The sequence below is a fragment of the Chitinophaga sp. MM2321 genome (assembly GCF_964033635.1).
Lineage (GTDB): Bacteria > Bacteroidota > Bacteroidia > Chitinophagales > Chitinophagaceae > Chitinophaga.
In genome coordinates this window covers 2,595,208-2,825,893 of record NZ_OZ035533.1, presented here as the reverse complement: position 1 = coordinate 2,825,893, position 230,686 = coordinate 2,595,208, and the positions used below count along the sequence as shown (strand labels likewise).

Here is a 230,686-nt window from a genome sequence, read left to right as displayed (position 1 = left end):
GTTTCAGAAGATCAGGGCGTATGCGAAATCGAAAGGTACTTTTGCTATCATTAACGCAGATATAGACCGGGCGCTGTACGTGAATGGCAGCAATCGGCTTTTGCTGGACTTTCTGACCACGCCTGTGCGCCCGGACCCTACCAGCAACAGCTACCGGCATTCGCCCTGCGAAGGGCAGCCAATGGCGGAACTCAATTTAAGTAAGTATCTCCCCGGAATACTGAACAAGTCGGGCGGTATCAGTCCGCAGGGCGATACGATAGAGAGTGTCCCGGTACTCTTTAACCTGGACTGGTATGGCATAGGTTTCCGGGGCAAACATCCCGGCATCATGGGAATGGGCGATGGCGCCTGGGCGCCGTGGGGTGTCAATGAAACCATCTGGTACTATAGCCTTACGCCCACCTGTCAGGCTTATTGGCTGAAGCATGTAACTGCCGCCATCAAAAACAAGCTGGTGAAGAGAGGTTATTTTAAAATGCCCGCAGTACAGCCGCTCACCTGGTGGGGTTATCCTGTAACGGAATATTTGCTGATAGGTTATCCGGAAGTAATGCAAACAATCGCTGATGAAATTTGGAAAGTGAATACACAATCGTATTTTACCATCACAAAGGATACTAACGGGCATCAATATACGCTCGATGTGATCAATCCTGATTATACCAGTGTTTATACCTGGTATATCCAGCATACAGGTAATGGAAAATGGCTACCTTACACATTCGGTAATCAAAGGGTGCTGGCCAACCTGGAACCTGGTAAATACAAAGTGCTTTTGAGACAGGATAATACGGCGTTACCCGGCTACATCCCGGCACTTGAGTACGACAAGGAACTTATTGTTGAGTAATGATTAAAACAGGTTTTATGATAAAGAAATTAAACGGCCTTTGCCTGGCAACCATTACAGCAGGGCTGCTGGCTTCTTCGTGTAGCCAGCCTGCGAAAGTGCAGGCCTCCGGCGGCGGTTCGGGCGAATTTAAAACATTGGTATGGTCAGATGAATTTGATAGAGACGGATTGCCGGATAGTACAAAATGGAGTTACCAGGAAGGCTTTGTCAGGAATAACGAGGAGCAGTATTACACGACCGCCCGCACCGAGAATGCCCGGGTTGCCGGTGGGCATCTCATCATAGAAGGCAGAAAAGAAAAGTTCGCCAATGCCTTTCACCAGCCGGGAAGTAACGAGTGGCAGTTTCACCCGGATAGCGCCTCCTATACGTCTGCCTGCATTGTTACGCAGGGAAAAGCATCATGGACATACGGCAGAATAGAAGTACGGGCAAAACTTCCCCGTGGCATGGGTGTATGGCCCGCCATCTGGACGCTTGGTGATAATGAACCCGTAATCGGATGGCCGCGTTGCGGCGAGATCGATATCATGGAATTTGTAGGACACGATTCTGCACGTGTTCACGGGAATGCACATTATGAAGATCCACAGAAAAAGAAACATACTTCCATGATGGGTACAAAAAGTGAGGTGTCTCCTACAGATGGTTTTCATATTTATGCCATTGAATGGAAAGATGACCGGATTGATTTTTATTATGATGAACACCGCTTTCATACTTTTCCACTTGATAATGCTGGTGTGGGTAAAGAGAACGCTTTCCGGAAACCGCATTTCCTGCTCCTGAACCTGGCGCTGGGTGGTGCATGGGGTGGGAAGATCGATGATGCCATCTTTCCACAATCTTATATATTGGATTATGTAAGAGTGTTTCAATAACCTATATTGAGTAATGAAATTTCAGAACGAAAAATAAATAGCATGATGAAGAAATTATCGATATTGCTGCTGGCCATTCTGTTTGCAGTAGGTTACACGGCTTGTAATCAGCCGGAGCAAAAGAAGGCGGGTAGCGCGCCCTGGGACCTGGCTGTTATTGCATGGTCATTCCGGGAGTTTACCTTTTTTGAAACAGTAGACAAGGCGAAAGAAGCGGGTATCCACTTCCTGGGTGCTTTCCCGGGACAGCCTATCGGTGGTGGCATAGAAGGTAAAATGGAGGCCGGGATGAGTGAAGAAAAGCGGAAACTGGTACTGGACTATCTTGCAAAGCAGGATGTAAAACTCATCGACTTTGGCGTATACACACCGGATTCTCCGGAAGGATGGCGGGAGTTGTTTGCATTCGCAAAAGCCATGGACCTCCGGAATATTGTATCGGAACCTCATCCTGATGATCTGGAACTGGTTTCCCGGCTCTGCGAAGAATACCAGATACAGGTAGCTATCCATAATCATCCAAGCCCTTCGCATTACGCGCATCCTGATACCTTGCTGGCCGCTTTGGAAAACAGCAGCAAATATATCGGCGCCTGTGCAGATGTAGGACACTGGACCCGCTCCGGAATGGACCCCATTGAATGTTTGAAGAAACTGGAAGGCCGCATCTTTGAAGTGCATTTCAAAGATATTACAACGCCTGCCACAGGAGGAGTGGACACTATATGGGGAACGGGCATCTGCAATATAGATGGTATGTTGAAAGAATTACACCAGCAAAAGTTTACAGGTATCCTGGCGGTTGAATATGAAACGAACCCCCGCAATAACCTGACGGAAATTGGCCAAAGCCTCGGATATTACAACCAGGTGATGGAAAAAATAAAATAACGGAAATGATACGACGAACAGGTTACGGGATAATATACCCGTACCTGTTTCGCCGGTTTTATACAAGAAAATGAATTGAATATGCAAAGGCGTACAGCTATCAGAAACCTGTTAATTATTTCGGGAGGCATTGCAATTTTGCCTTCCTGTTTTGGCGGGAAGGGCAAATCTTCCGGCGGTTTGAAGCACCTTGTTGTCAGCAGGGAGCAGGAAACTTTACTGGAGGCAATTGCAGAAACAATTCTTCCGGCTACGAATACACCCGGCGCCAGGGAATTGGGCCTCCATCTTTTTGTATTGAAGATGGTAGATGACTGCCATGAAACCAAAGATCAGCAGGCTTTTATGAAGGGACTGGAACAGTTGTCGGCAGCCGCTGAAAAACAATACGGAACTTCTTTTACAAACAGTACCCGTGAAAACCGGGAAGCCTTGCTGGTAGGTATAGAAAAGGATCAGCAGGCAGCTGCAGAAATGGGTGTTTTTTACCGGATAATGAAGGACCGCACCATCCAGGGCTATTTGAATTCCAAATATGTAATGACCCACCTGGATGTTTATGAATTAGTACCTGGCCGTTATGACGGTTATTTTCCTGTAAAAGCATCATAAAAAACGCATATGGCCAACTTGAATATTAAAAGTGAAAAGGAACGGACTTACGATGTAATCGTGATCGGTTCAGGTATCAGCGGAGGCTGGGCCGCGAAAGAGTTTTCGGAGAAAGGACTGAAGACGCTTGTATTAGAACGGGGACGTGATGTGAAACATAATATTGATTACCCCACGACCAATAAATTCCCCTATGAATTTGAACACCGGGGTGAACTGACGACAGAAATAAAAGAAGCAAATCCTATTGTGAGCAGGTGTTATGCTTTCCGGGAAGATGCGCTCCATTTCTTTGTGAAGGATGCAGAACATCCTTATATCCAGGAGAAACCGTTCGACTGGATAAGAGGTTACCAGGTTGGAGGAAAATCACTAATGTGGGCCCGCCAAACCCAGCGTTGGAGCGAGTATGATTTTGAAGGGCCTGCCCGCGATGGTTTTGCGGTTGACTGGCCTATTCGCTATAAAGACCTGGCTCCCTGGTATAGTCATGTAGAAAAATTTGCCGGTATCTCCGGGAATAAAGACGGGCTTGCGTCTTTGCCTGATGGGGAGTTTCTGCCTGCTTACCCGTTGAACGCGGTGGAAGATTATTTTAGTAAGTCATTAAAGAAAAAATATACTGACCGGCATGTGATCAGTTCACGCTGTGCGCATTTGTCGAAACCCGAGCCGATTCATTTTGAGCAGGGGCGCGCCAAATGTCAGAACCGCACCCTTTGTCAGCGGGGATGCCCATTTGGTGGCTACTTCAGTAGTAATTCTTCCACACTGCCCTGGGCGCAACGAACAGGGAATATGACCTTACGGCCATTTTCCGTGGTGCATTCAGTGATATATGACGAACAATTAGGTAAAGCGAAAGGCGTTAAAGTAATTGATTCACAAACAAAGGAAGAAATTGACTTTTATGCAAAGGTTATTTTTGTGAATGCTAGCACGATGAATACAAACCTGCTATTGTTGAATTCCACCTCTTCCCGTTTCCCAACAGGATTGGGCAACGACAATGGTCTGATGGGGAAGTACCTGGCTTTTCACAATTATAGTGCGCGTATCAACGCTGAGTACGATGGGCTGAAAGAATTTACAACGGATGGACGATCACCTTCTTCCGGATACATACCACGTTTTAGGAATGTTTTCAAACAGGAAACAGGCTTTCTTCGTGGCTATGCTGCCGGTTTGGGAGGCTACAGAAGTTCCTCCCAGGATACGAGTGGTGTAGGCGGAAACCTGAAAGGGAATCTGCTGAAATCCACGCTGGGCCCCTGGCGCGTCGGTTCTCATATGATGGGCGAAACCATCCCGAAAGAAAGCAACAAGGTAACGCTGGATGCAACACAGAAAGATGCCTGGGGAATTCCATTACTGAAAGTGGCTGTAGACTATGATGATAATGATGAAAAGATGCGGAATGATTATTTCGAGCAGCTCTCAGAAATGTTTACAGCAGCAGGCTTTAAAAATATAAAGACAGAGAAGTCTGAAATGGCGCCGGGGCTTGATATTCATGAGATGGGCGGTGTAAGGATGGGAAAAGATCCGGCTACTTCCTTGCTCAATGAATGGAACCAGTTGCATACATGCCGCAACGTATTTGTAACAGATGGCGCCTGCATGACCTCTACATCTACCCAAAATCCTTCTCTTACGTATATGGCGCTCACGGCAAGAGCGGCTGATTATGCAGTCAGTGAATTGAAGAAAGGAAATCTGTAAATGTTGGAGATAAAATGGAGAAGGGTTGTTTCAATGCTAATTGAAACAACCCTTCTCCATTTTCTTATTTAATCAACAGGGCAGGAGCCATGACCTAAACAATGATCACCTTAATCCCCGCTGTTTCCAGCCGTTTTTTATCTTCTTCCGGAATACCTGGATCTGTTACGACAATATCTATATCTGTTATCGGCGCAATAAAAGCGAAGCTTCTTTTGTAAAACTTACTGGAATCAGTTACTACAATTACCTGTTTGGCAATAGAGATCATCACCCTGTTTAGATGTGCTTCTTCTACATTGGGGGTAGACAGGCCGTGTAAGGTGCTGAAGCCGTCCACTGCAAGGAATAGTTTATCGCAGAAATAGTTTTTAAAGCTTTCTTCCGCAGTAGCACCAACAAGCGACAACGAATTTTTTCTTAATAGTCCGCCGGGAACGATCACATTCACATGTTCATGTTCTACTAACCGGTTAGCAATATTGAGTGCGTTGGTGATTACTGTTAATGATTCAATATTGGAAAGGTTGTTATTGATTTCAAGGGTCGTTGTACCGGAGTCGAGTATAATGGTATCGCCGTTTTCTACGAGGGATGCCGCTGCTTTACCGATCCGCAGTTTTTCCTGGTAATGAAGTTTATTTTTTTCAGACAGGGAAAATTCAGCGCCTACGCGTTCTGCTTTTATGGCGCCACCGCGGGCCCTGATCAGCATGTTTTTATTCTCCAGCCAGTTCAGGTCATTGCGAATGGTTACCTCGCTTACGCTTAGATCTTTACTTAAAGAAGTTACATCGAGTTGTCCTTCAGCATCTAATTTTTCGAGGATCAACATACGGCGTTCAACGGTGGAAGTTACTTTTTTCAAATCCATATGAAGTTTCTTAGGGCTTTATAGTTCAATGCTATTTCTGCTTTCGTTTCTTTGTTGTAATTGTTGATTTGCATTGAAAAGTCGATAGAAAGCAAAGATATGAAAATAATTACTCGGTAACATTAAATTCGTGCTTTCATTTCCTGTTCTATTTCAATTCTCCTTTTTTATTTTGAAAGATACTACTTTGTATAGCCGGGTTGCTTGCTATATACTTGTTATTGCCATTATAATACATATTTTACTTTTATTTATTTCTTTTGAAACCTTTCGAATTTTAATAAATATTTTACGAAACTTTTCGAAAATACTTTTGTTTATTGCGATTTTGTTTATATTTGAATTCACTTCCTTGTGATGTCATTTATATTGTCAGTAATAAAAACGTTCAACCAAATGAGAAAAACATCATCTCTATACAGTCCGGGATCGTCCAGCATACGCTGTAGAAATGCGAAAGGCGTTCTTTTTTGCTGCCTGTTCCTGTTTCTTATTCCGCTTCATTTCCGGGCTAACGCGCAAACTGCCCAAAGCACCGACCTTATAACAGTAAAAGGACAGGTGACGGAAACAGGCACCAATGCTCCTTTACCTGGCGTGTCTGTACAGGTAAAAGGTACTAAAACCGGTACTGCTACAGATAACGCCGGCGCTTTTACCATCCACGCACCTGCCAGCGGCAGCCTCCTGTTCTCTTATGTAGGATATGGTACGGTTGAAGTAAAGGTGAATAACAACCACACCATTAATACCGCACTGGAAAAAGGCAGCTCCGCGCTGAACACGGTAGTGGTAGTGGGTTACGGCACACAAACGAAAAAAGATATTACCGGCTCGGTCGTTTCTGTTGGTGCAAAACAATTGCAGGACAGGGCTGTACTGTCTTTCAGTGAAGCACTGACCGGTCAGGTGGCCGGTGTGCAGGTGCAACAAACATCTGCGGCACCCGGCGGTGGTATCTCTTTAAAAATAAGAGGTACCGGTTCCATCACTGCCGGTAATTCCCCCTTGTATGTTGTAGACGGTGTACCACTGGATAATTCCGTGAATACAGCAGCTGCACAGGGAGGTGATATCGGTGACCAGTCGCCGGTAAACCCGCTGGCAGCCATAAACCCCGGCGATATACAATCAATAGACATCCTGAAAGATGCTGCTGCTACTGCCATCTACGGCTCCAGAGGCTCTAACGGCGTAGTACTGATTACCACCAAACAAGGTGTTGCCGGTAAATCGCAGATAAATTTCAGCGCAAGTGTTGGCTGGCAGGACATCGCCAAGAAAGTACCTGTCATGACAAACGAAGAATATTCCCAGCGGCAGATTGATGCGCGGAATATGGACTGGGTACACGCAGGCGGTAATGCCAATGATCCTAATAGTGTCAGGAACAGTCCGGCCTATAAGATCGCAGAAGAATTTAAGAATCCCGGATCACTGCCTACCACCAACTGGTCCGACCTGCTTTTCAGAAAAGCACTTACGCAAAACTACCAGCTGTCTTCTTCCGGCGGTACAGAAAATCTTAAATATTATATTTCAGGTAACTACCAGAACCAGGATGGTATTATTATTAACTCCGGTTATAAGAAATATGCTTTCAGAAGTAATATAGATGCCAAAGTATCCAACAGGGTACGTGTTGGCCTGCGCCTGGCGCCTTCCTATACCAGTAATAATATTGCTATCGCAGGCGGTATCGCTGATTATGGCGCGATTGCTACAACGGTGTTATCAACACCTTCCCTGTATCCGACACATAATGCAGATGGCAGCTACGCTACCGCCTATACGCTGCATTTTGATGACGGTACTACACAGGCCATCAACTACAACAACCCACTGGCATTTGGAAAAGGGATACAGAATACCATGAACCAGTTTAGTACCGTGGGAAGTATTTTTGCCGAAGTTGATGTTGCTAAAAACCTGACATTTAAAACCAGTATCAACACAGATGTAAATATTTTCAACAACAACAGGTTTTCTCCTTCTTACATTACGGTAAACCCGTCAGCAGGACGTTCCTATTCTGCTACCAATGTCAGCTGGATCAACGAGAATACGTTAACCTACAACAATACTTTCGGTAAGCACAACCTGAATGTACTGGCGGGCGTGACAGAACAGAAATCCACTTTCAATTCAACCGCAGTGAATGCCAATTCCTTTCCGAACGATCTGGTACCTACTTTGAATGCGGGTATCGTAACGGGCGGTAGTTCTTTAAAATCGCAATGGACGCTGCTGTCACTGTTAGGAAGGGTTAACTATAACTATGATCAGAAATACCTGGTAACAGCTACCTTCAGAAGGGACGGTTCCTCCAGGTTCGGTGCCAACAACAAATGGGGTGCATTTCCTTCCGCTTCATTAGGCTGGCGCATTGGTCAGGAAGAATTTATGAGGCCCCTGAAAGCTGTGAGCGAATTGAAGATCAGAGCCAGTTATGGCCTTATTGGTAACAACCAGATTCCTGATTATGCCGCCATCGGTTTGATCAATTCCTATAACTATATCCTCGGCGTAGGCGATGGTAATGTGGCAAACGGCCTGGCCGTGAGCAACCTCGGTAATCCGGACCTGGGCTGGGAACAAGCGAAGGAGTTTGATCTGGGACTCGATCTGGGACTGTTTGAAAACAGGATCAACCTGACCGTGGATTACTACAATAAACTGACCTCTAACCTGCTGCTCAATGTACCGGTGCCACTGATGACGGGTTTTGAAACCTATCTGAGGAACCTGGGCGCACTCCGTAACAAAGGTCTGGAGATAGGTCTGGAAACAAGGAATATTGCCAAGCAGCAATTTACCTGGACCACCAATATCAACGTATCTTTTAACAGCAATAACGTAGAATCCCTGGGGCCGAACAGTACGCCGATCATTGTGGCTAACCGGGCACAGGAAAACTCCCTGACCCATATTACCCAGGTAGGAAGCACACTGGGTAGTTATTACGGTTATATTTTTGATGGCATTTTTCAAACACAAAGTGAAATTGATAAATCAGCGCATCTTCCGGGTACTTATGCAGGCGATGCAAAGTTCCGTGATCTCAACAACGATGGTGTGATTAATGACCAGGATAAAACCATCATCGGTAACAACATTCCTAAAGTTACCTACGGTATCAACAACAGTCTTACTTACCGGAATTTTGATCTTGGCATTTTATTGCAAGGCGTGCAAGGTGCAGATGTGATTAACCTGATGAAACGTAGCAACTACTACCAGGTTGGGGCTGAATTTAAGGACTACTGGAAATCACCTGAGCAACCCGGTGATGGAAAAACCTTTCAACCGGGTCTCTCTGCCAATAACCGTACAATTTCTTCCTGGCTGATAGAAGATGCTTCTTTCTTAAGGATCAAGAACGTCACATTCGGCTACCGGTTTAATAAAGTGTTGTCCGGTACTTTCGTTAAAAGTGCCAGGGTGTTCCTGAACGTTCAAAACCTATGGACTTTTACCAGGTATAGTGGTTACAATCCGGAAGTAAATACAACAGAAGGCGATCCCTGGATATCTTCTGCACTCACACCCGGAATAGATTACGGCACCTATCCGGTTGCCCGTACCATTGCTTTTGGCCTTAATGTCGGTTTCTAAATGAGATACAATAAACAATCATCGATCATCTTTAAAATAAAAATTATGAGTTACAGGAACCTGATGGCAATAATGGTTATCGTCTTGATTGGCTCATGCTTTTCTTCCTGCAAGAAATTTCTTGAATCCAACCCGGTTTCGCAAGTAAGCGAAGATAATTTCTATAAAACGGAAGCGGATTTTCGCCAGGCGGTTGTAGGAGCATATTCGGCTTTTTCGCAGGTATATCATGGGAACAGCTATTACTGTCTGCTTGTAGACCTTAGAGCTGATAATACAACGGAACTAACTGCAGGTGGCGACGGAAACGACGCGAAAAGGAATATCGACGAATTCCTGGAAGTGCCGGACAATGAGCATCTGACCGCATTCTGGCAAAACAGTTATATACTGATCAGCAGGGTTAACAATATCATCAGCCGTATTGATGCTTCCGCTATTGACGACCAGTTCAAGCAACAATATGCCAGCGAGTCAAAAGTACTGAGGGCATTGGCTTACTTCAATCTCGTTCGCCTGTTCGGCGATGTGCCGCTGGTTACATCACCCATCACTGATATTGATGGCAGCTATAAAATTGGTCGCACGCCGGTTGCTGACGTGTACACACAAATTATAAAGGACCTGACAGAGGCCGCGGCCGCACTGCCACCTTCATATGATGATGCCACTATCGGTAAGGCAACCCTGGGCGCAGCTCAGAGCCTGCTGGGCATTGTGTACCTCACACAGAAAAACTACCCGGCAGCTGTAGCTGAATTTAAGAAAGTAGTAGATGCAAAGACATTTAGCTTGTTGCCGGTATATGCAGATCTGTTTAAAGCTGGTCAGCAAGGTAATAAAGAAGCGATCTGGCAGGTGCAGTTTAAAACCGGAACGTCAGGTCTGGGTTCAAATTTCCCCAACCACTTTGCACCAACAGGTTCTGAAGGAATTACGATTCCTTCCGGTGGTGCCTACGGTTTTAATCAGCCAACCGAAGATATCGCCAACGCCTATACGACCGGCGATGTACGCAGAAATAATATTGCCGATGGTTATACAAAGGACGGTGCCTTTGTAGCGGCAAAATATATCAGGGGTTATGTGGACCGCGAAACAGGCGGTGGCTACCAGGATTCCGGTGCTGACTGGTATGTATTGCGCTACGCAGATATTCTGCTGATGTATGCAGAAGCTCTGAATGAAGCAGACAAAGCACCCGGTAATGAAGCCTACAGATGCATCAACCTGGTAAGGGAAAGAGCTGGATTAGGAGATTTGAGCGGCCTCAATTATACCACATTCAAAGCAGCTGTTTACAACGAAGAAAGACTGGAGTCTCCTTTTGAAGGACACCGTTGGTTTGATTTGCTCAGAACAGACCGCGGTATGGAAGTGATGAACGCCAAAGTATCACAGGGCGCAGGTTCATCATCAGTAGGTATTTCAAAACCAATTCAGAAATTTCAATTACTGTATCCCATCCCGGCCATCGTTGTGTCTACCAGTGGTGCGGCCGTTATTAAACAAAATGACGGTTATTAATAAGACAATGCATCGCTGAATAGTAGCGTGTGACGGTGAACATCTTTATCAGAAAAAAAACTATATGGGAATCAATTTTCTTAAACTTTTTCCTGTCTGTCTGGCCAGCTGCTGTTTAATAACAGTAGCTGCGCTGGCTCAGGGGAAGATAACCGATGCTAATATTACGTTTATTGATTACACTGGTTTCCCGGAAGGTCACTCTACCTGGGATGACATTGGATATAGCAGTAAGTACAATAAAGTGGTAGCAGGGGTGACCAACCATATTGATAAAGTTGCTTTGTTTGATTACGATGTGGCTACCGGTAAAATGACCAACAATGGTCTGATAGCGGATCTTGCACACCTGCGTCCTTTTCAGTGGCAGGGTAAGATCCACTCCAAAATTACTGAAGGCGCCGACGGTTACATGTACTTTTCTACTGACGGCGGCGAATCCCGCGAAGAATACCTGATGAACCACCCCGCCGGATATAACGGCGGTTACTTCATGAAATGGCATCCGCAAACGAAAACGCTTGTCAATCTTGGTATCGGTTTGCCATACGAAAGCATCAAGGATATTGATATTGATCCGCAATCAGGAAAGATATACGGTATCTCTTATCCGCAGGTACATTTCCTGGTATACAATCCCGCTGCGAATGAGGTAAAAGACCTTGGCCGGCTGGGCAGCGCCCATGTCCCCAGGGTATTATTTATCGACTGGTGGGGGAATTGTTATTATGTAGACTGGCGCCAGCGGTTAGTAAAATATCAGAAAGATAAAGACAGTTTATTATTTGCAGCAGCATCCCTTCCTGCATTTGAAGGTACGCCAGGTGGTAAAATAATTACAGGTATTACCGCCTACGCCAAAGACCCGAAGAACAAGGTGATCTACCTGATCACTTACGGTGCAAAGATCGTTGCCTTTTATCCGGAGAAAGAAGGAATAGGGAAAGTGGTAGACCTGGGCGGTGTTGCTGATATCAACAGTGATATAGATCCATGGGGTCCTTACGTACCGAATCTGAATATTGGAGACAATGGAAAGCTCTATTATATTGTTGGTGGGCACGGTAATTATGTGGTGAAGGATAAAACGGTGTTGATAGAATTTGATCCTGCAACAAAAAAGCATACCATCCTGTATGAATATCCGGTAGATGTGCTCAGTGAAGCAACCGGCTCGGATACCAGGGATAAGAACGGAAACCTGTACTTCGCAGGCAGAAAGGATATACCCGGTCATGACCGTTCATCTCCCTTTCTGATAAAGTTTAACCCCACCAAAAAAGTCAGCAAATGAAGCAGGTTCTCATAAAGACGATGGCGGTAACAGCATTGCTTTTTACAACATCCGATGTTTTTTCTCAATACACTTTTTATAAACCCACAGCAGGATTTGGTATTGAAATATCATTGTCAAATACCACGTTGAAAAGAATGCCGGTTTATAGAAATGCCGTCGCATCGCTGACCGTTACAGGTGATCATATCATCGGCGGAACCGCTGCCGGCGAAAAACTGGACCCTTACATTTTTGTGGCCTCACTCAGTAAACGGGAGATGGTGCAAATGAAAGATATTTCAACGGTGATAAAAGGACAACGCAGCATCCGGTCGGGCTTTTTCAAAACAGGGTCGAACCAGTTGTATGCCGGTACGATGGCACAACAAAACAGCGATGGTACCAATGGCAGCGGACATCTTATACAGGTAAACGTCAGTGCGGAAGGAAACATCAACGTAACTGATCTTGGCGTACCTGTAACCGGAGAAGGGGTATTTGCCTTATGCGGCAATGATCATACCGGTATGTTGTATGGCATCACCTATCCATCCGGTATTTTCTTTAGTTATGACCTGAAAGCAGGAAAGACCAAAACCTACAACAATACTGTACCAACAAAAGAAGCGTTGGAAACGCTGACGAATGAATTTCATAAAAAGCCGGAAGATTTTTTATGCAGCTCCCTTATAGTGGATGCTAAAGGAATGGTGTACGGAAGCCAACCAATTAATAAAGTTTTTTGTTTTAATCCGGCAGACGAAAGTTTCCGCGTTTTATCCGACCTGCCTGAAGTATGGGGCAGACACGTACTTGGCCGGGTGGAATCCTGGACAAAATCGGCAGATGGAATGTTGTATGGCGGTAATGCCGGAGACGGACAGCTGTTTTCCCTGGACCCTGCTACCGGCAAAGTAAAGAACCTTGGTAAGCCCATCATGATGAACCGCCTGAGAGGATTGTCCTTTGCCGCTGATGGAAAATTATATGGCATTGCCGGCGCAGCGCCGGGATACGCGCATTTATTTTCCTATGATCCGGCAGGAGTGGGCTATACAGACATGGGCAATCCACAGTTTATTTTAAAAGCGCCGGGAATAGAACAGGGCATTGAGTGGCGCGGCTTTCAGCTGGGCACCATCACTACTTCCGAAGATGGAAAATATGTAGTGATGGGAGAAGATGAAGCATTGAGCCAGTTACTGGTTTTCCCGGTGGATAACTGATAACCCGATTATAAACGAACCGTAAGATAGATTGCTTGCTATGGTAAAATATTTTGTATGCTTATTGTCGTTCTTTTTTACCATAAATATGGTAATGGCCAATGACAGTATTCCGCAATGGAGCGTTGGTATTTTACCTTCATCCGTGCGGATTGATCCTTCCACGAACCACATTTTCGACAAGGAATATAATAAAGGCCAGTCTGCCACTGAACTGTTGCAACGCAACTGGATATACGATGGGAAAACCGCTTCCCTGAAGAGTGCCAGGGGAGAGTATGTTTCTTTTCAACTGGTGGTAACCAATCATACCGCCACACCTTTAAAGGGAATTAGTGTTGCCATGTTGCCTTTTAAAAATAAGGGTAAGCAACTGGAAGCACCTCCTGAATTATTCCTGGAATGGGCGGTAAAGGTAAGTACAACAAGTACCGGTTATCCAAGAGCAACCCTGGGCAAGGGATGGTACCCCGATGCTTTGATACCTTTTAAATACATCCAGCAAGGTACGGTTCCCGTGAAAAACGGATGGCTCTATCCTTTGCAGCTGCCGGATTTCAATAACAGGATCGATGACCAGCAATCCATGATCATATGGGTAGACCAGTATATTCCATTTGAAAAGGAAAAGGTGATAGACGGGAAATATACAACGGCCATAACAGTGACCATCAATAATATAACAAAGTCTGTTCCTGTTGAGTTGAACGTATGGGATTTTGCCATACCAGCTGAAAACCGTTTTAAGGCAAGTCTGCAACATGAAGGCTTTGTAAGCCATATGAGTGAGCAGGATGAACTGGAAATTTACCAGTTAATGAAGCGGAACCGTGTTTGTATCATGGACCCTACTTACAAGCCTGTTATGAAAAAGAACGGCACCGGTTTTACGGTCGACTGGACCGCATTTGATAGTCGCATGAGCAAATACCTGACCGGTAAAGCATTTACGAAAGCATACGGTTATGAATATGGCCCAGGTTACGGAACGCCGGTAGAAACATTCCTTTTACCTTTTGATGTATATGGAAAGCACGATACACGCGGCTGGCCGGATATAGGTAAGCCAGATGTGGAAAGGAATAGTGCTAACAGGGCTGAATATACTACGGTCGTACGTAAAGTAAGGGAACACTTGCAGCCGTTGATCAATCTTAAAACAACCGATGTAACTGTTTACCTGAACGGATTGGATGAATCTTATTTCCCTGAAGCGTGGGATAGGATGGCTTATTACGGTGCCTTGTTTAAAAAGGAATACCCCGAAGCGAAATTCAGGGTAGACGGTTCTTACAACGATAGCGCCATGCAGGTAATAGAACATGCCATCAGTGCATGGGCGGTGCATACCATTGACTTCAACCAGGAGAATATGGACAAGTACAACAAGATGGGTATTAACCAATGGTTGTACGGTCCTATGATCTATGAAAGCAAGATAAATAGTTGGGTGGGCAGCTCCACCTTTACGGACCTGCCCCTGGTAAATGACAGGGCTATCAGCTGGAGCGTGTGGAAATATAAAGCGCGTTCCTGGATCAGCTGGGGCATGGGTGCCGGCTGGAAAGCAGGTTGGTATGATCCTGAAACATGGAAAAGCGGCAATGACGGTGGCAACGCAAAAGCGTATGTACCAAAAATACTAAATGGGAATGCGTTGTTGATGTACAGCGGCGGTATTGTTCCCAATGTTAGCGGTCCTTGTCCGTCTGTAAGGTTAAAAACCATGCGGAATGGTGTGCAGGAATATGAATATATGCGGTTACTGGCGGGCCTGGATAAGAATGATAACCGTGTAAATGCGGTTGTCAACAGTATCATTGATCTACCTTTTGGAAATAACGCTATAGGTAACCTGGATGTATGGAGCTATGATCCTGAAAAGTGGGATAATGCCCGTATCAGGTTAGGAGAACTAATCAGTCAGTCGGCTCGTAAAAGCCATTAATAAATTGTTTGTTTATGCTGTCAGTAGGAAGAAAATATCTGGTCATTTGTTTGTTGGGTTTATTTGCAGCTTGTACTTCCCGCACGGAAACAGTGGTAGTAAGACCGGTAGAGATAGACAGCTTTTTGTTGAATCCCGGCAGGGGCTTTACTTCAACGGGTAGCTTGTTTAATGAGAATATGGGAACCCGGCAACACCCGCTTTGTGGTGTAAGTCAGCAACGGTATTACTGGGAGCAACTGGAGCCGCGTGAAGGAGAGATCGATTTTTCGGTGATCGACAGTGCTATTGCAAAAGCTGTAAGAAGCGGACAACAACTCAATTTCAGGGTGATGTGTCAGAACGAGGATATGGTTCTTCCTAAATGGGTGATAGCAGCAGGGGTGAAATCGCCCTACTACGATAATCCCGTTTTTATAGAAAAGCATATTAACCTGATCAAGGCCCTGGGTGCACATTATGATGGTAATCCGGATGTTTGTTTTGTTGATATCGGCAGCATCGGACAATGGGGCGAATGGCATATCGATCCGGAGGCGCCCGATCCCAGCAAGATTGTTTTCCCAAACGATGAAAATGCCAAAAAAATAATTGATGCCTATTTCCAGAGTTTCAAAAAGACGCCCTTAGCTGCATTGATCAGTTTTAAGCAGCCTTTTGGGTTTGCTTATGCTACATCAAGAGGCGCAGGGTGGCGTGCGGATTGCTGGGGAGATATGGATTCCCTTGGATGGAACCATATGAAAGGGGTATACCCGCAGGCAATAGAGGGTGCTAACGCGCATGATAGTTGGAAGAATGGCCCCATCGCGCTGGAAACCTGCTGGACCATGGATGAATGGCATAAACGTGGTTGGGATATTGATTATATTTTGTCAAAGGCACTGGAATGGCATGCCACCTCCGTCAATAATGGGGGCCAGGATATTCCTGCTGAATGGTATGATAAGGTAAAAGCATTTGAAAAGAAATTAGGCTACCGTTTTGTATTAAGAGAATTTTCTTATCCATCTGTCGTTAAAAAGGAAACAGGTGCCAAACTGCACATGTTATGGGAAAACGTTGGTGTGGCACCGTTATACAACGGGCATCCGCTCGTTATCCGCCTGATATCTGCCATAGATAGCACCAGTAGTTATTTCATCCCTACGGATGCAGATGTAAAAAAATGGTTGCCCGGTAATACGGAAGTGAATACAATCATTCCGGTTCCGGCTGAACTGACCGCCGGCAAGTACAAACTGGAAATTGGTATAGTAGCCCATGACATGACAAAACCTGCCATACAACTGGCGATAGCAGGTAAAACACCGGAAGGTTGGTATCAGATGGGCCAAATAGAAATTGAAGATTGAAACTGTTAATATGAAAGGAACCGTAAACGGACGCCCACTAAAACTGGAAGATCTGCAGGATATAGCAACACTAAGCAGTGCTGCATTATCTGCAGATGGAAAGTATATCGTGTACGTAACAACGAAAGTGGTGATGGAGGATAATGATTACCGGGATTACATACACGTTGTTGAAAGGGCATCTGGTGAAACGAAAGAGGTATGGGAGGGGGCGTCTCCTCAATGGTCGCCTGTAGCCAATGAAATTGCCTATGAAGCGGCACACAATGGCAACAGCTATATATGGATCTTCTCCCTGAATACGGGTAAAAAAAGGCCGTTGGCGGCTGTATATACGTCTCATTATTTCATGGGGCACCTGAGCCTCAAAAACTTTACCTGGTCGCCGGATGGTGCACAGATCGCGTATGTGAGCGCACCCGCTACGGTTACCAACAGCACAGCAACCCCTGTAAAAGTAATTGACAGGCTATTGTATAAAACAAAAGGCGGCAGGGAAAGACCCGCCGTTACAGATAATACGCTTACACATATCTGGGTGGTGGCTGCAAAAGACGGCCTAGCACAACAGGTAACAGCTGGCCCATATAATGAACATTCCATTTGCTGGTCGCCCGATAGTTTACATATAGGGTTCATCAGCAACCGGTCGGAAGATCCGGATGATAACCAGTTACACGATTTATGGAGTGTAACACTGGCAACAGGAAATATTACAAGGCATACCGAAAATTTTGGAACCGTTTGCCAGCCTGCCTGGTCACCGGATGGTACACACCTTGCGTTCCTGGCAACAAAAAGTAAACTGAGTACCAACGATAGCCCTGCGGAAGATACGCACCTGTACATCATGGCAGTGGGCAGTACTGCCAGCAGAAACCTCACCTGGTCGCTGGATCGCAGGGTGGAGCAAATCAGCTGGCATCCGCATCACCAGGAGGTTTATTTTACGGCAGGAGATAGGGGCTCTACTGCCATTTATAAAGTGGATGCCATTACTGAAGTGGTAACAACCGTGACGGGGCAAGACTGTCATATATTGGAGTATAGTCTCAGCGGTAACCTGCTTACTTACATAGCCACAGATACCACCCATCTCACGGAAATATTTCTTTATGATGAGGTGGCCGGAACAAACAAACAACTAACCACTAACAGTGATCCGTTTTCAGATAAATGCCTGTTGCAAATCGCCAGCACCAGCTGGTTTGAGAGCTTTGACGGTAAAAAAATACAAGGCTGGTTAATGAAGCCCACGCTGTTTGATCCTTCGCAGCAGTATCCGCTGATACTGGTGATCCATGGTGGTCCCCACAATATGTTCGGATACGAATTTGAGGACCGGATGCAATTATTATCCGCCAACGGATACGGCGTATTATTCATCAATCCCAGGGGCAGCAGTGGCTACGGACAGGATTTTTCCAACGGCACGTTGTCGGATTGGGGAGGGGGTGATTATAAAGATCTGATGGCCGGCGTAGATGCGGCTATCAGCAGCAACAGCTGGATCGATGCAACACGCCTGGGCGTTACCGGGCAAAGTTATGGTGGTTATATGACCAACCGGATCATCACAAAAACAACCCGTTTCAAAGCGGCTGTTGCAGATGGCAGTATCAGTAACCTGGTCAGCTTCTCCGGTACTTCTTTATATCATTCATTAATGGAATCAGAGTTTGACGGATCTGCCTATGATCATTTCTCTTTGTTATGGAATTGTTCTCCATTAAAGGATGTGAAGGAGGTGGTTACGCCAACGCTGTTATTACATGGGGAAACAGACAATGAAGTGCCTTTGTCGCAGGCAGAGGAAATGTATATAGCCTTGAAAAAGAAAGGTGTTGACAGCATGTTTGTACAGTATACAGGAGAAGGGCATGGCTGGCGGCCGGATATGAGACCGCACAACAGGTATGACCTGCTCTCCCGCATGGTGGAATGGTTTGATAAATATTTAAAGAGATAAAAAAGGAATAGCAGCTATGCAAAAAGGAAGAACCTGGATCAGCTTTGTTATTATTCACGTAGTTTTTATGGGGGTATGGGGTGCGCTCATCGAGCTGCCTGAGAAGAATGGTTTCCCTGCTACACTTGGTTACGTGGTGTGGGCGCTTACCATGATACCCGCAGCTCTTGTGGCCCTTTATATTAACAAGTGGAAACTGGACTATGACCGGAATGCTATTATATACGGTTGTCTGGCGGGGTTATTAGGAGCAGTAGGGCAACTGGTATTATTTTTTGCTTTAAGGATAGCACCCGCATATATTGTTTTTCCCATTCTATCCTTAACACCTATCGTTACCATTTTACTAGCGGTATTATTCCTGAAAGAGTCTACAGGTACTACCGGCTGGATAGGTATAGGCATCGCAATACTGGCCATCTTTCTTTTGTCGTATATGCCTTCGGGTAATACCGCTGTTTCGGGTTACTCCTGGCTGATACTCGTTATTATTCCCATGATAGCCTGGGGGGCGCAGGGTTTCGTTATGCGCTTTGCCAATGAACAAATGAAGGCGGAGAGCATTTTTTTCTACATGATGCTCAGTTCCGTAGCACTCATTCCGGTAGCTATATGGATGACTGACTTTTCAAAACCGGTGAATTATGGTCTGAGCGGCCCCTGGCTGGCAGCAGGCGTACAAGTGCTGAATGCATTTGGTGCTTTATGTCTCGTCTATGCTTTCCGTTATGGTAAAGCTATTATAGTGGCACCGATGACAACGGCTTTGTCGCCCGTGCTGACGATAGTGATCTCCCTGTTTATTTATTGGACAATGCCACAACTCTATATCATCATCGGAATTGTATTGGCCCTGCTGTCGGCGTTGTTGATGGGAAGAGCGGAATCGGAAATGGAGAAGAAACGTACAGTGGAGAAAGAGCCGGCTAATATATTAAATAATGTAAACCAGAACTAGTTAGTATATGTCATATCTGCATTTTGAACAAGGAGAAATTAAGGAAAAAGGCGGCTTGAATACGGCTATGGAAATAGAAGGACAACCAGCGTTATGGCAGGAGATCTATGATCTCATTCTTTCGCAAAAAGATGCTATCCGCGATTTTTTGTCACCCATACTTTCAAATGCGGATGCAAGGATCATTTTAACGGGTGCAGGCTCCTCCGCTTTTATAGGAGAAGCCATCGCCGGCATTGTTCAGGCGAATACAAAAAGAATGACACATGCCATTGCCACCACAGATATTATCACGCATCCTCACCTGCATTTTATAAAAGAGATACCAACGTTGCTGTTTTCTTTTGCCCGGTCAGGAAATAGTCCTGAGAGCCTGGCGGTAGTTGAACAGGCCAATACATATTGCAATACCGTTTTTCATTTTATCATCACTTGTAATAAGGCAGGTGCACTGGTGCAAAGTCGCTTCCCCAATACCTATCACCTTATCCTGCCTGAAAGTGCGAATGATAAGGGACTGGCCATGACAAGCAGTTTTACTGGTATGTTATTAGCGGCCATCCTGGTTATAAAGAGTGATATCATAGCATCGCTTAAACCCGCGCTGGACGTATTGATAACAGAGGGCAACGAATTGCTGGAAAAATATCTTCCGCAAATAAAAGCCGTGGCGGAAAAACCTTACCGGAGAGTTATCTTTTTAGGCTCAGGAGAAATGTTGGGTATTGCAAGGGAATGCCACCTGAAATTACAGGAACTCACAGATGGGAAAGTTATTTGTAAACACGATTCATTCCTGGGGTTCAGACATGGGCCCAGGGCGGTGATCAATGAAGATTCACTGATCGTGTACCTGTTTTCAAAAGATGAATATGTATTCCAGTATGAAAGGGATCTGTGCCTGTCGATAGAAGCAGATACCCGGAAAATTCCTACACTCAGTTACAACAGACAGTTGAGCGATCTGAAGAAATCAGTGCTGGAAATAACATTTTCAACACCAGCGGATGCGCCCAATGACCTTGCATTTATTGGTACAGTGCTCATCGGGCAGCTGCTTGGGTTTTACCGCTCCCTATCCCTGGGCTTGCGTCCTGATACGCCTTCTGTGTCAGGGTCTATCAGCCGCGTGGTACAGGGTGTGACGATCTATACCGGCCTGGTGCCTTCATGAGGGCGGCCTGTAAAATGAATAACAGTTTATATTTCAATACACGCATTTTCTGCATTATATGAACAATAAAAAGGTACTGGTAACCGGAGAACTGAATGTCGATATACTGTTCAATGAGATCAGCTCATTTCCTGTCATCGGGCAGGAGATCCTGGCAGATAAGATGACGTTGGCACTGGGGAGTTCTTCCGCCATTTTTGCCGCCAATCTTTCCTCATTGGGAACAGTCACCTCCTTTTGCGGTATGGTTGGGAAAGATCTCTTTGGTGATTTTATCTTGTCTGAACTGCACAGGAAGCAGGTGGATACCAGTTTGATCAGCTCTTCAGAAAAATACCAGACGGGTGTAACAGTGGTATTAAACTACTTACAGGATCGTGCAAATGTTACGCATTGCGGGGCTATGGAACACCTGGTGGTGGATAACATTCCTTTCGACAGGTTTCCTGACTTTTCGCATCTGCATCTGTCGTCTTATTTTCTGCAAAAAGGATTGCAAAAAGATATAGTGCGGCTGTTCAAAACAGCCCGGGATAAAGGATTATCTACTTCTCTTGATATACAATGGGACCCTGCGAATGAATGGCATTTTCCTTACCAGGAATGTTTGCCTTACGTCGATTTTTTTATGCCGAATGAAGCGGAGATTCTGGCATTAACCCATACAGAGCAATTAGATGGTGCTTTCCAGGTATTGGATGCTTTTGCCAATACCATTATTGTGAAAAGAGGTATTTCCGGCGCAACGGCCTATCATAAAGGAGAAAGCCTGCATGCCGCGCCTTATCTGCATGATCACTTTGTAGATGCCATCGGGGCTGGCGATAGCTTCAACGCAGGATTTATCAACAGTCATCTGCAAGGTAAACCACTATACGATAATCTTTTGGCCGGTAACCTGGCAGGTGCTATCAGCACTACCGCTGCCGGCGGAACAGGTGCGTTTGCTGATTTTCCATCTTACCGGGAAAAAGCAAACAGGATGTTGAATGTAAAAATTTGAAAAATATGAAGTTGAAAGAAAAAATGCAGTGGCTTACTTCGCGTAATACAGGCATACTGGCTACCAATTTTTATAACCTGGAAACACTCCACGGTGAACTCAAAGCAGCAAGAGAACTTGGACAACCTTTGATCCTGCAACTAACCAGCAGCTCAATAGATTACATGGGACTGGGCACGGCTGTGAATGCAGTAAGATCCGGCCTGGAAGAATATGGCGTGGAAGGCTGGCTGCACCTGGATCATGGCGGCTCCGTAGAAATTGTACAGGCTTGCCTGGATGCAGGATTTGATTCTGTGATGATTGATGGGAGTGAATTGCCATTTGAAGAAAATATCAGGATAACCAAAGAAGTGGTAAAACGCGCGGCGTCTTATCATGCCAATGTGGAAGCGGAACTGGGCTATGTCGCAAAGTTAGGTCAGTCGGTAACACATACTGGTTTTACACAGGTAGCGGAAGCCAAAACGTTCGTAGAGGAAACCGGCGTAGATGCGTTGGCGGTAGCTATCGGTACTTCTCACGGATTTTATAAAGAAGAACCGGCATTACAGTTTGATCTGCTGGCAGATATCCATGCGCATATTGATGCGGTGCTGGTGCTGCACGGTAGTTCCGGTGTTCCCGAAGTACAGTTGCGGAAGGCTATTTCACTGGGTATCTGCAAAGTAAACCTGGCTACTGAAATCAAGAATATTTTTATGAAAACATTACAGACTATTCTTCGTGATACGCAGGAAATAGACCTGAGAAAAGTTTTCCCGCAAGCCACTGAAAGTGTTACGCTTCTTGTAAAGGAGAAACTGCTGGTTATGCAGAACAATTAATCCATACCTGTTTTTCAGGTGATCTTCCTTTCACCATCTTCCCGGCAAATCTCCGCGTTCATCATCTCTGTAATCCGTAATTATTTATCATGCTTACAACTTCTGTCCATAAAATCATTTTCGTGCTTCCGTTCCTGTTAGTGCTTACTACCGCAAGGGCCCAGCATGTTACAGCAAAGGAAGAAATGGAGGTGATGACCACCTATCCTTATTCAGATCCTAATCCTATTCCTGTATTGGGTATCAATAAAAAGGTGGCACCTTTCTATCCCTATTTTTTATTTGATGGGTATACCGATAAAGGGGTTAAAAAGAAATGGAAAGTAGTGAAACTGGAAAACGATTTTATAGAAGTGACCGTTTTGCCGGAGGTGGGTGGGAAAGTAATGGGCGCCATTGAAAAAGCCACAGGCAACGAGTTTGTGTATCTTAATCATGTCATGAAATTCAGGGCCATCGGTATCCGTGGTCCCTGGACCAGTGGTGGTATTGAACACAATTTTGGACTTGATCTCGGACATGCGCCCTGGGCAGCTTCTCCCGTAGATTATCTGATCAAAAATAATGAAGATGGAAGTGTGAGCTGCATAGTAGGAGGGCTGGACCTGGCTTCACGTACGGAATGGCGGATGGATATCCGCCTGGCAAAAGACAAAGCTTACTTTGAAACACGGGGCATGTGGTATAATCCTGGTCCCTTACATCATGCGCATTTGTCATGGGAAAACGCGGCTTTCAAAGGAACCAATGATTTACAATTCTATTTCCCCGGAAATTTTCATATCGGGCATGACGGGCTCGCATCGCCCTGGCCGATAGATAATTCAGGACGCAATTTATCTTTGTACAAAGAGAATAATTTTGGTGACAGTAAATCCTACCACGTAGTAGGTGATTACCGCAACTGGTTTGGTGGGTACTGGCATAATAAAGAAGCGGGCTTCGGGCACTGGGCGCCCTATAGCGATGCACCCGGCAAGAAGCTGTGGATCTGGTCACTGGCAAGAGAGGGCGCCATCTGGGAAGATCTTTTAACAGATGCCGATGGGCAATATATTGAGGCGCAATCGGGCGTAAAACTAAACCAGGCGGGTGAACGAAGCGGGGCTCACAGCCCGTTCGTACAGCTTTCCCTTCGGCCCCTCTATGCCGAAACAAAAAAAGAGTATTGGTTTCCCGTTGGAAAGATTGGCGGAATGGTAGATGCCACCGCTCACGGTACACTCAATGTAACGCCGCAAGGCGATAGTTTAAAGGTGGCGGTATGTCCGAATGAAAATATGCAGGATAGCCTTGTAGTCAGGAATGGCGCAACCATTATTTATACGACATACCTGCAATTGCAACCGCTGCAAATATTTGAGAAAACGATTCCATTGCCCGCAGGGAGTGCACAAACGATCCGGGTAAGCGTAGGCGGGAATAAGTTATTGTATGCTTCAGATAAAAAGGAAAATGAGGTGAACAGACCCGTTATTACAACGGATAATGACTACAACAACCATTCTGCACAACGTTACTTCCGGATGGCGGAAGATGAAAATGCGATGCGTAACTATGATCAGGCTTTTACTTACTACAAGGAATGCCTGGCAATAGAACCTGCGCATAATGAAGCCTTATCCCGCGTAGCGGAATATTATTACCGGAGCGGCCAATATGAACAGGGAATAAGTTATGCCCGGAAGGTGCTGGAATATAATACCTACGATGGTGCCGCCAATTTCATTTACGGCAACCTGGTTCAACGGACCGGGAAACTGACGGAAGCGGAAGAGGCTTTCAGTATGGCCGCATGGACCATGGAATACCGCTCGGCAGCCTATACGGCGCTGGCAGGCATCAACATGCAAAAACACCACTTTGATATAGCAGCGGATAATGCTGGCCGGGCGCTGGACTATAACAGGAACAACCTGTTGGCTTACCAATATCTAATCACCGCTTACAGGAAATTGTCGTCTCCGGAACGGGCGGATAGTATAGCCAACGTGCTGTTGGAAATAGATCCGCTGAATAAGTATGCCCGTTTCGAACAATACTTTTTACACCCGGTGCCTGAAAAATTAACCGCTATCAGATCTGTTATCACCAACGAGCTGCCGTTTGAAACTTATCTCGAACTGGCTATTACTTATGCGAATGAAGGCATGACGGATGAAGCCATCAGGGTGTTGGAACTATCACCTGCTTACCCTACGGTTTATTACTGGCTGGCTTATCTTAAAAAGGATTGCTGCCCGGATGAAAGCCAGGGTTATCTCAGGAAAGCAGTGGCGATATCGCCGGCATTTGTTTTCCCTTTCAGGCTGGAAAGTATTCCGGTACTCACCTGGGCAGCAAACACGCTGCCTTCCTGGAAAACGGACTATTACCTCGGATTGGTTTACTGGAATAATCTGCGTCGTGATCAGGCTGCAGTATTATTTGAAAAGTGCGGGGATACACCGGATTTCGCGCCGTTGTATCTCGTCCGCAGCGCCTTGTTTCAGCGCGACAGTACCAAAAGCGCCGCTATAAAAAAAGACCTGGAGCATGCCGTTTCGCTTGCACCGGAAGAGTGGCGGACCTGGCATTACTATGGTGATTACCTGCAACGCGCATCGCTCTCTGAACAACATCTGACTGTATCGGAAAAAGCATGGCGTAAGTTTAAAACCAATCCGGTAATTGCCATGGATTATGCGAAAGCGTTGCTGGACATGGAGCGACCGGAAGATTGCCTCAAGGTATTAGCAAATGTGCTGATCCTCCCGCAGGAAGGCGCACAGGAAGGACACGAAATTTATGAGCTGGCAAATATCTCCCTGGCTTTGAAAATGATAGAACAAGGGAAATACCGGCAGGCTTTAACGTATTTAAATAAATCAAGGGAGTGGCCCGAACGCCTGGGCACTGGTAAGCCTTATGATCCGGACAACCGTGTGCAGGATTTTATCGCAGCTTATTGTGAAAGGAAGCTGAACAACCAGCATAACGAAAATGATTATTATAAACAGATAACGAACTACTCCCTTTCCCCTGAAAGCTGGAACCATCCAACGAATCCGGCCAATAATTATATCTCTGCGCTGGTACTCAAAAAGCAGGGAAAGGAAACAGAACTGAGGGATCTGGTAACAAACTGGAAAGAGAAACAGGACTCATTAAGCAACTGGAATATTATGGAAGGATCGGCTTCACCCGAATTTAAATGGGTGATGGCCAGGTATAAGAATGAAAATGACAGCGCCACAATATTGGAAAAGGAGTTGCTGTCGGCAGGTGTGGGAAAACGACGGTTCAAAATGCTCATAAGGGCATTGAAAGATACATCGAGGTAATCTATTGCTATCCACTAATATCATCCTGATGAAAAATATTGTTCTTTTTTTATTCCTTTTATTATGCGGGCAAAACGTAGCAGCACAGCAGATAATCGGATCTTTTGAAAATATTGCCGACCTGAAAAATATAGCCGCTACCAATGGTACGGTCATCAGCAGGTCAACGGATTTTCCGGCAGTAGGCGCCTGGTCATTAAAAACAGTTTTTCCTGCAAAAGGCGGAACAGTGTATTTAAATAACCTGGAGGCTACCCGGTGGAATCGCGCTATTGCTTCCGATAATATCTTTGCAAATGCCCTGCTGCTCTTTATCTGGGCTACAAATGCTACGGAGATCAATGTGCTGGTAAAAGACTCGTTGGATCATACTGCTGCTTTGAAATATGCACTGAAACCCGGTGTAAATCATATCCAGGTACCCTTTGCTGCTTTAAATAAAATAGACCTTGAACAGGTGAAAGCTATCGGTATCCAGGGTAACAGTCCTGCTTTATTTTACCTGGATTATATAGCATTGGATGAATACCAGCCGGTGCTGGAACAAGGTGGGCGCTGGGATGTACCTTATTCTGCCGGTGTGCAGACAAAACATATTCCCTGGGGCGTACCATTGGCAGGAGGGAAGATAAAGACATACGCCATTTCACCTGTTTTTGATGGCCGTGGTATTATTGAATTGTCGGAGCGGCTTGACCTGGATTATAAAGTAACCACACTTGGCAGAAATCCGGGAATAAACCGTTGGGGATTCGGTGATTTTTATAATCGCCGTAATCCAATGGGGGATGATGGTACACATCCTAATAGTCTTGTCTTCAACTATATTGCAGCTGATTTACTTTATGGGCCGGAGGTAGACCTGATCATCTGGCCAGGACTTTTCCCCTGGGAAAGTTATCCGCTGCAAATACGGAATGCCATCCTGAAAAGAGTCGCCAATGGAACCGGCTTGTTGCTGATCTATCCAGCCAGTCATACTACTGCTGCCGGTCAATGGCCGGTATCTCCGCTTCATCCCACTGATACGGGGATCTTTAGAAAAATGAATGGGATGGAGCATAATAAGAAAGCGTTCCTGCCTTACCTGGATGCAACAAAGTGGGTGACCGCAAGCCCTCATTTTATTACCAGGGGCGTGGCGCTGGAAGCCTTTCCTATGGGGCATATGGGCGTGGTGCCTACGCAAGGGAAGAAAGAGGATGTTTTGCTCCGCACCGCTAAAGGCAATCCCGTACTGGCGGTTGGTACTTATGGGAAAGGTCGCGTAGTGGCCATGTCTTATGCAGAAAGAGGATTGATACCCATGATGGACAACCCCTGGGAAACCGGTGCCCAGGTCGGTTATTGGGACTATATGTGGTCGCTGGTAGCGCGTGCTGCTGTATGGGTGGCTAAAAGAGAACCGGCAACTTTTATAAAAAATGTAACACATCACACGAATAACCTTACTGTACAACTGCATGGGGTAGCTGCGCAAGAAGCATTAACCATGCAGGTTGTAGACGCCTTTGGTAAAACAGAACAGGATACCACCTTTTTCATAACCGCAGGTCAGGAAAAACTGGAACTGCCCTTCAGCAAATATCTCGCAGGTGGAAGACACATGGCCAATCTTCAGTTGAAGAGCGGTCAGTCGGTACATGACTGGTATACGATTGCTTTTACCACCAGCCAGGTAGCGGTGATAGACAGTATACACACAGAGCGGTCGGAAATACCCACCGGAGAAGAAGTAACGGCCACGGCTACACTCCACGCTGCCCAAGCCGTTTCAGGTACGCTGCAGGCCAGCCTGTTTGATAATTACGGCCGCCTGGTCGATAAAAAAGATTATCCCGTTACGTTGAATGGAAAAAGTAAAGTCAGCATCCGTTTTCAATCCGGCAATGTATTAACACCCCTGGGCAAAATTGATCTCGTTTTACAGGTGGATGGTAAAGAAATAGATCATAAAGAAAAAGAACTGTTCTTTTTACATCCCCGGAAATGGGATGATTATGATGTAACCATGTATCATTTTGGTCCAAATCCCGTACCCGGTACCTGGGCGGCCATCGACAACCAGTTAAAACAGGTACATGTAACCACTTTAGCCGCTTATACATTAGAGAATAGTAAACACGCCAATTATAAAGTGCAGGCGCAAACCAGGATCAAAGGAGTGGAGTCGCCTGACAATGGCCCGGACCTGGAATATTATGAAGCCATGAAAAAGAAGTACCTGGCCACACATGATAAAAAGGTACTGGTCCGGAAATATGGATTGAATGATTCGGTATACCTGCACTCAGTAAAAAATGATCTGAAAAGAATGGTCAGTGAATGGAAAAAGTTCTCTCCTTCCGCCTATTATATTTACGAAGAACCTTCCATCACCAGGTATGATGATGCCCTGGACCTTGACTTTTCAGACATTACATTGAAAGCGATGCGTACCTGGCTAAAAGCGCAATATGGCACGCTGCCGGCGCTTAACCAGCAATGGGGCACCGCTTTCAATACCTGGGATAGCGTAGTGCCGGATGATTCGCGGGAGGCCCGGCAAAGAGGGAACACTTCTTCCTGGGCTGACCACCGCTCTTTTATGGAGAAAACATGGGCAGGACAATTCAAATACGTACAGGAGGCATTAAATGAATTTGATCCCGGCGGACTGGTACAACTTTCCGGTACACAGGCTTCCGGCGCACACAATGGATATGATTACAGCCAGATAGATAAGTATGTAGGACAGATGAATCCATACGATATCGGTAACCAGCTTGAATACCACCGCAATTTTAATCCGGATGTAAAAGTATCAGGACAGGGTGGATACGGCGCGATGGGTAAAGGCGTGCTGTATGATTTCTACCGCCACATCTTTGTCAACGAAACTGCCGGCGCCTACATCTTCTGGCAGCAATCCGTATTGAACCCTGATCTGACCGTATGCAAAAGCGGGCTTTATTTAAAAGACGCTTTGTATGAAATGCGTCAACGGGGTATAGGTAGACTAATCAGCAATTATAAACCGGAAAACGAGAATAAAATAGCGATTCACTATTCCTATCCCAGCATACATGGTGCATGGATTGCAGATGGCGAAATTTCAACAGGCCATGTTACAAAGGAGCGCAGTAAAACACTGGCGCAGTTCAGGAATAACCTGGATGGCTGGGTGAAAGTATTGCATGATGCAGGAATCGGTTTTGATTTTATGGCTTATAGCGGCATCGAAAATAATGACCTCATTACAAAAGGGTACAAAGTACTGGTATTGCCCATGAGCATAGCATTGAGCGATAAGGAAGCAGAGCAGATAACCGCATTCGTACGGCAGGGAGGCACCGTAATAACGGATGCTTTAGCCGGTGTGATGGACGGACATACCCGTTACCGGGAACACCAGGCACTGGCAGATGTATTTGGTATTGCTCCACAGGCGTATTCCCGGAAAGATCTCATCACACCCGCTTACGATGACAAATTAGTAGTAAAGGGCGCCAGTTCCCTGAGCCAGGAAAAAGAAAGACCCCAATTACTGAGTCATCATTATGGAGATGGAAAGGCTTTTTTACTGAACTACTACCTGGATAAATATCCCGAAGAAAAGCTTAAAAAGAATAATGAAAATTCTCTTGCGAAAATAAGACAGGTACTGACAGCCGCAGGTATCACTTCTTCCATAGAAATTACGGCATCAACAGGAAATGCAACCAGTGGTATCACTAAATATTCCTTTGCTGAAAACAGTGGGTCGGGGAAATTATTGGGATTACTTCCGGAAGAAAGTATAACCGATACCAATATTGTAATACATTTAAAAGAACGTGTTCATCTGTATGATATCAGGAATGATCATTACCTGGGAGAGGGAAGTAGCTTTCCATTAAGCGTTACACCAGGCGTGCCGGTATTATTGGGTCTGTTAAAAGATAAAGTGGATGGTATTACGGTACAGGCGCCGGCTGAGGTAAAACCCGGAGAACAGGTAAGTTGCAGGTTGCAATGCTCCGGCAATAACAAAATGTTGTTACACTCGGTGGCTGTAGTAAAAGTGTATAATCCGGTGGGAGAATTAATGGATATCTATTCCGGTAATTGTAATATAGATGGAAATAATGGGGTGTTCAGTTTTACCACCGCATTGAATGATGTTAGGGGAGAATGGACCGTGAAAGTAAAAGAAGTGATCAGCGGCGTGGTCACGGAGGCAAAAATAAAAGTTCAGTAATTGTTGAAAAAGTAAAATCAAAAAAATGGAACGAATACACACGCGGTTTTTTATACAGTTATTATTTGTCTGCCTCATGATGGCAGGAATCGGGTGCGGGGATGTAAATACAACACATCATCCCACAGCAGGTGAACGGGCGCTTGCCTCCTTGTTACCTGTGCCGCAACAGGCGAAGTTTTCAGCCGATACATTTTTACTGGATGATAACTGGCATGTTGAAGCAACAGCCAACGGGGAAGATCGTCCGGCCTTTGAAAGTTTGATGGAAGGATTGGGTGAAAAGAAGATGCACTTAAAGTCATTGCCTGCCGGCGATGCGGCGAGTGCGTCACCCGTTATCAGGCTGGTAGTGAAGGCCGGATCGGTACCCATACAACCCACCGTTGATACCAGCCGCACTTCGCTGGAAAAGCAAGCCTACCAGTTAACATTGGATGCTGCCGGCATTACGGTGACAGCCAACGCATCACAAGGGCTGTACTATGGCGTGCAAACGCTGTTACAATTAATAAATGCATCCGGAGAGAAAGTATGGCTACCAAAAGGTGAAATAACTGATTGGCCCGAACTGAATGTGAGAATGATATACTGGGATGATGCACATCATCTTGAAAAGATGGATGCTTTAAAACGGATCATCCGGCAGGCAGCCTTTTACAAGATCAATGCGTTTGCCATCAAGCTGGAAGGTCACTTTATGTTTAAAAGCGCCCCGGCATTGGTAGAACCCTACGCTTTATCAGCGGAGGAATACCAGGAACTAACCGATTATGCAAAAGCGCATTATGTAGACGTGGTACCTTACCTGGATGCACCGGCGCACGTAGCTTTCATCTTAAAGCATCCGGAATATGCCGGTCTGCGGTTGTATCCCGATAATAACTATCAATTCTCCGTTACCAATCCGGGCACGGAAAAGTTGTTGAAAGGCATGTTCGGCGATTTGATGGACGCTAACAAAGGCGGCAAAATGGTATTGTTTTCTACAGACGAAGCATATTACACCGGCAAGGGTGGTGATGAAATTGCCGCCGCAAAAAAACTGGGCAGTAATGGCCGTTTGTTGGCAAAGTTTATTTCAACGATAGGAGATTGGTTACATGAACAGGGAAGAACCGTGATGTTCTGGGGCGAATTTCCGATAGCGCCGGAAGATATTCCCGCGGTGCCTGCACATATGGTAAACGGCGTATACAGTAAAGAGGTGGCTGCACTTTATCAAAAACAAGGGTTGCGTCAGTTTATTTACACGGCTACGCAGGGTGCGGAACCTATTTTCCCAAATTACTATCCGTCACATACAAAAGACACCGTGATGGAAGATGGTAGCGACAGATCCTCCAACCGCGTAGGCGCCATGCTGAAAGAAATTACGACCGCTATTAATGATAAGCAATCCACGTTTATGGGCGTTGTAATAGCTGGTTGGGCGGATGCCGGTTTGCATCCGGAAACCTTCTGGCTGGGGTATGCTACCGGCACAGCAGCCGGTTGGAACTATCACGGCGCTACTGCAGCTGATCTGACTTCCCGTTTTTATAATTCCTTTTACGGTACTTCAGCGGTTGATATAGACACGATCTACAGGCTATTGAGTACACAGGCTGAGTTCTTTGATCAGAGCTGGAATTGGGGCCCTTCTCAACTAAGAAAACCAATCCTGGGTAATTCCTATGGAATACTGGACACCGCCAAACCAGCCTTCGACCAGTTTCTGCCCATGCTGCCTGTACCTGCTGCCAACAGTTTGAAACCTGCTTTTGACTGGGATACAGCGAATGAACAGCGTTTGAAACTGGCCACAAAGTTTTTGAAAGAGAATAATGAATTGCAGGATTTGCTGCAACGCAATAAAGAACTACAGGTGCGGCACCCCTACAACCTGGAAGTATTAACAAGTGTAGCAGCACTATGCAGACAAAACCTGGAAATGCTGTTACAGTTACAACAGATCAACGGTTTACTGAAAACCGCTGCGGTAAATGCTATCGGAGATGCAACAACTGCTGTAGCAATGATCGACTCCGCATTGAATGTGGCTGCCGCAATAAAAACACAGCGGGATGAAATGCTGTCTTCCCTCGCAGCGGTTTGGCATAAAGACTGGCAACCGTTAGTGAAAGAAGCTAATGGCCGTACTTTGTTGTTGGCTGTAGATGATATAAAGGACCACCAGCCTGGCCGCACCATTGATTTGAGTTACCTGATCTACCGGCAGCTGCATTATCCTTTAGGGAAATGGGCCGGGGAGGTGAGTAAGGTAAGGAATGCCTATGCCGTTAAAAATAAATTACCTGTAAGACAAGAAAGTTTACAGTGGGAAACGTATTAGTAGCAACTTGTAATAGCTGCTACCATACTATGTTCTATCAGGTTAGGTAGTAGCTGTTACCTTACTGCAAAAAAATAAATTTATCAATCAGGACCGGCCCCAAAAGTCCTGATTGATAATTTACCCTATAATTAAGCCAATTTTATCCTGCCCCTTATCCCATTTTAGTGCTTAATTTGACATTGCCTTTCACTATTGATCAGGCCACGTCTATGAATTATAAATTTGTTTTCACCTGTTTCGCCTTTTTTTTCATAACAGGCCTACAGGCCCAGCAAGCTACTTTAACGATTAAAGTGATCACACCGCCAAAAACACCTCCGCAGGATACCTTGCTGGTGATTGGCGACAAACCGGTATGGGGTAACTGGATCTATCCACGGAGTGCGCGTATGGTTAAATTAAACGACAGCACCTGGACACAGGAAAACCATTTCGCGGTGAATACCCCCGTAAGTTTCAAAATCACCAGGGGATCTTATTACAAAGAAGCATTGTATAACAACAACGGGCAAATCCCTGCTGCTACCTCGTTTAACCTGGTGAGGGATACTACGGTTGTGATCAGACCCAGCAACTGGAATGATCTTTACCAGAGAAGTATCACCGGAATAGTAAGATATCATCATCATTTCAGCAGCCCTTTATTAAAAAATACCCGCGATGTAGTGGTTTGGCTTCCGCCATCCTATTTTACTTCGCCGCAAAAAAGGTATCCGGTGCTGTATGCACACGATGGACAAAACATTTTTGATCATACAGGTGGTGGCGCCGGCGATGAATGGCATATGGACGAAGTAGCCGACAGTCTTATCAGGAGCGGCAGTACCGAAGAATTTATCATCGTGGGGATGGCCAATACAAAAGATCGTTGGGTGGAATATTCAGGTACACCGGAAGGCTATAACTATGTAACATTTATTGCCACCGAGCTGAAACCTTTTATTGATAACCATTACCGGACAAAAAAGGATAAAGCCAATACCGCTGCTATCGGTTCATCTATGGGTGGGCTGATCTCTTTCTACATGGTATGGTGGTATCCGGAAGTATTTTCAAAAGCAGCCTGTCTTTCCAGTGGTTTCTATTTTGATGACGGCCATATTTTAAACAAGGCGGATACCTCCACGGCACGGTTGAATGGCAGTAAAATTTACCTCGATTGTGGTGGCCAGGACCTCGATAAAGATTTTTTACCGGATAATGAACATATGCACCAGGTATTGTTAAGGAATAAGTCGATAAAGCTGCAATACGAGTACTTCCCAGCCGATAAACACAATGAGTTTGCCTGGGCAAACCGGCTTTATATGCCACTTACATTCTTGTTCGGAAAAAGTAAATAAATAACTAAATAATCAAATAAACAGGATGCCGATTAATTGTAAAGCCGCAGTAACCAATGGCAAGGGTGATTTTTTTATCGATGAGATACAGGTAGCTGATCCCGGACCGGATGAAGTGCTGGTACAGGTGAAGGCTGCAGGATTATGCCACACTGATTACGACTCGCTGAGCTGGAACAAAACCATGATCATCGGGCATGAAGGCGCGGGTGTTATTGTGAAAACTGGCGCACAGGTAACGGGGTTACAGGTGGGTGATAAAGTAATGTTGAACTGGGCAATGCCTTGCGGACATTGTTTCCAGTGTGAAGAAGGCAATCAGCATATTTGTGAGAATAATTCGCCCGTTACAGGAGGACAGCATGGACCCAATGGCGGTCATGCGCATGCGATGGGCAGTACTTTGAAGGGGATACCTGTGGAACGCTCCTTTAACCTGGGTACGCTGGCAGAATACACGCTGGTAAAAGCCGCTGCCGTGGTATTAAATGCCTCGGATAAAATGTCGTTTGAAGCGGCCAGTATCATCGGTTGCGGTGTGATGACCGGTTACGGTTCTGTGATCAATGCGGCCAAAGTGAAGCCAGGCAGCAGCGTGGTGGTATTGGGCACCGGTGGCGTTGGACTCAGCGTGATCCAGGGGGCAAAAGTGGCCGGTGCCGGAAAGATCATCGCTATTGATATTAATCCCCGTCGCCTGGAAATGGCAGCAGCTTTTGGCGCTACCGATATTATACTGGCTGATAAGGCTGATACGGGGCTTTTACAGGCCGCTGCTAAGGTGAAGGCGTTAACGGCTAACCGTGGAGCTGATTATGCCTTTGAATGCACTGCTATTCCCCAGTTAGGCGCCGCGCCGCTGGCAATGGTACGCAATGCCGGAACTGCCGTGCAGGTAAGTGGTATAGAACAGGAAATACCATTTGATATGAACCTCTTTGAGTGGGATAAAATATATATCAACCCATTGTATGGTAAATGTAAACCCCAGACCGATTTTCCGGCCATTACTGCATTATACAACGAAGGGCGCTTCCTGCTGGAAGAAATGATCACACGCCGGTATGCACTCCAGGATTTAAAACAGGCTTTTGATGATATGTTACAGGGCAGAAATGCAAAAGGTGTCATCATTTTTTAATAGCAACAATAGTATATGTCAAAATTCAGAACGGTAGAAATATCCAACCCGGCTTTCGAACAACAGCATCTTCGGTTTCTCACGGTAAAAACAGCCTCGCTTAAAGGGCGGGGTGATATCTGTATTTTTGTTCCTCCCGGCATCACAGATCTTTCAGATCTGCCGGTTTGTATTTTATTGCATGGGGTGTATGGAAGTGCCTGGAGCTGGGCTTTCTGCGCAGGTATACACCTGCGGGCCAAAGAAATGATGGAAAGAAAAGAGATAAAGCCAATGCTGATTGCGATGCCATCAGACGGCCTTTGGGGCGATGGTTCTGCTTATCTTCCACATCATCAGCTCGATTTTGAAAAATGGATTGCCACAGACGTGCCGGAAGTATTAATTGAATCCTTCCCACAAGTATCAGAAAAATCCCCATTTTTTATTGCGGGCTTGTCAATGGGCGGATTTGGCGCATTGCGCATCGGCGCAAAATATAATGAACGGTTTAAAGCGATGGCCGGGCATTCTTCCATAACAATGCTGGAACAAATGAAACTGTTTGTAGAAGAGGACCTGCAAGGCTATACACAAAATGATCCGACCAGTGAAAACGTATTGGATACCATGCTAAAATACAAGGACAGGTTACCGCCTTTTCGTTTTGATTGCGGTAATACGGATTTATTGATCGCTGATAACCGGCTGTTGCATCAACAGCTCCAGGAAAACAACATTCCTCATCTGTATGAAGAATTTGAAGGGGGGCACGAATGGCCTTACTGGGAAAAGCATGTCATCCGTACCTTGCAGTTTTTTGATGCACAAATGGTGTAATCAGTCGTCGTGTATATTGTCCATGAATTTTTTGCGGTAATGCAGCGGACTTAACTGCATTTTTGACCGGAACATTTTATAAAAATGAGAAACATCGCCAAAGCCACTGTCGAATGAGATTTCCGATATGGATTTATCGGTTTGTATCAATTGCTGCGTAGCGTAATTGAGGCGATAATGAATAACCGTTTCCATAAAGGTCTTACGGGTTATCTTCTTAAAATATTTACAAAAGGCGCTGGGTGTCATATGTGCAATCGCAGCTACTTTTTCCAGGGATACCTGTTCCCTGAAATGCTCTACGAGATATGCATATACGGCATTGATCCTTTCCTGTTCAGATGTAGAGCGTTCTGCAATGGTACTTTGCGTATCCAGCAGGTGGTAATCAGTAGTAACAGCAAGACTTTGCAGGATATCCATCAAGCCGATAAATATCCTGAAATTATTGGGCTGTTCCGCCAGTTTAAGTAGTTGCTGTTGTATTAATTGTTGTGTTTTACTACTAAAGCTTATTCCGCAGCTGCTGTTTTGCAGGAGATTTTTGATATTAACAAATTCTGCTTTATCAAAAAATCCTTCTCCCATAAAATCATTGGTAAACTGTACAACAATGGCGCTGCCTACCTGCTGTTTGTGGGTGTCCTGGTTAAGTTTCCAGCAATGAGGAAGCTTGGGGCCCAATAAAATAAGATCCCCTTCTTCATAATCGGTCATATGGTTACCGATAAAGCGTTTGCCTTTGCCTTCTAAAATAGTAGTGAGTTCATATTCTGTATGAAAATGATAAGGTGCATCAAAGGCCGATTTATTAAATCTCCGCAGTAAAAAAGATTGTCCGTTTGTCGGATTCAGTACTTCACAAGACGCTTTTAGCATATCTATTTTATTCTGATTTTATTCTAAAAGTATCGATTTTATTTCAAAGATGCCAAAATACACCATGTTTATTCCAATTTATTCATTCTGAAGGTTACAAATGAAACATACATTTGAGTTAAGCGAAAACAACAATACAACGCGGGATAAACACTAACTGGATGAAGATAAATAATTCCACGATACAACTAAAGGCATGCATTTTTGATCTGGATGGTGTATTAGTTGATACTGCTATATATCATTATAAAGCATGGAAAAAAATGGCCAACCAGCTTGGCTTCGATTTTACGGAAAAACAGAATGAATCCTTAAAAGGCATCAGTCGCGACGAATCTTTGAAATTGATACTGGAATGGGGCGGACTTTCAATACCACCGCATACGATGGCGGAACTGGCGGAACAAAAAAACAACTGGTACACCGCTATGATCAGTACCATGACGCCGCAGGAGGTGTTGCCGGGTGCAATAGCCTTGCTTACCGCAGTACGCGAAAACGGCATAAAAACAGCTTTGGGTTCAGTCAGTAAAAATGCAGGGCTGATATTAGAACATACAGGACTCGCCCGTTTTTTTGATGCAATCGTAGACGGCAATATGGGATTGACATCCAAACCCGATCCGGCAGTTTTTTTAAAAGGCGCGGAGTTATTACAGGAAGCACCGGTTAATTGCCTGGTATTTGAAGATGCGGTGGCTGGGGTGAAAGCGGCACTGACAGCAGGAATGAAGGTAATAGGGGTAGGAGAGGAAGCGGTACTGAAAGATGCGGACCTGGTGGTAAAAGATCTTTCAGAAATAACCCTGGAAGAGATTAGGAATCATTACCATATTATAGCTGCAGACAGTTTGTCATGATGCCCGCCGGTATTTTATATTTGATTAAATGAATAAAACCACATATAATGAATAACAATACAACCACGTTACCGGATCTGAACAATTTTATTAACATTTCAGATGATCAAACCCAGCAATTTTCCAGGGACGGACACATTTTTATTCCTGGAATACTTAGTAAGGAGGAAGTAGCAGCCTACCGCGATGTAATTGTTGAAGCAGCGGATAAGTATAACAGCGAAACCAGGAAACTAGCTGACCGTGATACTTATGGTAAAGCGTTTTTGCAGATCATGAATCTCTGGCGCAACGACGAACGGGTGAAAAAATTCATATTGGCCAAACGTTTTGGTAAAATAGCCGCAGATCTTTTAGGCGTTAAAAATGTTCGTATTTATCACGATCAGGCACTGTTCAAGGAACCGGGCGGTGGTCCTACTCCCTGGCACCAGGATCAGAACTACTGGCCGTTGGATACCAACAAAACAATTACCATGTGGATGCCGTTGGTAGATTTAGCGGATGCAGATATGGGCATGCTCACTTTTGCCTCCGGCTCTCAGATAAAAGGTAATGTGTTTGATCATGTTATTTCTGATGAATCAGAAGATGCTTTTGATAATTATGTAAAAGATAATGGTTTTGCTATTTCAAGGCCATCATCCATGAAAGCAGGTGATGCTACCTGGCATCATGGATACACCATTCACAATGCACCGGGCAATACATCACAAACAAGGCGCGAAGTGATTACGATTATTTATTATGCAGACGGCGCTACTATCAGTCAGCCGAAGCATAAATGGCAGGAAAATGATCTGGAGAAATGGTTGTTGGGAAAGGCTGTCGGTACGCTGGCAGATTCGGAACTGAATCCGACCATATTATAATAGCTTTCAGGAACCAACCGTCATTATCCCTTGAATATTGATAGACACAGTTTATAGAAATCAATCGTGGCGCCGGCGATCACCAATAGCCGGCGTCACCTGATTGCCTACCGACCATATCTGTATGTTAAGCTGAAGGAACAGACAGTATAACCAACTTAAACGCAGGAAACGTTATGAAAAAAAACTACCACAGGAAGTATGGATTGCTATGCATGTTTATGCTGTCCGTACTGATAGCATCTGCTCAAACCGGGCGTATCAGCGGCCGTGCTTTTGGAGAGGAACAACAGAGTTTACCTGGTGTCACCATTTTATTGGAAGGCACTAATCTGGGCGCTTCTTCCGGCTCAAACGGCGAGTTTACCATCAACGGTATAAAACCCGGTACCTATACTGTCAGGGCACAGTATATTGGTTATGTCACACAAAGTACAGCGATTACAGTAAAGGAAGGAGACAATCATCTTGATTTCAACTTAGAAAATGAAGCCTCCGCTTTAAATGAAGTGGTGGTAATTGGCTATGGTACCCAACGGAAAAAAGACCTGACAGGGGCCATTGCTACCGTTACCGCAGCCGATTTTAATCCAGGCTCTATTACTTCACCGCAGCAGTTAATATCCGGTAAAGTAGCTGGTGTGCAGGTCATTTCAAGTGGCGGCGCACCCGGCGCAGGTAGTACCATCCGTATCAGGGCCGGTGCTTCCCTGAATTCCAGTAACGATCCGCTGATCGTGATTGATGGGGTACCGTTAGATAACAAAGGTGTCGCCGGTTTAAGCAACCCGCTAAGTGTTGTTAATCCAAATGACATCGAATCTTTCAGTATTCTAAAAGATGCTTCCGCAGCCGCCATCTATGGCAGCAGGGCCTCTAATGGGGTGATCATCATCACCACCAAAAAAGGTCTGGCTGGTGGCAAATTGAAAGTAAATATTAATTCATTACAGTCTGTATCGCAGAAAACCGGTATACTGGATGTACTGTCAGCCGATCAATACAGAACCGCTTTAACGCAGTACCTCGATCAGACAGAAGCCGATCCTGCTGCAAGGCAGGCGAAACTGGGCCTGATGGGCAACGCCAATACCAACTGGCAGAATGAAATATACCAGACTGCCTTCAAAACCGATAATACAGTGAGCCTCAGCGGTGGCATCAAAGGATTGCCTTACCGTTTGTCGCTCGGTTATCTGAACGAGGCCGGTATTTTAAAAACATCCGATTTCGACCGGGTATCCGGCGCTTTAAACCTGAGTCCCAAATTTTTTGATAATCATTTAAGCGTAAATGCCAATTTTAAAGGAACAATGACCAAATCCCGTTTCGCCAATACCGGCGCTATCGGTGCTGCGGCAGCCTTTAATCCCACCTTACCGGTGTACGCAGCTCCTTATGATCCTTCCCAACCGGAATCAGCTACCAATACTAACCTGGGCGGCTATACGGAATGGGTAGACAATAAAGGCGTTCCCCTTCAACTGGCGGGTAAAAACCCCGTAAGCATGCTGGAACAGGAGCGTAACAATGCTAACGCCAACCGAAGCATCGGAAATCTGCAACTGGATTATAAGTTTCATTTTCTGCCTGAGTTGCGTGCTAATCTGAATGTGGGCTATGATGTATCAAAAAGTGATGGAACAGATATCCTGCCTCCCACACTGGCAGCTGCCTACACACTCAAAGGAACTTCTTCCCACTACTGGCAGAACAGGAAAAATAAATTACTCGATTTCTACTTTAACTATGTTAAAGATATTACCAGCATCAGCAGCAGAATTGATGTTACCGCTGGATACGCCTACCAGGACTGGATTATAGATGAACCTGCCATCGTAATTGTAAGTGGCATTGGCAACGATCCGGCACGTAATCCTACCAAAACACAAAATACCCTGATTTCTTATTTCGGGCGCGTAAATTATACGTTTAAAGATAAGTATGTATTAACCGGTACCATACGGACAGATGGTTCTTCCAGGTTCGCACCGGAAAACCGCTGGGGTATTTTCCCTTCCGGCGCAATTGCCTGGGATATCAAACAGGAGTCTTTCCTGAAAGAATCCAATGCGCTGTCGCAGTTGAAACTGAGAATTGGTTATGGTAAAACCGGTCAACAGGATGTAACCTCCAATGATTATCCTTACTTAGCCGGGTACAACAAAAGTGATGATGCCACTACATATCCAATGGGTGGTGTTTATTATAATATGCTGCGCCCTAATGCATATGATCAGCATATTAAATGGGAAGAAACCAACACCTTTAATACCGGAATTGACTTTGGCTTTATGGATGGCAGAATCAGTGGTAGCGTGGATTACTTTATCCGCAAAACAAATAACCTGATCAGCAGGGTGGTTACCGCTACCGGCTCCAACTTCTCCAATTTCATATTAACGAATGTGGGTGATATGGAAAATAAAGGGATAGAATTTAACCTGAACGCTACGCCTGTAAAAACGGCAACAGTTAATTGGGACCTGAATTTTAACCTGACCCATTATGATAACAAGATCACCAATCTTACTTTATCAGGAAAAGACGATCCAACTTCTCCGGGTACACCAGCCGGCGCCACCAGTTTTACCGGCACCAGTCTGCAATATCATAAAGTGGGCTATGCACCGTATACCTACTACATACAAAAACAATTGTACGATGCCAAAGGAAAACCCATCGAAGGCTCTTATGCAGATATAAACGGTAATGGTACATCGGAGGAAACGGATTTTTATCACCATAAATCTCCCAATCCAACATTACTGCTGGGACTGAGTTCCAACCTGGCCTATAAGAAGCTGAGTCTTGGATTTACCATGCGTGCCAACCTGGGCGCCTACAACTACAACAGTGTAGCCGCCAATACCGGTTATGGTGATGCACTTTCTTTCGCCAACTTCCTGGCGAATGCATCGGGTAGCATTAATAAAACCAATTTTTTACATAACAGGCAGACATCAGATTATTATATAGAGAATGCATCTTTCCTGCGCATGGATAATCTTAACCTGGCTTATCATTTTGGTAAGATAGGTAAGCAGGTGGATCTGACCCTCTCTGCCAACGTACAGAATTTATTCGTTGTTACCGGTTATTCCGGTCTTGATCCTGAAGTGTCTAATGGTATTGATAATAACTTTTATCCCAGGCCACGAATTTATTCATTAGGTATTAACCTTGGTTTATAACCTGTAAAGAATGAAAATTATGAAACGAAACAATATCAATAGCTTTTTATTATCACTGGTGCTGTTGCTGCTGGCTTCTTCCTGTTCAAAGGATCTTGACCGTAAACCTTTTTACGATATTACCACAGCAAGTGTGTTCACTGATTTCAGTAATTACAAGGAGTTAATAGCGAAAGCCTATGGAGGGCTGGCGCTGACAGGCCAGGTGACCGGAGACGGTAACGCTGATATAGGTGGGGTAGATGTGGGTTATTTAAGGGGTTACTGGCAAATGCAGGAACTCAGTACAGATGAAGCCCGCATCGCCTGGAATGACCAGTATTTATTACCTATGCACGGACTGGACTGGACATCGCAAAACCTGTTGCTGGGCGCCATGTACAACCGTATTTATTTGCAGGTAATGTATTGCAACGAGTTTCTGCGTCAGACAACAGATACAAAACTGAAGGACAACGGTATTACAGGAGACAATGCCGTTACTGTTAAAAGATACCGTGCTGAAATGCGTTTTTTACGTGCCTACAGCTACTGGCATGCGATAGACATGTTTGGGAATGTACCTTTTGTGACGGAAGAAGATCCGGTAGGCGCCTTTTTCCCGAAACAAACCAGCCGCAAAGACCTGTTCAACTACGTGGAAGCTGAGCTGAAAGCAATAGATGAAGACCTGGCAGATGCACGTACCAATGAATATCCCCGTGTTGATAAAGCCGCCGCATGGATGCTGCTGGCAAAATTATATCTTAACGCGGAAGTATATACGGGCGCACCACGGTATACCGATGCCATCACCTATTGCAATAAAATAACCGCCGCGGGATATACCCTGGAACCCAAGTTCCAGCACCTTTTCCTGGCAGATAATGATAAAATAACATCCGAGATTATTTTCAGAATAGCACAGGATGGTATTCACTCAAAAACATATAATGGTACCACCTTCCTGGTGCATGCAGCAGTGGGCGGGAGCATGGATGCCGTCAATGATTTCGGTATTGATGGCGGATGGTACGGTTTGCGCACCACCAAGAATATCGTAAACCTCTTTGCGGATATCACTGGTAATACAGATAGCCGCGCCATGTTCCACCCCGACGGTCAAAACCTGGAAATGAACAGTATTGCCAATTTCGCGGACGGATATCCTGTTACGAAATGGCGGAATGTAACGTCAACAGGCGCCGGCGGATCAGATAAAGTTTTTGTGGATACAGACTTCCCCGTGTTCCGCCTGGGAGATGTATACCTGATGTATGCAGAAGCTGTGCTGCGTGGCGGTACAGGAGGCAGTGCTGCTACTGCCCTGGAGTATGTCAATCGTTTAAGGGAGCGCGCCTATGGCAACACTTCCGGTAACGTTAAAACAGAACAGCTTACACTCGATTTTATGCTGGATGAACGTGGACGTGAACTGATGTGGGAAGGACAACGTCGTACAGACCTGATCCGCTTTGGAAAATATACCGGCGCCAATTATGTATGGCCCTGGAAAGGAAATACCAAAGACGGAAAAGGAGTGGAATCTTACCGCACCATTTTCCCGTTACCAGCCGCAGATATGATCGCCAATCCAAACCTGGTGCAGAACCAGGGTTATAATTAAGCATAATTAGTGTTAGTGTATGAAGAGCCATATTAAGACAGACGAATGGAATATCATTGAAGAAGGATTTGATGCCGCATTGAATAAATATGCGGAAAGCATTTTCAGCCTGGGCAACGGCTGTATGGGACAACGGGCCAATTTTGAGGAAGCTTATACTGGCAGCAGTTTGCAGGGCAACTACATAGCAGGTGTATATTACACAGATAAAACCCGGGTAGGCTGGTGGAAAAACGGCTACCCGGAGTATGCGGCCAAAGTATTGAACGCCGCTAACTGGATAGGAATTGATATACAGATCGGTACAGAAACATTAGACCTGCATCAGTGCAACATCAGCAGCTTTAAACGCGTGCTTCATATGAAGGAAGGTTACCTGGAAAGAACTTTCACGGCGACCTTAAAGGATGGGAGAGAGATATCGGTGAAGGCTATACGTTTTTGTAGCATAGCAGACGATACAGCGGGGGCCATCCGTTATGGGATTACCCCGCTGAATTTTGATGGTGATATTACCTTTACACCTTTTATTGATGGCGATATCAGGAACCAGGATGCCAACTATGACGAAAAATTCTGGGAAGAAACAGCAAAGGAAAGCGACAACGAAAGTGCGTACCTCACCATGCGCACGAAGAAAACAAATTTCGATGTTTGTACCGGGATGTATTTTAGTGTAGCCGGGAACGTTACCATAAACAGCACACCTGTTGAAAGAACAAAATTCATCGGCAGGAAGTTTACCGTACACGCTCAAAAGGGCGTTGAAACAGTGTTCTATAAGTATGCGGTCAACATCTCCGGGGAAAATACTTCGGCAGATAAACTGTTATCAATCGCTAAATCAACTATTAAGAATATCACCGCTAAAGGTTTTGACCAGCTGCTGCGCGAGCAGGCCAATGCCTGGGAAGAAAAATGGAAGGAAAGCGATATTGTGATTGAAGGAGATGTGAAAGCACAGCAAGCCATCCGGTTTAATATTTTTCAGCTGAACCAAACCTATACGGGCCGGGATCCTCATCTGAATATCGGCCCGAAAGGTTTTACCGGTGAGAAATACGGTGGCGCCACACACTGGGACACGGAAGCATATTGTGTTCCTTTTTACCTGGCCACTGCTGACCCTAGTGTTACCAAAAATCTGTTGCTTTACCGGTACCATCAACTGGACAAGGCCATTGAAAATGCCCGTAAACTGGGCTTTAATAACGGTGCTGCCCTGTACCCGATGGTGACCATGAATGGTGAAGAATGCCATAACGAATGGGAAATCACTTTTGAAGAGATTCACCGGAACGGCGCAGTTGCATTTGCTATCTATAATTATGTCCGCTACACCGGCGACGAAACATACCTGGTGGATTACGGCCTGGAAGTACTGACAGGCATCGCCCGTTTCTGGAGTCAGCGGGTAAACTGGAGCGAGGCGCGCAACAAATATGTGATGCTGGGCATAACAGGCCCCAACGAATATGAAAACAATGTTAATAATAACTGGTACACCAATACAATCGCCGCATGGTGCCTGGAATATGCACTTGAAACGATTGAAACGGTAAAACAAGCGGCCCCGCAGCAGTTTATGCTGCTGGTACAAAAACTTGATTTTAAAGAAGCCGCAGAAACCGACAGGTGGAAACATATCATTGACAATATGTATTATCCGGTAGAGGAAACACTGGATATCTATCTGCAACAGGATGGCTACATGGATAAAGAACAGATCCTGGTAAAAGACCTGCCGGAAACAGACCGGCCATTGAACCAGCAATGGAGCTGGGACCGTATTCTAAGATCCTGCTACATTAAACAGGCCGATGTATTACAGGGGATTTATTTTTTTGAAGATAGATATGATATAGATACCATTCGCCGGAACTTTGAATTTTACGAACCAAGAACGGTACATGAAAGCTCGTTGTCACCCTGTGTACACGCCATTTTAGCTGCAAAACTGGGAAAAGAACAACAGGCATACGAATTCTATTTACGCACCGGTCGCCTGGACCTGGATGATTACAATAATGATACGGATGATGGCTTGCACATCACCTCTATGGCTGGCACCTGGATGAGTGTGGTGGAGGGTTTTGCAGGAATGCGGGTACATAACGGACAGTTACATTTTAATCCTTTCCTGCCGGAAAAATGGGCGTCATTCTCCTTTAATATTATCTTCAGGGGTGCGGTACTTAACATCCGTATAACAAAAACAGGGGTGCATATCAGTAACCTTTCCGGTAAAGAAACCGATATTTATGTATACGGACGGTTATATGAACAATCATCCGTTATTCATCCTGTGCATGCATGATTTCCCCATCATTTGTAATCAGTAAATTTTTTAAATGATAGTTAAAAAGCCTGCTTTATCGACGATCCGGATTTGGAATATGAGCCTGGGCTTTTTAGGCATACAGTTTGGCTTCGCCCTGCAAACGGGAAATGCTTCCCGTATACTGCAAACCTTTGGCGCTGAAGTGGAACACCTGCCGTTATTCTGGCTGGCAGCGCCCATCACAGGGATGATCATACAGCCGTTGATAGGATATTACAGTGACCGCACCTGGACATGGCTGGGCAGACGCAGGCCCTTCTTTTTGTTCGGCGCATTTTTAGCGGCCCTCTCTTTGATATTGATGCCCAATTCTTCCGTATTTGCGGTGCTATTACCACCGGTATTAATCGGCGCCGGTATGCTCATGCTCATGGATGCTTCTTTTAATATTGCCATGGAGCCATTCCGTGCACTGATAGCAGATAATTTACCGGAAAGTCAGTATAGTAAAGGATTCTCAATACAAACTTTTTTAATCAGTATCGGTGCTATTTTAGGTTCTTTATTTCCTTATTTACTGGCCAACTATTTTGGTATTGCCAAAACAGCACCGCAGGGAGAGATACCCGATAACGTGCTTTACTCGTTTTATGCAGGTGCGGTATTGATGTTGCTTACGTTGTTGTGGACCGTTGTTACCACGAAGGAGTATACGCCGCAGGAACGTGCTGCATTTCATCCGGCAGAAAAAAATATCCCTGAAAGAAAGGGCGTATTATCCATATTCACCGACTTTGGGAAAATGCCCCATACCATGGCGCAGTTAGGACTGGTGCAGTTTTTTTCCTGGTTCGGGTTATTTGCCATGTGGATCTACATGACACCCGCTGTGGTAGAACATGTATATAAATTAGCACCGGGAGATACCGTTTCCGTAAAGTATGCGGATGCCGGTAACTGGGTCGGTATATTATTCGGTATCTATAATACGGTGGCGGCAGTGTATGCCCTTTTCCTGCCTGCCATAGCCAGGCTCACCAGCAAAAAAGTGGCGCATGCTATTTCTTTGGTGGCCGGCGGCGTGGGCTTGTTATCTATTTATTTTATTGATGATCCCCGTTTGCTGATCATTTCCATGATAGGCGTAGGGCTGGCGTGGGGAAGCATTCTGGCAATGCCGTATGCTATTTTATCCACGGCTATTCCGGCAAAAAAAATGGGTGTATACATGGGCATCTTCAATTTCTTTATCACACTGCCACAAATGGTGATCGGATTTTTTGGTGGCATGCTCATCAAAAATATGTTTCATAACCAGGCTATTTATGCACTGGTATTGGCGGGCATCTTTATGCTTTGCGGTGCCTTGTCTGTTATATTTATCAGGGAGAAGAATAAAAGTGAGGTCGCTCCTGAAGCGGCGGTAATTGCACCGACGCAATCATTATAAAAATTATTACCCAATGGCTGAAAATACATATGATGCAATTGTGATAGGCTCCGGTATCAGTGGCGGATGGGCTGCTAAAGAGCTGACAGAAAAAGGGCTGAAAACCATCATGCTGGAACGCGGGCGTAATGTGGAACATGTGAAAGACTATGTAAACGCCATGAAAGCGCCCTGGGAATACCCGCATCGCGGCGGCCGCACCAAAGAAATGGAGAAGGATTACCCCGTGCTGGCGCGTGATATGTTCCTCAATGAAACCAACCTGGAGTACTGGGTCAATGAAAAGGAGAGTCCCTACACGGAAATAAAACGTTTCGACTGGTGGCGGGGTTACCAGGTAGGTGGCCGCTCTTTGATATGGGGCCGTCAGAGCTACCGGCTCAGTGACCTCGATTTTGAAGCCAATCTAAAAGATGGGATTGCAGTTGACTGGCCGATCCGCTATAAAGATTTAGCGCCGTGGTATGATCATGTGGAGAAATTTGCCGGCATCAGCGGCGCCAGGGATGGCATTCCGCAGTTACCGGACGGACAGTATCTGCCACCTATGGAAATGAACTGCGGCGAAAAACATGTAGCCGATCATATCAACAGCTATTATAAAGGCAAAAGAAATTTTATTATCGGTCGTACGGCTAACCTGTCGGAAGCCGTTACAGGGCGCACCAAATGCCAGTACCGCAACAAATGCTCCATGGGGTGCCCTTACGGCGCTTACTTCAGCACACAGTCCAGTACCTTACCGGCGGCCAGGGCAACCGGTAATTTAACTCTGCGACCCGATGCTATTGTTACCCGTATTTTATACAATAAGGATACAAAGAAAGCTACCGGTGTGGAAATTATTGATGCCCACACGAATCAAACCTATGAATACCATGCAAAAGTGATATTCGTATGTGCATCTACGTTAAACAGTGCGTGGGTGCTGATGAATTCAGCCACAGATGTATGGCCCGACGGTCTGGGCAGCAGCAGCGGGGAATTGGGCCATAACCTGATGGATCATCATTACCGCGCAGGCGCTTATGGCATGATAGAAGGCTATGATGATAAGTATTATTTCGGCCGCAGGCCCAATGGTATCTATATCCCCAGGTACCGGAATGTAGGAAATGACAAGCGGGATTATATACGCGGCTTTGGTTACCAGGGACTGGCCAGCCGCGAAGGCTGGAGCCGGGATATCGCTGAAATGAATATCGGTGGCGATTTTAAAGATGCCTTGTCCGAACCCGGTAAATGGGTATTCGGTATGGCCGCTTTTGGTGAAACCTTACCATATCACGATAACAGGGCATTCCTGGATAAAACAAAAAAGGATAAATGGGGATTACCTATACTGGCCATTGATGCAGAGATAAAAGAGAATGAGAAAAAAATGCGCAAGGATATGGTCAATGATGCCGTGGAAATGTTGGAAGTAGCCAAACTGAAAGGAGTGGCCTCTTTTGAACCGGGTTATAACTTTGGTTCTGCTATCCATGAAATGGGTACTGCCCGCATGGGCCGTGATCCTAAAACATCTGTACTGAACGGGCATAACCAGGTATGGGATGCTCCCAATGTATTTGTTACCGACGGCGCCGCCATGGTTTCATCTGCTTGTCAGAATCCATCTCTAACTTATATGGCACTTACCGCAAGAGCGGCGGATTATGCGTTTAATGAGCTGAAAAAAGGCAACCTGTAAAACGAAGTATCATGGATAGAAGAGAAGCCATTGCCAGAGTGGCCATATTATTGGGAGGTACCGTTATTGGTGCTAATGCTTTTCTGAGCGGTTGTAAACCATCCGGCAAAAAGACAAATGAACTATTGAACCAGGAGCAGTTAATGCTGTTAAATGAGATAGGGGATACCATACTTCCCACCACCGCTACACCAGGCGCTAAAGCGGCGGATGTAGCGGCTTTCATGCACATCATGATAAGGGATTGTTATGAACCCAAAGACCAGGAATTGTTTGTAGCGGGATTGGAAAAACTGGAAGATGAAAGCCGTAAAAAGCATGGCAAAAAATTTATGGACAGTACACCCGCGGAACGTACGGCCTTGCTGATCGCATTGGATGCAGCACAGAAAAAATATACCGCTGAGAAAAAGGCGACAGATCCCGCACACTATTTCAGGATGTATAAAGAACTAACCTTGCTGGGCTATTTCACCTCTGAAGTGGGCAGCACCAAAGCTTTGAGATATGTATTGGTGCCCGGTAAATTTGATGCCTGCATCCCTTATAAAAAAGGCGACCGCGCATGGGCGTTAAATTGACAAGGCAGATAAAACAACATTCATCTTCTCTCTAAAATTTTATACATGATGAACAGGCGCACTTTTATACAACGGGCAGGTGTATTGGGCACAGGTCTGATGCTGGCCCCTTCCGCCGCTTTTTCCTTTCATAAACAAACAGGTATCCAGTTATATACTTTAGGTGATCTTGGTAAAGATGTAAAAGGTGGTATGCAGAAAGTAGCTGCTGCGGGATATAAACTGGTGGAAACCTCCGGTTATACGGATGCCAATAAATTCTGGGGCCTGGATGCAAAAGCTTTCCGGGCAGTGCTGACTGCCAACAACCTCCAATCTCCCAGCGGGTTATACGGCATAGATCTGAAAGGTGATTTTGAAGATCTGAAACGATTTGTGGAGGCAGCAGTAACGGTTGGCCAGAAATATATCGTGATGCCCTGGTTGTTTGAAGAATGGCGGCAGAACGCAGATGACTATAAATTCCTTGCACATAAATTAAATGAGGCAGGGGAGATCACGCAGCAGGCGAATCTGCAAATGGCCTATCATAACCATGATTTTGAATTTAAAGATTTCGGCGGACAAACAGGCTATGATATTCTCTTAAAAGAAACGGATGCCAGGCTGGTTAAAATGGAAATGGATATCTATTGGATTGTGAGAGGAGGAGCCGATCCTGTAGCGTTATTTAAAAAACATCCGGGTCGTTTTGCCTTATGGCATGTGAAGGATATGGATAAAACAGATCTGAAACTGAATACCGAAATAGGAACAGGCAGGATAGATTTTAAGAAGATCTTTGCCAGCGCCGGATTGGCGGGTCTTGATTATGCTTTTGTAGAACAGGAAAATTTTAAAATGGACCCGTACAAAAGTATTGCTGCCAGCGCGGCTTACCTGAGCAAGGAACTATTAAAGTAAAGAATTTAGGGATTTTTTGATTTACGAATTTAGGGATTTGAAATGTAGCGGAGATTATCAGTTAGATCTCCGCTACATTTCAAATCCCTAAATTCGTAAATCAAAAAATCCCTAAATTTTTCAGAGCTGTTTCTTATTCAAAAACCTGTGCGCTATTGGCCGGCAGTGTAATGGTGATATTATCTGCACTTACCTCTGCTGCGGCGTTACCAAGAATATTGGTCAATGCTTTACCCGTTATCTGCACCTTAGCACCGGCCGTGTTAATTACCGCATGTTGTGCGCTGTCAGACAGGTTCACCGCTACCACAACGGCTTTATCATTTGTATAACGAAGGAAGGAAACAACGCTGTCGTTATCGTTTTTCAGCGTCTGGTATTTACCTTCACCAATCGCATCGTTGCTTCTTCTTAAATGAGTCAATGTTTTATAATAATTCCACAGGGAATTAGGATCATCTTTTTGTTCTTCCAGGGAGATGCCATCATCCGGTTTATTATTCCTGTTATCCCACCACGGGCCACTGTTCTTATACCATAACGCCATTCCTTTCCCGATGTCTGCCTTGTACCATTCAAAGGCTTCCCTTAGTGGTATTTCATTGGCATCGGTCATGCCATATTTACCCGGGGTGCCGGTCATGCCAAGTTCCTGTCCGTAATAGATAGCAGGTACACCGCCTATCAGTAAGTTCAACGCGGCGCCGGTTTTTTCCTTTGCCTTGTTGCCTTTAACTACCGTGGCAAACCTTGGCATATCATGGTTTTCAATAAATACTACCTGTTGCTTATTATCTGGTGTAAGGGTCAGCACAGTATCTGCCATCGCATTAATTTCTTTTTTATTAAAATTACGGATTGCAAAGGCCAGCCGGAAACCAAATACACGGTCTACATTTCCTTCGGATAAAAAGTCAAAGGCATATGATCCCCATTCAGACTGTTCTGCTACAAAGTTCAGCTTTGGATTTACTGCTTTCAGCCGCGTGATGAGGGGCGTCCAGAAATCCTTGAACAAGCCTTTTAATTCCGGTTTGTTATCCAGGTCGTCCATCATATGATCCAGGCGGAAGCCATCCACACCATCGTCAAATTTGCCATCTTCGTTGGGGTCCGTCCAGTATTTGAATAATTCGTAGTTGTATTCCAGTACGTTTTTGCTGCGCAGGTTTACGGTGGTGATCCTGCGTGTAACGCCGTCATACCCTTTTAAGCCCGTCAGGTCCATAACGATCGTAGATGGTTTGGTATGTGCGGCATCCTGGTACAAAAGGTAATCGCTGTACTGTGATGACGGATTATTGTAAGAATCTTTATACCACGGATGATCTTCTGTTACATACTGCGTTTCCATATCCATATAGATCTTCATACCACGTTGATGGATATCTTTCACCAGTTTAAGATAATCATCCATGGTACCAAGGCGGGGATCTATCTTTTTGAAATCGCTGGCGAAATAGTTGTGATAATATACCGATTCATACAAGGGTACCATCAGTATGGATGTAACACCCAATTCCTGTAGGTAATCCAGCTTTTCATGTAATCCATTGAGATCTCCGTGCTGATCGCCATTGCTGTCGTAAAAGCTCCGTTGAAAAACGTGGTAGATTACCTCGCTGTTGTTGTCTTTCTTTTCTGTTGCGGGTGTTGTATTGGTATTACAAGCCTGTAAGGCTAAAACAAGTGATACCGAAATTGCCGCAAGCCTGCTGGTCCGTTTTATCATAATAGTGGTTTGAAATCAGCGTATCAGCAGTACCTGCTGAACGTACTTTTAAATTTAGTACAAAGTACGCCAGTAGCGTGGTGATCAGCATGAATAAATTGGCTTTTAAGTGGGATATATTAGCTTACGGAAGATTTTTGATGATGATGTTTTATGAGAGAAGATTTGATATATTATTTTTTTATACATTGATGTGGTTGATTCCGGGATGATATTAGTCGGGTACAGGGTTGTGAAAACAAACCAAATAAATTTATCTTTATACCTTCTTCAACAAATATAATTATGAATAGAAAAAGTATCATTGCTGGTTTCGTGTGTTGTATGGCCCTGGGACTGGCCACTCCATCCGGTGTAATGGCGCAGGTGGCGCCTGTTCAGGTTGGCACCGTTGACGGCGGCTCCCTGATTGGGCGTTGGGATATTAAGGTTAATGAAAACGGAACGGAGAAGCCCTCCTGGCTGGAAGTGGAACTTTCCGGCTTTCATACACTGGTGGGCCGTTTTGTGAGTACCGGCGGAAGCGCCCGTCCGATATCTAAAGTCAACTTTGATAAGGGCAAGTTCAGTTTTGCGATCCCGCCACAGTGGGAGTCGGAAAACCGCGACCTGGTGCTGGAAGGAACCCTGACAGCTGCCGGCATCAATGGTACTATCCAAACCAGTGGTGGTCAAACCTTCTCCTTTACGGGTGTACAGGCGCCAGATCTCAAAAGAACTTCAGCACCAGCTTGGGGTAAGCCTATCCAGTTATTCAATGGTAAAGACCTGACCGGCTGGAAAGCTGTCGGAGCAAAAAACCAATGGATCGTTAAAGACGGAGTCCTGACCAGTCCTCATTCCGGCGCTAACCTGATCTCTGAAAAGACCTTTACTGATTTTAAACTGCATGTACAGTTCCGATATAAGGAAGGCAGCAATAGCGGGGTTTATCTGAGAGGTCGTTATGAAACGCAGATCATCGACAATCCGAAAACAGATCATCCTAACAGCCACCTGTTTGGCGGCATATATGGCTTTTTGGTGCCCAGCGAAATGGCGCTTTTAGGTCCCGGCCAGTGGCAAACGTATGATATCACGCTGGTAGGCCGCATGATAACCGTTGTTGCCAATGGTAAAACCATCATCTGCAACCAGGAAATCCCAGGTATCACGGGCGGAGCACTGGATAGTAACGAAGGTGAACCTGGTCCTATCTACTTCCAGGGAGATCATGGTCCTATTGAATTCAGGAAAATTATTATTACCCCTGCAAAATAAAATTTGCCGGCAGATATATCAACATCCGGAAGTGTTGTCTTTTATATTGTATAAAAGGGGATGCTTCCGGATTTTATTTTTTGGTGCATAGTAGTTGTTATTGCCCGAACAAAGCCCCCCTTTATCCCACAAAATCTACCCCTTGTACAGCCGTATTTCTTACCTGGCAGAGCTATAGTTAACATTTGATACAAAGATGCCAATATAGTATAATATCGGCGTTTAATAATTTGGATATTTGTTTCATTATCACGAATAAAAAAAACAAACATTCTTTCGCGATGAGCCTATTTACGCATTCTTTGGCTTTTGAAAAACTACTTCCACATACATACAAAATATACCTGTTGGATTGATCTGCTGGCGCAATATTGTCTGCAATCAAACTGATGACAATTAATTATCGTTCTTAATTAACCAAAAATTAAAGACATGGACAAAAATTTGTCGAATCAAGGTAATGCATCCAGTTCAAGACGGAATTTCATTAAAAACTCGGCACTTGCAGCTGCGGGATTTACCATCATCCCCCGTCACGTACTGGGCGGCAAAGGCTTCCTGGCACCGAGTGACAAGCTTGTTATTGCAGGGGTAGGCGCAGGCGGCAAAGGAAGATCTGATCTTTTTAATTTTAATGCCAGCGGGAAAGCCAACATTGGTTTCTTATGTGATGTAGATGACCGTGCAGCTACTACTTCAAGAGAAAGATTTCCTAAAGCTAAATACTATAAAGACTGGCGCGAACTTTTTGAGAAAGAATCAAAAAGCTTTGATGCTGTTTCTGTATCCACACCCGATCATAGTCATGCCATTATTGCCATGGGCGCCATGCAACTGGGCAAACATGTGTATGTACAAAAACCGATGACCCATGATATCTGGGAAGCCAGGAAATTGACCGAGGCCGCTAAAAAATATAAAGTGGTTACACAAATGGGTAACCAGGGCTCTTCCGGAGATGGGGTAAGACAAATGCGTGAATGGTACAACGCTGGTATTATCGGTGACGTACACACGGTGTATATCTTTACAAACCGGCCGGTGTGGCCACAGGGTATTCCCTGGTCCAAGGAAACACCACCGGTGCCAAAGGGACTCGACTGGGATCTTTGGCTGGGTACTGCACCACAAAAAAACTATGTAGATAACCTGATTCCAGGTAGCTGGCGCGGTTGGTGGGATTATGGTACCGGCGCTCTCGGCGATCTGGGTTGTCACCTGATGGAAGCACCTTTCAGCGTACTGAATTTAAAATATGCATCGGATGTACAGGCGAGTGTAAGCAGTGTGTTTACCGCCTTCGGCGAAAGAGGATTCTTCCCGGATAGCTGTCCTCCGGCCAGTCATGCCACTTTAACTTTCCCCAAAACAAATAAAACACAGGGACCTGTAACCATGCATTGGATGGATGGCGGTATCAAACCGGAACGTCCGGAAGAACTGGGTCCGAATGAAATGTTTGGAGATGGTAACAGCGGGATCCTGTTTGTGGGTACCAAAGGCAAGATGATGGCCAGTGAATATGCTGCCAACCCGCGCCTGTTGCCACTGTCACGCATGGATGAAGTGCATGTTAAACAAACATTTGCCCGTGTTCCTGGTAGTGCAGAAGGCCATTACGCCCAGTGGGTGGAAGGTGCTATTGCCGGATATGGTAATATGGAACTGAGTTCTCCTTTTGAACTGGCAGGTCCGTTGACAGAAGCTATCTTAATGGCGAATTTAGCCATCCGTGTAGCGGATATCCCGGTACCGAGAAAATCAGGAAAAGGAAATGATTATCCTGGCGCCAATACGAAGTTGCTGTGGGATCATCAGAATATGCGTGTCACCAATTATGATGCCGCCAATCAGTATGTGAAAAGAGAATACAGAAAAGGTTGGGGTAGTATCGGTTGATTTTTTATTACATAATCTGAAGCAATTTAAGATGAGATATAACGTATTGCTATTCCTGTTAGCCATCGGATTGATGATGGGCTGTAACACGGCAAAAAAAGCCGGTGCAGCCGGTTCCGGCGATGGCTGGATCTCCCTGTTCGATGGTAAATCTCTCAACGGATGGAAGGCCGGTGAGAATGCCAGCACCTTTTCCGTAGCAGATGGCGCCATCGTGGTGAATGGTCCGAGAGCGCATCTTTTTTATGAAGGCGATGTAGGCAACCACAACTTCAAAAACTTTGAATTCCAGGCACAGGTGATGACGATGCCCGGCTCAAATTCCGGGATCTATTTCCACACGGAATTCCAGCAGGTACGTTTTCCGGACAAAGGTTTTGAAGTACAGGTAAACAACTCACATAAAGACTGGAAAAGAACCGGCAGCCTGTATGATATCAAGGACATTAAAGAGAAATATGTAGATGATAATGTATGGTTTACCGAATATATCCGTGTAGAGGGTAAAAAGGTAACCATTAAAATAAATGATAAAACAGTACTGGAATACACAGAACCAGCCAATGCCACCGCGCCGGAAGGTCACCCCGGCCGGTTGATTTCCAGCGGCACTTTTGCACTGCAGGGTCATGATCCAAAGAGTAAAGTACTCTTTAAGGATTTAAAAGTAAAAATGCTCCGGGATTAAGAAACGATGCTTATTATAAAAAATATATGAAACCAATAGTACAGATATCACTGGATTTAACAAACATAGATGAAGCCCTGGAAACGGCCGCAATGGCGATACGCGCGGGTGTTGACTGGCTGGAAGCGGGTACCCCGCTGATCCTGGCAGAAGGCTTACATGGCGTACGGAAATTAAGGGAAGCTTTTCCCGGTATTCCTATTGTAGCAGATCTCAAAACCATGGATGGCGGTTATCTCGAAGTAGAGATGATGGGCAAAGCCGGTGCCACACATGTAGTGGTGATGGTGCGGGCACATGAAGAAACGATCCGCTGTGTAGTGAATGCAGGTCGTGATTTCGGCGTAAAAGTAATGGGCGATAACCTGGGTAGCCCGGATATGGTGGCCGGCGCAAAGCGGCTGGAAGAACTGGGATGTGATTATGTGATTCATCATATCGGTTATGATGAACGCAGAGGTATTGCAGCACAGGGCAAAAGAATGCCTAATCCGTTGGACCAGCTGAAAGAAGTAGTGGCTGCGGTGAATATTCCCGTGCAGGCAGTGGGAGGGCTCTCCCTGGAACAGGCAATCCGTTGCCCGGAATTCGGGGCGCCTTTGGTGGTGCTGGGTGCACCACTAACCATTGATGCCGATGCCTTCAAAACAGCCAGTGGTGACCTGGAAGCATCGCTGCGGTTGATCTGCGAAAAGATCCACGCATATGGAGATGTGGCAGTAGGAAAAAAATAGCATTCATATTTATTTAAACAGATAGAATAATGAAATCAGCTGCTGTGGTAAACTACGCTCCCCAGGAAGGAGCGGTAGAGATCCGTGATATAGCAAGACCGGAAATCGGTGAAGAAGATGTTTTGCTGGAAGTTGCCTATGTAGGCGTATGTGGCAGCGACATCCATCAATGGACCAATGGTCATAGTTGGGTAGTAAATTATCCGGTGGTATTGGGTCATGAGTTTTCAGGCCGCATCGTTGCCACCGGCAGCCGGGTGAAGGGCTGGAAAGAAGGTGATAGGGTGGTGAGTGAAACAGCCGCCATCATTGATCCGGATAACCCCATGTCAAGAACAGGTCTTTATAATCTTGATCCCACCCGCAAAGGTTTTGGATATGGTGTAAATGGTGCCATGACACGTTATGTGTCAACGCCTGCCCGTTGTCTGCACCGCATTCCAGACGAGCTTCCTTTTGAACATGCGTGTTTAACAGAACCCTGCTGTGTTGCTTACAATGCAGTGGTGAATAATGCACACCTGAAACCGGGTGACCGGGTGATTGTATTGGGACCAGGAACCATTGGTATCCTTTGCGCAGCTGTAGCGCGTCTTTGCGGCGCAGAAGTAGCCGTGGTAGGTCTTGAAGCAGATCGTGGCCGTTTAAGTATTGCAGAGCAATATGGTTGTGAAGCCATCATCGGCAATGCATCAGACTGGGCGAAATCACGCGACGGACTTGGCGCCGACTGCATCATAGATGCCGCGGGATCCAGTGCCACCCTCAGAATTGCGATGGACCTGGTACGTCCCAATGGCCATATCCTGAAAGTAGGATGGGGCCCGCAACCACTTGGATTCTCCATTGATCCGCTGGTACAAAAGAATGTGACCCTTCAGGGAAGTTTCAGTCATAACTGGCCTGTATGGGAACGTGTTATTTCATTACTGGCCACCGGCCGGTTGGATGTAAAACCTATCATAGGCGGCATATGGCCGCTCAGCGATTGGCATACCGCTTTTGAAAAAATGCACAAAGGAGAAGTAGTAAAGAGTATTCTTAAACCCATATAGTTATGCGGCTAAAAGATAAAGTCATTATAATAACAGGAAGCTGTACCGGTATTGGTAAAGCCATTGCAACACGTTGCGTCGCAGAAGGCGCACGTGTTGTTATTCACGGCCGGGATGTTGCCCGGGGCGAAGCAATCGTAAAGGAATTGGGTGAGGACAAATCTGCATTGCATATTGAAGACATTACAATTGAAGGTGCGCCACAACGACTGGTGGACATAGCCATAAAAAAGTTTGGCCGCCTGGATGCTGTGGTGAATAATGCAGCGATGATCGTATCGTCTGATGTGCATACAACGACGCTTCCGTTTTTCCGGAATGTCCTGGAAGTTAATCTGCTGGCGGCTTTCGCCCTTATCCAGGCGGCACTGCCTCATTTGAGCAGTACGCACGGAAATGTGTTGAATATCGGATCCGTAAATGCCTGGAGCGGAGAACCTAATCTGCTTGCCTATAGTGTTTCGAAGGGGGCGCTCATGACCCTGAGCCGTAACCTGGGAGACACACTCCACCGGGAGATGGGCGTCCGCGTTAACCAGATCAACGTAGGTTGGGTGCTTACCGAAAAGGAAGTGGATATCAAACGTGGACAAGGGCTTGCCGACGACTGGTATAAACAGATTCCTGCGGTATATGCGCCTGCGGGCCGCATACTCCGGCCTGAAGAGGTGGCTGCTGCGGCCATATACTGGCTGGCAGATGAAAGTGGCCCTATCAGCGGACAGGTTGTTGAGTTGGAACAACACCCATTAATTGGCCGCAATCCTCCAAAAGATGGAACAACGCTTCCTGCATCTGCTCAAAAAAAATCATAACTAATTAAAGCAACTTAATTTTATGCCGAAACTCGCTGTTTTCCCAAAAGCCTTCATGCACGCCTTGTGCAAGGATGGAAGTATGAAAGTATCTGAATGGATTGGTCTGGCCACTAAACTGGATGTTGAAGGGCTGGAGTGGTATGCAGGATTTCTGGAAATGTCTGATAAAGCAAATTGGCCCATCTTTAGAAAACAAGTAGAAGATCAGGGAAAAACCATCCCGATGATGTGTTGTTCTCCTGACTTTACACATCCGGATAAAAAATTCCGTGAACAGGAAATCAACAAACAAAAAAACTGGATAGATATGACCCATACCCTGGGAGGTAGTTACTGCCGGGTGCTTTCAGGTCAGCGTAGGCCGGAGCTTGAAATCCAGGAAGGATTGAAACTGGCGGCAGACTGTATCGAATCCTGTATTCCATATGCAGCAGAAAGGGGTATTACACTGATTATCGAAAATCATTATAAAGATGACTTTTGGGAATACCCGGAATTCGCACAAAAGATGGATATTTTTTGTCAATTGGTAGACATGATCCATCATCCTAACTTCGGTGTGAATTATGACCCAAGCAATACTTTCCTGGCCGGAGAGGAACCGCTGGAATTGCTTAAACGTGTATCCAACAGAGTAGTAACCATGCACGCGAGTGACCGTTATCTTAAAGAAGGTACTATTGAAGATCTTCGCCAGGAAGAAGGGGGCGCAGTTGGATATGCCAAACGGCTCAGTCATGGCGAAATCGGCAAAGGGCTCAACGATTATGATGCTATTTTTACCGAATTGAAACGGGTAGGATTCGATAGCTGGATCAGTATTGAAGATGGTGTAGATGGTATGGACCAGTTGGAACGCAGTGTTGCCTTTCTTCGTCGTAAACTGCAGCAGCACTGGCCGGTAGCCGCTTCTGTAAAGAGCTGAAAAGAAAACTAAGATTTAAAATAGCTATGATTTAATCCCCGGTTGTGAGATTAAATCATAGCTATTTTAAATTTATATCATTTCTCTACATCTGTTCCCAGGTCCATTTCCAGTAATTTGCCGGCTCCGGCGTATTCTGCCGCTGCTTCCGGGCATAAAATGGAGCCCAGGGATGTAAACATTTTCTTTGTCAGGGTATCCACATCCACAGTGGTGATCAATGAAGAAGACGTATATTCTCTTAGTTGGCGGAGGAGATAGGTTCCGCGGTTGGTAGATATATCAGCCAGCATCTTCATCCTTTCTGCTGCAGTATTGCACAGTTGTTCGTAATAAAAAAGCATGTTCATATAAGCGTACTTTAGGGAGTAAATGTATACCTAAGCTTATAAATATTGCTATACTGAAATGTTATAAACTATAAGTATTAATTATAAATGGTCCGGGCCATTTTAATAAAACGTTTATTCAGTTCACTCATTTCACCTTTTCGCTGGATAAAATAAAAGCTTCTTTCTATCCGCAATCCGTCAAACTGTAACAAGGTAAGCTCACCGGACTGTAGCTCTTTTGTGATAGACCGCGTAGATAGAAACCCCACACAATCAGATTCAACCAGGAAGTTTTTTAATGCTTCCGTACCACCCAGCCGTACTTTTATGTTGAGATCATCCAGGCCGATCCTGCATTTTTGCAATCCTGTTTTGATTGCTTCCAGCGTGCCGCTTCCTCTTTCCCGGATAGCGATGGGAGTACGCAGGATTTCTTTCAGCGGCAGTTTTGTTTTCTTTGTCAGGGGATTATTAGGGCTGCATACAGCTACTATCTGATCTTTCAGAAAGTGTTGGTAAGTGATGTTGGTCAGCTTACCTTTTTTCTCCGTGACACCAATATTTATCTCCATATTTAAAAGAGCTTCCTGCACTATTTCGCTATTCCTGTTGAGTAAGGAAATATTTACATGCTGGTATTCGCGGTTGAATGCGGACATAACCCTTGGCAGTATATACAACGCTGCCGTAGTACTGGCGCCCAGCTTAAGATCACCCATTGCCTGCTGTGTATTTTGCAACACAGAAATTTCGAATTCTGTTTCCTGCTGTATCTGTCGTACGGTTAATAACCGCTTGTATAACAATTGACCTGCTTCTGTTAGTTCTATATGCAGTCCTTTCCGTTCAAATAATTTAGTCTGGTACTGCTCTTCCAGCCCTTTGATATGTATGCTGACAGCCGGTTGTGAGATATATAATGCCTCGCTGGCCTTAGAGAAACTTTTGTAACTGGCCACTTCCATAAAAATCAGGTGACGGTTTGATAACATAGTAGCTCATTTCCTGACAAAGTAAGGAAAAAAAAGCTGTGAAAGCGGCAATGCAGCTGACCTTTATGCAGTTACGATATTATTCCATTTTAAAAGTGTAGTAGTATTACTACAGTGCTATAGAATTGCTACTACAAGCATAGAATTGATAAACCTATACATTTATGGCTTCAGTACGCTATAATTTATATACGCCGTAGTATACAATTAACCATAATAACGATTGTCCTCCTATGATGGAATACCATTTTACTACCAGGTTACCCGCTCCGGTCATCTCTTTTACATGTATGATGTATCGGGAAATACCACTTATTTATCCCTTTTTCCAATCCATTTGTCATGGTTGATAAGAATTAATATAAATGTTACCGGATTAGTCATTGTGAGTTCCGGCAGGTCCTTGTTGCCGTAACCGTGTCCCGTCACCCAGTTTATTTATTGCATTACATCTCATCATTATGAAACATAAGCGCCAGTTATTACTTTCCCTATTCCTGCTGATTGTATCCCTGTTAAATTACCTGCCCGGTTATGCTGACGGCTCAAAGGATCTATATCCGGCCGGGGTAGCAGGGTTCAGGGCTTTTTTAATGAGTTCATCGAACAGCACTACGGTCGGCTGGCCTTTTTTCACTTTAGGAATCCATTATGTATATGCGAAACCGGGTGAAACGATTGCGCTGGCATCCAGTGCACAGGGTGTTGGTATAGGGAAAATAATCCTTACAGCCCCGGATGGTACCGTATACGAGTCCACACCGGGAGATCTTGTTGTTGGGCGGATTGCAGACCGTGCCCAGGAATTAGCCGGACCGAATGTAGATACCGTTACGATGGGATATACGCCTTTTACCCAATTGGTGGGTGCGGGGCAGGAAGGATTATGGAAGGTTAGTTTTATGCCTTCCGGGAATCCGGCCAGCATTAGTTCTGCCGGTGTTGGCGGGGGGGCTAATGCCGCCTGGACAGGACAGGTTACTTCCACCAGTGCTATCAGGGCCTGGGACGCATCTGTGGTAAGTGCTGCCAATAAACTGGTGCCGGGCAGGGTGTATGCCACCATGCTGAACATGTATATTGGTAATGCAGGGTTTTATGGTAAAGTGTATGTGCAAACAAACGATGGGTATACATATAGAGTAGATAATAATGGCCAGTACGGACTCGGGTTCTCCTTTTTTGTCAACAATAAAGGATTAACCATCGGGACCGGAGATACTGCCTTACCCTCTTATATGGGTGTTCCGGAAATAAATAATCTCAAAACAAAAGATCCGAGAGAGGCTGACGGTACTTTTAGTATCACCCACAAGATCTTTTATACCATTCCCGATCCGTTAATGCCTGTAAAGGCAAAGCGGGCAGATGGTGACAGTACATGGCTTAAAGTGCCGAAAATAATTCCTGCAGTAGATGGGATTGCGATTGACGGAGTGGAAGGCACTGCCGGGCAGGTTAGTAATAAAGGGGCGATCATTAAGTTTAATGCGAATATGGCCGGGAATTTCCGGATTAAAATTGAAGGTACGGGAGGTTTCGTAACCCGGGAAATAACCGGATCTGCAGTTGCCGGCAGCAATACTTTATTCTGGGATGGGAAAGATGGTAGTAATAATCTGATGGCAACCGGTAATGGTATAATTACGGTAAAAGTGCTGTTACAGGGGGCCGAGGTACATTTCCCCTTTATTGATGTGGAGCAAAACACAAGAGGGATTATCATAGAACAGCTGAACGATGACGGAACACCCAAAAGCGATATTGTTTATTGGGATGATACCAATTTCCCGAGTGTTGCCGGCGCCCCTTCTCCCATGTATAACGGGAATGATGGCAGTGGGATTTCCAGCAATGCTAATGGACATAAATGGTCTAATAGTTTTGGGGATGTCAAAACAATGGATACCTGGACATATATCCAGGGTGATCTGGTCAGTCAGAATACAGCTATTACCGTAAAAGAAGCTGATCTGGAAGTGGTGGGCATAACGCCGTCTTTACCCATTACAAAACTGGAAATAGGACAAACTATTACCTATAATATTCCTGTCAGGAACAATGGACCCAGTGATGTAACGGGTGCCCCTTTTAAGGTGAAGGTGCCTACCGGGTTTACCATTTCCGGTGTTGCAGACGTAACTTATGTTACATCCTGCGGAACGGTGAACAGTCCTGCTATAGATGCATCCGGCGACTATACCGCATTACTGGATCTGCCTGATGGCTGTGTGGTTACTTTCAGTGTAACCGGTACCGTTAGTGCGGCATTGCTCTGTTCCACTATTGATATGGAAGCAAGTATTATGCGCCCCAATGATGTCACGGATCCGGATGCCACCAATCCCAACCCGGGGATGCTGCCTACAGATCCTCATATAGAGTGTCTGAATGGTACTGCAGTAGAAGCCTGTAATAACATTAAATATAATACAGCCGTTACCGTTACCCCGTCCCCACCGGTATCCGGTGGAGACCAGGAGGTTTGTGAAACGGCTCCTGTACAAACGCTGACAGCCACCGCCACTGTTGCAGGTGGTTATAGCGTTGTATGGTACGATGCGCCAGTAGGCGGTACTGTGGTTACTGCACCAACATTGAATGCGGCAGGTACGGTAACATATTATGCGGAAACGAGTACCGGGACCTGTGTCAGCTCATCCAGAACTGCCGTCACCTTAACAATCAAACCCATGCCGGTATTGGTGCTGGTCGCGCCTGATCCGGTTTGTGTGCCTGCAACCATTGATTTAACACTACCTGCGGTAACGCAAGGCAGTGAAGCCGGGTTAACATTAGCTTATTTTACGAATGCAGCAGGAACTACTGTATTGACCAACCCGGCTGCCATTGCGGGATCCGGCACCTATTATATTAAAGGAACCAATACAACTACAGGCTGCAGCACCATCACACCAGTAGAAGTAATATTGATAGATCGTCCGGTAGTAAGTGTAGGGCAACCGGTTTGCGCTGGTGGTACCGGTAGTATTACTGTATTATCTCCACTGGGACCTGATTTTACGTACTCGATAGATGGTACAAATTACCAGGTGTCTCCGGAGTTCGGCTCGCTGGCACCCAATACTTACAACGTAACCGTCCGTAACAGCATAACAAATTGTACCAGTCTTGAAAGAGTAGTGATTATTAATGTTAGTCCTGAAGTACTGGCGCCGGTTGTTACACAGCCTACCTGTGAAGTACAAACAGGAACCATCGAACTGCCATTACATGCAGGAGCTACCTATTCAATAGATGGCGGCGCCAATTATGTAAATGAAAACCTGTTTACAGCATTGCCGGCAGGTCCCTATTCTTTGATAGTAAGAACAGCTGCTGGCTGTACCAATATCCCTATAGCGGCCACTATCAATGTGGCGCCGGTGGTACCAGCTGCACCCGTCAGTGGTGGTAACCAGGAAGCTTGTGAAATAGATCCGATACAAACATTAACAGCAACTGCCACTGCTTCCGGCGTTAATACCCTCACCTGGTATGATGCCCCGATTGATGGAAATGTGGTGGCCAGCCCCACCTTACAGGCCGTTGGAACAGTCGTTTATTTTGCGGAAGAAAGTAATGCTACCTGTGTAAGCACTACCAGAACACCGGTGGTATTAAGTATCAACAGTGTACCGGTTATTGATCCTCTGGCAAATCAGACAGCCTGTGACACCTATACATTACCAGCGATCACCGGAACTAACCTGACAGGAACCGAAGCTTACTATACCGCAACCAACGGAGGCGGAACAAAGTATAATGCAGGTGACATCATCTCTGCTATTGGTACAACAACATGGTACATGTTTGATAAATCAGCGGCCAAAACCAATTGTGCCGGCGCGCTGACCGTTAAGCCAACAACAAACCTGACAAGTGCAGATATAAATGCAACGATAGATGGTGCGCATCATCTCTATCCTGCATCTGTTAATCCTGCATTCTGGCAGGGAACTGCACCACAACAAATACTATATAATAATCCGGGAACACCAACAGGATCCCAGGTTTATTTAGTAGCATCCGGTGATGTATCGATAGGTAGTATGACCAACTGTTTTGGTACCAATGTCGCTATTACTTGCGGTGTTACATTTACCAATCAGGGACCGGGAGTGGCATCTGGTTATTCCGGTCGTATTAGTATTGTCAATAAAACGACCAAACAGAAATTATACGAGTCATTCCTTCCTGCTGGTTTCGCGGCAGGAGGTATAGTACCACTCACAGTATCAGGTGTTGTTTCAGTGGCTGATGTGACGGCAGGTAATATTGCTGTTTTTATCGCGGTAGAAACCAGCCAGGGAACTGTTAAGAATTGGAATCTTACCGGTTTTACAGCCAACTATAGTTTTATACCTGCTACATCAGGCAGCTGCGCTGATGAAGAATCATTTACCATCACTATCAATCAAAGCCCTGCTGCACCTGCAAGCGGTGGTAATCAGCAGGAGTGTGAAGCGAGCCCGATACAGACCTTAACAGCTACAGCGACTGTTCCTGTTGGCAGTGTTGTTTGGTATGATGCAGCTGTTGGAGGGAATATAGTAGCTGCGCCAATCTTAAATACTGTAGGAACGGTAACTTACTATGCAGAAACAGATAATGGTGTATGTACCAGTACATCAAGAACACCGGTCAACCTGACTATTCTTCCTACACCGGATGCATTTGTTGGGGCGGATATCACCCAATATAACAGTGGGGTATTCAGCCTGGAAGCAACACCGGTTACTGCAGGATCTACAGGGAAATGGAGCGTCGTTTCAGGTACGCCTGCTGTTGCCGTTTCTGATGTAAATGATCCCAATGCCACAGTAACTTTAAATCCAAATACGACTGCAATATTCCGCTGGACAGTGACCACAGCTACTTGTTCTGCTTATAGTGATATGGTGTTGACTTATACATTAGCCGCAGATATTGTAACGGTGAAGTCAACCAAAGACGCTGCACAAACTACTTATGCACCCGGCGACGAAGTAACATATACAATTACCGTTACTAACAACGGCCCAAGTGATGCGAAGAATGTGAACATTGTGGATGTGGCGCCAACCGGTACCACTATCAGCACCTGGACAGCCAGCGTTACTACGGGTACGGTTACACTGCCCAATGCAAGCGGCACGGGTAATGTAAATGAAACTATCGTCACACTGCCGGATGGCGCAGTAGTGAGTTATGAAGTGAACGTAAAAACACCAGCGAATTTTACGGGTAATCTGAGTAACGCTGTGGCGGTAACTGGTCCAACACCGGATCCAACGCCCACCTGCCCGGCTTGTACTACGCCACCTATTACGCCTGCCGCTAAAGCAGACCTGTTAATTGTTAAAGCACTGAAAGACCCGGCGCAAACCACTTTTGCACCTGGCGATGAAGTAACTTATATCATCAACGTTACTAACAACGGCCCAAGTGATGCGAAGAATGTGAACATTGCAGATGTGGCGCCAACCGGTACTACCATCAGCACCTGGACAGCCAGCGTTACAACGGGCACGGTTACACTGCCAAATGCAAGCGGCACCGGTAACGTAAATGAAACCATTGTCACATTACCAAACGGTGCAGTAGTGAGTTATGAAGTGAACGTGAAAACACCGGCGAATTTTACGGGTAATCTGAGCAACACGGTGGCGGTTACCGGTCCAACACCGGATCCAACGCCCACCTGCCCGGCTTGTACTACGCCACCTATCACGCCTGCCGCTAAAGCAGATCTCTTAATAGTCAAAACACTGAAAGACCCGGCGCAAACCACTTTTGCACCCGGCGATGAAGTAACTTATATCATCACCGTTACTAACAACGGCCCAAGTGATGCGAAGAATGTCAACATTGCAGATGTAGCGCCCACAGGTACTACCATCAGCACCTGGACGGCCAGCGTTACAACGGGTACGGTTACACTGCCCAATGCAAGCGGCACCGGTAACGTAAATGAAACCATCGCCACACTGCCAAACGGTGCAGTAGTGAGTTATGAAGTGAACGTGAAAACACCGGCGAATTTTACGGGTAATCTGAGCAACACGGTGGCGGTTACCGGTCCAACACCGGATCCAACGCCTACCTGCCCGGCTTGTACTACGCCACCTATTACGCCTGCTGCTAAAGCAGATCTCTTAATAGTTAAAGCACTGAAAGACCCGGCGCAAACTACTTTTGCACCCGGGGATGAAGTAACTTATACGATCACCGTTACTAACAACGGCCCAAGTGATGCGAAAAATGTCAACATTGCAGATGTGGCGCCAACCGGTACCACCATCAGCAGCTGGACAGCCAGCGTTACTACGGGAACGGTTACACTGCCGAATGCAAGCGGTACGGGTAACGTAAATGAAACCATCGCCACGTTACCAAATGGCGCGGTGGTGAGTTATGAAGTGAACGTGAAAACACCGGCTAGCTTTACGGGTAACCTGAGCAATGTGGTGGCAGTTACCAGTCCTACACCAGATCCAACGCCAACCTGCCCGGCTTGTACCACGCCACCTATTACGCCTGCAGCTAAAGCAGATCTCTTAATAGTTAAAGCACTGAAAGATCCGGCGCAGACCACTTTTGCACCCGGCGACGAAGTAACTTATACGATCACCGTTACTAACAACGGCCCGAGCGATGCGAAGAATGTCAATATTGCGGATGTGGCGCCAACTGGTACCACTATCAGCACCTGGATAGCCAGCGTTACTACGGGAACGGTTACACTACCTAATGCAAATGGTACAGGTAATATAAACCAAACCATCGCCACATTGCCAAACGGCGCGGTCGTGAGTTATGAGGTAAATGTGAAAACACCGGCAAATTTTACAGGCAACCTGGTCAATGTGGTGGCAGTTACCGGCCCAACACCGGATCCAACGCCAACCTGCCCGGCTTGTACAACGCCACCTATTACACCTGCAGCTAAAGCAGATCTCTTAATAGTCAAAGCACTGAAAGACCCGGCGCAGACCACTTTTGCACCCGGTGATGAAGTAACTTATACAATCACGGTGACGAACAACGGCCCAAGTGATGCGAAGAATGTCAACATTGCAGATGTGGCGCCAACCGGTACCACTATCAGCACCTGGACAGCCAGCGTTACTACGGGAACGGTTACACTGCCGAATGCAAGCGGTACGGGTAACGTAAATGAAACCATTGTCACATTGCCAAACGGCGCGGTCGTGAGTTATGAAGTGAATGTGAAAACACCAGCTGACTTCAGCGGTTCATTAAGTAACACGGTAGCAGTCACGAGTCCAACACCGGATCCAACACCAACCTGCCCGGCTTGTACCACGCCACCTATTACGCCTGCTGCTAAAGCAGACCTCTTAATAGTCAAAGCACTGAAAGACCCGGCGCAAACCAGCTTTGTACCCGGTGAAGAAGTAACGTATACCATCACCGTTACTAACAACGGTCCGAGTGATGCGAAGAATGTCAACATTGCGGATGTGGCGCCAACCGGTATCACTATCAGCACCTGGACTGCCGCCGTTACTACGGGAACGGTTACACTGCCCAGTGCAAGCGGTACGGGTAACGTAAATGAAACCATTGTCACATTGCCGGATGGCGCGGTCGTAACATATGAGGTAAATGTAAAAACACCAGCGAATTTTACGGGTAATCTGAGCAACGCTGTGGCAGTAACCGGCCCAACACCGGATCCAACGCCAACCTGCCCGGCTTGTACTACGCCACCTATTACGCCTGCTGCTAAAGCAGACCTCTTAATAGTTAAAGCACTGAAAAACCCGGCGCAAACCACTTTTGCACCCGGCGACGAAGTAACTTATACGATCACCGTTACTAACAACGGCCCGAGTGATGCGAAGAATGTCAATATCGCGGATGTGGCGCCAATCGGTACCACCATCAGCACCTGGACTGCCAGCGTTACAACGGGCACGGTTACACTGCCAAATGCAAGTGGTACGGGTAACGTAAATGAAACCATCACCACACTGCCAAATGGCGCGGTCGTGAGTTATGAGGTGAACGTGAAAACACCAGCAAACTTTACAGGCAACCTGGTCAATGTGGTGGCAGTAACCGGCCCAACACCGGATCCAACACCAACCTGCCCGGCTTGTACCACGCCACCTATTACGCCTGCTGCTAAAGCAGATCTCTTAATAGTCAAAACACTGAAAGATCCTGCGCAAACCAGCTTTGCACCTGGTGATGAAGTGGCTTACATCATCACAATTACCAACAACGGTCCAAGCGATGCGAAGGATGTGAACATCGCGGATGTGGCGCCAACAGGTACTACCATCAGCACCTGGACGGCCAGCGTTACAACGGGCACGGTTACACTGCCTAATGCAAGCGGTACTGGTAATGTAAATGAAACGATTGCCACACTGCCAAATGGCGCGGTCGTGAGTTATGAAGTGAACGTGAAAACACCAACGAATTTCACAGGTACACTGAGTAATGCGGTGGCTGTCACCAGCCCAACAGCTGACCCTGATCCGGGTTGTCCAGCCTGTGTTACACCACCTATTACATCTACCATTAACGCAGACCTGATAACCGTTAAAACACTGAAAGATCCGGCGCAAACTAGCTTTGCGCCTGGTGATGAAGTGGCTTACATCATCGCAATTACCAACAACGGTCCAAGTGATGCGAAGAATGTGAACATCGTGGATGTGGCGCCAACAGGTACTACCATCAGCACCTGGACAGCCAGCGTTACTACGGGCACGGTTACGCTATCCAATACAAGCGGCACCGGTAACGTCAATGAAACCATCACCACACTGCCAAATGGCGCAGTCGTGAGTTATGAAGTGAACGTGAAAACACCAACGAATTTCACAGGTACGCTGAGTAATGCGGTGGCTGTCACCAGCTCAACAGCTGACCCTGATCCGGGATGTCCAGCCTGTGTTACACCACCTATCTCATCTACCATTAACGCAGACCTGGTAACCGTTAAAACACTGAAAGATCCGGCGCAAACCAGCTTTGCGCCTGGTGATGAAGTGGCTTACATCATCACTATTACCAACAACGGTCCAAGTGATGCGAAGAATGTGAACATCGTGGATGTGGCGCCAACAGGTACCACTATCAGCACCTGGACTGCCAGCGTAACAACGGGCGCGGTTACACTATCCAATACAAGCGGCACCGGTAACGTCAATGAAACCATTGCCACGTTACCAAATGGCGCAGTCGTGAGTTACGAAGTGAATGTGAAAACACCAGCGAATTTCACAGGTACACTGAGTAATGCGGTGGCTGTCACCAGCCCAACAGCTGACCCTGATCCGGGATGTCCAGTCTGTGTTACACCACCTATTACATCTACCATTAACGCAGACCTGGTAACCGTTAAAACACTGAAAGACCTGGCACAAACAAGCTTTGTACCTGGTGATGAAGTGGCTTACATCATCACAATTACCAACAACGGTCCAAGTGATGCGAAGAATGTGAACATCGTGGATGTGGCGCCAACAGGTACTACCATCAGCACCTGGACAGCCAGCGTTACTACGGGCACGGTTACACTACCCAATGCAAGTGGTACCGGTAACGTCAATGAAACCATTGCCACGTTACCAAATGGCGCGGTCGTGAGTTACGAAGTGAAGGTGCAAACACCGGTAGGCTTTACTGGTAACCTGAGCAATGCAGTTGCCGTCACCAGTTCGACACCGGATACTGATCCTGCTTGTCCGGCTTGTGTAACACCGCCTATTACGCCTGTACCACCGGTAACTCCACCGGTTGCATCGAATGATAACATTGATAGTAAAGGAAGCAAAGAAGTCATCATAACGTTGCTCGATAATGACGTCCCCGGACAAGGCGGAAGTCCGCTGGACCCCGGCAGCGTGGAAATAACAGATCAACCCAGACATGGCACTATCAAAGTGAATGCGGATGGTACGATCATTTATACACCTGATCCCGGATATAAAGGAACGGATTCATTCAGCTACAGGGTAAAAGATGCATTGGGTAACTGGAGCAATGTGGCAACAGTAACGATTACAGTAACGCCTGATGATCTTGAAATACCAAATGTAATCACACCAAATGGCGATGGCTTCTCCGACAAGTTCGTGATCAAAGGGTTGCTGCAATTCCAACAAAACAGCATCATCATCTTTAACCGGTGGGGTAATAAAGTATATGAAAGCAGAAACTATCAGAATGACTGGGATGGCCATGGATTGAACGCCGGTACCTATTACTACACATTGAAGTTGCAGGATGCAACCGGTAAATGGCGTACCCACAACGGTTATATCATGCTGATACGTTAACACATGATTCAATCAACAGATGTCTGCCGTTTTCCTGTTATCTCAACAGGAAAACGGTATCCAGAAAATACTTTCAGCTCTTGTAATAACAAAAAAGAGATTATGAATAAGGGAATTAATAAGATCATCCTTTTGTTACTGTTCATGTTAACCCATACACTCGTATATGGTCAGCAGGATGCACAATTCAGCCAGTATATGTTCAATGGCTTATATATCAATCCTGCTTATGCCGGTTACAGGGAACAGTGGAATGTAAACATGTTCTATCGTAACCAGTGGACGGGATTTCCGGGTGCCCCGAAAACCTTTTCAGTGGCGGCTGATGGAGTAGCCAATAATAACCGGATAGGATTGGGGTTACAGTTAATGAATGATCAGTTAGGCGCACAAAATAATACCTCCCTGTATGGCAGTTATGCCTACCGGATACCAATGGACAGGAGCGGGGATAAAACCCTGGCCCTGGGCATCAGCGGAGGCTTTGTGCAACAACGGCTCAACATCTCCGCATTAACCGGAAGCGAAAATGACCCGTTACTGATGAATGCAAAGAGAACCGCTTTCATGCCGGATGCAAGGGCAGGGATATTCTATAATAGTGAAAGGATTTACTCCGGATTATCTGTAGATAACCTGATGACGAATGTCTTTCAGAAATCTGATGGACTAAAAACATATGCACTCTTAAAACCGCATGTCTATTTCACCGTAGGTGGATTAGTACCATTGACTGATGCCGTGTTATTAAAACCCTCTATCCTGATAAAGGAAGATTTTGCCGGGCCAACAAGTCTTGACCTGAATGCCTTCTTCCTGCTGGATAAGAAGCTCTGGATCGGAGGCTCTTACCGTACCGCTGTGTTAAACAAAAGATATATAGAGAACTCCATAACGAAATCTGCTGCTATTGTGGGAATGGTTGAATATTTCATCAATGAGAAGCTGCGTATCGGATATGCCTATGACCACACCATAAATGGAACAGGGGCTACCAATTTTACGACGCATGAGGTTTCCCTGAATTATATTTTCGTGACACCAAGGGCCAGGATGCTCTCTCCACGATATTTTTAATACAAACAATCATGCAATAGCCTTATCTCTTATACAATCCAGAATCAGTATAATCATGAAGGATAAAAAGAAATACAATATCCCCGCACTGTTAAGCATATTGATGGCAATGGCTTTTTGCTTACCGGTACATGGACAATATATATTGAAACAAGCCAATGACCAGGTGGTATTATACAATTATACAAAAGCGATCCCTTTGTATAGCAAGGCATATAAGAAAAAAGCTACAATAGCAGCTGCGCGCGGCATGGCGACGAGCTACCGCCTGCTGAATGACTATGTTTTTGCAGAATCCTGGTATGCCAAAGTGATTGCCATGCCAGCTCATACTGCTAAAGATGAATTATATTATGCCAGGGTATTGATGAACAACAGCAAATATGCAGAAGCCGGTGCAGTACTCGATCAATACCTCGGTAAAACACCCGCTGATAAAAGTGCGCTGCATATGCGGCAGGGTTGCGATAGTGCCGTGAAATGGATGGCTGCTCCCGCCAAAGGCAACCTGGTAAATGTACAGGCGCTGAACAGTCAATGGTCGGATTGGAGTACTACATTCGCTAACGGAAAAATCATCTTCGCCTCCGATCGTCCTTATGACTCCCTCCGGAACAGACCTTTCTTCAGTACCAGCAATATCAAAACTACTGCTTACGGCTGGACCGGTAACAGCTATTGGCACCTGTACGAAAGTGATGGGAATGACAGTAGCAGCACCCGGCTCATGGCACGCAATATTAACGGTGACTACCATAGTGCTACAGCAAGCTATACTGCCGATGCGAAAAAGATGTACTATGCAGTAACAAATCTCGTAAAAAAGAAGAGTAGCTTTTTAGGCAAAGAAGGTATTTATACGCTCAACGTAGAGATCCTGGAACGCAGCAGGGACAGCATCCATAGTAATTGGAAACAGTCGGCTGTATTTCCGTACAATGAAATATTTAATTATTCTGTGGGAGATCCCTGGATAAGTCCCGATGGCCGGACCCTCTATTTTGTTGCCAACTATGGCGATAAAGGAATGGGCGGTACTGATATTTATTATTGCCACCGCAATGACAACGGGGAATGGGAAACACCGGTAAATATGGGAGAGGAGATAAATACCGCTGGAGATGAACGTACGCCTGTTTTTGACACCACCGGTACTTTTTATTTCGCCAGTAACGGCAGGTCCGGTATGGGCGGACTGGATATTTATAAAGCTAAAAAGAACAGTGATCATTGGATAGTGGAAAATATGGGTAGCCCGGTAAACAGTCCGCAGGATGACTTTGCCCCGGCTTTTGCTGATCATAGTACTCTTTACTTTTCTTCCAACAGACTGGCCGGACATGGCAGCGATGATATCTACCGCTTTGATGCGGCAAAAGTATTGCTGTTTACTTTAACCGGCAGGGTACTGGACCAAAAAACAAACTTACCGCTTATCAATGCAGTAGTGAGCCTCGATAATATAAACACCGGTACCCCATTAAAAGCCATCACCGATGCAATGGGTAATTACCGCTTTACATTGGATAGTATAACGGATTATGAACTGAGTGGTGTAAAGACCGATTACAGCACAGTTACGGGCATCGCTCTCACTACAAGGGGCCTCACCAGTTCGAAGGAATTGCGCCAGGATATTTACCTGGAAAAAGTAGAGTTGAACAAGGCGGTGAAGATAGAAAATATCTACTTCGACCTGGATAAATCGAATATCCGTCCTGATGCAGCGATTGAGCTGAATAAGCTGGTGAAGATACTGAACGACAACCCGACCTGGCAGGTGGAAATGTCTTCTCATACAGACTCCCGTGCCAACGATAACTATAACCAGAAATTGTCGCAACGGCGTGCAGAATCCACGGTGGCTTACCTGATTGCTAACGGTATAAACAAGGATCGTTTAACAGCAAAAGGTTATGGCGAAACCCGGTTGGCGAACCGTTGCAGTAATGGTGTTCCTTGTACAGTAGATGAGCATCAGGCCAACCGCAGAACAGAATTTACCATATTGGATAAATAAACAGGGATGATATAAAGAGCTGTTTAAAAGCAGCCCGCAGCTTAATACTGTGGGCTGCTTTTTTTATTCGTGTTTTTCCTTTTAAATTACAATGCTGATGCAATACCTGAAAAGCAAGCGTCTTTATTATAAAAGGTAAAGCAACAACGCTATAACCGCCGCGAAAAAGGTGTTCAGGAAATTTACAACATCGTTATTGATATAATGTTTTCGTTCCAGGGAGGCGCCCAGTACTGAATCGGCCAGGTTACCGATAACGCCCGCCAGCAGGATAATAACGAACCGTTTATCAAACCCGGTGGAAAGGGAATAGGCTGCTGCTATGATGAAAGCGCCTGCCGCGCCAATGAGTGTACCCTCAATGCTGACAACACCATCCAACCCTTTGGGTTCTTTTTTAAAACTCAGGATATTATAAAAGTTCCGGCCATACACCATTCCCAGTTCAGATGACAACGTATCAGCAGTTGCCGAAGCAAGACTGGCAGCCATCATCATGCCGTATAACGTGGCGTGTGCAGGATCAATGATCATCGGTATTGCGAGCAGTGCTGCCATACCACCATTGGCGAATACCTGTCCTGCTTTCCTCGTTTCAGGATGTACACTGTCAGGGTGGATCTTTGCTTTCAGGTCTTTCCGGTGGGAGGTAGCCAGTGTGCCGAGTATAAAGAATACGCCCAGTAACCCTAACCCGGTATATCCGGCTCCCGCATATACCAGTAGTCCGGTCAGCCCCGCGGCCAGGGAAGCCGGGATAGATAGTTTTCCTGTTTTAATACATATCACCATCACAATGATGAGCAATACCAGGACCAGAGCGATGTGGGATAGTGATGAGAATGCCATATGAACCGGCAAAAATAGACATTTTTTCTTTCTGAGACGGATATTGGAAAAGCTTCAACAACGCAAGGCAAAAAAAAACACCATTCATGATTTGGGTATCATGAATGGTGATGAAAGGATCACTAAAGTTGGAATAGGGCATGAATTATTCAGCAGGATAATATTTTGCTAACCAGGTCACCAGTTTTGAAAATACATCCATGGAAGCTGCAAGGCCTACGCCATGCTTTTCACCAGGATACAATTCAAATTGTGTGGGTATCCCCAGTGATGTTAATTTGGCGTAAAGCTTCTCTGACTGGCTTACATGTACCAGTGGATCTTCACTGCCATGAAACAAAATGGTAGGTACACCGGTTTCTTTGGTGAGCCGGTAGAAGGGACTTGCATCATGAGCAATTTTAGACGCCGGATCAGCCACGCCTAACAGGCGTGTTACTTTTTCATCGGCATCTTTATTTTCCAGTCTTACTTTTTTATCTGTAAAATCGGTAGGCCCCCATAGATCCATGACAGTTTTTATCTGGCGCATACTATCATTTGCATAGGCATATTGCAAGGCCAGGTAAGCGCCTGCACTGCCGCCCATTAAAGCAAACTGGCTGCCATCGAATTTCATTTTCCTGGCTTTGGAAGAAATAAATGCCAATGCCTGGCGGATATCATCGATCTGTGCCGGGAAAATGTTTTTGTTATTATCCCGGATCAGCCGGTAGTTTATGGATACTACGCCGTAATGCTGCCTGCCTACCAGTTCATCAATCAACTGTTGGGGGAACTCTTTTTTATCACCGCCAGTCCAACCGCCGCCATGAATGTATACGATTATTTTCGTCTGCGGATTGTGGTCTTCAGGCATATAGGCATCCAGTGTATTATCTTCACCTGCATCACCATAGGGTACATTGCGTACTTTAATGTAGGACGGCTTTGCGGGCAAAACGGCAACAGCTGTTGAAGTGGTTGTGATACCATCCCGGAGGTTGTTGCTCTTCAGATAACTCACCAATGCCGTCGGGTGGTCAGTCTGCACACCCTGTACACCTTTCTTCATCGCAGCAACCCATTCGGTGGGGCCTTCTGTCTGCGATTGTACATCCAGCCATATTGCTACGTTGTGTTGCCTGGCCACTGCCAGCATAGCGGTGTCTTTGATGTTATCCAGCACTTCCATACGCACATTTTCCAGGAAATATTTAAACTGGTCAGGGGTATTAATCTCATCAGGCAGACTGGACATTAATGGCATTGCCGGGGCGGCTTTTCTCCAGGCTTTATACTGTTCTTTTTTATTTAAATAAACCACTACCTGCTTTTCCATCCCAGCCGCTTTTAGTTGCCGCAAGGTTTCTGGTACATCCGCATCTTTAAAGTCAAGATAAATATTCAGCCTGCCTTTACACGCCTGCAGGGCTTCTTCAAAGGAGGGCACACGATAGTCTTTCCCATCTGTACTTTTTACCTTTAATGCTTTGATTTCGGCAAATGTTAAATCTGCCACATTGCCTTTGCCATTGGTCATCTTGTCTACGGTAGCATTGTGCATCAGCACCAGCTTCCCATCTTTCGTGGTGCGCAGATCCAGCTCTGCATAATCCGCGCCACATCGTATGGTTTCTTCAATAGCGGCTACCGTATTTTCAGGAACCGTTTCATGATTACCGCGATGGGCTACCACCACAAATTTATTCTTGCTAACAGGTAGTGGAGACACTACCTGTTGAGCCATAGCCGTTATTATAAGGAAAAAGGCTCCTGAGAAAACTATAATTCTTTTCATGCTGACAATTTATAACATCCTGTCTTAAAGTATTTTTTTATCATCGGTAACAAATACACGTGTACTTACTGTATAGGTACCACCGGTAGGATTCTCGTATTTAAGATCAACATAAAAAGCGCGGTAACCATTTTGTGGCAGGGGAGTGGTTACTTTTATCTTCGACTGATGCGCTTTTCCTAAGCTCTGCGATGCCCATTTATCATTACGGAAATCGAGGTCTTTGGAATCTGCTGACCATAGTATCACGTCTACCAGGCTGTTGGCTGTAGCTTTTGCGGTAAGGTTTACTTTTCCTTTACGTGTTTTGGTCGTCCAGCTACAGTCGGGGTAAGTTTGCTTACTCATGGTAATACCAAAGAAAGCACTTAACCCTTCAAAGGCCTGATGCTTGTCGCCCAGGCTATGTCCGGCATTGGGTACATAGTTTATTAAATTTTTACCCGGTATGCTGTCTATATAATTTTTGATATTATCCACTACCCAGTATTCATCATTGGTACCCATGAAGATCATTTTGGGCATGGACAAACTTTTCCTGTAAGAGTAAGGATCAATCATGGTGTTGATGGCCATACCACTTTCTGTATGGGCTGCCTGTGGAATACCCAGTTTTACATAATCTTCAATCTGAATACTGTATTCTTTCCAGGTTTTAATCTGGTAGTCCAGGCTTACCGGCATATTTAATACGTCAATCACCATTGGTGCGATAGCAACCACCCTGTCATCGTTGGCGCCGGTGAGCCAGGTAGTCCAGCCACGTTTTGAAGCGCCGGATACAACAAACCGGTTTATGTTGCGGGGCAATTTTGCTTTGGCGAAGTCCTGTATGGCATCCATAGCGCGAACGGCGCTTTTAACCATGGGGAACAGTAAAGGCCAGGTAAAATCACCATCTTTTTTAAAGTTATGGAGGGTGAAGGATATCAATGCATCTTCCGTTAATTTATTAAAGAGCGGTTGATTAGGTGTTTGTCTTAATACCGCTGTAACCGAGTTATTGGTAGCTGCAACAGCGCCTACCTGTTGATACAGTTCATCCGTGGGGCCGTTCCAGTTAGGTAGTCCGTCCTTTACAGAACCGCCGGTAATGAACAGTAAGGCGCCATCGTATTTAATGTCGGCCGGAACAAAAATGGTTAACTGATGTTTCCATGTAAACTCCCGCCATTGCTGGGAAGTGAGCAATATATTGTAGGCTTTTACATTATTAGCCAGGTTAAAGGAGTCTTTCAATTCCCACTTAAACGAATGGTCTCCATTATTCAGATAACTTTTCAGCGCGTTGGCCGGTGTTACCGTTTGTTGGGCAAAGGCTGTAATGAAAAAAAGGAGGTTAACAAAAAGAGCTGTCGTGATGTTCAGGAGTAGTTTCTTCATATGTTATTTATAATTTGATAAAAGTAGATCATTGCAGTGAAAATTACCAGGGCTTACCGGTGCCTTGTATCACCCAGGGTTTTGACCACGGGCTGTTTTTTGCACCATTGGCGCCATAGGAAGAATAGGTGGTTACTTCCAGCCGGTCCATTGCTTCGGTAATATTCACTTTATTGAGGTTACGCTCGTCCAGCATGTAGTAGTAGCGTAACGGCATTACCGGCCCCTTTGCATAAGGGCCTGCGTGTAGGTCGGGCAATCCTGTTCGTTTGTAATCGAACCAGGCTTCCGTTGCGGCTGTCCAGCTGGCGATCCATTTCTGGGTGATGATTTGCTTTTGCGTATGATCGAATTTTACCCCTGGTTGCATGATGTATGTGCCATAACTGGCGGCAATTCCCCAGGTAGTGAGAGATGCCTGTATGGCTGCATTATAATGCGTTTCTGCATCGCCTGCAGCCCATCCCTTGATGGCGGAAGCTTCGGCCAGGATAAAGTGTACTTCGGCGGCAGAGATCAACCTGGCCTTTAATAATGGGCCTTTTGCCTGCTGGTAAATATTATTGAGCCAGGAAACATGCGGGTTTCTGGCTCCCTGATTGGCATCCGGACTTAAATTATATACAGCAGGTCCGGCAATGCCCGGTGGAATACCTACATAATCCTCGTTCTGGTCAATGTCATTTATCGTGAGTCCTTTGCCGGTCAGTACATCCGGAGATATATATCTTACTTTTCTGGGTTCGCCGTTTACAATCGTATCTACTGCTTTATAGTTGATACCGGTACCTGCGGGCTTTGTATCATCTACCAGTAAAAAGGTCTCTACTTTATTCGCCCAAACCGCGATTCTTGGGTCGTGCAGCGCCAACATGGAAGTAACTAGCGTGTTACACATTTTTAATCTCCGGTAGTTGCTGCCGTCCGGGTCATATGTGACGTTGGCTGGCCAGGAGTCGGCATTGCTGTTGCCGGGGAAAGACATGGTGGCGTCTTCAGCAGCAGCTGTAATGATGGGATATTGTGCAGGATCAGCTACTATTTTTTCAATGCCTGCTTTGGCAACAGCGGGCAGCTTTTCCGAAAGACGCATATAATACCGCAAAGCCAGCGAATTCGCCATCTTGCGCCATTTAGCAGGATCACCCTGGTAATAAACATCTGCGCCATCGATCGGCTCGGGGTAATCAGCTTTAGGTTTTGAAAGTAAAGTATTGGCCGTTTCAAGATCTGCTAATATACCGGTATATATTTTTTCCTGCGGATCATAAGCAGGCAATGAATTTTCGGTACCGCCTTCCTGGCCTTTCAATGCATTGGTATAAGGAGCATCTCCCCACAGATCAGTGATCAATCCAAACACCATCGATTTCATGACCAGCGAAACGCCTTGCTGCAATTCGTTATTAAGAGTAGTGGCCCGGTCGTATACCAGTTGATTGTTTCGCAGGATGTCATAGTAAGGCGTCCAGCTATTGGAGCCCCCCCAATCATATTCATTGTGTTCGCTGGTCCAGCCATCCTTCTGGGTATGCTGCATCACACCGGCAATATTTTGGTAGCCCAGATCCAGCACCAGCATACCGGTATTTGTCAGTACGGTGGATAAAACAAGATTTGGATTAATAGTTTCAGGGTTGGAGCCATTGGGGTTCTCATTCATTTTGATCAAATCCTTTTTACAGGAAGAAACCGAAAGACCGATCAACCCAAGGCATAGTATAATTGATTTACTAATTGTTTTCATATTTCAAAAATTAAATGAGCTCTTAAAAAGTTACATTTAGTTTAGCGCCCATTGGAATGGCCCATGGTGTTACGTTGTATCTTTCAATTCCCTGCATAAACTGCATGCCGGAACCTTGTACACTGGTAGATGGCTGATAGGCATTTTCCGGATCGATACCGATTTTTGCAGCTGTCCACAGGATGATATTCCTGCTGTATACAGAGAAACTGGCATTCTGTAGTTTCAAGGAGGAGATCATTCTTTGCGGTAATCCGTAAGTCAACGATACTTCTCTCAGCTTCAGGTAAGAAGCGGGGAACAGAAAGGCTCTTGTAAACGACCATGTCGTACCAAGTGCATATGGCATCGTTAGTGTACCCGGATTACCCAGGTTTTCGTTATAGCCGGTTGGGTTACCATCTGCATCATATCCTTTAGCGGTAACCCCGGGAATAAATACGCCGCCATAAGGCAACACATACGGTCCATAGGCAAAGGGATAACCGTTATATTCAGGTGTAGGGCCACCTACCAACGGAAAGTTACTGCCACTTGGTATGATGAGTTCATTCTGATGGCTTACTAAATAATCCCTGAGTTCCTGTCCGCTCATGTTACCGGGGTTGATCAGTTTATCCAGGAAAAGCTGGGAGCTTCCTTTTTCTTCTCCGTAGCGGTAAGTCTGGGATACAAAATCTCCTCCGTTTCTCCAGTCGAACGTCATGCTCAACGTAATGTTTTTATAGGAAATAGCCATTTGTGCTCCCATAATAAACTTGGGGTTGAAGTTCCCGATCTTATTCCGGGTGTTTTGCACGTCGATCTCTTGCCACTTGCCGGTATTGTCCAGCAGCGGATAACCGAAATAAGGCGATTTCGGATCGGTCACCGTTACCACCTGGGCGTCATAAATATCACCAATATCTTCTCCTACGTATGTGAAGGCACCACCTCTGGCTTCTTCCCAAAGGATGTAGTAAGGTAAATCATCCGGGAGGGAAATGATCTTCGTTCTGTTACGGGTAAAGTTCGCATTGATATCCCATCTCCAGTTCTTCGTTTCTACCGGTGTACCGCCGAGTGATAATTCAATGCCCCTGCTTCTCAATAAACCGGCATTAATATTCCTGGAGGAATAGCCGGAAGAAGGAGGCATTTTGGGACTGAAGATCTGGTTTTTATTCTCTACCACATAGTAGGTAGCTGCGAGCCGCAAACGGTTTCTGAACAGGTTTACATCCAGACCGCCTTCATAAGAGGTGGCTATTTCCGGTTTTAAAAATGGATTCAGTAATGTGCCGGAAGTAGCCAGGCGGGGTACGTTACCCCAGGCGCCGGGATTCCACAGGGTAGATACCAGCTGGTAAGGACTGGCATCGTTACCTACCTGTGCTGCACCACCTCTTAGTTTGATCATGTTGATATTCTCAGACGTGATCCCTGCCATTTCGTTCAGTAGCAGGCTTATTGACGTAGCGGGATAGAAATAAGACGCTGCATCCGGTAAGGTACTTGACCAGTCGTTACGACCGGTAATATCGAGATATACCATGCCGTTATAGCCGATGTTCAACATACTGTAGATGCTGTTAACGCCCTTTTCATACATGAAGCTATTGTAGTTCAGATTTTCCGGGGAAATGTTTTGCAGCGTATATACGCCGGGGGTAGTAAGACCCGTACCATCTTTTGTAGAAGTGGTAATATTTTTACCGGTCTGATACCGTTTGTTTCCACCGGCGGAAAGCGTGAAATCAAATTTGCCGATATCTTTCTTGTAAGTAGCCAATACATCAATATTACGTTCGTAGCTATTGAGATTAATGATACCGTAAGCGCCACCGGGATTTGTCAGGTAGCTGTTGGCAATCCGTGTTTCCCTTTTTTCACCATAGGTGTCTAATGCATACCTGGCCATTACACTGAGTGATGGGAGGATCTGCCAGTCGGCCCTGATATTACCAAAAACGCGGTCTCTCACATAAGCGTTCTTTACTTCATAAGCCAGGAAATACGGGTTGTTAAATGCCCCGTTGTATTGGGTACGTTGTTGTAAACCTTCCTGCCCCGGCATCCAGTAATCTTCCAGGTCGCGCACATCAATATGAGGAGAGATGCTATACACTGCCTGTAAGGGGTTGGCGCCCCGGTCACCCGCCGGACGGTTATTGGAATTGTTGCGGCTGAAATCAATATTGGAACTCAGGGTTACTTTTGAATTCAACTTTAGACTGGTATTCAGGTTAAGTGAATTTTTAAACAGGTCTGTATTGGGAATAATGCCTTTGTTGGTCATATTCGCGTAAGACATGCGGTAAGCGATCTTATCGTTGTTATTCGCAACAGACACACTGGTGGTGGTGGTCATGCCGGTATTGACAAAATTTTTGGCATTGTCTTTATGCGATACCAATGGCATGGGAATACGTTTGCCATTTTCATCAAGTGGGCTGTTCCACTGTACTTCCTCATAGCCCATGTCCAGTTCCGCGCCAAAGTACGAATCCCCCTCTTCCTGGATGATGGAACCGAAAGGATTACTGAGCAGGTTCCCACTTCTGGAAACGGGAATCCCGGAAAACTGTCCGGAACCAAATTTGGTTTGCCATTTGAGAAATTTATAGGGGATATCAAAGACGGTATTCACAGAAGCGTCTACCGTTATTTTATTTACCTTTTTACCGGTTTTGGTGGTGATGAGTACCACGCCGTTGGCAGCACGGGAGCCGTACAACGCGGCGGCGCTGGGGCCTTTTAAGATAGTAACGCTTTCTATATTGTCCATGTTGATGTCGGAAATCGCATTGCCGTAATCCACCTTGTTGTCAGCACCGATCTGACTCACGTTATTCACGGTATTGGCCAGGGGAACACCATCTACTACAAACAGGGGTTGGTTATCGCTGCTAAGGGAGGTGGCGCCGCGTATCACCATACTAACAGAAGAACCGGTGCCGCCTGTGGAATTGATGGTTACACCTGCTACTTTACCCGCCATCGCATTCAGGAAATTTTCCTGGGTTACCTTGTTGAATTCCTTACTGCCCAATTCCTCCACTGAATAACCCAATGCTTTTTTCTCTCGCTTAATACCAAGAGCTGTAACTAAAACCTGGTCTAATTCTTCTACTTTTTTTTTCAGCGTAACAGATAATGACAGTTTGCTGGAATCCGTGATCGTGTAGCCTTTCAGGGTATCAGTAACATATCCCATTTGACTGAAGATAAAATGATAGGGACCACCGGTAGATAGCTTTGCGAATACAAAGATTCCTTTTTCGTTGGTCATAGTGTTAGCAACCAGATTGTTATTGGCGTTCTCCACTTTAACGACTACCCCATGGAGGACTTCGCCGTTTTCATTTTTAATAATTCCGATGGCAGCAGGATGAGTATTTTGCGCCAGCAGGCTGCCGATACATAACTGGCAGAGTAGGAGTAGCCAGATTGCTTTTCCTGGGTGAAACATTCCTGATTGTCTGATTTTTACACGCATAATTATTTCATTTTTGGGCAAAAGGAATCACAGGCAACCTTTATAGGGTGCTTTGGTTGATGTGTTGAAATTATTGTCGGGATTATTGCGTTACGTAAATAACATCATCTGTCTGCTTGATAATAAGATTGTTTAAGATGCCGATGGTAGACAGGAAATCAATTAAAGATTCCTTACTGCTATCGAATGTACCTGTAAAACTCATGTCTGTCAATATATCCGCCTGGCATTGAATCTTTACCTGGTATTTGTCGGCCATTAATCTGAATATGTTTGCCACAGGCTCATTGTTAAAACTGAATACTTCCTTCTCAGGTTTTACCGGTATTTGTTTATTGCTACGTTTATCTGTTTTATTTATCAGTGTTATGGCCACCGCCATTTTCACCTGGTCAAAATAAAGATCCTGACCGGGCAGCAGGTAAGTTTCTTTTACGCCTTTGCGTTCCAATGTACTGTCGGGCCTTACCACCACTTTACCGCTGAGCAACTGTACACGAACAACGCCTTTGTTCTCCCAGGCAGTTACTTTGAAAACGGTACCCAGTGCCGTGGTACCAAGATTTCCTGCGTACACGGTAAAAGGATTTTCTTCGTCATGCGCTACCTTAAACAGTGCCTGTCCTTTTAAATAGATATCCCTTTTGTTTTTGCCAAATGGTTCCTGGTATTTTATCTGACTCCTGGGGGCCAGCTCCACCACACTGCCATCGTTTAAGTGAAGCGGCATTGTTTTCCCGGTGCTATTCGTCTTATATTGGTATACTACTGGTATTACTACTGGCTGCACAACAGGGGCCACCACGGCTACCTGCTTAACAGGCTGTTGCTGTTGCGTTATCCATAAAAGACCGGCTATTGCCACCGGCAGTATCACTGCCGCTGCCAGTTTATAGTATCGGTATCTTACCTTCTTCTTTTGATAGGTACGGCTTTCAATCACCGCCAGCATTTTATCGGAGATGACCGTTGGTAATGACTGATCCGTATAAAAAGAATGCCAGCTCTCTTCTGTTAAATAAGGTTGTAAAGCCTCCGGGTGCCGCGTAAAATATGCTTTTACCAACTGCTTTTCATGTTCGTCGCATTCGCCCCGAAAAAACTTTTCAATTAATGTTGCTGCATGCTTCATATTTAAGTATTCGTTTGAAAACAGTAAATCCCTCACTGCATAACAATTAGTTAATGAGATAAAGAAGAAAAAAGATCAGATAAAAAACTGGATGACTAAAAAGAGGAGTAGCAACATGGAGTCCTTTAGTTGCCGGATAGCCCGTACTATATGGTTTTCCACGGTTTTGGGGGAGATAGATAATTGTCTGGCAATTTCTTTGTGTGGGAGTCCTTCGAAACGGCTTAGTTTAAATACATTCTTCCTCACAGGCGACAATTGTTCAATATTGTTGTATACCCGTTTCAGATCTTCCTTTACCGTAATATCCGTTTCTACATGCCAATCTGATGTGTCCTGCACCAGTGACTGCATATGCCTGTTTCTTACCTGTTGTTTGCGGAGCAGGTCAGTCATCACACTCTTGGCTATACGAAAGAGTTGTGCAGATATATTATAATCTGCAGACAATTTCTCTCTTCTTTCCCAAAGGACAATGAAGGCCAGCTGTACGGTTTCTTCCGACAGATAGACAGAGTGTGTGCATTTCAAAACGTAGAAATAAAGTTTCGTATGGTATTGTTGATATACCATTTTAAAACTTTCGATATTCCCATTTTTTATATCCTGTACGATACTTTCCATAAATGATCGCAAATATCTAATGGACCTAAACAAGATACAAGGAATTGCCGATTATATTATTGTTATTTTAAAACACTGCTACGCTACATGGCAGTGCCCCCAAAGTGATAATATCGGTATAAACTATTGCTTCTGAAGTTGTAAGATTAAAGGTATCGTTGCCACCCCGGGAACGGTAACCGTAATAGAAAGACTCATGTCCGTTGCGTTTACAGTCTCAATCCAGTGAGGATCGTTTTCTCCCGCAGCAGAGGTAAGCAGGAATACAGCATCGTGTACATCCAGTTTCCAGGTACCGGTATTACCGGCAGTAGGGAGGATCAGATCAGTGCAGCCATCAATGGCAAATGAGCCGTCTGTGTTAAACTTGTAGATGTTGGTCTGGGTGCAGAGAAATAACTCGCCTGCAGGGCCTAATAACGGCGCCAGCGCGATAATACTTGTACCGGCAGGGATCTCCTGTGGGCCCAGCTTCACAGGTACCGCAAATACAATATCCGCTTGTTTCCAGTCGCCGGTAACCAACTCATACTTCTCTGATTTTTCCGGCGTCGTCGCATCCTTCTTTTTGCATGCACCGGCAAACAAATTGACCGCAACCAATAATATCAGCAATTTACCAGGGATAAATGTTCGCATAACTTTTTAATATTGAGTAATTATAAAAAGAAGGGAATGGGATTAATGTGGCATCTTCCTCTTATGTATTCGTTTTGAAATGATAAATCCCTCACTGCGTAACAATTAGTTAATAAATTGACTGGGTTTAACGATCAGTGGCTCATGAATAAGAAGTTAACCCCCACCTGTGCTGCCGTGCCGGCAAACCTGTTTCTGGCGGAAAAATTTTGCGTTATCCTCCCCATGATGCCTATTTTCCCCGGCTTGAGCCAGTAAGATCCAAAACCGCCTATACCCCATATCCGGTCGGACAAAAGACTTCCTTCGCCGGTATCATCACTTATCTGCCGGGTAAAATGTCCGAATAAACCGGCTTCATGGCCTTTGCTACTGAACACATAGGAGCTGCCGAAATCTATGGTCAGGTGTGTACCTTCTTTAAAATCACTTTCTTTCTGTGTATGGTTTAGTTCAAGTGTACCGGCAACGCTTATACTGAGTTTGGATATTGGTTTTACCCGGCTCGCCACCCTGATGTTGTGGGAAAAGTATCCAAGCCCGCCATTATCAAGATCATGCAGTTTATATTTTCCGGTCGGGGCCCAAACACCATAATTCAGTGCATAGCTCCATTTGCCTTTTGTCCAGGAGAGCCACACCGGTTGAATATAAAGGTCGCCAAAGCCCAGACTCTTATTCGTAAAAGTATAGGTGCCGGAGCCGGTCTGGCCGGTATAATAATCCAGCGCAATATTGGCGGTGGGGCTGTTTAGGGTTGGTATAACCATCATTCCCCAGTCGGCTCCCAGGATCTTGCCCTTTCCGCCATAAATGGCCATCAGTATGAAAGAGTTGGTTTTTACGTTTTGTTTGATGTGTACAGAAGTAGGGTCGCTTGGCGTAGGCGTAATTAATTGATCTGATCTGTTACCGGCATCATTGTAGTAATTCATATTGGCATACCCGTAATAAACCGGAATGATCCATCCTGCATGTGGGGCAAAGTAATCGCCGGGGTTAAAAGAAGATCCCGTATAATGGCCCTGAGCGAAGGAAGTAATATGTAACAGTGGCAGAAACAGGAGCAGTATGATTTTTCTCATATATGCATTATTTAATAATACAGATAGTTGACGGGCAAACATGAATAGGAAACAAGCAGTGGAATTAAAATGTTTAAATAAAAACTGCCAGGATTTCCCTTGCGAAAGATTTTATGCGGGAAAACTAAACGCCCGTTAAGTTTGTTAAATCCGTGGAAGCAGTTATTTCTATATTGATATTTTTTTCTATGTAACCCAAACTGTTCAGCATGAAAAAATACAATCCGTCTCATCTGACACTCATCCTCTTTTTTATATTATGCAGTTCAATGGTTATGGCGCAGAAAAATGAAAAGTTTTTAGATGCAGCAGCAAGCGACCCGGTGAAGATGGGCTGGATGGTGGGCGCACCGCCAGCTGCCAACCGTATGCTCCATTTTGAAGACGGTAGCTTCTTTCAATTTCCCGGGTTAAGATGGAGTGTAGCACATATGCGTCAGTTTATGCCCACTACCAATGTATCACGCGGATTAGGCGCCTCCACTGCGTTAGAAAAGAATCTTATTCCTGCTATCGACCAGGTTACTTTTATACCCATAGGATTGAATGTTCCCATGACCTGGGAAGCATCTTTACAGAAAGTGTATGCAGATGGCGTAATTATCATGCATCATGGCAAAATTGTTTATGAGAAATATTTTGGTGCGTTGACTGAAGACGGGCAACATGCAGCGATGTCTGTCACAAAATCACTGACAGGTACCCTTGGTATAATATTGGCAACAGAAGGCTTGATAGATACAACTAAACTCGTATCCGAATATATTCCGGAATTAAAAGCATCTGCATTTGGCGATGCTACCGTGCGGCAGGTAATGGATATGACCACCGCCTTAAAGTTTAGTGAAGATTATGCTGACCCCAATGCAGAGATATGGAAATTTTCTGCCGCAGGAAATCCGTTACCCAAACCTAAAGATTATAAGGGTCCTAAGAGTTATTATGAATACCTGCCTACCGTTAAAAAGAAGGGTACGCATGGAACGGCATTTGGTTACAAAACAGTGAACTCAGATGTTTTAGGATGGATCATCGCGCGTGTTACCGGGAAAACAATTGCAGAAGTTTTATCAGAGAAGATCTGGTGCAAACTTGGCATGGAGCAGGATGCATATTACTCTGTTGATGCTGACGGAACACCCTTTGCCGGTGGAGGTTTCAATATGGGGTTGCGGGATATGGCCAGGTTCGGGCAATTGATATTGAACAATGGATTGGTAAACGGACAGCAGATCATTCCTGCAGCAGCCATTGATGATATAAAAAAAGGCGGCAGTAAGGAAGCCTTTGCAAAAGCCGGTTATACTTTACTGAAAGGATGGAGTTACCGGAATATGTGGTGGATGACAAATAACGAAGATGGCGCATTCTGCGCCCGTGGTGTGCATGGCCAGGTAATATATATTGATCCCAAAGCCGATATGGTCATCGTACGTTTTGCCTCGAATCCGCTTGCCAGCAACGCCGTTAACGATCCTTATTCATTACCGGCTTATCATGCAGTTGCAAAGTTCCTGTTGCAAAAGAAATAGGGCAGGTACCTGATATTATTATAGATGTACCATTGCTATAACCAGCCAATCCTCTCAGGATAGCTATGGAGGGCTATTGCCCTCATAATCCCGGTTCAAATACTATTAGTAAAAGGGTAGAAAGAGCAACTTTTTCTGATGAAGCCGCCCTAACTTCATCAGTTACAAATCGAGCTGGATAATTAAAAGAAAATGAACAGTAGCCGCTTTAAAACAATGAAAAAAAACATGAGTAAAATTACACCGGTTTTTCTGGCAACCCTTTTATGGGGATGTGGCGTAACACAAAAAAATACGAATGATGACAACAAGGTGCATCATTTTGTTGCTATCAAACCAGGTTCCACAGAAACAGATATTATCAGGGTGGCGGCAAATGTAACGCCATCAGCAAGACAAATCCGTTGGCAGGAGCTGGAATTTGTGGCTTTCCTCCATTTTGGTATTAATACATTTACCGGCAGGGAATGGGGAACAGGTACAGAAGACGAAAAAATATTTAACCCCACGCAATTAGACGCCCGGCAATGGGTACGTACCTGTAAAGAGGCGGGCATGAAACAGGTGATCATTACTGCCAAGCACCATGATGGTTTTTGTCTTTGGCCAACAAAATTAACGGAGCATTCCGTGAAAAACAGCCCGTGGAAAGATGGCAAAGGCGATGTGGTAAAAGAAGTAGCTGACGCCTGCCGGGAATTGGGTATGGGCTTCGGCGTATATCTGTCTCCGTGGGATAGAAACTCTCCTGTCTATGGCGATTCACCAGCATACAATGCCTTGTTCATGGGACAGCTCACCGAACTATTAACCCAATATGGCAAAGTGGATGAAGTATGGTTTGATGGCGCGAATGGAGAAGGCCCTAATGGCAAAAAACAAGTGTACGACTGGAATGCGTATCATAGCCTGATCCGCAAACTGCAACCTACAGCAACCATTGCTATTATGGGACCGGACATCAGGTGGGTAGGTACTGAAAGTGGTTATGGAAGAAATACCGAGTGGAGTGTAGTACCATACGACCGGCCCGATTTTGATTCGATTGCTGCTGCTTCACAGCAGGATGTCAATTTTGTTCCGCAACCCAACCTGATGAACAATGACCTTGGCAGCAGAGCCATTATTAAAAATGCAAAAGGCCTGATGTGGTATCCTGCTGAAACAGATGTATCCATAAGACCAGGTTGGTTTTATCATGCATCGGAAGATGAAGATGTTAAATCACCCGAAAAACTATTTGATATTTATTTCAACTCCGTTGGACTTAACGGCGTATTACTGCTGAATATTCCTCCCGACAAACGGGGACTCATACACGAAAATGATGTAAAGGCATTGCAGGGATTCCGGGCGTTGAAGGACAAGATGTATAAAGAAAACTATGCCAGGGGCGCAGAACTGGTCACCACCGGTAAAAACGTGGATGCTATACTGGATGGTAATAATACGACTCACTGGACTACAAAAAATGAAAGCGAAACAGGCTCCATTATCTTTAAACTGCCAGCGCCTAAAACAATCAGTGTATTGAGCCTGCAGGAAAATATACGTGTGGGACAAAGGATCGAAAAGTTTTCTTTTGAATATCTGGATGGCACCGAATGGAAAAAAATTGCGGAAGGCACAACAGTAGGCTACAAGCGTCTTTTACGTTTTGCCCCGGTTACCGCAAAAGAGTTCCGTATTAATATTGAAGGCTCGCGCCTGAATCCTACGCTGAGCGAAGTGGGCTTTTATAAAAATCCCCTGGATTGAGAAAGAATAGTCCGGGTTTTATGCAAATAAAAAATCCCGTCAAAAAAAATAATTGCCACTACGTTATGAATACTATTGCAAGATTTCATTTAGAAAGACTTTTCTTTTTTGCACTTTTTTTCTTTGGGATAATTTGTACAACGCTGGCGCAACCAGGGCCCAGGCATGACCTGAATTTTGAGTCCCTTGCCACCACCTGGGACGAGGGAATTCCTTTGGGGAATGGGATGGTAGGTGCGCTCATCTGGCAAAAGAAAGACCACCTGAGGATGTCGCTGGACCGTGCAGACCTTTGGGATCAACGTCCCATGAAGGGGTTGCATAGGCCCGAATTCAGCTATAAGTGGGTACAGGAACAGGTGAAGAAGAAAGAATATGGTATTGTACAACAGTACTTCGATGTGCCTTACGACAAAGAACCCGGACCCAGTAAAATACCCGGGGGCGCACTGGAATTTGATATTCAAAGCCTGGGCAAAGTACAATCCGTTCATTTATCACTGAAAGAAGCTGTGTGCACCGTTAAATGGGAAAACGGAATGGTGTTAAAAACCTTTGTGCATGCTACGCAACCTGTTGGCTGGTTTCGTTTTGAAAACCTGAAAAACAATATTATCCCGAAACTGGTTGCACCTACGTATCAATCTACAGGCGTAGTGGCCACCGGTGGCCCGGTAGAAGGGGATGACCTGTCGCGCCTGGGTTATAAGCAAGGCACTATAAAAACAGGAAGTAATACGGTCACTTATGAGCAGGAAGGTTGGGGTGGTTTTAAATACCAGGTAAGTGTGACATGGAAAAAAATAAATAATACAACCGTAGAAGGCGCCTGGAGTATATCTTCCCAATATCCGGGACAAAAAATAAATCCACTGGCAAAAACAATCGTTGATCAATCAATCGCACGTGGTTATAATACTTACCTGACCAGCCATAACAATTGGTGGAAGGAGTTCTGGAGCAAGTCGGCCATCCATGTACCGGATACTTTATTAGAGAAGCAATGGTACCTGGAGCAGTATAAATTTGGCGCAGCTGCACGCCGTGGAGCGCCGCCTATTTCGCTACAGGCAGTGTGGACGGCAGACAACGGCCGGTTGCCACCCTGGAAAGGCGATTTTCATCATGATCTGAACACACAGTTAAGTTACTGGCCTGCATACAGTGGCAACCACCTGGAAGAAGCCCTGGGATACATTGATCACCTGGAGCAAAACAAAGCCAATTACAAACGCTACAGCAAATTGTATTTTGGTTCGGATGGACTGGCAGTACCAGGCGTTACCACGCTGGATGGCACCGAGATGGGAGGATGGATTCAATATTCATTGTCACCTACTGTATCGGCCTGGCTGGGGCATCATTACTACCTGCAGTGGCGTTATAGCATGGACCGCCGCTTCCTGAAGGAAAAGGCTTATCCCTGGATCAGCGATGTGGCCAGGCATTTAGAACAGGTAACGATTAAAGATAAAGACGGCTTCCGGAAATTACCGATCAGTTCAAGTCCTGAGATCCACGACAATAGTATTAATGCATGGTTTAATAGCAATACCAATTATGATCTGGCATTGATGCGTTTTACATTTGGAGCGGCCGCCGAACTGGCTGCTGAATCCGGACTAAAAGCAGAAGCCAGTCACTGGAAAAAAATATTAAGTGAATTCAGGGATTTTGCAGTTTCAGAAAATAATGAGTTGCTGGTATCGTCCACTTTGGCGTATAAGGAATCGCACCGGCACTTTTCGCATATGATGGCGATATATCCGCTGAGTTTAATTACCTGGGAGAAGAATGATCAGTCAAAAGAAATCATACAGCATACCATTGCATTGCTGAATAAGATCGGACCGGATTATTGGTGTGGTTATTCCTATTCATGGCTGGCGAGTATGAATGCCAGGGCTAAGAATGGCGCAGCTGCGGCCAAAGCATTACAGATATTTGCGAAAGCATTTTGTCTGAAGAACAGTTTTCATGTCAATGGTGATCAGACTAAATCCGGTTATTCAAAATTCGTCTACCGGCCTTTTACGCTGGAAGGTAATTTTGCATTTGCTTCGGGATTGCAGGAAATGTTGTTACAGAGTTATGCAGGATTCATCGAAGTGATGCCGGCAGTACCCGATGAATGGCAGGACATATCCTTTGACAAGTTAAGAGCAGAAGGCGCGTTCCTGATCAGTGCCGAAAAATCCGGCGGCAGGATGAAAAAACTGAAGATTGTTGCAGAAGCTGGTGGAACCACCAAACTGAAACTGCCCTTTAAGAACTTTACAGTCGCTTCAAAAAATGCAGTCACCGTAGGCAAAGCAGTAGATGGTTTTGTTGAACTCTCTTTCAAAAAGGGCGGGGAACTTATGATGCAGGAACAGGGGGATTGATGTATTGAAAAAATTTCACAAGATAAAAGCCTTTGTAATGCTGTAATATTACAAAGGCTTTTACTGTTTTTATTCCATAAAAAATTACATAACACTGATCTCCCTTACTTCCACATTGCCACCAACACTTAAAATTGGACAACCCCTGGCTAATTCAACTGCCTCGTCCAGAGAATCAGCTTTTACAATCGTGTAACCACCCAGCGTTTCTCTGATTTCTGTATATGGACCGTCTGTAACTATATGATCGGATTTTATTACTTTACCAGATGGCGCCAGCCGGTTACCGCGGTCGGTTAATTTGTTTTGTGCCGCAATGCTATTTATCCAGTCCATCCATTTTTGGGTTGTGGCCTGCATTGCTTCGGGGGAAGCATTTGGCACATTGTTCTGATCGATCCTGAATGCAAATAAGAAGTCTTTCATGACTAAAAATTTTAATTGTTTTAAAACCTGTACTACCTGATAATGCTTGGGTTCCAGGTTATTGGACAATGTTATTATATTTTTTTATCTATTTTATATAACTATATTGATGATCAATATATTAACTTTCAGATCAACATACATTGGCATATCAATTTAAGCATAAATAAAAATAATCCAACGGTGAAAAATTCACGGATCCCCTTAAGGTCAACAACAGGACACTACATGATAGTTAAATGCCCCTGATTGTTATCATTGTTGAACACACCACGTATTCCACGTTTAATTACTATATATGAAAAGATGTCTTCTACTGGTTCCTGCCTTATTAATGATAGGGAATGTTGGCTATAGCCAGTCGGCGCCAGCCAGCAGCCCCAAAGGGCCTGCCCCGTTGAAATTTGTGAAGCAACAGATAGCTACTGAGAGTTATGAGTCGGTGGCCGTATTTGATGTAAACAATGACAAGATACTTGATCTCGTATCAGGCGCTTTCTGGTATGAAGGCCCCAGGTATTTCCAGCGTCATTACATCGGTCCGGTTAAACAGTTTGCAGAATACTGGGATGATTTTTCTACCATCCCGTTTGATGTAAACGGAGACGGCCGCATGGACTTTATCACAGGTGGCTGGTTTGGCAAAAGCCTCGTATGGAAAGAGAATCCGGGGAAAGACACCGAATGGAAAGAACATGTAATAGCTACACCGGGAAACATTGAAACCACCAGGTCCTGGGATATAGACGGTGATGGCGTACCCGAAATTGTACCCAACACCCCTAATGATCCCCTCATCGTTTACCGGCACATAAAAGGAACCGATCAGTTTTCTGCTCACAAAATCCTGGATAAATCCGGTCACGGTCTTGGCTTTGGCGATATCAACGGCGACGGACGCGGCGACCTTATCATTCCCGGTGGCTGGATAGAAGCCCCCGCGGCGCCTTTCCGCGATGCCTGGAAATTTCATCCTGAGTTTAACCTGGGCACAGCCAGTGTACCCATCATCGTAACAGACGTAAACAAAGACGGCCTGGCAGACCTCATCGTTGGACAGGGACATGACTATGGCCTGGATTGGTACGAACAGAAAGCAGACAAGAAAACAGGAAAACGGTCCTGGATCAAACATGCGATCGACCCCTATAATTCCCAGTTCCACACCATGCAATGGGTGGATCTTGATGGAGATGGATCCGAAGAACTGTTGACCGGAAAACGTTACCGCGCGCATAACCACAACGATCCGGGTTCAAACGATCCTTCCGGTGTTTACTACTACAAATGGAATGGTGAATCTTTTACCAAGCAGGTGATCAGCTATGGTCAGCCAGGGGAAGGAAAAGGAGCGGGGATCTATTTTGATGTGCAGGATCTCACCGGGTCCGGAAGAAAAGATGTGATAGTAGCCGGCAAGGATGGACTATTTATATTTTTTAACAAGGGCAGTGAATAAGCTGCCGCCAGGGCCCCACGCATAGTAGCGTGGGGCTTTTTTGGTAGCAGTTATCTTTTAAAACGATACCCATACAATATAAGCATTCTTATTTTTTCCTTTTCGCTCAATCATCATGGTGGCAAAGGATTTGCCATCCTCACTGCGGGTGTTCATCTCCAGCGCGCAAAAGCGGCTTTCATTCTCATCCCCCGGATCACCAAAGAGATAGGTTTTATTCACTTTGGTGCCATCATAAATAGCGCAGACCGTATTGGCGTCGCTGATATAACGTAATTTCTTTTTGCCCCGGTAGTTTTCATCCTCGTCTTCAATGTTCCGTACATAATCATTGTAGATCACCATCTCTTTATTATCTACATTGAAATAATCATAAGAGAAATAACTGGAAATATCGCTCCTGTTATTGGACCAGAATGTTTTTTTACGATAGGTCCAATTAGCCATCGGGCGGCGGTTGATATGTAAAAGATCCAACTGGGTTTCCGCTTCCTGTGATTTTGCTACGGCATAACTGGCTATTTCTTTCCCTGCGGGATCAATGCGGTCCACGCCAATGTCACCCAGGCGGGTACGTATGGAAGTAAGGCCACCGGCAGTGCCGCCGGCACCGGTTTTATACGATGAGGATTTGTTATAAATAATTTTGAGCTCTTCATACATTAAAGTCACACTCGTGTCAGGATTCAGCCGGAAATCCTGGATTACACCATAATATGGTTTCTTATATTTCAGGTGTTCCCTGGCGTACGTTGACAGATCGGGATGATCGATAAAATACTTATTGGTGACCTGTAATGCAGCGGGATCTACTATAGCCATTTGCAACGAGAGGTATTCACCGGTATTATTAAATGCCACACCCAAGGTACCGTTTTTACTGGAATTGATACCGGACCGCGTCATGGTATAGTCCTGTTTGACGCTTTTGGAGGAAACACTGCTCAGCATGTATAATTTCTTACGGAGGCTGTCGTATTTCATGGCTACCTCTACATCTCTATAATCATCCGTGTAGTCGAGGAAGTTATATTCAAATGTTTTGGTCCCCTTTAACAAACGTGAGATCAGGACGCGGGCATCCTTTCCACCGGAAGAACGGGTGTTGTATGCATAGTTGGTAATAAAAACAAATTCATCCCGGTTGACATACATATCCAGGAACCGCAGGTATTTGTAAGTGCCTTCAGGCGATTCATAATAGGCCCGGTTCAATTCCGAATGATCGGGGTTGTAGTGTATCACCTCGATCCGTTCATCACGGTCATGGCTCAACGAATTAAACACACCTACCGCATAATAATCGGACTGCGGATCTTTTCTGACATAAAAATCGGGTATGGACAACGCTTTAAAAAACATACCATAGGCAGCACCCATACTCACTTTTGGCAGCTCCGCAATCTTTTCTTCTTTCAGCAACTTTCCGGTTTTGCCGTCCACGATGAGGCGGAATAGGGAAGGTTTGTGGCGCTCTGCTTGTTCCAGGAAAATGACGGCATTACCGTTGATCTCATATAACCCTTTCAGGTAAGAGTCATCCATCAGGCGAGGCGACCATTCCTTTCCAAGTATATGTGCCGTGGGTTTGGCGTGGTGCTTCTTATCGTATACCACCACGTTGATACCTTCCTTACGGGTAAAGTTGAAAAACAGGGTATTCCCGTTTTTTAGCATTAACAGGCGGCTGGCACCAAATTCGGGTTCATCAAAGGGTTTACTGCGTTCTACCTTGGGAGACTGTGCAAATAGCAGTACAGGCAACAAAAGAAGGCTACAAAGGGCAGCCAGTGTTAATTTATCAGGCATAGGGGAGAAGATTGATTGTTTTACTCCTAAGATAAGGATTATAACGGAAGAATAAAGATGTATCATAACCTGATTACAACGAAAAATAAACATCTCGTTTTTGGATTTGAACAGGCGCAGGAGTTGTTTAAGTAGAAATGTTATACACGAAATCCTTCTCATTCATCAATTGAATTGTTATATTCACCCATTCAAATTTTCTATCATGATAACCTTTATTAAATTCCTGAAGAAACATCCTGTCGCGTCCGCGTTATCCGTTTTCTTTTTCGCCTCAAGTATAATGTCGGGTTGTGCAGAAAAAACAGATGATAAAAAGACGTCCATTATATTTGATTCTGATATCGGTCCGGATTACGATGATGTTGGCGCTATCGCCATACTGCACGTGCTGGAGGATATGGGAGAAACAAAGATACTGGCAACAGTAGCCAGCAATAAATATGAAGGAATAGCTGGCATCCTGGATGTATTCAATACTTATTTCAAACGGCCGGATATTCCAATCGGTGTGCCAAAAGGAGCCGGCGTTACCCTTCCCGACAATCAGCATTGGACAGATACCCTGCTGGCAAAATACCCGCATAAGATTCAGCGTAACGATGATGTACCGGATGCTGTGAGCATATACAGAAGTGTATTGGCAAAAGAGCCGGATCATAGTGTAACCATTGTCACCGTAGGGTTTCTGACAAACCTGGCTAACTTATTAAATTCACCTGGAGATGATATTTCACCGCTTACCGGCAAAGAATTAATTGAGAAAAAGGTAAAGTTATTGGTAAGTATGGCGGGTAAATTCCCCGAAGGGAAAGAATTTAATGTGTTCAAAGATGCCGCAGCTTCCGTAATCGCCTTAGAGAACTGGCCTACAAAAGTCATTTACTCCGGCTTTGAAATAGGAGAGAAAATAAAAACAGGATTGCCAATAACACAAAACAATAGCATTCAAAACAGCCCTGTGAAAGATGGCTTCAGCATCAGTATTCCCCAGTCACCGGAGGATTCCGCCGGAAGAATGAGTTGGGATGAAACCGCTGTACTGGTAGCTGTACGGGGCTATGAACCTTATTATACTTTGAAGGAGGGGAAAATAAAAGTAGCGGAAGATGGCAGCAATACCTGGGACGAGAACGGGAAAGGGCAGTTTTATCTGGTTGAAAAAGAATCTCCGCAAAAAGTACAGGAAATTATTAACCAGTTAATGATGCAGCAGCCAAAATAATACAACACATCTTTTAACTGCCATATGATAAAAAACATTCTTTGCGTTTACTTATAATAGATAAGAAACACAAAGAATGTTTTTTTATAGTGATGAATAGCGGAAGGTTTTATTTTGCAGCATGCATCAATTGATATTTCTTGGGCGTTAGCCGCGTAATTTCCTTGAACTGCTGATTGAAATTTGACAGGTTCTGGAAACCACTCTCATAACATGCCTGTGTAACACTCATATCCTCTCTCATTAAAAGTTTACAGGCGTATCCTATTCTTAGTTCAATCGTAAATTGCGAAAAAGACTTCCTGGTTCTGCTTTTAAAATACCTGCTGAAGGCGGTGGGACTCATATTAGCTACAGCAGCAACTTTTACGAGACTGATTCCTTCCTGGAAGTTGTTCATGATATATTCATATACTTTATTCAGCCGGTTGGAGCCTGATTCATCAATGGAATTGGCAAAGCCCTCACTGGATAGCTCTACGAGGTCATTTGAATCTGAATTCGAAAGCGTATTTAGCATAGAAAGCAGTAGTATGATATTGTCCGCACCTGCTGCCTGTTCCATTTTTATAAGCTGGTCCGCAATATAATCCCGGGTTTCTCCTATTATTTTAATGCCTCTGTGAGAGCGTTCCAGGAAAGCACTCACCTTTGCCATTTCAGGAATCCCAAAGAATGTATTTCCTAAAAAGTCATCCAGAAAATGAAGTACCAATACTTCTGATTTATCATAGGTATGTAGCTCATCATTGCGCCAGGTATGGGGCAGATTTTTCCCTATAAAGATCAGGTCGCCAGAGGTGAACCTGTCAATATGATCCCCTACCATGCGCCGGCCGCTGCTTTCAAGTATGAGGGTCAGCTCATACTCGTCATGAAAATGCCATATCCCCGGAAACCCATTGCTAAACACCGACCTGTTGACACTGAAGGACGCTTTTTGTGGTACATTAACTTTGATGAGCAATGGTTGCATAGCAATTGTTTTATAGCTTTAAGATAAAGCTTTAAATGGTTAATTGCTATATCCCCATCGTTTTTTTGTTCAGGCTGCTATTTAACTTGTCTTGATACGGATAGCTATGCCACCCTGTTTTTAAGTGCTTCTCCCTGCAATCCCCTACATACTTCTTCGGCAGCCAGGTACTGCAACGCCGGAACGCTTCTGGAGCTGTACCATGCTGTATGGGAGGTGAGCAGGGCATGCTCGGATTTCCATAATGGATGTGTTTCCGGTAAAGGTTCGGATTCAAATACATCCAGTCCTGCTACTATTCTACGTTCTTCCAGTGCAGTGGCGAGTGCAGCTGTATCAATAAGACCGCCTCTGGATGTATTTAAAAGGATGGTTCCTTTTTTCATTTTTTGAATTGTCTCTGCATTGATTAAATGATGTGTCTTTTCATTCAATGGGAGATGTAGTGAAATGATATCAGCTGTTGAAATCAACTCCTCGAACGTTAACGGCTGTACGCCGGAAGCCTCCATTTGTTCATTTGTTATGTTGGGATCATATGCCCCGACTGCAAATCCAAATGATGCGCTACGTTTTAATACTTCGCTGGCAATCCGGCCGTATCCTACTGTAGCAAAGAGCATATCACGAAAGGCGGGCATCGGATGTGGAGGGATAATTTTCCATATTCCCTTTTTCATCCGGTAATTGGTTTCAGTGAGTTGTCTTGCCAGTGCCAATGCCAGGGAGATGGTATGATCAGCTACTTCGTGAATACAATAGTCGGGAACATTACACACCGGGATGGCCTTCTTTTTCGCTGCCTCAAGATCAATATTGTCCACACCGATACCATATCTCACAATCACTTTACATTTATGCAGATGTGCTATTACCTTGGCTGTTACCGGGGCCCACTGAACGAGTAAAGCATCTGCATCTCCTGCATTGGCAATAATCTCCTCCTCTGTACTGCTTACTGTGGAATATACTTCATATCCCAGTGCGTTCAGCAGCTCGCATTCCTGCTGCAGGCCAGGAAACCCATAATCGGTAACAAATACTTTTCCTTTACTCATAAACTGTTTCAATAATAATAATTAAAGTAGGTTTTGTTTGCTGGATAAAATGCTGTTATAGGTTTTACATCGTATTGCTGAAAGCAAGAATAATGACGGCAACCAGAATCGTTGCAATCGCCAGGTACATGGTATTCCTGGGCCTGCCCTTTATCGCCTTCCATTCTCCGCCGATAAAGCCTACCAGCTGATTACCTATCACCTGTAATGACTGTTGAATAGCAAAGCCAACGGATGCGCCCAAAGCGCCGAGCAAAAGCATGCCCTTACCTAAAAGTATAATGGAGAGAATAAATTGCAGACCGATGATAGAGCCATATACGATTTCATCTTTTCTTGCAAATAACAGGTGCCAGGTATTTTTCTTCGTCATGAGGTAAACGGCATACAGCACATTCACTAACCCTCCTCCAAACATACACAAGGCCCAGACAGAGAAATTTGCTGTAATATCTCCCGCCCCCTGTTGCTTCGCTGCTGCGATAACAGGCCCCTGGCTATATACAAATGCCAGGGATATACCACTGGAAAGGAATCCGGCGATGATCACCAATATCAATCCTTTTACAAAGCTTCCTGAACCCTGTTGTTTTTTTGATGCATCACTTTCCTGCTTTAAAATTTTTTCCCGGCCAAACCCGGCAACACTCACCAGGGATATACCGATAATAATGACTACCAGCCCAACCAATATTACCACGCCGGCAGGAGAGAAGATGTTCGGTGCGTTGCTGAATAATCCGCTCCCCTTAAAGAGCATAGGAATAATAACGCCTATCGACATCCCGGCAGCTGAAAGGATGGCTCCCGTCAGCGCAGCCCCGATACGAACCACACAAACCAGGTAAAGAACATTGGCTACGCCCCAGCTGATGGATAAAAGATTAGAAATAAGCAATGGTTTCAGCCCTACTGTTTTAACCAGTTGTACCAGATCAGGCACCTTAATCAATACTACCAGCCACGGATATACGATAATAGCCGACAACATGAATACAAACAGGTATTGTTCGAAATGCAGTTCGTTGATCTTCTTCATCGGCCACGCGACCGTACCTGTACCTAACCCCGCCAGCACTACGAGTACTAATCCAAGTAATATTTCCATAATTAAGGTTTAATAGTTGATAAATTTTTACTGACATCCGTCAGAAATCCCTGTTAAACCCGCAGGTCCAACCGCCATCCACTATGATATTATGCCCATTGATATAGGAAGCCGAACCGGAGGACAGGAATACAACTGCTTCAGCGATTTCTGCTGCTTCCCCCGGGCGTCCCTGTGGAATAAAAGAAATAAGCCGGTCTGCCAGTTCACTGAAACTACCAGTGTCGCTGTAAAAAAGATGTCGCGTCGTTTCAGTTATCGTTGAACCCGGCGATACCGCATTCACCCGGATGCCATGTGGCGCCAGTTCGCAAGCCATGGCTTCGGTCATCTTCAGAATGGCGGCCTTGGCTGCCACAAAGCCCACCTGTAGCCGCAGCGCCACCACACCGGCAACAGAAGCGACATTTACGATGGCGCCCCCCTTTTGTTCTTTCATTATTCTGGCAGCTGCTTTACAACAATAAAATGTACCGTTGAGATCCACATCGATCATCTTCTGCCAGGTTTCATCCGGATACTTGTCTGTAGTAACCCGGTCAACTGCGGCAGTTGAATTAATGCCGGCATTGTTGATCATGATATCCAGCCGGCCGAAATGCTGCACTGTTTTCTCTACAAGTTGATTCACTTGTTCCGGATGGCTGATATCACATGGAATAAATATTGCCCTGTTGCCCAGGGATGCGGCGATCTTTTTTCCTGCTTCTTCCTGTATATCTGTTATAACCACATAAGCACCATCCTGATAAAATTTTTCGGCGATTGCTTGTCCGATGCCGCCAGCGGAGCCGGTGACTAAAGCCACCTGACCGGTAAAATCATACTTAGCCTTACATGTCTGCATTTCTATTTATTTAATCTGCTTATTTATTTATCAATAAAAGCTACTACTGCGCCGATAGGTACTGTAACGCCTTCTTCTGCAACAATGCTACTCAACTGACCATCTTCCGGTGATTCAAGTTCGATGACCGATTTATCACTTTCAAAGTCTAATAAGGGTTCTCCTTTTTTAACAAGATCACCTGCTTTTTTATACCACCGGGCTATCGATACTTCGGTGATGGTAAGCCCCAGGTTGGGGATTGTTACTGCTATACTGTTGCTGCTGGTGGGCGCGGCCTCCGAAGGCTGATCAGGCGTAGCATCGTTTTGTTTTCCCGGATTACTTTGTGTACTGCTACCGGAAGATGTTTCAGATATGATACCACTTACAGGCAGATAGCTGGTTTTAACAACAACACCATCCAGGATTGATTTAACCGCCTGCATAATTTTTTCAGCAGTAATGGTGACGGCTGCTTCCAATGGCGGACTAAAAGGCTGTGGTACGGATGGTTTGTTCAGTCGTCCCACTGGCGCTTTTAATGTGTAAAAACAATTTTCCTGCACAATAGTGGTGATCTCGGCGCCTACAGAACAAGGGGTGTAAGCTTCATCCACTACGAGTAAATGCCCTGTTTTAGTGACGCTATTAATGATACAGTCTGCATCAAAAGGAATGATGGTACGGAGGTCGATTATTTCGCAGGAAATACCCTGGCTGTTTAACTGTTTAGCGGCTTCTATACAAGCGTGTACGGGTTGGCCGAAACTTACTACCGTTATATCACTGCCTTCTTCCACTAACCTGGCTTTGCCAAATGGAATATATTCCTCTGTAACAGGAACGGGGCCTTTTGAAGATAAAAGTGATTTAGGTTCCAGGAAGATAACGGGATCGCCTGCACGTAATGCTGTTTTCATGAGCCCTTTGGCATCAGCGGGTGTAGAGGGCACTACTACAATCAAACCAGGGCAGTTTGCCCAAAGGGAGTGGAAGGTGCCGCTATGCTGTGGACCTGCCTGTTTAATTTGCCCTGCGCCGGCACGGATAATCATGGGTACACCGAACTGGCCGTTGCTCATGTACCGTAATTTGCTCGCCTGGTTAATGATTTGCGTCGTAGCATCAAAAATAAAATCTGCAAACATCAGGTCGGCAATAGTGCGACACCCAGTTGCCGAAGTTGCAGCAGCGGCGCCGGTAAATGCCAACTCACAAATAGGAGTATCTATCAACCGCTCATCACCGAATTCGCCCCATAAGTTTTTCGTCTGACCAAATGTTCCACCTCTTTCACCGATACCTTCCCCCATATAAATAACGTTTTTATCCCGGCGCATTTCTTCCGCGATACCATCACGCACCGCTGCGAGCCAGCCCTGTACGGCCGTTTCTCCCGTTTGAGATGATTGTTGTAAAGCCACCAGCGGATTAACCGGGTTCATCCAGCAATGATCTGTAACGGTAGCTGCTTCGGGATATGCAGAGGAACGGGCAAAGTCCAGTGCCGCTGCTATTTCCTTGTCAACGTTTGTCGTTATATCGGCTATTTCTTTTGCTGTTGCTATAGCTGATGTAGTGAGATAGTTTTCGAAGTTTTTTATCGGGCACCGGGTGATCCATTCTTCCAGTTCTTCTTTGGTACGGTAGGTACCTACCAGCACGTCACCTTCATGATGACCTACAGTGCGGTAAGTGACCGCTTCAATCAGGGTTGGACCTTCGCCTTTACGGGCGCGCGCTACTGCCTGCGCCGTCACCTGCTGCACTGCCAGCACATCATTGCCATCCACCCGGATACCCGGTATGCCATAGGCCGCCGCTTTACCGGCAATATCTGTATTCAGGTTTGCTTTTGTAACAGGGGTACAGGTCGCATACAGATTATTCTCACAGATAAAAACTACCGGCGTCTTTTTTATAGCTGCGAGGCATATCGATTCATGAAAAGAGCCGTGGCAAATAGCACCATCCCCAAAGAACGCTACTGCGACGCCATCACTATGTTGTACCTGCGCACTCATACCCAATCCTACGGCCAGCGGTATTCCTCCGCCTACCAGGCCATTGGTGCCAAACAGACCCGCAGCTGCACTGTAAATATGCATCGACCCGCCACGACCACCATTGGTACCGGTGGCCTTTCCATACAATTCTGCCAGCATCTCTTTTAAATCCACACCTTTCGCTAATCCATGCCCATGGCCACGATGCGTGCTTGTAATCCAATCAGTATGTTTAAGGTTTGCACATACGCCTACGGCCACCGCTTCCTGTCCCACACATAAATGGATAAATCCAGGTATCTCTCCTTTCTTGTAGCTATCCTGTACGGCCAGCTCAAATTTCCTGATCCGTAACATTTGTTCATACAGGTGCAATAAGCTTTGCTTATCCTGGGTTGCCATAGCAGGCGCGTCTTTTTTCTTCGTTAGATTATTCATATCCTTAGTTGATTAAATTATTACTGGGGGTGACAAATACGTATGAAAGACCGGATCATTGTTTAGCATAGATAAAAACTTCACCCGGCGCCATTACCATGGCTTTTACTGTTTCCGGTAACTGGGAAGCCTCCTGCAGAAAAGTGGCAGGATCGCCTTTACCACCTTCACTCACATGTTCAAGAAACATCCAGAAATGACAGGGAATCAGTATGTTCGGTTTTATCTCAGCTGCTAACCGGCAGGCCTCAAAAGCATTCATATTACCATATTGCCCGTTTATGGGCGCTATCATGATATCTACATTTGTGTGTAAGGAGCGCATGATTTCTTCCGGTCTGAAAGCAGTGTCGCCGACATGGTATATTTTTATACCCTCCACTTCAATTAAAAAACCAACGGCGTCCGGAGCCAGCTCTCCATGATCTGCGAATATGGCCCTGACCTGTATTTCTGCTCCCTGCCATTGTTGTTCTTCCTTTAAAATATGATAGCGTTGCGGCGTAATATTCAATTCGTTCAATAATGTTTCACAATCAGGTGCCGTTACAAAAAATGTAGTTTCATTCTTTGCAACAACCGGAATGGTATCCGGGTCGAAATGATCAGCATGATGGTGCGTACAGAGATACAGGTCGGCGTTTAATTCATGTGCCCCGATGACAGCAGGTATCATCCGTTTAAAATTGAACAACCGCTCGCAGGCATCCGACAGATAGGCATCTATGACGATTGTTTTACCACTGGCCGTCCGGATGCAGAAACCTGCCTGGGCAAGATAAAAGAGGGCTATTTCACCCTTGTCAACAACAGTTTCCTGTATCTTTTTAAGCAATTCCATAGCTTTTCATATTTTATTGATTGGTGCGTGTACGCTTATGAAGCGCCTCTCCGGAGATGACCGTTGTGCGACCCGACCTGCGTTCTATTATGTTAGAAAATATAGAATGGGAGAGATGTGAATCCACTGAAATACTGAAGTCGGAACAATTCAGCAGATGCCCGTTTGCAATGATAGCTCCATCCACATCACCATTATTGGTGATACCAAACCGGGCATCCTCTACCACGAAATTGCTGACGGTAATATGCTTCAGCGTGTCGATGTCTGCTACCAATCTGATTCCGCCGCCATCACCCGGCATAATGGAAGTGATGTAAACGTTGCTTACACTGATCCCGTTGCCAAAAGCATAATCATTGGATTTCAGAATCAGTCCGTTCGAGAAATGTCCATGCGCATCCAGGTTGGTTAGTAATCCCCCCTGCGTTTTAAGCACAACACCATGTACCCCGAAATAAGTAGAGACGTTACTGATTTGCGGGCAATATAAATTTTCAAATAACATAGCATGTACAGGTGCCCGTGCATCCCTGCACAAGGCCGCCACATTTTCCACAACAATACCTTGTCTGGGTGGAGATAGTACTTGTAGTTCATGAATACCATCCGCGCCGGAGAGACCTCCTTTCAGGTTATAACGCTGTGCAAAAATCAATGCTTCTGCCGGAGCGCCGTTATTATACTCTTTACACCATGTAGCGCCTGCGTCCACACCCAGATCTTTAACGATGATATTTTCCAGCAATGAGCAATCAAGTGTTCCTTTTAATACGGTACCTCCCACCAGTTTTTGCGGGGGAGTAAACCGGAGCTTCCCTGTCTTCCTATCGTATTCCCTGTTCCAGTCAGGCACCGGTTTTCCGGCGCCAGCTATCATGAGATGCGACTTCAGATCGGCGTGTTCCGGTGATGCAAATTCGCCCGGACCAATCAGGATGCAACCACCTGCTGCGGGAATAGCTGCCAACGCTGCGGTGAGGGTGAGAAAGGGTTTGCTATTGCTGCCCGCAACAGCGGTTTTATCGTTGCCATCCTTGCTGACATACACAGTAACCGCCGCAGGAAATATAATGCTATCCTTTTCCGGCAGGTTAACCGGAGATGTTTTAAAAAGAAGGCTCAATAACAGCGTATACAGCATCATGAAAATTTAGTTGAATGAATTACAGACCTGGCACATAACCTTTGCCCAGCCGTAGTCCTGTATTATTAAATCCATCACTGAAAGACATCCAGGAAGTAGTACCACCATCCACTACGATGGTTTGTCCGACTATATACCTGGCATCGTCTGATGCCAGAAAGATGATTGTTTTGGCAATATCAAGTGGTGTGCCCGGGAATCCACAGGGAATCATTTTCCCCAGTTCACTGAAATCATCTGTTCCCGCTGCTTTGAACTGGTTTTCTACAGGTACAGCACCCGGTGCCACGGCATTTATCCGGATGCCTTTAGGGGCCAGTTCTACAGCCAGCTCCCGTGTGTGGGCAATGATAGCGCCTTTGGTACCGGCATACACGGAATGGCCCTTACAAGCCCTGATACCATGTACAGAAGACAGGTTGATAATGACGCCGCCACCGGCAGCTTCCATCACCGGCAAAACAGTTTGCATAATAAAAAACTGCGCCCTTACATTCACGTTGTAAACGGTATCATACTGTTCAGGAGTAACCTGCTCAAATTCAAGTGTCATGGAGATACCGGCATTGTTAACCAGTACATCTATGCCGCCCAGAAAGTCAATGGCTTCGCGAGCCAGTCGTACGGCCTCTTTTGCATCCTGCAGATCCGCTTTAATAGCGGTGGCTTTACCGCCGGCGGCTGTTATTTCACTCACGGCAGATGCAGCGCCATCTTTACTATGTGCATAATGCAACACCACCATAGCTCCCTGCCGGGCAAATTCCAACGCTGTTTCCCGGCCCAGTCCTGTACCGGAACCGGTTACCAATACTTTTTTCCCAATCATTTTTCCTGACATATCTAAAAATTAAATTGTTAAATTGATGTACCAGTTGTATTTACCAAAAGCTTTCACTTTGCTTACCTGTCCATGTTTTTTTGCTACATCAGGACGATCGTAGCAAATGGTGCAGGGCTCGATGATAATATTATAAAGGTTGTCCCATCCCTTTTCATTCATCAGTATTCCCAGGTAGGGAACCGTGTCGACAGGAAAAGCAATTGTTAATTTATTTTTATTGCCAGGATATTCCAACCCGCACCAGCCATCGGCCAACTTGTTATTGAAGTAATATTTTTCAAAACCTTTTACATTTTCCGGGCGACTGATATCTGCCCGGTAGGTGTTGCCATCCATGTCCCTGAAATTGGGCCAGTCACGCAGGTCACCAAACTTTCCATTCCCATTCGTTAAAATAGTAATGGCTTGTTTACAGTCATCGGGTACAATTACCCTGGTGCCTTCTTCTATGTTGATCATTAAATGCCCGGCCCAAAGGAATTCAAAGTCGAAGGCACTATTGTTCGTGAGCGTATAGTACATCCGGATTGAATCTTCGCCGGTGAAACAGATCTTCTTTTCAAGCGTGTACGGAAAGCGGGCACCGTTTACAGACATATGCAATGAATCATCTTTAAACTGGTAATTCCATGGCAACGACCATACTTCACCATGATCCGCCATTTTAATGTTTTTCCAGGGTTCATTTTCATATTCGCATACATCAATGGTAGGGAACATATCGTCGAAACCAGCGCATTCACCTTCTACGAAAACACCATCAAAGGGTTGATCCCGGTAGCGTTCATTTTCGCGCTGTAACAAATATTCATACCCCGTTTTTTTATTGATCAAAGAGACCATTTTACCACCAGGATCGGGAAGAAACTCCGCCCGGATGCCGGCGTTTTCCATTACAATACTGTCTTTATTTTTATATTTCGAATGCATCATTTTTTAATAATTGGCGGTTACAGTCACTTTTCCGGACAAACCAGTTATCTCGATTAATTCTTTTTCTTTGTTAAAGGCAGTCCATGGCTTACCATTAACCAGCACACTTTTAATATGTGCTGCTTTTGGATGACGGAACCGCAGCAATACCGACTTAGGCGGGTGAGCACCTGGTATTTCGATGGTTGCATTGATTTGCCTTTTTTTCACGTTGGACTCAATTTCATAAGCCATTGTGCCAAAATAGGTGGGTGCATTTTTCACACTGATCTTTTTACCTTGTTCCAGCCATGCACGGGGCGTGGCGCGGGCTATCCAAAGAGACTGATTGTCTTCCATAATCAACAGGTTGCGGAAATTTTCCATGAACCAGCCTGCAGTACCGTTATCAGGACTGGTACAATTGGCGAAATCTCCCAAATGTCCCCATTCCCAGAACCTTCCGTCAGCGGCCACAATGGCTGCATAGGCATTCATCCAGAACCGCAAAAAATTTGGTACATCATCCTGAAGCAGGTAGATGTTGGCATTGTGTGAAGCTTTTGGCAGGCCCGAATAAGTGTTCCAGAACCAGGCATCTTTCGTTATTGCGCCTTTCGCTTTCCGGTTTTGATCAGCAGCGGGGCTGCCTTCATTATAAACAATCGCTTCATCCATCACATCCAGCGTATTCACCATGCTGCTTTCTTTGGCATCCAGTGCGCTGAATGGCTCGGCCAGTGGCAGCGATCCCATGATCACATCTTCGAGGCTTCGTTGCGGAGCCTTTAAATCAACACTTAACATCTCGCCACGGGTATATGCCGCAAGCGGGATAAAACTGCCGTAAGTGCCGTTGCCCAGCCGGCGCACCGGGGATAGTATCGCCTCCTGCTTTACCGCCCGACGGATGTCCGCTCTATAGGAATTGGCCTGGTCAAGATAATTAGCAGCCTGTTTTTCCACGGCCTTGCGAATATCCTGGTTGTATTGCAATGCTTCATCGCGATAGTTATTTCCTTCTTCCGAATCAAACTTTACCAGGGCATCGGCGAACCGCTGTAATCCCTGGAGTGCCATGGCATCATTGGCATAATACCAGTGCCAGTCGGAAGCGGGTAGGGCATAATCACCCACCATGCTCGGAGGCATAAGTCCGGCCATCAAAAGCTCTTCCCGTTTGGGAATGTCACTAAGATAAAGTGTCCGCTGACGGATGATCCAATCTGCCGCAGCCTGCATCCGAACTTTATTGGTGCGGAACCATTCTTTGTTATTGGTCAGAAAATAATGATCGGCCATAGCAAAAAGCAGGCGGCCGGTGGAAGCGTGTGTGCCATCATGCGAGTATCCCATATCATGCCGCATGCTGGTGGCCCACTCCAGTGCACCATTTGCATCTACATAGTCACCATCTGCCTTCACACCCGGACTTCTTAAAAAATGGGTATACACTCTGTCAGCTTCCTTGTGCAATCCCACCAGGTCCATCTGATGAGCCACGCGGCCCACTTCAAAGGCAAGTCCGCCCCACATATGCGGGCCGGTTAACTGAAAGGAAGCTGCACGCCAGGCATTGGTCCAATTCGAATCCGGTAGTTGTACCTGCATAGGGGGTTCGGGAACCACAGGTAGCGATGGGATGACAGTTCCCACGGGACAGGTTGACAACCTTACGTTCTGCATCAACTCTTCCCAGGAGGCAGCTTCCCGGTGATCAAGGGTTAACTGCCGGCTATTTTTCAATTGCTTGCCCGCTAAGCTTTCGGCAAACTGACGGGCTGTTTTTCCGCTGCCTGCTGCTGTAATAAAAATGCCCTGTTCGGGAATTAATATCGGGCCATTTTCCAAATCGCCTGGGCGAAACGAAAAACCGCCCTTGCCGGTCCGGATAGTGATGCGGCTATCGAGTGCCGGGTATTCGCCGGAAGCATATAGTATGGGCAAAGTGATACCCCGCCTGGTGGCATTTACATACCGGGATTGCCAGGCGTGGTCACCAGTGATGGTTGTTCCTTTATCGTTTAGCAATGGAGATGCGGTACCCGCAATCGCCATATCGGATTCAATTACTCCATCAAAATCTGTCTGCGCTATTCCTTGTTGAAAACCCCATTCAATTTCCAGGTCCATTCTTTTCCATACACCTACCTGCGGGCTAACCAGTTGTATGTTGGGTACGACGGTGGTGGTTTTATCTTCATAAAATACTGCAACCATTTCTGTAGCTGCATTTACCTGCAAGCTAAATGCCCAGTCCATCTTAGCGGTGGAATCCACGTTGTAAGTCCAGGTGCGCTTGTCGGCGGAAACCTGCGGATGGTCAAGTATTTTATCAACGGTCCAGCCAAACCATCCATAGGAGGTAGGATAAACCCGCACTTCAACTGCATCCGGTGAAGGGATGTCCCGATCGGCTGGCCAGTTCAATTGTACCTGGTACTTCGAAAGGGTTCCGCGCCACAGCAATCCCGCCTGTAACGGACTTTTGGGCTGAGGTGGCAGCGGTTTAAGCAAGTCCGGCATCTTGTAGTAAATACTTTTTAATTCCGCCTCCGGCAATTGATAAAAAGCGGTCCGGTAAATTTTATCCATGCGCCCGAGGCGGCGCGGGATAAAATATGCTTCCGGTTTGTCCTGCACGGCCTGGTCGGCACGCCAGGAATATGCCCAGGGAGCAATGTCCACCGGTTGACCGACCATTTTGTCTAACTGGATATTTTCTTTCGCCGGCGGATCGTGAAGTATAGCCTGTCCATTAGCAATACCCGTATACAAAAAGACAATCACCAGTATGGGCGATATTTTTTTGATGCTGTAACTTTTAATCATTGTTTTGAACATGCTGGATATCAGATTTATGAATGGGGCCGCAAAGGACTTTGAAAAAATTCTTGTCACGATGCGAGCCCTGTCCATTCATTTTACGTTTTATTAAAATAGTGCGTTCCTCTTATATCTATGCTATCTTAAAAATTATTGGTTGTTTACTTTCTTATAACTGATCAACAGGGATGTCTTTTTTTCCTTCAGTGATAGGGCGATCCCATTGCTCAGTTGCTCCCCATTTTGAATGATCTTTTTTTGCGTGTCTTCGTCCAGCAATTCATACGATGCAGTTTTATCAATGCCTCTCAGTTGAACCTGGATAGATTCTTCCGGAGCGTCCTCGCGCCTGAAGGCCATGATAATTCCATCACTTGCTTCCGGACGATTTAACTGGTAAGCCAGCCAAACGTTGTCCTTCGTCATGTTATCTGTTTGGGTAAGCGGGTAATAATCAGAATAATAAAAAGGGCGCAACTGTTTAAATTCCTGCATGCATTTTTGCATTTGCGGGAGCGACCTGGAGGAATTGTTGATATCCCACATTAAAGCCACCGCACTGCTCATGCTGGAGCGAAATGCATACGGCGTACTTACAACATTACCGGTGCCGGAAAGCGGTAGATAAAAATTAAGACCATAGGCATGGCACTGCGAACCATTTGGCTCTCCATATTGATAATCCGTTCTCCATAAAGGAGAGCTACGTGATGTTGTTTCCAGGTCGATGCGCCGGCCTCCACTGGCACAGTTGTCTATCAGCAGGTCAGGAAAGCGAACGAGCAGGCTATCCCAATAAGCATACAGACCCTCGATATGTCTGATCTCGGAAATACCGGTGCGGTTGGGTTTGTCGTTTGCTGTCCAGTAGGGCATCGGATCCATATTAAAATCCTGGCGATAATAATCTACCCCTTCTTTTTTGATCAGGTTAGAAACATAATCTGTCATCCACAAGCGTGCTTCGGTGTTCCCCAGGTCAAACAGGAAATTTTTATTGTTACCGATTTTTATGATCCAGTCGGGATTCTTATTGGCAAATTCTGTTCCTTCGGTAACACGTTCCGGCTCCAGCCATAGAATAAATTTAGCGCCCGCAGTATGTGCCGCGTTAGTAACCGGTTTTAAACCGTTGGGGAAATTTTCTTTATTGGGTGTCCAGTTTCCTGTGTTGGGCCATTGGCCTTTACAGGAATACCAGCCCGCATCCAACCAAAAAACTTCCGGAACGATATTGAATTGCTGATGTCTGCGGATCTCTGCCACCGCAAAACCCTCTGTGGCGCAAACGTGTTCATTGCAGGGAGACGGACCACCACGGGCAAGAAAGGCGGCCAAAGGCAGCTCCACATGCTTACCATTCATTTTTTGCGTATGATGAGCCAGCACAAATTGACGGAACTGGTTGTGACCGGTCATCCTGTCTTCTCCTTTCCAAAAAAGGAGGCAGATCTTGGGTGTGCGGATCTCTTCCTTCGGATAAAGGGCCAGCTTCATTTTTTCCATACCCGATTTAAGGGAGATCGTTTTTTCATTTAGCTGGTTGATGTCGGCATACCATTTTCCGGACCATCCTACTGCTACCACAATTCCCTGCTGTCCGGGAAGACCAATATTAAAAAACGGGAAAGCCGTGTTGTCGGAAGAGCGGCCACCAGTTGGCGTCATATAAATATTTTTGCCCACTTCCAACTTTTCATCGATCGGTTGAAAGTCGCTTCTTTCCGCATTACTTCCCTTTGCATGATAGAGATTGAAACTACCTTTTTCGGTAGTTCCAAAAGTCTGGTCAATCACGGCTGCTTTCTCGATCAGTGGTGTATTATTTTCGGAAGTATTGGAGAATTTTAGTTCCCATTCTACCGCCTGGAAATCATTGAAGCAGGTAACCAGGCATTTTACTACAAGACCGCTCTGCTTATCAGAATAAGTGTAAACAGACGTTTCCGTATTTGAACCCGATGGCGTGCCTTTTTCTACTTTATATCCCCAGCTCTTAATAAAATCGGCTGAGTTTTTTCCCCCATAAACAAAAGAAAATGGGGGCACCTTACCTTTTGCAAAATGCTGCCGGATCCACTGGCGCCCGTCAACCGCTTTTGATGCTGTACCTTTTACCTGCTGGGAAAATGCTTCGTGTTGAAAAGCAAGCAGGGTGAAGAGGAACAGTATTTTTATCTTACCCATTTTAATTGTTTTTCTTGCTGCTACATTCATATTCAATGTTGTTTAGTAGAGGATTTAATAAAAAATTCAAACTATCTATAGCCAGGGTTTTGCTTCAGATTTGGATTGATATCTATCTCTGATTGAGGAAAGGGAAGTACATAATAATCTTCAATAAAAACAAGCGGTAATCCTCCCGGTGTTTTAATTTTCGGCAATACCACATCCGCGATATGCCAGCGTTTAAGATCAAAATACCTTTGTCCTTCCAGTGCCAGCTCAATGCGTCTTTCATGACGGATGTAATCTCTTAACACATCCTGAGCATTGTATTTTACTCTGTCTACCGGCGGCATATTTACACCTGCCCTTGCCCTTATTTTATCCAATGCGTCATATACACCAGCGGAAGGACCTGCTGCTTCATTTTGTGCTTCCGCGTACATCAGCAATACATCAGCATACCGGATGTGCACATAATCCTGGTCGTAGGAAGAATTAAATCCGCCGCTAAATGGCGCTTGTGAAAGATCCACATACTTCTGCATATTTATGCCGGTAAGACTGGGCGCACCTGCCGGTTCGCCTGCGGGCCAGGTTACATTCGGTAAACGGATGGTAAATTTAAGTCTCGGGTCACGGTTTAACCATGGCTTGGCGGCGTCATACAAAGCAGATTCAGTGATAGATTTTCCATCGGTGCATTCGTAGGCATCTACCAGATCGTAGTAGGGATCAATGTGAGAGCCCCAGCCAAATTGGGTGTTGGAGGCCCTGCCTTCGGAGGTCTGCTGTGGCAGATCAGGTGCGGTGTAAACAGTTGAAAACATTATTTCCGGGTTGTTGGCTTGCCCCGGTGTCAGAAACAGGCCTTCATAATTGTTTGCCAGGCTAAATTTTCCGTCATCTATAATTTGTTTTGCCAGAACAGCAGCTTCCGGCCACTTCTTTTCATACAACAATACTCTTACTTTTAAGGCCATGGCGCTTCCCTTTACCGCATGTCCGGCATAGGGTGTATTGGGCAGGTTGGCGATGCCAAAATCCAAATCTTCCTTAATGGCCGCCAGCACTTCTTCCTTTGGACTTTGGGCTATTTTGGCATCTTCGGCGGTGGCAGGACTTTCCTTATAATAGATCACATCACCATAAAAATTTACCAGGTCGAAATAAGCCAGCGCCCGCAGAAATTTGACTTCACCGATATACGTATTCTTTTTATCCGGATCTATGGTTTGTACTTTGTCGATATTGCCAAGAAAGTAGTTGAAGCCGGCAATCCCCCGGTAATAAGCATTGTAATTAACACCATTGGTAGCTGGTGTCAGGTTGCCTGTAGACATCACGTCCATATTGTAGCTGGCACCACCCCATTGCCCGAAGGCGTTATCGGTGAGACAATCCAGGTAGCACCGGTTAAAATTTAAAGACCAGCAGCCATAGAGCTTATTATAACAGCCCGACAAAGCCATTTGTGCATCTGCATCTGTATTCCAGAAGGTGGCGCTTGAAATAGCGTCTGTTGGATTTTTATCCAGGATTTTTGAGCAGGAAGCAGCTGCTATAACGATGGCAGTAAGTATATAAAAATGTATGTTTTTCATGGTTCGTATATTTAAAATTTAACGTTTAAACCAAAATTGAAACTGCGTAGCTGGGGAAATTGATTCAGGTCCGCGCCTTCGGGGCCCTCAGGGTCACCATCTTTAAATTTGGTAAACGTTAATAAATTGCTGCCGGAAACATATACAGACAGCTCTTTTGCTTTGATTGGTTTCAACAGACGCTGAGGTAAAGCATAGGACAAGTAAGTGTTCTTTAATCGTATGTAAGAACTGTTCTTTAGCAGAAAACTTGAAGTGTATCCATATACGCCTGCATAAGAGAAATCATGTACCGCAGGCATTGTGTTGCTGTGGTTTTCGGGTGTCCAGGCATTCCGGTATTCAACACTTGGGGGAATACCTTCGCGGAAGGGAAAGGATGTCCAGTTGCCAGCATTCAAAAAAGACGTTGAGCCTTCGACCGCCTGTAAGAAAACTGCTAATGAAAAACCTTTCCAGGCAAAATTCAGGTTCAATGAATAATTATACTTGGGGAAGCGGGTATAACTTTTCCGGTCATTGGCGTCTACAATGCCATCGCCGTTCTGGTCCTTTATTTTCAGATCGCCGGGTCTCGGATTATTATTTTGTTTGGGTGATTTATCTATTTCTTCCTGGCTCTGGAAAATGCCGTCCCATTCGTAGATGTAGTATGAATTATAAGGCAGGCCAACTTCGATCGCTCCTTTGGTAGGGGTCAATATAGACATGACCTTATTTTTATTACTGGCGATCTGGAAATTGACATCATAGTGCAGTTTGCGGATATTATTGCTATGTGTTATAGCCAGTTCCATACCCGTATTGCGAACCGCGCCATCATTAGTAGTGGGGCCGGATAAACCGAGGCTTCCGGGAACCGGCAGTGTTGCCAGGATATCGAAGGCATCTTTTTTATACCAGTCGAAAACTACTCCGATGAGGCCATTAAAACCGTTTACATCCACACCAAAGTCAAGGATTTTGGTTTGTTCCCAGTGCAGATTCTTATCCGTCATACGGGTAACTGCAACGCCCTGGCTAACAGAACTGCCATAAGAATAATTGGCATTGCTGAAAATGTCCTGATAAGGATAGAGGCCGATCTCCTGGTTCCCCAGCAATCCATAAGATCCACGGAATTTCAGGTTATCCAGCCAGCTCAGTCTGTCTTTCAAAAATCGTTCTTCGGAAATTCTCCATCCGGCCGACACGGCGGGGAATACGCCCCAGCGATGATCTTTATATACACGTGACGTACCATCATAGCGAAGATTGGTTTCCAGTAAATATTTACCACGGAAATCATAGCCTATCCGTCCGAAGAAGGACTGAAGCCCCCAAGCAGTGGATGTGCCGCCAAGATTCTGACCAGTAGGGCTACCTGCATTTAATTCTGCCAGGTCCGCTGTTGGGAATGTTATCCTGCTGCCGGACAAGACCCTGAAATTATTAGACTGTTGTTCATACCCCGCCATCGCATTAATTTCGTGGTCACCGATTTTGGTATTATACTTCAGTGTTGAATAGAGGGTAGGCGTAATGGAGGTAGTGCTATAGTCGTATACACCCAACGTGATGGGTGTACCTACAGATTGGTCAACCGCATAATCTGTTGCACCGGGTAATTTTTGATAATAATAATACTCACCGGGAGTACTAAAAGTATGCAGCTTACTAAAGTAGTTATCGTAACCAAAAGCGCCCTTGGTTTCCCACTGCAGGCCTTTGAGGAGATCAACAATTACATAGGCCTGTGCCTTGGCAGAATAGGTATTCATCCTGTTGTCACCGTTGGTATACGTGATGGGCGCCCACACACTGAATGCTTCTGAGTCATAAGCGCGTCCTGATGACTTTCTGCCGTCCGGTAAAAAGGGCATCGCCAAAGGTGTACGGTTATAAATACCTCTCATCTGGTCAACGGCGCCGCCACCCTGTGGCTCAATAGCACTGATATTATTAAAATTGATAATCGTACCTACTTTGACCCTCTTCAATACCTGGTTTTCATAATTTAAATTAGCCGTATACCTTTTTGCCGCATAAACCGGTAGGATACCGCCCTGGTCTGAATAGTTCAGGGAGAACCGGAACTTACTCGTTTCAGTTGCTTTGGAAAAGCTTAGGGAGTGATTATAGGCCATTGCTGTTTGGAAGAGGTGTTCGGGCCAGTTATAATTCGGATACTGAATCCTGTCCGTTGCATTTGCATAAGCATCTATCTGTGCCTGCGTATACACTTCCGTCTTTCCTGATCTCAACCGGGCAGCATTGTACATCGTCATATATTCTGCGGAATTCCAGATCAGATCAAGCGTGCGGGTTGCTTGTTGAACACCTATATCCAGTTTATATTCAAGCGAGGCTGCGCCCAGGTTTGCTCGTTTTGTTGTAAGGAGTATCACACCATTGGCGGCCCTTGCTCCATAGATAGAAGCGGAGGCTGCGTCTTTCAGCACAGTTACGCTCTCAACATCACTGGGTGCAATATTGGATAGCGATCCCAAAACACCGTCTATCAAAACCAGCGGTGCTGAGGAAGCGCCGAAAGAGCCCATTCCCCTGACCCGGAGGAGTGGATTATCATTGCCAGGCTTACCGGTTGGTTGTACAACTTCCAGACCGGCTATCCTTCCCTGGAGAAGGTTTGCAGCATTGGGAACGGAACTTGTACCCAGGGTTTTACTGGATACAGAAGCCACGGCACCGGTAAGATTTACTTTCCGCTGCGTACCATAACCAACTACGGTCACTTCATCTAAAGCGGAAGTTCTGGAGCTAAGCTGTATCGTTAACTTTGAGCCACCACTACCTGCTGTAATCCGTTTTTCTTCGTAACCAACAATAGAGAATACGATCGTAGCTCCTTTATTTACCTGAAGTGTAAAAGTTCCATTGGCTTGTGTAACAGTACCGGTAGACTCGCCTGTTACTTTTACAGAGGCGCCCGGTAGTGGTTCATTGGTATCTGATATAACGGTACCTGTAATGGTAACTTTTTCCTGTGCATAAACATTAAAAGATAGGAACAATAAAAAGGATATCAGGAAAACTTTTATCCCTGGTTGATAAAAAACAAATCTTTCTTTTAACATGGTAGGCGGTTTGTTTTAATTTAATAATCGTGAAATTCGACGCTTCATTAATGTTGAGCAATACGACATAAGAACCGGAGCAAGAAAGAGGTGCATGTTTGAAATAGCACGCATTTCTCATGTCCGGATTCCGGCTATCCCTTTATTCCTGTTGTGATTTGGTTGATCTTTTTGGGCGGGTGGCATTATTCTTCCATCCAGGCAAAAACGCACCTGGTAACGGTATGACAATCCCTGACCATTATTGATAATGCTACTGGTGTTATATGACCATAAGTGGAATCTTAAAATTTTATTTCGCTAAATATACCCTTGTATGAATTTGATGCATCAGTAATTCTACACATATGCTAATAGTGAAATAATATCATTCATTACTGTGAAATTACTATCGCGTGGAAGAAAAAACTTCCGATAAAATAACAAAAAAAAATGCTTTAATAACATGGGTAACAGATTGGATAAAATAAAGTTAAAGCGCCTGAATAGGTATTTTATTTCCTGATGATAAGGAGCTTTTCACTTGGCAAGTTTAAAACCTGCACAGATTGATCTTTATTTCTGCTCCATAATCTACGTTATAAAAACCATTTCTAGGTTTTGTAGGGGCATGATTTTTTGCTCCCCCGTTTCTTTATTAGTTGGGAATATTGTTGAGAAGGAGAATGGGGATAGGGGTTGCGTGGTTATTTATTAGCCGTGATTATTTTTTCACTCTTGTTTTCAGGTACTGATAGATATCCTTTTCTTCGGGCGAGCCAGGCTTATACAACCGCATGTACCGCTTGTAATATTTCATGGCAGCCGCTTCATTTTTATAGCCGGTTTCATAGATCCTGCCGATGCTATACTGTCTTATGGGCCGGTGAGAAAGATAATAGGCGGTATCAAGACAAGCAACTGCCGGTTTGAATTGTTGCAGGTTTTCATAATTAACGGAAGCACTGCTATAGTAGTTCTCCAGGCTGGAGGATTTAGCCAGATCAATACATATGTGCAGTAGTTCATTGCTTTCTGTGTACTTCTTCAACGCCGTATAGGCGAGAGCGGTATAATAGGTGATACTCTCGGAGGCTGTATTGCTTAGAAGCAGGTATTCATAAAAGGAGATACAGTCTGTATATTTTTTCAGGGTATAACAGGCTGCCACTATATAGATAAAGGTGTTAGGAGAGGCGACTCCCTGCGCTTTCAGTTGCTCCCCGATAGCCATCGTACGGGGATATTCCTTTTTAAAGAAGGAAGTTCTGGCCGCAGTCATCAGTACATCTTTTTGCAGGGAATCTACAGCGAGATAGACTTTGACCAGTGAGTCTGCCAATGCGAAATTCTTCCTTTCCAGCCATTCTTCTGCCAGCCGGGACACTACTTTCGGATCGGCGGGATTCAATGCGTATGTTTTATTTAACCAGGCGAAGCCGGAGTCAGACTGCTGTGCTGTAAATGCGGCAAAGCTGAGTTGCTTCCAGGCAGCAGCATTTTGCGGACGCAGTTGTACTATGCGCTGATAATGTACCAGTGCCGGCTGGTATTCGTTCTGTTGCATCCTGATGGAGGCCAGGTACTGGTGCGCCGGTATATGGTTACTGTCGAGTTGCAACACTTTTTCATAGTTGTCGGCAGCTTCCGCTATTTTGCCGGACAGGTAAAAAGTGTAAGCGAGCAAAGCTACTTCCCGCGCGTCTTTATCATTTATCGCCGGACGCAGGTAGGCGATGGCCTCCTCATACTGTTGATCCTGCAAATATTCAATTACCTTGTTTCTGTCTACCGTTGATTGTGTATAGGCTGTACATGATACTAACAGTAGCAGGATAAGTCCGATAATGTTTCGCATAACCTGGATTATTTACTATAAAACTAAATAATTAGTTTGTAAACTAAAAATTTAGTTATAATAAAGTGATCATTATGCTGCTATTGAAGAAATTTTTTATTTTAAGAAGAGGATAGGGGAGATCATCCACCATTTTTTGCCTGGGTTATAAAGTAGACATTCAGCAAAACATAAATTATCAGCACTACCTGTGCAAGTACCATGTCCATCTTTTTAGCTTGCTGCACCTTATTATCTTTAATGAGTTTAAGAGAATAGGCGGAAGAGGTAATCACCGCAAAAATGAAAAACAGGGTAATACCATGCAGGGTATCCACCAGCGTGAAAGAAGTAGAATCCGGCAGCGAAGAATCAATAATGTATTTATTACCGATGGCGGCAAACAGGGAGCCTACACCGAGGCCGAACCGGGAGTCAATATTATCTGCATGAATATAAAAACAAATGTAGGAGATCAGGAAGGAAACATACATGCCCAGGAACATCTTCCAGAATAACTGGCCGGCATCTCTCCCAATATCTATTCTTACCCTGAATGAGCTATACTCCGTATGCGGCTGATCCAGACCGGGATCGCCAAACGTAGTCTCATAGGCTTTTACACCGGTTGATACAACAAAGCTATCAATATTCCATCCCCTTAAAGTGAAGCGGGGATCATAATGTATCCCAAGCGTATCCGTTGAAAAAACGAGGGCCTTTGAATCAAATTGTGAGTTTTCAATGGAGAGCCTTAACTTCTGACGGTCGAAAGGGAAGTTATTTATCTTCCAGGAATCTTTCATCGTGCATTGCAGCTTCATCAGGATATAGGTGTGGCCATTGGAAGTATCTATGGTGGAATAGGACCTGGTGAATGTTTTGGCCGAAGGGATTTCCAGGTTCTGTAAAAAATCGAAGTCTTTATTTTTATAGGTCAGCCACAACCACATGTTGACCATATACTCACTTTGCTTGAAATCAATATCATGTATACTGGTAATGTAGATGCCGGTTTTAACGGTATCCGGAGGCGCCTGCCGGGCAGTGGCGGCAAAGAAAGTTAAAATGAAGCAGATGAAAAGCAGCAGCGCCTTTTTCATTTTGGTGTTCTTTATAAGCATGAACTGATATCTTCCAGGAAGTAGTCAACTTTCTCAGAACAAGTTTAGGTTAATTATCGGGAATAAAAAAAGAAGGCCAGGGTTTTAAAGGGAGGACTTCGCTACGGTAGGTCCCGGAGCGAAGAACACCCATCCGGCCAATATGCTACTACAATGCTGCTGTGGCCTGCTTTAAAAGCGATGACAGCAAATCATAATCCACCTTTTGATCCTGGAGGATAGTAGCTGTCTTTCTTTCCGGACCAGACATAGATTTGAAAAACCCTTTGATCTCTTCCAGGGCGGTGGCGTTAAAGATCATAAAAGATACCTTATCCTTTGCCACGCTGATCACACATGCATAGTGCCCGTTCTTCAGGTAATGGGGCTTGCCATATTGTATCCGCTCTTCAACACCCGGAATGGTTTTGAGGATCATTTTTCGAAGCAATTCGCATACTTTTATCTGCCAGTCCTGCTTTGATTGAATGTACTGTGTAACTTCCTGGTTCATGTTTTTTGTATTTATGATGATACTTGTTTTCAACAGTACAAACATACTTTGCAAAATTTATCTGGAAGCGGTGTAAACGCGACATTTATACGGGTTAATTGCGCCCTTATAAGTGGGTCACATAATATAGCCGTTCCTGTTATGATCAGCGAATCACAGGAAATACTGAAAACGATAAAGTAAAAAGTGACATAAAAAAAACAGGCATTTTTATGATGCCTGTTTTTTTTATTGCTGGTTAATGAAATACGCTTTTATGGATTCTGATCAGCCGGAGCAATGTTTTTATTAGCATCTATTTCGCTGATAGGAAGTTGTATTAACCACCTGGGGTCATTTGCCGGAATGGTCAATAAATAGGGGTGGTTACCTGTTCTCTCCAACGGCAGCTGGTAGCGTTTCAGATCAAAAAACTGCACACCAATTTCTCCATACATTTCTTTGCGGCGTTCCAGCAGGATGATTTTGATCAGGTCAGCCTGTGTAATGTTGGCGGCTGGTTTAACAGCAGCCGGGTCACGAAAACTTTGTAGTTCAAATAATACGTCAATCGATTCAGGTATTTTCTTTTGCTGTGCCAGTGCTTCTGCTTCAATTAAATACATTTCTGCCGAGCGCATCACAAGAATATCGCCGGTAATGGAAGTAGCGAGTCTCGACCTGTATTTCCGGGTAGCATAGGTGCGGGCCGGCGCTGCGGGATTCACCCCGTTAAAGGTGAATAAGGACTTCCTGGTATCCGTTGCACTGAACTGGTCTACAAAGTCGCTGTTCACGAATATATTCCGGTAATAACCGCCTTGCTGATCCATATACCCAAACTGAGAATAATACGTCAGGCTTTGATCTTCAGGAACCGGAAATCCCCATAACCATTCCTGGTTGCTGATATCATTAAAACCTGCTGCATAACTGGCATTGCTCATTAATGGATTGCCTGCACGCGCGGCTTTTGCATTATCTATCGCCTTCTGCCAAAGTGTATTGTCTGCCATGGCCAGTTCCTGGTATACTTCCGCCAGGATGCCTGCTGCCACGTTTTTATTGATACGGTATTTATCTACACTGGTAACTGGTAGTTTGGCAACCGCTTCATCCAGGTCTGCCACAATGAGTGCGTAAATTTCTTTTAACGACGCCCTCGGATTACCCTCACTTTGCTTGGAAGCCGGTTCTGTATAAAGAGGAACACCCGGTGCATCAGGATTTTTTGCATAGGTAAACTGATAAGCCCTTGCCAACCAAAAATAAGAATATGCCCTGATCGCTTTTGCTTCGGCTATCAGTGCTTCTTTTTCTGCATCGGAAGTACCCGCAACTTCAGGGGCATATTTTATAACTGCATTGGCATTGTTGATCGCTTTGTAAAACATATCCCAGATCTGTTGGGTGCGGCTGCCGGTTTGAATGCGTCCATAAGAACTTTCTTCCCAGGCGCCTTCAGATTCCCACCAGCTGCCATATCCATCAAACAGATCATTACCCCGCACTTCAAAAAAGAACATGCTTGTTTGCAGCCCTCTGTTGGTCAGGTTACCGGAATTATTCGGATAACCATAATAGCCATTATAATTTTCTGAACGGAAGATCCAGTAGATCCCTGTCAACGCATTCTCAGCACCCGCTTTGGTAGAAAAAATGATATTATCCGTTAAGGTCCCGTTCTCAGGTTTGGGGGCATCCAGGAACTCCTTTTTGCAGGATGTCAGCATAACGAGACTCACACCTATAAGCGCAATAACTTTATATAGTTTCATGATTAATCAGCATTTAAAAGTTTTACAGGCCCACGTTAATGCCAATGGAAAATATTTTACTGGTGCTGGTGTTGTTATTTTGTGCCTGGGCACTAATACCCGCTTCCGGATCAGCACCTTTCGGTCCGCCGAAGAAGGTAAACCCATTCTGTACATCCAGGAAAATCCTGACATTAGTGAGCGAAGCCCTTTTCAACATCGCTTCCGGAAGCCGGTACCCCAGTGTGATATTACGTACACGCATATACGTTTGATCGTATAGAAAACGGGTGGAACTATAATTACCGTTATCAACCGTTGTGATCAGCTTGGGCACCATGCCATTCCCTGGATTAGATGCGCTTTGCCACCTGTTTAAAAGGTCGGTGCTTGAATTGCTGCCCAGACTAACCATTCCTCCCATCAATCCGCCATAATCAGCATTATAAAAATTTCCGCCTATGGCGAATGAAGCCAGCACAGTCAGATCAAAATTTTTATACTTCACAAAATTGGTGATTCCACCGGTATAGTCAGACAGCTGGCTACCCAAATAATAACGGGTGGCTTCACTATATTTTTTCGTGGTTATTTTGCTCCCTGCATTGGCTGCATCATCCATATACCAGGTTGGTTTTCCATCGGTAGGATCTACACCGGCATATTCCTGCATGTACCATTCATACCAGCTACCACCCAATTTCTGATTGGTTCCGGGAGCTACATCTGTGATGACGTTTTTGAGTTTGGTAACGTTGAAGGATGTACGCCATTCCAGGTTTTTACGCCGGATATTAACGGTATTTAATTCTATTTCAAATCCATAGTTTTTTACACCGCCCACATTATCGCTGATGGAGTTAATACCGGTAGAACCCGGGAGTGGCCGCTCAAACAACAAGCTGGCCGATCTGCGGTCAAAGTATACGAATGAACCGGTTATCTTGTCTTTCAGCACACCAAATTCAACACCCATGTCCAGCTGTTTCTGTGTTTCCCAGCTAAGATCCGGATTGGCAATGGTATTAATAATAGACCCGCTGGCACCTCCTACATTGGCGCCTGCTGTGTAAGTACCCAGGTAAGGAAAGCTGCCCGTTAATGACTGGTTACCACTGGTACCGTAACTGGCTTTTAATTTCAGCTGGCTCAGGAAATCCACATTCTCCATGAATTTCTCTTTGTCCAGGTTCCAGGAAGCACCTGCTGCATAGAATACGCCCCATCTGGCATCTTTGGCAAACCGTGTGGAGCCGTCTGTACGCAATGAAAGACTCAGGTGATATTTGTCAGCGATGTCATAACCTGCACGGCCAAAATAACTCTGTAACCTGAAAATATCTTTGGTGCCTCCCGCTTTGGATGTAGTACCATAGCTGGGTTGGGTAGGAGAAGGATAGGTAAAGCCTGATCTTTCTGCTGATGTCAACTCACTTACCTGTTTGAATGCTTCCATACCGGCTACCACATTGATATGGTGAATGCTTCCCAGTTTTTTGTCGTACGTGAAAGCATTACTGAAATTCTGCGCATACAGCAGGGTAATACCCCGGAAGCTATAGCCGCCGCTGGTAGTACCATCGCCATAAAAAGGATTCCAGAATAAGTTATTATCAACCTGGTTATAATCCATCGAGTACTGTGAACGGAAAGTCAGCCCGTCGAACAGATTCAGCCCCGCATAGGCGATACCGTTAGCGGTTAACCGCTCATAGGTGACCGGGTTAATACTGTTTGTACCTGCCGGGTTCTGTCCCTGGTTAAAAAGCCGGTTTTCGGCTGCGGGCCGCAGTACACCTTGTTCAGCACTGTTGTTGCCGTAATCGAATATTTTATTGCCTGTACCATCCAGTACATAGTTGCCGTTTGTCCAGTTTCTCAGGTAGACAGGATAAATAGGAGCGATGGATCTGGCAAAGGCTATTCCACTGGAACCAGCGCCATTACCCTGGTAAGGATAATTCTGATTGGAATAGGCGAGACTGGAATTAATACCCAGCTGTAACCATCTGGCAGGGGTAGCATCTACTTTTACCCGGCCGGAATATCTTTTGAAATCGGATTCTTTCAGAATACCCTGGTCGTGAATATACCCACCGGATAAGTAATAACGGATAGTATTAGCGGCATCGCTGCCGGATACATTCATGTTTAAATCGTTCCGGATTCCTGTGTGGGTCATTTCATCCATCCAGTTATCATTCCATAGCAGTTTTGCACCCGCATCCAGCTTGCCGTCCAGGCCAACCGGCTGCGCCACATTGAATGGATTATACACCAGGCGCGGTACCACCTGGTTGGTGGCATATGCTTCTGCGGTAGGAAGGTTAAACTGGGTCAGTAACGCCGGGTTGTCCACCGCATCATTGCGCAGGGCTTCCCAGGCGAGTTCATAATATTGGGAAGCGTTGAGTGTCTTATATTCTTTCACAGCACGTTTTGAAAAACCGGTTAACCCGGAAAATTCAAACTTACTTTTGCCACTGCCTTTTTTGGTAGTGATCTGAATAATACCATTCGCAGCTCTGGAGCCATAGATAGAGGTGGAGGAGGCATCTTTTAAAATAGTAACCGTTTCTACATCACCGGGATTGATACTGTTTATATCACCGGTGTATGGGGTGCCATCCAGGAGGATCAACGGATCGTTGCTGGCATTATAAGAGCCGATACCCCGTATCCGGATGGTAGGACTCTCACCAGGTTGACCGGTGGAACTAACCGCCAGTACGCCGCTGGCATTGCCCTGTAAAACGCCTGTAATGGTAGACACCTGGAGATCCTTGAATTTTTCATTGGAAATGACGGCCGCCGTTCCGGTGAACGCCTCCTTTTTGGTGTTGCCATAAGCGGTGATCACAACCTCATTCAGTTGCTTGTCTTTATTCTGCAACCTTACGGTAATGTTATCCTGATTGCTGACATTTATTTGCTGCGGCTCATACCCAATATAGTTAAATAGCAGCGTGGCGTCGTTGCTTACGCTGATGCTGAAATGGCCTTTGTTGTCAGTAGGAACAGCTTTTGCGGTACCGGTTTCTCTTACTGCTACACCCGGAACCGGCATCCCGTTGTTGGCATCCACTACAGTACCTGATACCGTTCTGGATTGAGCTGAAACTCCCGCACAGTAATAGATAAGGAATGTCAGAAAAAATAGTAACTTTTTTTTCATGTTGGGTATAGATTTGATCAGCAATAATTATTTAAGGAGATGCCTGCATTTCCTGCATACATCTTCTGAATGGCTCTATAGTTGTTAATTCCGGTCCTGATTGGCTGATTGTTGCTCTTTCGTTGGTAGGCTGAATACTTATATATTGCTACGGATTTTCTTTCGTCACTGGTAAACTGATCAGCTTAATGCCATATCAATGATACTCAATTTTAATATAGTTGCACCCGTCAACCCAATTTTTGATGAGATTCAGACAATTTCTACCTGCTTTGTAATACAGGTGATATGGCTGAAAAGTAAGGGGGAATTAACCTGCGGGGTAAAATATACAAAAGACCAAAAACCTTGATTAGTAAGGCTTTTGGTCTCTATATATCATCATTCGTTCATCTTCTTAAATAAATTTAAGCACTTCTTCACCGATGGCAGCAGTACCTAATATTTTATCTTGTGGGGTCTGTGCATCGGCAATATCACCGGTACGGAAGCCAGCTTTTAACACACTGTCTACCGCATTGATCACGGCATCTGATTCTGCTTTCATACCAAAGGAAATGTCCAGCAGCAGGGCAGCAGACAGGATAGAGGCTAACGGATTAGCAACGCCTTTGCCGGTAATATCATGCGCGGAACCATGAATGGGTTCGTACACACCGGTACCATCGCCTATAGAGGCGGATGCCAGCATACCCATAGAACCCGCAATCTGTGATGCTTCATCGGTCAGGATATCACCAAAGAGGTTGGCGGTAACCACCACATCAAAACGGCGTGGGTCCTTTATCAGCATCATAGCCGTAGCATCTACAAACTGGTGTTCCACTTCCACGTCAGGATATTCCAGTGCTACTTTCTGTACCACTTCTCTCCACAGCCTGGAAGTTTCAATAACATTGGCTTTATCTACAGAGCATAATTTCTTTCTCCGGGTTCTTGCCGCATCAAAGGCTTTCCTGGCAATACGTTCTACCTCGTAGCGGCTGTACTCAGCAACATCATAGGCAGTATCGCCATTATTTTTTCTTCCTTTTTCACCAAAGTAAATATCACCTGTCAGTTCACGGAAGAATAAAATATCAGCGCCCTTTAATATTTCCGGTTTGATACTGGAAGCATTGAGCAATTCGTCAAACAATTTGATGGGACGCAGATTGGCGTACAGACCCAGTTCTTTGCGCATCTTCAGTAAGCCTTGTTCCGGTCTTACTTTGGCAGAGGGGTCGTTATCATATTTCGGATGGCCTACAGCACCAAACAATACCGCATCTGAATTACGCATTTTTTCGAGTGTTTCATCCGGCAAAGGATTACCGGTTGCTTCAATCGCCACATGCCCGATCAATGCTTCATCATAGGTAAATGTATGCCCGAACTTTGCAGCTATTTTATCTAACACTTTTTTACCAACTGCTGTTACTTCCTGTCCAATTCCATCGCCTGGAACAATTAAAATATGTTTGGTTGCCATTCGGTTGTTTATTGAGATAATAAAATATTTTGTACGCCGGGCTTATATTAAGTTCAACATTTTTTGTGTTGCCTTGATCGCAGATACCGTTTGATCGCTGTCGAGCCCCCTCGTTTTGAATTCTTTATTGTTAAAGCTCCAGGTAATGATTGTTTCGCATAACGCATCACTTTTACCACCTGGCGGTATGTGTACGGTGTAGTCTGTTAATGCGGGCAATTCCTGTTTTTTCTTTTTGTACACTTTTTTCAATGCATTCATAAATGCATCGTATTGCCCGTCGCCCTGTGAGTGTTCTTCAAAGAGTTCGCCATCGATAAGGATTCTCAGGGTTACAGACGGGTTAAGGTTTTTGGAATGGGTGAGTACATAGTTTTCTATGCATACCTTTTCCTCGATCCTGCTGCTATCCAGTATATCAGAAATGATGTAAGGAAGATCGGCCTGTGTAAGCACTTCTTTCTTATCGCCCAGTTCAATGATACGCTGTGTTACTTTTTTCAGATCCGGTTCAGACAGTTGTATACCGAGTTGCTGTAAATTATTTTCGATGTTGGCCTTTCCGCTTGTTTTGCCCAGGGCATACATGCGTTGCCGGCCAAAACGTTCCGGCATCAGGTCACTGAAATATAGTTTATTCTTTTTATCGCCATCCGCGTGAATACCGGCTGTTTGTGTAAATACATTTTCTCCCACTACCGGTTTGTTGGCCGGGATACGGAAACCCGAAAATGTTTCTACCAGCTTACTTGCACTGTATAACGACTCTTCAGCTACGGCTGTTTTTATGGAAGGCATGAAATCATTCAATACAGCGATGGCACTGGCCAACGGGGCGTTGCCCGCTCTTTCACCCATACCATTAATGGTGAGGTGAATACCGTGCGCACCGGCTTTTACACCTTCCAATACATTGGCGGTGCCCAGGTCGTAATCATTGTGTGCATGAAAATCGAAATGGAGCTTGGGATATCGCTGTACAATTTCTGTTATGAATACGCTTACTTCCGATGGTGTCAGTACACCTAAAGTATCCGGCAACATGATCCTTTTTACCGGCTGACGTTGCAAAAAATCCAGGTATTGAAAAACATATGCTTTTGAATGCCGCATGCCATTGCTCCAGTCTTCCAGGTACACATTACATGCAAGCCCTTTTTTCTTTGCCAGTGCAATAACAGCTGCTACATCTGCAAAATGTTCTTCCGGTTTTTTCTTTAACTGATGTGTTAAATGGTTCAGGGAACCTTTTGTCAGCAGGTTCATTACTTTAGCACCTGCCCGCACCATCCATTCTACGGAAACCGCTCCATCAACAAATGTCAGCACTTCCACCTTGTTCAATAAACCATTCGCCTTCGCCCATTTGGTAATTGCTTTTACCGCAGTAAATTCACCTTCAGACACACGGGCAGAGGCAATTTCGATCCTGTCTACTTTTACTTCGGTTAATAAAAGCCGGGCAATGGTTAACTTCTCCGATGGTGAAAAAGAAACACCACTGGTTTGCTCACCATCGCGGAGCGTGGTATCCATTATTTCAACATAACGCTGGGCAACTGACATAATAATTATTGGCTGTTTTTTTTAGTACATGCTCTTGGCAGCGAACAATTGAATTTCATTTTTCATGGCTTGCAGATAATCAATATCATCAAAGCCATTTGTCAGGTTGTGCTTCTTATAGGTATTGATAGCAAAGGATTCACTTTCGCCTGTTGCCAGGATGGTGATCGTTTGTGCCGGGAGGTTTACTTCCAGTTCGGCATGGGGATCTGCTTCAATCGCCGTAAATATCCGGTCTAAAAATTCGGCGCTTACCTGTACGGGTAAGATACCAACATTGATAGCATTGTTCTTGAAGATGTCTGCGAAGAAACTGGATACTACACAACGGAAGCCATAGTCGTATATCGCCCAGGCTGCGTGTTCGCGGCTGCTGCCACTTCCAAAGTTTTTACCGCCAACCAGTATTTTGCCTGAATAAATCGGGTTATTTAAGACAAAATCTTTTTTTGGTGTACCGTCTGTATCATAGCGCCAGTCACGGAACAGGTTATCGCCAAATCCTTTACGCTCGGTTGCTTTTAAAAAACGGGCAGGAATGATCTGGTCGGTGTCCACATTTTCTATCGGCATTGGCACCGCTGAACTCCTCAATATGGTGAATTTATCGTAAGCCATTTTTTAATTGTATCGTTTAAAGTTGCTTGTTTCGGATGTCAAAAAGTAAGTATTAATCAGCGATCAGCTCTCTGGGGTCTGTTACCACACCTGTTACTGCTGCAGCTGCTGCCACTAACGGGCTGGCCAGCATAGTTCTGGAACCGGGTCCCTGTCTTCCTTCGAAGTTACGGTTACTGGTACTCACCGCATATTTGCCGGCTGGAATTTTGTCATCATTCATCGCCAGGCAAGCGGAACATCCGGGTTGACGCAGTTGAAATCCTGCTGCTGTCAGGATATCCAGGATACCTTCATCTTTGATCTGTTGTTCCACGATGTGTGAACCGGGAACGATCCAGGCGGTGATATGATCTGCTTTTTTACGACCTTTTACGATAGAGGCAAATGCACGGAAATCTTCAATACGTCCGTTGGTGCAACTGCCGATAAATACGTAATCCACTTTTTTACCCAGCATGGCTTCTTCTTCATGGAAGCCCATGTAGTCGAGTGATTTTTCATAGCTGGCTTTGCTGCCATCAGTTGCCGCTGCAAGTGGAATACGGTTGGTAATGCCCATCCCCATACCCGGATTGGTACCGTATGTGATCATGGGTTCTATATCTGCTGCATCGAATTGATGTTCCAGGTCAAACAGGGCATCTTCATCTGTTTTTAATGTCTTCCAGTAAGCCAGGGCTGTATCCCATGCTGCTCCTTTTGGTGCTTTTTCTCTGCCGTTGATATAAGAGAAGGTCGTTTCATCGGGGGCAATGATGCCGCCGCGTGCGCCCATTTCAATACTCATATTACAAACCGTCATACGGCCTTCCATGCTCATCTTCTCAAATACATCACCTGCATATTCCACGAAATAACCGGTGGCGCCGGCTGCGGTCAGTTTGGAAATGATATAGAGTGTCACATCTTTTGGTGTAATACCTTTACCCAGCTTGCCATTTACTTTAATGCGCATTTTCTTTGGCTTGGGCTGCATGATGCACTGTGAAGAAAGCACCATTTCTACTTCCGATGTACCGATACCAAATGCGATGGCGCCAAATGCACCATGCGTAGAGGTATGTGAGTCACCACAAACAATCGTCATGCCCGGCAGTGTGATACCGTTTTCAGGCCCTACTACATGGACGATGCCGTTCTTTGGATTACCTAAACCCCAATGTGAAATACCGTATTTGGCCGAATTGGTTTCCAATGCTTTCAGCTGATTGGCAGAAAGCGGATCACCTACCGGTAAATGCTGGTTAATGGTAGGGGTGTTATGATCGGCAGTAGCGAATGTTTTTTCAGCGAACATTACCTGAAGGTTCCGGCTTTCCAGGCCAAGGAATGCAACCGGGCTCGTTACTTCATGAATAAAGTGGCGGTCTATAAAAAACACATCAGGACCGTCTTCAATTTTCCTGACCACATGCGAATCCCATACTTTGTCAAATAATGTAGTGGGTATTTTGCTCATTTTTTATAATTTTAAAAGTAACTGCTAAATTCTTAAAATATATCCATATAATCTTATTTTTTTTCACATTATCTCTAATAATAGTGACGAAAATATAATGAATTGAGTAGGGGTAAAGATGGGTTATTCTAAGAATATTTATATATTATATTGATTATCAGCAGATTAATACTTTTCCGATCCTTTTTGTGGCGTTAAAGCAGGAAAGTGGGGAGGGAAGGGATGTAAATGAATGATTCTATGTATTATGTTTATTTACAATTAATGTACGGGTATTTTTATCATGATGATAGCCCGGTAAGAAAACAAACCGCTTAACAGGTAGTGATTTTTTGATGTTGAGATGTAGCTGTTTTGTTTCAGTTAGTAGTCTTCTCTGTAACAAAAAGCCTGCATCTTAAAATAAAAAAATCCATCATATAAAATTGTTCAACACCGGTTCGCAGTACAGCAGGCGATACTTTTCCCATAATAATTTACTTCATTATTATCAACGTATAGCCGTTCCCGTCAAGTGTACATAGAAAATGAATGAAAATAAATAGCTTGAATTAAATATTTTATTATCTTGGACTCCCATTTAGATAGTATTCCTATCGTTTTATCTCATCAGTATTTCAACCGGATTCCTAATAAATCAATTTATCTTTTTCTTTACTATATCCTCCTTAAACCACAAATTGTCATGGACCCATTCCTTTGTACTATTCTTCTGTGGCCTGCGAACTACCCACCACGCGGCAGGCTGTTTTGTGCCGGTCAATTTTGCCCATTGCTCAGCATACAGCCTTATTTGCTTTGCTAGGCAGATGCCTGCACACCCGCATGTCCGCAGTTTGGCAGGAGCGTATGTCCCTTTCCGTTAGCCCGTTTATGGTGGAAAATGATCTGATCCCTAATGCTTCTTTGATTGAAAATATGTAGAGTGCCGCCACCTGGGGTGCAGATCTTGATACACCAGCCAATATTGAATTTGCAGGAAGATATACCCATACACCACAGGCGGTAACCAATTTTGTAATCAGCCGCGAAGATAATATTACCGGGGCTGATCTCATATTAACGTCAGGATCGGCCATGGCCGTTTCACGATGGAAGAACCCATATCTCTGTGTATAAGCATTTAAGAAAATTGTTAATCTGATAGTATGCAAAAATTTTACTTTAGTAAGAAAAAAATAATTGGATGGGTCGTTTTATGCTTGGCAATGGGCACCGTTGCACAGGCACAAACGGTTACCTATACCGCGAATTCGACGAATACACCTTTTTTAAATTTCCCACAGACATTGCAATCCGATGATGTTTGTATAGGCGATTTTGATGGAGATGGAAGGGATGATGTGTTGTACCAGACCAATGGAGATGGTTCACCTTATGGTTATGCAAAATCAATCGGAGGTGGTTCTTTCACGTGGATGCCTATATCGGCTTCTCCTTTTGCAGGTGTAGAAGCACAGCTGCCGGCTAACCTTGGCAATGGTAGTGAGGTGCATATTGCCGATTTTGATTCGGATGGTGATATGGATGTATGGTTTGCCCTGCAAAACCAGCCGGGCATCTATCTGCAAAATAACGGAGGCACTTTCTCATTGGGGAATGCGGCCGTTTTCCCGGTGCCTGATTTCCTGAACAGGATTGGGGTCGCCGATTTTGACAATGATGGTTTTCCGGATATTTTCTGTGAAAAATCTCTCGGCGTTTTTGGATACTATAAAAATAACAGAACAAAAGGAACCGCTTTCTTTATAGAAATACCGATTGCTGCGTCTCCTTTTGGTGGCCTGTCAATATCAGGTTTAAGCACCGGCTTTTTCCTGGCAGACTATGACAATGACGGTGATATTGACATATGGATGCCTGCTATAAATGCGCCCGGTTCCCTTTTGGTGAATTACGGAAATGTTTTTGTAGCAGAGAATGCCACGGGTTTTCCATCCTTGACAGATACAAGAAATGCTGTGGTGGCCGATTTTGACAGTGATGGACTCCCGGATGTATTATACCAGACAAGCGTAGGATTCCCAAATTATCATTTCGCGAAGAATCTGGGCGGGTTTTATCTTCAGGTAAGCCCTTTGGTTTTATCTCCTTTTGCCACAATAGCCGGGCCTAACCAATTTCCTGATTATAATAATTTTCAGCTGGGTGATTTTGATGGTGATACGGATATAGATCTCTGGTATCCACGGAATAACACCTACGGATATTATTATTCACAGAATGGGGCGCCACCCCGTATTATTAATACAGTCCCGGCAAACAATGCCACGAACGTGTCTGCACTCAGCAATATAGAAATCACTCTCAGCGAGCCGGTTGTTAAAAGTACGGGGAAGATCACTATTATGAACATCGCCACACTGGCAGTGCAGGAAATAGATATGCTAGATGTATCTGTATTACCAGGAGGCATGACATGCGCTATCCGGTTACCGTCGCCTTTACCAACAGGTAGCTATGCCGTTCAGATTCTTCCCGGTACTTTTAAAGATCTTTCCAATGTCAGTTTTATGGGCATCTCTGATATTACCTCTTTCACTTTTACTGCTATCGGGGCAAATACTCCACCCGTTGCTTTAAGAGACACGGTTATTGTAACAGGTCCTCCCCAAAACGGAAATGTATTGACCAATGATTCTGATGCAGAAGGGGATGCATTGACCGCTTCGCTTGTTACCGCCCCGGTAAACGGCACCGTGGTGCTGAATGCGGACGGCAGCTTTACTTATACAATGAACACTCCAGACGCCAATTCACCTCAAACAGATAGTTTGATCTACCAGGTTTGTGATAATGGTAGACCGAGTACCTGTGATACCAGTACCTTAACCCTTATGCTGATGGTGAATAATCCGCCAAGTGTTACCGCACCAGCTAGTATTGTGGTAACGGAAGACACTGCATCAGCGGTCACCGGTATTTCATTCTTTGACCAGGACGCAGGTACTGATCCGGTTACCGTTACGTTGACCGTGCCGGAAGGTACGCTCACGGCAACGGCTACACCCCAGGTAACCGTAAGTGGCTCCGGTACAGGCGCCCTCACACTCACAGGTGCAATAGATGAAATCAACAGTTTCATAACCGACAGCAGTGTTTTATACCTACCTTTGCCAAATGCCACCAATACGGTTCCATTAGCGATAATGATCAACGATAATGGCCACACCGGCGGCCCGGCGGAGACAGCGAGCGATAGCTCCAATCTGGTGATCACTGCCGTGAATGATGCCCCCACTATAACAGCACCTGCCAGTATCAGTGCCATTGAAGATGCATCGGTAACCATCAGCGGTATTTCTTTCAGCGATGTAGATGCAGGGAACAATCCCGTTACAGTTACTTTTTCCGCTGCTACGGGAACACTCACGGCAACGGCTACACCGCAGGTCACTATAACCGGCTCCGGAACCAATACCATTACGTTGACGGGCGCTATTACAGATCTCAATAGTTTTATTACAGCCAACAGTGTAAGATATTTACCCGTACCAAATGCTAACGGAACGGTAGTATTAAATACCCTTATTAATGATAACGGGCATACGGGTGGACCGGCAGCTACAGCAACTACCAGCACCAACCTGCTGTTTGCCGCTATCAATGATAGTCCCACCGTCACCGCACCACCCACTATAGCGGTTGTGGAAGATGGTCCACAGCCATTCAAAATATATCTTTTAATGATGTAGATGCAGGAACCAGCCCGGTTACTGCTACCTTCATCGTGGCCGCCGGTACACTCACGGCAACGGCTACACCGCAAATAACGGCAAGTGGCAGTGGTACCAGCCATCTTATCCTAACCGGTCCCATTGCAGATATGAATACATTTATTACTGCCGGCAATCTGATGTATTTGCCGGTAGCAGATACCAGCGGCACCCTGCCGTTGAATGTGCTGCTCAACGACAACGGCGGTCCTGCAAACGATACGCCTAAGACGGCCACAGCCTCCATTGCGCTTGTGGTAAGCCCGGTAAATGATGCCCCTGCGATCGGTAACATACCGGCTCAATCCACCGGACAGGATGTACCGTTACATTTTAATACGGCAAATAGTAACCTGATAAGTATCAGTGATGTGGATGCCGGCACGGGTACCATCAGCATTACCCTGACAGCAACAAACGGTAAGATCACATTAATTACAACTGCTAACCTGACCTTCGTCTCCGGATCCGGCACACTGGATCGATCCGTAACCGTCAGGGGTAAACTGGCAGATATAAATACCGCTTTAGCGGATTTTGTCTTTACCCCGGATCCTAATTTTGCAGGAGCGGCCACACTGAAGATAGCTGTAAACGACCAGGGAAATACACCTGCACCTCCTATGTCGGATGATCTGACAATCCCTGTTACCGTTAGCGCATCGTCGCCACTGATTACAAATGTATCGGCGACTTCCGCAAATGGTGCTTACGGTATCGGAAAAGTGATTCCTGTTACGGTTACTTTCGACCAGCCCGTTGTTGTGAATACAACAGGTGGTACGCCCGCATTGTTACTGGAAACAGGCGCCACAGACAGAACAGCTGTTTATAGTTCAGGATCAAATACAAATACCATCACCTTCTCTTATACCGTACAGGCGGGCGATGTAGCCGCCGATCTGGACTATGTAAATACCGGTTCGCTTACTTTGAATGGCGGTACTATTCAGAGTACCTGGGTGAAAGATGCAACGGTTACCTTGCCCGCTGCCGGCAGCGCCAAGGCCCTTGCAGGCAACAAAGATCTCGTGATTGATGGCGTGGTACCAGTTATTACCAAAGTAACGGTCCCTGCTAATAAAACATACAAGGCTAATGAAAACCTTGAATTCAACGTACTGTTCAGCGAATCGGTGGATGTAACCGATGTACCGTTTATTCCGGTGACCATTGGCGCTACGGTTGTATCGGCCAGCTACCAGGCCGGTACCGGAAGTAATACCCTTACTTTCCGCTATACCGTGAAAGATGGTGAGCTGGATACAGATGGTATTGCATTGGCAGCTTCGTTGAATCTTAATGGCGGCACTATCCGCGATGCGGTTGAAAATGATGCAGTACCTGCGCTGGTAGATGTTGCTCCAACATCCGCTGTGCTGGTAGATGCAGTGGCGCCGGTAGTAACAAGTGTTGCCGTACCAGCCGATGGTGTGCACAAAGCTGGTGATCAACTGGATTATACGGTCAGCCTTAACGAAAATGTAGATGTGGATGCAACCGGTGGTGATCCTTCAATAACCCTGGTAGTAGGCAGTACCACCCGTACTTTGAATTATGTATCCGGTACCGGTACTACAGTCCTGCTTTTCCGCTACACCGTACAATCCGGCGACCTGGATGCGGATGGTGTACAATGTGGCGCCGCAATGGTATTGAATGGCAGCACTATTAAGGATGCAGCCGGCAATCCTGCAACACTCACCCTGAATAACGTGGGCGCACAAACGAATATAAAAGTGGATGCTGTTTTGCCGGTAGTTACAGCAGGTCAGGTGTTCACCATTGCGGAGAACAGCCCGGTGGCAACAGTAGCAGGCACAGTAGCCGCTACGGATGCCGGCGCTGTATTGCCATTGCAGCAGTATACCATCACCACCAATGTAAATCCGGACGGAGATGCAGATCCTGCCTTTAGTATTAATCCGGTAACGGGAGCACTCACCGTGAATGATGCCGGAGATCTGAACTACGAAGCCAATCCATCTTTTGATATATCCGTTACCGTGAGTGACGGGGTAAATACGTCCGCTGTCCAGACCGTACACATCACCCTGACGAACGTACCCGAAGCACCTACGGATATCACTTTGAGCAATAATGCTGTCTTTGAAAATAATGCGGTGAATGCAGTGATAGGCGCTTTGTCTGCGACCTCCGTTGAACCCGGGGAAGCAATTACTTATACGTTGGCAGCCGGCGCAGGCAGTACTGACAACACCGCCTTCAACATAGCTGGCAGTAATCTCAGGGCGACGCAGGCTTTCAACTTTGAAACACAGACTACTTATAATATCCGCATACGTGCCACTGCACCGGCAGGTGAATTTTTTGAAAAAGCGTTTGTGATCACAGTCCGGGATGTAAATGAAGCACCTACTATTAACGCCATTGCAGATCAATCTTTCTGTGTTGTTACAACCACGCAGACGATAGCCCTGTCGGGCATTACAGCTGGTCCTGAAACGGCGCAAACAACTACCGTTACCGCAACCTCCGATAACGCCGCACTCTTTACAACGCTGACAGCAGACGACGAGGGGGTGCAGTTCCGTTTTGCAGCAGGTGCAACCGGTACCGCCAATATCACGGTAACTGTAAAAGATGGTGGCGGCACTGACAATGGCGGGGTAAATCAAAGCAGCCAGACATTTAAGCTCGCTGTCACCTCCGTTGCCGAACCAACCATTACCAGCAATATGGGAACAAAAGTATCGAAAGGACTTCCCGTAGAATTAACAGCAGCTGGCGGTGTGACATACGCCTGGGATAATGCACCGGATATCGTCAGCGGGCAAAACAGTGCCACCGTGGTGATCCGTCCGCAAGCAAATGCCACCTACCGCGTTACCGCTTCCAATGCCGCAGGATGCACTGCTACAGGGCAGATAGACATTGAAGTGATAGATGATTATAAAGTGGATGGTGTGAACCTGATTACGCCAAACGGAGATGGTATCAACGACCGGTTTATCATTAAGAATATCGATAGCTATCCCAATAATGAAGTGAAGATCTTTGACCGTTCCGGCCGTATGATCTATACCAAACGTGGTTATCAAAACGAATGGGGTGGAACGTTAAATGGTACAGCCCTGGAAGAAGGAACCTATTATTATATACTGGACTTCGGCACAGGACTCCCTAAGGTAAAGGGTTTCATTACAATCATTCGCGACAAATAATTATAATGATCTTGCAAATAATTAAAACGATGAAAAGTTATATCGTAGCCGGAATCGGATGTTTGATGTTCAGCATCACGATACAGCAGGCCGGTGCCCAATCCCTGGGTAATACCAGTACACTGGTAGACCCACCAGCAACACAGTATTTTCAGAATCAGTATATAGGTAATCCATCTTTTGCAGGAATAGATTCAGGGCTGTACATCAATGGCGCTTATCGCAGGCAGTTGAAGAACGATCCCGGCGTACCCGTAACGATGTCATTTACGGCGGATTACCTTGTGGGTAACAGGGTAGGAGCCGGCTTAAATGTATACCGGGATGTAGCCGGCCTGATTTCCAGGACCCGTGTATCGCTGACCTATGCCTACCACATGCCATTATCGCAAACGGGGCAGCAGCAACTTCATTTCGGTTTGTCTGCCGGGCTTCGCAACGACCGCCTGGATATAAAAAATATCAATGGAGATATAAATGATCCTTCCATTGGTATGTATAACCGGAGAGATAATTATTTTGATGGTGATTTTGGGATGGCTTATACGGATGGCCATCTTAATCTGCAGGCAGCCTTACCGAATGTGGTGGGATATTTCAGTAAAGAAAACCGGGAGATTGCCAACAGCGCCACCTTTTATGCGGCTGCCAGTTACAGGTTTTACATCGGCAATGAGTTCACTTCTATTGAACCGAAAGCCTGTTTCAGAGGCGTGCGTGGATACGATAATATATTTGATTTCGGCGCAAATGTAGTATTCCTGGATAATTGGGTAAACCTCTTCGGACTCTATCATACTTCTAAAAACTATACGTTAGGTGCCGGATTTAATTTTCGCTCCGCAGTGGGTGTACAGCTGATCTATACTTCACAGACAGCAGGCTTGCGGAGTTACCTGGATAATAATTTCACACTGGCGCTAACGATCAATTTATTCAACTAGTAACCGGTTTAATATAGTTACAAAGGGCCGGCCTGCGATGCAGACCGGCCCTTTTAAAATCTCACTGATACCCCGATCAGAATTTAAAAGTCACGTTAGCGGAAAGACGTCTGGGCAGCTGTTTTTCTACGGTTGTCCATCCACCATAATATACTTTGTCAGCAATATTGTCAAGTTTTAATGCCAGGCGGTATGCTTTTACCTGGTAGAAGATACTGGCATTTAAAACGGTATAGGCAGGCAAGGTGAAGACACCTGTTCTGAGATCGTTGGTGATCATATTATCACTGGCATAGTTGCCGCCAAATCCGGCGCCTAAGCCATGTAATGCACCGCTGTTGGCTGTATAGCTGATCCACCAGTTCACCAGGTGCTCAGGGCCTGCTGTAGTAGGTCTGCGGTTGATGACATTAATATCTGATTCCACCATTTTACTGTCGTTGTAACCATAACCGGCTACAACATTCAAGCCTGGTAACGGGTTGGCAACGAGATCTATTTCCACGCCTTTACTTCTCTGTGAGCCGTCCTGGATGGTGTAGTTATAAGTCTGACCGTCTTTTACAATAGAGGCCGCACGTGTCATATCTTTTACAAGGATGTTATAATAGCTGGCGCTGAGGCTCAACCTGTTTTTGAATGCATCCAGTTTCACGCCTCCTTCAAGCTGGTTGGCCTGCTGAGGTTTGAAGGTGCCTTCCAGTTCAGGGAGTGGTTGTGTTACGGGTGGTGTGTTACGGAATCCATTCATGTAGTTGGCAAAGAGACTCACTTTATTTTTTACTACCTGGTATACCAGCCCGAATTTCGGAGACACGGACACCTGGTTATAGTCGCCGCTGGTTTTGCGGGTCAGGTAGTTGATGGTTCCCTTGTTATCAAAATAATCGATCCGCACACTGGCCATCGCTATCAATTCATCAGTGATATTTAATACATCTGAAATATAAGCACTGTAGGTATAATTGCTGACCGCATTTTTAGTTTGACCGGCAGTTGTTTGCGCCAGTTTAGCATCAAGAGCGGGCCTGTTCAACTCTGCATACCGGGGATCCTGTGTGTTAACGGCATTCACCATATCAAAAAGGAGGTAGGGTGAATTGTCGTTACTGGTTTTGATACTGAGGAAGTCCAGCCCGGCAACAACGCGGTTACGCAACTGTCCTATTTTAAAATCACCGATGAAGTTCTGTTGTATATCTGTAGCGGTGGTAGTAGAATTCTGATGATAGGCAAAGCGGCTCAACAAAGTGTCATTCGGCTTTTGTACGGTAGCATCGCCCTGATCCAGGAACATCACGTAGGAATAATATCCGTTACTGTTACGTACACCCCTGGAAACATTGGTTTGTGACACCCATTTATCAGACAGTTTGTAGGTAGCCTGACCGGAGAGGTTCATCGTGGGTGTTTTGTAAGCAATATCATTGGCTGTAAAAGAGCGGTTAAAGTCGATGCCCAGTTCTTCCGGTGTTCTGGCAATCAGCTGGCGGCTGCGGTTCAGAAAAACCATCAGTGCATTGGTGCTTTCACCATTATAAAATTCCGTATTTATCAGGAAAGACAGGCGGTCATTTACTTTGTAAGACAGGCTGGGAGCCAGGAAGAACGATTTTTTAAAACCGGCATCCTGAAAGCTGCCTTCATAATGATAGGCGGCATTGGTACGCAGCACAACAGATTTATCTTCATTCAGCGGGGTATTAAGATCAGCAGTGATACGGTTCAGACCAAATCCGCCACCGGTATAACTGATTTCTCCACCAAAAACGTCATATGGTTTTTTGGTCACGATGTTGATGAGTCCGCCGAAAGAAATCAGGCTGCTACCAAACAAGGTACCGGAAGGGCCTTTAATAGTTTCGATACGCTCAATATCTGCGGGGTCAATGCCGCCGTTGGATATTCCTGCAATACCATTCACCATAGAAGGTTGTACGCTGAAACCACGCATGGAGAAGTAGCCGGCGCCATCGTTAGGGCGGCCGGTAGATGACCACAACCTGGAAACACCTGGCGCATTTTTGAGTGCATCATCAAAGCTGGTCACTACCTGTTCTTTCATCAGCTCTTTACCTACTACGTTATATACCTGGGGGTTTTCCAGGTTCTTAATAGGTAAGCGGGCGATGTAGTCGCTTTCTTTGTTGGCCAGTTTATTCTTTCCACCGGTAATCGTTACTTCTGCCAATTGTGTTTTTGATAGCTGTAAGTGCAGCTTTACAGTAGTGGCCTGGTTGGCGGTTACCATCACGGTTTCTTCTGTAGATTCATAACCAATGAGAGATACCAGCAGCGTATATTGCCCCGGTTCCACACGGCGGAAAGTAAAGTCTCCTTTAGCATCTGTTACTGTACCTCTGCTGTTGCGTTTAATCTGTACGCTTACATAAGCGGCGGCTTCTCCTTCACTGGTGGTGATGTTTCCTTTAATGCTGCCGGTATTGGTCTGAGCCATGATGCCGGATGTAACAGATAATAATATTAAAATGAATATTGATACTTTTTTCGTCATCTTTTTGGTTTGATCTACTTTGTGTGACACAGATTGCTTCCCGCCGGAGATATATTATTGCGGGATATTCACGGCGCAAAGTTGCACCGGGATTAAAAAAATATATAGTCGGATCAGGAAAAGTTTTTACGCATTCGGGAAAATCGGCTGCCACGTTAATTTCCCGGCATTGATGGCCATTTTAGATTTTTAATTCAGATTGATGGCATTTTCATAGTTTTGCTCCCTGGATAAGTTTATATTAATCAGATAGATGTCAGCCTATTCTTTATACTCAGACAGTGAACTGCTCGATTTCGTAAAATCAGGCGACAAGGCTGCATTCGATGAGGTGTACCAGCGGCATTGGAATGTGCTTTTTAAATCTGCTTACTATTTGTTGCAGGACAAGGCGGCCAGTATGGACATTGTGCAGGATGTATTCGTGTGGCTGTGGGAACACCGGGATCACCTGGTGCTCACCACGCTCAGGGGCTATCTCATCATGGCTGTACGTTATAAGGTGGCTAATTATGTCCGCAACAGCAAAGTGCGCACTGCTTTTATAGCAGCACAGCAACTGCAGGAAATCACCGACACCAGTGAAGAGTGGATCTTGGAACTAAAAGAACTGAAAGCTATCATTGCTCATTTTACAGAAGCATTACCATCCCGTTGTAAGGAAGTGTTTTACCTCAGCAGGCAGGAGCATTTATCTAACCGGGAAATCGCCCACCGGTTGGGAATTTCAGAGAAAACCGTAGAAAACCAGCTTACCACCGCGCTGAAAAAATTGCGGGTGAGACTGGGCAGCATGTCCGTCCTAATGTGATTTCTCCACGTATTATTTACTTATTTGGTTATTTACTCATTTTTTTTTGCTGCGGTATAGGGGATGTGTTCCTTTGAAGTGCCCTGCTGGTATAAGACCCAAAATGGAACAGGAAGCATTACAGCAATTATTGGAGAAAATAAGCGACGGTACAGCCACTGACCGGGAAATAGCCATATACAACAACTACTGCATCGCAGCCGAAAAAGCTGCCATAGCGGCTGGTACGGTCTTACCGGATGAAGAAAGCGTGGAAAAGCAAATGCACGACAACATCCGTCGCCGTATTGCCGGGAAGCAACAACCGTTCCTGATCAGGTATTGGTACCTGAGCGCCGCTGCACTCACGGGTATTATCATTACCTGCTTTTCACTTTACAAACCTGCCACCCATAAGTTTATGGCAGCAGCAAAGCATGTGGCACACGACATCCCTGCCGGTGGCGACAAGGCCGTTCTTACCCTGTCCAATGGACAACAGATTTCTCTCAGCGATGCCGCTTCCGGGGATATTGCCCGGCAGACCGGCCTCCGGATTTATAAAACAGCCACAGGTGAAATTGTATATGAAGCTACCGGCGGCACCAATAAAGCTGATACGGGTTTCAATAAAATAGCCACTCCCCGCGGAGGGCAATACCGCATTGTATTACAGGACGGCAGCAAGGTTTGGCTCAATGCCGCTTCCTCCCTCAGTTACCCGGCCACCTTTGCAGCAGGGGAGCGTAAAGTGCAACTCGACGGGGAAGCCTATTTTGAAATTGCAAAAGATGCCAACAGACCTTTCAAAGTGAGCACCACCACGCAAACCGTGGAAGTACTGGGTACACATTTTAATATAAATGCATATAATGATAATGCGCAGGAGCGCACTACACTACTGGAAGGCAGCGTAAGCATCACCACCGCAGCCGCTGCACGAAGCCTGCTGCAACCAGGTGAACAATGCAGCATCAACAACCAAACCGGCGCCCAGCAAAAAAGCAAGGCCAATGCGGAAGAAACGATAGCCTGGAAAAACGGCTACTTCGTTTTTAATGACACATACCTTTCAGAGGTCATGTTACAACTGTCCCGCTGGTACGATGTCCGGGTAGATCCGGCTACCATTCCAAAGATCAGGTATAACGGGATCATACCCCGGAATGAGCCACTGTCAAAGGTATTAGAGATGCTCGAATTTACCGGTGGCCTGAAATTCTATATTGATGAAAGAACAATAAAAGTAAAATAGCAAACCAAAAAACAAGGAGGGATCTTATAATTTTTTTAAATCAACCAAAAAATAACCGGTTATGCGTCAACATAACCGGTCGTAAAACAAGGTAAAAAACAGTTACCAAACGCGTTATTCAGTAAACTAATCTTTTCACCTAATCAAGCAAATGTATGCATTTCAGAAATCCATACAAGGGAGAGTTTTGCCCGGTCAACAGCAAAACTCCCGGGAATCCTCGTCTAATTAAATTAATGAATGTCATGAAACTGACTTTCCTTTTACTGACTGTTGCATGCCTCCAGGTATCAGCAACAGCATTTTCTCAGCAAATCACGATGAAGCTTGAACAGGCTTCACTGAAGAAGGTATTTGCGGAGATCAAAAGGCAGACAGGTTACGATGTGTTGTTCAGTACAGAATTGCTGGAGAAAGCATCTCCCGTAACCATTCACGTAAAAGATGCTTCCATCCAGGAAGTATTGGCAACTGTACTCAATAAACAACCATTGACCTACAGGATTGAAAATAGGCTTATTCTTATTGGCAGCAAACCGATACCGGCTGCCAGTGAACCAGCGCTGGTAAAACTGCCCGTAAAAGGAAAAGTAACCGACAGCAAAGGCTTGCCTGTACCCGGTGTAAGTATCCTCGAAAAAGGAACCTCCAATGGTACCATCACCAATGACCAGGGAGAATTTTCACTCAACGTACAAAGCGATGCATCGATATTGATCATCCGTTCTATCGGGTATGTACAACAGGAAATAAAAGCCGGTTCGCAGGAAATAAAAGTAGTATTACAGGAAGACCTCTCCGCCATGAGTGAAGTGGTGGTAGTAGGGTATGGCTCCCAAAGAAAGGCTAATCTGACCGGTGCTGTCAGCTCCGTAAAAATGGATGAAGTATTAGGCGACAGACCTGTTAGCTCCGCATCACAAGCCCTGCAGGGTGCTGTTCCTGGCTTACAGGTAACTTTCGGATCTGGTCAGCCAGGTACGTCTACAGCACTCAATATCCGCGGATTTACTTCTATCAACGGAGGCGCTCCGCTGGTACTGGTAGACAATGTGCCGATGGATATTGATGATGTAAATCCAAAAGATATTGATAATGTAACGGTTCTGAAAGATGCAGCTGCAGCCTCTATTTATGGCGCCAGGGCTGCTTTTGGCGTAATTCTCATTACCACAAAAAAAGGAAAAAAGAATCAGCCCATCAAATTCAACTATTCCACTAACCTTACTTCCAGCACACCCATTTCATTACCGCAGAAAGCAACACCTATAGAACTGGTAAGCGCCCTGAAAGACTTCGGTACTACTTCGTACTGGACAGGACAGAATGTAGATACCTGGCTGGGCCTACTGAAAGAATACAACCAGGATCATAGCAAATATCCGAATGGTAGCACCACCGTAAACGGTTTGATGTATCCGTTGGCAGAAACGGATCTGTATGGCGACCTTTTCACCCGCGGATTTGAACAGCTGCATAATTTCTCTTTCGGCGGTGGTTCAGAGAAAACAACCTTCCGCGTATCAGGTGGTTATACTGGTGAAGATGGCATCCTGGTGACCAACAAAGATAAATACACCCGCTATAATCTGAATACCTATGTGAGCACTGAACTGACTAAAAACCTGAATGCGAGTGTAAATCTCTTTTATAAAAACAGTAACCGCACTACACCCGCCAATTACAGCGGCTTGTTTTATAATGCTATCACCTACAGCTCTTACATGCCAACCGGCTTTGGTACAGCTCCCAATGGAGATGTACTGCCTTACAACACACCCAATAATGTGGTGAAAACAGAGCCCATAAATACTACCTTCGGAGATGACCTGCGTTTGTTTGGTAAGCTGGAATATAATCCGCTCAACGGTTTTAAAGTAACCGCCGAGTATACGTTTAATAAGAGCAACAGCGATGATCGCAAAATTCAGGATAAAAATGAATATATCAACGCTGCTACCTACGACAGGCAATTCCTGAACAACAACACCCGCTACACCCGCGCCAATAATCAAACTACTTATCAGGCGCTGAATGTGTACGCCAACTATACCAAAGAGCTGGGCAATCACCACCTCAACTTCCTGGTGGGGACCAACCAGGAACTCAGTAAACAGGAAAGCTTTACGATCAACAGGCTGGACATGCTCAGTTCCCAGGTACCGTCGCTTTCAACCAGCACCGGCACCATCGATGGCGATGACAGCTTCGGGGAATATGCTATTTCCGGATACTTTGGCCGTATCAACTACGACTATAAAAATAAATACCTGCTGGAAGTAAATGGCAGGTTTGATGGATCAAGCAGGTTTCCTGCTACACAGCGGTTTGGTTTCTTCCCTTCTGTATCTGCCGGCTGGAATGTAAGTGAGGAATCATTTATGAAGCCACTTGCAGATGTAATACCGCAGTTTAAATTGAGGGGCTCTTTCGGTGAAATAGGGAACCAGGTCGTTAATAATACGGATGGTACACCCAATTACTATCCATATGTACCGGGGCTGGCTACCTACAATGCAGCCTGGACGGACCCTGCCACCAATCTCAAATATTTATCCCTGCATATGCCCGCACTGGTAAGCTCCAGCTTTACCTGGGAAACCGTGCGTACACTAAACTTTGGTACAGATATCAGTTTGCTGAGAGGCCGGCTCAATACCAGCTTCGACTGGTTCCAGCGTAGCACGTTGAATATGTTGGCGCCCGGTGCTGACTTGCCCGCTATTCTTGGCGCTGCTGCACCATTGCAGAATGTGGCCGATCTGCAATCAAAAGGATGGGAATGGGAAATGTCGTGGAAAGATAAAATTAAAGAAGTCAGTTATTCAATTGGTTTCAATTTGTCTGACAGCCGCGCCTATATTACCCGCTATAATAATCCCGCAGGATTGCTCACCATCAATGCCAGCGGTCAATTGGATAACTATTACGTAGGAGAGGAAATCGGAGAGATCTGGGGATATGTTACCAAAGGATATTTTACGATAGATGATTTTGAAAAAGGTACCCTGAATGCCAACCTGCAAAAAGGTACGTTGCTGTCTGGCGTAGCCGGTAGCAAAGGCGTGCAGCAGAATCCCGGTGATGTGCGCTATGAGGACCTTAATGGCGACGGCGTGATTTTTACAGGCAACAATACCCTGGCTAATTCCGGTGACCGTAAAGTGATTGGCAATGCCCGCCGCAGGTTCCAGTTCGGGGTATTTGGGAACGCCTCTTATAAAAATTTCGATTTCTCCTTTTTCTTACAGGGAGTTGGTAAAAGAGATATGTGGTTGAGCGATCAGCTCTACTGGCCTTATCTGAACCAATTTGGTACACTTTATAAACACAACCTCAATTACTGGACGCCGGAAAATCCGGATGGTTTCTATCCGAGAAGTTATCCCGATGCAGCAGGTAATACCACCAGCAGCAGGAATGTGCAAACAAAATATATGTCTGACGGCGCTTACCTGCGTGTGAAAAATATTACACTGGGATATGCTGTACCCAAACATTTGCTGAAACGCATCTTCATTGATAATATCCGTGTATTCGTTTCCGGTGAAAATCTCTTCACCTTCGATCACCTGCCGGCCGGAATGGACCCCGAAGCTGATATTGTGAGCGATGGCGGTATTTACCCGTTTATGAAGAAATATAGTTTTGGTGTTAATGTAAACTTCTAACCAGCAAAACAAGGAACATGACCAGTTTAAAAAATATACTTATCATAGTTACTGCCGCACTGCTGATGCAGGGATGCAGCAACAAACTCGATCTGCAGCCGAAAGACCAGCTCACAGAGAAAACTACTTTTACCAAATACGATAATATCAAAGCATATGCCTGGCAGTTTTACGAAGTGTTCCCCGGCTATGATCCTGCAAATGTGGACAAGGAATTCAATGGTGACCTGTTTCTCAATGCCAACCCCAACGGCGAGGCCGACTGGATTTGGCAACGGATAGTGATTCCTTCCAGCTCAGCTGATTACACAGACCCTTATGCAAAAATCAGGGCAGTGAATATTATGCTCGACAACCTTAGCAATGCGGCGATCTCCGATGCAGATAAAGACCACTGGCGCAGTGTGGGGTACTTCTTCCGTGCATATAGTTATGCTAACCTGGTCAATAAATACGGTGATATCACCTGGGTGGAAAACGCCCTCACAGACAGTGATGTGGATGCCCTCTATGCCAAAAGAACACCCAGGGCAGAAGTAACACAGAAAATACTGGAACAGTTGCAATGGGCAGAACAACATATCAAACCGGATGGCGACGGACCCAATACGATCGATGTAAATGTAGTACGCGCGATGATCGTCAGGTTTGGCCTGGTAGAAGGTACCTGGCGCAAATACCATAACCTGGGTGATCCTCAACCTTACCTTCGTGCAAGTGCAGATGCTGCCGCCAAGCTGATAGCGGATTTTCCGGCACTGCATCCTAACTATGATGAAGAATTCAACAGCGAATCACTGGCTAATATTCCGGGTATCCTGTTGTACAAACAATATGAGCAAACACAGGTATCACATGTACTTGCATCCAGGGCCAGGAACTCCGCCGGCAGATGGGACCTCACCAAAAGGGCGGCCGATATGTACCTGATGACAGATGGACAAACCCGCTGGACAAGTACTTTGTTTGCCGGTGATAAATCTCCCTACACAGAATTCAGGAACCGCGATAAACGTTTATACTATACCGTACCTCCGCCGTTTAAAGTACTGGTAAACCATCCCAGCATGGAATGGCAGCCAACCGGTAATGCAGCAGACCAGGAATATTTTTCCATCATGGCAGCTATTTCAGGCCCCAAAAATAAAACGTTGCCAACCCTCAACTGGCAGGGGCTGGTGGTGCGGCAGGAACCTCATTTTGTGGATGATAACAATGGACAACCATTCAACGTCACTTATACCGGTTACCGCTTTTATAAATTCAGCAACAAGATCCAGTATATTCAGAACCTGGATGTGAATGATGCACCCATCTTCCGCATGGCGGAAGTGCTGGTAAACTATGCAGAAGCCAAATATGAACTGGGTGAATTTGATCAGGGCATTGCAGACCAGACCATCAATAAGCTGCGTGCACGCGGCGGCGTGGCCGCTTTGCAGATAGCTGCCATCCCCAATGATCCTACCCGCGATCCAACTGTAACGCCTATACTCTGGGAAATCCGCAGGGAGCGCGCAATAGAATTAATGGGTGAGTCTTTCCGCTTCGATGATCTCCGTCGCTGGAAAAAAATGGAGTATGCCCTTCAACGTAAAATGGGTAGATGGATCAAAAAAGGAACAGACGTATCTGCCAACAGTATAATTCCTATTGAAAATGGCGCAACAGAAGGTTATATTGCCTACGAAAAAGTGCCACCTTCACCATTCCCGGACTATTATTATTTGTATCCGATCCCGTCTAATCAAACGGTATTGAATCCGAATCTGACACAGAACCCGCAATGGAAATAAGCAACATTAAACCGAATGTAATGATTATGAAAAAGATTACACTTCTTGCGCTGACAGGTATGCTGCTCGCAGCTACCGCCCTGAAAGCGCAGGATCGTCCGAACATTGTTTTTATCCTGGCTGATGACCTGGGTTACGGCGACCTGGGTGCATATGGACAAACAAAGATCAAAACGCCTAACATCGACCGGCTTGCAAAACAAGGCATGTGCTTCACCCAGTTCTATGCAGGTACTACTGTGTGTGCGCCTTCCCGTTCATCCCTGCTTACAGGACAACATACAGGGCATACTTTTGTGCGCGGTAACAAGGAAATAGAACCCGAAGGACAGGAGCCACTGGCAGACACGGTGCAGAGCTACGCGAAGCTGCTGCAACAGGCCGGCTATACCACCGGCGCGTTCGGCAAGTGGGGACTGGGCATGGTAGGTACTACCGGCGCCCCTGATAAAAAAGGCTTTGATGTTTTCTTCGGTTATAATTGCCAGCGGCAATCGCACCGTTATTATCCCACACATCTCTGGAGTAATAATGAAAAAGTGGAGCTGACCGGCAACCACCTCACACAGCAAAAGATCTATGCACCTGCACTGATCCAGGAAAAAACACTGGCTTTCATCCAGGACAACAAAGACAAACCCTTCTTCCTGTTTGCGCCTACCACATTGCCGCATGCAGAATTACAGGGACCCGATGATGAATATTATAAACAATATGAAAACAGCTTTGAAGAACGTCCTTATAAAGGCAATGATTACGGCCCCAATGCCAAAGTAGCAGGTTATGCTTCCGTAGCAAAACCACACGCTACCTACGCCGCCATGGTAAGCCGCATGGATGCTTATGTAGGACAGATTCTCGACAAGTTGGATGCACTGGGGCTCACGGAAAAAACCATCGTTATTTTCAGCAGTGATAATGGCGCGCATAAGGAAGGTGGCGCTGACCCGGTATTCTTCAACAGTTCCGCTGGTTTGCGTGGTTACAAGCGTGATCTCTATGAAGGCGGTATTAAAACTCCCTTCATCGTGAAGTGGCCCGGCAAAGTAAAGGAAGGCAGTAAAAGCAACTTTACCGGCGCCTTCTGGGACCTCATGCCTACATTCACTGACATCACCGGAGCGCCCAAACCAAAGTATACCGATGGGATTTCTTTTCTGCCTACTTTACTGGGCAAAAGAAAACAGGCTCAACATACTTACCTGTACTGGGAATTCCACGAAGATGGCGGAAGACAGGCTTTGCGTATGGGTAAATGGAAAGCTGTACGGCTGAATGTGCAAGACAGCAATGCGCCATTGGAACTGTACAACCTTGATACAGATCCCGGTGAACAAAACAATGTTGCTGCCTCGCATGCCGCCATCGTAAAAAAGATGAGTGGCTATATAAAAGCAGCACATATTGAAAGCGATGTATTTCCTTTGTTAGGGAAGGGTAGTGCGCAATAAAACGAATGAAACCGGTACTATAAAACAAAAAGCCCTGCGACCTTCGCAGGGCTTTTTGTTTTATAGTACTTCACTGCAGGTACAGCACTTTGTTTTTATCCCGGTCGCACAATATTTTCATCTTTCTATAAATATTTTGCTACTTTTCTAGGAAGATATACTTAATACATGATAAATTTAAATCTCAAGGCGAAAGCAGCTAACACTTATGATGCTATTGTTGTAGGCTCTGGTATCAGCGGTGGCTGGGCTGCCAAAGAACTGTGCGAGAAGGGACTTAAAGTATTGATGCTGGAACGCGGCAAACAGCTGGAGCATATTAAGGATTATGTAAACGCTACAGAGGCCCCTTGGGAAATACCACTTCGCGGTAAACTTACCCCCACCAATAAAGAAGAGCATCCTTATCTCAGACGGGAAGGTATTTACAACGGATTCAATCAAAGCTACTGGATGAAAGATGTGGATAGTCCATATACAGAGCAGAAACGCTTTGATTGGGCGCGTGCAGACATTGTCGGTGGCCGTTCGATTATGTGGGGACGCGGGTCGCTACGGCTCAGCGATATGGATTTCGAAGCTAATGCAAAAGAAGGTATCGGCATCGACTGGCCGATCCGGTATAAAGATATTGCACCCTGGTATGATCATGTGGAAGCCTTTGCAGGTATCAGCGGACAGGCAGAAGGATTGCCACATTTACCGGATGGCATCTTCCAACCGCCGATGGAAATGAATTGTTTCGAAAAACAGGTGAAAGGCAGAATAGAAGGCACTTTCCCCGGGCGTAAGATGACTATCTTCCGCACGGCCAATCTCACACAACCTATCGGCGACAGAGGCAAATGCCAGTACCGGGATCGCTGTAGCCGGGGATGCCCTTTCGGCGCCTACTTCAGCACACAATCATCTACACTGCCGGCAGCCGTAAAAACCGGCAACCTTACCCTGCGGCCCGACTCCATTGTAAATTCAATAATTTATGATGAAAGTAAAAGTAAGGCCACCGGTGTCAGGGTGATCGACAAACATACCAAAGAAGTAACCGAATATTATGCACGCATTATATTCCTGAACGCTTCTACACTGGGCAGTACTTTTCTCCTGCTCAACTCCACCTCCGATCGCTTCCCGCAGGGAATGGGCAACGACAACGGCATATTGGGGCATTACCTGATGGACCATCACTTTCATGCAGGCGCCAGTGGTACATCAGATGAATTCCAGGATAAATATTATTATGGGCAGCGTCCTGCCGGATTCTATATTCCACGTTTCAGAAACCTGGGAACAGATAAACGATCATACCTCAGAGGCTTCGGTTATACGGGCTACAGCAGTCGTAGCGGTTGGGCACGTGGCATTGCAGAGCTGGGGATAGGCGGCGCCTTTAAGGACTATCTGACAGAGCCAGGACCCTGGCAAATGGGATTGATGGGCTTTGGTGAATGCCTGCCTTATCATGAAAACCAGGTAAGCCTGGATCATAGTATACAGGATGCATGGGGGCAACCCGTTCTTCATTTTAACTGTGAGTTTAAAGAGAATGAATTACAGATGCGCAAAGATATGGACCAGGACGCAGTAGCCATGCTGGAAGCCGCCGGATTAAAAAATGTAAAACCCTTTAACCGGAATTCCTATCCGGGAATGGCTATACATGAAATGGGGACAGCACGCATGGGTAAAGATCCACGCACTTCCATCCTCAATGAATGGAACCAGGTGCATACGGCAAAGAATGTATTTGTAACCGATGGCGCCTGTATGACTTCCTCTGCTTGTCAAAACCCGTCCCTGACCTATATGGCACTCACGGCAAGGGCAGCAGATCATGCGGTGAAAGAACTGAAGCGGCAGGAGTTATAAGTGGGCTTAGATAAGGACGAAGCATTGTACCGTTAACGCCTATACGATTTTTCGGAATAGTCGTTAAGCCCCGCTACTACGGCAGCTTCGCCACTTCTATGCTCTCTACCCATTTTACATGTCTTGGACCGGTAATTTTATCATTGCTGCATATCATTACAAAACGTCCATCTTTCATAATGGGTTTCCCATTTTCTTCAAATAATAAAAATACATGTTCCCCGGTAGGGTTGTTGTAAATATCATTCCAGGAATAAAGGGAGGTGTAACCATCGCTTCCTTTTACGATGATGTAATATTTCCCTTTTTCTTTTGGATGACCGATAGTGATCACTGCACTGTCCAGGATACTTTTGAGTGATATCCCTTTGTAGGAATCAAATGTTTTTTTGATGTCCCCAGTTGCACCAACGATGTTGAGATGATGACCTGTTACTACTTTTAGCTGGTTGATGTTATTAATATCGAGTACAAGCGGATGTGCCACCAGTCCTTTGACAACCACGGTGGTGGTTATACGCTGAGTGGTGTCCTGGTTTGTGGTGGCCCATGACGTCATGGTAAATAACAGGAGGAGTGGCATGAAGAGAATCTTGTGAATACCGGGCGCAATAGCTGGTAACCGGAAATCTGTATGGGGGAAATTCGCTGGATACATAGTACTTGTTTATAGGATAAAAATATTGCTAATAAATGTATGCGCAATATTATTTTTCATTTACATGTGGGATAATCGATGCAGCGTTCGTAAATGAACAGTGCATGTGCAATACCGATCATTTTAAATTGTTTTAGAAATCATAAATAATAGATTAACAAGGAGATATCATTCTGGTATTTTATTAGAGATAGATGGAAGTCTATCTCTAACAGGGTATCAAAATTATTTATGATAAAGAGTTACTTCAAAATGGCCTGGCGAAGTCTCGCTAAAAACAAAATCGCTGCTGTCATCAATATTGGTGGATTATCTGTAGGCCTGGCAACAAGCATCATTATCATGCTGGTAGTGATGGATGAGTTGAGTTTTGATAAGTTTAATGTCAACCTGAAGGATATCTGTATCCTGATGAAACATCATGCACTGGCCGGCGAAACGTCTACCGGCAGAACAATGCCCGGCCCGCTGGCTGCCAGTCTTCGTAGCGAAATACCCGAATTAAAATATGTGGTCCGCACCAGTCAACGCTCCAGGGAGCTGATCGGTGCAGGAGACAAAAGCCTCTATCAGAACGGCATCTATGCCGAGCCGGATTATTTCAATATGATGACCTTTCCTGCCCTGGAAGGCGACCCTGTAGCGGCATTGCGCGATCCCGGTGCGGTGGTGCTCACAGAAAGCACCGCAAAAAGATTATTCGGAACCGAAAATGCCATGGGGAAAATGTTGCTACGCAACAATGTAACCTCCCTAAAAGTAGGGGCGGTGATCCGGGATATACCGCAGAACAGTTACACCAGGTTTGATATGGTGCTTCCCTTTACACTTTATGAAAGAGAAAATAACTGGCTGAACAAATGGGATGACAACCGCATCTTTACCTGGATACAAATGAGTCCTAACGCTAATCTGGCTGTTCTGAATGAGAAATTGAAAAAGTTTTTTATAGAAAAACAGGAAGAGAAGAATATTACTTTGTTCGCGTATCCGCTGGCAGACCTTCGGCTGCATGGACGATTCAGAAACGGCCATGAAAATGGCGGCAGCATTGAAACGGTCAGAATCCTTAGTTTCATAGGATTGTTTGTACTGCTGATCGCCTGCATAAATTTTATGAACCTGGCTACTGCCCGGTCTGAACGCCGCGCCCGTGAAGTAGGCGTAAGAAAAGTGATGGGGGCATCCCGGCGCCGGCTCATTTTTCAATTCCTGAGTGAAGCCATGTTGCTTTCCCTGGTGGCAATGATTATTGGATTCCTGCTGGCCTGGATTAGTTTGCCGGCTGCTATGCAGCTTATTGGAAAAACATTTTCACCTTCTTTTTTCAATTGGCAGGTAATATTGCTGGTAGTCGGAATGGGGCTGTTTACCGGATTGGTGGCAGGAAGTTACCCTGCCTTCTTTCTCAGCAATTTTCAGCCGGTAAAGGTCTTGAAACGGCTACAGTCGGGTGGGAAAGGGGATAGCCTGCTGCGAAAAGGACTGGTAACTTTTCAGTTTATCATTTCTATTTTCCTGATCATCGTCACCATCGTTACGATAAAACAGATCCATTATGTGGAGCAACGGCCAATGGGTTATGACCAGGAAAACCTGGTTGAAATACAGGCCGATGGCGATATGCGGGATAAATTTGACATCGTCAAAAATTATTTACAGGAAATACCGGGCGTAACAAGTGTATCAGCCGGTAGTGACGACCTGGTTTCTTTTGGTTCCGGTATGAACGGACTGGAATGGCCAGGCAAAACACCGGATCAGGATTTTGGTATAACAGTGGCCAATGTACAATACAACTGGGTAAAAACGGTTGGATTCAAACTAGTGGAAGGCCGCGATTTCAGCCCTGCGTATGGTGCTGACGACTCGGCTTGCCTCATTAATCAGACAGCCGTAAAGAAAATGGGGCTCAAAGCACCAATAGTAGGGACCAGGTTGGGCGATAGAACAGTTATTGGCGTGCTACAGGATTTTGTTTTCAATAATCCTGCTTCCGCACCACAACCAATGATTGTGAACCTGCAAAAAAAGGACATGAGCCATTTTTTTGTACGCATTGTCAATAATGGAAACTGGCAGGAATGTATCGCCCGCATGGAAGAAGTGGTGAAGAAAAATAATCCCGGGTTCCCATTTGTTTTTCACTTTACCAAAGATGAATACCAGAAAAGTTTTGAGGATTTCCGGGCCGTAGGGCAAATGGCAAACGTATTTGGGGGCATGGCTATTTTTATTTCCTGTCTCGGACTGTTTGGGCTGTCCGCCTTCCTGGCAGAGCGGCGCAACAAGGAAGTAAGTATCCGGAAAGTATTTGGCGCCAGCCTTGGCAGCCTGTGGTTTTCATTGTCAAAAGATTTTCTGAAACCCGTTTTCATTGCCTTTTTATTCGCCGCTCCACTGGCTGGTTGGGTGATGCAAAAGATGTTGCTGAAAATGGATTATCATATTCAGTTGTCGTGGTGGATGTTTGTGGCAGGCGGTGTATTGGCCATTGTAGTGGCCGTACTCACGATCAGCTTTCATGGGATGAAAACGGCCCTGGCCAACCCGGTTAAATCGTTAAGGGCGGAATAAGCCAGGAGATACCCATATAACAACAATTCCGGATTCCTTATCTTTGCAGCAATATTTTAACCTTCTGCTTTTATGCAGGAGGTTTTTTTTAATCTGCCAGCGTTACAAAATTAATTGCTGAATAAAAATTTCTCCGGAAGATATGGATCTATTACAGGTATCAAAAATCAGCAAACAACTACAGGGGGCTTATATACTAAAGGATATCAACTTTACACTGAAACAATTTCAGAAAATTGCTATCGCCGGTGAAACGGGTTCCGGTAAAAGTACGCTGGTAAAGATCATCGGAGGATTAACACAAACGGATACCGGCGAAGTTTTATTTGAAAATAAAAAAGTGGAAGGCCCGCTGGAAGTATTGATACCAGGGCATCCGGGTATTGCATATCTATCCCAGCATTTTGAATTACGCAACAATTACCGGGTAGAAGAAATCCTGTCCTATGCAAATAAGCTTTCAGAGGAAGAAGCGGCAGACCTATATGCCGTATGCCGGATCAGTCATTTATTGAAACGTAAGACCGACCAGTTATCCGGGGGAGAGAAACAACGGATTGCTTTGGCGAGATTACTGATTTCTTCTCCCAGACTATTATTACTGGATGAACCCTTCTCCAACCTGGATATGATCCATAAAAATATCCTGAAATCTGTGATCAATGATATCGGCGAACGCCTGGATATCACCTGTATGCTGGTGTCGCATGATCCACAGGATATACTTCCCTGGGCGGATGATGTTTTTGTAATGAAAGATGGAGAGATCATTCAGAAAGGATCACCGCAGGAAGTTTATAGCCAGCCTGTTAATGAATACACCGCTGCTTTGCTGGGTAACTACAACCTGATCACACCGGCCAACGCGGCTGCTTTTGCCGGATTAAAAGGAGTGGAGATCAATGGAAAAAATATCTTCATCCGCCCCGAGAATTTTAAAATAACAAAAACAGCCGGGAAAGGACTGAAAGGAACGGTGAATAAGATAGATTATTTTGGCAGTTATTACGAAGTGGAAGTGTTACTGGGCACTCATCCGGTCATAGTGGATGCAGGAACATGTAATGTGGTGAAAGGTGATACCGTGTATGTTTCTTTAGCAAAGAATGGTGCCTGGTATTTTTAGCACCCTCGTTTTCGATATAAAGGTTCAAATGTATAGGATCTCCCGGAAAATATTTATTTTACCACAACACAATGAAAAACTACGTTAATAAATTACCAATATGTTTACAATAGATGCGCATCTCGATCTTAGCATGAACGCACTGGAATGGAACCGGGATCTACAGCAATCAGTAATGGCGATCCGTAACAGGGAAGCAGGTATGAATGATAAACCGGATCGTGCCAAGGGCACCGTTGCCTTCCCTGAACTGAGGAAAGGAAATATTGGTTTGGTCGTAGCTACGCAGATCGCGCGCTTTGTAGCGCCGGATAATAAATTGCCGGGATGGCATTCGCCGGAACAGGCCTGGGCGCAAACACAGGGACAGCTGGCCTGGTATAAAGCGATGGAAGATGCCGGAGAGATGGTAATGATCAAAGATAAAGCTGGTCTGGATAAACATCTTTTACTGTGGAATAATGGAACCCCCAACGATCATAAGCCTATTGGTTATATTTCAAGCCTGGAAGGCGCTGATTCCCTCGTTACGGTACAACACCTGGAACGGGCATACAATAATGGTTTGCGTGCTGTAGGACCCGCACACTACGGGCCGGGACGTTATGCCAACGGCACGGATGCAACCGGACATTTAAATGAACAAGGGCGTTTGTTACTGAAAGAAATGGAGCGGCTGAACATCATCCTCGATGCCACCCACTTATGTGATGATGCTTTCTGGGATGCCATGGATCTTTTCAACGGCCACATATGGGCCAGTCATAATAATTGCAGGGCGCTGGTGGATCATAACCGCCAGTTCAGTGACGACATGATTAAAGTGCTGATTGAAAAGGGAGCCGTAATAGGCGGCGCATTGGATGCCTGGATGATGGTGCCGGGCTGGATCCGGGGGAAATCCTTACCGGCAGAAATGAATTGCACGCTTGACAGGATGGTGGATCATATGGATCATATTTGTCAGCTGGCTGGTAACACCTTACATATAGGCATTGGTTCAGACCTCGATGGTGCTTATGGAAGAGAACAAAGTCCCGCTGATCTGGACACGATTGCCGACCTGCAAACTATACCCGGCTTATTGACAAAAAGAGGTTATACTGCTACAGATATCGAAAATATTATGCACGGAAACTGGGTACGCTTTTTAAGGAATGCCTGGAGTAAGTAAAAAAAGAAAGCCGGTGCTACGGTTGTAGTTGCTGCCGGTGAGAGATATGGGGAAGCGTTACAGTCTGCTTCCTGGTCTCATACAAACGCATAGCAAAAGCACCAGGGCCGCGCCCGAAGCGGCCCGTAGGTACCAATGCTTTATTTGCTGCAATCAAATCTATACAAGAAAAGCGGATCCTGTAAAGGGTGTATATGTCATCTTAGCGGTGTTTTTGTGCCAGAAATAAGTATTAAATTTGGTTAACTCAACACAAAATGCCATGCTTAAAATATCTTTGCTTATTTATGAAGATGTAGTTTTGTCCTGTGTGTCGGGCGTGCTCGACATTCTCATGGGAGCCAACCAATTCCTGGAGCAGTCTGGCAAGCCGCCTGCTTTCCAGGTAGACCTGGTGAGTGAAAAAATAAAGAACATCCAGTTGTCGGTACCGGCGCAGTTTATCTGCTATAAAACACTGGAAGATGTAACGGCTACAGACCTCATCCTGGCGCCTGCATTTTATGGTAGCCCGGACGTTGTTTTAAGTAAGAACCAGGCGCTGGTGGAATGGATAAAAGAGATGCGTGCACAAGGCACAGAAGTGGGCAGCCTTTGTTTGGGCAGTTACTTCCTCGCAGAAGCGGGCGTACTCGCAGGAAAGTCCTGTACCTCCCACTGGATGGCAATTGCAGACATGCGCAACAGGTATCCGGAGATAAAAGTATTATCAGATATTGTGATGACGGATGAAGACGGTGTGTACACCAGTGGTGGGGCCTTTTCCTCCCTGAATTTAGTATTGTACCTGATTGAAAAATTCTGTGGCAGGGAAGTAGAAATCTGGGCGAGCAAAATGTTCTCTATTGATATGGATAGGGTGAACCAGGCTTACTTTGCAGTATTTCAGGGGCAACGCCAACATGAAGATGAAGAGATCCTCAAAGCACAAACCTATATAGAAAAGCACTACCATCTTCAGATCTCTATTGAAGAAATTGCAGGACAAACGAGCATGAGTAAACGAAGTTTTATCCGGCGGTTTAAAAGTGCTACAAAAAATACACCATTGGAATACCTGCAACGGGTAAAGATTGAATCTGCTAAAAAGGAACTGGAAAAGAGTACGGAAAATATCAGCTCACTGATGTATAACGTGGGTTATAATGATGTAAAGACGTTCCGGCAGGTATTCAAAAGGATCACGGGACTGACCCCACAGGATTACCGGAAAAAATACTCCAGGGTAGCAATACCACAGGAATAAAAAAGACGGAGTTGTAGAGAGATAAAAGCGATGGAGCATCGCATCTATCTCTCTACAACTCCGTCATGCGTAATTTTTATGCTTTATTGTTTTACTACTTCTTTCACTGGTTTACCTACACAACCATTAGGCATCTGAATATGTAACATGGCTGCCAGCGTAGCGGCAATATCCGTCATGTGTACTGTTTCTGTAGTAGCACCCTGTTTAACATGCCATCCCATAAATACCAGCGGTATGTGTACATCATACGGGTTCCAGTTGCCATGTGTGGTACCTTTCGAAAAACCCTGGTACCAGCCTGGTTCAGGTATGATCATCACGGAGCCGGTACGTTTCGGATTGTAGCCGTTGCTGATCATACTTTTGATAGGCTCAGGAACAGGGCTGTTGCCGATGTTGTCAATATCCACCGCAAACTGGATTCCTGGTTGTTTTTGCAGGAATTTCACGGTTTCTTTTTTGATGGCATCGTAGTCCAGTTTGGCCGCATCGATCTTCGCTACATCGTAATTAACGTGGTAGTTCATCGCGTTACGCACCAATCCTTTTACACCAAAACGATTTGCCAGCAAAGCGTCCAGGTCAGCCATCATTTGTTTGTCTTTTACAAAACCGGCAGGAATATTATGTTCCTCCATAAAGCCTACAGAATGGGCGGCACCATGATCTGCTGTTAAGAATACCAGGTAATTACCTTTACCTACTTTTTTATCAAGGAAGCTGAAAAAGGCCGACAGGTCCTGATCCAGGCGGAGATAAGTATCTTCTACTTCAATAGAGTTAGGGCCGTATTTGTGTCCTACATAATCAGTAGAGGCGCAGTTGATCGTAAGGAAATCGGTCGTGTTACCATCACCCAGGTCATAGCCTTCTACTGCTGCCTGTGCAAAGGCCAGGGTCAGGGTGTTACCGGATGGTGTGGAGCGGATGCTGCCAGGATCTTTTTTGTAGATATCCGGCATATCGTGTGGGAATACAGCGGCTTTCTCATCAGGATAGGTACCTTCCCAGTTTACATCATCCGCAGTGCTTTGTACATAGCTTTTGATGGGATATAATGGTTTCCAGGATTTAGACATCAGCTTTGCCGGCATTTTGCGGGAATTGAAACGCTTTACCCAATCCGGCAGCTCCTGCATGTAATAGGTACTGGTAATAAAGCTGGCGTTAGCATCATCAAACCAGAAGGCGCCGTTTGGCGTATGTCCTGCGGGGAGGATAGAGGCGCGGTCTTTCAGGGATACGCCTACTACTTTAGAGCGGAAGTTGGTTGCCAGGCGCAGTTCATCTGTGATGGTAGAAGCCAGCAGGTTGCGTGGCGACATTTTACCTGCGGAAGAAGTACTGCCTACAGACTGCACTGTGGTATCTTCTGTGCAATACCATTTTCTGCCGGTTTCCTGGTCGGTCCAGTCATTGCCGGTGATGCCGTGAATGGCAGGCACAGAGCCGGTATACACGGTACTGTGGCCTACAGCTGTAAAGGAAGGCAGATGGCTGATAAAAGTATTTTCACAGGAAAATCCTTCTCCCAGCATCCGTTTAAATCCCCCCGCTTCATAGCGGTCGTAATAACGGTATAAATAATCCCAACGCATCTGGTCTACTACGATACCAACAACAAGCTTGGGTTTTTCGTTTGTTTGCGCCCCAACGGAAACACTCTGCACCAGGGCAAAGGCGCATAGCATAAGGGTGGTAAATGGATTGCTGATCCTGATCATAATAAAGAAAGATTTCAAAGTGCTGTTAAATGTTTAACGGTTCCTGCCAGCAAGACAGGAACCGTTAAGTTTATTTACTTTCTGAGAAACATGGTCCGTTTAATTTATAAGCGGGTATATAGCCGGATGAACAATTAGTATCCCTTGTTTTGTTCCAGTGCCGGGTTCAGATCTTTTTCGCCTAATGGAATCGGCCACCAATAATCCCTGTTAGGATCAAAAGAACGTTTCTCGATAAACTTGCCGCTATAGGTAAGTACATCTGCATTGAGTTCTTTCTCTGCTGTTTTCCAACGACGGATATCATTGTAGTACATGCCTTCACCTGCCAGTTCAATGCGTCTCTCGTGGCGGATTTCCTTCCGCATGTCATCCTTCAGTAAACCAGCTGGTATACGCGGCATCTTAGCACGGTCGCGGATCTTGTCCAATGCATCATAAACGGTGGCATCAGGTCCAACAGCTTCATTCTGTGCTTCTGCATACATCAGCAGGATATCAGCATAACGCAATACGATGAAGTTGATGTCTGACTGTCCGTCTTTCAGATCTGATTTATCTTTAGGTGGTTTAATACTGTCATAAATACCGAACTTCTTCATGCCGTAACCAGTGATAGCAAAACGACTGGCCTTGATGGTATCACCTTTGTATACATCACCTGGATAAGTAAAGGTGGCATACAGGCGCGGATCGCGGTTTAAATAAGGATGGGCCGCATCATAACCGGAAGCAGGATCACTGATAGGCAACCCTTTGTTGGTATAATAAGCCTGTGCCAGACCCAGTAACGGTGCATTGGTATTATACTGCGTGCAGATCAGGTCAAAAGAACTTCCCTGGTTAGGGAATATGTATTGCACATCAAAAATAACTTCTTTGTTATTCTCGTTTGGTTGCAGGAACAATGCGCGGTAGTTGTCAAACAATCCATAACCGGTACCTGCTTCATCCATCACAGCTTTGGCAGCAGCAGCAGCAGCTACCCATTTCTGCGAATTGTTGGCGATATTCAACAGCGGACTGGCTTCATACAAAAGTACTCTTGCCTTTAATGCCATCGCAGCACCTTTGGTCGCTCTACCGAGATCAGTACCACTGTATTTCAGTGGTAATGCAGCGGCAGCAGCGTCCAGATCAGCCAATACCTGCGTAATCACTTCTTCGCGTGTATTGCGGGGGAGGTCTTGTTGTGCATCCCTGTCCGGAGGATCGAGGATCAACGGTACGCCACCATAATAGTTCTGCAGCGTAAAGTAATATAGGGCACGCAGGAATGTAGCTTCTGCTTTCATCCGCTTTACCTGTGCAGCATCCATGCCTGGTACTTCGTCTACCTTTTTCAGGAAAGTATTACAACGGCCGATACCTGAATAACAATCGGCGTAACGGGCGGTAACAATACCACCGGTACTGGACATCTGCTGCCCGGTTGCAATGGCATTAAAGCTCATGGTGTTGGTCTGGTTATAGGCGTTGGGAGAAAGCGTTTCTTCCCATAGTGCCGTAGCGGAACCGCCACTGGTATTTTTACCACCGAAAACACCGTCGTTCCGTAATACGGAATAGCAACCCGTGAGTGCCGCACCGGCAGCTTCCGGTGTTGTCCAGAAGGTTTCTTCTGTGTAACGGTCGTGAGGAACTGTATCCAGCAGGCTTTTGTTGCAACCCGTTGCCAGGAAACCTGCGCAGACTGCCAGTAAATATATCTTTTTCATATTGATCTTTGTTTTACGCATTAAAAAGTAACATTCAGGCCACCGTTAATTGTCTTCAGCATCGGATAACGATAGATGGTTGTCTGATCAAGTATAGATTCCGGATCGAAGTCTTTGTACTTGGAGAAAGTGAGCAGGTTTTCTGCGTTGACAAAAACACTCACTTTGCCGATCTTCACTTTTGACAACCAACTGTCCGGCAGGGAGTAGCCCAGCTGGATATTCTTTAACCGGATATACGAGTTGTCTCTTAACCAGAAAGTGGAGCGTTGGAAGTTGTCAACAGAACCGGTGCTGGTCGTTACGATGGGCAGGCGTGCATCCGGATTTTCCGGTGTCCATGCATCTGTAGTCCATTCCCAGGTGGCATTGGCGCCGTTGTTGAACGGATAGGCCAGGTTGGCCGTAGGCAATGCTTTTACGCCGGCAATACCCTGGAAGGCTGCTGTCAGGGTAACACCCTTGTAGCCCAGGTTGAAACCAAATCCGAAAGTATATTTTGGCATCTGCGAAGAGGCGTCTACGATAACACGGTCATCTCCATTAATAATACCATCGTTGTTAACATCTTTAAATTTGATGTAACCCGCTTTTGTTTTTCCACTCTGCTTTGCACTGGCGGCTACCTCTGCGTCAGACTGGAATATACCTTCTGCCTGTAACACATAGTAGGCATCGATAGGATAATCTTTCTTGGTGATAGTACCACTACCATAAATGATTTCACCTTTCAGGTCTACCACTTCGTTCTTGTTGTAAGCTACGTTTCCATAAACGCCATAGTCAAGGTTACCGATGTTATTCCTGTACTGCACCACCAGTTCAATACCGGTGTTGTCTACGGTACCCACATTCTGTTTAGGACCCGTCAGGTTACCTATCTGTGAGGGAATATTTACGGTACGTAAGATCCCGGTTGTACGTTTTTTGTAAGCGTCAACGGTAACGGCTATACGGCTTTTCCATAAATTAATGTCAGCCCCAACGTTATAGGTGGTCATGGTTTCCCAGGTAATAGTGGAATCTACATATGCTTTCTGCGCAGCGCCTGAGTTGAGCACGCCACCGAAGCTGTAGTCTTCTCCCAACATCACATTCGGAGTAGTGCTGTAAAGTGCTACGGCCTGGTTACCCATCTGGCCTGCGGAAACGCGGAGCTTCAACAGATCGATGAAGTTGGACTGGAAAAAGCTTTCTTTATCAATACGCCAGCCGGCAGAAACGGAGGGGAAAAAGCCCCAGCGGTTCACCTTTGCAAAACGGCTGGACCCATCGTAGCGGAAAGTTGCTTCCAGCAGGTATTTGCCATCATAATCATAGTTCACACGACCAAAATAAGATTCCAGTACATCACGGGTATAGTTGCCGGAAGTAGCATTCCAGACAGTACCGGCGCTTAATGCATCCAATGTACCATCGAGGTAACCGTACATGCTGGCAGCCCATTCGTCCACATCAAAATTATCATAGCTGGCGCCTAACATGGCAGACAGGTTATGCTTTTCTGAAAAGGTATGCTTCCAGTCCAATGTGTTGTAGAAGTGAAGGTTCATGTTGTTGTAATCCGTTTTGGCAGAACGAGGCGCTGTAGCCGGACTATTCCAGTTGATAGCAGCACCTGTTTTCGGATTAAAAGTTTGCATACGCGGCGTAAAACCACTGAGTATTCCATCATATTTATCTACACCAAATTTAATGTTGTAGGTGATGTCAAAAGGCAATTTGTACTCTGCAAAAACAGTTGACAGGAAACGTTGTACCACTTTGGTTTGTAAGCCATTGTAAGCAAGCATGCGCGGATTTTCCCAGTTGTTGCGGCCGGGGGTTCTGAGCCAGGAGTTGCCATAGCGGCCGTCTGCCAGCTGATCTGTTAAAATTGGCAATGCCCTGGAGATGTAATTCCACATATCCGAGTAGAATGGCTGGGTGTAGTTCCTGTAATAACCATCCAGTGAAATACCTGCTTTCAGTTTTTCGCTCACATTCATAGAGGCGTTGAGGCCAACAGAATATTTATTTTCATGGTTGCCGGGCCCGAAAAGAACACCGTTTCTGTCGAGATAACCCAGTGACAGGCGATACTGATATTTATCTGTACTTCCGGAAATGCTCAGGTCATGTTTTTTTATGGTACCATCCTGCAACGCTATTTTGTACCAGTCGTTGGCAGGGTAGGTGATCGGATCAGTGAGCATTCCTTTTTCATATTCTGCTATCTCATCATCAGAATAATCCGGGGCCTTCCCTTCATTCTTATTGGCCAGATTCTTTAATTTCATATAAACAATCGGGTCATTAATGGTATTAGGTAAGTAGGTGGCCCTTTGTTTACCATAGTAGGTGCTATAGTTAACTTTGGATGCGCCTTTACCTTTTTTAGTGGTTACCAGGATAACACCATTCGCCGCTCTGGAGCCGTAAATGGCTGCCGCAGCGTCTTTCAGCACAGTAACGGTTTCTATATCATTTGGATTCAGTTCATCCATAGAGTATTCAATACCATCTACCAGTACCAGCGGATCGTTGTTACTCAGTGTGCCTACGCCCCTGATACGGATGGTGCTTCTGTCCACACCCGGCTGACTGTTACTGAGGTTGGCGAATACACCTGGTACGCCATGCAGTGCATTACTGACGTTGGTGATAGGCTGACCGGCTTTATCACTCATAGAAACAGTGGTGATCGCACCTGTGAGTGTCGCTTTCTTTTGTGTGCCGTAACCTACTACCACCACATCGTTCAGCTTCTGCACATCCTCTTCCATGGTAACCTGTAAAGGATTGGCGTTGCTGATCTTTAACTCTTTTGGCAGGTAGCCGATGAAAGAAAATTTCAACGTAGCACCTGCGGGAACACTTAATTTAAACTGACCATCTACATCAGTAGCAGCGCCTTTAGAGGTACCTGCAATCTGCACATTCACCCCGATCAGCGGCATGCCATTGGCCGCAGACACCTTTCCTGTAACAGGCAGGTCCTGCGCATACAGGGATTGTGTAGTGCATAGCATGATCCCCAGGCACCACATCAGAAGGTTGCCCGGTTTTAATGCAATAAATCGATTTTTCATAAGCATTTGTTTTTTTTCTGTTTGCATTTTGGTCGGATAAATTGTTTTATAATCCTGCATCATGTAATCTGTTGGGGTAGTCAGTAATAATACCATCTACACCCATTGCTTTCAAATTCTTCATTGCTGTTGGTTCCTGTACCGTCCATGGCACTATCAGCATGTTTTTAGCATGACATTTACTCACCAGTTCAGGTGTTACCAGTGGGGAGGACGGGTTGTAAAAAAGTGGTGTAAAGCCAAGCTGTTCCATGTTTTGTTCGAAAGTTTTTTTGCTGTCGCCGGTCAGGAATCCCAGTTTAATGTGTGGGTGCGTTTTATGCAGCACCTGTAATGGGCGCACATCAAAAGACTGGATCAGCAGTCTGTTGCCCAGCGGTTTTAATTGCTTTACAGCCATTAATATCTTCATAAATTCTTCCGGTACTGGTTGTTCCTTACCATCTGTTGCTTCAGAAGATTTAACCTCCAGCAGGTAAAATGCCGGTGGCAGATGATTTGCTTTCGTATAGGCTTCTACGGAGTCGATCATATCAGACAGGAGGGGTGCATAGGAGCGGAGCCGCTGCTGTTCCGGGAAAGCGGGATACGCTTTTTCACCGATGATAAACTGACGGATGTTGGTATAATCCATCTTGTAAAAATTATAGTTCCAGCGTTCTGCAGCCGGTATATCTTTGCCATCCGGTGTAGTGGTATAAGATGGTGTAAAGTAGGCATCATGATATACAAGCACCTTTCCGTCTTTTGTGATATGCACATCAAACTCAATAGTGTTGGCGCCTGTTTCCAGTCCCTTATACATGGCAGGGATGGTGTTCTCAGGCATTAACCCACGGGTACCGCGGTGTCCTACCTTAAAGAAGGAAGGCAACGCAGCGGTTTGTGTGCCGCTTTGTTTGGTGGTTTTGCAGGCGGTAAAACTGCTGCATGCAACAGCCACCGCACATACCATTAATAATATGTTTTTTTGCTTTTTCATTGTATGTTTTTTACAGGTTTCTGTTTATGTGTTTGTAATGGGTACACTATTTTATCAGCAGGTACAAGGCTGCTGCCAATGCACCGCCAGCCAGTGGTCCTGCTACCGGTACCCAGGCATAGCCCCAGTCACTATGTTCTTTTCCTTTAATCGGTAAGATGGCATGCATAATCCTGGGACCCAGATCCCTGGCCGGATTGATGGCATAGCCGGTAGTGCCGCCCAGCGACAAACCAATAGACCATACCAGGAAAGCAACCGGCACTGCACCAAGGGAACCTAATCCCACGGGCGTTTTATCGGGTCCTATCTCTGCGTTGGTGAAATAAAAGATGGTGAACAACAATACAAAGGTGCCGGTAGCTTCACATACAAAATTCCTGAAAGGCTTACGGATAGCGGGTTCTGTACAGAACACCGCACGTTGCAATCCGCCTTCCTGTGTTTCATCCAGGTGATCTTTGTAGTTGTACCATACCAGGAAAGTACCCAGCATAGCACCCAGCATTTGTACTGCGATAAACATGGGCACGTTGCTCCACTCAAACTTACCGGCCAATGCAAGTGATAATGTTACTGCCGGGTTCAGGTGCGCGCCGCTATATGGCCCCGCCAGCACTACACCGATATAAACAGCCAGCGCCCAACCCGTGGTGATCACGATCCAGCCGCTGTTGTTACCTTTTGTTTTGTGAAGCACCACATTCGCTACTACGCCGTTTCCCAGCAAGATCAGCAAAGCGGTACCTAAAAATTCTGCTAAGTATGGAGACATAAAAAAAGTATTTTCAGATTTTTTTTATTTACTGATTACGTTGTTATTCTTTTTATTGTGCCCACGCTTTAGCAGCCTTTACTGCTTTGTTCCATCCGCCAATCCATTCTTCATGATGCTCTTTGGCGAGACTGGGAGTAAAGCATTTTTCCATCTTCCACTGACTGCGGATTTCTTCCTGGTCTTTCCAGTAGCCGATAGCCAGGCCTGCGAGATATGCTGCACCTAACGCAGTCGTTTCTGTAATACCGGGTCTTACTACATTGGTGCCCAGGATATCAGCCTGGAATTGCATGAGGAGGTTATTGCCGGTGGCACCCCCATCTACACGCAGTTCTTTAATACTGATATTGGCATCTGCTTCCATTGCCTGTAATACTTCCATCGTTTGATAAGCAATACTTTCCAGGGCAGCCCTGGCGATATGTGCGGAGTTGGTACCACGGGTCATGCCTACGAGTGTACCGCGTGCGTGCTGGTCCCAGTGTGGCGCGCCCAGTCCGGCGAAAGCGGGTACCAGGTATACACCTTCATTCTGATCCACACTTGCGGCGAGTGCTTCTACTTCCGCGGAAGAACGGATAATACCCAGTCCATCGCGCAACCATTGTACGATCGCGCCGGCAATAAAGATGCTGCCTTCCAGTGCATATTGTATCTGTCCGTTTACTTTCCAGGCAACGGTTGTCAGCAGGTTATTTTTACTGATGATGGGCGTGTCGCCGATATTCATCAGCATGAAACAGCCGGTTCCATAAGTGTTCTTCACCATGCCGGGTGCAGTACACATCTGCCCGAACAAGGCGGCGTGCTGGTCGCCGGCGATTCCTGCAATAGGGATCTGCGCGGCGAAGATGCCCGCTGCTGTATGGCCGTATACTTCGCTGGATTCATTTACTACCGGTAGCATGGAAACCGGAATGTCCAGCAGGGTGAGTAATTCCGTATCCCAATCCTGTGTATGTATATTGAACAACATAGTGCGGGAGGCGTTGGTAATGTCTGTAGCATGTACAGTTCCATGGGTGAGGTTCCATACCAGCCAGGCATCAACGGTACCAAAGGCCAGTTGTCCTTTCGCAGCCAGTTCTCTTGCACCGGATACATTATCCAGGATCCATTTCACTTTTGTGCCGGAGAAGTAAGCATCTATAACAAGACCGGTTTTTTCGCGCACCATTGTTTCATGACCCGCTGCCTTCAGGCTGTCGCAATAGGCGGCTGTACGGCGATCCTGCCATACAATAGCGTTGTGAATGGGTTTGCCGGTTGTACGGTCCCATACCAAGGTGGTTTCACGCTGGTTGGTAATACCAATAGCCGCAATATCGCCTCCTTCCAGTCCTATTTTAGCCATCGCTTCTGTGGCTACGCCTATCTGGCTGCTCCATATTTCAGCAGGATCATGTTCTACCCATCCCGGTTGTGGGAAGAGCTGCGTAAATTCTTTCTGTGCAACTGAAATAACTGCGCCGGCTTTGTCGAAAATGATCGCCCTTGAGCTCGTGGTGCCCTGGTCCAGCGCCATAATGTATTTGGTCATGTTTTTCCTTTTTCTACGTGGATTTAATCAGTACCTGGTTTTGTTGGTGGAATTAGTCATGATAACTAAACTTCGTTTATGCTATGCCGTTACACGCATCTGTTCATGCGCGCTGTTATTATTTAATAGATAATGTTGCGCCATGGCTGTAAATTCTTTCACCTGTGCTTTTTGCCATTCCTCGTCTTTGCCCATTTCCTCCGCCATGAGTGCGGCCACAGATGGCGCCATGTCAATAGCTGCGGCTGCATCGAGGAACAAGGCCCTTAAGCGCCGTGCAAGCGTATCTTCCACTGTGCGGGCCATCTCATGCCGTACTGCCCATATTACCTGTGCTTTGATATAGGGCAGGCGCGGGTGTAGTTGATGGTTCAGTTCAGGAAACAAGGAAATGAATGCTTTCAGCATCGTAGCATCGCTGCCATATACATTTAATGGTTCCGTAGCAGATGGTTGCAGCTGGTAACCGTGTATGTGCAAATCTTTGGTCTGGCACTTGGCAGGAGGGATGCCACCTGTTTTGATGGCTTCATCTACCGTATCTTCTGCCATTCTGCGGAAGGTGGTCCATTTACCGCCGGTGATGGTGATCAGGCCGGAAGGCGCTACCAGTATCTTATGGCTGCGGGAGATCTCTTTGGTGCTGCCGGTACTTTTTTGTGGTGCTGCGAGTGGGCGCAGACCTGCAAACACACTGCGCACATCCGCACGGGAAGGTGGGCGTGACAGGTATTTGGCGGCTGTTTCGAGGATGAAATTGATTTCCTCTTCCAGTGCGATTGGTTCCATGCTGTGGTCATCCAGCGGTGTATCTGTGGTGCCCAGCAGTACTTTGCCATGCCATGGTACGGCGAAGAGTACCCTGCCGTCCGGTGTTTTCGGAATCATGATGGCACTGTCGCTGTCCAGGAATGCGCTGTCCAGTACCAGGTGTACACCCTGACTGGGTTTTACCATGCGGCGGGCGGCGGGATTATCCAGCTGAAGAATTTCATCAACGAATACGCCGGTAGCATTAATAACGGTGCGGGCAGACAGGGAATAGGTTTCTCCTGTTTCCAGGTCCTGCGCTTTTACACCATTGATCCTGCCATTGGATTGTTTCAGTAAACCATTTACTTTGAAATAATTCAGGAGTACGGCGCCGCCTTCAGCAGCCGTTTGTGCAATGTTGATCGCCAGCCTGGCGTCATCAAACTGACCATCATGATAAACAATTCCTCCTTTGAGTCCTTCGGGCCGGATGGTAGGCAACCTTTTAATAGCTTCAGCTTTGCTGATATGTTTTGATCTGCCGAGGCTCAGGCGACCGGAAAGCAGGTCGTATACTTTTAAGCCAATAGTATAGAAGGGGCCCTGCCACCAACTATAGTGCGGGATAATGAATTGCTGGTTGTGCGCCAGGTGTGGGGCGTTTTGTAACAGTAACCCTCTTTCATATAAAGCTTCACGCACCAGGGCTACATCGCCCTGTGCCAGGTAACGCACGCCTCCATGTACCAGTTTGGTGCTGCGGCTGGAAGTGCCTTTTGCAAAATCCGCCTGTTCCAGTAATAACGTTCTGTATCCGCGGGTGGCCGCATCCATCGCTATACCCAGACCAGTAGCCCCTCCGCCGATAATGATCATATCCCAGTACTGACCTGGAGCCGATCTGATGTTTTTTACAAATTCCTTCCTGTTCATTTTATTGCTTTATGTCTCTTTTGAATTCTTTCAACTTATCTTTAGATTGCCTGCAAAATAAAAGAAAAGAAAACAAATCGAAACCAAAGTATAAAATAATGTGAAAAAAAAGAAATTTTTTGGATGAAAGAAAAGAAAATTAATTATTTGGCAACAATCAGCTGATTATTAGGTAATTATATTAATTTAGATATAATAGCAGTAGAAATTGGCTTTCGTATTGTTGTAATATTATATTTCGAAAATTGAAAATAAAGAGATTGCTAATCTTTTTTTGTAGCTATAAGTAATTAATTGAAAGCAACTTGTAGCTATATGAGTGATACCTGAAAGTCAACAACAATTCCCTTGTGTATAGATTTTAATACGTTAATTTTATGAGATATGTCAATGATCAATATTGCTGAACGCCACAAGTTTATCCTGGACAAACTGGAAGAAAAAGGATATGTAAATGTGCTTGACCTGTGTAAAGAACTCGATGTATCAGGTGTAACGATACGAAAAGACCTGAAGCTCCTGGAAGATAAGGCGCTGTTATTCCGCTCACATGGCGGCGCTACCGTACATAACCCCTACACGAATGATAAGCCGGTAAATGAAAAGGAAAACATCCGGCGTGAAGAGAAGAATAGTATAGGCCAGGCTGCCGCTGCACTGATTGCTGCAAATGATGCCATCATCATCGCTTCAGGTACATCTGTACAGGCATTGGCCCGGCATATTCACCCCAAAGGCCATTTAACCGTTATCACCGGTGCGCTCAACGTGGCGCTGGAACTGCTCCGCTATCCCGATATTGAAGTGATCCAGTTAGGCGGACAACTGCGCAGCAGCTCATCTTCCGTAACAGGTTACTATGCTGAAAAGATACTGGACGACTTCTCCTGCAGCAAATTGTTTCTCGGTGTAGATGGTATTGATATTGAGTTTGGTCTTACTACCAGCAACATGATGGAAGCCCACCTGAATCAGAAAATGATTGCCACCGTGCAAAAAATTATTGTACTGGCGGATTCCGGTAAGTTTGGTAAAAGAGGCTTTGGCAGGATCTGTGGCATGGAAGATATCGACGAAATCATTACTGATAAAGGGATCTCTCCTCATACGCTGAAGGCCATGGAAGATATGGGGATCAAAGTAACCATCGTATAGGGGTAAGGGTTATTCAATAGCTATCTTCCTTTATTCTATCTTTTCTGATTACCTTTGACCGCAAATTAATTTAGATCTTATCTCCCATGATAATTGATTCATTAGATAATGCCCATCTGTACTACCGCTTAGGTCTTAAATTTATAAAGGCTTTTGAATACCTGGCACAAACAGATTTTTCCAGCCTGGAAAAAGGCCGGTATGAAATTGACGGAACAAATATTTTTGCCATCGTCAACGAATATGAAACGGTAGATGCTGCCACAGAGCAAATGGAAGCACATAAAAAATATATCGATATCCAGTATATCGTAAAAGGAGAGGAGCTTGTCGGACACGATTTTCTGCACCAGAAAACACCTTCCAAAGCTTACAGTGATGCAGATGATTATATGCTCTTTGCGGAAAGACCGGTATTTTTCTCAAAACTGGAACAAAACAGTTTCGGCGTCTTTTTTCCTACAGATCTTCATATGCCAAACCTCATGGCTGATAAACCATCTATGGTAAAAAAGGTGGTCATCAAAATAAGCGTCTGAGACCAGGATTAAAGGATGAATAGGATTTATAAGATGGGTGTTTTGTTGTTTGTAATTATTAATTACAATAATAATTTGTGTTTTCATAATCAAACAACAAAACACCCATCTTATAAATCCTATTCATCCTTTAATCCTTGTTCCGTTTCGCTTGCTTCCTGAAATATCCCCTGAATAAAAAATTATGTTTCAGTGCTTCCATATTCTGATCCAGTTTGGAGGTACTGGATTCCAGGTTGCTGATGATCTTCTTTAATCCTTCTGCTGATTCCTGGTCATGTAATAACACGCCGGCGGGTGACTGGTCACTGGTGATGTTCTCGCTGATGCTGCTACTGGCACGTTTGAGATCCGCTACCACACCATTTGCTTTTTGCATGGCTTCTTCCATCTGTGACACGGTTGTCCGCAGATGGTTAAATACCAGGGTGTCGGTGATGATGTCGTTGGCCAGCGATCCCTTGGTTTGTAACTTGGCTGCATAATCAGCCAGACCATCCGTTAAGCGTTGCGTATTACCAGCAGTAGCTTTTAAGGTAACCATGGTTGCCTGCAGATTGTTGTACATCGATTCATCTGTCATCAGCTTGCCAATGGTGCCTTGTCCGTCTACTATCTTTTTAGTGATCAGTTTCAGGTTACCGGTTATCTCCACCAGGTTTTCATTATTCACCTGTAAGGTAGCCATGATGTTATCGGGGCTCAGTGCGGGTTCTACGATCAGTACATCTCCATCTTCAATAGATGGTACTTTATCCGTACCGCCGGAAAGAATGACGATCTTGTTGCCTACCAGGCCATCAGAGCCTACTTTGGCTTTCACATCTTTATGAATAAACTGGCGGGAACTTTTGTCGATGTTCATCACCACTTCTATCTCATCCAGTTTTACAAATGTGATCTTTTTCACTGTTCCGATTTTTACACCGGAATACCAGACGTTGTTACCGGCGGCCAGTCCGTTCACATCATGGAACAGGGCGCTCACCCGGAGCGACTTTACAAATGTTTTCCGTTGCCCGCCGAGAACGAGAATGCCTACAATAAAGATGACCAACCCGATGAAAACAAATATGCCTACAATGACTGTCCGTTTGTTGCTTTCCTTACTCATAGGTTACTGTATGAAATTATATTGATAAAAACTTTTGATCAGGTCATTCTGTTTTTCAAATACTTCATCAAAAGAGCCCTGTGCTACAAATTTACCTTCCTGCATCACCGCAATGCTATCGCCTGTTTCTTTTGCGCAGGTGAGGTCATGTGTGATGATGATGGAGCTTGTATTGAACCGGCGTTGTACTTCATTGATCAGGTTGTTGATTTCTGTACACGTTATGGGGTCAAGACCGGCGGTAGGTTCATCATATAACATGATCTGCGGCTTCAGAATGAGGGTACGGGCAATACCTATGCGTTTCCGTTGTCCGCCGGAAAGTTCTGCCGGCAACTGGTTCAGTGATTGTGAAAGCCCTACTGCTTCCAGTACAATATCTACCATTCTCCGTACCTGGTCGTTGCTGATATTCTTGTTATTTCTTCTCAGGGGGAAAGCCAGGTTTTCACCTACCGTCATACTATCATACAATGCGCTGCTCTGAAAGGAGAAGCCCACCTGCATCCGCAGCTCGCGCAGCTCTGCGCTTTTCAGTGTGCTCACTTCCTGTCCCAATACATTTACCGTTCCGGCATCGGGATGTAGCAATCCTACGATGATTTTGATCAGCACGGATTTACCGGTACCCGAACGGCCGAGTACCACTACGTTTTCTCCCTTGTGTACGTCCATGTTCACTCCACGTAGTACATGATTGTTACCGAATGATTTATAGAGATCTTTTATAGAGATCACTACATCGTTCATATCTATTTCTGCGTTGCGTTGTTTCATACTATCTCACAGAATTTACTACCTGTACTATAATTACTTCTTCAATAAAAATCAGGAACATGGATATTACCACCGAAATGTTGGCAGCTTTACCTACGCCCTGTGTGCCTTGTTTTGCATTATATCCCTGGTAACAACTTACGATACCAATAGTAAAACCATACACCATGGCTTTAAAGGTGGAGGCGCCCAGATCCAGGAAGGTAATGTCATTAAAAGCTTTCATGAAAAAGGCGGTGAGGCTTAACTGTTCATTCAGGTGTACATCAAGATAAGACCCCAGTAAGCCAACAAGCGCCGTATAAGCCATCAATATCGGTAAGCATACGGTAGTAGCCAGTACACGGGTTACCACGAGAAATTTAAACGGGTTGATCGCCGATACTTCCATCGCATCAATCTGTTCTGTTACTTTCATGGAGCCGAGTTCTGCACCGATACCGGAACCTATTTTACCTGCGCAGATCAGCGCCGTTACCAATGGGGCCAGCGCCCGGATAATGGCTATCGCGATGAGCGAAGGCAGCCAGGAGGTAGCGCCGAATTCAGCCAGCGAAGGACGTGATTGTTTAGTAAACACCAGCCCTGTAATGAATCCGGTGAGGCTGATAAGTGCAAGGGACTTATATCCCACCTGGTAGCACTGCCGGGTAAATTCCCGACGCTCAAATGGCAGCCGGCATGCTTCCCGGAAAAAACGGGCTACGAATGAAAAGATGTGATGAACGCTGATGAAAAAGGCGTCTACTTTTAGCGATATAAATGGTTTGTCAGGTTGCCCGTTGCTGGAATCCATTTGCCGTTTTTTAACTGCTACTTAAACTAATGAATGAATGTGGGTTCAGTATTATGCAAATATTGTTCTTATTTTTTTATACAACAGCAGAATTGGTAAAAAGATCAACGGTCCTAAAAGAATTTTATCAATTCACTTCCAGCTCATCCCTGGATGGCAGTTTCGGAAATGGCTGATGTGGCTCTGTCTGATACCAGTATACAACAGAGGAAATATCGGATTTCTGTTGCAGATACCGCCCACCTTGCCGCCATCCCAGGTCCTGGATGGTCACTTTCAGCTCCTTGTCGAAACGTACCGGGTCCATGATATGCCAGCGATACATACCAAAACGTTGCCTGGCTTTATAGGTGCCGTCCGGGCGGATTACCTGGTGTAAGCCCGCATAGGGTGTGCAGAATTCTGTGTATTTACCTCCCCGGTCAAAGTTGTACGAACCACAGAAATAATCTTCTGTACCCGTGCCACAGATGGTAGGGAATTTTGTATCTCCATCCATGAAAAACTTGATTTCGCCTTCTCCCCACCAGCCGGAATTATTCACGCCCATAGCCATATAGGTACCTACGTATTGTCCTTTTCCCCGGATATTATCTACCAGTACATAATCAGAAGTGGTATTAGGATTGGCCCGGCGGAACTGTGCATGGAAATAGGCGGCATCATCGGGTACATCTGTCAGCGTATAGTCGATCTGGTAATACAGGTTCATCGGTTCTGTGTTGATATTCTCCATCGTAATGCGGCATTTTCTGCGGAAAGGCATCGCCCAGTAACAGTTAAAGGCGCTGCCGGGGTTTACAGTCACCGGCAATGAATTAAGCGGTGCATATTCATTCCAGCCCATGCCGAAGAAGTCACCCACCGGACATTCTACGGAGGGTTCTTTCTCATCATCCCAATAAATACGGAGGATAGAATAACGCCACACACCGGTAGGTGTCATCCAGATATGCTGGATAGCTCCTGAACCACTGATTTCACCCATGGTAAAAGTTTGCCCCGGCTTGATCACCACAAAGGGGTTTACCTTCCAGCCTTGTCCCAGTTCCCTGGCGGCATGGGAGGCGTTGGCGGTATTCGGTGCTGCATTTTGTTGCGGGGTAGCCATGCCACCTTTACCCTTTTCGCCGGTAAAATTTTCCGGACTGATAGAGCGGGTCTGTGCACCAGACAACCGGTACAGATTGCCCAGGTTCATATCCAGCCCGTTAAAATTACCGGCCTTTTGTGCGCACAGGTGAAGACTACAGCCTGCAAGAAGAAGTATTAATGATATTATTCTCATACATAACGCGGTTTTAGCATATTAGAAAGATAATTTTTTTAAACGGAAAATTATAATCCATGTCCGACGTGATCATTTATACTGCCATACCCGATAGCCACAGAATTTCACTACTTTTGCGCCCTCTTTCACCATTTATTTGTTTTGATGAAACCTATTTCAGGGCTGTTCAATTTTTCACAAAAAGTCGATTATAAAGTAGAAGTACTGGCGGGACTAACGGTCGCGATGACCATGATCCCCGAGTCGCTCTCTTTTGCCATATTAGCGGGTTTCCCACCACTGGTAGGACTATACGCTGCATTTATCATGGGATTGGTGACCGCTCTTTTTGGCGGCCGGCCGGGCATGGTGTCTGGTGGTGCGGGTGCCACAGCTGTTGTACTCATCGCATTGATGCAGTCGCATGGACTGGAATATGTATTTGCGGCGGTAATACTGGCTGGTGTGTTCCAGGCCGCAGTAGGGCTTTTCAAGCTTGGCAAGTTTATCCGGCTGGTACCACAACCGGTGATGTATGGATTTGTAAACGGGTTGGCAGTCATCATTTTTATGGCGCAGTTCGGGCAGTTTAAAACCATGGCCAATGGTGAACTGACCTGGCTTTCTGGTAGTCCTTTGTGGATCATGACCGGGTTAGTAGCATTAACTATCGCTATCGTTGTATTCTTTCCTAAAATAACAAAGGCCGTCCCCGCATCGCTGGTGGCTATCATCGTGGTGTTTGGCCTTGTACTCGGACTGGGTATCGATACCAGGACGGTAAAAGATATTGCCTCAGTGAGTGGTGGGTTTCCGCCTTTCCATCTGCCGAGTGTACCTTTTACTTTGGAGATGTTACAGGTGATCTTTCCCTATGCACTGATTATGGCAGGAGTGGGGTTGACGGAAAGTTTGCTCACGTTAAATCTCGTAGATGAAATAACAGGCAACAAAGGCAATGGCAGTAAGGAATGTATTGCACAGGGTAGCGCCAATATCCTCAATGGCCTTTTCTTTGGCATGGGTGGCTGTGCTATGATTGCACAAACATTTGTGAACCTGGGTGCCGGCGCCAAAGCCCGCTTGTCGGGCATTATCGCGGCACTCACTATTCTCATGGTGGTGCTTTTCGGTGCGCCGGTAATAGAACGTGTACCGATGGCCGCACTGGTAGGTGTCATGATCATGGTGGCTATCACTACTTTTGAATGGGCCAGCTTCCGGGTCATCAACAAAATGCCTAAACAGGATGTAATCATTGGGATACTCGTAGCTGTTATTACGGTATGGCTGCATAACCTGGCGCTGGCCGTATTAATCGGGGTGATCATTTCCGCGCTCGTATTTGCATGGGAAAGCGCCAAACGTATCCGCGCCAGAAAATATACAGACGAACACGGCATCCGGCACTATGAAATTTATGGTCCGCTGTTCTTTGGATCCGTAACAGCTTTCAACGAAAAATTTGATGTAGGGAATGATCCACAGGAAGTGATCATCGATTTTAAAGATAGCAGGGTAGCAGATATGTCGGGCATAGAAGCCTTGAATAAGCTGACGGAAAAATACCGTCTGGCAGGTAAAACGCTGCACCTGCGCCACCTCAGCCCGGATTGCCGCGTGCTGCTGAAAAATGCTGCTGACGTGATCGATGTAAATATTATGGAAGATCCTGCCTACCTGGTGGCAGTTAAATAACATGCAACAACTGGTAGAACGGTATTGTGATCTCCGCAAGTTTTAAATCAGTAATTTTAGAGAAAAAAAAGTATATGTCAATTACATCGGAAGCAGAATTGGAAGGTATGCGGAAGATCAGTGATGCCGTAGCCATTACACTTAAAGAGATGCGCAACTATGCCAAACCAGGCATGACAGCAAAAGGAGTAGACGATTTTGGCGGGAAGATCTTAGCCAGTCTGGGCGCAAAGTCAGCACCCAAGCTCACTTACGGCTTTCCAGGCTGGACCTGTATCAGCATAAACAATGAAATTGCACACGGTATTCCTTCAGAGAAAAAGATACTACAGGAAGGAGATCTTGTTAATATTGATGTATCGGCAGAATTGGATGGCTTCTGGTCAGATAATGGCGGCTCCTTTGTACTGGGCGCAGATCTTCATCATCACCAGCCATTGGTAAATGCCTCCAGGACTATTCTTTATACAGCACTCAGCCACATTAAAGGCGGTGTTAAAATTGCTGATATCGGCAAACTGATAGAAACAGCAGCACATAAATCCGGTTACCGTGTGATCCGCAATCTCGCCGGACATGGCGTAGGCAGGAGCTTACACGAAGCGCCCGATGACATCCTGAATTGTTACGACCGGCTGAATAAAACACGCTTCCGGAAAAATTCCGTCGTAGCTATAGAAACATTTATTGCCACCGCTTCTACCTACGCCAACCAGGGAAACGACGGATGGACGCTTGTTGGTAACAATGGCGGCTACGTAGCACAGCATGAACATACCATCGTTGTTACCGATGGCCAACCGGTGATCCTGACTGCCTCCAACGAAATATAGTCTTTAGGAATTTAGTTATTTGAAATGCAGCGGATGTACGTTTCTTAATCTCTGCTGCATTTCAAATAAATAAATCTCAAAATCCCCAAATTCCTAAATCCGGAAATCCCAAAATATTTATCTGTAATTTGCGCTCATTATGTCATTATATACAACGAAATCGGCGGTTACCATTACCTGTAACAAGCGTCTGACACCACATCTGGAACAGGAAATAAAAGAACTGGGATTTACCATCGAAGATACCTTTGTGACCGGTGTGCGCATTTTCGCCTCCATCAATGAGTGTATGCGGCTCAACCTGAACCTTCGCTGTGCAAGCCAGGTACTCTATAGCCTGAAACAATTTGAAGCACGGGATGCGGACGAAATCTACAGTAACCTGAATACTTATCCCTGGGAAAACATCATTCCACAGGATGGTTATTTTTCTATTACCAGCAACGTGCAGAATGATTCTATCAACAACGGGATGTTTGCCAACCTGCGTGTAAAGGATGCCGTGATTGACCGCCTGCGTGATAAAACAGGCACGCGCCCGTCTACCGGTGCAGAGCTGAGTGGTGGCGTGATTCACCTGTTCTGGAAAAATGAGAATGCAGAAGTATTTGTAGATACTTCCGGTGATTCACTGGCCCGTCATGGTTACCGCAAGATTCCCGGTCGCGCCCCGATGCTGGAAGCACTGGCAGCAGCTACAATCCTCGCTTCGCGGTGGGACAGGAAGTCACCTTTCATCAATCCGATGTGTGGCTCCGGTACCGTTGCTATTGAAGCCGCGCTGATAGCCACTAACAGACGCCCCGGACTTTTCCGTGAAAACTATGCTTTCAAGCACCTGCGTGGATATGATGAAAAGATTTATCAGCAGGAGAGAAGTCTCCTGGAAAACCAGGTGGTAAAAGTACCCGGACTGCGTATCATTGCCAGTGATTTGAGTGAGGAAGCCATAGAAAATGCGCATAAAAACGCAATAGCTGCGGGAGTAGCTGAGCTGATAGAATTCTATGAAGGTGATTTCGCTGATACGGAAGTGCCGGAAGGCGCTGCCGGCGTAGTGTACATGAATCCTGAATATGGACTCCGGCTGGGGGAAATAGAAGCCCTCGAAGAAACATACGGCCGCATCGGCGATTTCCTGAAACAAAAATGTGGTGGCTATTACGGCTATATCTTCACCGGAAACCTCGACCTGGCCAAGAAGATAGGACTGAAAGCCAAACGCCGCATAGAGTTTTATACCAGCACTATCGATTGCCGCTTACTGGAATATGAACTGTATGCCGGTACAAGAGATGTGCGGAAACTACCAACTGCGTAATGACTGATTTAGTATAAAAAAAATGACGCCAATGGCGTCATTTTTTTTTGAATGTTATCTGTTCAGATTACTTCACTGACATTGATCGGTCTGGAAAAACTTTCTTCCAGTGAAATAATCGTTTCTGTGCGTTCTATACCTTTAATATGCTGGAGGTCATCCTGCAATATTTTACGCAGCTCGCTGCTATCTTTACAAATAATTTCAGCAAACATACTGTATGCACCAGTGGTGTAGTTCAAACGCACGATCTGCGGAACTTTCAGCAGTTGTTTGGCAACCGTTTCATAGAGAGAGCTTTTCTCCAGGTAGATACCGATGAATGCAAGAACGTCGTAACCAATAGCACGCAGATTTACCTGCAACCTCGTTCCTTTTATAACACCCATCTCATGCAGTTTTTTAATACGTACGTGGATAGTACCTCCGGAGACAAACAGCTTTTTTCCCAACTCGGCATATGATATACCTGCATCAGTAGACATCTCCGAAATGATCTGCAAATCTAATTTGTCAATATTTAATGAGTGGCCCATTTTTGCAGTGTGATTTAGAATATCTTCTAAAAATAGGCATTATTTTGCAGTAATCGCAAAATAAATATCTTTCTACAGGCATTACTATACATTTTAGGTAAAAGTCCCTGTTCGGGGATGGTATCCGGATGATCATTTATGGCTTCATCCGCTTGTCCAATACGGAAATGAGCAGTTTGCAGAGGTCGGCAAGTTTGGTGGGTTTGGTAATGTAATCAATGGCGCCCATCGATTTGGCATTGGAGATTTCCCCGGGTTCGTTACTGGTGGAATATACTATTACAGGGATATGCTTCAGGTGGTCAATATCCTTGATCCTTTCCAGGAATTTAAACCCGTTCATCAGCGGCATATTCATGTCCAGGAAAATCAGATCAGGATAGTACATGTGCATAGCCAGTTGGTCCAGTGCTTCCTGGCCATTGTCTGCTGTAATACAGCAAACCGGTTCCTTGATTTCGGCCAGCGCCAGTTTGAAGAATTCCTGGTCGTCCTGGTCGTCATCGACCAATAACAATGTTCTCACATTCCCGCTATTATTAGACATACACCTTGACTGTGGAAGTAAATGTACACTTTATATTATCAATCACGCCGGAGAACGTTAGCAAATGTTGCAACATGTAATAGGGATGGTTGCATAAAACACTCATCCCGAACTTTTTCAGCAAAGACAGTGTTATCTGTGTAATACTAGAATTAACGTTTTTGCTGATTATTGTTTTAAAACCTCTTCTTATGCACGTACATATCCTACACGCCCCCCACCGGTGGACGCCCCTTTTTGCATGGATACTGGCCCCGCTTTTACTAATTGCCTGCGGTACAACTGTTCACCTGACAGGTACCTGGACAGATCCCGGTGTTGCACCTTCCGGCTATCATGACATCGTGGTAATGGGACTAACTTCCAACGTGAACGCCCGGAATGTGGTAGAAAGCAAGCTGGTGGACGCATTGACAAAACATAAAGTAACGGCAGCTAATAGCCTGGACTTGTTTCCGCCCAACTTTGACCCCAAAAATGAATCGGCGAGAGATGTTGTTTCCCGGAAAATAAAAGCAGCAGGTTATCAGGCAGTACTCACTGTATCTTTGGTAGATAAACAATCAGATACCCGCTACGTACCGGGAACAGTGAGGTATGCACCATACCCCGCTTTCGGCTGGTATGGCAACTTCTGGGGATACTATGGTTATATGTACGGGAGCCTTTATTCCCCCGGTTACTATACCACCGATAAAACCTATTTCCTGGAAAGCAACCTGTATGATCTGTCGCAGGATGGTAAGCTGATCTGGTCCGGACAGTCAGAAACCTATAATCCCAACAGCCTGGAATCTTTTGCCACTGCTTACGCCAAAACAATGACAGCAGCCCTTGCACAGGGAGGTTTGTTGCCGCAATAGCTCCGTATCGTTCCTGTTTATTGCTGGTCGTAATAGGTATTATCCTGTATGATCTTCCCGTTTTCTATAGTGAAAATGGTGCACATAGGCATGTGCCATCTTTTCCCGTCGGGGCCTGTGGCGCTTGAAATAAATTCTACGGTGATATGATTTTTATCTCCATAAATATTACGTATTTCATCCTGTATATCCGGAAACATTTTTTGTAGCGACTGGTATTTTTCAATCGTTTGCTGATGCGTTTGCAGCACCGCCTTGGGGCCAAAAGAAGGGTCCAGGAACAGGGCGGTATCCTTATAACAGGCGGCCATCCCCGGCCAGTCGTGCGCATTAAAGGCATCATATAATTCCCTCACTACCTGGATATGAGGATTGGTCAGACTTATACTCCCACCTGGTTGTACACATGCACCTGTAGCTACTATCAATAAAAAAAACAGGTATTTTTTCATGTCGTCTTTTTTGTTGAATACAAATTACGAAGAAGGTGGGAAAAGAAATATTATAGTTTAAATTTGTCATTGAAATAAAATTTGTTTTATGGAGATGACACAGCCGGACCCCGAAATGATGCAGCAACTGGTTATGATGAAAATGCCCTTTGGGAAATATAAGGATGTGGTACTCTGTGATTTACCTGTCAGCTACCTGGAATGGTTCCAGCGTAAGGGTTTTCCAAAGGGGAAGCTGGGCGTAATGCTCGAAACAATGCTGGTCATTAAAATGAATGGGTTAACCCATCTCCTGGACCCGTTGAAAAAACGGCGGTAACGGGAAGCACTATACGATAAAAAGGAAATGGCCACATGTAATATGTGGCCATTGAATAACGTTTAGGTATATACGTTCTTTTAGTAAGGACTTCTTTAGAACCAGCTCGTTGTCTGTTCTTCTTCATTGGGTGCCGGAGCAGCATCCTGTATTGTTTCTCCCGGTGCATGTTCTGCCGCGGCTTCCGGTTTCTCCGTTGGTTGTACATTTTTACGGATGGCGCCTTCTACCACAGCACCCTCTTCCAGTTCAAGTATAATCGCATTCACATCACCTTTTACATACGCTTTGTTACTGATGAGCGCCTTGTTACTGATGTATACATCGCCATACACTTTTCCGTGCACCACGAGATCGGCAGCGTAAATATGACCGCGGATGCTGGCATTTTCACTGATCACCAGCTTACCGGTTGTTTTTACATCGCCTCTTACGTTTCCATCTATGCGCCCCGAAATACTCGCATCTATACTGCCGTTCACAGATACTTCTTTAGGAATACGGAAAGCGCCCGGGACAATTATATTTCGGAAAAAATGTCGGACATTGATCACACACACTCAAATTATAGGGTTACGGGATTGGTTACTGTCGGTTGATGCTCATCTTCGAAAGTAGAAATAATAGAACTGGCGTTACCAAGATCCAGTCCAACACTTCTTTGTGGTTTATTATCCGAAATCCGGAGAGAGTTGTGAAGATAACCAATACTCATGAGTTTTTCAGGGTCCGGTGCTACTTCTACCGGAATAAAATCACGGAACTCTTCTGTAAAGGCGTCGGTCAGCTCTCTGTAATAAGCGCCACCACCCATCAGGTATATCTTTTCGCAGGTTTCAAAATCCAGGTCAGTGAAGTAACTCCGCATCAGGGGAGATACCACTTCCTTGTAGTACTGTGTGAGTACGCCTTTACGCATTTCACGCAGGTCAATACGCTTACGGTTCGTAAAAATAGACCCTTTCATAAAAGCATCATCCACCTGGTGCTCATTCTTCATCTCCAGGTAATGTTTCTGATTCAGCTCACGGGTGAGGTTGTTGATCGCATAGCGGATGCCATGAGAACTGAAACAGGTACGGTGTACCAATCCATCACCGGTAGCCATACCGCCTTCAATCGTACCAAAGCCAAAACTGATAGCGATAAAGTTGTCCAGCTGCGGTTCATTGATGGTTTTCTTCAACCCAATAATACCACCCACGATTTCCGGGATCACTTCATATTTTTCAATATCAAACATGGCCTTTTTAAAAGAACCTTTTGTATTGAAAGTCTGGGTATCATAATCAATCAGGAAATGCCTTTTGCTTAAAAACTGCTCTGCAGCGGTTTTGTAGATGTTGTAAGTTGAAAAGGGGAAGCCCATGGTCAGCGCAATGGGTTGTTGCACTTTATCGATCGTGTTGAGCAAAGCCGCTTTAAACAGTATCTCATAATCTTCTTCCGTAGGAGAGGCATTGGTGATCCTGCCCGGATTGATACCTCCTCTTTTGGCCAGGTTACCCACCAGGTACCAGGTATCATCTTTTTTAATTTTCAATCCGTTCAGTAAATCTTTACTGGAATTTTCTGTATTCCCGAATGCCGTTTCAAAAACGCTGGGGAAGGAGATGGTAGATACTTTCATAGTGTTGCGTTGATAATAACTTTATTGTTGGCAGAATTTAGCGCGGGATGAGGGATTCATCAGGATACTAAATAGAGCTTAAATATATAAAATATTACTAAACAAGATGATGACAATCAGTGAATTTACACTAAAAATAATACAGCCATCATTAATTTCAAAATGAATCCTTACCGTCAATAGCTGAATATCAGGGCAGAGCGATAATAAAAACCGCCCTTTCCCGTTTTAAAAGAGTCTGTTTATTCCCCCTGTCTATACTCACTACCATTCATATTTAGCGGCATGAAATATACCGGTTTTTCCTGCATCCTGCTATTGCTGGCCTGCCATACATCAGAGAAAGTATACACGGCGCCCGCCATGGGAGCGGAGTCGCAATTTGACAAAGGACTGCGGCCGGAAAAACATCCGAAATATCTTTTCGATAAAAAAATGATGAAAGACCTGCAAAAACAAGGGGACGTATCCGGTTATACCAACAAACGCCGGAATATTGCCCCCACCATTCCATTGCCCGGAAAAACAAAAGATACAACGGCGTTACCAGCAGATAGTTCCCATAGACTTATCGACAGCACCGGCACTATACCCTTGCTGCCGGATAGTTCCCGTAAAGAAAATGACAGTACACATCATCTTCCGGATGCGGTGCATTTGCCCCGCTAATTACCTATTTTTGATATGTCACTATTCGCAAAGGCACATTTTTTATTTCCTGTCTTATGAAGATGAAGTACTTTCTTTTTTTCCTGTTGATAACGGGAGTCCGGCAAGGGCTGGCACAAACGTCTCTCTACATGCCTTTGAATATCAAACAGGCGTACACTAAAAATACCCGCAGCCAGCACGGTGCACCCGGAACCGCCTACTGGCAGAATAAAGCCGGTTACGATATCCGGGTAACCTTCGATCCGCATACCAATAAGGTGGCCGGCTCCGAAAAGATTATATATACCAATAATAGTCCCGATACCCTGAGAGAGCTCAACCTGAAATTGTTTCCAAATCTCTATCAACTGACAGCCAACCGCGCTATGGCAGTGGCCGCAGCGGATCTTGGCGATGGTGTTACGATCAGCAATATGCAGGTTAATGGAAAGAACCAGGTCCTGCCGCAGCGGATCAGCGGCACCAACATGCCCATGGGTATCCCGGAGCTGTATCCCGGACAACAAACAACACTCAGCCTGGATTTCTCCTACACCCTCAATGAAAACTCGCATATCCGCACGGGGGCTGTAGACAGCGGCGCCTATTTTATAGCTTATTTCTTTCCCCGTATAGCCGTGTACGATGATATAGACGGATGGGACAGGTTGCCATACAACGGCCTCACAGAATTTTACAACGACTTCAGCGATTTCCGGGTAGCCATTACCGTACCGGGTAACTACCAGGTATGGGCAACCGGCGATATGAAGAATATGGAAGAGGTATACGCCGAGAAATACCGCCGCCGCATAGCCGAAGCGGAGCAAAGCAACAGCATGATCACCATAATAGACAGCACCGATCTGCTTGGTGGTAACATCACGATGAATAAGGACGTCAATACCTGGCGCTTTGAAGCGGACAATGTAACTGACTTTGCTTTCGCACTAAGTAATCATTACCAATGGCACGCCACCAGTGTGGAAGTAGACCCTGTCACCAAAAGACGCAGCCGTGTGGATGTGGCCTTTAATCCGGCGCATGCCGACTTCTTTGACGTGATTACATACGCGCGTGCTACAGTAGATAAAATGAGTCATGTTTTCCCGAAATGGCCTTTCCCTTACAGCCACATTACGGTATTCGACGGCCTGGATCAGATGGAATACCCAATGATGGTGAATGACAACCCACTACCCACCAAATCCGCTACCATCCAACTCACCGATCATGAAATATTTCATACCATGTTTCCATTTTATATGGGCACCAATGAAACACTGTATGCCTGGATGGATGAAGGGTGGGCAACCATAGGAGAGTGGCTCATCTCACCCATGATAGACAGTACCATCGTTGATGACTACGGCATACCCAGTTACAACATGATCGCCGGAAAATTACAGGACCTGCCGGTAATGACACCTTCCAACCAGCTTACAGATGCTTATATGACCAGCTCGTATCCGAAGCCTGCATTGGGTTACCTGTATGTGAAAGATATGCTGGGCGACAGCCTGTTCCTGAAAGCATTGCATTACTATATCGCGCAATGGAAGGGCAAACATCCGCAGCCTTACGACTTCTTTAATTGTATGAATACCGGCTCCGGCAAGGACCTCAACTGGTTCTGGAAACGATGGTTCTTTGAGGATGGCTATCCCGACCTGGGTATAAAAAACGTCACCCAAAAAAGGAAACGTTGCAGCATAGAGATCATCTCCAAAGGCAGCAAACCCGTACCGGTAGACGTTACGGTACTGTTTACAGATAATACCACGTTGCTGTTACACCGGAGTGTCGATTGCTGGATCAAAGGAAACAAAACTGTTTCACTCGCTTTTTCATCTCCCAAAAAAATAAAAAAAATAACACTGGGAAGTACGTGGGTGGCGGATACAGATAAAAGTGATAACGTCCGCATCATGTGATAGCGTAATTGACTGCGGGGCATGCTACGCACTAAAATCGTATTTTTATGCAAAACCATGCAGTATGTCCGGAACGTTCTCAAAACTGAAAAGTACTTACCACTTGCTGAAGAGCATTGATTTTAAAATGCTGGGGAAGCTGTCTGAAAAGGTAGATCTCTCCCAGGTGATGAAATCGGTAGCCCAGATGGATGAAAACCAGTTGAATGGTTTAATGAAGATGTTGAGCAGCAGGGGCAGCAAGAAACAACTACCACCCATTGATGGCGATTTTTACGACCTGGCCGGAAGACTCAGCCCGGAAGACAGGGCCTTGCAACTGAAAGTGCGGGCTTTTATGGAAAAGGAAATCAAGCCTATCGTGAATGAATACTGGCTGAAAGCAGAATTCCCTTTTGAAATCATCCCCAAATTTGCCGAACTGAATATCTGCGGCGTTACATATGATGGTTATGGTTGTCCAAACAGGTCCTATCTGATGGAAGGGATCATTGCCATGGAAATGGCCAGGGTAGATGCTTCTGTGGCTACTTTCTTTGGTGTGCAAAGTGGGCTGGCAATGGGTTCTATCTATATGTTGGGTTCCGAAGCACAGAAAGATGAATGGCTACCAGGTATGCAGCAACTCAAAACGATCGGCGCTTTTGGTCTTACTGAACCTGAAGTGGGTTCCGGCGCCGCAGGCGGACTAACCACTACGGCTAAACGTGAAGGCGATACCTGGATTTTAAACGGGCAAAAGAAATGGATCGGTAATGCCACTTTTGCTGACGTGATCGTTATCTGGGCAAGAGACCTGGATGATAGCCAGGTAAAAGGATTTCTGCTCAGAAAGGATACGCCCGGCTTCAGCGTAGAAAAGATGCATGATAAAATGGCCCTGCGTATTGTTCAGAATGGGTTGATCACATTGAAAGATTGCCGTATCGCGGAATCCGACCGGTTGCAGCGTGCCAATAACTTTAAAGATACCAGCCGTGTACTGCGCATGACCCGGGCCAGTGTGGCCTGGGAAGCAGTGGGCTGTGCAAGGGGCGCCTACGAAAATGCGCTGGCATATACCCGTACCCGTGAGCAATTCGGAAAACCTATTGCATCCTTCCAGTTGATCCAGGGACACCTGGTGGAAATGCTGTCGAATCTCACCGCCATGCAAACCATGGTATTCCGCCTGTCTGAATTACAGGATGAAGGCGCGCTGAAAGACGAACATGCATCGCTGGCAAAAGTGTTCTGCACTTTGCGTACCCGCGATGTGGTAAGCCGCGCAAGGGAAGTGATGGGCGGCAACGGTATCCTGTTGCAATACAATGTAGCTCGTTTTGTAGCGGATGCGGAAGCCATTTATTCTTATGAAGGCACCAAGGAAATCAACTCGCTCATCGTAGGCAGAGCCATTACGGGCTCCAGTGCATTTGTATAGAAAAATTAAAATCTTTTTTATAGATTTAATGGTTTCTATGTGGCGTACGCCCATCACCGTAACTCAACTAAACATCCGTTATGAATAATTCAAACCGTCGTAACTTTTTAAGGAATGTGTCCCTTGGCAGCATTGCGGCACTTAGCATTCCTGATATCGTGTCCGCAGCCGTAGCAGCGGAAAAAACAAAGAAAGTAACCCTGAAAAAAGAGGGCATGGTCCTGTTTCAGGGAGATTCTATCACCGATGCCGGCCGCAAGCGGGAAAATAACGACCCTAACAATGTGGGTGCACTCGGCACCGGGTATGCCCTGATGGCTGCTTCGGGCCTTCTTTTGAAACATGCAGACAAAAACCTGCGCTTTTATAATAAAGGTATCAGCGGCAATAAAGTATACCAGCTTGCTGACCGCTGGGATGCCGAATGCCTGGATATGAAACCGGATGTATTGGGTATCCTCGTTGGTGTAAATGACTTCTGGCATACCCTCACCGGTAACTACAAAGGCACTATTAAAACGTACCGCGATGACTACGAAAAATTATTGGATCGTACCAAACAACGCTTACCCGATGTACAACTGATCATCGGTGAACCGTTTGCGGTTACCGGCGTTAAAGCCGTGGATGCAAAATGGTACCCTGCATTTGATGAATACCGCGTTGCTGCGCGTGAACTAGCCGATAAATATAAGGCAGCCTTCATTCCGTACCAGGCTGTTTTTAATAAAGCACAACAAGCTGCCCCCGGCGCTTACTGGACCGGTGATGGCGTTCATCCAAGTGTTGCCGGTGCTCAGCTGATGGCAGAAGCATGGATGCAGTGTATTAAATAATAACATTAAAGGATGAAAGGATAAACCAGGATTGACGCTGGCTTATCCTTTCATCATTATAAATCATTTCACCAGCGCAACCCGTTTAATTCCAGTTCCCATTATGAAGCAGCTTCTTATTTTGTGTATGATGATAGGATTAACTACAAATGTAACCGCACAGCAAAAGCAACAGATTCATTTGTGGCCGGGTACTGTTCCGGGTGAAACCGCTGCCAGGCACGCAGCAAAGGTGGCTCCGGATGCCAGTAATAATGTAACGCGTCTTACAGATGTAACAGACCCGGTACTGGAAATATTCCCCGCTACCGCAAAAAATAATACAGGCGCCAGCGTCATCATATGCCCCGGTGGTGGCTACAGTATCCTCGCCATTAACCTGGAAGGTTATGAAATAGCTGCCTGGCTCAATAAACTGGGTTATACCGCCTTTGTGCTCCAGTATCGTGTGCCGAAAAACGAGGTTGGTGCATTGCAGGATGCGCAACGGGCTATCAGGATCGTGCGCAGCCGCGCTGCCTCTTTGGGGCTGAACCCTGAAAAGGTAGGCATGATGGGCTTTTCCGCCGGTGGTAGCTTAACCGCCAGGGCTGCGACCCGGTCTAACGTTAACACCTACACGCCGGTAGACAAAGCAGATTCATTGTCAGCACGCCCGGCTTTTGGCATGCTCATTTATCCTGCTTACCTGGATAGAGGAGAGGCCCGCAGCCTTACACCGGAACTGACAACAGACAGCAACACACCACCCATGTTCCTCTTCGCTACCGCCGATGATCCTTATGGCAACAGTGCCCTGGTAATGGCAGGTGCGCTCCGCGATGCCAAAGTACCGGTGGAACTACATTTTTACAACAAAGGTGGTCACGGTTACGGCCTGCGCCCTGGTAATGCTGCCGGCGAAGCGTGGCCCGGTTTAGCCGCTACCTGGTTGCAACACATCGTGAAATAACGAATTGTATCTCCAGTATCAAATCTTATAAATTTCTCTCCGGATCATGTAAATCTTCCTGGCATAAAATCGGCATCTTTACAACAATTAATCAGTAGCGTTGTAATATCTAAAACCGGTTGTCATATGGAAGATCATCAGCACATGCATATGCACATAGATCATGATCATCATGATCGGACGCCACCTGATGACACGGGCGCTGGTTCGCATCATCATGCAACGGATGGCCAGGCGCACGCAAGCCATGGCGGGCATGATCACCATGCCATGATCAACGATTTCCGGAAAAGATTTTATGTGGTGCTGGTGCTTACAGTACCCGTCATGCTTTTATCCCGCATGATCCAGCAATGGCTGGGGTTGCAGCTTACTTTTACCGGCGATAAATATGTGCTCACGGCCTTATCTGCTGTTATCTTTTTTTATGGAGGATGGCCATTCCTCACCGGCTGGTGGCAGGAAATGCGCACGAAAAATCCGGGCATGATGACTTTAATCGGTTTCGCCATCACCGTAGCTTTTGTGTACAGCGTGGCTACGTTATTCGGACTGGAAGGGATGGATTTTTTCTGGGAACTGGCCACGCTGATCCTCATTATGCTGCTGGGACACTGGATAGAAATGAAGTCGGTAGCCGGTGCCTCCCGTGAGCTGGAACTGCTGGTACAACTGATGCCTACAGAAGCCCATCTTGTAGAAGGTAACCATATAAAAGAGGTACAAACAGCATCATTGCAACCCGGTCAGGTGATCCTGATCAAGCCAGGGGAGAAGGTGGCCGCCGATGGGGTCATCCTCGACGGCAGTAGCTACCTCGATGAATCTATGCTCACCGGGGAGTCTAAACCCGTACAAAAAACCAAGGACGACAAAGTAATCGCCGGCGCCCTCAATGGTAACAACGCCCTGAAAGTAACCGTTTCCCACAACGCGGCATCTTCTTATCTGTCACAGGTAATTAAACTGGTAAACGATGCACAGCAGGCGAAATCCAAAACACAATTACTGGCAGACAAAGCGGCGCGCTGGCTCACCATTATTGCCATCGTAGCGGGTGTCAGCACATTTTTATACTGGCGCATTGATGGACAGTCGCTTTCTTTTGCCATGGAAAGGATGGTCACTGTTATTGTCATCTGTTGCCCGCACGCCCTCGGACTGGCGGTACCGCTGGTGGTGGCAAGATCTACCACCGTAGCAGCAAAACACGGACTCCTGATTAAAAACAGGACCGATTTTGAAAACGCCCGGAAGATCACCACCCTGGTGTTTGATAAAACAGGGACCCTCACCGTCGGTAAATTCCAGGTTGTAAAAATGGAAACACTCGACAAAGCCTTCACCGCCAACGATATCCTGGTCCTGGCAGCAGCAGTAGAACAACAATCGGAGCATCCCATTGCCACCGGTATTATAAGCAAAGCGCATGCAATGCAACTGGAAATACCTGCCGCTACTGAGATGCAGGCAATGACAGGAAAAGGTATCAGCGCGCAGGTAAACGGCAAAACAGTGATGGTGGTAAGTCCTGCATACGCACAGGAACATTATCATCTCCATGATCTTCCACAACAGGATGGTACCGGTACTTTATCTTATGTCATCATCAACAATACACCTGCGGGTTATATTTTGCTGGCGGATGAACTGCGTCCCGAATCCGCCGAGGCTGTTCAGGCGCTCCGCAAAGAACAGATAAACACGGTATTGCTGACAGGCGACAACGAAAAAGTAGCGGCCGCCGTAGCCAAAGAATTGCAACTCGATAAATTTATTGCAGGCGTATTACCACATCAGAAGCTGGAAGAAATTAAACGGTTACAGTCGCAAGGAGAGTTTGTGGCAATGACCGGCGACGGGATCAACGATGCGCCTGCGTTGGCACAAGCAGACGTGGGTATCGCCATCGGATCAGGATCAGATATCGCCGCTGAAACAGCCGGTATCGTGCTGGTCAACAGCAACCCCGAAGACATTGTAAGCCTCATCCGGTTTGGAAAGGCCACCTATCGCAAAATGATACAGAACCTCGCCTGGGCAACAGGCTACAACCTCATTACGATGCCGCTTGCCGCCGGTGTGCTCTATCACTGGGGGATATTGCTGAGTCCTGCCGCAGGTGCAGCCCTGATGACAGTTAGCACCGTCATTGTTGCGATCAATGCAAGATTGCTCAAATTATAACATTTCATTATTATCATTTCGAATGAATATTTCTATAAATTTGACAGTGACCTTAAAAAACACCTGTTATTATGGGAATATTTGATAAACTCCGGAATGAATTTATTGACATTATTGAGTGGACAGATCCGTCCGCAGACACCATTGTGTGGAAGTTTCCCCGTTACCAGAATGAAATAAAAATGAATGCCAAGCTCACCGTACGTGAGTCGCAGGTAGCTGTTTTTATGAATGAAGGTAAAATTGCCGATGTGTTTCAACCCGGCATGTACACACTTACTACGCAGAATATGCCCATATTAACAACCTTACAGGGATGGAAATATGGTTTTAATAGCCCTTTTAAGGCAGATATATTTTTTGTCAGCATGCGGCAGTTCACCAATCAGAAATGGGGTACCAAAAACCCGGTGATGCTGCGCGATGCAGAATTTGGCCCATTGCGGCTGCGTGCTTTTGGTAGCTATGCATTCCGCGTAAAAGATGGAGCACTGTTCCTGAAAGAAATAGCGGCCACCAACCCCGAATACACGGTAGATGGTATCAATGAGCAATTGCGCAACCTCGCGGTATCCCGTGGTATGGATGCTATTGCAGAAGCACAGATTCCTGTACTGGACCTGGCCGCAAAATATGATGAAGTATCCTTGCTCATCACAGAAAAAATAAGACCTGAATTTAATGAGCTGGGACTGGATCTTACTAAGTTCCTCATCGAAAATATTTCCCTGCCACCTGAAGTGGAAGCTGCGCTGGATAAACGTAGTAGCATGGGGATCGTAGGCAACCTGGGCGCTTATGCACAGTTCCAGGCCGCCAATGCGATGGAAAAAGCCGCTGAAAACACTGCTGGTGGCGGATTGGCTGCTGCCGGTTTGGGTGCGGGCATGGGCGCTGCGATGATGGGACAGGTAGGCAATGTATTCCAGAATAATCAGAACAATCCCGCAAATCCTGCCGCAGGAGCAGGCGCCGGAGCACCGCCACCTTTGCCACCTACCGCCGCATTTTTTGTAGCTGTAGAAGGCAAACAAACCGGCCCTTATGACCTGGAGCAACTTCGTCAACTCGCAGTTGGTGGTAGTTTGCAGGCGCAAACACTCGTCTGGAAAAATGGGATGGCTGCCTGGGCGGCTGCTTCAGCCGTGCCTGAACTGGCGCCTGTTTTAGCCACCATTCCGCCACCATTGCCATAAAAAGATATACCCGGATTAAAAATAATTACGGATGATGGATAATAGATCTATCATCCGTAATTATTAAATAAAAAAATAAGTAAATAAAAAATTCCAATTATTACTGGTCCTATGTCTTTTGAGGAAAAAACAAGTGAGACAGTCTCCTCGCTGAAATGTCAGAACTGCGGATCTATACTGCATTATGCGCCGGGTACCAACAGCTTGCGCTGTGAGTATTGCGGTACTGTAAATATGATTGAGGAAGAAGCGGCAACAACGGCCATTCACGCATTCGGGTATGATGATTTTATAGCCGCCGAACAAGAGCACCGCCAACCTACATCGGAGGCGGTAGTTGTGAAGTGTACCAGTTGCGGCGCTTCTACTACCATGTTGCCCAACGTAACGGCAGATGCCTGCCCCTTTTGCGCTTCGCCGCTCGTGATTGATCATGTACAAACAACTGCTATCTTACAACCCCATTATGTATTGCCCTTTGTGGTAAAAGATAATGAAGCGGTACAATATTTCCGAAAGTGGATGGAGAAATTATGGTTTGCTCCTTCAGACATGGTGAAGAAAGTAAAAGACAGCTCTTCCCAGCAACTGAAAGGCATATATATTCCCCATTGGAGTTATGATACCAACACCCACACCGAATATAGCGGTCAGCGGGGCGAATATTACTACGTCACAGAAACCTATACACAGGAAGTAAACGGCCGAACGGAAACGCGTACACGACAAGTGCGTCATACAGCGTGGCATAGCGCCTCCGGTAGTGTAGAGAATCAGTTCCGCGATGTACTGGTTTCTGCCAGCCCTTCTTTACCACTGAAAATGGCGCAGATCCTGGAGCCCTGGCATCTTGAACAGCTCAAAGGTTATGATGGCCGCTACCTGAGTGGTTTCAGGGCAGAGCTGTATCAAACCAATGCAGAACAGGGACTGGTGATCGCCAAAAAGAGAATGGACCCTGTTATCCGTGGAGAGATTTGTAGTGATATTGGTGGCGATGAACAGCGGATAGATAACTATGATGTAGATTATAATGACCTCGGTTTGAAATACCTGTTGCTGCCTGTATGGATCAGCGCATACCGTTACAATGGCAAGCTCTATCATTTTGTAGTGAATGCCTGTACCGGTGAAGTAACCGGCGACCGTCCCTATAGCTGGATCAAAATTGCCGGATTGGTCATCACTATTATATTGGCCCTCATCGTTATCTACCAGTTATTTGCTAACCAGTAATAAAACAGTAAGTTGTTGAGCTGTTGTTGCCTGCATACTTATATGTGGTCAACAACAGCTTTTTATCTTCCTAAAAAATCCTGCTGTAATTAACCCAATCTGGGGAAAACAATCTACAAGGAAACGCTTGTTCTGCTTGTCTTCCGGCAGAGCTGCTTATTTTCTATATCCCTTGCTGTACTGAAGTTTAACCCCTTGCCGTTGTGTATCCGCTCATGGTACCTTTTTTGCCTTTTGTCAGTAAGAAAACCAATTACAAACCCAAAACATTATAAGTCATGAGAAAAGCTGTTTTTATATTACCTGCGCTACTGGCTGTCTGGCTGTTGCAATCCTGCGGAAACGCCAACCCACAAAAAGACAAACCAGTAGACTCTGCACAGGACATCAACGAGGTAGTGAAACCGGTAGACAATAATTCATCAGAATTTGCAGTCGAAGCAGCCAACGGCAGCATGATGGAAGTGGAAATGGGAAAACTGGCGCAGGAAAAAGCACAGAACCCACGCGTGAAAGCCTTCGCTACCATGATGGTAAATGACCATAGCAGAGCAGAAGACGAAATTAAAGCACTGGCAGCACAAAAGAATATCACCCTGCCAGCTGAACTGGCCACCAGTGAAAAAGAACACATGGACAACCTGGCAAAAAAGAAAGGAAAGGACTTCGATAAATCTTACATCGATATGATGGTAGACGACCATAATAAGGATGTAAAAGCATTTGAAAAAGCATCCAGTGATATTACGGATCAAGACCTGAAAAGCTGGGCTGGGAAGACATTGCCCGTATTGAAAACACACCAGGATTCTGCCAATGCCATTCAAACCGCATTGAAAAAATAGAACCTGTATAAACCCGGATCTTTATGATCAGGCGGACGGAAATTATGTTTGTATAGATAGACGAAACCCCGTTTGGTATAGCACCAAACGGGGTTTCACTTTTATAATTTGGGAAGGTTGACGGCACCTAATGCGGAAGTTTCTCTTTCACCAGGCCATACACCCAGGTTCCTGCAATGGCGCTCAACAGTGTTATTACCACAATGGTAAAGCCGCTGCCTATCTGTGCAAACAATGGCCCCGGACAAGCGCCTGTGATAGCCCAGCCGATACCAAAGAGCAAACCGCCGTAGATCTGACCTTTACTGAATATTTTCGGTGCAATAACAATAGGCTCACCGGAAATTGTTTTGATCTTAAATTTTTTGATGAGTTGTATGGAGATAATTCCTGTAATCACAGCTGTGCCGATCACGCCATACATATGAAATGCGGTGAACTGGAACATTTCCTGGATCCGGAACCAGCTGATCACCTGTGATTTAACCAGGATGATACCGAATAAGATTCCTACCAGTAAGTATTTGAAATTTTTCATTTTAATGCAGGCATTTAAAGATATATGGAATGATGACGTTGGCACTGAATATGCCACCGGCCATAAAACAGATCGTTGCTATCAGCGAAGGCCATTGTAGGTTAGATAAGCCCATGATCGAATGGCCGGAAGTGCAGCCGCCGGCATAGCGGGTACCAAAGCCTACGAGGAAGCCCCCGATCACAAAAAATATCAGCCCTTTCCAGGTGAAGAGGTTCGCCCAGTTGAAAATTTCCGGTGGCAACAATGCCGAATAATCATGAATGCCATAGCTGGAGAGCCTCGCCTGCGTAGCTGCGGCAACCTGCACATCATTCGGATCGTACAGCAACGATCCGGCTATAAAGCCACCAATGAGGATACCGCCGGCAAAAACGAGGTTCCAGCTTTCTTTTTTCCAGTCGTATTTAAAAAAGGAAATGTCTGCCGGAAAACAAGCCGCACAAATATGCCGGAGTGAGGAAGAAAGGCCAAAGACTTTGTTGCCCAATATCAGCAGCAAAGGAACCACCAGCCCGATAAGAAGACCCGCTACCGACCAATGCCATGGCTGTTGCAGGAATTTTAAAATTTGCATAGACAGCGTTTTGATAACACGTTAATTATAAAAGGCCGGAAAGAAATTATTTCGCGGTCTTACAAAAGATCGTTGTATTCGGGATGCCTTTTCATATAGGCATGCACGTAAGGACAAAGTGGTTTCACTTTCAACTGATTAGTCCTGGCATATTCCAGCACATATTTTGCCAGTTGGCCTGCAATCCCTTTACCCTCCAGTGCTGCCGGTACTTCGGTATGTGTGTAGGCAATGCCTCCGGGAAAAAGGGTATAGGATACAAAGGCAGTATGCCCTTCTACCACCGTTTCAAACTGGTGCTTTGTTGTATTTTGCTGAATGTTAAGTTCCATATGATAGCTTCTTATTGGTTGTCTTTTTGTTCCGGGTTATCTGCTGGTTTTTCGCTGTTCATAAAATAGCTCAGTGCACCGGACGGACATTTATTTACCTGGTCCACTATCTGCTTTGTGGTACTGCCTGTGGCATTGATCCATGGTTTTTCGTTTGGATTAAATACTTCAGGAAGGCCATGGAAGCACATTTCAGAGTGGATGCACATAACGGGTTGCCATACGATGGTTACTTCCCCGTTGGTATATTTTTTTGTGATGTCTTTCATATTAATCCTCTTTAGTGTTGATCTGAATAGGATTCAATAGTAGTTTGTGAATAGGGCAGGCGTGCGCAATTTCCATGATGCGGGCCCGCTGTGCTTCGTCCAGTTCACCGGTCAGGTGAATCACGCATTCTATCACCGTTGTATCCGGCGTGGGTTTCGCGGTGCTGTTGAAGCGCAGGTCTATATCTACTTTTTCCAGTGGCCACTTTTTGCGGGCAGCATACATCGTCAGCGTGATGGCAGTGCAGGCACCCAGGCTGCTGAGTAGCAGTTCACCGGGATTAGGGCCTGTATCGCCTCCGTTTATATCTGTAGGCTCGTCTGCCAGCCAGCGGTGGTCGCGTGCTGATACCGATACCTGGTAAGGGATTCCTTCAATACTAACTTTTACTTCTTCGTCCATAATAGCGTAGGTGGTTATTGAAAATTATCTTTCATCCATTGTTTGGCCAGGTCAAGATCGGATTGCGATAAATTATGGCCGGTATTAACTTCATAACTGCTCACACGGAAGCCGTTGGTACTTAACAAAGCAGCATACGCCGCTGTATCGGCAGGGTCTACGGTGCCGTCCTGTGTACCGGAGCTCATGAAAACCGGCTGTTGCCGCGTGGTTTCAAAACTATCTTCTATTCCCTGTAAGGGCTGCATGGGCCGGAACAGGATAGCGCCCGCCAGTAATTCAGGATAAAGGATCAGCGTTGCGCCCGCGATATTGGCGCCGTTGGAATAACCAGCTGCGATGAGATTGTTTACATCAAAGCCCGCTGTAGTTGCCAGCTCCCTGATAAAATGCACCATTTCATGTGTCCTGAAATGTACATCTGCTTCATCAAATACACCCATGCCAAGACGGCGGAAAAAACGCGGCATGCCATGTTCCTGTACGTTGCCTCTCAGGCTCAGTATATTGTAACCCGGTGCCAGCTGGGATGCCAGCGGGATAAGGTCATGTTCGTCGCCACCGGTACCATGCAGTAACAACAGCGTAGGTCCCTTCCCGTTATCTGCGGGTTGGTATACATACTTCATCGGTTTGAAGTCCATCTTAATCCAGTTTAATTAATTTTTTTTCTATCTCTGCGCGTTGTGGTTCATATTGTTCGGGCAACATCAGGTGGGTGCCTAGTTCCGCTACCGGTTCATCTACTGTAAAGCCGGGAATGTCTGTAGCCAGTTCAAATAATACGCCGCCCGGTTCCCGGAAATAAACAGACCGGAAATATTTACGGTCCAGTTGTGGTGTGGCATTGAGTCCTAATGCTTCCAGTTTTTCGCGGTAATACATTTGCATAGCATCGTCTTTCATCCGGAAGGCAATATGATGCACGCTGCCACCGGCTACATGACCGCGTGGTTCGCCTTTGGCTTCCACCAGGTCTACATAGGTGCCGGTTTCGCCCGCAGGACTGGCAAAACGGTACCTGTTTTCCTTATGCTTGATCAGCTGATACCCGAATACAGATACCAGCAGATCAGCCGTAGGCTGAATATCATCCAGGGTAAGTGTTACATGATGAAATCCGCGGGTAGCATTGGCTGCTGTGACGGCAGCTGTTTCCCAGGGCTTGCGGGGATCAGGTTTCTCTGGAACTGTCAGTTCCACTTTTAGTCCGTCGGGGTCCAGGAAAGTGAGGTATACCTCCCCGAATTTAGCGGATGGTTTATTGTAAATGATGTTCTCTGCTTCCAGCCGTTTTTGCCAGAAATCGATACTGCCTTCAGGTATGGCGTATCCTATTTCTGTGGCCATATGGGTACCGCGACGGCCGGCCATAATATCTTCCCAGGGAAAGAAGGTAAGGATCGTACCAGGAGATCCGGTTTCATCTCCATAATAAAAATGATACGTATGAGGGTCGTCAAAATTCACGGTCTTCTTTACAAAACGAAGGCCCATAACCCTTGTATAAAAATCAAAATTCCGTTTGGCATTGCCGGAAATGGCAGTGATATGATGCAGGCCGGTTATTGCATTGTCCATAATGCTGGTTTATTGAAATAACCGTTAGCTTTCAGCAGATCATTGAAAGCTAACGGTTAAAGACGGTTTATTTCTTGATTAGCTGTACTTCACATGTTATTTTTACATCGTCACCCACCAACAGGCCGCCGCTTTCGGTAATTGTATTCCAGTTCAATCCGAAATCTTTACGGTTAATTTTACCGTTGACAGTGAAACCCGCTTTCGTATTGCCCCAGGGGTCTTTTACCACCCCGCCGAATTCTACGTCCAATTTAATGTTTTTGGTTACATCCCGGATCGTCAGATCGCCGTATAATGTATAGGAACCATCATTATCTATATTCTCATATTTGGTGGTAACAAACGTGATGTTCCGGTATTTGTTTACATCAAAAAAATCAGGGGAGCGAAGATGTTCATCCCGTTGAGCATTACCTGTGGAAATAGAATCCACGTCAATGGTAGCTGTTGCTTTTGCAGTCATAAAATCTTCTTCCTCCGTTTCGGCGGCTACCTGGAAGCTATTGAATTTGCCATTGATATTGGTAATCATCAGGTGTCTGATCCTGAATCCAAGCTCGCAGTGGTCAGCGTCTGATACCCATTGTTGCTTTGCCATAATGATAGTTTTTTTATGATGAACGATTAAAATAGATTCGGGTGAAAGTATTATTGGTAACCGGTTTACTTAAAGCATTGTTGCAAACACCCAGCAAATATCACACAATACGGGATGACTGGAAATGGATAAAATAAACTTAATGATGTACTATTTACGGGAGCAACTAAAGATAATGAATTTAAAGTGATGAATAAGTGGTGATATGATGTTTAATTTTTTTTAAATACTATAAACATTAGGCATGAAAAATTGTTTAGTTGCGTAGGTATCCGGTAAGGATAACCGTACGAAATGATATCCGTATGAAATATTTCCTGTTAATAACACTCTTACTGCCAGCGATGTTTGTAGCAGCACAGGAGCACGGAAAACAGTTGACTCTAAAGGAATGTTACCAACTAGCCAAACAGGGAAACACGCTGGTAAAGCAGGCGGAACGCTCCCTGCAGGCACGGGAATATTCCCTGCAGGCGGAAAATCGTTCTTATTATCCGAAAGTGGATTTACTGGCGGGATATAACTACCTGGGCAAACCGTTGGAAATAAATTTGCAGCAGGTAAAAGATGGCGTGGTTGAAGGATCTGCCGCACAGAGCGCCAATACAGCCAACACCGTTTATCAGCAGATAACCGGGCAGCCGCTACCCCAGGGCGTACAGGATGTGATCTCCAATTCCACCAAAAGACTGATCAACGCCTTCTATCCTGATTACAATCCTGCGCTTAGTAAACAATCCTATTTTACGGCAGGCATCGGCATCAGGCAACCGATCTACCTGGGTGGCAAGATCACTGCGGTACAGGACCTGGCGCGCTCGCAGGTGGTATCAGGACAATTCAACCAACAGGTAGTGGAAAAAGGGTTGTACTTTTTAATCAGCGCCCAATACCTGCGCATTATGTACCTCAACACCATCATGGCACATGAAGCCGTGATCGTAGCTGCATTCCGCAAAAACCGTGATTACGCCACTTCATTGAAAGATAACCAGATCCTGCCGCCGTACCTGCTCAACTGGGCACGGGTTTCCTATACACAGGCCACTAACCGGTACAGCAACCTGGAACTCGAAAAACAAAATGCCTTACTGGAAATGAATCACCTGTTAGGACAATCAATTGATGCGCCCATCAGCATCAACGACACTTTACAATATGAAAATACCGCCGTCACCACGACTACTGAAAATAACCCCTGGATGAATAATCCTACCTATCACCTTGTTCAGAGTAAAACTGACCTGGCCCAGGTAGCGGTGAAGGCTACACGCTCTTTATCTCTCCCTAATATCTTCGCTATCGGAAATCTGTCGCTATATCAGAAAGACTTACCTGTAACCATACCACCATGGCTGGTAGGCGTGGAAATGCAATGGACGCTGTTTGACGGCTTTGCGCGTAACAAACGTTCCAAAGCCAGTAAAGTATTGGTGGAAGAAGCAAAGATGGCGGCTGAGAATACAAAGACATCGCTGGAACTGCAACTACGTGTAGCCATGAACAAATTAACGGCGCTGCAAAATGAAGTGGCTTCCCTGGATAGTGCCCGGCAACAGGCGCAGCTCACAACCACCCTGGTGAATGATCGTATGCAGAATCAACTATCGTCTGTTAAAGATGTAAACGACGCCCTGTTATTGGAAGAAGAAATGCAAAAGGTCTACTATACCGCCGTACTGGGCTACTACCTGGCATTGGCAGAATACTGGAATATTGTAGGTACACCGGAACAATTCGCCACTTACGTTAACAACTAAACCGGTAAAATACATGAGAGCCGTTTTTAAAAATTATTGGGCACTGCTGATCCCCATCGTTATATTGATCATAGCATTGATATTTTTTATAAAGAAGCCAGCCCCCGCAGAAAACACCGTGCTGGGAATGGTGGACGCAGACTATGTAGACGTAGCGGCAGAATTTCCCGGCAGACTGGATAGCCTGCTGGTACAGCAGGGAGATACCGTAAAAAAGGGGCAACTGCTGGGTGTACTCCGTTCTACCGAAATAAATGCTATCAAAAACCAGGCGCTCGCTGCCATTGAAGCGGCACAGAGCCAATTACAACTCCTGGAAAAAGGAGCGCGGCCCGAAGCCATCAAAGCAGCCGACAACCTCTACAACATCACCCAGGAACAATATGCCTTGATGCAAAAAACATATCAGCGGATGGAAAACCTGTTCAGCGATGAAGTGATTTCAGGACAGGAAAAAGACCTGGTATATTTCAAATTGCAGGCAGCGAAAAAAGAAATGGAAACGGCCAAACTCAATATGGACATGCTCAAACAAGGCACCCGTCCGGAAATGCTGACCGCCGCTGCTGCCATTCTGAAACAGGCGCAGGAAGGATACGCCCTCACCAAAGCCCTGTCGGACAATACTTACATCCATGCACCTGCAGATGGTATTATTTCTTCCATGGTAATAGAAGAGGGAGAGATCGTAGCCATTGGTTATCCGCTCATGACCCTGCAAAAACCGGATACCTACCATATGCGCTTCAATATCCGGCAGGACCAGATGGATAAGCTGCCGGCAGGCGCCCGCGTACAGATGCAGGTGCCCGGCTGTGTACCAGAGAAATTTGAAGCCGTGGTAGCTAAAGTATCGCCATCGCTCACTTTCGCCAATTGGGTACCGGTAAAAGAAAAAGGGAAATTTGAACTGCGCACTTTTACAGTGGATTGTAAACCCGTTAACCAGTCGGCCTTGCAGGGATTGCGCCCCGGTATGACGGCCTCCATGCAAATGCCATGATGCGTTCCATACTCAAGATCACTGTGCGCGAATGGAAGCGGATACTGACGCTTCCGGTGCATTACCTGGTATTGCTGGTATTGCCGGTTATCGTATGTTTTTTATATGCCTACATCTATAACGGGAAGTTCGCAAAAGACCTGCCTGTTGCTATATGGGACGAGGCGCGCTCACCTTTGTCGCGGCAGTTTATGTTTATGCTGGAACAAACGGAAAGTATTCACATCACACAACAGGTAAACAGCCAGGCGGAGTTGGAAGCTATGATGAAAAGTGGGGTAGTGGCGGCAGCCGTGCATTTCCCCCGCCGCATGGATGAACATATTAAAAGCAGGCAACCGGTTTATATCACGGTGTATACAAATACAGCCGCGGTGGTTACTGCGAAATTAATTTATAAAGATGCCGCCCAGGTATTGATAACCGCCGGCGCCGGAGTACAGTTGCAGAAGCTGGTAAAAACAGGCATGCCCGCAGGAAAGGCCATGGCACTGGTGATGCCGGTGAAGCTGCATTCTTTTATGTTGTACAATCCGCAGTATGATTACCAGCAATACCTGGCGCCAGGACTGATAGCCGTGGCCTTACAAATGATGGTGATCATGGTGGCTATCCTGGTGCTGAACTATGAAAGTAAAACAGGCACCCTAACGGAGCTGTATACACTGGCAAACGGCTCTGCCTCCAATGCCATAACAGGTAAGGCTTTGGCGCATCTGAGCGTTGGCTGGCTCAATTATATCCTGGTTACCTGTATCATCTTTCCCATTTTTGGCGGGGGCATCATCGGCTCCTCCTGGGGACTGTTCTTCATTTTTACATTACTGCTGCTGGCCTGTATCAGTATCGGCACCATGGTTTCGGCGATCGTAGATGATGTGATGATAGCCTGTGACCTGGGCCTGTTCTATACCTCGCCGGCGTTTGTATTCAGCGGCTTTACGTTTCCCCGCTGGGGCATGCCCTGGTATGATCAATACTATGCGATGATCATGCCCTTTACACCTTTCCTGGATGCATTTGTTAAAGTGTATTTTATGGAACTACCCCTGCGCTTCGTTTACCGCGAAATGGGGCTCATGTTATTATTCGTGATCATCACCCTGCCGCTGGCGATCTTCTTTTTTCAGCGGAAACTGAATAAACTAAAATTGCAGCATGCCTGATTTTATCCGTCATATAGGTCGTTTGTTCCTGCGGGAAATAAAGCTGATAGCTACGGATCACAGCCTGTTGCTGACCTTATTACTGGCGCCTTTGTTCTATGCTTTTTTCTATGGCAGTATCTATTCTTATAAAGTGGAAGAGAAAGTAGAGCTGGCTGTAACAGATGATGATAAAAGTGAGATGTCGCGCGCCTACATAGAACAGCTCAACAACCTGCAGATCGTGGCGGTGATCAGGACGGGCAGCCTGGAAGAGGCGCAACATAAAATGTATACCGGGGAAGCGCAGGGTTATCTCTATATCCCCAAAGGAATGCAAACCAGTGTGTTGGCCCTGCAACAGGCCGATGTAGTGCTGGCGGTCAATGCTGCCCGCTTCCTGCCTTCCAGTGAACTGGCCGGAGCGGTTACACAGATCGGTATGGTGGTAGGCGCCGGGGTGCGTCTGAAATACCATGAAATGAAAGGACTCAATTCCGAAATGGCCATGCAGGAAGCGATGCCGGTAAATGTGGACTACCGCCCATTGTATAATGAACGATCCAGCTACGGCGCATTTCTGCTTCCCGGCCTGCTGGCACTGATCCTGCAACAAACCCTGCTCATCGGATTGGCCGGAAGTGTGGCCCTGGATAAACAGCAGCGGCAGATACCGAAGCTGGTAAGCATGGCTGGTGGCGGCCTTTCCGCCACCTTGTGGGGAAAGGGACCTTTTTACCTGTTGCTGTTCCTGGCCTACGCCGCCTTTTTTATGACGGTCAACTACCGCACACTGGATATTCCTTTCCGGGGGCATCCGCTGGATGTGGGGATCGCTTTCACCGTTTTTATACTAGCGTTGATTCCGCTGGGTATTTGGTTGGGCACCCTCTTTGGCAGCCAGTTGCTGGCGGCCCAGCTGATGGCTTTTTCTACCTATCCCATTTTCCTGATCAGCGGCTTTGCCTGGCCTTATGAATCCCTGCCGGTACCCTTGCAATGGGTGTCTTCCATGGTGCCTACTACGCCCTTCCTGAAGTTGTACACATCCATCGTACAGACGGGTGGCAACCTGCACGATAATAGCGGTCCCCTGATCCACCTGCTGCTGCTATGGGCATTTTATGTGTTCCTGGCTTTATTAGGATTAAGGAGATTGAATAAGCAACAACAACCTGTATCTTTGTAACGTGTACGCAATTGTAGATATAGAAACAACAGGTGGCCATGCAGCCGCCCACGGCATAACAGAGGTCGCCATTTTTTTGTTTGACGGTAAGGAAATCACCCAACACTATCAAACGCTGATTAACCCGCGCATTCATATTCCTTATTACATCACTTCTTTAACCGGGATCACCAACAGCATGGTGGAAGATGCACCGCCATTTGAAGCGGTAGCGCCACTCATTCATGCGCTGTTGCGCGACCGGATCTTTGTGGCGCACAACGTAAACTTTGACTATTCTTTTATAAAGCATCACCTGGCAGCAGCGGGGTATGACCTGCAGGCGAAAAAGCTTTGTACGGTAAGACTGGGCCGCAAAATTTTTCCGGGACTGAAATCTTACAGCCTGGGGAATTTCTGTAAACAGATGGGTATTACGGTAAATGGCCGCCACCGCGCCTCCGGCGATGCGGAAGCCACCGTACGCCTGTTTGCCAGGATGTTGGAAAATGATACACAGAAAGCGATTGCCGCCGCCCTGAAAGCAGGTTCCAAAGAACAGTTCCTGCCGCCAAACCTGTCGCCCGACGTGGTGAAGGCGCTGCCAGATACCTCCGGGGTGTATTATTTCCATGATAATAAAGGAAAGGTGGTATATGTGGGTAAGGCAAAGGATCTTAAAAAGCGCGTCAATAGCCACTTTACAGGCCACAGCAGCAGCCGGCAGCGGCAAAATTTCCTGCGGACGATCCATAACATTACCTTCCAGGAAACAGGTACGGAACTCATGGCCGGTATCCTGGAATCTGTTGAAATAAAGCGGCTTTGGCCGGCGTATAACTATGCACAGAAAAGGATGGAATTCCGGTATGGCTTCTATTTATTTGAGGACCAGCAAGGCTATCTCCGGCTGGCGATTGAAAAGAAACGTAAATATTCGCATCCACTGCACAGCTTTAATTTGCTGATAGACGGACAGCGCCTGCTGCGCACACTGATCAGGGAGTTTGAACTGTGTCCTAAACTATGCTTCCTGCAAAAAGGCAATGGCACCTGTGTTGGTATTACTGCCGCCACCTGTCATGGCGCCTGTGAAAAAGCAGAAGCCCCCCAAAGCTATAATGAGCGCGTGAAAGCAGCCATCTCATTTTTACAGGAACAGCAACCTTCGGTAACCATCTTCGACAAAGGTCGCAACAGTGGTGAACGAAGCTGCATCCTGATGGAGAAAGGCCGCTTCTATGGAATGGGCTACGTTCCATTGCACATCAATACGGAAGATGCCGCCCTGTTCAGGGAATACCTGACACCGTATCCGGAGAATGAAGTAATCATCAGCCTGCTGCGACCATACGCCGGTAACAGCCGCCAGTTGTCATCTCCGGCATAATCATCTCCCCCTGATAAAAAATAAAATCAGGATAACAACAAAAATCAGGTGAATCATAGTTACTTTTGCACCTCGTAATGGTGATTTTTAATCTTTAATTATTTTTATTTCATGTCAGAGTCAAATATCAAATTCCCCGGTCAGACTGCCTTCTATAAAGGAAAAGTACGCGATGTATATACCATCGAAGACAGGCTGATGGTAATGGTAGTGAGCGATCGTATCTCCGCGTTTGATGTAGTTTTACCACGCCCTATTCCTTACAAAGGACAGGTGTTGAACCAGGTAGCCGCCATCATGCTGGAAGCGACCAAAGACATTGTTCCTAACTGGGTAAAAGCAACGCCACTGCCTAACGTAACAATAGGGCTGAAATGCGAAACTTTCCCCGTGGAAATGGTGGTACGTGGCAACCTTACCGGGCATGCCTGGAGAACGTACAAAAGTGGAGAACGTGTACTCTGCGGCGTTACAATGCCCGAAGGCATGAAGGAAAATGATTTCTTTCCTACGCCTATCATCACACCCACCACAAAAGCACATGAAGGACATGATGAAGATATTTCCCGCGATGAAATCGTTGCACAGGGCCTTGTGAGCAAAGAAGAATATGAACAGTTGGAGAAATATACACTGGCCTTATTCGAAAGAGGCAAGGAAATGGCCGCCAAACGTGGTCTGATCCTCGTGGATACCAAATATGAATTTGGCAAGATAGGCAGCACCATTTATGTGATTGACGAAATTCACACTCCTGATTCTTCCCGTTACTTCTATGCAGAAGGCTACGAAGAAAATCAGAAAGCCGGTCAGCAACAGAAACAACTGAGCAAAGAATTTGTGCGTGAATGGCTGATGGAAAACGGTTTCCAGGGCAAGGACGGACAAAAGGTTCCTGAAATGACCGATGAATTTGTGAAAAGTGTAAGTGAACGCTATATCGAGCTGTTTGAAAATATCACTGGTCAGCCTTTTGTGAAGGAAGATGTAGCTGCTGCAGATGCAACGACTAAGATCGTGACCGCACTGAAAAGTTTGTAAGCTATACGTAGTATAGTAAAGGAGCGTAAAGGCGCGAAGGTTTATATAAGAAATTATAAATAACCTTTACGCCTTTGCGCTTCTTTGTGTTTTTACGTGAAACAAATGCCTATTTTTGTACGTAAACTAATTGCAATTGAAACATCTTGCTGCACTGAATAAATATTTCCTGGCTAATAAATGGCGCCTGATCCTGGGGTTGTTATTCACTGCGGTGTCCATTGGGTTTAGTGTTTTTCAGCCTATCATGGTGCGTCAGATTTTTGACCTGCTATCGCATAACCTGGATGAATATCGTGTGATGAGTGATACCGGCCTAAAAAGTCTTTTCCGGGCGGATTTCTCGCGTGTACTGGCGTTTTATGGGGTGAGCATCCTCATTTTTGCCTTGCTTAGTGGATTTTTTCTCTTCCTGCAAAGACAAACGCTCATTGTAATGAGTCGTCATATTGAGTATGAGCTGAAGAATGCAATTTATCAGCACTATCAGCAGCTCGACCTGAATTTTTTTAAGATGCACCGCACCGGTGATCTGATGAGTCGTATTACAGAAGATGTATCACGGGTACGCATGTACGCAGGACCCGCTATCATGTATGCATCCCGAACTTTATTACTGATCGTGGTGATTGTGTACCTGATGTTGCAGGTGAATCCGTTGCTTACCTTGTATACGCTTTCACCGCTGCCATTGCTGGCGCTCACCATCTATTATGTTAACCGTATCATCCATCGCAAAAGTGAACGGATACAGGCTGAATTGTCAAACATTACTTCCATTGCGCAAGAGTCTTATTCCGGTATCAGGGTTATAAAATCCTATGTACAGGAAGATGCGAGTACCGGACATTTTGAGCGCGCCAGCGAAGCCTATAAACAAAGCTCCATCAGTCTGGCCAAAACAGATGCCTTGTTTCAGCCTACCATGGCGCTTATGATAGGATTGAGTGTGATCCTGACAATTTTCATCGGAGGCATCCAGGTGATAGAGGGCAACATCACGGTGGGTAACCTCGCGGAATTTGTAATCTATGTAAACATGCTGATGTTCCCGTTCTTTTCTATCGGGATGGTGGCATCGATGATCCAGCGGGCCGCTGCCTCACAGCAACGCATAAACGAATTTTTACAGACACAGCCAGTGATCCAGGACGATCCTGCTGCTAAAACAGTTCCGCTCAAAGGTGGGGTAAACCTGAAAGATGTAACGTTTACGTATCCGCATACCGGTATTACCGCTATCAGCCACATGAACCTGCATATTGCACCCGGACAGAAAGTAGCCGTGATCGGCAGAACCGGTTCCGGTAAAAGTACGCTGGCACAACTGCTCATCCGCATGTACGATCCGCAGGAAGGAAAGGTAATGCTGGATGAACATGATGTGCGCTACCTGCACCTGGAACACCTGCGCTCACAGATCAGTTATGTGCCGCAGGATGTATTTCTGTTTTCAGACAGCGTAGCCAATAATATTCGTTTTGGTGATCCGTCGGCTAACTTGCAGGCTGTGCAAAAGGCCGCCAGGCAAGCATCTGTAGAGAAAGATATTCTTGGCTTCAACGAAGGTTTTGATACGGCAATAGGAGAGCGGGGTGTTACACTCAGCGGAGGACAGAAGCAACGGATTTCTATAGCCCGTGCATTGATCAAAGATCCTGATATCCTTATTTTTGATGATTGCCTTTCTGCGGTAGATGCCCGTACAGAAAAAGAGATCATTGGTAACCTGTACGCCTATCTGAAAAATAAAACTGCTATTATCATTACGCACCGTATATTCTCCTTGTTTGAATTCGATAAGATCATTGTACTGGATGAAGGAAAGATCATTGAAGAAGGTACGCATGATGAATTATTGTCATTGAATGGATACTACACGGAACTTTACACGCGCCAGCAATCCGGAGATGATGAAAGTGTAACTGAGTAACAATCACCCTCTTGTATATGCCCCGCTACAGCCTGTTACACAAGGCTTTTATGATTTTCAAAAATCATTTAAAAATATTTTGATATTTGTAAAACAATAGTATATTTGTCTCTTATTGTAACAGGATTTGATTCGTTAACACTTAAATCTATCAACTGTGGCGTACGAAAATAACAATCAACAGGAAAGGAACAATGATAGCATCTTTTCCAAACGATTGAAAGCGGGCAAAAGAAGAACGTACTTCTTTGATGTAAAGACCACTCGGGGAAACGATTACTTTCTCACTATAACAGAAAGTAAGAAACGTTTTAATGACAACGGTTATGACAGGCACAAAGTATTCCTGTACAAGGAAGACTTCAACAAGTTCCTGAACGCACTGACTGAAACCATCAACTATGTAAAAACAGAGTTGATGCCCGATTTTGACTTTGATGCCTACAACCATGATTATGTGCAGGAAGAACAAGATGAAGCAGACGCAGAAAGGGAAACTTCAGTAGTAGCTGAAGTTGAAACTGTTGCAGCTGTGGAAGAAGAAGTTCCCGTTGCAGCGGTAGCAGCAGCACCGGCTTCACATAGCTCAGACGAAGTAGACAAATGGTAAATTTTTACTCGAGATAAAATTCAACCCCCGGATTTCTCCGGGGGTTTTTTATTGTTTTCCTTAGTGTCTGTGTCGCTTATATGCGTTAATTAACCCGTTGGTACTGGAGTCGTGGTTAAGTACCAGGTCATTAGTTTCCAGCTCAGGGAGTATTTTTCCGGCCAGTTGTTTACCCAGTTCCACACCCCATTGGTCAAAGCTGTAGATATTCCAGATAACACCCTGCACAAATATTTTGTGTTCGTATAGGGCTATCAGTGAGCCTAATGAACGCGGCGTTATTTTCTTCAGCAGGAAGGAGTTGGAAGGGCGGTTGCCGGTAAATACTTTATAAGGCAGCACACGTTTGATTTCATCTTCCGGCGTATTGGCTTTTTGCAGTTCTGCCAGCACTTCTGCTTCCGTTTTACCATTCATGAGTGCTTCCGTTTGTGCAAAGAAGTTAGACAGCAGCTTCACATGATGATCGCCGATAGGGTTGTGACTGATAGCCGGTGCGATGAAATCGCAGGGGATGAGGCGGGTACCCTGGTGGATCAGCTGGTAGAAGGCATGTTGGCCGTTTGTACCGGGTTCGCCCCATACAATCGGGCCAGTTTCATAACTAACGGGGTGGCCTGTACGATCTGCATGTTTACCATTACTCTCCATATTTCCTTGCTGGAAGTAAGCGGCAAAGCGATGCATATACTGATCATAGGGGAGGATCGCTTCTGTGGCAGCGCCGAGGAAGTTGCCATTCCAGATGCCTACCAGCGCCATGATTGCCGGGATGTTCTGTGCCAGCGGCGTTTGTGCGAAGTGGTTATCAGCAGCATGGGCGCCATCCAATAATTCGATAAAGTTTTCGTAACCGATGGTTAAGGCGATAGACAAGCCGATGGCAGACCATAAGGAGTAACGGCCACCTACCCAATCCCAGAACTCAAACATATTGTTGGGGTCAATACCAAAAGCAGTGACTGCTTTTTCATTAGTAGATAAGGCCGCAAAATGTTTGGCTACAAATTTTTCGTCTTTCGCATGTTGCAGGAACCAGCTACGCGCTGTGTGCGCATTGGTCATGGTTTCCTGGGTGGTAAAGGTTTTAGACGCAATGAGAAAGAGTGTTTCATCCGGCGTTATCTTTTTCAGTGTTTCCGCAATATGGGTACCATCCACATTGGAAACAAAATAAGTTTGTATGCCAGGCTTCCAGTAAGGTTTCAGGGCTTCTGTAACCATTACAGGGCCAAGATCGGAGCCGCCGATACCGATATTGACGATATAACGTATAGGCTTGCCCGTATATCCTTTCCACTCACCGGAATGGATTTGCCGGCAGATATGATCCATTTTACTCAGGACTGCCTTTACATCGGGCATTACATCCCGTCCATCCAGCATCACAGGGTCACCGGAAAAGTTACGGAGTGCCGTATGGAGTACTGCGCGGTTTTCTGTCACATTAATTTTCTCTGCACCAAACATGGCCTTGATAGCCGCATCCACACCGCTTTCGGCAGCAAGGCTCAGTAACATGCCCCGTGTTTCTTCCGTAATAAGGTTCTTGGAGTAATCGAACAGGATACTTTCAAACTGGAGGGAAAACGTTTCGAAACGTTGTTTGTCTTCCATAAACAAGGCACGCATATGCACCTTTTTCATTTCATCGGCATGCTTTTGCAATACCTGCCACGATTTAGTGGCTACTGGACTGGTAGATGGAAACATAGTAGCTTATATTGATTGCGCATCAAAAATAATCTTTTAGATTTAGGATTTACGTTTTCTGTTTCCGGTACAATTGCCAGGAAATTGTTATGGCGATAACTCCAATGGCGATAATACAGGCATGTATAATATGCTGTTGTGCCATTATATCTGCTTCTCTTCTTTTCAGCACAATACCATAGAATGCCCATACAGCAACGAGCGCATGTATAATATTATTACGCAGTAATACCATGACCATACTGAGCAGCGTGCCTATACCAATCAGGATGATGGTCCACGTAACCTGCGCCTGCATACTACCTTCCCAGCCGGCGTAAACCACCAGGGTGGCTATATTGGAGATAGTGGCAATACTTATCCATCCCAGGTAAAGACTAAAAGGTAAATAGATGAAGAGCTTTTCCGGCAGGGTAGCAGGTGTTTGGGCAATCCCGAAATTCAGGTGGATAATGAAGAGAGAAAATAACAGGATAAGCATCAGCACAATCGTAACCGGGATCAGGTTGTAGTGCCAGGCAAAGAGCCAGCTGGCATTCGCTACGGATGAAATAAGGAACCATTCCTTCATACGACCCATTACCCTGGTCAGTATCTCCGGCTGCCTGTTGGAAAATGCCAGCCATAACTGGTAAATAATAAATGCCAATAAACATAGGTAAATAATACTCCAGATACCAAACGTCATGTCAGCGGGAACAAAGAGGTTTGGATACTCGTCAGAAACCTCCCCGGTCTTTTTACCATTGATTGGAACCAGGACAGCCAGCAGGTTTGCTGTTATCATGATCAGGAATGCGATGGTATTAAAAACCGATTTATTTTTGTAATGGAGGGTTTCATGAGGGAGCATAGATTATACAAGTACTTTTAACATGTTATGAGATGGTTGACCCGCTATGATCCGCAAAAATGATGCTAAAAGGTTCGTTTATTACAATTGTAAATTGTCAATTCCTGTTACATTAGTAGAATCACATATTTTTCCCTACATTTGCCCGCTATGACAGCAGAGCAACTTAAAGCTATGAGGGACCGTCTTTACGTCCTGGGAGGTTTTCTTTAACGTCCCTGACCGATTAGCTAAAATAGAAAACGATAAACAATTAAGCCTGGCGCCCGGTTTCTGGGATGATAACGTCAGAGCAACTTCGATACTGAAAGAAATTAAGGTAAACAAATATTGGGTTGACCTTTATGATCAGGTAAATACTGCGATAGAAGACAGCAGTATTTTGAACGATTTCTTTAAAGAAGGAGAAGCAACGGAACAAGAAGTAGAACAGGCCTATGGCGCTGCAGTAGCTGCATTGGATGAACTGGAATTTAAATCAACTTTAAACCAGCCTGAAGATGAGATGCCTGCCGTACTTACGATCAACTCCGGTGCAGGTGGCACAGAAAGCCAGGATTGGGCTGAAATGCTACTGCGTATGTATCGCATGTTCGGAGAAAAACAAGGCTGGAAAGTATCAGAAATTGATACACAGTATGGTGATGGCGCCGGTATTAAATCTGCAACACTGGAATTCGATGGCCCATTTGCCTACGGACACCTGAAAGCAGAAAGCGGTGTACATCGCCTGGTACGCATTTCACCTTTTGACTCCAATGCACGCAGACATACGTCTTTCGCCTCCGTATATGTATACCCGTTAGTAGATGATACAATCGAGATAGCAGTAAATCCTGCCGACCTCGACTGGGAATTTTACCGGTCCGGGGGTAAGGGAGGACAGAACGTAAACAAGGTGGAAACAGCGGTACGGTTGAAACACATCCCTTCCGGAATTATTGTCGAATGTCAGCAGGCACGTACACAGGGAGAGAACCGTGAAAAGGCGCTCACCATGTTGAAATCACGCCTGTATGAAGAAGAGATAAGAAAACGCGAAGAGCTGAAAAATGCAGCCAACGCCAACAAACGTAAAATTGAATGGGGATCACAGATCAGGTCATACGTATTCCATCCGTATAAAATGATTAAAGATCACCGCACAGATTTCGAGGTAGGTAACGTGGGTCCGGTAATGGACGGAGAATTGGATGGTTTTATCAAGGCTTACCTGATGATGCAGAAGGAAGAGGACAATAATTGATAGCTATAGGTAAATAATTAATAGGTTTCTGCTGCAAAACAAGGCGTAAATTTGCAGCGGAAACTTATTCTTTTTTTATTGATACACCAACAAAATCTCACCAGATGAATACAGGATATTTTGAGTACGCAGCGCCTGCTAATGAGCCTGTTTTGAATTACGCACCGGGTTCTCCGGAAAGAGCAGCATTAAAAAAACAACTGGCAGCATTTAAGGCAGAAGAGGCAGATATACCAATGTATATTGGCGGCAAAGAAGTGCGTACCGGCACTACAGTTGACCTCCGTCCACCACATGAAATCAAACATAAACTGGGGCATTTCCACCAGGGAGATGCTTCTCACATAAAAGCAGCCATCACCGCCGCTTTGGAAGCGCGTGAAAAATGGGCAAACATGGAATGGGAGCAACGGGCAGGTATTTTCCTGCGTGCTGCAGAATTACTCGCTACAAAATACCGTTATCATATCAATGGTGCTACCATGCTCGGGCAAAGCAAGAATGCCTACCAGGCGGAAATAGACAGTGCCTGTGAATTGATTGACTTCCTCCGCTTTAACGTACATTTTCTCAGTGAAATTTACCGGCAGCAGCCAGGAAGTGCGCCAGGCATACATAACAGAACGGAATACCGCCCACTGGAAGGTTTCGTACTGGCAGTCACCCCGTTTAACTTCAGTGCTATTGCAGGTAACCTCCCGGCTTCTGCTGCCATGTGCGGTAACGTAGTGGTCTGGAAACCAGCCAACACACAGGTGTTTGCAGCCAACATGTTCATGAAGATCATGATAGAAGCCGGCCTGCCTGATGGCGTCATCAACCTCGTATATGCGGATGGTCCGCTGATCGGTGATATCTGCTTCGCAGATCCTCACTTCGCCGGCATTCACTTCACCGGTTCTACCGGCGTATTCCAGACGATGTGGAAGACCATCGGCCAGAATATCAGTAAATACAAAACATATCCCCGCATCGTGGGCGAAACAGGTGGAAAGGATTTCGTGCTGGCACATAAATCTGCCGATATAGACATTACCGTTACGGCACTGGCCCGTGGCGCCTTCGAATTCCAGGGACAGAAATGTTCCGCTGCTTCCCGCGCTTACCTGCCTAGCAATATCGCCGCAGCCGTGAAATCTAAACTGGTGGCTGAACTGAAAACCATGAAAATGGGTACCACGGAAGATTTTAGTAACTTTATCAACGCAGTGATCGATGAAAGATCTTTTGACAAGATTGCGAAGTACATCGATAACGCTAAAAATGATCCCACAGCAAAGATCATTGCCGGTGGTAATTACGATAAGTCAGCGGGTTACTTCATCGAACCTACTGTGATTGAAACCACCGATCCGAAATATGTGACCATGTGTGAAGAAGTGTTTGGACCGGTATTGACCATCTACGTATATGACGCAGAGAAATTTGACGATATACTGATAACGGTAGATACTACTTCGGAATATGCCTTAACCGGCGCTATTATAGCACAGGACCGCTACGCAGTGGAACTGGCTACAAAGAAACTGGTGAATAGTGCAGGTAATTTTTATATCAATGACAAGCCTACCGGCGCAGTAGTGGGACAGCAACCTTTTGGTGGCGCCCGTGCTTCCGGCACCAATGACAAAGCGGGTTCCATGCTTAACCTCTACCGCTGGTTAAGTGCGAGAAGCATCAAAGAAACCTTTGTTCCGGCTACTGATTACAGGTATCCGTTTCTGAAGGAAGCGTAATAAAACCAGACCGGTATTTTTCATCTTTAAATAATGGAAAATACCGGTCTTAAAATAAGTACTTAATTATGGAAAAAGCATCTGTTGGAGAAGAATCAGCTATCGTTGCCACTTATTTTGCTGAACATCATAAGCAACATCGGGTTGCCGATCTGGAACAGCGTTTGACTAAAAGTGGCATGCAGCAACCGGAAGCGGGTGAACATGCTGTAGCTGCCTATGAAGCATATTTCAGGAAACAACTCAAAAATAAAGGCGTCAGATCACTGATTTTCCTGGTATTTGCAGGTATCTTCCTGATGAAGATTATCAATTTTTCCGACAGAGGAGGAGCTTCCTCACAGTCTTCTTTCATGATGACCAGCCTTATGATCGCCCTCACCGCCTATGTATTGTTACAGGGCCTCTTTTGGGGGATTCAGTTGTTCCAGCTGAAAGAAGAAATTTCTTCTTTCAGGGATCTGAGAAGTATATAAGCTAAAATGTTCCGCGTTATTTCATCTTCTCTAAAGCTGCGAGGGCTTCTGTTACATGCTTTTCACCATCGCGCATGGAATTAAATTCATGTACAACAATCCCATTTTTATCTACTATATAGGTGACCCTGCCTGGTATCACAAAGGTTTTGGGTACCCCAAATAATTTGCGCACTTCATTCCTGGAATCGCTGAGTAAAGTAAAAGGGAGATTGTGATGGGTTGCAAAGCTTTTATGTGAAGCCACATTATCAGCACTGATACCGATTACTATAGCGCCATATTTTTGAAAATCCTGGTAAGCATCCCGGAAGGAGCAGGCTTCTTTGGTACATACACTGGTTTCATCCTTCGGATAAAAATAAATGACCAGCGGCTGTTTTCCCAGTACACTATTGATATCAAATGTTTTTCCGTTCTGATCCTGTAAAGAAAAGGCTGGTATCTTATCTCCGGTCTTTATCTGCGATTGGGAAGAGCATCCCCAAAATTGTAAGAAGGCAGTCATAGCGATTATTAACTTAAGTGTCCTCATATGCACACGTTTTCAGGTACTAAAGTACGACAGATAAGGAGAAGTGCGGGGGACAAAAAGACAACCGCCGGACAATACATTAAAAATAAAACCATATATGTCCGGTATATTATATAAATATTCTCCCCTTTATCCTGTTATTTTCTGATTTTCATCTTTTTATCTGTGGCATTAATCACTACTTTTGGCATCTAAAACGTTGTGTTTTGAAAACCATACTAAACGGTAAGCAACTGGCTATTACCATAGACAGGCTTTGTCACCAGTTGATCGAGAATCATTTACAGTTTGAAAACACTGTATTGATAGGACTCCAGCCACGCGGCATTTACCTGTCAGACAGGATTTATGAGACATTGCATAAGCTGTTGCCGGATGCACACATTAATTACGGTAAACTGGACATTACTTTTTACCGCGACGATTTCAACAAAGGCAATGTGTTGCATGTTCCCAGTGAAACGAACATTAATTTTTCTATAGAAAATAAAAAGGTAGTGCTGATAGATGATGTATTGTACACCGGCCGCACGATCCGCTCGGCGCTGGATGCGATGCTCGACTTCGGCCGGCCGGACGCTGTGGAGCTGCTGGCCCTGATAGACCGGCGTTTTAGCCGTCAGCTTCCCATTCAGCCCGATTACACCGGACGCACCATTGACGCCTTGATTTCACAAAGAGTCCGGGTACTATGGGAACAAAGAGATGGTAAGGACGAGGTAATCCTGGTTGATTAAAATGAATCCGGATTTCAGAATTCAGATTTCACCCTTTATATTTGCACATTAATGTCACTTTCTGTTAAACACTTACTCGGAATTCGCGATCTGCAACGTCAGGATATAGAACTTATTTTTAAAACGGCCAGCCAGTTTAAGGAAGTCTTACAAAGGCCGATTAAAAGTGTTCCCACGCTCCGCGATACAACAATAGTCAACTTATTTTTTGAGAATTCTACCCGCACACGCATCTCTTTTGAATTAGCGGAAAAGCGCCTTGGTGCAAATACGGTGAACTTTTCAGCTTCCGGCTCTTCCGTTTCAAAAGGGGAAACGCTGATAGATACGGTCAACAATATCCTGTCCATGAAAGTGGATGTGGTAGTGATGCGCCACTCCGCCAGCGGAGCGCCGCATTTCCTGGCTAAACACATCAACGTTCCCATCCTGAATGCTGGCGATGGAATCAATGAACACCCCACACAGGCACTCCTGGATGCTTTTTCTATCAAAGAAAGGCTGGGTAGTGTGGAAGGCAAGAAGATCGCCATCTGCGGTGATATCATGCACTCACGGGTTGCACTGTCAAATATTTACTGCCTGAAGAAATTAGGGGCGGAGGTGACGGTAGTAGGCCCGCCAACACTCATCCCAAAGCATATGGCCGCTGCACTCGGCGTAAACGTAAGCTACGACATCCGCGAAGCACTCGCCTGGTGTGATGTAGCCAACGTACTCCGGATCCAGCTGGAAAGACAAAATACACCACTGTTCTCCTCCCTGAGAGAATATTCACTCGCTTACGGCATCAACCGCCAGCTACTGGATAGCCTGAACAAAGAGATCGTGATCATGCACCCCGGACCTATCAACCGCGGCGTGGAAATCAACTCTGACGTAGCCGATTCCAGCCAGTCAATTATTCTCAACCAGGTAGAGAACGGCGTCGCCATCCGTATGGCTGCACTGTATCTGCTGGCAGGAAAGAAAGAACAATAAATATTTACGAATTTTTTGATTTACGAATTTAGGGATTTGAAATGCAGCGAAGATCTAATTGATAATCTTCGCTGCATTTCAAATCCCTAAATTCGTAAATCAAAAAATTCGTAAATATTTTCTAGAATCCGACATTGATTCCAAATGTATACGACCGGAAAAAGGGATACACGTTTCCATTGTAGCCATCAGCCTGTTCCGGGTCATAGTATTTAATCTTCATGTTATTTGTTTCCCAAAGATCCTGCCCGGAGAAATAGAACCGCAAATTGGTAATAGGAATACGTTTCAGCAAAGCTGCTGGTAAACTATACCCTAACTGGAGGTTTTTAAGGCGTATATAGGCCCCGTTCATCACCCAATGACTGGATGGCACCGTATTCTGCTCATCTCCTGAATATACACGGGGAAACATGGCATCCGGATGATCCGGGCTCCAGTGATCCTGGTTAATATCCCACGGTTGCCGCCAATTGGAAGTAAATGGAATATTGTAGCGCGGATCAGGTATCACCTTACGATTGCTGACGCCCTGGAAGAACAGGGAGAAGTCGAACCCCTTCCAGGAAAAGCCTGCATCTATCCCGTAGGAATATTGCGGATCAGTGCTACCCAGGTATACGAGGTCGCTGTAATCGATCTTGTTATCTCCATTAGTATCTTTATACCGGATATCTCCTGCTGCTGTTTTATCTGTTTGAAAAGCATGCTGCTGTACCTGATCATTCGTCTGGAAATAACCTTCCGCCATATATCCAAAGAGGGAAGAGTACGGGTAACCGGCAATACCCTGGTTCCAGCCGGGTTGTGGCGCTACTCCTTCATTACGCAATACTTTATTCTGACTGTTGAACAGGTTTGCATTGATGTACCAGGTAAAAGGGCCGCGGATACTTCTCCAGCCCGCATTGAGTTCCCAGCCCTGCGATTTCATTTCACCGGTATTAAAGCGCAGTGGCCACGCACCGGTAGTGGAAGACGTGAGTACAGGGATCTGCATATCCCGGTTATGTTTCACAAAATAATCGGCAGACAAGGTAAGTCGTCCCCGGAAAAGGGTGGCATCCCATCCATAATTGTTGGTAGAAATATTTTCCCATCCACTTGCCTGTGGTATAGGATTTTTGTAGATGAACGGAGAAAACGGATTGCTGTAGCCGAAGGTGAATGTTTGCAGCCGTTCATCATTGGCAATGGTATTCCAGCTATTTACATTACCCAGTCTTCCCCATGACCATCTCAATTTAAATTCATTAAAAAAGGGAAGAGCATTGTTGAACCAGGTTTCATTATTTAACCGCCAGCCGGCAGAAAACGAAGGGAATGCCTGCCACTGCTCCAGCCGCGTAAACGCTGTACTGCGTTGTGATAGCCGGGCGCCGATAAGATTGGCTTCCAGTAAATAACGATTGTCGTAATTGTAATTCATTTTGCCGAATAAAGACATCATCGTGCCGGTGGCCTGTTGCAACTGTGTCTGCTGCGGTGGTGCATTGAAATGTGAGGTATTGATCTCCTGCTTCGTGAGTCCATAGGACACAGCTGTATTCTGCTCGGTATTATAGGTTTCCTGTGTGTAGCCACCCAACAGGTGAATGTTATGTTTATCTTTTTTCACCTCATAGTCGGTGAGTAGTTGCAGGTTGCCCGCTTTGGCTACCAGCCTGCTTTTTTGCAGCATATTATCCGGCTGGATATAGGCAGCCGGCGCTACCCGGTTCCATAATGCGAGCGTGTTGCGACCGAGGTTGTCCTGCAAGGTATGTTGCTGCGGACTATAGATCACGCGTAGCGTAAGTCCTTTCGCCAGGCTATCTGCACGGAGTGTCAGTACGGCATCGATGTAATTATTTTTTTCATCCCGTTGACCGCCATCCTGAAGGACCGCGTAGGTAGGGGCGCCACCTGCTGCGTAATTCATGGTTCCAGGAACGTAAACCGGTACATTATTGGGAGCCCGGTAAAGCCCTGCCAGCAAGCCTTGTGGCCCTTCCACTGCCTGGGCGGGTGAAAAGGTATTTGTTTGTGCATACGATAACCTCGTTTCCATGCTGAAGTGTTTACTAAAGCGGCTGTTCAGGTTTACGCGTGCATTCACCCGGTGTGTTCTGTCCGGCCCGGCGGCAAAAAGTCCTTCCCGCCCGAAATAGCCCATGGAGGCGGAGAACTGGTTAATGGTATCACCTCCTTTAACAGAGATATTATAGTTCTGAATGCCAGTCTGTTTTTTTGTAAGCAGGGGCAACTGGTTAAAGTCGTAATAATATTTGTAGTAGTCAGGATGATCGTAGTCGATGGCGTAATGATTGCCTGTTTTCATCAGGTCAATTTCATAAGGCTGCCAGGGGGCTTGTTGTCCGGCATTTTCAGACGCTTCATTCAGCATGGTTGCTTCCTCCCAGGAATGTAACCGGTTCGGGAGGCGGATGGGCGTTTCAAAACCGGCGAGGGTGTTGAAGTCTACAGACAGCTTTCCGGGTTTGCCGGTTCGTGTGGTGACCAGCACCACGCCACCTGCGCCGCGGGCGCCATAGATGGAAGCCGCAGCAGCATCTTTCAGGATGGAAACGGATTCGATGTCGTCGGGGTTTAAAACAGCCAGTGACCCCGGCACACCATCTACAATGACTGGTGTATTGCCGCCGGAAGCAGAGCTAACGCCCCTGATCTGAATATTGAATCCTTCTTTTCCGGGTTGTCCGTTGCTGCGCGTTACTATGAGGCCGGTGGCTGTTCCCTGCAAAGCGGCCATCACATTGGGTACGGGCCTGCTTTTGAGCCGGGCGCCGTCTACCTGCGCGATGGCGCCGGTGATGTTGGCGCGCTTTTGCAGGCCATAGCCTAATACGACCAGTTCATTTAATTTTTTCAGATCGGGTTGCAGGGTAATGGAGATATTCCTGCGATCTCTTACCGTAATTTCTTTTGATTCAAAACCAATGAGCGATACCGACAATACTGCCTGTCCGGAGGCTACTTCCAGTTTGAATATGCCGTTATCCGCAGTAGCAGCGCCGTTCTGCGTCCCCTTTTCGCGGATGGAAACACCACTCAGCGGTACCATACCATCGGTGATGGTGCCGCTGATCTGCCAGCGGTTATCATTATCATCACGTTTGTTTCCCGGTAACAAGGGATCTGTTGCTGCTGCATTCAGTGGGATGACGATAATTTGTCCGTCTTTTATTTCCACTTTATACCTGGAGGGAGGGAAGAGGTTACGCAATACATCCGGCAGGGGGGCATTATGTACGTGTATGCTAACACCATTACGGGTTTCCATCTCTCCGGTAGAAATAGCAAAAGTATATTTTGTTTGCTTTTCTATTTCGCGAAGTACTGTTTTCAGGCTGGCATTACTGTATTGAAGAGAAACTTTTTTCGGGGAGGCAATAGGTACCTGCGCGACTGCAACAGCGTCAGCAAACACCAGGATAACAATAAAAAGAAAAGCAGGCACGCACCTAAACCTGGTATTTGAGCGCAGCGCCTGAAGCAATAATTGCTGCATAAGCAAGAGGTCAGGCGCTTGTTAGTAGATTTCTACCAGGTTGTTTTTATGAGAGATATTGATTTGTAATGTTTTCTTCATAATGTCCAGGACTTCATCCAGCGGCATGTTACGGAAGGTAGCCAGCAGCTTTTTATCAGCCAGTTGCTGATCGCGGATATCTATCTGTACATTATAAAAATCTTCCAATGCGGTAGCCACTTCTGTAAGTGGGGAATCATCGAAAGTAAGACACCTGGTTTTCCAGGCGAGGATATTATTATTCTTTTTATGAAGTTGTGTTTCAATACCGGTACCGTTATGTTTCAGCGATGCTTCCACACCGGGAGTAAGGATCACTTTCTTTTCAGTGCCTTTGTAAGCGGCGCTTACTTTTCCGGTTTGTACAAATACTTTAACACCGGCGCTGGCCGCTCTTACGTTGAAAGAAGTGCCCAGTACCTGTACTTCCACATCGGGTGCATCAACGGTAAAGGGGAGTGCATCATTTTTGGTAACATCGAAAAAAGCTTCTCCTTTAACAATGCTGAGATGCCTGTTTTCTTTACCAAAAGAGCGGGGGTAGCGGATGGTAGTATGTGCATTAATATATACCATGGAGCCATCGGGAAGATGAAGGCTATCCAGGTTTTGTGCTGTTGTAATTGTTTTATAACCACCGGGGCCCAGCCAGGTCCAGGTAACAGCAAACAGCATTACTGCCGCAGCTGCCCACCAGTAGCGGGGTTTCATTTTTATAACGCGGCCTTTAACAGGTTGCGGGGTAGCGGGTTGTTCAGTAGAAACGGGTACTGCATCCAGTGCAGCATTCAGTTGTTGCCATTGTCCATGGGTATCGAAAGCGGATGCAGCAGGTAACGGATCGCCATGCCACATATCTTTCATGTCCAGGAAGATATCGAGGTTTGATGCATCCTGTTGTATCCATTGATTGAGCTGCTGCTTATGCTGCTCATTTTCCGGATCTTCCAGGTAACGGATCACTATGTCTATGTCAGTTTTACTGTTCATGGCTACTTATTAACTATACAACCAGAAAAGGGTTTACCATTAAGCGATGTTAAAAAAATACAGGTTTTTACTCTTTATTAATAAGTACAATCCGCAATTTTTTCAGCGCAGTGGTCAGGTGAGCGTATACAGTATTAATAGAGATATTTAATTGTTCTGCTATTTCGGCGGGGGTTAAACCTTTGAGGCGGCTCATTTCAAATACGCGGCGGCATTGGTCCGGGAGCTTGTCGAGTGCTGACCGGTACTGTGCTTCCAGTTCTTTATGTTCCAGGAGGGCATGGCCATTATCTGCTGGTGTGGCAGACAACAATTGCTCCTTTGCATATAGTTCCTTACGTTGTTCTTTTTTTATCCGGTTAAGACAGGTGTTCACCGTTGCTCTGGCCAGGTAGTGATTTATTGGCGCCCGTTCATCCAGGTTTTCGGCTCCTTTCCACAAGTTGAGGAATACATCCTGTACCATATCATTCGCATCTTCCTCATCTTTTACATAACGAACGGCAATATTATACATAGAAGGTGCGAACTGTTTAAAAACAGCTTCAAACACGTCTCTATGCCTGTTCCTGATGCCTTTTACTATTTCCTCGTTACTCAATTGCAACATGCTGTTTTCATTTATTTCCCCTGAGCGAAGATAACCATGATTATATTGATTTTAAAGATTTACTGGATGGGTGTAACAGATTAATTTTTCAATCTTTTACGCTTATAATATCTATTAATCCAGGTTCATAACACCCATCAGGTTAATCCTTCAATCTTTTAATCCTGGTCTTTAACATTTCTTTGACTAATGGTATCCTCATTTTCGGATGTATTGTTATTATACCGCCGGTAACGAATTGGGCATAGTAACAAAAATCATGCACAATCACCGCACGCTGGTTCAATTAGTCATTATTATTTTAACCATACAAAAAATTGAATGCCATGAAAAAAACAATCACAGGAATGCTCGCTTTAGCAACAATTGTAGTAGGAATGTCTGCATTTAAAAGTGCTGATGTAAAAGCCGTTAAATCAACCGACAGCATCGCTGTTGCGGTAGATTCACTGGCTGCTACTGATTCTTTGGTTAGTATTGATTCTCTCCGCGCAGTAGAAGGCGGCTCCATTACCGGAAAAATTTCACCAGCAGATGGCGCTACTGAAGTAGAAGCCGCTATGGGTGAAGAAAAGCTGAAAGGCGCTATCGCCGAAGGTTCTTTCGCTATTCCCGCAGCAAAAGCCGGTACTTATACAATTACTGTCCTGGCTAAGGCTCCGTACAAAAATGCGGTGATCAAGGATGTAAAAGTAGAAGACGGTAAAGCTACTGATCTGGGCGAAATCAAACTGGAACAATAGTATATAGCATCCAACAATACAATAGCATCCAAATGGGAACCCATTTTGGTTTGATCTCAGAGGGGCCGCCGATGGCCCCTCTTTTTTTATGCTATTTGATAACTTATAAGTACATATATCTTCCTTTACCTGATATTTTACATATTAAAATGAAAATAATTCGCTTAAAATGCAATAAATATTTTTCTAAATGAAAACAACTGCTTATTTTAGCCTTACATTCACATATGAGTGAATCACAAGGTGGAATTATAATATGTTTGTTAACCCCGGGAGCCCAGATGGGCTCCTTTTTAATAAAAGTATGGGGGGAGCAAAAACCTTAATGCAAAATTAAAAGCTACATCAGATGCGCTTCAAAGAACACATTGATATAGCTTCATTATCCTCGACAGGATTTGGACGACTTTAACAGGTTTTAAAATTCAATCAAAAATCAATTGATAAACTAACCTTTCCCCCTAATCCAATCTTAACGATTTTCTGTAAAGTGGAAAGCCTAACTTCTTTAATATCATTTTCAATTTTTGATATGTAAGATTTATTCTTCCCTACTTTAGCTGCAAGTTCCTCTTGTGTTAACCCCTTGGCTAACCTTGCTTCATGTAATAAAGAACCAAGTTTAAAAACTTCATACCCAGCTTCAAATTCTTCGCGCTTTTCGGCTCCACGTTTACCATGATGTTTATCAATGAAATCGTCAAGGGAAGTGAGGTTACTATTTTTCGTCTTTTTCATATTCACTTTTAATTTTCAATGCTTTTGTAATTTCATTCTTGGGTGTCTTCTGCGTTTTCTTTTGAAACCCATTCGCCAAAACAACTAGTTTCCCTTTATCAAAGAAACAGAATATTCGAAAAATGTCAGTGCGTTGCTTTATTCTCACCTCATATAACCCTTCTGTTCCTTCAAGATGTTTCAAATATGATTCTGGCACCCTCTCCAATTCTTCAATTGCTTTTAAAGTCCAGAGTATCTTATCCTGAACTTCTTTTTTCTGCTCTTTGAAAAAATTGTCAAAATGCTTCTTATAAAAAACGACTGTTCGATACTTCTTTGTTTCCACAGCACAAAGATACAGAAAAGTTCCCCTAAAGGACAACTAAAAATTCACTTCCTTTAAAATATTAAAAGCGAAATCATTCTTATTAATTGATTATTAATATTTTATATAGATATTTAAAACTAGTTATACATCACCATATACAATAGTATTTTTAGAAATCGTGAGAACCTAGTTAGTTGCTAAAAATAATTTGACAGAAATTAACTTTAATGTTAATTTAGATCCTACTTTACACCAACCAATCTTATCCTAACGTAAACCCCAAGTAAACGTGAATTACGAGATTATTGAATTACAGCAGTTCTCCGGAAAGCGGGCACATATTTACTCTATAATAATGGCTAATGAAGATATCAGTTTGTTTGAGCGTTTTGTGAGGACGCATATTTCGACATACAAAACGGAGTTGAATGCGATTACCAAACTATTAACTGCAATGGGGTGCAGCGTAGGCGTACAGGAAAAATATTTTAAAGTACAGGAAGGAATACCGGCTGCTGGCGTTAGTGCCTTATATGGACACATTGAAAAAAATCTTAGATTATATTGTATCAGATATGGCGCAGTACCAATCATAATAGGAGGGGGCGGTTCAGCCGCAGCGCAGCCACCCTCTTTGCAGAAGGGCGAAAAACCGGAAGAGGTGATAGCCATGATGAAAATTTCAAAAGATATTTTACATAAGATCCATGATGGCGCAATATACCGGTCGCCGGATGGTTCACAATTGAAAGGAGATCTAATCTTTAAAGACCATGACAAAGAATAATGAAGCAAGAAAATACAGTAGTAAAATTATTGCAGATCTGCTGGCAGGCATTACGCCCCTGGAAGATTTACAGATAGGAACTAAAATATTGCTGGCAGACCGTATCGGTAAGATCATGGACGACAGAGGCCTCAACAATAAAGACCTGGCAGCTAAAATGAGTAAAAGCCCTTCTGAGATTTCCCGGTGGCTGAGTGGAGGACACAATTTTACTATTGACACCTTGTCTGAAATCGCCATTGCACTGGAGGTGCCTATAGAACAGTTTTTTATACCAACACAGGTGAAAGTGGTAAGAGATATCCGCTTGTCACTAACGATAAAAGATGTAAAATCAAACGCACCATATTTTTCGCCGGTAGTGAGCAATTATTAGCCAATTGATCGTATTTTTCCTTTCTTCCCCGTATTAATATTCGCCATGCAAAAGAAAACACAGATAGTAAAAGTGGAGCCGGTTAACCTGGCACTCAAAGCAATCGAACTATTGGATAACACTATTCATTATCCTGGTGATCGGCCTGCATTGACCAGCTTCAATTTCAATCTAAATATTACCAGCAAAGCAGATGAAGAAAAAAGACTGCTGTTTGTTATCGTAAAAGTGGATGTAGCCAATGAAAATATACATCACCTGCTGGGTTCCATTACTGTCAGCTCCATTTATACCATCGATAATTTTGACGAGGTGGTAAAAATAAATGCTTCCGGCCAGCCGGATATGCCGGAACAACTGATAGAAACGTTGCACAGCACCTCCTTATCTACTACAAGAGGAGTAATGTTTGCTACATTTAAAGGAACATTCCTGCACAACGCATTGTTACCCATTATTATTCCCGGCTCACTTATAGAAGAAATAAACAAATAAATAATTTCGCATTATGCGCACTGTTCTTCTGCTCCTTGTTTCCAATACCTTTATGACTTTCGCCTGGTACGGACATTTGAAATACCAGGATACAGCACTCTGGAAAGTGATCCTCATCAGTTGGGGAATTGCCTTTTTTGAGTACTGCTTTATGGTACCGGCCAACAGGTTCGGTGCGCAGGAAGGGTTCAGCGGTTTTCAGCTGAAAACGATCCAGGAAGTAGTGACGCTAACAGTATTCAGCCTGTTCGCCATTTTTTTCCTGAAAGAACCGTTGAGATGGAACTACCTCGTATCCTTTATTCTTTTGATAGGCGCTGTGTTCTTTATGTTCAAGAAATAGGCAAAAGGTTCAGTCCGCCATAACAACGTACGACCGTTCCGGTTATAACAGCGTTTTACCTTGCCTTCCATTATAAAAAGACGATAGTGATTAAACCTAAAAAACAGATAAAATATAAAATTCCCACTTTACTCAGTATCTTTAATCACTTAATTCCGACTAAAAACTAAGTCATTGAGGGAAGAAGCGAATATACAATTGCTGGTGGAACGGGTAGCTTCGCTGGGAGATGAACAGGCCTACAAAGCCCTGTTCAGATTGTTTTATAAGCCACTCAGCCAATTTGCTTACTCTATTGTAAAATCGTGGGAATCAGCAGAGGAAATTGCTTCAGATGTATTTATGAATATCTGGAAAAACCGCGAGCGCCTGCTGCAGGTGGAAAACCTGAATGTATACCTGTATGTCTCCACAAAAAATATAGCCCTTAACTACTTAACGAAAGCCGCACGTACGCCCCATTTCAGCCTGGATGAACTAGCCGTGGATTTTAGTGTCAGCTACGCAACACCCGAACAGATCTTTATTTCCGGCGAAATGGTCAGGAAAATAGAAGCTGCCATCGATATGTTGCCCCCCAAAAGAAAAATGATCTTTAAACTGATCAGGGAAGACGGCCTGAAATATAAGGAAGTAGCCCAGATCCTGGATATATCTGTTAATACCATCGACGTACACATGGCCCAGGCGCTGAAAAAGATCAGCGAAGCGATTAACCTGTCCTTCATCAAATCAAAATAATTTATTTTTTTTTACCCGGAGTAGTAGATTTCTGTATACAGCTTGTCCTTCTATATACAATCATGCTTTTGTATCATCAACATGGAACAGGAAAGAATATGGTTATTGCTGGGAAGGAAAGTATCGGGTGAAGCCACGATGGCGGAGCTACGTGAACTGGAAGAACTGTTGCAGCAATTCCCTGAGTTACGATATAAATTTTCTGTGCTAAGTAGCTGGCAGGTGCCGGCGCCATGTGATGAGTGGACCCAAAAAACAACCGCTGCACTGGAAAAGCATCTCCTGAAAATGGAAGCAGCTTTTCCACAAGACCTCCCGGTGATCCCGGTGGTAGTCCCCCCGGCGCCAAAGGCAAAAAGCCGGATAGGGGTTATGGCAGTATTATCACTGCTGGTAGTAATGCTGGGTAGCTATTGTATATTCCTGCTAATGAACAAAGATGGGGAAACGAAAAAAGACGAGATAGCAGAAATACAGACCCACAACGGCTCCCGCTCAAAAGCAGTACTTCCGGATGGTTCTGAAATATGGCTCAACGGTGGCAGCAAATTAACCTACAATCCTGCCATGAACAAAAAAGGCACCAGGGAAGTGTTCCTGTCAGGAGAAGCATTTTTTAATGTAGCCCGGAATGCTGATAAACCCTTCATCATCCGCACCAGTACCATGGAAGTGAAGGTATTAGGTACTTCCTTTAACGTAAAGGCTTACCCTGGCGATAAAACCGCAGAAACATCTTTGATCAGCGGTGTGGTAGAAGTTACACCTCATCATGATGCCAGCCGGCGGATAAGACTGGCACCCAATCAGAAAATAATTATCCGGGGAACCCAGGAAGGCAATACCAGACCCGGTTTGGGATATAGTATAGAAAATATAAAACAGCTTCCGGAAGATAACATGATCGGCGAAACAGCCTGGCGTGATAACATCCTGGTATTTGACAATGAAAGATTCGAAGATATTGCGCTGAAAATGGAACGTTGGTACGACATCAAAATACATCTGACTAATAATAAATTAAAGAATTACCATTTTACCGGCACCTTTAAAAATGAATCATTTCCTGAAATACTGGAAGCACTGAAGGTTACAACATCATTCCATTGCCGTATAACAGGTAATGAAGTATTTATTAACCCATAATAGGTTACGTACAACAAAAAAAAGATACCAATTGCATAAAAAAAGGGCAAATGCTGGAAACATTTACCCTTTGTTGAGATCCAACGGCAGATTACTTCACTTGGCAATGCAGTCCTGTCGTCGTTTTATTGACCTTTAACAACCATAAATGTATGGAAAAAAATCATACATTATGTAATCCTTTTGCATACGAAAACAATAGGAAAAGTTGTTCTGAAAATGAAATTGGTATCCTTTATTATTCTTTTTACCTGTTTACACGGGATCAGTGATGTGTATGGTCAACATGCGCGTCTCTCCGTGAAAGCAGATGAAATGCCCTTAATCCGCCTGTTGAAGTTGATTGAACAGAAAAGCAATTGTCGTTTCGTATACCGGAATGATCTGCTGCCAGCCAACAGCAGGATATCTGTTAATATGAAAGATGAATTATTAGAAGACGTATTGAACAAAATTCTGAAGAATACGGGTCTGACTTTTAAACATCTTTCTGATAACCTGATAGCTATTGCTCCGGGAAACACAGTGATGGAAGGCATACATATCAGCGGTCGCGTAACAGATCTTACCGGGCATCCATTGCCTGGTGTGACAGTGCGTATTGCTGGTTTAAACAAAGGCGCTACCACAGATGGCAGTGGGGAATTTCAAATGGAAGCACCCTCAAATGCCATGCTGATCTGCTCTTTCATTGGTTATGAAGAGCAGCGGGTACCGATAAATGATCGAAAGGAATTCGATATAATATTAAAGGATGATGCCAGGGGCCTGAATGAAGTTGTAGTGGTGGCCTATGGTGTTCAAACAAAAGGTTCTTTGACAGGTTCAGCTACTACAGTAAATGCTTCTCTTTATGATAAAGCACCACGTAGCAGCTTCCAGGAAAGTTTACAGGGAAATGTACCGGGATTGCAATCCACCAATGGCTCCGGTCAGCCGGGCTCTGTGCCCAGCGTCCGTATCCGGGGTATAGGCTCTATCAATGCGGGTAGTTCGCCGCTCTACGTAGTAGATGGTGTACCGGTAGTTACAGATGATCTCACAGATTATAATGTGAACTCACTGGCCGGTATCAACAGTGCTGACATTGCATCCATCTCTGTGTTGAAAGATGCAGCGGCGGCTTCTATTTACGGCTCCCGTGCTGCCAATGGCGTGATCCTGATCACAACGAAAACCGGCAGTACAGGAAGAACAAAGATCGACGCATCTGTACAACGTGGTACCAACCAGCTCACCATCGCAAAGAAAAATTATCCGCTTAATACCAGTGAGATGATGGAACTGCTGCGGGAGGGTTGGGCCAATAAGGCGGATGGTACCGGCGAAGCAGGATTTCAACAGGAAATCAAGGCCCGCGGTATAGATACAACCGTTAATACCAATTGGATAGATGTACTTACCCGTCATGGTGGTTTTACCCAGGCTAATTTATCCGCCGCAGGCGGAAATGCAAAAACAAAATTTTACGTGTCCGGCGGTTACTACGATTCTAAATCTGCTTTGAGAGGCGTAGACTACAAACGGCTGACGGGCAAAATGAATCTCATCAATAATGCTACCGACAGGCTCTCTTTTGATGTGAACCTGTCGCTCGGCTATCAGCGTGCAAATGCCGTAGGCGATGAGGGCCTGCTGGCCAACCCGGTTCGCTCACTCGCACGGGTACAGCCCTGGCTGAAGGTTTACAACAACGATGGTTCTTATGATTTCAGTTACAACAGTACATTCAATCCGGTAGCCATCATGAATGGTGTTACGCGTACCGGCACTATATATGGTTTGCTGGGTGGCGCCGGCGCCAAATACAGGTTCACCGATTTTCTCACTTTTGAAACGAAGATCAGCCTGGATTTAAACTATGCGCGCAGTAATTCTTTCTATTCACCGGAATTTGGTGATGGCAGAAATACCAATGGCCGTGCCTCCGTCAATAACAGCTTATGGAACAACTGGGTATCTACCAACATCCTGCGTTTCAACCGGCAATGGGGCTATCATGGATTAAAT

At 45.5% G+C, this 230,686-nt stretch carries 168 protein-coding genes (2 of these 168 running past the window's edge); 96 read left to right on the top strand and 72 right to left on the bottom strand.

The genetic code is table 11. From position 1 onward, the window contains the following. From ABQ275_RS11030 to ABQ275_RS11010, 5 genes are all read left to right on the top strand, one after another. Positions 1-853 carry the 3' portion of a hypothetical protein gene (locus tag ABQ275_RS11030; RefSeq protein WP_349318358.1) on the top strand. The gene continues 719 nt to the left of window position 1, outside the view, so the window shows 853 of its 1,572 coding nt (coding positions 720-1,572); its start codon lies beyond the left edge, outside the window; it ends in the stop codon at positions 851-853. 17 nt (positions 854-870) lie between these two features. Continuing rightward, positions 871-1,737, top strand: a complete 867-nt coding sequence (locus ABQ275_RS11025) for a glycoside hydrolase family 16 protein (RefSeq protein WP_349318357.1) — start codon at positions 871-873, stop codon at positions 1,735-1,737. A gap of 42 nt (positions 1,738-1,779) precedes the next feature. Next, a complete protein-coding gene (locus tag ABQ275_RS11020; RefSeq protein WP_349318356.1) occupies positions 1,780-2,628 on the top strand; it encodes a sugar phosphate isomerase/epimerase in 849 nt (282 codons plus the stop codon). Between the two features lie 81 nt (positions 2,629-2,709). Further along, positions 2,710-3,240 (top strand): gluconate 2-dehydrogenase subunit 3 family protein, encoded by a 531-nt coding sequence (locus ABQ275_RS11015; protein ID WP_349318355.1) that lies wholly within the window; start codon positions 2,710-2,712, stop codon positions 3,238-3,240. 9 nt (positions 3,241-3,249) lie between these two features. Beyond that, a complete protein-coding gene (locus ABQ275_RS11010) occupies positions 3,250-4,962 on the top strand; it encodes a GMC family oxidoreductase (protein ID WP_349318354.1) in 1,713 nt (570 codons plus the stop codon). 94 nt (positions 4,963-5,056) lie between these two features. On the opposite strand, the gene agaR is transcribed toward ABQ275_RS11010, so the two are convergent. Then, positions 5,057-5,836 (bottom strand): transcriptional repressor AgaR, encoded by a 780-nt coding sequence (agaR, locus tag ABQ275_RS11005; RefSeq protein WP_349318353.1) that lies wholly within the window; start codon positions 5,834-5,836, stop codon positions 5,057-5,059. A gap of 396 nt (positions 5,837-6,232) precedes the next feature. On the opposite strand from agaR, the gene ABQ275_RS11000 reads away from it, so the two are divergent. The 17 genes from ABQ275_RS11000 (at position 6,233) to ABQ275_RS10920 (ending at position 35,897) form a co-directional block, all read left to right on the top strand. Continuing rightward, positions 6,233-9,451 carry a TonB-dependent receptor gene (locus ABQ275_RS11000; RefSeq protein WP_349318352.1) on the top strand — a complete coding sequence of 1,073 codons (3,219 nt, stop codon included), beginning with the start codon at positions 6,233-6,235 and terminating at the stop codon, positions 9,449-9,451. A gap of 45 nt (positions 9,452-9,496) precedes the next feature. Next, the gene (locus ABQ275_RS10995) at positions 9,497-10,978 is read left to right on the top strand and encodes a RagB/SusD family nutrient uptake outer membrane protein (protein WP_349318351.1); all 1,482 of its coding nucleotides are present in this window, start codon (positions 9,497-9,499) and stop codon (positions 10,976-10,978) included. A 64-nt stretch (positions 10,979-11,042) separates the two neighbouring features. Continuing rightward, positions 11,043-12,272, top strand: coding sequence for a hypothetical protein (locus ABQ275_RS10990; protein WP_349318350.1), 1,230 nt, complete (start codon positions 11,043-11,045; stop codon positions 12,270-12,272). Further along, positions 12,269-13,480 (top strand): hypothetical protein, encoded by a 1,212-nt coding sequence (locus ABQ275_RS10985; RefSeq protein WP_349318349.1) that lies wholly within the window; start codon positions 12,269-12,271, stop codon positions 13,478-13,480. The genes ABQ275_RS10990 and ABQ275_RS10985 overlap by 4 nt, the downstream gene beginning before the upstream one ends. Before the next feature lie 40 nt (positions 13,481-13,520). Beyond that, on the top strand, positions 13,521-15,428 hold the full coding sequence (locus tag ABQ275_RS10980; RefSeq protein ID WP_349318348.1) for a glycoside hydrolase domain-containing protein: 1,908 nt from the start codon (positions 13,521-13,523) through the stop codon (positions 15,426-15,428). A 14-nt stretch (positions 15,429-15,442) separates the two neighbouring features. Further along, entirely contained in the window at positions 15,443-16,783 is a 1,341-nt protein-coding gene (locus ABQ275_RS10975) for a DUF4832 domain-containing protein (RefSeq protein WP_349318347.1), read from the top strand. 10 nt (positions 16,784-16,793) lie between these two features. After that, complete coding sequence (locus ABQ275_RS10970; protein ID WP_349318346.1) at positions 16,794-18,752, top strand: S9 family peptidase; 1,959 nt, start codon at positions 16,794-16,796, stop codon at positions 18,750-18,752. Positions 18,753-18,768: 16 nt separating this feature from the next. Further along, positions 18,769-19,710: a DMT family transporter gene (locus ABQ275_RS10965; RefSeq protein WP_349318345.1), complete on the top strand. Its 942-nt coding sequence runs from the start codon at positions 18,769-18,771 to the stop codon at positions 19,708-19,710. Positions 19,711-19,717: 7 nt separating this feature from the next. Next, complete coding sequence (locus ABQ275_RS10960; RefSeq protein WP_349318344.1) at positions 19,718-20,884, top strand: SIS domain-containing protein; 1,167 nt, start codon at positions 19,718-19,720, stop codon at positions 20,882-20,884. 58 nt (positions 20,885-20,942) lie between these two features. Beyond that, complete coding sequence (locus ABQ275_RS10955) at positions 20,943-21,887, top strand: carbohydrate kinase family protein (RefSeq protein ID WP_349318343.1); 945 nt, start codon at positions 20,943-20,945, stop codon at positions 21,885-21,887. 5 nt (positions 21,888-21,892) lie between these two features. After that, positions 21,893-22,714, top strand: coding sequence for a class II fructose-bisphosphate aldolase (locus tag ABQ275_RS10950; RefSeq protein ID WP_349318342.1), 822 nt, complete (start codon positions 21,893-21,895; stop codon positions 22,712-22,714). An 89-nt stretch (positions 22,715-22,803) separates the two neighbouring features. Next, complete coding sequence (locus ABQ275_RS10945) at positions 22,804-26,037, top strand: DUF5107 domain-containing protein (protein WP_349318341.1); 3,234 nt, start codon at positions 22,804-22,806, stop codon at positions 26,035-26,037. 28 nt (positions 26,038-26,065) lie between these two features. Beyond that, on the top strand, positions 26,066-30,256 hold the full coding sequence (locus tag ABQ275_RS10940; protein ID WP_349318340.1) for a beta-galactosidase trimerization domain-containing protein: 4,191 nt from the start codon (positions 26,066-26,068) through the stop codon (positions 30,254-30,256). 25 nt (positions 30,257-30,281) lie between these two features. Continuing rightward, complete coding sequence (locus tag ABQ275_RS10935) at positions 30,282-32,591, top strand: beta-N-acetylhexosaminidase (protein WP_349318339.1); 2,310 nt, start codon at positions 30,282-30,284, stop codon at positions 32,589-32,591. Between the two features lie 212 nt (positions 32,592-32,803). Beyond that, positions 32,804-33,937, top strand: coding sequence for an alpha/beta hydrolase-fold protein (locus tag ABQ275_RS10930; protein ID WP_349318338.1), 1,134 nt, complete (start codon positions 32,804-32,806; stop codon positions 33,935-33,937). Positions 33,938-33,962: 25 nt separating this feature from the next. Beyond that, positions 33,963-35,078 (top strand): alcohol dehydrogenase catalytic domain-containing protein, encoded by a 1,116-nt coding sequence (locus ABQ275_RS10925; protein WP_349318337.1) that lies wholly within the window; start codon positions 33,963-33,965, stop codon positions 35,076-35,078. 15 nt (positions 35,079-35,093) lie between these two features. Beyond that, a complete protein-coding gene (locus ABQ275_RS10920; protein WP_349318336.1) occupies positions 35,094-35,897 on the top strand; it encodes an alpha/beta hydrolase-fold protein in 804 nt (267 codons plus the stop codon). On the opposite strand, the gene ABQ275_RS10915 is transcribed toward ABQ275_RS10920, so the two are convergent. After that, the gene (locus tag ABQ275_RS10915) at positions 35,898-36,776 is read right to left on the bottom strand and encodes an AraC family transcriptional regulator (protein WP_349318335.1); all 879 of its coding nucleotides are present in this window, start codon (positions 36,774-36,776) and stop codon (positions 35,898-35,900) included. A 161-nt stretch (positions 36,777-36,937) separates the two neighbouring features. Between ABQ275_RS10915 and pgmB the strand changes: the two genes are divergently transcribed. The 9 genes from pgmB (at position 36,938) to ABQ275_RS10870 (ending at position 50,216) form a co-directional block, all read left to right on the top strand. Then, positions 36,938-37,636, top strand: coding sequence for a beta-phosphoglucomutase (gene pgmB, locus ABQ275_RS10910; RefSeq protein ID WP_349318334.1), 699 nt, complete (start codon positions 36,938-36,940; stop codon positions 37,634-37,636). Between the two features lie 47 nt (positions 37,637-37,683). After that, positions 37,684-38,508 (top strand): phytanoyl-CoA dioxygenase family protein, encoded by an 825-nt coding sequence (locus ABQ275_RS10905; RefSeq protein ID WP_349318333.1) that lies wholly within the window; start codon positions 37,684-37,686, stop codon positions 38,506-38,508. Between the two features lie 176 nt (positions 38,509-38,684). Further along, positions 38,685-41,702, top strand: coding sequence for a SusC/RagA family TonB-linked outer membrane protein (locus ABQ275_RS10900; protein ID WP_349318332.1), 3,018 nt, complete (start codon positions 38,685-38,687; stop codon positions 41,700-41,702). A 19-nt stretch (positions 41,703-41,721) separates the two neighbouring features. Further along, a complete protein-coding gene (locus tag ABQ275_RS10895; RefSeq protein ID WP_349318331.1) occupies positions 41,722-43,308 on the top strand; it encodes a RagB/SusD family nutrient uptake outer membrane protein in 1,587 nt (528 codons plus the stop codon). A gap of 19 nt (positions 43,309-43,327) precedes the next feature. Beyond that, positions 43,328-45,625, top strand: coding sequence for a glycoside hydrolase family 65 protein (locus ABQ275_RS10890; protein WP_349318330.1), 2,298 nt, complete (start codon positions 43,328-43,330; stop codon positions 45,623-45,625). A 34-nt stretch (positions 45,626-45,659) separates the two neighbouring features. Further along, positions 45,660-47,039 carry an MFS transporter gene (locus ABQ275_RS10885; protein WP_349318329.1) on the top strand — a complete coding sequence of 460 codons (1,380 nt, stop codon included), beginning with the start codon at positions 45,660-45,662 and terminating at the stop codon, positions 47,037-47,039. 13 nt (positions 47,040-47,052) lie between these two features. Further along, the gene (locus ABQ275_RS10880; protein WP_349318328.1) at positions 47,053-48,732 is read left to right on the top strand and encodes a GMC family oxidoreductase; all 1,680 of its coding nucleotides are present in this window, start codon (positions 47,053-47,055) and stop codon (positions 48,730-48,732) included. Positions 48,733-48,743: 11 nt separating this feature from the next. After that, positions 48,744-49,313: a gluconate 2-dehydrogenase subunit 3 family protein gene (locus ABQ275_RS10875; protein WP_349318327.1), complete on the top strand. Its 570-nt coding sequence runs from the start codon at positions 48,744-48,746 to the stop codon at positions 49,311-49,313. A gap of 45 nt (positions 49,314-49,358) precedes the next feature. Continuing rightward, the gene (locus ABQ275_RS10870; RefSeq protein ID WP_349318326.1) at positions 49,359-50,216 is read left to right on the top strand and encodes a sugar phosphate isomerase/epimerase; all 858 of its coding nucleotides are present in this window, start codon (positions 49,359-49,361) and stop codon (positions 50,214-50,216) included. A gap of 133 nt (positions 50,217-50,349) precedes the next feature. Here the strand turns inward: ABQ275_RS10870 and ABQ275_RS10865 are convergent, their stop codons facing one another. Next, the gene (locus ABQ275_RS10865; protein ID WP_349318325.1) at positions 50,350-51,948 is read right to left on the bottom strand and encodes an alpha-amylase family glycosyl hydrolase; all 1,599 of its coding nucleotides are present in this window, start codon (positions 51,946-51,948) and stop codon (positions 50,350-50,352) included. Positions 51,949-52,233: 285 nt separating this feature from the next. On the opposite strand from ABQ275_RS10865, the gene ABQ275_RS10860 reads away from it, so the two are divergent. From ABQ275_RS10860 to ABQ275_RS10830, 7 genes are all read left to right on the top strand, one after another. Further along, positions 52,234-53,208 carry a DUF1080 domain-containing protein gene (locus ABQ275_RS10860; RefSeq protein ID WP_349318324.1) on the top strand — a complete coding sequence of 325 codons (975 nt, stop codon included), beginning with the start codon at positions 52,234-52,236 and terminating at the stop codon, positions 53,206-53,208. 432 nt (positions 53,209-53,640) lie between these two features. Beyond that, entirely contained in the window at positions 53,641-55,107 is a 1,467-nt protein-coding gene (locus tag ABQ275_RS10855) for a Gfo/Idh/MocA family oxidoreductase (protein WP_349318323.1), read from the top strand. 31 nt (positions 55,108-55,138) lie between these two features. Further along, complete coding sequence (locus ABQ275_RS10850; protein WP_349318322.1) at positions 55,139-55,795, top strand: DUF1080 domain-containing protein; 657 nt, start codon at positions 55,139-55,141, stop codon at positions 55,793-55,795. A gap of 26 nt (positions 55,796-55,821) precedes the next feature. Then, a complete protein-coding gene (locus tag ABQ275_RS10845) occupies positions 55,822-56,529 on the top strand; it encodes an orotidine 5'-phosphate decarboxylase / HUMPS family protein (protein ID WP_349318321.1) in 708 nt (235 codons plus the stop codon). 29 nt (positions 56,530-56,558) lie between these two features. Continuing rightward, positions 56,559-57,584, top strand: a complete 1,026-nt coding sequence (locus tag ABQ275_RS10840; protein WP_349318320.1) for a zinc-binding dehydrogenase — start codon at positions 56,559-56,561, stop codon at positions 57,582-57,584. Between the two features lie 2 nt (positions 57,585-57,586). After that, positions 57,587-58,399 (top strand): SDR family oxidoreductase, encoded by an 813-nt coding sequence (locus tag ABQ275_RS10835; RefSeq protein ID WP_349318319.1) that lies wholly within the window; start codon positions 57,587-57,589, stop codon positions 58,397-58,399. A gap of 22 nt (positions 58,400-58,421) precedes the next feature. Further along, entirely contained in the window at positions 58,422-59,327 is a 906-nt protein-coding gene (locus ABQ275_RS10830; protein ID WP_349318318.1) for a sugar phosphate isomerase/epimerase family protein, read from the top strand. Between the two features lie 77 nt (positions 59,328-59,404). Here the strand turns inward: ABQ275_RS10830 and ABQ275_RS10825 are convergent, their stop codons facing one another. Both ABQ275_RS10825 and ABQ275_RS10820 read right to left on the bottom strand, forming a co-directional pair. Continuing rightward, positions 59,405-59,677 (bottom strand): hypothetical protein, encoded by a 273-nt coding sequence (locus ABQ275_RS10825; RefSeq protein ID WP_349318317.1) that lies wholly within the window; start codon positions 59,675-59,677, stop codon positions 59,405-59,407. 77 nt (positions 59,678-59,754) lie between these two features. After that, positions 59,755-60,651, bottom strand: a complete 897-nt coding sequence (locus ABQ275_RS10820) for a LysR family transcriptional regulator (protein WP_349318316.1) — start codon at positions 60,649-60,651, stop codon at positions 59,755-59,757. 461 nt (positions 60,652-61,112) lie between these two features. On the opposite strand from ABQ275_RS10820, the gene ABQ275_RS10815 reads away from it, so the two are divergent. From ABQ275_RS10815 to ABQ275_RS10805, 3 genes are all read left to right on the top strand, one after another. Next, a complete protein-coding gene (locus tag ABQ275_RS10815) occupies positions 61,113-70,952 on the top strand; it encodes a gliding motility-associated C-terminal domain-containing protein (RefSeq protein ID WP_349318315.1) in 9,840 nt (3,279 codons plus the stop codon). A gap of 102 nt (positions 70,953-71,054) precedes the next feature. Further along, positions 71,055-72,029, top strand: coding sequence for a type IX secretion system membrane protein PorP/SprF (locus ABQ275_RS10810; protein WP_349318314.1), 975 nt, complete (start codon positions 71,055-71,057; stop codon positions 72,027-72,029). 55 nt (positions 72,030-72,084) lie between these two features. Beyond that, a complete protein-coding gene (locus tag ABQ275_RS10805) occupies positions 72,085-74,049 on the top strand; it encodes an OmpA family protein (protein WP_349318313.1) in 1,965 nt (654 codons plus the stop codon). A gap of 126 nt (positions 74,050-74,175) precedes the next feature. Here ABQ275_RS10805 and ABQ275_RS10800 read toward each other — a convergent pair whose 3' ends face one another. From ABQ275_RS10800 to ABQ275_RS10760, 9 genes are all read right to left on the bottom strand, one after another. Further along, the gene (locus ABQ275_RS10800) at positions 74,176-74,898 is read right to left on the bottom strand and encodes a DUF92 domain-containing protein (protein WP_349318312.1); all 723 of its coding nucleotides are present in this window, start codon (positions 74,896-74,898) and stop codon (positions 74,176-74,178) included. A gap of 145 nt (positions 74,899-75,043) precedes the next feature. Next, positions 75,044-76,678, bottom strand: a complete 1,635-nt coding sequence (locus ABQ275_RS10795; protein ID WP_349318311.1) for a glycerophosphodiester phosphodiesterase family protein — start codon at positions 76,676-76,678, stop codon at positions 75,044-75,046. 24 nt (positions 76,679-76,702) lie between these two features. Next, positions 76,703-78,061, bottom strand: a complete 1,359-nt coding sequence (locus ABQ275_RS10790) for a PhoPQ-activated protein PqaA family protein (protein ID WP_349318310.1) — start codon at positions 78,059-78,061, stop codon at positions 76,703-76,705. A gap of 43 nt (positions 78,062-78,104) precedes the next feature. Continuing rightward, on the bottom strand, positions 78,105-79,808 hold the full coding sequence (locus tag ABQ275_RS10785) for a SusD/RagB family nutrient-binding outer membrane lipoprotein (protein ID WP_349318309.1): 1,704 nt from the start codon (positions 79,806-79,808) through the stop codon (positions 78,105-78,107). Positions 79,809-79,830: 22 nt separating this feature from the next. Then, entirely contained in the window at positions 79,831-83,286 is a 3,456-nt protein-coding gene (locus ABQ275_RS10780) for a SusC/RagA family TonB-linked outer membrane protein (RefSeq protein WP_349318308.1), read from the bottom strand. An 82-nt stretch (positions 83,287-83,368) separates the two neighbouring features. Then, positions 83,369-84,418 carry a FecR domain-containing protein gene (locus tag ABQ275_RS10775; RefSeq protein ID WP_349318307.1) on the bottom strand — a complete coding sequence of 350 codons (1,050 nt, stop codon included), beginning with the start codon at positions 84,416-84,418 and terminating at the stop codon, positions 83,369-83,371. Between the two features lie 75 nt (positions 84,419-84,493). Further along, the gene (locus ABQ275_RS10770; protein ID WP_349318306.1) at positions 84,494-85,042 is read right to left on the bottom strand and encodes a sigma-70 family RNA polymerase sigma factor; all 549 of its coding nucleotides are present in this window, start codon (positions 85,040-85,042) and stop codon (positions 84,494-84,496) included. Positions 85,043-85,165: 123 nt separating this feature from the next. After that, positions 85,166-85,681, bottom strand: coding sequence for a hypothetical protein (locus ABQ275_RS10765; RefSeq protein ID WP_349318305.1), 516 nt, complete (start codon positions 85,679-85,681; stop codon positions 85,166-85,168). Between the two features lie 134 nt (positions 85,682-85,815). Continuing rightward, positions 85,816-86,766: a transporter gene (locus tag ABQ275_RS10760; protein ID WP_349318304.1), complete on the bottom strand. Its 951-nt coding sequence runs from the start codon at positions 86,764-86,766 to the stop codon at positions 85,816-85,818. Between the two features lie 209 nt (positions 86,767-86,975). Between ABQ275_RS10760 and ABQ275_RS10755 the strand changes: the two genes are divergently transcribed. From ABQ275_RS10755 to ABQ275_RS10745, 3 genes are all read left to right on the top strand, one after another. After that, on the top strand, positions 86,976-88,298 hold the full coding sequence (locus ABQ275_RS10755) for a serine hydrolase (RefSeq protein ID WP_349318303.1): 1,323 nt from the start codon (positions 86,976-86,978) through the stop codon (positions 88,296-88,298). Between the two features lie 228 nt (positions 88,299-88,526). Next, positions 88,527-90,056: an alpha-L-fucosidase gene (locus ABQ275_RS10750; RefSeq protein WP_349318302.1), complete on the top strand. Its 1,530-nt coding sequence runs from the start codon at positions 88,527-88,529 to the stop codon at positions 90,054-90,056. Between the two features lie 65 nt (positions 90,057-90,121). Further along, a complete protein-coding gene (locus tag ABQ275_RS10745) occupies positions 90,122-92,440 on the top strand; it encodes a glycosyl hydrolase family 95 catalytic domain-containing protein (protein ID WP_349318301.1) in 2,319 nt (772 codons plus the stop codon). An 84-nt stretch (positions 92,441-92,524) separates the two neighbouring features. Here ABQ275_RS10745 and ABQ275_RS10740 read toward each other — a convergent pair whose 3' ends face one another. Next, the gene (locus ABQ275_RS10740) at positions 92,525-92,866 is read right to left on the bottom strand and encodes a YciI family protein (protein WP_349318300.1); all 342 of its coding nucleotides are present in this window, start codon (positions 92,864-92,866) and stop codon (positions 92,525-92,527) included. Between the two features lie 298 nt (positions 92,867-93,164). Between ABQ275_RS10740 and ABQ275_RS10735 the strand changes: the two genes are divergently transcribed. Continuing rightward, on the top strand, positions 93,165-94,325 hold the full coding sequence (locus ABQ275_RS10735; protein WP_349318299.1) for a VCBS repeat-containing protein: 1,161 nt from the start codon (positions 93,165-93,167) through the stop codon (positions 94,323-94,325). Between the two features lie 57 nt (positions 94,326-94,382). Here the strand turns inward: ABQ275_RS10735 and ABQ275_RS10730 are convergent, their stop codons facing one another. Further along, positions 94,383-96,134: a hypothetical protein gene (locus ABQ275_RS10730; protein WP_349318298.1), complete on the bottom strand. Its 1,752-nt coding sequence runs from the start codon at positions 96,132-96,134 to the stop codon at positions 94,383-94,385. A gap of 205 nt (positions 96,135-96,339) precedes the next feature. Between ABQ275_RS10730 and ABQ275_RS10725 the strand changes: the two genes are divergently transcribed. After that, the gene (locus tag ABQ275_RS10725) at positions 96,340-97,359 is read left to right on the top strand and encodes a nucleoside hydrolase (RefSeq protein WP_349318297.1); all 1,020 of its coding nucleotides are present in this window, start codon (positions 96,340-96,342) and stop codon (positions 97,357-97,359) included. A gap of 109 nt (positions 97,360-97,468) precedes the next feature. Here ABQ275_RS10725 and ABQ275_RS10720 read toward each other — a convergent pair whose 3' ends face one another. From ABQ275_RS10720 to leuC, 22 genes are all read right to left on the bottom strand, one after another. Continuing rightward, positions 97,469-98,335 carry an AraC family transcriptional regulator gene (locus ABQ275_RS10720; protein WP_349318296.1) on the bottom strand — a complete coding sequence of 289 codons (867 nt, stop codon included), beginning with the start codon at positions 98,333-98,335 and terminating at the stop codon, positions 97,469-97,471. Between the two features lie 104 nt (positions 98,336-98,439). Further along, positions 98,440-99,393: a C-terminal binding protein gene (locus tag ABQ275_RS10715; RefSeq protein ID WP_349318295.1), complete on the bottom strand. Its 954-nt coding sequence runs from the start codon at positions 99,391-99,393 to the stop codon at positions 98,440-98,442. 64 nt (positions 99,394-99,457) lie between these two features. Further along, positions 99,458-100,501 (bottom strand): L-rhamnose/proton symporter RhaT, encoded by a 1,044-nt coding sequence (locus tag ABQ275_RS10710; RefSeq protein ID WP_349318294.1) that lies wholly within the window; start codon positions 100,499-100,501, stop codon positions 99,458-99,460. A gap of 40 nt (positions 100,502-100,541) precedes the next feature. Further along, positions 100,542-101,348 (bottom strand): SDR family NAD(P)-dependent oxidoreductase, encoded by an 807-nt coding sequence (locus ABQ275_RS10705; protein WP_349318293.1) that lies wholly within the window; start codon positions 101,346-101,348, stop codon positions 100,542-100,544. Between the two features lie 23 nt (positions 101,349-101,371). Beyond that, the gene (locus ABQ275_RS10700) at positions 101,372-103,774 is read right to left on the bottom strand and encodes a thiamine pyrophosphate-dependent enzyme (RefSeq protein ID WP_349318292.1); all 2,403 of its coding nucleotides are present in this window, start codon (positions 103,772-103,774) and stop codon (positions 101,372-101,374) included. 55 nt (positions 103,775-103,829) lie between these two features. Beyond that, positions 103,830-104,615: an MBL fold metallo-hydrolase gene (locus ABQ275_RS10695; RefSeq protein ID WP_349318291.1), complete on the bottom strand. Its 786-nt coding sequence runs from the start codon at positions 104,613-104,615 to the stop codon at positions 103,830-103,832. Between the two features lie 13 nt (positions 104,616-104,628). Further along, positions 104,629-105,762, bottom strand: coding sequence for a hypothetical protein (locus tag ABQ275_RS10690; protein ID WP_349318290.1), 1,134 nt, complete (start codon positions 105,760-105,762; stop codon positions 104,629-104,631). 19 nt (positions 105,763-105,781) lie between these two features. Then, positions 105,782-106,603: an SDR family oxidoreductase gene (locus tag ABQ275_RS10685; protein ID WP_349318289.1), complete on the bottom strand. Its 822-nt coding sequence runs from the start codon at positions 106,601-106,603 to the stop codon at positions 105,782-105,784. Between the two features lie 9 nt (positions 106,604-106,612). Further along, a complete protein-coding gene (locus ABQ275_RS10680) occupies positions 106,613-107,539 on the bottom strand; it encodes a DUF5107 domain-containing protein (RefSeq protein ID WP_349318288.1) in 927 nt (308 codons plus the stop codon). A 3-nt stretch (positions 107,540-107,542) separates the two neighbouring features. Then, positions 107,543-110,362: a hypothetical protein gene (locus ABQ275_RS10675; RefSeq protein WP_349318287.1), complete on the bottom strand. Its 2,820-nt coding sequence runs from the start codon at positions 110,360-110,362 to the stop codon at positions 107,543-107,545. Between the two features lie 132 nt (positions 110,363-110,494). After that, positions 110,495-112,531 carry a glycoside hydrolase family 36 protein gene (locus tag ABQ275_RS10670; RefSeq protein ID WP_349318286.1) on the bottom strand — a complete coding sequence of 679 codons (2,037 nt, stop codon included), beginning with the start codon at positions 112,529-112,531 and terminating at the stop codon, positions 110,495-110,497. Between the two features lie 71 nt (positions 112,532-112,602). Further along, positions 112,603-114,114: a RagB/SusD family nutrient uptake outer membrane protein gene (locus tag ABQ275_RS10665; protein WP_349318285.1), complete on the bottom strand. Its 1,512-nt coding sequence runs from the start codon at positions 114,112-114,114 to the stop codon at positions 112,603-112,605. An 11-nt stretch (positions 114,115-114,125) separates the two neighbouring features. After that, on the bottom strand, positions 114,126-117,191 hold the full coding sequence (locus ABQ275_RS10660) for a TonB-dependent receptor (RefSeq protein ID WP_349318284.1): 3,066 nt from the start codon (positions 117,189-117,191) through the stop codon (positions 114,126-114,128). A gap of 703 nt (positions 117,192-117,894) precedes the next feature. Further along, the gene (locus tag ABQ275_RS10655) at positions 117,895-119,028 is read right to left on the bottom strand and encodes a tetratricopeptide repeat protein (RefSeq protein ID WP_349318283.1); all 1,134 of its coding nucleotides are present in this window, start codon (positions 119,026-119,028) and stop codon (positions 117,895-117,897) included. Between the two features lie 122 nt (positions 119,029-119,150). Further along, positions 119,151-120,110, bottom strand: coding sequence for a hypothetical protein (locus ABQ275_RS10650; protein WP_349318282.1), 960 nt, complete (start codon positions 120,108-120,110; stop codon positions 119,151-119,153). A 169-nt stretch (positions 120,111-120,279) separates the two neighbouring features. Next, complete coding sequence (locus ABQ275_RS10645) at positions 120,280-120,624, bottom strand: DUF1801 domain-containing protein (RefSeq protein ID WP_349318281.1); 345 nt, start codon at positions 120,622-120,624, stop codon at positions 120,280-120,282. A gap of 254 nt (positions 120,625-120,878) precedes the next feature. Next, positions 120,879-122,381, bottom strand: coding sequence for a RagB/SusD family nutrient uptake outer membrane protein (locus tag ABQ275_RS10640; RefSeq protein WP_349318280.1), 1,503 nt, complete (start codon positions 122,379-122,381; stop codon positions 120,879-120,881). Between the two features lie 22 nt (positions 122,382-122,403). After that, the gene (locus ABQ275_RS10635; RefSeq protein WP_349318279.1) at positions 122,404-125,535 is read right to left on the bottom strand and encodes a SusC/RagA family TonB-linked outer membrane protein; all 3,132 of its coding nucleotides are present in this window, start codon (positions 125,533-125,535) and stop codon (positions 122,404-122,406) included. Positions 125,536-125,932: 397 nt separating this feature from the next. Then, positions 125,933-127,006, bottom strand: coding sequence for a 3-isopropylmalate dehydrogenase (gene leuB / locus ABQ275_RS10630; RefSeq protein WP_349318278.1), 1,074 nt, complete (start codon positions 127,004-127,006; stop codon positions 125,933-125,935). A 42-nt stretch (positions 127,007-127,048) separates the two neighbouring features. Then, entirely contained in the window at positions 127,049-128,572 is a 1,524-nt protein-coding gene (locus ABQ275_RS10625; protein WP_349318277.1) for an alpha-isopropylmalate synthase regulatory domain-containing protein, read from the bottom strand. 21 nt (positions 128,573-128,593) lie between these two features. Next, complete coding sequence (leuD, locus tag ABQ275_RS10620) at positions 128,594-129,190, bottom strand: 3-isopropylmalate dehydratase small subunit (RefSeq protein ID WP_349318276.1); 597 nt, start codon at positions 129,188-129,190, stop codon at positions 128,594-128,596. A 52-nt stretch (positions 129,191-129,242) separates the two neighbouring features. After that, positions 129,243-130,652 (bottom strand): 3-isopropylmalate dehydratase large subunit, encoded by a 1,410-nt coding sequence (gene leuC / locus ABQ275_RS10615; RefSeq protein WP_349318275.1) that lies wholly within the window; start codon positions 130,650-130,652, stop codon positions 129,243-129,245. 1,148 nt (positions 130,653-131,800) lie between these two features. Between leuC and ABQ275_RS10610 the strand changes: the two genes are divergently transcribed. Genes ABQ275_RS10610 through ABQ275_RS10600 form a run of 3 tightly spaced genes read left to right on the top strand, consistent with a single transcriptional unit; the run spans position 131,801 to position 138,497 of the window. Then, positions 131,801-134,347 carry an FG-GAP-like repeat-containing protein gene (locus ABQ275_RS10610; RefSeq protein WP_349318274.1) on the top strand — a complete coding sequence of 849 codons (2,547 nt, stop codon included), beginning with the start codon at positions 131,801-131,803 and terminating at the stop codon, positions 134,345-134,347. Between the two features lie 35 nt (positions 134,348-134,382). Continuing rightward, a complete protein-coding gene (locus tag ABQ275_RS10605) occupies positions 134,383-137,553 on the top strand; it encodes a gliding motility-associated C-terminal domain-containing protein (RefSeq protein WP_349318273.1) in 3,171 nt (1,056 codons plus the stop codon). Positions 137,554-137,582: 29 nt separating this feature from the next. Beyond that, positions 137,583-138,497 (top strand): PorP/SprF family type IX secretion system membrane protein, encoded by a 915-nt coding sequence (locus ABQ275_RS10600; protein ID WP_349318272.1) that lies wholly within the window; start codon positions 137,583-137,585, stop codon positions 138,495-138,497. A 76-nt stretch (positions 138,498-138,573) separates the two neighbouring features. On the opposite strand, the gene ABQ275_RS10595 is transcribed toward ABQ275_RS10600, so the two are convergent. After that, entirely contained in the window at positions 138,574-141,012 is a 2,439-nt protein-coding gene (locus ABQ275_RS10595; RefSeq protein WP_349318271.1) for a TonB-dependent receptor, read from the bottom strand. A 253-nt stretch (positions 141,013-141,265) separates the two neighbouring features. Here ABQ275_RS10595 and ABQ275_RS10590 point away from each other — a divergent pair, with 253 nt between their 5' ends. From ABQ275_RS10590 to ABQ275_RS10565, 6 genes are all read left to right on the top strand, one after another. Beyond that, positions 141,266-141,823 (top strand): RNA polymerase sigma-70 factor, encoded by a 558-nt coding sequence (locus ABQ275_RS10590; RefSeq protein ID WP_349318270.1) that lies wholly within the window; start codon positions 141,266-141,268, stop codon positions 141,821-141,823. 103 nt (positions 141,824-141,926) lie between these two features. Then, positions 141,927-143,057, top strand: a complete 1,131-nt coding sequence (locus tag ABQ275_RS10585; RefSeq protein WP_349318269.1) for a FecR domain-containing protein — start codon at positions 141,927-141,929, stop codon at positions 143,055-143,057. A gap of 245 nt (positions 143,058-143,302) precedes the next feature. Continuing rightward, complete coding sequence (locus ABQ275_RS10580) at positions 143,303-146,728, top strand: TonB-dependent receptor (protein ID WP_349318268.1); 3,426 nt, start codon at positions 143,303-143,305, stop codon at positions 146,726-146,728. A gap of 17 nt (positions 146,729-146,745) precedes the next feature. Continuing rightward, positions 146,746-148,524, top strand: a complete 1,779-nt coding sequence (locus ABQ275_RS10575; RefSeq protein WP_349318267.1) for a RagB/SusD family nutrient uptake outer membrane protein — start codon at positions 146,746-146,748, stop codon at positions 148,522-148,524. A gap of 26 nt (positions 148,525-148,550) precedes the next feature. Continuing rightward, positions 148,551-149,975: an arylsulfatase gene (locus ABQ275_RS10570; protein ID WP_349318266.1), complete on the top strand. Its 1,425-nt coding sequence runs from the start codon at positions 148,551-148,553 to the stop codon at positions 149,973-149,975. Positions 149,976-150,143: 168 nt separating this feature from the next. Beyond that, the gene (locus ABQ275_RS10565; protein ID WP_349318265.1) at positions 150,144-151,844 is read left to right on the top strand and encodes a GMC family oxidoreductase; all 1,701 of its coding nucleotides are present in this window, start codon (positions 150,144-150,146) and stop codon (positions 151,842-151,844) included. Between the two features lie 76 nt (positions 151,845-151,920). Here ABQ275_RS10565 and ABQ275_RS10560 read toward each other — a convergent pair whose 3' ends face one another. Beyond that, entirely contained in the window at positions 151,921-152,502 is a 582-nt protein-coding gene (locus tag ABQ275_RS10560) for a molybdopterin-dependent oxidoreductase (RefSeq protein WP_349318264.1), read from the bottom strand. Between the two features lie 231 nt (positions 152,503-152,733). Between ABQ275_RS10560 and ABQ275_RS10555 the strand changes: the two genes are divergently transcribed. The 4 genes from ABQ275_RS10555 to ABQ275_RS10540 all read left to right on the top strand — a co-directional run bounded on the left by ABQ275_RS10555 (position 152,734) and on the right by ABQ275_RS10540 (position 158,625). Beyond that, a complete protein-coding gene (locus ABQ275_RS10555; protein WP_349318263.1) occupies positions 152,734-155,079 on the top strand; it encodes an ABC transporter permease in 2,346 nt (781 codons plus the stop codon). A gap of 142 nt (positions 155,080-155,221) precedes the next feature. Continuing rightward, positions 155,222-156,205 carry an ABC transporter ATP-binding protein gene (locus tag ABQ275_RS10550; RefSeq protein ID WP_349318262.1) on the top strand — a complete coding sequence of 328 codons (984 nt, stop codon included), beginning with the start codon at positions 155,222-155,224 and terminating at the stop codon, positions 156,203-156,205. 100 nt (positions 156,206-156,305) lie between these two features. After that, positions 156,306-157,379: a membrane dipeptidase gene (locus tag ABQ275_RS10545; protein WP_349318261.1), complete on the top strand. Its 1,074-nt coding sequence runs from the start codon at positions 156,306-156,308 to the stop codon at positions 157,377-157,379. A gap of 262 nt (positions 157,380-157,641) precedes the next feature. After that, positions 157,642-158,625 carry a helix-turn-helix domain-containing protein gene (locus ABQ275_RS10540; RefSeq protein ID WP_349318260.1) on the top strand — a complete coding sequence of 328 codons (984 nt, stop codon included), beginning with the start codon at positions 157,642-157,644 and terminating at the stop codon, positions 158,623-158,625. A gap of 83 nt (positions 158,626-158,708) precedes the next feature. Here ABQ275_RS10540 and pafA read toward each other — a convergent pair whose 3' ends face one another. From pafA to ABQ275_RS10505, 7 genes are all read right to left on the bottom strand, one after another. Beyond that, positions 158,709-160,352, bottom strand: a complete 1,644-nt coding sequence (gene pafA / locus ABQ275_RS10535) for an alkaline phosphatase PafA (RefSeq protein ID WP_349318259.1) — start codon at positions 160,350-160,352, stop codon at positions 158,709-158,711. 134 nt (positions 160,353-160,486) lie between these two features. Then, the gene (locus ABQ275_RS10530) at positions 160,487-162,070 is read right to left on the bottom strand and encodes a RagB/SusD family nutrient uptake outer membrane protein (protein ID WP_349318258.1); all 1,584 of its coding nucleotides are present in this window, start codon (positions 162,068-162,070) and stop codon (positions 160,487-160,489) included. Positions 162,071-162,090: 20 nt separating this feature from the next. Further along, positions 162,091-165,141, bottom strand: coding sequence for a TonB-dependent receptor (locus ABQ275_RS10525; RefSeq protein WP_349318257.1), 3,051 nt, complete (start codon positions 165,139-165,141; stop codon positions 162,091-162,093). A 46-nt stretch (positions 165,142-165,187) separates the two neighbouring features. Next, positions 165,188-166,123, bottom strand: coding sequence for a glycerophosphodiester phosphodiesterase family protein (locus ABQ275_RS10520; protein ID WP_349318256.1), 936 nt, complete (start codon positions 166,121-166,123; stop codon positions 165,188-165,190). A gap of 46 nt (positions 166,124-166,169) precedes the next feature. Further along, entirely contained in the window at positions 166,170-166,898 is a 729-nt protein-coding gene (locus ABQ275_RS10515) for an MIP/aquaporin family protein (protein WP_349318255.1), read from the bottom strand. A 52-nt stretch (positions 166,899-166,950) separates the two neighbouring features. Then, positions 166,951-168,441: a glycerol kinase GlpK gene (glpK, locus tag ABQ275_RS10510; protein WP_349318254.1), complete on the bottom strand. Its 1,491-nt coding sequence runs from the start codon at positions 168,439-168,441 to the stop codon at positions 166,951-166,953. Between the two features lie 81 nt (positions 168,442-168,522). Beyond that, on the bottom strand, positions 168,523-170,127 hold the full coding sequence (locus ABQ275_RS10505) for a glycerol-3-phosphate dehydrogenase/oxidase (protein WP_349318253.1): 1,605 nt from the start codon (positions 170,125-170,127) through the stop codon (positions 168,523-168,525). A 384-nt stretch (positions 170,128-170,511) separates the two neighbouring features. Here ABQ275_RS10505 and ABQ275_RS10500 point away from each other — a divergent pair, with 384 nt between their 5' ends. Further along, the gene (locus ABQ275_RS10500; RefSeq protein ID WP_349318252.1) at positions 170,512-171,282 is read left to right on the top strand and encodes a DeoR/GlpR family DNA-binding transcription regulator; all 771 of its coding nucleotides are present in this window, start codon (positions 170,512-170,514) and stop codon (positions 171,280-171,282) included. 86 nt (positions 171,283-171,368) lie between these two features. Beyond that, the gene (locus tag ABQ275_RS10495; protein ID WP_349318251.1) at positions 171,369-171,821 is read left to right on the top strand and encodes a YhcH/YjgK/YiaL family protein; all 453 of its coding nucleotides are present in this window, start codon (positions 171,369-171,371) and stop codon (positions 171,819-171,821) included. A 130-nt stretch (positions 171,822-171,951) separates the two neighbouring features. On the opposite strand, the gene ABQ275_RS10490 is transcribed toward ABQ275_RS10495, so the two are convergent. The 4 genes from ABQ275_RS10490 to ABQ275_RS10475 all read right to left on the bottom strand — a co-directional run bounded on the left by ABQ275_RS10490 (position 171,952) and on the right by ABQ275_RS10475 (position 175,796). Beyond that, a complete protein-coding gene (locus ABQ275_RS10490; RefSeq protein ID WP_349318250.1) occupies positions 171,952-172,935 on the bottom strand; it encodes an MlaD family protein in 984 nt (327 codons plus the stop codon). Positions 172,936-172,938: 3 nt separating this feature from the next. Further along, complete coding sequence (locus tag ABQ275_RS10485) at positions 172,939-173,712, bottom strand: ATP-binding cassette domain-containing protein (protein WP_349318249.1); 774 nt, start codon at positions 173,710-173,712, stop codon at positions 172,939-172,941. A 1-nt stretch (position 173,713) separates the two neighbouring features. After that, positions 173,714-174,508, bottom strand: a complete 795-nt coding sequence (locus tag ABQ275_RS10480) for an ABC transporter permease (protein WP_349318248.1) — start codon at positions 174,506-174,508, stop codon at positions 173,714-173,716. A gap of 127 nt (positions 174,509-174,635) precedes the next feature. Continuing rightward, complete coding sequence (locus ABQ275_RS10475) at positions 174,636-175,796, bottom strand: glycoside hydrolase family 172 protein (RefSeq protein WP_349318247.1); 1,161 nt, start codon at positions 175,794-175,796, stop codon at positions 174,636-174,638. A gap of 147 nt (positions 175,797-175,943) precedes the next feature. Here ABQ275_RS10475 and ABQ275_RS10470 point away from each other — a divergent pair, with 147 nt between their 5' ends. The 3 genes from ABQ275_RS10470 (at position 175,944) to ABQ275_RS10460 (ending at position 179,630) form a co-directional block, all read left to right on the top strand. Continuing rightward, positions 175,944-177,476: a SulP family inorganic anion transporter gene (locus tag ABQ275_RS10470; RefSeq protein ID WP_349318246.1), complete on the top strand. Its 1,533-nt coding sequence runs from the start codon at positions 175,944-175,946 to the stop codon at positions 177,474-177,476. Positions 177,477-177,550: 74 nt separating this feature from the next. Next, positions 177,551-178,309 carry a type I methionyl aminopeptidase gene (gene map / locus ABQ275_RS10465; RefSeq protein ID WP_349318245.1) on the top strand — a complete coding sequence of 253 codons (759 nt, stop codon included), beginning with the start codon at positions 177,551-177,553 and terminating at the stop codon, positions 178,307-178,309. 139 nt (positions 178,310-178,448) lie between these two features. Continuing rightward, positions 178,449-179,630: a THUMP domain-containing protein gene (locus ABQ275_RS10460; RefSeq protein ID WP_349318244.1), complete on the top strand. Its 1,182-nt coding sequence runs from the start codon at positions 178,449-178,451 to the stop codon at positions 179,628-179,630. 62 nt (positions 179,631-179,692) lie between these two features. Here the strand turns inward: ABQ275_RS10460 and ABQ275_RS10455 are convergent, their stop codons facing one another. Continuing rightward, positions 179,693-180,166 (bottom strand): Lrp/AsnC ligand binding domain-containing protein, encoded by a 474-nt coding sequence (locus tag ABQ275_RS10455; RefSeq protein ID WP_349318243.1) that lies wholly within the window; start codon positions 180,164-180,166, stop codon positions 179,693-179,695. A gap of 136 nt (positions 180,167-180,302) precedes the next feature. Next, positions 180,303-180,692: a response regulator gene (locus ABQ275_RS10450; RefSeq protein WP_349318242.1), complete on the bottom strand. Its 390-nt coding sequence runs from the start codon at positions 180,690-180,692 to the stop codon at positions 180,303-180,305. Positions 180,693-180,904: 212 nt separating this feature from the next. Here ABQ275_RS10450 and ABQ275_RS10445 point away from each other — a divergent pair, with 212 nt between their 5' ends. Beyond that, entirely contained in the window at positions 180,905-181,576 is a 672-nt protein-coding gene (locus tag ABQ275_RS10445; protein WP_349318241.1) for a hypothetical protein, read from the top strand. Between the two features lie 17 nt (positions 181,577-181,593). On the opposite strand, the gene ABQ275_RS10440 is transcribed toward ABQ275_RS10445, so the two are convergent. Next, complete coding sequence (locus ABQ275_RS10440) at positions 181,594-182,028, bottom strand: nuclear transport factor 2 family protein (RefSeq protein ID WP_349318240.1); 435 nt, start codon at positions 182,026-182,028, stop codon at positions 181,594-181,596. An 88-nt stretch (positions 182,029-182,116) separates the two neighbouring features. Between ABQ275_RS10440 and ABQ275_RS10435 the strand changes: the two genes are divergently transcribed. Next, a complete protein-coding gene (locus ABQ275_RS10435) occupies positions 182,117-182,347 on the top strand; it encodes a DUF3820 family protein (RefSeq protein WP_349318239.1) in 231 nt (76 codons plus the stop codon). Between the two features lie 95 nt (positions 182,348-182,442). Here the strand turns inward: ABQ275_RS10435 and ABQ275_RS10430 are convergent, their stop codons facing one another. Then, positions 182,443-182,829 carry a polymer-forming cytoskeletal protein gene (locus ABQ275_RS10430; protein ID WP_349318238.1) on the bottom strand — a complete coding sequence of 129 codons (387 nt, stop codon included), beginning with the start codon at positions 182,827-182,829 and terminating at the stop codon, positions 182,443-182,445. Between the two features lie 83 nt (positions 182,830-182,912). Continuing rightward, positions 182,913-183,977 (bottom strand): ParM/StbA family protein, encoded by a 1,065-nt coding sequence (locus ABQ275_RS10425; protein ID WP_349318237.1) that lies wholly within the window; start codon positions 183,975-183,977, stop codon positions 182,913-182,915. 285 nt (positions 183,978-184,262) lie between these two features. Between ABQ275_RS10425 and ABQ275_RS10420 the strand changes: the two genes are divergently transcribed. From ABQ275_RS10420 to ABQ275_RS10380, 9 genes are all read left to right on the top strand, one after another. Further along, positions 184,263-184,646 carry a hypothetical protein gene (locus ABQ275_RS10420; RefSeq protein ID WP_349318236.1) on the top strand — a complete coding sequence of 128 codons (384 nt, stop codon included), beginning with the start codon at positions 184,263-184,265 and terminating at the stop codon, positions 184,644-184,646. Positions 184,647-184,702: 56 nt separating this feature from the next. Beyond that, positions 184,703-186,562, top strand: a complete 1,860-nt coding sequence (locus ABQ275_RS10415; protein ID WP_349318235.1) for a M1 family metallopeptidase — start codon at positions 184,703-184,705, stop codon at positions 186,560-186,562. Between the two features lie 64 nt (positions 186,563-186,626). Further along, positions 186,627-187,985: an acyl-CoA dehydrogenase family protein gene (locus ABQ275_RS10410; protein ID WP_349318234.1), complete on the top strand. Its 1,359-nt coding sequence runs from the start codon at positions 186,627-186,629 to the stop codon at positions 187,983-187,985. Between the two features lie 80 nt (positions 187,986-188,065). Beyond that, positions 188,066-188,821 (top strand): SGNH/GDSL hydrolase family protein, encoded by a 756-nt coding sequence (locus ABQ275_RS10405; RefSeq protein ID WP_349318233.1) that lies wholly within the window; start codon positions 188,066-188,068, stop codon positions 188,819-188,821. Between the two features lie 103 nt (positions 188,822-188,924). Continuing rightward, a complete protein-coding gene (locus ABQ275_RS10400) occupies positions 188,925-189,773 on the top strand; it encodes an alpha/beta hydrolase (protein ID WP_349318232.1) in 849 nt (282 codons plus the stop codon). A gap of 126 nt (positions 189,774-189,899) precedes the next feature. Further along, entirely contained in the window at positions 189,900-191,960 is a 2,061-nt protein-coding gene (locus ABQ275_RS10395; protein ID WP_349318231.1) for a copper-translocating P-type ATPase, read from the top strand. Between the two features lie 71 nt (positions 191,961-192,031). After that, positions 192,032-193,156, top strand: a complete 1,125-nt coding sequence (locus ABQ275_RS10390; protein ID WP_349318230.1) for an SPFH domain-containing protein — start codon at positions 192,032-192,034, stop codon at positions 193,154-193,156. A 111-nt stretch (positions 193,157-193,267) separates the two neighbouring features. Then, positions 193,268-194,392 carry a zinc finger domain-containing protein gene (locus ABQ275_RS10385; protein WP_349318229.1) on the top strand — a complete coding sequence of 375 codons (1,125 nt, stop codon included), beginning with the start codon at positions 193,268-193,270 and terminating at the stop codon, positions 194,390-194,392. Between the two features lie 278 nt (positions 194,393-194,670). After that, positions 194,671-195,237, top strand: coding sequence for a DUF4142 domain-containing protein (locus ABQ275_RS10380; protein WP_349318228.1), 567 nt, complete (start codon positions 194,671-194,673; stop codon positions 195,235-195,237). Between the two features lie 127 nt (positions 195,238-195,364). Here ABQ275_RS10380 and ABQ275_RS10375 read toward each other — a convergent pair whose 3' ends face one another. The 8 genes from ABQ275_RS10375 to ABQ275_RS10340 all read right to left on the bottom strand — a co-directional run bounded on the left by ABQ275_RS10375 (position 195,365) and on the right by ABQ275_RS10340 (position 199,538). After that, positions 195,365-195,775: a DUF6691 family protein gene (locus ABQ275_RS10375; protein WP_349318227.1), complete on the bottom strand. Its 411-nt coding sequence runs from the start codon at positions 195,773-195,775 to the stop codon at positions 195,365-195,367. A 1-nt stretch (position 195,776) separates the two neighbouring features. Next, positions 195,777-196,352: a YeeE/YedE thiosulfate transporter family protein gene (locus tag ABQ275_RS10370; protein WP_349318226.1), complete on the bottom strand. Its 576-nt coding sequence runs from the start codon at positions 196,350-196,352 to the stop codon at positions 195,777-195,779. 59 nt (positions 196,353-196,411) lie between these two features. Next, complete coding sequence (locus ABQ275_RS10365; RefSeq protein ID WP_349318225.1) at positions 196,412-196,684, bottom strand: GNAT family N-acetyltransferase; 273 nt, start codon at positions 196,682-196,684, stop codon at positions 196,412-196,414. 11 nt (positions 196,685-196,695) lie between these two features. Next, positions 196,696-196,953 carry a (4Fe-4S)-binding protein gene (locus ABQ275_RS10360; RefSeq protein WP_349318224.1) on the bottom strand — a complete coding sequence of 86 codons (258 nt, stop codon included), beginning with the start codon at positions 196,951-196,953 and terminating at the stop codon, positions 196,696-196,698. Between the two features lies 1 nt (position 196,954). Continuing rightward, entirely contained in the window at positions 196,955-197,356 is a 402-nt protein-coding gene (locus ABQ275_RS10355) for an OsmC family protein (protein WP_349318223.1), read from the bottom strand. Positions 197,357-197,370: 14 nt separating this feature from the next. Then, a complete protein-coding gene (locus tag ABQ275_RS10350) occupies positions 197,371-198,000 on the bottom strand; it encodes an alpha/beta hydrolase (protein ID WP_349318222.1) in 630 nt (209 codons plus the stop codon). Position 198,001: 1 nt separating this feature from the next. Then, positions 198,002-198,937 carry a ring-cleaving dioxygenase gene (locus ABQ275_RS10345; RefSeq protein WP_349318221.1) on the bottom strand — a complete coding sequence of 312 codons (936 nt, stop codon included), beginning with the start codon at positions 198,935-198,937 and terminating at the stop codon, positions 198,002-198,004. 67 nt (positions 198,938-199,004) lie between these two features. Then, entirely contained in the window at positions 199,005-199,538 is a 534-nt protein-coding gene (locus tag ABQ275_RS10340; RefSeq protein WP_349318220.1) for a YceI family protein, read from the bottom strand. A gap of 305 nt (positions 199,539-199,843) precedes the next feature. Here ABQ275_RS10340 and ABQ275_RS10335 point away from each other — a divergent pair, with 305 nt between their 5' ends. The 8 genes from ABQ275_RS10335 to ABQ275_RS10300 all read left to right on the top strand — a co-directional run bounded on the left by ABQ275_RS10335 (position 199,844) and on the right by ABQ275_RS10300 (position 209,588). After that, positions 199,844-201,298: a TolC family protein gene (locus tag ABQ275_RS10335; RefSeq protein ID WP_349318219.1), complete on the top strand. Its 1,455-nt coding sequence runs from the start codon at positions 199,844-199,846 to the stop codon at positions 201,296-201,298. 13 nt (positions 201,299-201,311) lie between these two features. Next, the gene (locus ABQ275_RS10330) at positions 201,312-202,301 is read left to right on the top strand and encodes an efflux RND transporter periplasmic adaptor subunit (RefSeq protein WP_349318218.1); all 990 of its coding nucleotides are present in this window, start codon (positions 201,312-201,314) and stop codon (positions 202,299-202,301) included. After that, positions 202,298-203,467, top strand: a complete 1,170-nt coding sequence (locus ABQ275_RS10325) for an ABC transporter permease (RefSeq protein WP_349318217.1) — start codon at positions 202,298-202,300, stop codon at positions 203,465-203,467. The genes ABQ275_RS10330 and ABQ275_RS10325 overlap by 4 nt, the downstream gene beginning before the upstream one ends. Next, entirely contained in the window at positions 203,460-204,635 is a 1,176-nt protein-coding gene (locus tag ABQ275_RS10320; protein ID WP_349318216.1) for an ABC transporter permease, read from the top strand. Before ABQ275_RS10325 ends, ABQ275_RS10320 begins: the two co-directional genes overlap by 8 nt. Before the next feature lies 1 nt (position 204,636). Next, positions 204,637-206,004, top strand: a complete 1,368-nt coding sequence (locus ABQ275_RS10315; protein WP_349318215.1) for an exonuclease domain-containing protein — start codon at positions 204,637-204,639, stop codon at positions 206,002-206,004. A gap of 111 nt (positions 206,005-206,115) precedes the next feature. After that, positions 206,116-207,045, top strand: coding sequence for a phosphoribosylaminoimidazolesuccinocarboxamide synthase (locus tag ABQ275_RS10310; protein ID WP_349318214.1), 930 nt, complete (start codon positions 206,116-206,118; stop codon positions 207,043-207,045). Between the two features lie 136 nt (positions 207,046-207,181). Beyond that, a complete protein-coding gene (locus tag ABQ275_RS10305) occupies positions 207,182-208,978 on the top strand; it encodes an ABC transporter ATP-binding protein (protein ID WP_349318213.1) in 1,797 nt (598 codons plus the stop codon). Positions 208,979-209,135: 157 nt separating this feature from the next. Continuing rightward, complete coding sequence (locus tag ABQ275_RS10300) at positions 209,136-209,588, top strand: DUF3276 family protein (RefSeq protein ID WP_349318212.1); 453 nt, start codon at positions 209,136-209,138, stop codon at positions 209,586-209,588. A 60-nt stretch (positions 209,589-209,648) separates the two neighbouring features. Here ABQ275_RS10300 and pgi read toward each other — a convergent pair whose 3' ends face one another. Both pgi and ABQ275_RS10290 read right to left on the bottom strand, forming a co-directional pair. Continuing rightward, a complete protein-coding gene (gene pgi / locus ABQ275_RS10295) occupies positions 209,649-211,301 on the bottom strand; it encodes a glucose-6-phosphate isomerase (RefSeq protein ID WP_349318211.1) in 1,653 nt (550 codons plus the stop codon). Positions 211,302-211,350: 49 nt separating this feature from the next. Beyond that, complete coding sequence (locus ABQ275_RS10290; protein WP_349318210.1) at positions 211,351-212,154, bottom strand: hypothetical protein; 804 nt, start codon at positions 212,152-212,154, stop codon at positions 211,351-211,353. 150 nt (positions 212,155-212,304) lie between these two features. Here ABQ275_RS10290 and prfB point away from each other — a divergent pair. The 3 genes from prfB to ABQ275_RS10275 all read left to right on the top strand — a co-directional run bounded on the left by prfB (position 212,305) and on the right by ABQ275_RS10275 (position 215,612). Next, positions 212,305-213,400 (top strand): peptide chain release factor 2 gene (prfB, locus tag ABQ275_RS10285; RefSeq protein ID WP_349318209.1). Its coding sequence is split into 2 segments (ribosomal slippage): positions 212,305-212,364 and positions 212,366-213,400, totalling 1,095 coding nucleotides; the frame shifts between segments, so codons are not numbered across the junction. Between the two features lie 104 nt (positions 213,401-213,504). Continuing rightward, the gene (pruA, locus tag ABQ275_RS10280; RefSeq protein WP_349318208.1) at positions 213,505-215,136 is read left to right on the top strand and encodes an L-glutamate gamma-semialdehyde dehydrogenase; all 1,632 of its coding nucleotides are present in this window, start codon (positions 213,505-213,507) and stop codon (positions 215,134-215,136) included. A gap of 68 nt (positions 215,137-215,204) precedes the next feature. Further along, positions 215,205-215,612, top strand: a complete 408-nt coding sequence (locus ABQ275_RS10275) for a hypothetical protein (RefSeq protein WP_349318207.1) — start codon at positions 215,205-215,207, stop codon at positions 215,610-215,612. A 16-nt stretch (positions 215,613-215,628) separates the two neighbouring features. Here ABQ275_RS10275 and ABQ275_RS10270 read toward each other — a convergent pair whose 3' ends face one another. Then, positions 215,629-216,147 (bottom strand): peroxiredoxin, encoded by a 519-nt coding sequence (locus tag ABQ275_RS10270; RefSeq protein WP_349318206.1) that lies wholly within the window; start codon positions 216,145-216,147, stop codon positions 215,629-215,631. Positions 216,148-216,353: 206 nt separating this feature from the next. On the opposite strand from ABQ275_RS10270, the gene pyrR reads away from it, so the two are divergent. Together pyrR and ABQ275_RS10260 are read left to right on the top strand one after the other, a co-directional pair. Then, complete coding sequence (gene pyrR, locus ABQ275_RS10265) at positions 216,354-216,884, top strand: bifunctional pyr operon transcriptional regulator/uracil phosphoribosyltransferase PyrR (protein WP_349318205.1); 531 nt, start codon at positions 216,354-216,356, stop codon at positions 216,882-216,884. Positions 216,885-216,935: 51 nt separating this feature from the next. Continuing rightward, entirely contained in the window at positions 216,936-217,865 is a 930-nt protein-coding gene (locus tag ABQ275_RS10260) for an aspartate carbamoyltransferase catalytic subunit (protein ID WP_349318204.1), read from the top strand. A 121-nt stretch (positions 217,866-217,986) separates the two neighbouring features. On the opposite strand, the gene ABQ275_RS10255 is transcribed toward ABQ275_RS10260, so the two are convergent. The 3 genes from ABQ275_RS10255 to ABQ275_RS10245 form a co-directional block, all read right to left on the bottom strand. After that, positions 217,987-221,376 (bottom strand): TonB-dependent receptor, encoded by a 3,390-nt coding sequence (locus ABQ275_RS10255; protein WP_349318203.1) that lies wholly within the window; start codon positions 221,374-221,376, stop codon positions 217,987-217,989. Positions 221,377-221,397: 21 nt separating this feature from the next. Next, entirely contained in the window at positions 221,398-222,387 is a 990-nt protein-coding gene (locus tag ABQ275_RS10250; RefSeq protein ID WP_349318202.1) for a FecR domain-containing protein, read from the bottom strand. 67 nt (positions 222,388-222,454) lie between these two features. Then, positions 222,455-222,997 carry an RNA polymerase sigma-70 factor gene (locus ABQ275_RS10245; protein ID WP_349318201.1) on the bottom strand — a complete coding sequence of 181 codons (543 nt, stop codon included), beginning with the start codon at positions 222,995-222,997 and terminating at the stop codon, positions 222,455-222,457. 326 nt (positions 222,998-223,323) lie between these two features. Between ABQ275_RS10245 and ABQ275_RS10240 the strand changes: the two genes are divergently transcribed. Further along, positions 223,324-223,740 carry a carboxypeptidase regulatory-like domain-containing protein gene (locus ABQ275_RS10240; RefSeq protein WP_349318200.1) on the top strand — a complete coding sequence of 139 codons (417 nt, stop codon included), beginning with the start codon at positions 223,324-223,326 and terminating at the stop codon, positions 223,738-223,740. A 429-nt stretch (positions 223,741-224,169) separates the two neighbouring features. Here the strand turns inward: ABQ275_RS10240 and ABQ275_RS10235 are convergent, their stop codons facing one another. Next, entirely contained in the window at positions 224,170-224,478 is a 309-nt protein-coding gene (locus ABQ275_RS10235; protein ID WP_349318199.1) for a helix-turn-helix transcriptional regulator, read from the bottom strand. Then, positions 224,459-224,806 carry a type II toxin-antitoxin system RelE/ParE family toxin gene (locus tag ABQ275_RS10230; protein ID WP_349318198.1) on the bottom strand — a complete coding sequence of 116 codons (348 nt, stop codon included), beginning with the start codon at positions 224,804-224,806 and terminating at the stop codon, positions 224,459-224,461. Before ABQ275_RS10230 ends, ABQ275_RS10235 begins: the two co-directional genes overlap by 20 nt. Before the next feature lie 271 nt (positions 224,807-225,077). Here ABQ275_RS10230 and ABQ275_RS10225 point away from each other — a divergent pair, with 271 nt between their 5' ends. The 7 genes from ABQ275_RS10225 to ABQ275_RS10195 form a co-directional block, all read left to right on the top strand. Continuing rightward, complete coding sequence (locus ABQ275_RS10225; RefSeq protein ID WP_349318197.1) at positions 225,078-225,575, top strand: hypothetical protein; 498 nt, start codon at positions 225,078-225,080, stop codon at positions 225,573-225,575. After that, positions 225,562-225,951 carry a helix-turn-helix transcriptional regulator gene (locus tag ABQ275_RS10220; RefSeq protein WP_349318196.1) on the top strand — a complete coding sequence of 130 codons (390 nt, stop codon included), beginning with the start codon at positions 225,562-225,564 and terminating at the stop codon, positions 225,949-225,951. Before ABQ275_RS10225 ends, ABQ275_RS10220 begins: the two co-directional genes overlap by 14 nt. Positions 225,952-225,996: 45 nt before the next feature. After that, the gene (locus ABQ275_RS10215; RefSeq protein WP_349318195.1) at positions 225,997-226,446 is read left to right on the top strand and encodes a hypothetical protein; all 450 of its coding nucleotides are present in this window, start codon (positions 225,997-225,999) and stop codon (positions 226,444-226,446) included. 13 nt (positions 226,447-226,459) lie between these two features. Continuing rightward, entirely contained in the window at positions 226,460-226,789 is a 330-nt protein-coding gene (locus ABQ275_RS10210) for a DMT family protein (RefSeq protein ID WP_349318194.1), read from the top strand. A gap of 174 nt (positions 226,790-226,963) precedes the next feature. Continuing rightward, positions 226,964-227,530, top strand: a complete 567-nt coding sequence (locus ABQ275_RS10205; RefSeq protein ID WP_349318193.1) for an RNA polymerase sigma-70 factor — start codon at positions 226,964-226,966, stop codon at positions 227,528-227,530. An 81-nt stretch (positions 227,531-227,611) separates the two neighbouring features. Further along, positions 227,612-228,676 carry a FecR family protein gene (locus ABQ275_RS10200; RefSeq protein ID WP_349318192.1) on the top strand — a complete coding sequence of 355 codons (1,065 nt, stop codon included), beginning with the start codon at positions 227,612-227,614 and terminating at the stop codon, positions 228,674-228,676. Between the two features lie 219 nt (positions 228,677-228,895). After that, positions 228,896-230,686 carry the 5' portion of a TonB-dependent receptor gene (locus ABQ275_RS10195; protein ID WP_349318191.1) on the top strand. 1,452 nt of this gene lie beyond the right edge of the window, so the window shows 1,791 of its 3,243 coding nt (coding positions 1-1,791); its start codon is at positions 228,896-228,898; its stop codon lies beyond the right edge, outside the window.

Bases quoted from the DNA above. Each gene is read 5' to 3' on its own strand.
- ABQ275_RS11025 (WP_349318357.1), top strand. From the start codon at position 871: ATGATAAAGAAATTAAACGGCCTTTGCCTGGCAACCATTACAGCAGGG.
- ABQ275_RS11020 (WP_349318356.1), top strand. From the start codon at position 1,780: ATGATGAAGAAATTATCGATATTGCTGCTGGCCATTCTGTTTGCAGTA.
- ABQ275_RS11015 (WP_349318355.1), top strand. From the start codon at position 2,710: ATGCAAAGGCGTACAGCTATCAGAAACCTGTTAATTATTTCGGGAGGC.
- ABQ275_RS11010 (WP_349318354.1), top strand. From the start codon at position 3,250: ATGGCCAACTTGAATATTAAAAGTGAAAAGGAACGGACTTACGATGTA.
- agaR (WP_349318353.1), bottom strand. From the start codon at position 5,836: ATGGATTTGAAAAAAGTAACTTCCACCGTTGAACGCCGTATGTTGATC.
- ABQ275_RS11000 (WP_349318352.1), top strand. From the start codon at position 6,233: ATGAGAAAAACATCATCTCTATACAGTCCGGGATCGTCCAGCATACGC.
- ABQ275_RS10995 (WP_349318351.1), top strand. From the start codon at position 9,497: ATGAGTTACAGGAACCTGATGGCAATAATGGTTATCGTCTTGATTGGC.
- ABQ275_RS10990 (WP_349318350.1), top strand. From the start codon at position 11,043: ATGGGAATCAATTTTCTTAAACTTTTTCCTGTCTGTCTGGCCAGCTGC.
- ABQ275_RS10985 (WP_349318349.1), top strand. From the start codon at position 12,269: ATGAAGCAGGTTCTCATAAAGACGATGGCGGTAACAGCATTGCTTTTT.
- ABQ275_RS10980 (WP_349318348.1), top strand. From the start codon at position 13,521: ATGGTAAAATATTTTGTATGCTTATTGTCGTTCTTTTTTACCATAAAT.
- ABQ275_RS10975 (WP_349318347.1), top strand. From the start codon at position 15,443: ATGCTGTCAGTAGGAAGAAAATATCTGGTCATTTGTTTGTTGGGTTTA.
- ABQ275_RS10970 (WP_349318346.1), top strand. From the start codon at position 16,794: ATGAAAGGAACCGTAAACGGACGCCCACTAAAACTGGAAGATCTGCAG.
- ABQ275_RS10965 (WP_349318345.1), top strand. From the start codon at position 18,769: ATGCAAAAAGGAAGAACCTGGATCAGCTTTGTTATTATTCACGTAGTT.
- ABQ275_RS10960 (WP_349318344.1), top strand. From the start codon at position 19,718: ATGTCATATCTGCATTTTGAACAAGGAGAAATTAAGGAAAAAGGCGGC.
- ABQ275_RS10955 (WP_349318343.1), top strand. From the start codon at position 20,943: ATGAACAATAAAAAGGTACTGGTAACCGGAGAACTGAATGTCGATATA.
- ABQ275_RS10950 (WP_349318342.1), top strand. From the start codon at position 21,893: ATGAAGTTGAAAGAAAAAATGCAGTGGCTTACTTCGCGTAATACAGGC.
- ABQ275_RS10945 (WP_349318341.1), top strand. From the start codon at position 22,804: ATGCTTACAACTTCTGTCCATAAAATCATTTTCGTGCTTCCGTTCCTG.
- ABQ275_RS10940 (WP_349318340.1), top strand. From the start codon at position 26,066: ATGAAAAATATTGTTCTTTTTTTATTCCTTTTATTATGCGGGCAAAAC.
- ABQ275_RS10935 (WP_349318339.1), top strand. From the start codon at position 30,282: ATGGAACGAATACACACGCGGTTTTTTATACAGTTATTATTTGTCTGC.
- ABQ275_RS10930 (WP_349318338.1), top strand. From the start codon at position 32,804: ATGAATTATAAATTTGTTTTCACCTGTTTCGCCTTTTTTTTCATAACA.
- ABQ275_RS10925 (WP_349318337.1), top strand. From the start codon at position 33,963: ATGCCGATTAATTGTAAAGCCGCAGTAACCAATGGCAAGGGTGATTTT.
- ABQ275_RS10920 (WP_349318336.1), top strand. From the start codon at position 35,094: ATGTCAAAATTCAGAACGGTAGAAATATCCAACCCGGCTTTCGAACAA.
- ABQ275_RS10915 (WP_349318335.1), bottom strand. From the start codon at position 36,776: ATGCTAAAAGCGTCTTGTGAAGTACTGAATCCGACAAACGGACAATCT.
- pgmB (WP_349318334.1), top strand. From the start codon at position 36,938: ATGAAGATAAATAATTCCACGATACAACTAAAGGCATGCATTTTTGAT.
- ABQ275_RS10905 (WP_349318333.1), top strand. From the start codon at position 37,684: ATGAATAACAATACAACCACGTTACCGGATCTGAACAATTTTATTAAC.
- ABQ275_RS10900 (WP_349318332.1), top strand. From the start codon at position 38,685: ATGAAAAAAAACTACCACAGGAAGTATGGATTGCTATGCATGTTTATG.
- ABQ275_RS10895 (WP_349318331.1), top strand. From the start codon at position 41,722: ATGAAACGAAACAATATCAATAGCTTTTTATTATCACTGGTGCTGTTG.
- ABQ275_RS10890 (WP_349318330.1), top strand. From the start codon at position 43,328: ATGAAGAGCCATATTAAGACAGACGAATGGAATATCATTGAAGAAGGA.
- ABQ275_RS10885 (WP_349318329.1), top strand. From the start codon at position 45,660: ATGATAGTTAAAAAGCCTGCTTTATCGACGATCCGGATTTGGAATATG.
- ABQ275_RS10880 (WP_349318328.1), top strand. From the start codon at position 47,053: ATGGCTGAAAATACATATGATGCAATTGTGATAGGCTCCGGTATCAGT.
- ABQ275_RS10875 (WP_349318327.1), top strand. From the start codon at position 48,744: ATGGATAGAAGAGAAGCCATTGCCAGAGTGGCCATATTATTGGGAGGT.
- ABQ275_RS10870 (WP_349318326.1), top strand. From the start codon at position 49,359: ATGATGAACAGGCGCACTTTTATACAACGGGCAGGTGTATTGGGCACA.
- ABQ275_RS10865 (WP_349318325.1), bottom strand. From the start codon at position 51,948: ATGATAAAACGGACCAGCAGGCTTGCGGCAATTTCGGTATCACTTGTT.
- ABQ275_RS10860 (WP_349318324.1), top strand. From the start codon at position 52,234: ATGAATAGAAAAAGTATCATTGCTGGTTTCGTGTGTTGTATGGCCCTG.
- ABQ275_RS10855 (WP_349318323.1), top strand. From the start codon at position 53,641: ATGGACAAAAATTTGTCGAATCAAGGTAATGCATCCAGTTCAAGACGG.
- ABQ275_RS10850 (WP_349318322.1), top strand. From the start codon at position 55,139: ATGAGATATAACGTATTGCTATTCCTGTTAGCCATCGGATTGATGATG.
- ABQ275_RS10845 (WP_349318321.1), top strand. From the start codon at position 55,822: ATGAAACCAATAGTACAGATATCACTGGATTTAACAAACATAGATGAA.
- ABQ275_RS10840 (WP_349318320.1), top strand. From the start codon at position 56,559: ATGAAATCAGCTGCTGTGGTAAACTACGCTCCCCAGGAAGGAGCGGTA.
- ABQ275_RS10835 (WP_349318319.1), top strand. From the start codon at position 57,587: ATGCGGCTAAAAGATAAAGTCATTATAATAACAGGAAGCTGTACCGGT.
- ABQ275_RS10830 (WP_349318318.1), top strand. From the start codon at position 58,422: ATGCCGAAACTCGCTGTTTTCCCAAAAGCCTTCATGCACGCCTTGTGC.
- ABQ275_RS10825 (WP_349318317.1), bottom strand. From the start codon at position 59,677: ATGAACATGCTTTTTTATTACGAACAACTGTGCAATACTGCAGCAGAA.
- ABQ275_RS10820 (WP_349318316.1), bottom strand. From the start codon at position 60,651: ATGTTATCAAACCGTCACCTGATTTTTATGGAAGTGGCCAGTTACAAA.
- ABQ275_RS10815 (WP_349318315.1), top strand. From the start codon at position 61,113: ATGAAACATAAGCGCCAGTTATTACTTTCCCTATTCCTGCTGATTGTA.
- ABQ275_RS10810 (WP_349318314.1), top strand. From the start codon at position 71,055: ATGAATAAGGGAATTAATAAGATCATCCTTTTGTTACTGTTCATGTTA.
- ABQ275_RS10805 (WP_349318313.1), top strand. From the start codon at position 72,085: ATGAAGGATAAAAAGAAATACAATATCCCCGCACTGTTAAGCATATTG.
- ABQ275_RS10800 (WP_349318312.1), bottom strand. From the start codon at position 74,898: ATGGCATTCTCATCACTATCCCACATCGCTCTGGTCCTGGTATTGCTC.
- ABQ275_RS10795 (WP_349318311.1), bottom strand. From the start codon at position 76,678: ATGAAAAGAATTATAGTTTTCTCAGGAGCCTTTTTCCTTATAATAACG.
- ABQ275_RS10790 (WP_349318310.1), bottom strand. From the start codon at position 78,061: ATGAAGAAACTACTCCTGAACATCACGACAGCTCTTTTTGTTAACCTC.
- ABQ275_RS10785 (WP_349318309.1), bottom strand. From the start codon at position 79,808: ATGAAAACAATTAGTAAATCAATTATACTATGCCTTGGGTTGATCGGT.
- ABQ275_RS10780 (WP_349318308.1), bottom strand. From the start codon at position 83,286: ATGCGTGTAAAAATCAGACAATCAGGAATGTTTCACCCAGGAAAAGCA.
- ABQ275_RS10775 (WP_349318307.1), bottom strand. From the start codon at position 84,418: ATGAAGCATGCAGCAACATTAATTGAAAAGTTTTTTCGGGGCGAATGC.
- ABQ275_RS10770 (WP_349318306.1), bottom strand. From the start codon at position 85,042: ATGGAAAGTATCGTACAGGATATAAAAAATGGGAATATCGAAAGTTTT.
- ABQ275_RS10765 (WP_349318305.1), bottom strand. From the start codon at position 85,681: ATGCGAACATTTATCCCTGGTAAATTGCTGATATTATTGGTTGCGGTC.
- ABQ275_RS10760 (WP_349318304.1), bottom strand. From the start codon at position 86,766: ATGAGAAAAATCATACTGCTCCTGTTTCTGCCACTGTTACATATTACT.
- ABQ275_RS10755 (WP_349318303.1), top strand. From the start codon at position 86,976: ATGAAAAAATACAATCCGTCTCATCTGACACTCATCCTCTTTTTTATA.
- ABQ275_RS10750 (WP_349318302.1), top strand. From the start codon at position 88,527: ATGAGTAAAATTACACCGGTTTTTCTGGCAACCCTTTTATGGGGATGT.
- ABQ275_RS10745 (WP_349318301.1), top strand. From the start codon at position 90,122: ATGAATACTATTGCAAGATTTCATTTAGAAAGACTTTTCTTTTTTGCA.
- ABQ275_RS10740 (WP_349318300.1), bottom strand. From the start codon at position 92,866: ATGAAAGACTTCTTATTTGCATTCAGGATCGATCAGAACAATGTGCCA.
- ABQ275_RS10735 (WP_349318299.1), top strand. From the start codon at position 93,165: ATGAAAAGATGTCTTCTACTGGTTCCTGCCTTATTAATGATAGGGAAT.
- ABQ275_RS10730 (WP_349318298.1), bottom strand. From the start codon at position 96,134: ATGCCTGATAAATTAACACTGGCTGCCCTTTGTAGCCTTCTTTTGTTG.
- ABQ275_RS10725 (WP_349318297.1), top strand. From the start codon at position 96,340: ATGATAACCTTTATTAAATTCCTGAAGAAACATCCTGTCGCGTCCGCG.
- ABQ275_RS10720 (WP_349318296.1), bottom strand. From the start codon at position 98,335: ATGCAACCATTGCTCATCAAAGTTAATGTACCACAAAAAGCGTCCTTC.
- ABQ275_RS10715 (WP_349318295.1), bottom strand. From the start codon at position 99,393: ATGAGTAAAGGAAAAGTATTTGTTACCGATTATGGGTTTCCTGGCCTG.
- ABQ275_RS10710 (WP_349318294.1), bottom strand. From the start codon at position 100,501: ATGGAAATATTACTTGGATTAGTACTCGTAGTGCTGGCGGGGTTAGGT.
- ABQ275_RS10705 (WP_349318293.1), bottom strand. From the start codon at position 101,348: ATGCAGACATGTAAGGCTAAGTATGATTTTACCGGTCAGGTGGCTTTA.
- ABQ275_RS10700 (WP_349318292.1), bottom strand. From the start codon at position 103,774: ATGAATAATCTAACGAAGAAAAAAGACGCGCCTGCTATGGCAACCCAG.
- ABQ275_RS10695 (WP_349318291.1), bottom strand. From the start codon at position 104,615: ATGGAATTGCTTAAAAAGATACAGGAAACTGTTGTTGACAAGGGTGAA.
- ABQ275_RS10690 (WP_349318290.1), bottom strand. From the start codon at position 105,762: ATGATGCTGTATACGCTGTTATTGAGCCTTCTTTTTAAAACATCTCCG.
- ABQ275_RS10685 (WP_349318289.1), bottom strand. From the start codon at position 106,603: ATGTCAGGAAAAATGATTGGGAAAAAAGTATTGGTAACCGGTTCCGGT.
- ABQ275_RS10680 (WP_349318288.1), bottom strand. From the start codon at position 107,539: ATGATGCATTCGAAATATAAAAATAAAGACAGTATTGTAATGGAAAAC.
- ABQ275_RS10675 (WP_349318287.1), bottom strand. From the start codon at position 110,362: ATGTTCAAAACAATGATTAAAAGTTACAGCATCAAAAAAATATCGCCC.
- ABQ275_RS10670 (WP_349318286.1), bottom strand. From the start codon at position 112,531: ATGGGTAAGATAAAAATACTGTTCCTCTTCACCCTGCTTGCTTTTCAA.
- ABQ275_RS10665 (WP_349318285.1), bottom strand. From the start codon at position 114,114: ATGAAAAACATACATTTTTATATACTTACTGCCATCGTTATAGCAGCT.
- ABQ275_RS10660 (WP_349318284.1), bottom strand. From the start codon at position 117,191: ATGTTAAAAGAAAGATTTGTTTTTTATCAACCAGGGATAAAAGTTTTC.
- ABQ275_RS10655 (WP_349318283.1), bottom strand. From the start codon at position 119,028: ATGCGAAACATTATCGGACTTATCCTGCTACTGTTAGTATCATGTACA.
- ABQ275_RS10650 (WP_349318282.1), bottom strand. From the start codon at position 120,110: ATGAAAAAGGCGCTGCTGCTTTTCATCTGCTTCATTTTAACTTTCTTT.
- ABQ275_RS10645 (WP_349318281.1), bottom strand. From the start codon at position 120,624: ATGAACCAGGAAGTTACACAGTACATTCAATCAAAGCAGGACTGGCAG.
- ABQ275_RS10640 (WP_349318280.1), bottom strand. From the start codon at position 122,381: ATGAAACTATATAAAGTTATTGCGCTTATAGGTGTGAGTCTCGTTATG.
- ABQ275_RS10635 (WP_349318279.1), bottom strand. From the start codon at position 125,535: ATGAAAAAAAAGTTACTATTTTTTCTGACATTCCTTATCTATTACTGT.
- leuB (WP_349318278.1), bottom strand. From the start codon at position 127,006: ATGGCAACCAAACATATTTTAATTGTTCCAGGCGATGGAATTGGACAG.
- ABQ275_RS10625 (WP_349318277.1), bottom strand. From the start codon at position 128,572: ATGTCAGTTGCCCAGCGTTATGTTGAAATAATGGATACCACGCTCCGC.
- leuD (WP_349318276.1), bottom strand. From the start codon at position 129,190: ATGGCTTACGATAAATTCACCATATTGAGGAGTTCAGCGGTGCCAATG.
- leuC (WP_349318275.1), bottom strand. From the start codon at position 130,652: ATGAGCAAAATACCCACTACATTATTTGACAAAGTATGGGATTCGCAT.
- ABQ275_RS10610 (WP_349318274.1), top strand. From the start codon at position 131,801: ATGCAAAAATTTTACTTTAGTAAGAAAAAAATAATTGGATGGGTCGTT.
- ABQ275_RS10600 (WP_349318272.1), top strand. From the start codon at position 137,583: ATGAAAAGTTATATCGTAGCCGGAATCGGATGTTTGATGTTCAGCATC.
- ABQ275_RS10595 (WP_349318271.1), bottom strand. From the start codon at position 141,012: ATGACGAAAAAAGTATCAATATTCATTTTAATATTATTATCTGTTACA.
- ABQ275_RS10590 (WP_349318270.1), top strand. From the start codon at position 141,266: ATGTCAGCCTATTCTTTATACTCAGACAGTGAACTGCTCGATTTCGTA.
- ABQ275_RS10585 (WP_349318269.1), top strand. From the start codon at position 141,927: ATGGAACAGGAAGCATTACAGCAATTATTGGAGAAAATAAGCGACGGT.
- ABQ275_RS10580 (WP_349318268.1), top strand. From the start codon at position 143,303: ATGAAACTGACTTTCCTTTTACTGACTGTTGCATGCCTCCAGGTATCA.
- ABQ275_RS10575 (WP_349318267.1), top strand. From the start codon at position 146,746: ATGACCAGTTTAAAAAATATACTTATCATAGTTACTGCCGCACTGCTG.
- ABQ275_RS10570 (WP_349318266.1), top strand. From the start codon at position 148,551: ATGAAAAAGATTACACTTCTTGCGCTGACAGGTATGCTGCTCGCAGCT.
- ABQ275_RS10565 (WP_349318265.1), top strand. From the start codon at position 150,144: ATGATAAATTTAAATCTCAAGGCGAAAGCAGCTAACACTTATGATGCT.
- ABQ275_RS10560 (WP_349318264.1), bottom strand. From the start codon at position 152,502: ATGTATCCAGCGAATTTCCCCCATACAGATTTCCGGTTACCAGCTATT.
- ABQ275_RS10555 (WP_349318263.1), top strand. From the start codon at position 152,734: ATGATAAAGAGTTACTTCAAAATGGCCTGGCGAAGTCTCGCTAAAAAC.
- ABQ275_RS10550 (WP_349318262.1), top strand. From the start codon at position 155,222: ATGGATCTATTACAGGTATCAAAAATCAGCAAACAACTACAGGGGGCT.
- ABQ275_RS10545 (WP_349318261.1), top strand. From the start codon at position 156,306: ATGTTTACAATAGATGCGCATCTCGATCTTAGCATGAACGCACTGGAA.
- ABQ275_RS10540 (WP_349318260.1), top strand. From the start codon at position 157,642: ATGCTTAAAATATCTTTGCTTATTTATGAAGATGTAGTTTTGTCCTGT.
- pafA (WP_349318259.1), bottom strand. From the start codon at position 160,352: ATGATCAGGATCAGCAATCCATTTACCACCCTTATGCTATGCGCCTTT.
- ABQ275_RS10530 (WP_349318258.1), bottom strand. From the start codon at position 162,070: ATGAAAAAGATATATTTACTGGCAGTCTGCGCAGGTTTCCTGGCAACG.
- ABQ275_RS10525 (WP_349318257.1), bottom strand. From the start codon at position 165,141: ATGAAAAATCGATTTATTGCATTAAAACCGGGCAACCTTCTGATGTGG.
- ABQ275_RS10520 (WP_349318256.1), bottom strand. From the start codon at position 166,123: ATGAAAAAGCAAAAAAACATATTATTAATGGTATGTGCGGTGGCTGTT.
- ABQ275_RS10515 (WP_349318255.1), bottom strand. From the start codon at position 166,898: ATGTCTCCATACTTAGCAGAATTTTTAGGTACCGCTTTGCTGATCTTG.
- glpK (WP_349318254.1), bottom strand. From the start codon at position 168,441: ATGACCAAATACATTATGGCGCTGGACCAGGGCACCACGAGCTCAAGG.
- ABQ275_RS10505 (WP_349318253.1), bottom strand. From the start codon at position 170,127: ATGAACAGGAAGGAATTTGTAAAAAACATCAGATCGGCTCCAGGTCAG.
- ABQ275_RS10500 (WP_349318252.1), top strand. From the start codon at position 170,512: ATGTCAATGATCAATATTGCTGAACGCCACAAGTTTATCCTGGACAAA.
- ABQ275_RS10495 (WP_349318251.1), top strand. From the start codon at position 171,369: ATGATAATTGATTCATTAGATAATGCCCATCTGTACTACCGCTTAGGT.
- ABQ275_RS10490 (WP_349318250.1), bottom strand. From the start codon at position 172,935: ATGAGTAAGGAAAGCAACAAACGGACAGTCATTGTAGGCATATTTGTT.
- ABQ275_RS10485 (WP_349318249.1), bottom strand. From the start codon at position 173,712: ATGAAACAACGCAACGCAGAAATAGATATGAACGATGTAGTGATCTCT.
- ABQ275_RS10480 (WP_349318248.1), bottom strand. From the start codon at position 174,508: ATGGATTCCAGCAACGGGCAACCTGACAAACCATTTATATCGCTAAAA.
- ABQ275_RS10475 (WP_349318247.1), bottom strand. From the start codon at position 175,796: ATGAGAATAATATCATTAATACTTCTTCTTGCAGGCTGTAGTCTTCAC.
- ABQ275_RS10470 (WP_349318246.1), top strand. From the start codon at position 175,944: ATGAAACCTATTTCAGGGCTGTTCAATTTTTCACAAAAAGTCGATTAT.
- map (WP_349318245.1), top strand. From the start codon at position 177,551: ATGTCAATTACATCGGAAGCAGAATTGGAAGGTATGCGGAAGATCAGT.
- ABQ275_RS10460 (WP_349318244.1), top strand. From the start codon at position 178,449: ATGTCATTATATACAACGAAATCGGCGGTTACCATTACCTGTAACAAG.
- ABQ275_RS10455 (WP_349318243.1), bottom strand. From the start codon at position 180,166: ATGGGCCACTCATTAAATATTGACAAATTAGATTTGCAGATCATTTCG.
- ABQ275_RS10445 (WP_349318241.1), top strand. From the start codon at position 180,905: ATGCACGTACATATCCTACACGCCCCCCACCGGTGGACGCCCCTTTTT.
- ABQ275_RS10440 (WP_349318240.1), bottom strand. From the start codon at position 182,028: ATGAAAAAATACCTGTTTTTTTTATTGATAGTAGCTACAGGTGCATGT.
- ABQ275_RS10435 (WP_349318239.1), top strand. From the start codon at position 182,117: ATGGAGATGACACAGCCGGACCCCGAAATGATGCAGCAACTGGTTATG.
- ABQ275_RS10425 (WP_349318237.1), bottom strand. From the start codon at position 183,977: ATGAAAGTATCTACCATCTCCTTCCCCAGCGTTTTTGAAACGGCATTC.
- ABQ275_RS10420 (WP_349318236.1), top strand. From the start codon at position 184,263: ATGAAATATACCGGTTTTTCCTGCATCCTGCTATTGCTGGCCTGCCAT.
- ABQ275_RS10415 (WP_349318235.1), top strand. From the start codon at position 184,703: ATGAAGATGAAGTACTTTCTTTTTTTCCTGTTGATAACGGGAGTCCGG.
- ABQ275_RS10410 (WP_349318234.1), top strand. From the start codon at position 186,627: ATGTCCGGAACGTTCTCAAAACTGAAAAGTACTTACCACTTGCTGAAG.
- ABQ275_RS10405 (WP_349318233.1), top strand. From the start codon at position 188,066: ATGAATAATTCAAACCGTCGTAACTTTTTAAGGAATGTGTCCCTTGGC.
- ABQ275_RS10400 (WP_349318232.1), top strand. From the start codon at position 188,925: ATGAAGCAGCTTCTTATTTTGTGTATGATGATAGGATTAACTACAAAT.
- ABQ275_RS10395 (WP_349318231.1), top strand. From the start codon at position 189,900: ATGGAAGATCATCAGCACATGCATATGCACATAGATCATGATCATCAT.
- ABQ275_RS10390 (WP_349318230.1), top strand. From the start codon at position 192,032: ATGGGAATATTTGATAAACTCCGGAATGAATTTATTGACATTATTGAG.
- ABQ275_RS10385 (WP_349318229.1), top strand. From the start codon at position 193,268: ATGTCTTTTGAGGAAAAAACAAGTGAGACAGTCTCCTCGCTGAAATGT.
- ABQ275_RS10380 (WP_349318228.1), top strand. From the start codon at position 194,671: ATGAGAAAAGCTGTTTTTATATTACCTGCGCTACTGGCTGTCTGGCTG.
- ABQ275_RS10375 (WP_349318227.1), bottom strand. From the start codon at position 195,775: ATGAAAAATTTCAAATACTTACTGGTAGGAATCTTATTCGGTATCATC.
- ABQ275_RS10370 (WP_349318226.1), bottom strand. From the start codon at position 196,352: ATGCAAATTTTAAAATTCCTGCAACAGCCATGGCATTGGTCGGTAGCG.
- ABQ275_RS10365 (WP_349318225.1), bottom strand. From the start codon at position 196,684: ATGGAACTTAACATTCAGCAAAATACAACAAAGCACCAGTTTGAAACG.
- ABQ275_RS10360 (WP_349318224.1), bottom strand. From the start codon at position 196,953: ATGAAAGACATCACAAAAAAATATACCAACGGGGAAGTAACCATCGTA.
- ABQ275_RS10355 (WP_349318223.1), bottom strand. From the start codon at position 197,356: ATGGACGAAGAAGTAAAAGTTAGTATTGAAGGAATCCCTTACCAGGTA.
- ABQ275_RS10350 (WP_349318222.1), bottom strand. From the start codon at position 198,000: ATGGACTTCAAACCGATGAAGTATGTATACCAACCCGCAGATAACGGG.
- ABQ275_RS10345 (WP_349318221.1), bottom strand. From the start codon at position 198,937: ATGGACAATGCAATAACCGGCCTGCATCATATCACTGCCATTTCCGGC.
- ABQ275_RS10340 (WP_349318220.1), bottom strand. From the start codon at position 199,538: ATGGCAAAGCAACAATGGGTATCAGACGCTGACCACTGCGAGCTTGGA.
- ABQ275_RS10335 (WP_349318219.1), top strand. From the start codon at position 199,844: ATGAAATATTTCCTGTTAATAACACTCTTACTGCCAGCGATGTTTGTA.
- ABQ275_RS10330 (WP_349318218.1), top strand. From the start codon at position 201,312: ATGAGAGCCGTTTTTAAAAATTATTGGGCACTGCTGATCCCCATCGTT.
- ABQ275_RS10325 (WP_349318217.1), top strand. From the start codon at position 202,298: ATGATGCGTTCCATACTCAAGATCACTGTGCGCGAATGGAAGCGGATA.
- ABQ275_RS10320 (WP_349318216.1), top strand. From the start codon at position 203,460: ATGCCTGATTTTATCCGTCATATAGGTCGTTTGTTCCTGCGGGAAATA.
- ABQ275_RS10310 (WP_349318214.1), top strand. From the start codon at position 206,116: ATGTCAGAGTCAAATATCAAATTCCCCGGTCAGACTGCCTTCTATAAA.
- pgi (WP_349318211.1), bottom strand. From the start codon at position 211,301: ATGTTTCCATCTACCAGTCCAGTAGCCACTAAATCGTGGCAGGTATTG.
- ABQ275_RS10290 (WP_349318210.1), bottom strand. From the start codon at position 212,154: ATGCTCCCTCATGAAACCCTCCATTACAAAAATAAATCGGTTTTTAAT.
- pruA (WP_349318208.1), top strand. From the start codon at position 213,505: ATGAATACAGGATATTTTGAGTACGCAGCGCCTGCTAATGAGCCTGTT.
- ABQ275_RS10275 (WP_349318207.1), top strand. From the start codon at position 215,205: ATGGAAAAAGCATCTGTTGGAGAAGAATCAGCTATCGTTGCCACTTAT.
- ABQ275_RS10270 (WP_349318206.1), bottom strand. From the start codon at position 216,147: ATGAGGACACTTAAGTTAATAATCGCTATGACTGCCTTCTTACAATTT.
- ABQ275_RS10260 (WP_349318204.1), top strand. From the start codon at position 216,936: ATGTCACTTTCTGTTAAACACTTACTCGGAATTCGCGATCTGCAACGT.
- ABQ275_RS10255 (WP_349318203.1), bottom strand. From the start codon at position 221,376: ATGCAGCAATTATTGCTTCAGGCGCTGCGCTCAAATACCAGGTTTAGG.
- ABQ275_RS10250 (WP_349318202.1), bottom strand. From the start codon at position 222,387: ATGAACAGTAAAACTGACATAGACATAGTGATCCGTTACCTGGAAGAT.
- ABQ275_RS10245 (WP_349318201.1), bottom strand. From the start codon at position 222,997: ATGTTGCAATTGAGTAACGAGGAAATAGTAAAAGGCATCAGGAACAGG.
- ABQ275_RS10240 (WP_349318200.1), top strand. From the start codon at position 223,324: ATGAAAAAAACAATCACAGGAATGCTCGCTTTAGCAACAATTGTAGTA.
- ABQ275_RS10235 (WP_349318199.1), bottom strand. From the start codon at position 224,478: ATGAAAAAGACGAAAAATAGTAACCTCACTTCCCTTGACGATTTCATT.
- ABQ275_RS10220 (WP_349318196.1), top strand. From the start codon at position 225,562: ATGACAAAGAATAATGAAGCAAGAAAATACAGTAGTAAAATTATTGCA.
- ABQ275_RS10215 (WP_349318195.1), top strand. From the start codon at position 225,997: ATGCAAAAGAAAACACAGATAGTAAAAGTGGAGCCGGTTAACCTGGCA.
- ABQ275_RS10210 (WP_349318194.1), top strand. From the start codon at position 226,460: ATGCGCACTGTTCTTCTGCTCCTTGTTTCCAATACCTTTATGACTTTC.
- ABQ275_RS10200 (WP_349318192.1), top strand. From the start codon at position 227,612: ATGGAACAGGAAAGAATATGGTTATTGCTGGGAAGGAAAGTATCGGGT.